Origin of the sequence: Cellulosilyticum sp. I15G10I2 (assembly GCF_900095725.1) — a bacterium.
In the GTDB taxonomy this organism is placed as follows: domain Bacteria; phylum Bacillota; class Clostridia; order Lachnospirales; family Cellulosilyticaceae; genus FMMP01.
This window is the reverse complement of sequence record NZ_FMMP01000006.1, coordinates 1268775-1439754: the sequence shown is the minus strand read 5'-3', so window position 1 is coordinate 1439754 and position 170980 is coordinate 1268775. Positions and strand designations below refer to the sequence as shown.

157 protein-coding genes, 2 rRNA genes, 2 riboswitches and 2 other annotated features (1 of these 163 running past the window's edge) are annotated in these 170980 nt (G+C 35.4%); of the genes, 134 read left to right on the top strand and 25 right to left on the bottom strand.

Features of this window, described 5'->3' with window-relative positions; genetic code table 11:
- From BN3326_RS06935 to BN3326_RS06920, 4 genes are all read left to right on the top strand, one after another.
- Nucleotides 1-123, top strand: a 23S ribosomal RNA gene (locus BN3326_RS06935); the annotation flags it as partial.
- Nucleotides 124-245: 122 nt separating this feature from the next.
- Nucleotides 246-363: ribosomal RNA gene (rrf, locus tag BN3326_RS06930) — 5S ribosomal RNA — on the top strand.
- A gap of 671 nt (nt 364-1034) precedes the next feature.
- A complete protein-coding gene (locus BN3326_RS06925) occupies nt 1035-1952 on the top strand; it encodes a ketopantoate reductase family protein (RefSeq protein ID WP_171903785.1) in 918 nt (305 codons plus the stop codon).
- 510 nt (nt 1953-2462) lie between these two features.
- Nucleotides 2463-3677 carry a dicarboxylate/amino acid:cation symporter gene (locus BN3326_RS06920; protein WP_069998357.1) on the top strand — a complete coding sequence of 405 codons (1215 nt, stop codon included), beginning with the start codon at nt 2463-2465 and terminating at the stop codon, nt 3675-3677.
- Between the two features lie 82 nt (nt 3678-3759).
- Here the strand turns inward: BN3326_RS06920 and BN3326_RS06915 are convergent, their stop codons facing one another.
- The 3 genes from BN3326_RS06915 to pabB are packed head-to-tail and all read right to left on the bottom strand — an operon-like array spanning nt 3760 to nt 6680.
- Nucleotides 3760-4596 (bottom strand): aminotransferase class IV, encoded by an 837-nt coding sequence (locus BN3326_RS06915; protein ID WP_069998356.1) that lies wholly within the window; start codon nt 4594-4596, stop codon nt 3760-3762.
- A 25-nt stretch (nt 4597-4621) separates the two neighbouring features.
- The gene (locus tag BN3326_RS06910; RefSeq protein ID WP_069998355.1) at nt 4622-5218 is read right to left on the bottom strand and encodes an anthranilate synthase component II; all 597 of its coding nucleotides are present in this window, start codon (nt 5216-5218) and stop codon (nt 4622-4624) included.
- A gap of 55 nt (nt 5219-5273) precedes the next feature.
- Nucleotides 5274-6680: an aminodeoxychorismate synthase component I gene (pabB, locus tag BN3326_RS06905; RefSeq protein WP_069998354.1), complete on the bottom strand. Its 1407-nt coding sequence runs from the start codon at nt 6678-6680 to the stop codon at nt 5274-5276.
- A gap of 227 nt (nt 6681-6907) precedes the next feature.
- Between pabB and BN3326_RS06900 the strand changes: the two genes are divergently transcribed.
- The 7 genes from BN3326_RS06900 (at nt 6908) to BN3326_RS06870 (ending at nt 12275) form a co-directional block, all read left to right on the top strand.
- Nucleotides 6908-7498, top strand: coding sequence for a prepilin peptidase (locus tag BN3326_RS06900; protein ID WP_083258549.1), 591 nt, complete (start codon nt 6908-6910; stop codon nt 7496-7498).
- 39 nt (nt 7499-7537) lie between these two features.
- Nucleotides 7538-8719 carry a sensor histidine kinase gene (locus BN3326_RS06895; protein ID WP_069998353.1) on the top strand — a complete coding sequence of 394 codons (1182 nt, stop codon included), beginning with the start codon at nt 7538-7540 and terminating at the stop codon, nt 8717-8719.
- Nucleotides 8700-9377, top strand: a complete 678-nt coding sequence (locus BN3326_RS06890; RefSeq protein ID WP_069998352.1) for a response regulator — start codon at nt 8700-8702, stop codon at nt 9375-9377. Before BN3326_RS06895 ends, BN3326_RS06890 begins: the two co-directional genes overlap by 20 nt.
- A 131-nt stretch (nt 9378-9508) precedes the next feature.
- Nucleotides 9509-9652 (top strand): Flp family type IVb pilin, encoded by a 144-nt coding sequence (locus BN3326_RS06885; protein ID WP_069998351.1) that lies wholly within the window; start codon nt 9509-9511, stop codon nt 9650-9652.
- Between the two features lie 146 nt (nt 9653-9798).
- Nucleotides 9799-10944, top strand: coding sequence for a CpaE/TadZ family protein (locus BN3326_RS06880; protein WP_069998350.1), 1146 nt, complete (start codon nt 9799-9801; stop codon nt 10942-10944).
- A 117-nt stretch (nt 10945-11061) separates the two neighbouring features.
- Nucleotides 11062-11481, top strand: a complete 420-nt coding sequence (locus BN3326_RS06875) for a hypothetical protein (protein ID WP_069998349.1) — start codon at nt 11062-11064, stop codon at nt 11479-11481.
- Between the two features lie 137 nt (nt 11482-11618).
- Entirely contained in the window at nt 11619-12275 is a 657-nt protein-coding gene (locus BN3326_RS06870) for a pentapeptide repeat-containing protein (RefSeq protein ID WP_069998348.1), read from the top strand.
- A gap of 59 nt (nt 12276-12334) precedes the next feature.
- Here BN3326_RS06870 and BN3326_RS06865 read toward each other — a convergent pair whose 3' ends face one another.
- On the bottom strand, nt 12335-12544 hold the full coding sequence (locus tag BN3326_RS06865) for a cold-shock protein (protein ID WP_069998347.1): 210 nt from the start codon (nt 12542-12544) through the stop codon (nt 12335-12337).
- Between the two features lie 254 nt (nt 12545-12798).
- Here BN3326_RS06865 and BN3326_RS06860 point away from each other — a divergent pair, with 254 nt between their 5' ends.
- The 5 genes from BN3326_RS06860 (at nt 12799) to BN3326_RS06840 (ending at nt 17326) form a co-directional block, all read left to right on the top strand.
- Nucleotides 12799-13608 (top strand): amino acid ABC transporter substrate-binding protein, encoded by an 810-nt coding sequence (locus BN3326_RS06860; RefSeq protein ID WP_242875949.1) that lies wholly within the window; start codon nt 12799-12801, stop codon nt 13606-13608.
- A gap of 27 nt (nt 13609-13635) precedes the next feature.
- Nucleotides 13636-14304, top strand: coding sequence for an amino acid ABC transporter permease (locus BN3326_RS06855; RefSeq protein ID WP_069998452.1), 669 nt, complete (start codon nt 13636-13638; stop codon nt 14302-14304).
- Nucleotides 14305-14315: 11 nt separating this feature from the next.
- Entirely contained in the window at nt 14316-15050 is a 735-nt protein-coding gene (locus BN3326_RS06850) for an amino acid ABC transporter ATP-binding protein (RefSeq protein WP_069998346.1), read from the top strand.
- A gap of 127 nt (nt 15051-15177) precedes the next feature.
- Nucleotides 15178-15582, top strand: coding sequence for a 4Fe-4S binding protein (locus BN3326_RS06845; RefSeq protein ID WP_171903783.1), 405 nt, complete (start codon nt 15178-15180; stop codon nt 15580-15582).
- Between the two features lies 1 nt (nt 15583).
- Nucleotides 15584-17326: an aldehyde ferredoxin oxidoreductase N-terminal domain-containing protein gene (locus tag BN3326_RS06840; protein WP_069998345.1), complete on the top strand. Its 1743-nt coding sequence runs from the start codon at nt 15584-15586 to the stop codon at nt 17324-17326.
- Between the two features lie 53 nt (nt 17327-17379).
- Here the strand turns inward: BN3326_RS06840 and nagA are convergent, their stop codons facing one another.
- Nucleotides 17380-18510: an N-acetylglucosamine-6-phosphate deacetylase gene (gene nagA / locus BN3326_RS06835; protein ID WP_069998344.1), complete on the bottom strand. Its 1131-nt coding sequence runs from the start codon at nt 18508-18510 to the stop codon at nt 17380-17382.
- A 150-nt stretch (nt 18511-18660) separates the two neighbouring features.
- On the opposite strand from nagA, the gene BN3326_RS06830 reads away from it, so the two are divergent.
- The 11 genes from BN3326_RS06830 to BN3326_RS06780 all read left to right on the top strand — a co-directional run bounded on the left by BN3326_RS06830 (nt 18661) and on the right by BN3326_RS06780 (nt 32486).
- The gene (locus BN3326_RS06830) at nt 18661-19380 is read left to right on the top strand and encodes a GntR family transcriptional regulator (RefSeq protein ID WP_171903782.1); all 720 of its coding nucleotides are present in this window, start codon (nt 18661-18663) and stop codon (nt 19378-19380) included.
- Nucleotides 19377-20102: a glucosamine-6-phosphate deaminase gene (gene nagB, locus BN3326_RS06825; protein ID WP_069998342.1), complete on the top strand. Its 726-nt coding sequence runs from the start codon at nt 19377-19379 to the stop codon at nt 20100-20102. Before BN3326_RS06830 ends, nagB begins: the two co-directional genes overlap by 4 nt.
- Before the next feature lie 83 nt (nt 20103-20185).
- Nucleotides 20186-22021: a sensor histidine kinase gene (locus BN3326_RS06820; RefSeq protein WP_069998341.1), complete on the top strand. Its 1836-nt coding sequence runs from the start codon at nt 20186-20188 to the stop codon at nt 22019-22021.
- 15 nt (nt 22022-22036) lie between these two features.
- On the top strand, nt 22037-22795 hold the full coding sequence (locus BN3326_RS06815; RefSeq protein ID WP_069998340.1) for a response regulator transcription factor: 759 nt from the start codon (nt 22037-22039) through the stop codon (nt 22793-22795).
- 180 nt (nt 22796-22975) lie between these two features.
- Nucleotides 22976-24310, top strand: coding sequence for an ABC transporter substrate-binding protein (locus tag BN3326_RS06810; RefSeq protein ID WP_069998339.1), 1335 nt, complete (start codon nt 22976-22978; stop codon nt 24308-24310).
- Between the two features lie 104 nt (nt 24311-24414).
- Nucleotides 24415-25284 (top strand): carbohydrate ABC transporter permease, encoded by an 870-nt coding sequence (locus BN3326_RS06805; RefSeq protein WP_171903781.1) that lies wholly within the window; start codon nt 24415-24417, stop codon nt 25282-25284.
- A 16-nt stretch (nt 25285-25300) separates the two neighbouring features.
- A complete protein-coding gene (locus BN3326_RS06800) occupies nt 25301-26188 on the top strand; it encodes a carbohydrate ABC transporter permease (protein ID WP_069998338.1) in 888 nt (295 codons plus the stop codon).
- 28 nt (nt 26189-26216) lie between these two features.
- Entirely contained in the window at nt 26217-27629 is a 1413-nt protein-coding gene (locus BN3326_RS06795) for a phosphoglucomutase/phosphomannomutase family protein (protein ID WP_069998337.1), read from the top strand.
- A gap of 2 nt (nt 27630-27631) precedes the next feature.
- Complete coding sequence (locus BN3326_RS06790; RefSeq protein WP_069998336.1) at nt 27632-28249, top strand: carbohydrate-binding family 9-like protein; 618 nt, start codon at nt 27632-27634, stop codon at nt 28247-28249.
- A gap of 15 nt (nt 28250-28264) precedes the next feature.
- Nucleotides 28265-29890 carry a glycoside hydrolase family 3 protein gene (locus tag BN3326_RS06785; protein WP_069998335.1) on the top strand — a complete coding sequence of 542 codons (1626 nt, stop codon included), beginning with the start codon at nt 28265-28267 and terminating at the stop codon, nt 29888-29890.
- Nucleotides 29874-32486, top strand: a complete 2613-nt coding sequence (locus BN3326_RS06780) for a GH36-type glycosyl hydrolase domain-containing protein (protein ID WP_069998334.1) — start codon at nt 29874-29876, stop codon at nt 32484-32486. The genes BN3326_RS06785 and BN3326_RS06780 overlap by 17 nt, the downstream gene beginning before the upstream one ends.
- A 68-nt stretch (nt 32487-32554) precedes the next feature.
- Here BN3326_RS06780 and BN3326_RS06775 read toward each other — a convergent pair whose 3' ends face one another.
- Together BN3326_RS06775 and BN3326_RS06770 are read right to left on the bottom strand one after the other, a co-directional pair.
- A complete protein-coding gene (locus tag BN3326_RS06775) occupies nt 32555-33577 on the bottom strand; it encodes a copper amine oxidase N-terminal domain-containing protein (protein ID WP_069998333.1) in 1023 nt (340 codons plus the stop codon).
- Between the two features lie 142 nt (nt 33578-33719).
- Nucleotides 33720-33902: a heavy-metal-associated domain-containing protein gene (locus BN3326_RS06770; protein ID WP_330389641.1), complete on the bottom strand. Its 183-nt coding sequence runs from the start codon at nt 33900-33902 to the stop codon at nt 33720-33722.
- 372 nt (nt 33903-34274) lie between these two features.
- On the opposite strand from BN3326_RS06770, the gene cysK reads away from it, so the two are divergent.
- Nucleotides 34275-35210, top strand: coding sequence for a cysteine synthase A (cysK, locus tag BN3326_RS06765; RefSeq protein WP_069998331.1), 936 nt, complete (start codon nt 34275-34277; stop codon nt 35208-35210).
- Nucleotides 35211-35309: 99 nt separating this feature from the next.
- Here cysK and BN3326_RS06760 read toward each other — a convergent pair whose 3' ends face one another.
- Complete coding sequence (locus tag BN3326_RS06760; protein ID WP_069998330.1) at nt 35310-35489, bottom strand: transcriptional regulator; 180 nt, start codon at nt 35487-35489, stop codon at nt 35310-35312.
- Nucleotides 35490-35748: 259 nt separating this feature from the next.
- Here BN3326_RS06760 and BN3326_RS06755 point away from each other — a divergent pair, with 259 nt between their 5' ends.
- Nucleotides 35749-36948 (top strand): class I SAM-dependent rRNA methyltransferase, encoded by a 1200-nt coding sequence (locus tag BN3326_RS06755; RefSeq protein WP_069998329.1) that lies wholly within the window; start codon nt 35749-35751, stop codon nt 36946-36948.
- Between the two features lie 92 nt (nt 36949-37040).
- Nucleotides 37041-37163, top strand: a complete 123-nt coding sequence (locus BN3326_RS22525) for a hypothetical protein (protein ID WP_255363183.1) — start codon at nt 37041-37043, stop codon at nt 37161-37163.
- Nucleotides 37164-37258: 95 nt separating this feature from the next.
- Here the strand turns inward: BN3326_RS22525 and BN3326_RS06750 are convergent, their stop codons facing one another.
- From BN3326_RS06750 to BN3326_RS06740, 3 genes are all read right to left on the bottom strand, one after another.
- Nucleotides 37259-37771: a folate family ECF transporter S component gene (locus BN3326_RS06750; RefSeq protein WP_069998328.1), complete on the bottom strand. Its 513-nt coding sequence runs from the start codon at nt 37769-37771 to the stop codon at nt 37259-37261.
- Between the two features lie 25 nt (nt 37772-37796).
- Entirely contained in the window at nt 37797-39095 is a 1299-nt protein-coding gene (locus tag BN3326_RS06745; protein WP_083258546.1) for a bifunctional folylpolyglutamate synthase/dihydrofolate synthase, read from the bottom strand.
- Nucleotides 39096-39216: 121 nt separating this feature from the next.
- Entirely contained in the window at nt 39217-39666 is a 450-nt protein-coding gene (locus BN3326_RS06740; protein WP_069998327.1) for a staygreen family protein, read from the bottom strand.
- Between the two features lie 147 nt (nt 39667-39813).
- Between BN3326_RS06740 and BN3326_RS06735 the strand changes: the two genes are divergently transcribed.
- From BN3326_RS06735 to BN3326_RS06715, 5 genes are all read left to right on the top strand, one after another.
- The gene (locus BN3326_RS06735) at nt 39814-41571 is read left to right on the top strand and encodes a helicase-related protein (RefSeq protein WP_069998326.1); all 1758 of its coding nucleotides are present in this window, start codon (nt 39814-39816) and stop codon (nt 41569-41571) included.
- 286 nt (nt 41572-41857) lie between these two features.
- Nucleotides 41858-42058 (top strand): cold-shock protein, encoded by a 201-nt coding sequence (locus BN3326_RS06730; protein ID WP_069998325.1) that lies wholly within the window; start codon nt 41858-41860, stop codon nt 42056-42058.
- Nucleotides 42059-42272: 214 nt separating this feature from the next.
- On the top strand, nt 42273-43241 hold the full coding sequence (locus BN3326_RS06725) for a metal ABC transporter substrate-binding protein (RefSeq protein WP_330389640.1): 969 nt from the start codon (nt 42273-42275) through the stop codon (nt 43239-43241).
- Nucleotides 43241-44035, top strand: coding sequence for a metal ABC transporter ATP-binding protein (locus BN3326_RS06720; RefSeq protein ID WP_069998324.1), 795 nt, complete (start codon nt 43241-43243; stop codon nt 44033-44035). Before BN3326_RS06725 ends, BN3326_RS06720 begins: the two co-directional genes overlap by 1 nt.
- Nucleotides 44032-44880, top strand: a complete 849-nt coding sequence (locus BN3326_RS06715) for a metal ABC transporter permease (protein WP_069998323.1) — start codon at nt 44032-44034, stop codon at nt 44878-44880. Before BN3326_RS06720 ends, BN3326_RS06715 begins: the two co-directional genes overlap by 4 nt.
- Before the next feature lie 10 nt (nt 44881-44890).
- On the opposite strand, the gene BN3326_RS06710 is transcribed toward BN3326_RS06715, so the two are convergent.
- On the bottom strand, nt 44891-45307 hold the full coding sequence (locus tag BN3326_RS06710) for a Fur family transcriptional regulator (protein ID WP_069998322.1): 417 nt from the start codon (nt 45305-45307) through the stop codon (nt 44891-44893).
- Between the two features lie 173 nt (nt 45308-45480).
- Between BN3326_RS06710 and BN3326_RS06705 the strand changes: the two genes are divergently transcribed.
- From BN3326_RS06705 to BN3326_RS06615, 19 genes are all read left to right on the top strand, one after another.
- Entirely contained in the window at nt 45481-46437 is a 957-nt protein-coding gene (locus BN3326_RS06705; protein ID WP_069998321.1) for a CobW family GTP-binding protein, read from the top strand.
- A gap of 13 nt (nt 46438-46450) precedes the next feature.
- Complete coding sequence (locus BN3326_RS06700) at nt 46451-47116, top strand: GTP-binding protein (RefSeq protein ID WP_069998320.1); 666 nt, start codon at nt 46451-46453, stop codon at nt 47114-47116.
- Complete coding sequence (locus tag BN3326_RS06695; RefSeq protein WP_069998319.1) at nt 47113-48015, top strand: permease; 903 nt, start codon at nt 47113-47115, stop codon at nt 48013-48015. The genes BN3326_RS06700 and BN3326_RS06695 overlap by 4 nt, the downstream gene beginning before the upstream one ends.
- A gap of 10 nt (nt 48016-48025) precedes the next feature.
- Entirely contained in the window at nt 48026-48892 is an 867-nt protein-coding gene (locus BN3326_RS06690) for a TIGR03943 family putative permease subunit (RefSeq protein ID WP_069998318.1), read from the top strand.
- Between the two features lie 329 nt (nt 48893-49221).
- The gene (locus BN3326_RS06685) at nt 49222-51042 is read left to right on the top strand and encodes a sensor histidine kinase (protein WP_069998317.1); all 1821 of its coding nucleotides are present in this window, start codon (nt 49222-49224) and stop codon (nt 51040-51042) included.
- A gap of 22 nt (nt 51043-51064) precedes the next feature.
- The gene (locus tag BN3326_RS06680) at nt 51065-51820 is read left to right on the top strand and encodes a response regulator transcription factor (RefSeq protein WP_069998316.1); all 756 of its coding nucleotides are present in this window, start codon (nt 51065-51067) and stop codon (nt 51818-51820) included.
- A gap of 159 nt (nt 51821-51979) precedes the next feature.
- Nucleotides 51980-53347, top strand: a complete 1368-nt coding sequence (locus tag BN3326_RS06675) for an ABC transporter substrate-binding protein (protein WP_171903779.1) — start codon at nt 51980-51982, stop codon at nt 53345-53347.
- 96 nt (nt 53348-53443) lie between these two features.
- Nucleotides 53444-54319, top strand: a complete 876-nt coding sequence (locus tag BN3326_RS06670; protein ID WP_069998315.1) for a carbohydrate ABC transporter permease — start codon at nt 53444-53446, stop codon at nt 54317-54319.
- Nucleotides 54319-55143, top strand: coding sequence for a carbohydrate ABC transporter permease (locus BN3326_RS06665; RefSeq protein WP_069998314.1), 825 nt, complete (start codon nt 54319-54321; stop codon nt 55141-55143). Before BN3326_RS06670 ends, BN3326_RS06665 begins: the two co-directional genes overlap by 1 nt.
- Nucleotides 55144-55180: 37 nt before the next feature.
- The gene (locus BN3326_RS06660; protein WP_069998313.1) at nt 55181-56257 is read left to right on the top strand and encodes a hypothetical protein; all 1077 of its coding nucleotides are present in this window, start codon (nt 55181-55183) and stop codon (nt 56255-56257) included.
- 128 nt (nt 56258-56385) lie between these two features.
- Entirely contained in the window at nt 56386-58404 is a 2019-nt protein-coding gene (locus BN3326_RS06655; RefSeq protein WP_069998312.1) for an alpha-amylase family protein, read from the top strand.
- 265 nt (nt 58405-58669) lie between these two features.
- Entirely contained in the window at nt 58670-59293 is a 624-nt protein-coding gene (anfO, locus tag BN3326_RS06650) for a Fe-only nitrogenase accessory protein AnfO (protein ID WP_069998311.1), read from the top strand.
- A gap of 19 nt (nt 59294-59312) precedes the next feature.
- A complete protein-coding gene (locus tag BN3326_RS06645; RefSeq protein WP_069998310.1) occupies nt 59313-60257 on the top strand; it encodes a hypothetical protein in 945 nt (314 codons plus the stop codon).
- 177 nt (nt 60258-60434) lie between these two features.
- Entirely contained in the window at nt 60435-61280 is an 846-nt protein-coding gene (locus tag BN3326_RS06640) for a DegV family protein (protein WP_069998309.1), read from the top strand.
- Between the two features lie 70 nt (nt 61281-61350).
- Nucleotides 61351-61620, top strand: coding sequence for a metal-sensing transcriptional repressor (locus BN3326_RS06635; RefSeq protein WP_069998308.1), 270 nt, complete (start codon nt 61351-61353; stop codon nt 61618-61620).
- Between the two features lie 275 nt (nt 61621-61895).
- Nucleotides 61896-62387 (top strand): 4Fe-4S binding protein, encoded by a 492-nt coding sequence (locus BN3326_RS06630; protein WP_069998307.1) that lies wholly within the window; start codon nt 61896-61898, stop codon nt 62385-62387.
- 14 nt (nt 62388-62401) lie between these two features.
- A complete protein-coding gene (locus BN3326_RS06625) occupies nt 62402-62731 on the top strand; it encodes a rhodanese-like domain-containing protein (protein WP_069998306.1) in 330 nt (109 codons plus the stop codon).
- 321 nt (nt 62732-63052) lie between these two features.
- On the top strand, nt 63053-63898 hold the full coding sequence (locus BN3326_RS06620) for a DegV family protein (protein WP_069998305.1): 846 nt from the start codon (nt 63053-63055) through the stop codon (nt 63896-63898).
- Between the two features lie 130 nt (nt 63899-64028).
- On the top strand, nt 64029-64511 hold the full coding sequence (locus BN3326_RS06615; RefSeq protein WP_069998304.1) for a hypothetical protein: 483 nt from the start codon (nt 64029-64031) through the stop codon (nt 64509-64511).
- Nucleotides 64512-64565: 54 nt separating this feature from the next.
- Here BN3326_RS06615 and BN3326_RS06610 read toward each other — a convergent pair whose 3' ends face one another.
- Together BN3326_RS06610 and BN3326_RS06605 are read right to left on the bottom strand one after the other, a co-directional pair.
- Nucleotides 64566-65975: a sensor histidine kinase gene (locus BN3326_RS06610; RefSeq protein WP_069998303.1), complete on the bottom strand. Its 1410-nt coding sequence runs from the start codon at nt 65973-65975 to the stop codon at nt 64566-64568.
- A gap of 4 nt (nt 65976-65979) precedes the next feature.
- Nucleotides 65980-66678 (bottom strand): response regulator transcription factor, encoded by a 699-nt coding sequence (locus BN3326_RS06605; protein WP_069998302.1) that lies wholly within the window; start codon nt 66676-66678, stop codon nt 65980-65982.
- A gap of 179 nt (nt 66679-66857) precedes the next feature.
- On the opposite strand from BN3326_RS06605, the gene BN3326_RS06600 reads away from it, so the two are divergent.
- From BN3326_RS06600 to BN3326_RS06565, 8 genes are all read left to right on the top strand, one after another.
- Complete coding sequence (locus tag BN3326_RS06600; RefSeq protein ID WP_069998301.1) at nt 66858-67481, top strand: hypothetical protein; 624 nt, start codon at nt 66858-66860, stop codon at nt 67479-67481.
- A 156-nt stretch (nt 67482-67637) separates the two neighbouring features.
- A complete protein-coding gene (locus BN3326_RS06595; RefSeq protein ID WP_069998300.1) occupies nt 67638-68939 on the top strand; it encodes an efflux RND transporter periplasmic adaptor subunit in 1302 nt (433 codons plus the stop codon).
- Nucleotides 68936-70120, top strand: a complete 1185-nt coding sequence (locus BN3326_RS06590) for an ABC transporter permease (RefSeq protein ID WP_069998299.1) — start codon at nt 68936-68938, stop codon at nt 70118-70120. Before BN3326_RS06595 ends, BN3326_RS06590 begins: the two co-directional genes overlap by 4 nt.
- 9 nt (nt 70121-70129) lie before the next feature.
- A complete protein-coding gene (locus BN3326_RS06585) occupies nt 70130-70765 on the top strand; it encodes a hypothetical protein (protein ID WP_069998298.1) in 636 nt (211 codons plus the stop codon).
- On the top strand, nt 70762-71481 hold the full coding sequence (locus BN3326_RS06580) for an ABC transporter ATP-binding protein (protein WP_069998297.1): 720 nt from the start codon (nt 70762-70764) through the stop codon (nt 71479-71481). Before BN3326_RS06585 ends, BN3326_RS06580 begins: the two co-directional genes overlap by 4 nt.
- Nucleotides 71482-71484: 3 nt before the next feature.
- Entirely contained in the window at nt 71485-72516 is a 1032-nt protein-coding gene (locus BN3326_RS06575) for a TolC family protein (protein ID WP_069998296.1), read from the top strand.
- A 160-nt stretch (nt 72517-72676) separates the two neighbouring features.
- The gene (locus BN3326_RS06570) at nt 72677-74332 is read left to right on the top strand and encodes an FAD-dependent oxidoreductase (RefSeq protein ID WP_069998295.1); all 1656 of its coding nucleotides are present in this window, start codon (nt 72677-72679) and stop codon (nt 74330-74332) included.
- 45 nt (nt 74333-74377) lie between these two features.
- On the top strand, nt 74378-75055 hold the full coding sequence (locus tag BN3326_RS06565; protein WP_242875948.1) for a Crp/Fnr family transcriptional regulator: 678 nt from the start codon (nt 74378-74380) through the stop codon (nt 75053-75055).
- 140 nt (nt 75056-75195) lie between these two features.
- On the opposite strand, the gene BN3326_RS06560 is transcribed toward BN3326_RS06565, so the two are convergent.
- Nucleotides 75196-76215 carry an HD-GYP domain-containing protein gene (locus BN3326_RS06560; protein WP_069998294.1) on the bottom strand — a complete coding sequence of 340 codons (1020 nt, stop codon included), beginning with the start codon at nt 76213-76215 and terminating at the stop codon, nt 75196-75198.
- 334 nt (nt 76216-76549) lie between these two features.
- Here BN3326_RS06560 and BN3326_RS06555 point away from each other — a divergent pair, with 334 nt between their 5' ends.
- The 9 genes from BN3326_RS06555 to BN3326_RS06515 all read left to right on the top strand — a co-directional run bounded on the left by BN3326_RS06555 (nt 76550) and on the right by BN3326_RS06515 (nt 90209).
- On the top strand, nt 76550-78304 hold the full coding sequence (locus BN3326_RS06555) for a methyl-accepting chemotaxis protein (RefSeq protein ID WP_069998293.1): 1755 nt from the start codon (nt 76550-76552) through the stop codon (nt 78302-78304).
- Nucleotides 78305-78547: 243 nt separating this feature from the next.
- Entirely contained in the window at nt 78548-80317 is a 1770-nt protein-coding gene (locus BN3326_RS06550) for a cache domain-containing sensor histidine kinase (protein WP_069998292.1), read from the top strand.
- A gap of 27 nt (nt 80318-80344) precedes the next feature.
- Nucleotides 80345-81550, top strand: a complete 1206-nt coding sequence (locus tag BN3326_RS06545; RefSeq protein ID WP_069998291.1) for a response regulator — start codon at nt 80345-80347, stop codon at nt 81548-81550.
- On the top strand, nt 81547-83454 hold the full coding sequence (locus tag BN3326_RS06540; RefSeq protein WP_141722857.1) for a substrate-binding domain-containing protein: 1908 nt from the start codon (nt 81547-81549) through the stop codon (nt 83452-83454). Before BN3326_RS06545 ends, BN3326_RS06540 begins: the two co-directional genes overlap by 4 nt.
- 215 nt (nt 83455-83669) lie before the next feature.
- Nucleotides 83670-84689: an ABC transporter substrate-binding protein gene (locus BN3326_RS06535; protein ID WP_069998290.1), complete on the top strand. Its 1020-nt coding sequence runs from the start codon at nt 83670-83672 to the stop codon at nt 84687-84689.
- A 117-nt stretch (nt 84690-84806) separates the two neighbouring features.
- Nucleotides 84807-86321, top strand: a complete 1515-nt coding sequence (locus BN3326_RS06530; protein ID WP_069998289.1) for a sugar ABC transporter ATP-binding protein — start codon at nt 84807-84809, stop codon at nt 86319-86321.
- A gap of 1 nt (nt 86322) precedes the next feature.
- Nucleotides 86323-87390: an ABC transporter permease gene (locus BN3326_RS06525; protein ID WP_069998288.1), complete on the top strand. Its 1068-nt coding sequence runs from the start codon at nt 86323-86325 to the stop codon at nt 87388-87390.
- Entirely contained in the window at nt 87359-88336 is a 978-nt protein-coding gene (gene yjfF / locus BN3326_RS06520; protein ID WP_069998287.1) for a galactofuranose ABC transporter, permease protein YjfF, read from the top strand. Before BN3326_RS06525 ends, yjfF begins: the two co-directional genes overlap by 32 nt.
- Before the next feature lie 145 nt (nt 88337-88481).
- Nucleotides 88482-90209 carry a methyl-accepting chemotaxis protein gene (locus BN3326_RS06515; protein WP_069998286.1) on the top strand — a complete coding sequence of 576 codons (1728 nt, stop codon included), beginning with the start codon at nt 88482-88484 and terminating at the stop codon, nt 90207-90209.
- A gap of 66 nt (nt 90210-90275) precedes the next feature.
- On the opposite strand, the gene BN3326_RS06510 is transcribed toward BN3326_RS06515, so the two are convergent.
- Entirely contained in the window at nt 90276-91280 is a 1005-nt protein-coding gene (locus BN3326_RS06510) for a LacI family DNA-binding transcriptional regulator (protein ID WP_069998285.1), read from the bottom strand.
- A 188-nt stretch (nt 91281-91468) separates the two neighbouring features.
- Here BN3326_RS06510 and araA point away from each other — a divergent pair, with 188 nt between their 5' ends.
- The 4 genes from araA to BN3326_RS06490 all read left to right on the top strand — a co-directional run bounded on the left by araA (nt 91469) and on the right by BN3326_RS06490 (nt 97391).
- Nucleotides 91469-92953: an L-arabinose isomerase gene (gene araA, locus BN3326_RS06505; RefSeq protein ID WP_069998284.1), complete on the top strand. Its 1485-nt coding sequence runs from the start codon at nt 91469-91471 to the stop codon at nt 92951-92953.
- Between the two features lie 13 nt (nt 92954-92966).
- Nucleotides 92967-94574: a xylulokinase gene (locus tag BN3326_RS06500; protein ID WP_069998283.1), complete on the top strand. Its 1608-nt coding sequence runs from the start codon at nt 92967-92969 to the stop codon at nt 94572-94574.
- A 166-nt stretch (nt 94575-94740) separates the two neighbouring features.
- Nucleotides 94741-95430: an L-ribulose-5-phosphate 4-epimerase gene (gene araD / locus BN3326_RS06495; RefSeq protein ID WP_069998282.1), complete on the top strand. Its 690-nt coding sequence runs from the start codon at nt 94741-94743 to the stop codon at nt 95428-95430.
- A 127-nt stretch (nt 95431-95557) separates the two neighbouring features.
- Nucleotides 95558-95816, top strand: a binding site (T-box leader).
- Between the two features lie 84 nt (nt 95817-95900).
- The gene (locus tag BN3326_RS06490) at nt 95901-97391 is read left to right on the top strand and encodes a sodium:solute symporter family transporter (RefSeq protein ID WP_242875947.1); all 1491 of its coding nucleotides are present in this window, start codon (nt 95901-95903) and stop codon (nt 97389-97391) included.
- A 50-nt stretch (nt 97392-97441) separates the two neighbouring features.
- On the opposite strand, the gene BN3326_RS06485 is transcribed toward BN3326_RS06490, so the two are convergent.
- Nucleotides 97442-98491 carry an AI-2E family transporter gene (locus BN3326_RS06485; protein ID WP_330389650.1) on the bottom strand — a complete coding sequence of 350 codons (1050 nt, stop codon included), beginning with the start codon at nt 98489-98491 and terminating at the stop codon, nt 97442-97444.
- Between the two features lie 281 nt (nt 98492-98772).
- Between BN3326_RS06485 and BN3326_RS06480 the strand changes: the two genes are divergently transcribed.
- From BN3326_RS06480 to BN3326_RS06470, 3 genes are all read left to right on the top strand, one after another.
- Nucleotides 98773-100017 carry an HlyC/CorC family transporter gene (locus BN3326_RS06480; RefSeq protein WP_069998280.1) on the top strand — a complete coding sequence of 415 codons (1245 nt, stop codon included), beginning with the start codon at nt 98773-98775 and terminating at the stop codon, nt 100015-100017.
- Between the two features lie 446 nt (nt 100018-100463).
- Nucleotides 100464-101441, top strand: coding sequence for a calcium/sodium antiporter (locus tag BN3326_RS06475; protein WP_069998279.1), 978 nt, complete (start codon nt 100464-100466; stop codon nt 101439-101441).
- A 199-nt stretch (nt 101442-101640) separates the two neighbouring features.
- Nucleotides 101641-102552 carry a DMT family transporter gene (locus BN3326_RS06470; protein WP_069998278.1) on the top strand — a complete coding sequence of 304 codons (912 nt, stop codon included), beginning with the start codon at nt 101641-101643 and terminating at the stop codon, nt 102550-102552.
- An 11-nt stretch (nt 102553-102563) separates the two neighbouring features.
- On the opposite strand, the gene BN3326_RS06465 is transcribed toward BN3326_RS06470, so the two are convergent.
- Nucleotides 102564-103106: a hypothetical protein gene (locus BN3326_RS06465; RefSeq protein ID WP_069998277.1), complete on the bottom strand. Its 543-nt coding sequence runs from the start codon at nt 103104-103106 to the stop codon at nt 102564-102566.
- A 162-nt stretch (nt 103107-103268) separates the two neighbouring features.
- Here BN3326_RS06465 and BN3326_RS06460 point away from each other — a divergent pair, with 162 nt between their 5' ends.
- The 11 genes from BN3326_RS06460 (at nt 103269) to BN3326_RS06410 (ending at nt 112559) form a co-directional block, all read left to right on the top strand.
- A complete protein-coding gene (locus tag BN3326_RS06460) occupies nt 103269-104648 on the top strand; it encodes a DUF4340 domain-containing protein (protein ID WP_069998276.1) in 1380 nt (459 codons plus the stop codon).
- Between the two features lie 164 nt (nt 104649-104812).
- Entirely contained in the window at nt 104813-105664 is an 852-nt protein-coding gene (locus BN3326_RS06455) for a YitT family protein (protein ID WP_069998275.1), read from the top strand.
- A 71-nt stretch (nt 105665-105735) separates the two neighbouring features.
- Nucleotides 105736-106191 (top strand): RrF2 family transcriptional regulator, encoded by a 456-nt coding sequence (locus BN3326_RS06450; RefSeq protein WP_069998274.1) that lies wholly within the window; start codon nt 105736-105738, stop codon nt 106189-106191.
- Between the two features lie 174 nt (nt 106192-106365).
- Nucleotides 106366-107040 carry a uracil-DNA glycosylase gene (locus BN3326_RS06445; protein ID WP_069998273.1) on the top strand — a complete coding sequence of 225 codons (675 nt, stop codon included), beginning with the start codon at nt 106366-106368 and terminating at the stop codon, nt 107038-107040.
- 113 nt (nt 107041-107153) lie between these two features.
- The gene (locus tag BN3326_RS06440) at nt 107154-107651 is read left to right on the top strand and encodes a ferritin family protein (RefSeq protein ID WP_069998272.1); all 498 of its coding nucleotides are present in this window, start codon (nt 107154-107156) and stop codon (nt 107649-107651) included.
- 31 nt (nt 107652-107682) lie between these two features.
- Nucleotides 107683-108339, top strand: a complete 657-nt coding sequence (locus BN3326_RS06435) for an N-acetylmuramoyl-L-alanine amidase family protein (RefSeq protein WP_069998271.1) — start codon at nt 107683-107685, stop codon at nt 108337-108339.
- 28 nt (nt 108340-108367) lie between these two features.
- Nucleotides 108368-109069: a GntR family transcriptional regulator gene (locus tag BN3326_RS06430; RefSeq protein ID WP_207646312.1), complete on the top strand. Its 702-nt coding sequence runs from the start codon at nt 108368-108370 to the stop codon at nt 109067-109069.
- 76 nt (nt 109070-109145) lie between these two features.
- Nucleotides 109146-109403 (top strand) — a binding site (T-box leader).
- A 66-nt stretch (nt 109404-109469) separates the two neighbouring features.
- Nucleotides 109470-110477, top strand: a complete 1008-nt coding sequence (gene asnA / locus BN3326_RS06425; protein ID WP_069998269.1) for an aspartate--ammonia ligase — start codon at nt 109470-109472, stop codon at nt 110475-110477.
- 199 nt (nt 110478-110676) lie between these two features.
- A complete protein-coding gene (locus BN3326_RS06420) occupies nt 110677-111111 on the top strand; it encodes a DMT family transporter (protein ID WP_069998268.1) in 435 nt (144 codons plus the stop codon).
- Between the two features lie 49 nt (nt 111112-111160).
- Nucleotides 111161-112108 (top strand): L-lactate dehydrogenase, encoded by a 948-nt coding sequence (locus tag BN3326_RS06415; protein WP_069998267.1) that lies wholly within the window; start codon nt 111161-111163, stop codon nt 112106-112108.
- Nucleotides 112109-112244: 136 nt separating this feature from the next.
- Entirely contained in the window at nt 112245-112559 is a 315-nt protein-coding gene (locus tag BN3326_RS06410) for a hypothetical protein (RefSeq protein WP_069998266.1), read from the top strand.
- Between the two features lie 80 nt (nt 112560-112639).
- Here the strand turns inward: BN3326_RS06410 and nrdG are convergent, their stop codons facing one another.
- Nucleotides 112640-113128: an anaerobic ribonucleoside-triphosphate reductase activating protein gene (gene nrdG / locus BN3326_RS06405; RefSeq protein WP_069998265.1), complete on the bottom strand. Its 489-nt coding sequence runs from the start codon at nt 113126-113128 to the stop codon at nt 112640-112642.
- Nucleotides 113125-115242, bottom strand: coding sequence for an anaerobic ribonucleoside-triphosphate reductase (gene nrdD / locus BN3326_RS06400; RefSeq protein ID WP_069998264.1), 2118 nt, complete (start codon nt 115240-115242; stop codon nt 113125-113127). The genes nrdG and nrdD overlap by 4 nt, the downstream gene beginning before the upstream one ends.
- A gap of 282 nt (nt 115243-115524) precedes the next feature.
- On the opposite strand from nrdD, the gene BN3326_RS06395 reads away from it, so the two are divergent.
- From BN3326_RS06395 to BN3326_RS06340, 13 genes are all read left to right on the top strand, one after another.
- Complete coding sequence (locus tag BN3326_RS06395; protein ID WP_069998263.1) at nt 115525-116232, top strand: 3'-5' exonuclease; 708 nt, start codon at nt 115525-115527, stop codon at nt 116230-116232.
- Nucleotides 116233-116365: 133 nt separating this feature from the next.
- Nucleotides 116366-116872 (top strand): hypothetical protein, encoded by a 507-nt coding sequence (locus tag BN3326_RS06390; protein ID WP_069998262.1) that lies wholly within the window; start codon nt 116366-116368, stop codon nt 116870-116872.
- A gap of 10 nt (nt 116873-116882) precedes the next feature.
- Nucleotides 116883-117011, top strand: coding sequence for a hypothetical protein (locus BN3326_RS22520; protein ID WP_255363179.1), 129 nt, complete (start codon nt 116883-116885; stop codon nt 117009-117011).
- A gap of 91 nt (nt 117012-117102) precedes the next feature.
- Complete coding sequence (locus tag BN3326_RS06385) at nt 117103-118794, top strand: S8 family peptidase (protein ID WP_069998261.1); 1692 nt, start codon at nt 117103-117105, stop codon at nt 118792-118794.
- A gap of 154 nt (nt 118795-118948) precedes the next feature.
- Nucleotides 118949-120658 (top strand): S8 family peptidase, encoded by a 1710-nt coding sequence (locus tag BN3326_RS06380; RefSeq protein WP_069998260.1) that lies wholly within the window; start codon nt 118949-118951, stop codon nt 120656-120658.
- A 46-nt stretch (nt 120659-120704) separates the two neighbouring features.
- A complete protein-coding gene (locus BN3326_RS06375; RefSeq protein ID WP_069998259.1) occupies nt 120705-123152 on the top strand; it encodes a S8/S53 family peptidase in 2448 nt (815 codons plus the stop codon).
- Between the two features lie 154 nt (nt 123153-123306).
- On the top strand, nt 123307-125001 hold the full coding sequence (locus BN3326_RS06370) for a S8 family peptidase (RefSeq protein ID WP_069998258.1): 1695 nt from the start codon (nt 123307-123309) through the stop codon (nt 124999-125001).
- Nucleotides 125002-125014: 13 nt separating this feature from the next.
- Nucleotides 125015-127432 carry a S8/S53 family peptidase gene (locus BN3326_RS06365; RefSeq protein ID WP_069998257.1) on the top strand — a complete coding sequence of 806 codons (2418 nt, stop codon included), beginning with the start codon at nt 125015-125017 and terminating at the stop codon, nt 127430-127432.
- Nucleotides 127433-127449: 17 nt separating this feature from the next.
- On the top strand, nt 127450-129225 hold the full coding sequence (locus BN3326_RS06360) for a S8 family peptidase (protein WP_069998256.1): 1776 nt from the start codon (nt 127450-127452) through the stop codon (nt 129223-129225).
- Nucleotides 129226-129235: 10 nt separating this feature from the next.
- Nucleotides 129236-131002: a S8 family peptidase gene (locus BN3326_RS06355; protein WP_069998255.1), complete on the top strand. Its 1767-nt coding sequence runs from the start codon at nt 129236-129238 to the stop codon at nt 131000-131002.
- A gap of 64 nt (nt 131003-131066) precedes the next feature.
- Nucleotides 131067-131840, top strand: coding sequence for an ABC transporter ATP-binding protein (locus BN3326_RS06350; RefSeq protein WP_083258576.1), 774 nt, complete (start codon nt 131067-131069; stop codon nt 131838-131840).
- The gene (locus tag BN3326_RS06345; protein WP_069998254.1) at nt 131824-134184 is read left to right on the top strand and encodes a COG1361 S-layer family protein; all 2361 of its coding nucleotides are present in this window, start codon (nt 131824-131826) and stop codon (nt 134182-134184) included. Before BN3326_RS06350 ends, BN3326_RS06345 begins: the two co-directional genes overlap by 17 nt.
- Complete coding sequence (locus BN3326_RS06340) at nt 134171-135532, top strand: ABC transporter permease (protein ID WP_069998253.1); 1362 nt, start codon at nt 134171-134173, stop codon at nt 135530-135532. Before BN3326_RS06345 ends, BN3326_RS06340 begins: the two co-directional genes overlap by 14 nt.
- Nucleotides 135533-135627: 95 nt before the next feature.
- On the opposite strand, the gene BN3326_RS06335 is transcribed toward BN3326_RS06340, so the two are convergent.
- Entirely contained in the window at nt 135628-136914 is a 1287-nt protein-coding gene (locus tag BN3326_RS06335) for a peptidoglycan-binding domain-containing protein (RefSeq protein ID WP_069998252.1), read from the bottom strand.
- Nucleotides 136915-137020: 106 nt separating this feature from the next.
- Between BN3326_RS06335 and BN3326_RS06330 the strand changes: the two genes are divergently transcribed.
- From BN3326_RS06330 to BN3326_RS06320, 3 genes are all read left to right on the top strand, one after another.
- Entirely contained in the window at nt 137021-139813 is a 2793-nt protein-coding gene (locus BN3326_RS06330; RefSeq protein WP_069998251.1) for an insulinase family protein, read from the top strand.
- A gap of 120 nt (nt 139814-139933) precedes the next feature.
- Entirely contained in the window at nt 139934-140626 is a 693-nt protein-coding gene (locus BN3326_RS06325) for an iron-sulfur cluster assembly scaffold protein (RefSeq protein WP_069998250.1), read from the top strand.
- 18 nt (nt 140627-140644) lie between these two features.
- Nucleotides 140645-141646 carry a GGGtGRT protein gene (locus tag BN3326_RS06320; protein ID WP_069998249.1) on the top strand — a complete coding sequence of 334 codons (1002 nt, stop codon included), beginning with the start codon at nt 140645-140647 and terminating at the stop codon, nt 141644-141646.
- A gap of 133 nt (nt 141647-141779) precedes the next feature.
- On the opposite strand, the gene BN3326_RS06315 is transcribed toward BN3326_RS06320, so the two are convergent.
- The 3 genes from BN3326_RS06315 to BN3326_RS06305 form a co-directional block, all read right to left on the bottom strand.
- Nucleotides 141780-142817 (bottom strand): tyrosine-type recombinase/integrase, encoded by a 1038-nt coding sequence (locus BN3326_RS06315; protein ID WP_069998248.1) that lies wholly within the window; start codon nt 142815-142817, stop codon nt 141780-141782.
- 112 nt (nt 142818-142929) lie between these two features.
- Complete coding sequence (locus BN3326_RS06310) at nt 142930-143358, bottom strand: ImmA/IrrE family metallo-endopeptidase (RefSeq protein WP_171903777.1); 429 nt, start codon at nt 143356-143358, stop codon at nt 142930-142932.
- A gap of 11 nt (nt 143359-143369) precedes the next feature.
- Complete coding sequence (locus BN3326_RS06305; protein WP_069998246.1) at nt 143370-143789, bottom strand: helix-turn-helix domain-containing protein; 420 nt, start codon at nt 143787-143789, stop codon at nt 143370-143372.
- Between the two features lie 241 nt (nt 143790-144030).
- Here BN3326_RS06305 and BN3326_RS06300 point away from each other — a divergent pair, with 241 nt between their 5' ends.
- The 21 genes from BN3326_RS06300 (at nt 144031) to BN3326_RS06215 (ending at nt 159542) form a co-directional block, all read left to right on the top strand.
- Nucleotides 144031-144231, top strand: a complete 201-nt coding sequence (locus BN3326_RS06300) for a helix-turn-helix domain-containing protein (protein WP_069998245.1) — start codon at nt 144031-144033, stop codon at nt 144229-144231.
- Complete coding sequence (locus tag BN3326_RS06295) at nt 144232-144516, top strand: hypothetical protein (protein ID WP_242875946.1); 285 nt, start codon at nt 144232-144234, stop codon at nt 144514-144516.
- A gap of 303 nt (nt 144517-144819) precedes the next feature.
- A complete protein-coding gene (locus BN3326_RS06290) occupies nt 144820-145083 on the top strand; it encodes a hypothetical protein (RefSeq protein WP_069998244.1) in 264 nt (87 codons plus the stop codon).
- Between the two features lie 115 nt (nt 145084-145198).
- The gene (locus tag BN3326_RS06285; protein ID WP_069998243.1) at nt 145199-146014 is read left to right on the top strand and encodes a conserved phage C-terminal domain-containing protein; all 816 of its coding nucleotides are present in this window, start codon (nt 145199-145201) and stop codon (nt 146012-146014) included.
- Nucleotides 146015-147871 carry a toprim domain-containing protein gene (locus tag BN3326_RS06280; protein ID WP_069998242.1) on the top strand — a complete coding sequence of 619 codons (1857 nt, stop codon included), beginning with the start codon at nt 146015-146017 and terminating at the stop codon, nt 147869-147871.
- Between the two features lie 12 nt (nt 147872-147883).
- Nucleotides 147884-148216, top strand: a complete 333-nt coding sequence (locus BN3326_RS06275) for a hypothetical protein (protein ID WP_069998241.1) — start codon at nt 147884-147886, stop codon at nt 148214-148216.
- 30 nt (nt 148217-148246) lie between these two features.
- Nucleotides 148247-148480 carry a hypothetical protein gene (locus BN3326_RS06270; RefSeq protein ID WP_069998240.1) on the top strand — a complete coding sequence of 78 codons (234 nt, stop codon included), beginning with the start codon at nt 148247-148249 and terminating at the stop codon, nt 148478-148480.
- A gap of 3 nt (nt 148481-148483) precedes the next feature.
- A complete protein-coding gene (locus BN3326_RS21950; protein WP_171903776.1) occupies nt 148484-148636 on the top strand; it encodes a hypothetical protein in 153 nt (50 codons plus the stop codon).
- Nucleotides 148637-148667: 31 nt separating this feature from the next.
- The gene (locus tag BN3326_RS21945) at nt 148668-148823 is read left to right on the top strand and encodes a hypothetical protein (protein WP_171903775.1); all 156 of its coding nucleotides are present in this window, start codon (nt 148668-148670) and stop codon (nt 148821-148823) included.
- A 160-nt stretch (nt 148824-148983) separates the two neighbouring features.
- A complete protein-coding gene (locus BN3326_RS21940) occupies nt 148984-149151 on the top strand; it encodes a hypothetical protein (protein WP_171903774.1) in 168 nt (55 codons plus the stop codon).
- Nucleotides 149152-149532: 381 nt separating this feature from the next.
- Nucleotides 149533-150345: a hypothetical protein gene (locus BN3326_RS06265; RefSeq protein ID WP_069998239.1), complete on the top strand. Its 813-nt coding sequence runs from the start codon at nt 149533-149535 to the stop codon at nt 150343-150345.
- 39 nt (nt 150346-150384) lie between these two features.
- Nucleotides 150385-150675 (top strand): hypothetical protein, encoded by a 291-nt coding sequence (locus tag BN3326_RS06260; RefSeq protein ID WP_069998238.1) that lies wholly within the window; start codon nt 150385-150387, stop codon nt 150673-150675.
- Between the two features lie 3 nt (nt 150676-150678).
- A complete protein-coding gene (locus BN3326_RS06255; protein ID WP_069998237.1) occupies nt 150679-151266 on the top strand; it encodes a tyrosine-type recombinase/integrase in 588 nt (195 codons plus the stop codon).
- A 514-nt stretch (nt 151267-151780) separates the two neighbouring features.
- On the top strand, nt 151781-152032 hold the full coding sequence (locus tag BN3326_RS06250; RefSeq protein WP_069998236.1) for a hypothetical protein: 252 nt from the start codon (nt 151781-151783) through the stop codon (nt 152030-152032).
- Nucleotides 152033-152232: 200 nt separating this feature from the next.
- On the top strand, nt 152233-152880 hold the full coding sequence (locus BN3326_RS06245) for a sigma-70 family RNA polymerase sigma factor (protein WP_069998235.1): 648 nt from the start codon (nt 152233-152235) through the stop codon (nt 152878-152880).
- Between the two features lie 24 nt (nt 152881-152904).
- On the top strand, nt 152905-153243 hold the full coding sequence (locus BN3326_RS06240; RefSeq protein ID WP_069998234.1) for a hypothetical protein: 339 nt from the start codon (nt 152905-152907) through the stop codon (nt 153241-153243).
- A gap of 383 nt (nt 153244-153626) precedes the next feature.
- Nucleotides 153627-154847, top strand: coding sequence for a hypothetical protein (locus BN3326_RS06235; RefSeq protein WP_069998233.1), 1221 nt, complete (start codon nt 153627-153629; stop codon nt 154845-154847).
- Nucleotides 154848-155073: 226 nt separating this feature from the next.
- On the top strand, nt 155074-156174 hold the full coding sequence (locus BN3326_RS06230; RefSeq protein ID WP_069998232.1) for a hypothetical protein: 1101 nt from the start codon (nt 155074-155076) through the stop codon (nt 156172-156174).
- 426 nt (nt 156175-156600) lie between these two features.
- Nucleotides 156601-157302: a hypothetical protein gene (locus tag BN3326_RS06225; RefSeq protein WP_069998231.1), complete on the top strand. Its 702-nt coding sequence runs from the start codon at nt 156601-156603 to the stop codon at nt 157300-157302.
- Between the two features lie 240 nt (nt 157303-157542).
- A complete protein-coding gene (locus BN3326_RS06220; protein ID WP_069998230.1) occupies nt 157543-158619 on the top strand; it encodes a hypothetical protein in 1077 nt (358 codons plus the stop codon).
- Between the two features lie 2 nt (nt 158620-158621).
- Nucleotides 158622-159542, top strand: coding sequence for a reverse transcriptase family protein (locus BN3326_RS06215; protein ID WP_069998229.1), 921 nt, complete (start codon nt 158622-158624; stop codon nt 159540-159542).
- A gap of 670 nt (nt 159543-160212) precedes the next feature.
- On the opposite strand, the gene BN3326_RS06210 is transcribed toward BN3326_RS06215, so the two are convergent.
- Nucleotides 160213-161952, bottom strand: coding sequence for a Na+/H+ antiporter NhaC family protein (locus BN3326_RS06210; RefSeq protein WP_069998228.1), 1740 nt, complete (start codon nt 161950-161952; stop codon nt 160213-160215).
- 70 nt (nt 161953-162022) lie between these two features.
- A riboswitch (Lysine riboswitch) is annotated at nt 162023-162198 on the bottom strand.
- Between the two features lie 253 nt (nt 162199-162451).
- Nucleotides 162452-162534, top strand: a riboswitch (cyclic di-GMP riboswitch).
- A 342-nt stretch (nt 162535-162876) separates the two neighbouring features.
- Here BN3326_RS06210 and BN3326_RS06205 point away from each other — a divergent pair.
- The 8 genes from BN3326_RS06205 to pilM form a co-directional block, all read left to right on the top strand.
- Complete coding sequence (locus BN3326_RS06205) at nt 162877-164559, top strand: GspE/PulE family protein (protein WP_069998227.1); 1683 nt, start codon at nt 162877-162879, stop codon at nt 164557-164559.
- Nucleotides 164560-164577: 18 nt separating this feature from the next.
- Nucleotides 164578-165645, top strand: a complete 1068-nt coding sequence (locus BN3326_RS06200; RefSeq protein WP_069998226.1) for a type IV pilus twitching motility protein PilT — start codon at nt 164578-164580, stop codon at nt 165643-165645.
- Nucleotides 165646-166052: 407 nt separating this feature from the next.
- Nucleotides 166053-167267, top strand: coding sequence for a type II secretion system F family protein (locus BN3326_RS06195; protein WP_069998225.1), 1215 nt, complete (start codon nt 166053-166055; stop codon nt 167265-167267).
- 60 nt (nt 167268-167327) lie between these two features.
- Nucleotides 167328-167834, top strand: coding sequence for a type II secretion system protein (locus BN3326_RS06190; protein ID WP_069998224.1), 507 nt, complete (start codon nt 167328-167330; stop codon nt 167832-167834).
- A 95-nt stretch (nt 167835-167929) separates the two neighbouring features.
- Nucleotides 167930-168703, top strand: a complete 774-nt coding sequence (locus tag BN3326_RS06185; protein WP_069998223.1) for a prepilin peptidase — start codon at nt 167930-167932, stop codon at nt 168701-168703.
- Between the two features lie 14 nt (nt 168704-168717).
- Nucleotides 168718-169266: a hypothetical protein gene (locus BN3326_RS06180; protein ID WP_069998222.1), complete on the top strand. Its 549-nt coding sequence runs from the start codon at nt 168718-168720 to the stop codon at nt 169264-169266.
- A 460-nt stretch (nt 169267-169726) separates the two neighbouring features.
- Complete coding sequence (locus tag BN3326_RS06175) at nt 169727-170344, top strand: PilW family protein (RefSeq protein WP_069998221.1); 618 nt, start codon at nt 169727-169729, stop codon at nt 170342-170344.
- Nucleotides 170345-170371: 27 nt separating this feature from the next.
- Nucleotides 170372-170980, top strand: the 5' portion of a protein-coding gene (pilM, locus tag BN3326_RS06170; protein WP_069998220.1) for a type IV pilus assembly protein PilM. It continues 414 nt past the right edge of the window; only the first 609 of its 1023 coding nucleotides appear in the window; it begins with the start codon at nt 170372-170374; the stop codon falls past the right edge of the window.

Here is a 170980-nt window from a genome sequence, read left to right as displayed (position 1 = left end):
GATAAGACTTCCCATCCAGAAATGGAGTAAGACCCCTTAGAGACTATGAGGTTGATAGGTTGGAGCTGTAAGTGTAGTAATACATGTAGGTGACCAATACTAACGGTTCGAGGGTTTGACCTAAAAAAACAAGGTTAAAAGATAGTAAAAAACACTATCATAAAATACATCGTAGTATTTGTTTTTGAGAGTACAAAGAACATAAAATTTGAAATGCAAATTTTATATTCTTACAATCTAATATTTTTGGTGGCGATGCGACTAGGGGACACACCCGTTCCCATACCGAACACGTAGGTTAAGACCTAGTCGGCCGATGGTACTTGCTTGGAGACGAGCCGGAAGAGTAGGTGGCTGCCAAATTACATAAAAAACAACCTCTGCAAAAATGCGGAGTTTTTTTATATTTAGGGTGAAAGTTCAATGGTAGAACGTCAGCTTTCCAAGTTGAATATATCATAGCTCTTTTGTTATCTCTTGTCACTTACTACGTAGGTGACACTTATTATTATCCAAAAGCTAAGATAAGCCATTGTTTCTACGCTAGAGAGAATAAGTATCCGGAAGTCTGACTACGTAGTATTGCGTAGCAAATCTTACAGGTTTATTTGAATGGTACTTAGGGAGACTGTTTGAGCGCATGCGAGTTTCGACCGTTCATTCAAAGAAAGCTGTTTAGATTTGTAGCAAGACGGAGTCGGAAGACTGGAGGATACTTATTCTCGAGAGTAGGTGGCTGCCAAATTACATAAAAACAATCTCTGCAAATTGCGGAGTTTTTTATATTTAGAGATATAAGGCTTTAGATTATCAAATTAATCTAGGGCTTTTTTTGTGCTTAAAATAACGAGGATAAGCAGAGATTAACCTTTTATTAATCGATTTCTCATTTAATTGTCTGTTGTTACATCTACCTGAATACCATCCTTTATGATAATATAAAAGAAGAATGTAATAGTTAGGACGCATATAGGAGATGCTAAAAAAGTTAATAAAAGGTAATACGAAAATGAGATCAAAGGAGTTAAATTATTGTGGAGATAAAGACAGTATCGATTATTGGATTAGGGGCACTTGGCATCTTGTTTGGCAATCATTTATCAAAGAGAATGCCAAAAGAAGATTTAAGAATTATTGCTGAACAAGATAGAATATCAAAATACAAAGGTAATCATGTGTACTGCAACGGTGAACGCTGCCATTTCAACTATATTACGCCGGAGGAGGCGTGTACTCCAGCTGACTTAGTTATTTTTGCAGTTAAATATAACGACTTAAATAAAGCGATTCAAGCTGTAAGCAATCAAGTAGGTGAAAAAACTATTATTTTATCTTTATTAAATGGAATAACTAGTGAAACACTGATTGGAGAAACTTATGGGGCTCATAAACTCTTATATTGCGTTGCACAAGGGATGGACGCAGTTAAAGTAGATAATAGGTTGACTTATGAACATATGGGAATGATCTGTTTTGGAGAACGCGTACCCGGGGTTATCTCAGAAAAAGTAACACAGGTTTCAGACTTTTTTAAAAGAATGGCAATACCCTTTGAGGTTGAAACGGATATGTATAAAAGATTATGGGGTAAGTTTATGCTAAATGTAGGAGTCAATCAAACAGTTGCTGTTTATGAAACGAACTATGGTGGTGTTCAAGCAGCTGGAAAAGCAAGGGACACGATGATTGCAGCAATGAAAGAAGTAGTTCTCTTATCTGAAAAAGAAGGGATCTATTTAACACAGCAGGATATAGATTATTGGCTTAAAGTTCTAGGTACATTAAGTCCTAAGGGGAAGCCGTCTATGCGCCAGGATATGGAAGCAAAGCGTTGTAGTGAAGTAGAACTCTTTGCGGGGGAGGTCTTAAAACTAGGCCAAAAGCATAATGTGCCAACACCTGTTAATCAAAGATTGTATGATGAAATTATAAGAGTAGAAAGTACATATTAAAAATATATTTTTATCCAAATTAAAAAGCTACTGGGGAGGAGTAGCTTTTTATGAGGAAGGGTTATATAAAATTAAGAAATGTCTTGTTTACAGTTTCATTGTAATGCATGGAAATGTAGATTATGTGATGGTAAAATGGATATTGTGTGAATACTTTTTTAAGTATTTATGAATAGTTGCAAAAAAATAGTTATAAAAGAGCAATGTAGTATTTACATAAATAAAGGTTATTTGATAAAATCCAACAATTAATTTAAGACTAAAATAAAGTGTTAGGAGGTAGAAAAATAAAGTATATACGTACCAATTATTAGTAAAATGAATTTATTATAATGCAACCTTTCATGCTATAGTAAAATAGTAGGATGATCTTAATGATTTATGTTAACAAGTATGAACTTACTGTAGAAAAATAATTAGCTAAAAATAAATACCTTTTATAGAGATAATTATTGAAATTAAACAGTTTTTCACGTATACTTAATGCATATATTATAAGGAGGTAAAATAATGAAAAAAGGCAAAGGGTTATTTAAAAACTTGGGGAGCGTTATAATTATAGCCATGATTATTGGTATAATTGTAGGCGCAATAATGGGTGATAGTGCAGGGATATTCAGACCCATTGGAGATTTATTTGTTCAACTCATTAGAATGGTTGTAATTCCACTTGTAGCAGTTTCCATAATAAGTGGTGCAGCATCACTCGGTAATGGGAAATCTGCAGGAAAAATTGGTATTTCTACCTTTGCATTCTATCTTGGTACAACAGCAATAGCAGTTATTTTAGGACTTATAGCAGGAGAAATATTTAAACCAGGTGTAGGGATTTCAGTAGATTCTATTAATTCAATGTTTTCTAATGAATATGTAGATCAAGGTGCTTTACCAACCTTCTGGGAAACTTTAATCGGTATCGTTCCAGCAAATCCAATTAAGGCAATAGTAGATGGCAATATTCTTCAAATTTTATTTTTCAGTTTATTCCTTGGATTTGGAATATCTTCATTGAAAGAAGAACGAAAGGCATACCTTGTTAACTTTTTAGATGCACTTAATGATGCACTTATATTTATCATTTTAAAAATTATGTACATAGCACCAATCGGGGTTTTTGCACTTATGGCTGATGCGACAGGTACTTTTGGATTTAGTATTTTAGTACTTGTATTAAAACTATTTATTGTTTATGTAGTAGTGCTTATTATTCATACATTTGGTATATATGCTTTAGCACTCAAATTCTTTTCAAAGATTTCACCACTTCATTTCTTTAAGAAAATTTATAAGGTGCAGGCAGTAGCGCTCTCAACATCTTCATCAATGGCAACACTAGGAGTTAATATGGAAACTTGTGAAGAAGAACTAGGCGTTTCAAAAGAAACAGCTTCTTTTGTACTGCCACTTGGCGCTACAATCAATATGGATGGTAATGCAATATATTATGCATTAGCAGCATGTTTCTTTGCACAGCTTTTTGGTGTTCCACTAGGTATGCCACAGTATATAGCGATCATTATTACTGCAACTATTGGTTCAATAGGTCAAGCTGGGGTTCCAGGTCCATCACTACTTGTTGTTGCGGTACTTCTTGCAGCTAATATTCCAGTTCTAGGTTTACCATTACTCTTCGGAGTTGATAGATTATTTGATATGTTAAGAACAGCAGTTAACGTTACAGGGGATGCAACTTGTGCTGTAATTGTAGATAAGTTCAAAGATTAATCGAGCTAAAAATAATTTAAAATGAACAAATAAAAAGAAGCAATATGAATTGCTTCTTTTTATTTGCTTTATTTTATACTATTTAATTTGGTAACAATTTTGCTATATGTTTTGAATACTGCTCCATAATTTTTTTTGTAGTACTTCCAGGCAAACCATTTCCGATTATTTGATTATCAACCTTTATGATGGGCATTATTTGAATGACAGAGTTAGTGATAAAGATTTCATCAGCTTGATATAAGGTATCAAGCACGTATTCACCTTCTGTCACCGTTAGGTTAAGCTCTTTGACAATATCACTTAGGATCAGCGCTCTTACTATGCCATTTAATAAGCCACACGTAATAGCTGGTGTATATAATTTTTGGTCGTGGATAAAGAAAATATTACTGGAACTGCATTCACTGACCCTATTATCTGTATTAATAAATAGCGCTTCATCATAGCCAGCTCTTAGGGATTCTCTTTTTGCAATAAGACTATCCATGTAATTAAGGGTTTTAAGATAGGATAGGGGTGAAGTGGCATTACGCTTGATGGCTGAAGTTTTTAAGGAAAAACCCTTCTTGTAGCTTTCGGCATCATAGCCTGTTTCACGATGGGTAAACAGAATGGTTGCTTCTTTAAAACCTTTGGTTACAGTAATTCTTAATACACCATTACATAACTTAATATGGTGTATAAATCTAGTCACTTCAGCTTCTAAAATAGGTAGGGACGGGATATTTATTTCCATGATGCATAAAGCAGCGGTAAGTCTTTCTAAATGCTTCATCAACATAAGTGGCATACCATTGTAAATACGTATTGTTTCAAATACGCCATAGCCAAATAAGAGCCCTTGATCCTTTGCTTGGATAGCAGCCAGATCTTCATCAATGATCTGCCCGTTTATATAAATATAATTTTTTTGCATTTATACTACCCCCTATGTTTACTATTTAGCATTTTGAGTTATCTAGAGTCTCAACATTAACCCTATCAAAAAAGTTTTTTAAAAGTTCTTTGCCATATTCAGACAAAATAGATTCTGGATGAAACTGTACGCCGACTGTTAAAAATACTTTATGTCTTATTCCCATGATAATACCATCTGTAGTATAGGCCTGAACTTCAAGACAATCAGGTAAATTTTCATGTCTTAGGCAAAGTGAATGGTATCTAACCACCTTAAACTTTTTGGGAATATTATTAAATATGCCTTTTTGATCCGTTATAACTACGGACTGTTTCCCATGTACAACATCTGGTGCGAGGTCAATATGGCCTCCCATAGCAAGTCCAATGGCCTGATGACCAAGGCAAATACCTAGTATAGGGATAACGCCATTAAACTTTTTAATAATAGCAATGATTAGGCCAGCTTGCTCAGGCCTTCCGGGGCCTGGTGAAATGATAATGCAATCTGGTTTTAGGTTTTCAATAGCTTCAAGCGTTAGCTGGTCATTTCTATAAACTGTTATATCTGTCCTAATTTCACCAATATATTGATACAGGTTATAGGTAAATGAATCATAATTATCGATTAGAAGAACCATTTTATCGCCTCCTGTTTATCTTACAAAAAAGCACTGTACTGTAATGATACAATGCTTAAGTTAATATATTAAGCAGTGCTTTTTTTAATGCCGCACCTTTATCTAAAGTTTCCTGATATTCTTTTTCAGGAACTGAATCCCAGACGATACCTCCACCTACTTGGTAATAGGCCTTGTCTCCTTTAATCAAAATAGTACGGATAACGATATTGATATCCATATCTCCATCAAAACTAATATAGCCTACAGAACCCGTATAGATATGTCTACAAGTTGGCTCAAGCTCATCAATGATCTCCATAGCCCGTATCTTAGGTGCGCCGGTTATGGACCCTCCGGGGAAAGTAGCTTCAATACAATCAACTGCATCACAGCTAGAGCGTAATTCTCCTGTTACAGTAGATACTAGATGAAAAACAGTTGCATATTTTTCAATACTAAACAACTCCGGAACTTTAACCGTACCCAATTTGCACACCTTGCCAATATCATTTCTCATTAAGTCGACAATCATAAGATTTTCGGCCATATCTTTAGTACTATTTTTTAAAGTTGCGCTGTTTGCTTTATCTTCTTTAAGATTTCGTCCTCTTGGCATTGTGCCTTTAATGGGTCTTGTTTCAATCATTCCCTTTCTTATTTGCAAAAAGCGCTCAGGGGAACTGCTTACTATCTGAAAATCCCCAAACTCAAGAAATGAAGCAAATGGAGCAGGGTTTATTTTTCGAAGTGTGCCATATATATTTAAAGGATGTCTATTGATAGGCGTGGTAAATCTCTGCGTCATATTCATCTGATAGATGTCGCCTTGACGAATATATTCTTTCGCTTTAGTGATGGCTTTATAATAGTTTTGCTGTGTAAAGTTAGATTCCAAATGTGTAGGGTTATTTTTATAGGGTTCATCAAGATATAAATCACTTTGAACTTCACTACGCCCTTCTATAAATTGTTTCAGGTATGTTACTTTTGCTTTGGCGTGTTCTTCACTAAAATGAGGCAGACCAGCTGATACTGCATAGTTTCTTTTTTCTAAATGGTCAATAACTATAATGCCATCATAAAAGCCCATAATCATTTCGGGTAAGTCTATATCATCATATGCTCTTTGGGGCAGCTTTTCAATATGATGGCATAAATCATAGGCCATATAGCCAACTGCGCCTCCTATAAATGGCAAGTCAGTACTATTTTTAATAGTATATCTTTGCAATAATTTTTTTAACACATGAAAAGGATTACCCTCTAAAACTGTTTCGTGTCCGTTTTCCCAAATTTTTATTTTTTCCCTTTTGGACGTTATTCTTAAAAATGGATTCGCTCCAATAAAAGAATACCGTCCTAATCTGCCAGGGTCCATGCCACTATCTAAAAAGAAGCTGTATTTTTCTTGGAAAAACAACTTGTATATTTGGAAAGAATCCAAAGTCGTATCAATCTCTTCATAATAGACTGTATTCATATTAATCACCTAATATATTCACAAATTATACTTCATCAAAGTATAATATCATAAACGTAACAAAAACGCTATAATGAGATTGACCGTATTAATTTTAGGATGCCTTACCAAGAGGTGACAAATACAGATAAAAAAAGACTTGGTTTAAAAAAATTGTAATATGTCTTAGTGTGGGCTATAATAAAGCTAAATAAATCATAAAAAAATGACTTTTCAAGAGGGTTTATATGTTTATAAGTATATTTTGTTTAGGTATAATGTATGGATTATTACTAGATCTTGCAGTGAATAGAATCTCCTATGATCTTTATAGAAAGAAAACGTGTTCAGTAAATTTTATGATAGTTTGTATAAGTGGTATAGTATTCACAATATTATTTTTAAGATTTGGAGTAACTATAAAATTCATAAAAGGTATAGTGATGGGTGCCATTTTAATTGGGGTTTCTTTTATAGACGTGAGGTATCAAGTGATTCCTGATAAGTTATGGATAATCTCTTTAATAAGCGGATTAATATTTGTTTGGGCGGACAAGCTGTCTTTTTTAAGCAGTTTATTTGGCATGCTTACTGGTGGACTGATCCTTTTGGTTTTAGGACTTATACCCGATACGCTTGGTGGAGGAGATATTAAATTAATGTTTGGCCTTGGTGCTTTTCTAGGACCTTATAAAACATTATGGGCAATCTTGCTGGCGTTTGCAGTATCAGCTATAGTGAGTATCTTTCTGCTACTCATTAAGATAAAAGGGCGTAAAGACTACATCCCTTTTGCACCATTTTTAGCGTTAGGCAGTTTTATTGCTTTGATAATCTAATGTTCTTATAACTAGATTTTTAACTGGAGGGACACTATAATGACGAAATTAACCTTAGATATTAGTACTATTAGTAAAATAAATAAAAAGATAATAGGAGAAATAAGTACAAGCCGAGAGCAAATACTTGATATAATTGATAATATAAGAAGCGAGCAGGAAAGTTTAAAAATACAGCTAGATCAGATTAAAAATGAGGTTATACAGACTATTTGTGAAGCAGATGAGCTGGAAAAAAAGGACAAGGCAATGAGAAAAAGGCTCGCAGAAGTATCAGAGAATTTTCATAAATATACAGAAGAAGATGTTAAGGAGGCTTATGAAAAAGCTGCTGATACAAGAGTTAAATTCTATACAAAACAAAATCAAGAAAAAATGTTAAGAGAGAAAAGAACACAGCTAGAGATTGCATTGAAAAAGTCAATGCAGAATATAGATAGTGCCGAGAAGATAGTCGGGCAAATAAGTGTTGCACTAAGCTATCTAGAAGGAGATATGCTATCGGCTTTAGGCGGAACAGATAAAAACTCAGAAATGTATCTGGGTATAAAGATCTTAGAAGCTCAGGAGGATGAGCGTAGAAGAATAGTAAGAGATATCCATGATGGTCCTGCACAGCATATGGCTAATGCAATCATGAAGGTTGATATTTGTGATATGGTTATTCAAAAGGATCTAACAGAAGGACTTAAGGAACTTGCAAGTTTAAAAGAAAGTGTTAAGATAGCGCTTAAAGAAGTTAGAAATATTATTTTTGACTTAAGACCAATGTCTCTTGATGATTTAGGACTTAACCAAACCATAAGAGAAATGATTAAGTCAATTACCAAAGAATCTAAGATGGATGTTAAGCTCTTATTAAAGCCTATCCAAGAAGAGATAGAACCTATTATTCAAGTGGCAGTATATCGTATTATCCAGGAGGTATTTAATAATATAAAAAAGCATGCCAGGGCAAAAAATGTAGCGGTAAAGTTAGATTTTGGCACAAAATATCTGATGCTTATCCTATCCGATGACGGCGTTGGCTTTAATGTGGAAGAAACTTTGAAACATGTAAAAAATAGAGCCTCCTCCTATGGACTTATTGGTATAATTGATCGTGTTAATCAATTGCAGGGTAAAATTGAAATAAAATCTTCACAGGGAGCAGGGACGACTTATACCGTTAAACTTCCTATTAATCGAGAGGTGATTAGTGATGAAAAAAGAGGTCATTAAGGTATTCATTGCAGATGATCATGATATCATTAGGCAGGGACTTAGGCGCATTATAAGTTTTGAGGAGGAGTTATGTATCATTGGAGAGGCACCAGATGGTGATAAGGCCTTAGCGCTTATAGCAGAATGTACACCTGATGTGATCCTGCTAGATTGCAATATGCCGCTAAAAAATGGTATTGAGGTCCTAAAACTTGTAAAAGAGAAAAATACAGATATTAAAATTATTATGCTAACCATTGAAAATGATAGAAAAACAATTCGTACGGCTATTGATATCGGCGCTGATGGCTATATGTTAAAAGATTCGGCTGGAAAAGAAATAGTCAGTGCAATTAAAATGGTCTATAAGGGTGAAAAATATATCGATAAATCCTTAATATCCTTTTTATTTCTAGATATGAGAGATAAAGATAAAAAAGAAGTGAGTCCCTTAGATCCACTTACTAAGCGAGAACTTGAGGTTCTTTTTAAAATTGCTAAAGGATTAAGTAATAAGGAAATAGGAGAACAGCTTTACCTATCAGAAAAAACAGTTAAGAATTATGCGACAGCACTTTTTAGGAAGATTAATGTATATGATCGTGTTCAGGCGACGCTTGTCGCACTACAAAATAATATTGAAGATTATTATAAAATAAAACATGGCGATGAGTAGGGACTTTAGTCCCTGTTTTTTTATGACTTTTTTACCTATTGAATAGGACCTTTGTAATCTTCAAAGAGAAAGGAGAAAAGGATATAATACTATTAACGAAACAGAAATATTTATTTAAGGGAGGAATGGCTATGTTACAACTATTTGATACATATGTGCTCTCAAGGCTAAATAATAAAAAAGGGCAGGAGATGGTTGAGTATGCACTACTGATAGGGCTTATTGCAATAGTTGTTATTGGAGCACTCATACTATTTGTGCCACCTATTAGTTGAAAATTCCAAGAAATAATAGATACTCTAATCAGAAGAATCAAAAAAACATCTGAAGACTAAACCTCTTTTAAATGCTCTAATCAAGTATAACTCTGATTAGAGCATTTAAAATATGGCTAAGTAAAAATAAAGGGAGGAGGCGCGTTATGAATAAGATAAGGATACTTATAGCAGATGATATTGAAGAAACTAGGGGTGTGCTTAAAAAGATCATAAGCTTAGAGGATAATCTCCTAGAAGTTGTAGGTGAAGCAGATAATGGAGAAGACGCACTAAAGCTTATACCTAAAATAAAGCCAGACGTAGTTTTAATGGATATTAATATGCCTGTATTAAATGGTCTTGAGGCTACAGAAAGAATAACAAATGAGCATCCCTCAGTTATTGTCATTATTATGTCTGTTCAGGCCGAAAATGAATATTTAAAGCGCGCTATGTTTCATGGTGCTAAGGAATACATTATTAAGCCATTTAACTATAAAAGCTTAACTGAGACGATTAAATTAACCTATGAAAAATATAAAAACAGACCCATAAAGCTGATAGAACATGAAAATAGGGCTGGTAAGGTAATAACCTTTTTTAGTTCTAAGGGAGGGGTTGGAAAATCGTTTCTCGCCTTAAATACAGCTATTATACTTAGTAAAAATGAGAAGAAGAAAATACTTCTTGTAGATATGGATTTACAGTTTGGAGACATATCTATACTCACTAATAGGCATAATCAGAGGACTATTCTGGATATAGTAGATGATGTTCAAGTAGATACTTACGAGCGTATAAAGCCCTATTTATATAAGTATAGTGAAAACATAGACATGCTTTTTGCACCGGGTAAACTAGAAGAGGCAGAATATATAACCAAAGATAGTATTCAGAAAGTCATGCGTTTATTTAAAAAAGAGTATGATGTGATTATAGTAGATACCGGTGTTAATTTTAATGATCATAATCTGTATCTTTTGGACTATGCAGATAAAATATTTTTTGTTTCTACGATGGAAAGTGCAGCTCTAAAAAATACGAAGCTTGGTATGAGAATAATGAAATCTCTAGGCTATGATAAGAACAAGGTTAAACTGATTATAAACAGATATACAACGCATTATGGCATTAACAGAAAAGATGTAGAAGAAGTATTTAAAGATGGCATTTTTGCGCTTATTCCAGAGGAAGAAAAAACTGTTAATCTTTCAGTTAATAAAGGGGAGCCTTTTTGCGAAATGATCAAATATAATAATCAGAAGATAGGCAGGGCACTTGAAGAGATGTGCAGAGATTTTACGATGTAGGAAAGGGAAATGAAGCATGTTTTTAACGAGAAAGAAATAGCCGCATACTTCGGTGAAAATGTTAAGGTCGGGAGAAGACTTAATATTATTGAATAGTATTAAAAGGAGTATAAGAGTATGATTAAACTAAAGAATGGTAATGCTATGGAATTCATGACAACATATGAGGGCGAGAAATACGTTGTTACAATTTCAAATACAACAAACACTTTCAAATTTTTAGGAAATGATTATTCATACTTTATTTTAAGTTCAGCTAAAAAAATAAAAACATATAGTAACACAGCCCATGAGAAAGTTTTTTTAACTATAGATCTTTATGGAAGACTATTTCTTACAACTTACAAAGAAGAAATGAGTTCTGAAAGTGGTGATAGGATGGATGAGACATATTGCCTGGTAGCAGATGAAAAGGATGCAGATGAACTTTTTAAGAGTGGAAGTGCTATTTTAGGGCGGGAGCCCTATGTTTATTCAGATTGCTGCAATCACATTATGGTCAGAGAAAAATGCAAATCAAATGATGAGGTTATTTAAATCGAAGTTACCTCAGTGGGGAAACAGGGTCAGGAAAAGAAAGTGAGTATTGACTTTCAGTACTATCTTATATAGTATGTAGGAAGTAATATAAATAGATGATGCGCTAAAATAGTACTATTTTAGTTGGAGGACAAATGGCTGTTAATAAAAACACTGCAAATAGTTTTAACTATAAGAATATGAAAAAGCTTAATAAGAATTTTATGTATAAAGATCTTAAAAGAAGTCATTGCTATGATACTGACTTCTCAGGTTCGAATTTTGATTATGCAAGCTTTAGGGGTGCACATTTAAAATCTTGTAATTTTTTTGAATGTACTTTTAAATCAGCAGAGTTTGTTGGAACTAATCTTAAAAAGAGTAAGTTTAAAAAGGCTAGATTTGAGAACACACTGTTTGAATCGGTAAATTTAGATGGCGTAGATTTTAATGGGGCAACATTTAAAAACACAATATTTTTAGCTACGGACGTCACAAAAGCTGTTAATCTCAATTTAAAGAATGCGGATGTTAGGATTTTTGATGAGATGCCGTCCTTAAACTTAAGTGAAAAGCTTGAAAATGCAGTTAAAGAGGCAATGAAGAATGATTATATAAAAGCATCACGTGTTTTAGATACGAAAGAAGGGGCAATTAATGCACTCAGCATTCTAGTACTATTAGAAAACTTTGATGAAGAGACGCTTATAAAGGGGCTTGAACTTGCAGCTAAAAATTTAGATAAAGGGTTTAGTACCCTAAGTTATATTATAACTTTTTTAAAAAATTATATAGCACAAGAGCTGCTTTAGAAGAAAAATAAGAAATCCTTAGACATTAGAAATGGATGTCTAAGGATTTATCTGCACATTTAGAGTTTTTGTACATTTATAGCAGATGGACCTTTTTGATCTTGAATAACATCAAAACTAACTTCTTCACCTTCATGCAGATCTTTGTCATTTCCCTTTTCTTTAACCTGAGAATGATGCACAAAAACATCATTCCCAGCATTCGCAGAGATAAAACCATAACCTTTTTCATTATTGTACCACTTAACAATGCCGGTATAACTAGCCATATTAAGCACCTCCTTTAAAGTATTCATAAATAGTATGAATACTAGCAGCAGTTTTTATAATGGAAATTATTTAAATAAGGAGGATAGTGCTAAAGAGAAAGTATGAAACCCATGAGATTCTAAAAAAATTTAGAATTCATGGGTTTTTTATTTATGAAAAAGATTTTAGGAGATTGACAAAAGTAAAAAGTTAATATACACTATAAAACATAGTAAACATATAAATTAAGTAGGAATTAAAAACGGAGGCTATTATGAGCAAAATTAAAAAACTAGGTTTATGGATGATATCAGCAATTATTATGATCAGCGCTGCAGGTTGTGCAAAATCAGCAGAAACAACAGCGCCAGTAGCGGAAAAAGATTTCTTAGAAACCATTAAGGAAAATGGTGTTTTAAAAGTTGGTACAGAAGGAACCTATCCACCTTTTACATACCATGATGATGCAGACAATTTAGTAGGATATGATGTGGAAATAGCGCAAGCCATTGGAGAAGCATTGGGCGTAGAAGTTGAATTCGTAGAAACCAAATGGGATGCTATGATAGCTGGATTAGATGCCAAGCGTTATGACATTGTTGTTAACCAAGTAAGTATCACAGAAGAAAGACAGCAAAAGTATGATTTTTCTATACCTTATACAATTTCAAAGGCCGTTTTAATTGTTCGCGCTGAGGAGGAAGCTATTAATAGCTTTGAAACGTTAGCAGGTAAAAAATCAGCACAGTCACTTACCAGTAACTTTGCTAAGACGGCAGAAAAGTATGGTGCAGAGCTTGTTGGGACGGATGGATTTAACCAATCAATTGAACTTGTAATCAGTAAGAGGGCAGATGCAACGATTAACGATGATGTCACTTTCTATGACTATCTTAAACAAAAGCCAGATGCACAAATTAAGATTGTAGCGTCTGAAGAGGATGCTTCTAAAAGTGCTGTTCTTATTAGAAAAGGCAATGATACTTTTGTTAAAGCTGTTAATGAAGCGCTAGAAAAATTACAAGCTGATGGGACGATTAAAGCCATTTCTGAAAAGTACTTTGGGGCTGATATCTCTAAGTAGGCAGAAAGGAAGTTTATTAATATGCAGATTAATGAGCGCATTATAGACTTAGTTATCAATTCATTTTGGACTATTTTAAAACCCGGGCTTATTTATACGATACCACTGACGCTTATTTCATTTGCGATTGGACTCGTTATTGCCATAGCAGTAGCACTTATTCAAATCTCTCATTTGAAAGTCTTAAAATTAGTTACAGGTTTTTATGTATGGATTATTAGAGGTACACCTCTTTTGGTACAGATTTTCATTATATTTTATGGACTGCCCAGTGCGGGTATTACCTTAGAGCCTTTTTTAGCTTCTATTATAGCCTTTTCTTTAAATGTCGGAGCGTATAGTTCAGAAACCATAAGAGCCGCTATATTATCGATTCATAAAGGACAATGGGAAGCTGGGGAGTCTCTTGGGATGAATTATTTTCAAGTGTTAAGCAGAATTATTATCCCACAGGCTACTAGGGTGGCTGTTCCCCCGTTATTTAATGCTTTTATTGGCTTGGTCAAAGATACCTCGCTGGCAGCTAATATAACAGTGGCAGAAATGTTTATGGTAACACAAAGAATAGCAGCTAAAACCTATGAACCTTTGATATTGTATTGTGAAGTAGCTTTTATTTATCTTATGTTTTGTACTGTATTAAGTAAGGTGCAGCAAAAAGCAGAAGTGAAATTAAGCAGAGGACAAAGGATATAGGAGGTGAGTTTATGTTTAGCATTAATAATTTAGCTAAAAGCTTTGGGGAAAATAGAATACTTAAAAATATTAATTTAACCATTATGCCTAATCGTACGACGGTAATAATAGGACCATCAGGTTCTGGCAAAACGACATTGCTCCGGTGTATTAATCTTCTTGAGCTGCCAAATGCAGGTGAGTTGAATATAAACGGTGAAGTACTAGGTTTTAACGGTACAAAGGTAAATAAAAAAGATATTTTGAACTTAAGAAAGAAAACTGGGATGGTGTTTCAAAGCTTTAATTTATTTCCCCATAAAACAGCTCTAGGAAATATAATAGAAGGGCCTATAACTGTTCTCAAACAACCTAAAGAAGAAGCCGTAGCACAGGCTATGAAGCTGCTTAAAAAAATAGGTTTAGAGGATAAGAAAGACAGTTATCCTCATGAATTATCCGGAGGGCAGCAGCAGCGTATTGCTATTGCAAGAGCATTAAGCATGAAACCAGAGATTCTTTTATTTGATGAGCCCACAAGTGCATTAGACCCGGAGCTTGAGATCGAGGTCTTAAGTCTTATCAAAGAGTTGGCCGAGGAAAATTATACAATTGTGATCGTAACCCATAAAATGTCCTTTGCGAGAGACGTAGGCGATAATATTGTATTTATAGATCAAGGTGAGATTATAGAGCAGGGAACTTATGAGAAACTCAATGAATCACCCAATACGAGAATAAGACAATTTTTAAATACTTTTAATTAAAAACAAAGGTCTGAACATCTACTACTTATAAGATGTCAGGCTTTTTTTTGGGGGTTAGAATAAATAGGGCTTGGGTGACAGAAGATATGATAAAGAAAACAAAATGTTTTTATTGGAGGTAAGTGATTTGGCAAAGCGGTTAAGATATGATATGAATGCATGTTTAGGATGCCACACATGCTCTTTAGTCTGTTCAGCACTAAGTGGTTATCACTCTTTAGGAGCAAGCGCCATTAACATAAAAACAAAGGGAGGATTACAAGGGAAATTTGTTTGTGTCGTTTGTTCAGGGTGTACTGAAAATATTTCTTGTATGGAAGCCTGCAAGACGGGGGCATTAAAAGCGCGCACTGGGGGAGGGGTTGTCTTAGATAAGAGTAAGTGTATTGGTTGTAAAGAATGTATTAGCTCATGCACTACTCGTGCCATTCATTATAGTGATAATCTGGACCATCCGATCATATGCCGGCAATGTGGGACATGTACGAAGTACTGTCCGCATAATTGTTTATATCTGGAGGAGGTAGAATAGGGTGTTGTATACAAATTATATTCGTGTTTTGTCCATTAACCTAACAGATGAGACCTACACGATTGAACATAGGGAAGATCTAAAGCAATATTTAGGCGGCGTTGGCGTTGCATCTAAATTATTAGAAGAAAATATTAAACCAGATGCAGATATTTTGGATCCATCACAATGCATAGTTTTTGCTATCGGCGCTATTTCAACTATTTTTCCAGTTATCACTAAAACGGTTGCAATGTTCTGGTCACCCCTTACTAAAGAACTTGGAGAAAGCTACGCCGGGGGCAGAATGGCCATGACGATGCTGATGGCACACTATGATGCCATTGTAATCACAGGCAAAAGCACACTACCTATTTACCTTGCTATAGAAAGCCATAATGTTGCATTTAGAGATGCTTCTGCTCTATGGGGGATGCCTGCAGAGGACATTGGTCGCATCATAAGAGAAAGAGAAGAGGGGGCAGGAAAACGCAGTATTATTCGTATTGGTGAGGCTGGGGAAAATCAACTCAGTTTTGCCAGTGTATGTGTAGATACTTACCGGCACTTTGGGCGTATGGGACTAGGTGCTGTTATGGGCAGTAAAAAGCTTAAAGCTATTTCAATTTGGGGAAATGGAGAACTTCCTATTAAAAACCAAAAAGAATACTTTAATGTCTATAAAGAGCTTCATAAGAAAGTCATTACAACAGATGCTATGAAGAAATACCATGATTTAGGAACTGCTATGGGAGTTAATCTAATGAATGAAAAAGGCGGGATACCTATTTTGAATCTGCAGGCTTCACAGGCAGAAGACATTGAAGATCTTTCAGGTGAAAGTTTTGCAGAGAAAAACTTGGTGAGAAAGACAGCTTGTGCGGGATGTCCTGTAGGCTGTATCCATATTGGACAATTTAGGCGGGAATTTGGTAAAGGTTATGAATTTGAAGCTATAAGTGTTGGTTACGACTATGAACTTATTTTTAGCTTAGGCACTTTCCTTGGCATTAATAGCAGCGATGAGGTACTTGAGTTAATAGAAGCAGTTGAAGATTATGGGATGGATGCCATATCTGCTGGTGTGGTATTAGGCTGGGCCACAGAAGCTTATCAGAATAACCTATTTACAGTAGAGGAATGTCTTATACCCTTAGAATTTGGCAATCAAAAAAATTATCTTTTGGCGTTAAAACATATGGCTAAAAGAACCAATGCATTTTATTTTGATTTAGGTAAAGGCTGCAACCATGCCAGTTCAATCTATGGCGGAGCGGACTATGCAATGCACTTTAATGGCAATGAAATGTCAGGCTATCATACGGGGTATGGTTCTGTTTTAGGCTCAGCAGTTGGTGCAAGACATTCACATCTATGTAATGGCGGCTATTCTTTTGACCAAGGGGATAAAGTGCCCCCAGAAGAGATACTGGAAAAGATATATGATGAGGAGTTAGACAGATGTATTCTCAATTCACTTATTGCCTGTTTATTTGCAAGAAAAATATATGATAAGGCCACGATACTGAGTGCACTTAAGACCGTAGATGTTGATATGGAAGCGGATGCATTAGATAAGACAGCCAAAGAGATTTTTAAAACAAAACTAAGAATAAAAAAAATGCTCGGATACCATCTAAAAAGCTTGCGTCTCCCAAAACGCTTTTTTAAGACAACCGGTTTTGGGACAGCAGTAGATGAAAAGATGACTTACGAGCTTATTAAAAAATATAGTGAAAAGTGTGAGGAACTATTAGACTCATAATAAAAAGCTTAAAAAGTGCTGCTTCAAAAAAATTTGAAACAGCACTTTTTAAGCTACGCAATAATGTTACCCCCAACAATTACGGTCTGCACTTCAATATTTTCATCAAATAAAACAAGATCAGCATCAAAACCCTCAGCAATCAGACCTTTTTTATCATGGACCTGGGCGTGTTTAGCAGGGTTATAAGTAGCCATTTGAACAACTTCAAAAAGTGTATAATTTGTATGAGTCCAAACATTTTTGATAGCTTTATTAAGGGTGAGTACAGAACCTGCAAGAGCACCGTTTTCTAAGTGCACAGATCCGTCTTTGGCAATTACATTCTGACCACCCAATACGTATGAACCAGGAGGCATACAGCAAGCCATCATAGCATCCGAGACAAGCAGTATGTTATCAATAGATTTTTGTTTAAAAGCAATACAAAGTGCAGGATAATCAATATGAATGCCGTCACATATGGTTTCGGCAGTTACATCAGACAAAAAAGCAGCCCCTATAACACCAGCATCCCTATGATGAAGTCCAGTCATAGCATTATAAAGATGCGTAATATGTGACATACCTTCATTAATACCATGCATAGCTTCTCGGTAAGTCGCTTTTGAGTGTCCAATAGAGGCAACGATTTGGTGCTGGCTCAAAAATCGAATGAGCTCATCGGCACCTTCAATTTCAGGAGCAAGTGTAACGGATTTTATAATAGACCTATAAGGGCCGACAATATTTTCAAATGCTTCGATAGAAGGTTTCTGGAGGTATAGCGGATTTTGAGCACCAATCATGAAAGGGCTGATAAATGGGCCTTCAAGATGTATGCCTAGTATATTTGCGCCTTTAGTACCCCTAAGCATCGCATCGTAAACAGCATAAACAGCTTGCTTGATTTCCTCAGTAGGGCAAGTCATTGTCGTTGCAAGAAAAGAAGTGGTACCGTGTTTCACAATAGCTTTAGAAATTTCATTAAGTGAGTGATAGGTTCCTTCCATAGTATCATGTCCGCCGGCACCATGGATGTGAACGTCAATAAATCCAGGAGATAAATAAAGTCCTTTAGCATCTATCACTTCATCATAAGTGGTTAGTTCAGGATTAACCTTGGCTATTTTACCGTTCTTTAGTAAAACAGAACCATCTTCAATACGATCAGTATAGATAATCTTACAATTTTTAATTAACATCAGAATCCCTCCAAAGATAGAATAAATTATCCGAACTGGTATAGACATCTATATGTATATATCATATAATATATTATATAAGAAATAAAAAGATATTCAATACAAAATACAAAAATAAATTGGATAATAGATGAGGAGATGAGTATATTGATGGATAAAAAAAGTCCTATTCCTGCGTATTATCAGTTAGCTACAGAGATTGAGCAAAAAATAGATGCGCATGTATGGCTGCCAGGATATTGTATACCCAGTGAAAGAAGTTTAGCAGAAACCTATCAACTCAGTCGTATGACAGTACGGCAGGCACTTGGTGAACTTGTACAAAAGGGAATCTTAGTCAGAGAAAAGGGCAAAGGAACCTTTGTGTGTGAGAAAAGTATTAAACAAAGGAATATTATGAGCTTTACTGAAATGATGCAAGGTTTAGGAATAGACTTTACGACTGAGGTGATCTGCTTCGATAAGATATACCCTGAGGAAGATATGTTTTTACCTTTTGAAGATGAGGAAGTTTATCTCATAAAAAGACTCAGAATCGTTAAAGGAGTTGTTATAGGTGAAGAGACTATTTATATACCCAGTAGTTTACTGCCGGACCTTAAAAAATCAGATATACAAAGTTCTTTTTATAAATATTTAGATGAAAAGGGATTATCTGTTTATGAGTCAGATGCCTCTATTCAAGCTGTACTAATGAATGAAACGTATTATGAAACCTTCGGAGTGACACAGCATCTACCGCTGATTCAAGTAACCAGCAAAAATTACTCGGATGAGGGGGCATTAATATTTGTAGAAGAGTCTGTTTATAGATCAGATAAATATATGTTCCAAGTTAATGTAGCAAGAAGAGAGGGATACTTAAAATGAATATTATAGTTACAGCAAATTACGAAGTATTGAGTGAAACCGCAGCAAATAGGATTGCAGAAGTTATTAAGAATAAGCCTAATGCAGTTCTTGGACTTGCTACAGGAAGTACACCGATAGGACTATATAAAAAGTTGGTGACGTATAATAAAGAGAACTTAATTGACTTTTCTAGGGTAACAACCTTTAATTTAGATGAATATATAGGTATACCTGCCAGTCACACTCAAAGCTATAGATACTTTATGGATTATCACTTATTTAATCATATTAATATCGACTATCAAAAGACCCATGTGCCAAATGGCATGGCAAAAGATATTCAGGCAGAATGTGAAGCTTATGATGAGATGCTTAGAGGTCATGGGGGGATTGATATCCAAGTGCTGGGAATAGGTAATAACGGACATATTGGTTTTAATGAGCCGGGTAGCGCTTTAACCGTTGGTACCCATGTGACAGAGCTTGCTCAAGGTACAATAGAAGCGAACTCAAGATTTTTTAGTACAAGGGAGGAAGTACCAACTCAGGCTATTACAATGGGGATTGGGGATATTATGAAAGCCAGGGAAGTCATATTACTTGCCAGCGGTATTACCAAAGCAGATATTATTTCTAGATTATTAGAAGATAAAATTGACACTTATATTCCGGCATCACTTCTTCAGGCACATCCTCATGTAACAGTGATTGTAGATCAGCTTGCAGGGCAGCTTATTTAACTTAAGTCCGTATAGTTTAAACGGTGTCTGAAAGCACTTATTGTGTTAAAATAATAGAAAAAGAGATAGGGAGGAACTCATATATGAGGCAGCGCCTGCAGCGTTTATATTATAAAATACCCATTAAAGTAAAATGGAGTATATTTATTTGTATATTAGTTTCTTATCCTATTCTCTTCATGGGGTATATTGGTTATACGCAATATGAAAAAGTAATTACGACACATTTTATAGAATCTGTACAAAAGGAAATTCTTTTAATTCTAGAAGATACGCAAGAAAATATTAAGCAGCTAGAAGAATTTGTAGCAGAGCTCAAATATGATGAGGCCATTCATAATTTTAACCAAAGGTACTATGCTGTAATAGAAGAGAAAAAAAGAAAAGACTATTTTGATGAGAGGGTATCCACAAGTTACAGTGGTATAGGCGATTATGAACTAGGCATGATGGTAGAGGGGTATTTAAGATCCATTGTGCTGTCTAAACCTGAAATAGATGTTGGTGGCTATCAGTTTAGTGATAAAAGCACACACTATATAGTCAGCAAAAAGAAATCCTATCAAGAAGAACAAGCGTTTAGAGAAAGTAATATTTTCAGTCATCTTCATGAAAAACTTTTAGATCAGGATGAGGTGTTTGCATACCACATAGATGAAGCCAGTAATATTTATATAGGGGAAAAAATATTTGACAGAAATACGTTCAAAGAAGTAGGTATTATTGTCTTTAAAATTAAAAAAGATTATCTAGTAGGCAAGTACAGCAGAGTTGTAAAAGATTCTACTGAGGGTATTTATGTAGTAGAAAACGGTGGAAAAGAAATTTTAAGTAAAGGGAATTTACCAGATAATAAGTGGGAGCAGATGCAGGCTTTTTTTAATATGAGGCCCAGGGATGGCAATCTCTATATAACAGAAGATAAACAGCAGGCTGTACTCTATGCAAAGATTAGTTCACTTAATCTATCCATGCTAAGCGGCATTTTTATTTCAAAGGATGTACTTTTAGAAAATATAAGACAACTTTCAAACAATGTTATTTTAATATGCGTTTGTATCCTACCGATTTTTTTACTGTTTGCCGCCAGACTTTATAAAGAAGTTATTTATCCTATCTACATATTAAGCGGAAAGATGCAGCAGATAGAAAATGGCGATATGGGTGTTGTTATGAGCAGTGACAGAAAAGATGAGCTAGGCTATTTATTCAGTACATTTAATAAGATGAGTAAACGTATTCAATACTTAGTTAATATTGTCTATAAAGAAGAAATCGCACTCAAAAATGCAGAAATTAAGCTGCTTCAAGATCAAATTAATCCGCATTTTCTTTATAATACACTTGAAATGATTAATTGGAAAGTGAGGATGTCGGGAGATTTTGAGGCTTCCGAAATGATAGAAGCGCTTTCAGGAATTATGGAAGTCAATATTGACAGAAGAAAAATACCGTTTCTTACGATAGAGGAAGAGATGAAATATCTGGATAATTATATACTGCTTATGCAAAAGCGTTTTGGCGAAAAAGTAGTTTTTGTAAAAGAGGTGGATCCTAATAGCTATTGTTATAAAATACCAAGAATTATTCTTCAGCCGCTGGTGGAAAATGCTATTACCCATGGTATTGAGCCAGTGGGGCGTGGGACGATTCAGTTAGGGGTCAAAGTACAGGAAGATAAGCTCGTTATTACAGTGCAGGATAATGGGGGAGGCATAGAAGAGAAGGTGCTGGCAGAGCTTCACCAAGAGATGGCAAGTGGCACAAAAGGGATAGGCAAAGTAGGCATTATTAATGTACATAAAAGAATCAAGCTACTTTATGGAGAGGACTATGGATTGACGCTGATAAGCAGACCAAATCAGGGGACACTTATAACAGTAATACTCCCAGCCACAACTCGGGGGGAAATAGAGTAAAAAGGGGGCGGCGTGGTGTATAAGGTACTCATTATTGATGATGAACACTTTATAAGAGCTGGCATGCAAAGTATTATACCGTGGCACCAATATGGCTGTGAAATCGCAGGGGAAGCAGAAAATGGTGAAGAAGGTATAGATAAAATTATAAAACTTAAACCAGATATTATTTTTGCAGATATTAGAATGCCTAAGAAGAATGGCCTTGATATGATAGCAGAAGTTAAATCCATTAATAAGGATATGCAGATTATTATTTTGACTGGACATAGAGAGTTTGAGTATGCCCAAGAAGCTGTAAAGTTAGGCGTACTTAGATTTTTGCTTAAGCCTTCTAAAATGAGTGAAATTAAAGAAACAGTTGAGCAGGCAGTCAGCAATTTAGACCTTATAGCCAGCTGTCCGTCAAGAAGAGTAACGCCAATGAAAGAAGGGCAGACTGAAAAAGAGAAACCGCAGTTTATTGTGAATAAAGCGCTTGATTATATTAATAGGTACTATAATACTAAATTAGATCTCCAAACTGTCGCAGATGCCCTTTATGTAAGTACATGGCATCTTTGCAAGCTACTTAAAAAGCAAACAGGAGATAACTTTATTGATATCGTAAATAGAGTAAGAATAGAAAAAGCAAAAACACTTCTTCTGCAGTCTACTTTAAGAGTTTATGAAATAGCAGAAGAAGTAGGCTATGTAGATGCTGCTTATTTTTCAAAAACCTTTAAGAAGTTCGTCCGCGTTACACCGAATGAATATAGAAATAAGATGTATTAGGAGAGATTAGGGTTCTTTCTTAATACATCTTATTTTTAAAAACAAATATAGCAAAAATGGCCAACAAACACCAATATAGGTATATTTTTATTGGTTATTTTTGGTGTTACAATCAATATAGAGTAGCAATAGTGCTGATACATATCAGTCTTACTTATTAAAACTAAGGGGGAAAAAACAATGAAAAAGCTTTCAAAATTTTTTGCTGCAGGATTAACGGGGATAATGATTGTAACATCTTTAGCAGGATGCAGCGACAAAGCTGCAACACAAACAGCACAAACGCCTACACCAGTAGAAACTCCAAAAGAGACCGCGATACCAGCTGAGCCTATCACGCTTCGTACGGTATCTATGTTTGGGGGAACTGACCCAATGGCAGGTATCTATAATGCTTCAATTGAAACATTTATGAAGGATAACCCACAAATTAAAGTAGAAGATGAGTCAGCGACATCTGATGAACAGTGGAAGTCTAAAGTTCTCATAGACTTTGCAGCTGGTAATGAACCGGATGTTATCTTTTTCTTTACAGACGTGAATGCACAGTCTCTGGTAGACCAAAATAAAGTAGTAGCCATAGATGAAATTAAATCTCAGTATCCAGATTATGCCTCTAATATTACACAAGCAGCTTTGGAATCAGCCAAGTATGCTGGTAATGGTAAAAACTACGCTGTTCCGGTTCGTGGCTACTATGAAGGTATATTCTGCAATAAAACTTTATTTGATCAATATGGCCTTGAGCTGCCAACAACTTGGGAGAATTTAGAGAAGGCTATTACAACATTCAGTGAAAATAATATTACGCCTTTTGCAGCAGCCTTAGGACATGTACCACACTATTTTATTGAACATTTATTACTGGCTGAAGGTGGTGTGAGAGAACATAGCAATAAAGATATTGCAGCAGTTAAAGAAACATGGGTAACTGGCCTTGGCTTACTTAAGACATTCGCGGATATGGGAGCTTTTCCTATTGATACAGCAACATCAAAGCATGAATTGCAGCAACAAGCTTTTAATGATGGTAAAGCCGCAATGTTTTTAGATGGAAGCTGGGCGATAGGCGGCATGGCAGATCAAGATAATACAGTTATTGTGCCTATGCCAAGTACAGGAAATGGCAAAAAAGATCCATCTGAAATTATAGCTGGTTTCTCAAGCGGATACTATATTACTAAAAAGGCATGGGATGATCCAGCAAAACGAGATGCGGCTGTCAAATTTGTTCAAGCCATGACAACAACACCTTTAATTAAAGAGTTCGTAGTGGCAGCAGGCGGCGGGGCACCAGCTGCGGATATTGGAGCAGTTGAGGGGCTGAGCAAACTGGCAGCATCTGGTTCTAAAATAGCTGGGGAAGCCACTGGAGTAGATGGCGCTGTAGATGGCTGGTTAAGCAAGCAGGCTTGGGACTATCTGTTAAGTAAAGTACCTGTTATCGCAGTAGGCAAAGAAGATGCAGCAGCAGTTGTTGATAAGGTCATTGAAATAGAAAATTCAAGTAAATAATATTAATGCGATGTTAAGGATAACAGTTGAAAGTCAAAGTGACATCAGCTGTTATTCTTTTCTTAAAAATCGTGGCAATAAAATGGATGAAGGGAGTGACTGCAATGATCTATAAGAATAAAAAAATAATCTGGATATTTCTTCTTCCTACGCTAGTTTTTGTTTCACTTTTTTTGTACTTACCCTTTTTAGTAAGCCTATTTAACAGTTTATTTGATATTTCTAACTTAGCTGGGCTCGGAAAAACATTTATAGGTATAAAAAATTATGAAGAGTTACTAACAGACTCTGTTGTTATAACTGCTGTCAAAAATACTTTTATGATGATGATGCTCACAGTCATTTTTGAGGTAGGGTTTGCAGTAGTTTTAGCACTGTTAGTGGATAGTGTTGGCAAAACGCAACGCTTTTACAGAACAGTATTCTTTTTCCCTGTTGTTATATCGGCTACAGCAATTGGGCTTATGTTTATCTTATTCTATGATTATAACATTGGATTATTTAACCAAATACTGATTAAATTTGGAAGTAAACCTGTATTGTGGCTGGATGAAAAAAGGGCATTAGGAATGCTTTCATTGCCTGTCATATGGCAATACATAGGCTTTTATTTCGTGATTGTATTAACTGGCATAGCCTCTATACCAGAGGATATTTATGAGTCAGCTTACCTAGAAGGGGCCACAGGTTTTCAGAAGGTGAGATATATTACACTGCCGCTTATTAAGGGGGTTATAAGGACGTGTCTTATACTGGTTATAACAGGTACACTTAAAGTCTTTGACTTACCATGGACCATTGCACCTAGAGGAATGCCGAACGAAACAACCTATCTTCTTGGAACTTATCAATATAAAACGGTTTATGAAGCTTCACGTGTAGGATATGGATGTACAATAGCTGTTTTTATAGTTATTGTAGGCGTCATTGTCTCAACTGCTGTTAATAAGCTCTTAAAACAAGAAGACATATAGAGGAGAGGTGCGAAACATGGAAGCTATTATAAAAAAATATAAAATAGAAAATAGGAAGGGAAGCTCCCCAAAAAGCAGAGGGGCATTAAGCAAAACGGCAATACATACTTTGCTGGGGCTATGGTCACTGCTGACTATATTCCCAATGCTATGGGTGTTAAATAACTCTTTTAAAGACCGCACAATCATTTTAAAAGACTCTTTTAGTTTAACAAATGCAAGTACATTTACTTTTGAAAATTATATAACAGCTTTTAGCAGAATGAATATAGCAAGAGCATATTTAAATAGTTTTATCATATCATCAACGGTTGTCATTGGAGTAATGTGTTTTGGAGGACTTGCAGCGTATATATTAGCCAGATATAAGTTTAGAGGGAGAAACTTCATATATGGCGCACTTATAAGTGCGGTACTCTTTCCTGCATTTGCGACAATTGTTCCAGTATTTATGGGACTTTATCAATTAGATTTAGTCAATAAACATCTGGGGGTTATTCTGCCTCAGATTGCAGGCAACCTGCCTTTTGCAATTATTATTATGGTGGGGTTTATGGAGAGTATTCCTCTAGAACTGGAGGAAGCGGCAGTAGTGGAAGGAAGCGGCCCTTTTCAAATATTTACTAAGATTGTCGTGCCCATTTCAAAGCCTTCTTTTGCAACAGTAGCTATATTTACCTTCCTCTGGTCTTATAATGATTTATTTATGCAGATGATTATTATACGTAAAAATGAGTATTTGCCTGTTTCTGCACTGCTCAATAAAATAAGTTCAGAATATGGTACAGATTATGGGCTTATGAATGCTGCAGTAACTTTAGTTGTAATTCCTGTATTTATTGTTTATTTGTTTTTACAAAAACATATTATTAAAGGCCTGACGGCAGGCGCAGTCAAAGGTTAACCAGGGGCTAATAAAAGGAGATGGGAAGATGATTGCATTTGGAACAGGCGGATGGCGGGCTATTATAGGAGATGAATTTATTAAAAGTAATATAATACTTGTGGCACAAGCAGTAGCTCAGATGATGAAAGAAGACGCGGTCACAGATCAAGGATTGGTTATAGGCTATGATAGGCGTTTTTTATCGGTTAAGGCAGCTAAATGGATCAGTGAAGTGGCAGCTGGTAATGGTATTCCTGTTCAATTCATTAATAAAATGGCTCCGACGCCGCTGATTATGCATTATATCAAAACTTATAGAAGTCACTATGGCATAGCTGTTACAGCAAGCCACAATCCTGCAGAATATAATGGTATTAAGATTTTTACAAAAGGCGGGAGAGATGCTGCAGAGGATATAACCCAAAGAGTAGAGTGCATTATAGCCTCTTTAACTTCTCAAGATATTCAAACAATAGAGTATGATGAGGCTAAAGCGCAAGGACTTATTGAAGAAATTAATCCTTTTAATGACTATATAGATACGCTGCTTAAGTTATTAGACAGAGAGGCTATTAGAAAAAAGGATCTTAAAATCTTAGTCGATCCTATGTTTGGCGTTTCTAAAAATGCACTGCAAGCTTTACTTATAAGCTGCAGATGTGAAGTGGATGTCATTCATGAAAGACATGATACTACCTTTGGCGGGCGACTGCCCTCACCTAGTGCTAATACACTTATGCGGCTTGCAAACATGGTAGTTGAAAAAGAATATGATATAGGTATTGGGACAGATGGCGATGCAGATAGATTAGGCATTATAGATGAAAAAGGAGCATTTATACATCCTAATGATATTATGGCACTTTTATATTATTATCTCTTAAAGTATAAAGGCTGGAGAGGTCCTGTTGTCCGTAATATTGCAACGACCCATCTTTTAGATGCCATAGCTGAGCGTTTTGGAGAAGTGTGTTATGAGGTACCCGTTGGCTTTAAACATATTTCAGCAAAGATGGATGAGACAAATGCTTTAATAGGCGGAGAAAGCAGCGGAGGGCTTACGATAAGAGGACATATCAAAGGGAAAGATGGTATTTTTGCGGCAGGCCTTTTAGTAGAAATGATTTGTGTAACGGGTAAGCACTTAGCAGAAATGCTGGATGAAATTCATCAGGAATTTGGCAAGTTTGTTATGCTGGAGTTTGACAGGAGATTTTCACAAGCTGAGAAAATGAGAGTAACACATCTTTTATTTGAAGAGAAGCAGCTTCCTGTTTTTGATACACGAGTCAGCCGGATAAGCTATGAAGATGGGGTTAAAGTTTACTTTGAAAATGGAGGCTGGATTATAGCACGTTTTTCAGGTACAGAGCCTCTGATAAGAATATTTGCTGAGATGAGTACAAGAGAAGAAGCACAGAAAACGAGTCAAAAGATGTTAACATTTTTGGAGGTATAGTTATGGAAAAGCAAGCTATTATTTATGATTTTCAAAGTGAGCCTGTTAATTGGGCACAAGTTCCTAAACTTAAGATAGAGGAGTACCCGTGGTACACTGGAGGGGAGAAGCAGCCTACTACTGTTCAGTGTGCGATAAGTCAAGGCGTTATACATATCAAAACACACAGTATAGACCATAATATACGGGCCGAAGCAAAGGTAACTAACGAAGCAGTGTGCGAAGACAGCTGCTTTGAGTGGTTTGTAACCCCAGTGAATAAAAAGGGTGAAAGCTATTTTAATATTGAAGTAAGCTGTAATGGTACCATTTATATGGCGTATAGAGATAACACAAAGGATAAAAAGTTTGCTCCTAAAGAGCTGATCGATCAGATTAAGATACATTCAGAGCTGCATGAAACGTACTGGACATTGGATCTAGCTATTCCTCTAAGTGTATTAGAAACGATGCAGGAGGCACCAATAGATAAGGAAGTATGGTATGCAAACTTCTATAGATGCGGTGGTAAACAAGATCAGCAGTATGCTTGTTGGAATGCGATTACCGCACCACGGCCTAATTTTCATTTGCCCAATCAATTTGGCAAGTTTATTATTTCCCCAGTATCCATTCATTAATATGCGGAGGCGCCTATGTTTGATATACAACAAGTTTTTAAAGAGATGACATTACGCGAAAAAATCGGGCAGACTTTTCTTCAATATTATCAAGGCTACGAAGATATGCCAGAAAATTTAATAGCAATGAATAAGAGGACGGAGCTTGGTGGTATTATATTTTTTTCTGGCAATAATGTAAGGGACATTGAGCAGCTTCATGCAATGAGCAAAAATATTAAAGCACATGCTAAAGAAAACAGATTCAAGATTCCTATTCTTTTAAGTATTGACCAAGAAGGCGGACAGCTGACTGCAATACATAAAGGAACGGTTATGTTTCCAGGCAATATGGCAATGGGTTTTGCAAATGATCAGGCTATGGCCTATCGGCAGGGAAAACACGTTGCTAAGGAGCTTAAATATGCAGGGATAGATTTATGCTATGCACCTGTACTTGACGTAAGCTATGACAGAGTAAACGGCATACCAGTAGTAGATAATAGAATTTACTCAAGTAATCCTTGTGTGGTAGCTGATATGGGGAAAGGGTTTATAAGAGGACTCCAAGAAGAGCGTGTTATGGCATGTGGCAAACATTTTCCGGGGATGCGGCTGACACAAGAGGATACGCACTTTAAAATGGATGTTCATCCAGGCGATATAGAAAGACTTGAATCCGTAGAGCTCTTGCCGTTTAAAGAGGCTATAGCAGATGGGCTGGATTGTATCATGATGCATCATGGCATATTTACAGCAATAGACAGTGAGAAACCAGCTTCTTTATCCAAAGCGGTTATTGATTATCTGCGTCACAAGTTAGGCTTTAAGGGACTTATTGTAACAGATGATCTCGTAATGCAGGCTATACTTAATGCTTATGGTGAAAAAGATGCTTTGATTTATGCCCTGAATGCAGGCAGTGATCTTATTATCTCGACGTGTGCCGGTCCTTGGTATGTGGATTTTATAGAAATGTGCGTTAAAGAGGGAAGCATCTCAGAAGAACGTATTAACGAGGCCTGCTTTAAAGTACTAGAGTATAAAGCAAAATATGCGAGCGAACCCATTCCAGAAGAAAAAGGTTTTTGTAAAAGTGAAGGCAGTCGTATAGCTTACAATATAGCTAAAAAATCACTTATTCTGTACAAAGGAAACTCACAAGATTTTCCAATTAAACTGGATAAAGAGCAAAAACTAGGTATTATATTTGGAAATCCAGCAAGGCTTGTGATGAGTGATGCGATTAATCTCTACGATAAGCTTTCATTAGAAGATACCATTAGAAACGACGGCTATCATCATAATATAAAAGAAGTCATCATGCCATGGCGTCCCACGCATATGGAGATGGTATCTGTAGGAGACATTGCTATTATTTCAGATTTTGTTATTTTTACAACAGTTAATGCCTATTGTTTTAGAGAACAGGTAGAAACGATTGAGTACATCAGACAGTTTTGCCCTCATAAAAAGATTATGGGTATAGCAACAAGAAGTCCAGAAGATGCAAAAATACTCGCTAAGTACTGTGACTATGTGATCATAACAGGAGGTCTTACGCAGGTCACCCTAAGCGCCCTGGCAGAGACTTTATTTGGAGATGGGAAATTTGATTTCAATGAGGCAAAAGAAGAGGTGATCTATGAAACTCAAAGATAAAGTTAACACCTATCAAAAGGCTTATCAAAGACTAAATGATTACCCAGCCGAGGCGCTGGAAAAGGAAATGCCTGGCCAAGTTTATTTTATAGAAAATAATGACATATTATGTTTACCAAGAGAAAATGGGGACAGCAGATACCCTTTGGGACAAGATGGGTTTAACTATTGGGTCTATGCATCAGGTTATATGCATAGCAATGAAGGTTTATTTTCTCAGTACTTAAGAGCTTCAGAGGGGCAGGAGCCTAAAATAGCTTTTTTTGCAGGATTTGAAAAAGACGGTCAATATGAGGTGGTACCGCTATTGTCAGTTCCAGTTATTCTAGCAAAAGAATGCGTAGAACGTTACACAATATTTACAACAAAAAGTGCTTATTATATAACAGAGACAAATGGGGTAAGATTTGCCGTCAGAGTTTTTGTAGATGTGGCTAGAAACACTTATTGGAGTTTAACTGCAGAAAATCTAAGCCATGAAAATAAGAAGTTTTTTGTAGCTTCTTATTTTAATCCCTTTCTTAAAAATGCAGTGATGGAAGGCGCAGAAAATCGCTGGTTTAGACAAGCTTCTGTAGTTCCTAAAAAGGGGGAGCAGAATCTTGACAGCTTCTTAATAGAAGTTTATGAAGAAAGAGATAGAGGCGCTATGATGCCGAATTATGCTGTTTTTACAAGACATATAGAAGCATCCCAGGGAGCTGAAATAATAAGCATTGAAGAAACGACTTCGAGAAATGATTATGTGGGGGGAACGATCAGTTCACTTCATACGCCAAAGGCTCTTTATAAAGGCACTTTTGGACAGACGAAGAAAGTCACATCTTTTACAGAGATTGGCATAGCAGGAGATATATTTCATTTAGCATTAAAGCCTTACAGTGATATAAGAATAGATACGAAGATGAGCTGTGTACTAGAAGAAGAACAAAAAGACACTGCCATTTCAAGCAGTCCTTCACCGCAAATGATCGATGCACTAGAAAGCGCGCTTATTGCACAAGATAAAGCACGTCAAGAGGCCCTTAAAGTTAAGTTTGGCAAAAGATTAAAAGCGGAGATTAAAGAAGAAGTCCTTAACGCATTCTTTGAGCATCTCAAAAAGCAAGTCGAGTTTTGTGCGGTTATTAAAGGCTATGTTCAATTATCAAATTTCTCACTTATTGGGATAAGAGATGTTTATCAAGCGATGGAGGGGTTAATTGCCTGGCAGCCTGAAACTGCAAGAGCTAAGATGCTGGAAGGCCTTAACTTTATTCAGCCTGATGGTCGTGCGCCAAGGCAATATTCCCTGCCAGCATTTGAAGGTGCTTCTCCTGCTATGGATCTAAGAGCTTTTATTGACCAAGGGGTATGGATTATTTCAACTATCAGCACCTATTTGAAATATACTGGAGACTTCGATTTCTTAAATGAAATGTGTGGCTACTATGAGTTTGTGGATGAAAAAGCACATACTGCAAAAAAGCTTGACCAAAAGAGTTCAGTGCTTCAGCATATGTTTGATATTATGAATTTCTTACTTAAAAATAGAGATACTGGCGCTACAGGCTGTATTTATGCACTGTATGGAGATTGGAATGATGCACTAGATGGACTGGGGGTCAGCACAAACAAAGATAAGGCATTTGGTACGGGAGTCTCGATAATGGCAACACTTCAAGTGTATCAAAATTGTCAGGAGATGATAGAGCTTCTTGAGTACTTAGATAAAGAGTATTATCAAGAAAAGATAGAAGGCTATAGAAGCGCTAGACAGCAACTTGAAGAAGGTCTTCTTAAGTATGCTGTTATACAGAATGAAAAAGGGGAGAAAAAGATTGTCCATGGCTGGGGAGATGAGAGAAGCTACTTAGTAGGCAGTTTTAATGATCCTGATGGTAAGGCACGGGACGGTATTACCTCCAATGCTTTTTGGGTGCTATCTGATATGTATAGTAAGGATGTAAGTATCAAAGCAGCCATACTAGATGCCTATAGGCGGCTTGATTCCAAATACGGACTTAAGACATTCTGTCCTCACTTTGAAAAAGGAACGCACGGCGTGGGCCGTATACCTAATCTTCCAAAAGGAACAGCTGAAAATGGAGCAGTTTATATTCATGCCTCAGCCTTTGGCATTATGTCTCTCTTTAAAATGGGAGAATCACATAGTGCGTGGGAAGAACTTGCTAAAGCATTACCTTTCACTCATGAGAGGCTTTCGGTATCGCCTTATGTTGTGCCAAATTCCTATGGGTATAATGAAGAAAAGAAGATAGATGGAGAATCCATGCAGGATTGGCAGACAGGCAGCTCAAACGTTATACTTAAAACATTTATCAAGTATATATTTGGGATACAGCCTGAATACGCGGGGATATGGATACAGCCCTCAAAAGACATTCCTTTTGAAAGTATGGAGGTGGAAATGACTCTACGAGGCTGTAGGGTGATAATAAAATATACGAATATGCACAGAGAAGGACGCACCTTTAAAGTAAATGATAGATGTGAAGAGTGTATCTATGACACTCAGATGCAGCAAAATAAATTATGGATGCCTTATGATAAGCTGGCTAACTTAAAGACCTTTGAAGTAGAAGTGATGGATTAAAAGTAAGGTGTATTTGACAAGTAGTATACTAAGTTGTCAAATACACCTTTTAAGTGTTTATCGATAATTTAATTTATAATTTTACCACTGATTACAACCTGTGAACCGAAAATATCTGCATGATCTAAGCGCATCACATCTTTAAAGAAACTTAACGGAACAAAGGTGGTATTCTCCACGAGTTCAGGCGCAGTACCTAATTGAATAGGAGCAGTTTTCATATAAGTATAATAGTCTTCATCTATTGCTAAAGAAATACCTTTACCAACCCTGATGGTCTTTGAACGTTCTTCCCAAGAGACTTCAAAACCAACCGCTTCACTAATTGCACGAAGAGGAACCATCAAGGTATTCAGATCATTTGTATAAACAGCAGGTGATGCTATCTTTTTATCATTGATTAAAAGTTCAAGATCTGAAATAGCATCTGAAGTGGGTAAAACAGGTTCTGGTTCTTCAAAAAGTACAATAACTTTAGAAGGGGTTGTTTGTGCAGGAAGGCTTTTGGTTGAAATACCATAAAGGACTGCCAGCTTTCTGCTCGCAAGTTCTCCTTCAAAAGGCTTTCCATCGTGAGATATGATTTCCGTATCCTTAGAAATATTGAGTTTTAATAAGCCATCAGCACTTACAAGATCTTTATCAAATACATCCACTTTAATAGTTTGTTCCGGCGTGCCCACAACAACTACTTCTGCATTATACTGTGCTGGGTAAATTAAAATCATTGGTCTTGTGGCATCATAAAATCCAGTAATAGTTGCCCCTTTGGTTATTTCTGCATCACCAATAATATAGGTGTTTTCAGAGATGATAATGTTTGCTGGAATTCCTTCATCGTTTTCTACAGAGACTATTATTGACCCTTTTATAGCTGGATAAGCAGCTAATTCTTTTACGACTCCAGTAAAAGAATTAAAATGAGAGTGTTTGATGGTATCAAGCGGAGCACTTATTGGAATAGCTGATTCAATAGGGAGAGAAGTATTGTCTAAGACTATTGTATCTGAGAAGGAAGCGAAAGATGTAACTGCCAAAGCAGATAAAATAGCAACTGGTAAAAAGCCTGTAAGTAATTTTTTAAATTTCATTGATTTTTCTCCTTTTATATAAGTTTGATAAGAAATTAGACGCCAAAAGAAAAATAAAAGTTCCCTTAAATAGAAGATAACTACAAAAAATACCCTATTCCAGAAATGTTAGCTGAAATAGGGCTTTTATTGAATACATCAATTAATCTATTTTACATCCAATATGTTCAATACATTGAATAATTTCGGATTCTTGAGTGGCTTCATTATAGCCAACTTCTATAGAACCTCTACCTAAATCTACATTAACCATTTGAACACCTGATAGTTGATTAAGTGCATTTTTAACTTGTGTTTTAATTTGAGAGTTTTGTAATCCAGACACGTTATAATGAACTTTATTCATGGAATTATTCCTTTCTTGGCAAATAGTACACTCTTAATTATAAGAGAAACAACTTCAATTATAGTATGGGATAAAGTGAAAAAAATTATAATGGAAATATTTCTGATAAAGGATATCGAAGAAAATAAAATTAAAACCAACTAAATATATAGAAATTGTAGGAAATGTATTGACGAATAAATTTGTTAGAGTTATACTTAAGTAAATAATTCAATAATATTCATATATAGGAAGCAGCTAAGCAATAAAATAGTATGAAAAAATGAGTATGGGATGGCTGACTTGCATATGCTAATAGGAATGTATTCATTTGGTTTAAAAAAATACAATTAAAAAAACGGAGGAGATCACATGAGTAAAATAGCAAAGAATTTAACAGATTTAATTGGTAACACCCCTTTATTAGAGCTTAGTAACTATAATGAGCAAAAAGGAACAGAAGCAACTATAATAGCTAAACTAGAATCGTTTAATCCAGCCTCTAGTGTAAAAGATAGAATAGGTTATGCAATGATTAAAGATGCTGAAGATAAGGGTCTTATTAATAAAGATACAGTGATTGTTGAACCAACTAGTGGGAATACGGGGATTGCGCTTGCTTTTGTTGCAGCAGCAAAAGGCTATAAACTCATTATTACGTTACCAGAGACTTTTAGTGTTGAAAGAAGAAATCTTTTAAAAGCATTAGGTGCTGAGCTTGTTTTAACACCAGGACCTGAAGGGATGGGTGGCGCTATAAAGAAAGCCGAAGAGATTGTAGCACAAACCGAAAACGCAGTACTACTTCAGCAATTTAAAAATCCTGCGAACCCAGAAATTCATAGAAATACAACTGCAGAAGAAATCTGGAGAGATACAGAAGGTAACATAGATATTTTCGTCGGCGGTGTAGGTACAGGGGGAACCATAACGGGCGTAGGAGAAGTTTTAAAACAAAAAAATCCTAATGTTAAAATCGTTGCTGTTGAGCCAACAGATTCACCTGTTTTATCTGGTGGTGCAAAAGGACCACATAAAATCCAAGGCATAGGCGCTGGATTTATACCAGATAACTTAAATCTAAAGGTAGTAGATGAGATCTTCCAAGTTAAAAATGAAGAAGCTTTTGAGACTTCTAGAGCACTTGCTCGTTCAGAAGGGTTATTAGTAGGGATTTCATCAGGGGCGGCGGCATATGCTGCCACTCAAATTGCAAAACGTCCAGAAAACAAAGGGAAAAATATTGTTGTTCTGCTTCCGGATACAGGAGAAAGATATTTATCCACAACGCTTTATACAGAAGCCTAGGTAAGATAAACACAAATAAGTATCAAAATAAATAAGCATTAAAATAAAACAGCACCCCAAGACTTCGATTAAAGTTTAGGGTGCTTTTTTCTATTTAGATTATTCTGCAGGCGTCCATTTGCAGCGGACTGGCGAAATAATAGCATTTTCTTGTTTTAATTCTTTGAAGGCCTTATCAATTTCTTTACGGTCTAAACCAGAAAGTTTTTCAACCTCACCAGCACTTACGGGTTTACCAGCTTTTTTCATAACTTCTAGTACATTTTCTTTAATACTCATAGATTTCATCTCCTTTAGGTAGAATAACTTTTTTATTGTAATGATTATACCACTGCTGTTAGTGGTATGCAATGCATATAGGCAGAAATTATACAAGTGATATTGAGGCAGTTTAGGTCATGCAGAGATTAGATTATAAAGTAGATAGAATGCTATCAACGTATAAAAAATTAATGAAAGAAAACTTGTTTTAGGATGAAAATGGATGAGAATAGTGTATAATATACGCAGAACAAACAGAAGAAAAGAAGGTCAGTAGATGAAAACAGAAATCAAATTAAAAATTAAGCAGTCATTTGTAGGAGCGTTTAAGGAAGGCTGCCCGCTTATTGCAAAGGAAGCTATTATAAACCTTGAGGATATGCATGAAGAGGGAACAATTATTAACCTTTATGATGTAAAGCATCATTTTATAGCTAAAGGATATTACGGCAGACAAAATAAAGGATATGGCTGGGTACTTAGTAAAGACGAGAGTGAGCTCATAGATGATTCGTTTTTTGAGCAGAAGATTAAAAGGGCTATAGGGCAAAGAAAAGCATTCTTTAATAATGACCAAACCACAGCCTTTCGCGTATTTAATGGAGAAGGAGATGGCATAGGGGGACTTACAATTGATTATTTTGATGGGTTTTATGTGATCAATTGGTATAGTGAAGGTATTTACAAGTTTAAAGAGCAAGTGGTTAGGAGTCTTAAAAAAGTTACCCCGATTAAAGGAATTTATCAGAAAAAGCGATTTGATGAACAAGGTAAATATATTGAAGAGAATGATTTTGTTTATGGGGAAGAGCCAGACTTTCCTCTCATTATAAAAGAAAATGGTGTAAATTTTGCGGTGTATTTAAATGAAGGCGCTATGGTAGGCGTATTTTTAGATCAAAGAGAGGTTAGAAAGCTGATCCGAGATCACTATGCAAAGAGCAGAACGGTTCTGAATACTTTTTCTTATACAGGAGCTTTTTCAGTTTTTGCAAAACTTGGAGGTGCGGTTAAAACAACAAGTGTAGACCTTGCAAACAGAAGCCTTAGTAAAACAGAAGAGCAATTTTCGATAAATGCTATTGATCCAGGCACACAAGATATTATTGTGGAAGATGTTTTTAAATACTTTAAATATGCAGTTAGAAAAAAGTTGAAATTTGATATGGTTATTCTTGATCCCCCAAGTTTTGCAAGATCTAAGAAGTTTACTTTTAGTGCCCAAAAAGATTATAAGGACTTACTAAAAGAAGCAATTGCAATTACAGCACTAAATGGAATCATAGTTGCTTCTACAAATTGCAGTGCTTTTAATATGAATAAGTTTAAGGGATTTATTGATACCGCATTTAAGGAAATGCAGAAGCGCTATAAGCTTTTAGAAGAGTTTACACTGCCAGAAGACTTTAAAACGATTGAAGCATTTAAAGAAGGAAACTATCTAAAGGTTGTTTTTATCAAAAAATTAGATGATTGAATAAATTTTTCCATTTAATTTCATACTAAATAAGCAGAGTATGCATTTTAATTGAGAGGAAGAAGATTGCAATGAATAATAATAAAAACAGAATGAAAGACAGACCAAAGAGTAATCCAGAACTAAGGAAGATAGCACCTAAAGATAATGAAGACGCAGGTATTATAAGTGGTCATAAAATTGGGACACATGATGGGAAACATGAAAAAAATTAGTTAAATAATGCTTAAAGCTGCCTTGCTATTGTTATTGTAGAAATTATAACAATAGCAAGGCAGCTTTTGTAATGAGAGCCTAGGGCTTAGTACTTTTAAATAACATGAGTCTTTACTAATAATTTTATTTTTTCACAAACAATTGGCAAGATAGCAATATAAAGAATAAACATCACAGCAATTTTAATACCCCGTGTAATAATTAAACTTATAAACGGAACATTTTGTATAAGTGACAGCCATAGAGTATTGAGCAGTGTGTCACAAACCAAGGTTACGCAAATCGCGCTGAAAATATAAGAACGTAAAGGCGTATGGGGTTTATGCAGAAAGTATCCAAAGATCACTCCAGTCACAATAGCTGTAAGTGTAAAACCTGGAAAAAAAGGTGCATAGGGATGCATAAACCATCCTACAATATCAGATAATCCAGCAGCGATGCCGGCTATCATGGGACCATAGAGCATACCAATCATAGCAATAGCAAAGAAACCAAGTGAAATCCTAATTTGAGGTGTTTGAATCATCCAAAAACGTGTGAAAATAATATCTAATGCAATCAGCATGCCTATAATAGCTATGTTTTTAGTACGTAAGTGTTGTTTCATAGGAGAAGTCCTTTCTATCAATAAATTATAAAGACTTAAGAGCTGTAGGCACTTGGCCTATAAAGTATAAAGAGCCAAATGCAATAATAACATCCTCGGAAGAGGCATACTTAAGGGCCATATGAACCGCTGTGGCAACACAGTCACAAACCGTAACCTCAGAACAGTATTTTTGTACTTCAAGCTTAAGGGTATGGGGGTCCATAGCTCTAGGATTTGATGGTTTTACAAGGAAAATATGATCTGCTAAGGGGGCTGTAAGCTTACTGATTGCAGCATAGTCTTTATCTTGAAGCAGTCCCATGATAAAAATAATTTTTTTGTTTTTGCAGTATGCATCAATGGTTCTTGCAAGCGCTTTGGCCCCTTGCACATTATGAGCCCCATCAATAAAAAATAAAGGGTTATCATTAATTTTTTCAAACCTTCCAGGCCAGTGTGCCTGAGCTAATCCTTGGTATAGGGCTTCTGTACTTATCATAATTCCTCTTTGCTTTAATACCTCTACGACTTCAATTGCAAGTGCAGCATTGCGTATTTGATGTTCTCCAAGGAGTGGGGTTTTAATATTTGAATAATCTTTATAAGAGAAAACTTGTCCAGATAGATCATAACTTACGAGGTTCAGTCTGTCTAAGTCTAAAACTGTAAGCGGGGCATTGTTTTGTTTACAGATCTGCTCAAATACTTCATAGACTGAGTCTGTTGCAGGGTATACGACAACAGGGGAATATGGCTTGATAATCCCACTTTTCTCATAAGCTATAGCTTCTAGCGTATTGCCTAAAAACGACATATGATCTAATGCAACAGCAGTAATAACGCAGCAAAGCGGGTCAGACAGAACGTTTGTAGCATCCAGTCGTCCGCCCATACCAGCCTCTAGAACCACTGCACTGCAGCCTTTATCTTTAAAATACAGAAAGCTAAGGGCAGTTAATACTTCAAAGCGTGTAGGATGCCGCAGTCCATTTTGTACCATCTGTTCGCAATGCAATTTGATATGCTGCAGATAAGTATCAAAGTCAGAAGGTGAAATAAAATGCGTATTGATACAAATAGTCTCACGAATCGTATTAATCTCAGGAGAGGTAAATGTACCCACTTGATAATCTGCTTCCATAAGAATAGAGGTTAAATAGGCAGCTACTGAGCCTTTGCCATTGGTACCGGCTATATGAATACACTGAAGCATCTGCTGAGGATTATCCAGGCGGTCTAAGAGTTCGAGGATAGATTCAAGTCCAGGATGAGAGCCTAAAGTATCTAAATAAGCTAAATAGTGTTCTGAGGATTTATAAATAATATAAATACCCCCTTTCATTGACTAAATGTGTAATAACAAAAAAAGTCCTTAAACGCTATTTAAGGACAACTCTAGTTGGATTATACTAAATAAAATTCTAAAATTCAATGACAAATCTATATCTTTATAGGCGTGAGTACTAAATGCGATAGTTTTTCATGGTTCCAAAATAGCGGAGCTTGTTAAATTGAGGCTTAGTGGAACTAAACTGAATATATATTGGAACTTGGTCAAGGAGTGGATATTTTTCAAACAATGCACGATCAGCATATCTTATAGCTTGAAGGGCTGTAGGCATTTCTTTTAGAAAAATAGCATTGCGAATACGTATATTGTCTTTGATATTCTCGTCATCTACTAAAACTTTTCCATAGAAAATAGGTTTGTTGTTTTTGCTTAGAAGTTCAAGAAGTACTTCATCTCGTGTAGGGTTTATTTGATCTTCCGCATAAGTAAGGCCAATAGTCACAAAAAGATCTCCTGTATCATCGGAATGAGTCATGGTATATTTGCGTCCTTTAAGAGGTGATATGTTAGTGAGCGGGCTAAGATATTCGGTAAAAACTTTATTGGGATTAATTTTTTTCATAAAATAGCTCCTAAGATAGGTATTCTTTATAATATATGATAAAAGTATATGGAATGATATGGAAGAATAAATCAATATTAGGAGTACAGATAATAACTTATAGCTTATAAATTGTACACATTATAAACCGGATGAAAAGGGGGTACTATGAAAAAAAATCATAAACAACAAAGAGAATTTAAAGTTCTTAGTGATCAGCTTGTGCAAATCAAAGAAATTGTAAATAATACTAAAGCAGCGAATCTATGGTCCCATGAGGCTGCCCTTAGAAAAAAGATTAAATCATTGATGCAGATAAAAGATAAGCATTTAAAAGATTTTCATGAGGTTTATACAGCCTATAAGGAGCTATTGGACGATGTTTCCCTAAGACTGCTTGAAGATTATAATGAAAGAAATGAGACTAATTATACTTTTGAAGATATTATAAAGGGGCAAGAAGCACATTATTTAAATTCTGGCATTATAGCCGTTTTGATGACAAGTCATATTCCAGCCCTTGTTGCGGATGAGTTCAGAAGATATTTTCCACAAAACCCTAAAGATGAATATCAAGCGGCAAGAACTCTAAAAAGAAAAATCTATTTACACCTTGGGGAAACGAATACAGGAAAAACCTATAATGCTATTTGCAGACTAAAAGAGAGTAAGAAAGGTGTTTATCTGGCGCCGCTTAGAATACTTGCACTTGAAATTTTTGAGAGGCTTAATAAACAAGGTATTAAATGTAGCTTGCGAACAGGAGAAGAAGAAGTACTTATTGAAGATGCCTGCCACGTAAGTTCAACTGTAGAAAAACTTAATTTAAATGAGGACTATGATGTAGCTGTCATCGATGAAATACAAATGATAGGAGACGCCCAAAGAGGGGCTGCCTGGACAAGGGCAGTATTAGGCTTAAGGTGTAAGGAAATTCATATTTGCGGGGCGTTTAATGCTAAGGCGTTATTATTAAAAATTATAAAAGATTGTGATGATGACTATGAGATCAAAGAATATGTACGCAATACGCCGCTCGTTGTCATGGATAAATCCTTTCACCTGAAAGCTATCGAAAAAGGAGATGCTTTAGTTGTTTTTTCTAAGAAAAGAGTTTTAGAACTCGCAAAATATTATTTAGAACAAGGCATAAAGGCAAGTATCATCTATGGTGATTTGCCGCCAGAGGTAAGAAGGATGCAGTATCAGGCATTTATTAATGGTGAAAATAGTATTTTGATTGCAACAGATGCGATAGGGATGGGAGTCAATTTACCTATAAGAAGAATACTTTTTATGAATATTAAAAAATTTGATGGGGATGAAGTCAGATTTTTAACTTCCCAAGAAGTTAAGCAAATAGCAGGCAGGGCAGGAAGAAAAGGTATTTATGATACAGGTTATGCAGGGAGTATAGGAAACAATCGCTTTATAAAAGAAAATCTAGAAATACCAGATGACTGGATTTATGAGGCTGTGGTGGGACCAAGTGAAGCACTGCTGAAAATAACACAGCTGCCACTCAGGGAAAAACTTGCACTTTGGAGTACGAGGGAGGAGTCACTTAACTACTTTAGAAAGATGGATGTAAGAGATTATCTTTTAATCCTTGATCATATTAAAAAATATAAATTAAAAGAAAGTGATCAGTGGAAGCTGATGAAACTGCCCTTTGACGTAGAACAGGAAGAACTCCTGCAATGCCTTTTACACTATACCAAAGAGTATTTTATAAAAAGAAAGGATGTTCTTTGTAAACCTCATCTTATAGAAGAGCATTTAGAAGCGCTGGAAGTCTATTACCAAAAGATCAATCTTTACTACTCGTTTTCAAAAAATTTCGGTCTTGATTTTGATGAACAATGGGTCTATGAAAGCAGAAGTAAAATAAGTGAAAAAATAAATACACTGCTTATCAAATTATAGTTAAGCATGAGAAAAATAGCTCCTTGATCCAGTATAGATATTTAATGTATTTGATAGACGAGCTATTTTTTAAATCCTATACTGTTAAATAAAATGCCCAATATTTTTAAACAAAAAGGGTTGACATTTGTATCTGGGTAGACTATAATAAAAAAGTATTTCGTATGTAACCATAACTTTCACATGTTATTAGAGATTATATACTTCAAAATATAATCTGTAATAATGTGTGAATTTTTTGTTTCAATGAAGATACACACTTTTAAAAAATAGGAGGTGCCTTATTATGAATAAAGGTACAGTAAAATGGTTTAACGCAGAAAAAGGTTTTGGTTTTATTGAAAGAGCAGATGGTGATGATGTATTCGTACATTTCTCAGCAATCCAAGGAGATGGATTTAAAGCTCTTGAAGAAGGTCAAGCAGTAAGCTTTGATATTACACAAGGTAATCGCGGCGCTCAAGCAGAGAACGTTGTTAAATTATAATATCTAAACTTTAAACAGCTATTGCATTATGCAATAGCTGTTTTTTTATTATTCACTTATAAAGGAAATTAAGTCTTGGAAGAAAAGAGATGACATATACTAGAAACTGAAGTATTACTTATATTCCAAATTCTTGAAAATTGCACTTGAAAACGTCCCTGAAATATCATATAATGAAGATGCAAATCATTTGCAACAAAGGGAGGGTATTAAAGTGAGTAAAATAAAAATTAAAAAAATAGTAAGTGTGGGACTTTGCATGCTGCTAGTGGGTATGATAAGCGCATGTGGTAGCACTACCTCAACAAAAGTGACAACAAGCAAACAAGCTCAGAATAAAGATAACTTAACAATAGTAACTTCTTTTTATCCTATGTACATTGCAACACTTAATGTTGTAAGAGACGTTGAAGGCGTGGAAGTTGTTAATATGACCCCGCCTATTACTGGCTGTTTACATGACTATTCAGTTACAGCTAAAGATATGAAACTGCTTGAAGATGCACAGATCTTTGTGATTAATGGCGCGGGTATGGAGTCGTTTATGGACGATGTCGTAAGTCAGATGAAGCATCTTCAAATTATTGAGGCGGCTAAAGGCATTGAACTTCTAGAAGAAGATCATGAACATGAAGAGGAAGAAGAGGAAGAAGAGGATGAAGATCATGAAGAAACATTTAATCCGCACGTATGGGTAAGTGTGACCCATGCTATTACCCAGGTGCAAAATATCCAAAACGAACTCTCAATACTTGATCCAACCCGCAGTGAGGCCTATGAAAAAAATGCACAGGCATATATTCAAAAACTAGAAGAACTAAGAGCAAATATGCATAGAGAACTCAAAGATATTACGCAAAAAGATATTGTCACATTCCATGAAGCTTTTCCGTATTTTGCCCAGGAGTTTGATCTTAATATTGTGGGAATCATTGATCGTGAACCAGGTTCAGAGCCAAGTGCAAAAGAGCTTATTGAAACGGTAGAACAAATCAAAACATTAGGGATTAAAGCACTGTTCGCAGAACCTCAATATCCAAGCAAAGCTGCCCAGACGGTTGCTGCTGAAACGGGAGCGAAGGTATACATACTTGACCCTGCAGCTACAGGACCTATGGAAGCAGATGCCTATATCCAAATTATGAATAAAAATCTCGAAGTATTGAAAGAGGCGCTTAAATAATGTATGAAAACTGTAAAAATCTGAACCTTAGTCAGTGTACGGGTCATGGTCTGTGTTGTACAAAGGTACAGCATATGAGTGTGAAAAGGGGCGGTCATTATATTTTAAAGGACGTCGATCTGCATATACATTGCGGGGAGCTTACAGCTATTATAGGAAGTAATGGCGCTGGCAAGAGCACCTTTCTAAAAGCCTTGTTAGGAGAAATCCCTCATGGTGGAAAGGTTACTTATCTAGGCGCTAAAGAGAGTAAGGCAAAGCAGCCGATTATTGGCTATGTGCCTCAAAAATTAGACTTTGATTTAAGTGCTCCGATGAGTGTTTTGGATATTTTTGCAGCAAGTTGTTCGAACTTCCCCATATGGCTTGGGAGTTCGAACAAAATAAGAGAACGTGTTATTCGGAACTTAAAAAGAGTGCAGGCTGAGCATCTCATTGACCGCAAGCTAGGGGTACTATCAGGCGGGGAGCTGCAAAGGGTATTATTAGCTTTGGCTTTAGATCCTATTCCCAACATTTTACTCTTAGATGAGCCTGTATCAGGTATTGATCAAAATGGGCTTAAGCTATTTTATGAAATGGTTGCCAAGCTCCGTAAGGCTTATGACTTATCTATCATTTTAGTGTCTCATGATTTGCATTTAGTGGCGGAGTATGCTGATCGTGTAGCCTTTTTGAATAAGGGTGTGATTGAAAAATGTGGCACGCCAAAAGAAGTATTTGGAAGTGAAGAAGTGAGGTTGTTATTTCACATAGATTTTTATCAGGAAACAATAAGGGAGAATAACATATGACTTTTTGGTATCAGCTTATAGATTATCTTATTCCTTTTGAGTGGGCGCGGTATACTTTTATGAAAAATGCGCTGCTAGGTATACTTTTGGTAACACCAATGTTTGGCCTTTTAGGAACGATGGTTATTAATAATAAAATGGCATTTTTTTCTGATGCACTAGGGCACTCAGCGCTTACGGGGATTGCCCTAGGAGTGATGTGGGGGATTGGAAATCCCATATGGTCAATGCTGGCATTTAGTATTTTCTTAACCATAGCTATACTTAAGGTTAAGAATGCTAATACAGCTTCCATAGATACGGTTATCGGCGTATTTTCTTCTACAGCTGTGGCGCTGGGGATCGTTATTTTATCTTATAAAGGAGGCTTTGCAAAATACTCCTATTATTTAATTGGTGATTTATTAAGTATTACTGTGCAAGATATAGTATTACTCAGCATAACTTTTTTAGTTATTATTCTTTTATGGACTAGCGTTTTTAATAAGCTGTTTTTGGTAAGTCTTAATCCGTCTCTTGCAAGGAGTAGAGGGATATCGGTACATGTATGGGAGCATGTTTTTGCACTAACTATTGCTGTTATTGTAACCTTATCTATTAAATGGGTAGGGACTATGATTATTAGTTCTATGCTTATACTCCCAGCGGCTGCAGCTAGAAATATAACTTATAATGTCAAAAATTATACTTTTTTATCTATTGGTATAGCTGTTTTTTCAGGACTAAGTGGTCTGATTGTATCCTATTTTTTAGGGGCTGCCACAGGAGCTACTATCGTACTGATATTAGGGATCCTATTTGCAGTAACCTATTTGACTAAGCTGGCGATGAATCTGAGCAAATGATGAAGCATTGCTATTTGCAGTTTGAACAGTAACCCATTATTTCTAGTTTGTGATCCATAATTTCAAAATCACTGTGCTCTGACACAGTTTTTTCAATTAAAGAACAAGGACAATTTTCTAAAGGAAAAATACGTTTGCATTTGAGACAGACCATATAATGTTTATGAGTATTGGTGTTGAGTTCATAAATGGTTTTTTTTGAGTCTGAAAGCATATTTTTAATAACTATATCTTTTGAGACAAAAAGCTCTAGAATACGGTAAATAGTAGAAAGATTTACTGAGGGGTGTACTTCCGAAGCTCTAAAATAAATGGTTTCGGCAGACACTGGATGATCCGTTTCATGCAGCAAATCTAATACAAGATTTCTTTGAGACGTAGACTTGATGCCATGACTTGCAAGAAAATCTTTATGAGGCTTATCCATGTTTTGACATCCTTTCTCTTAAGTGTTTGATTAAAGTCTGTTGTTAACTTAATTTTATTATATACCACTTCTTCAAATAATCCTATGCATGATTTGAAGAAGTGGTATATAATAAAAAGGAATAATCTGACATTTCCTAGAGATGCTGAAATAAAATATAAGGAGTTGATAAAATGGCCATAGCAGTAGATGTTTTTTCAGGATTTTTAGGTGCCGGAAAAACAATGCTTATTAAGAAAATGATTTCAGAAGGGGTTTATGAGAAAGATTTAGCAATTATAGAAAATGAGTTTGGAGAAGTTGCAATAGATGGGATCTACCTTAAAGAAAGCGGCGTACAGATTAAAGAAATAGCGTCAGGGTGTATATGTTGCTCTGTGACTGGAGATTTTAAACAAGCTATTTTAGAACTCACAGAACAATATCCTATCAAACGCATTATTATAGAGCCTTCGGGTGTTGCAGCCCTATCTGATGTGCTTAAAGTTTTTAAAGAAAGCGCACTTAGAGAAAAACTTGTATTAAATAGAGTGATTACCGTGGTGGATACGACACGTTTTGAAATGTATCAAACTAATTTTAGTGCTTTTTATAAAAATCAGATTCAAAATGCAAAAACCATAGTCCTTAGTCGTACGCAGCTTGTGACACACGCTGAGCTTGAAATAGTTGTTAAGCAAATAAGAGCTTTAAATCATACAGTAGCTATTGTGACAACACCATGGGACAAACTAAGTGCCAGCGTAATTGCTAATGCAAATGAAGAAAATTTTAAAGAAGAGCTTATTAAAAAAGTAAGACAAAACGCCCGAAGCATTAAGAAAGTTGCTGGAGTGGTAAGAAATACTTCCGCACATGATGTATTTGATACCTTTGGCATCAATATGCTGAGTGTATTTGATGAAGATAAAATAAATTATATGCTAAAGGCGTTGCAAGATACTGCGAAATATGGTGAAATTTTAAGAGCTAAAGGCATTATTTGTAATACGAAGGATAAATGGATTGAATTTGACTATGTAACAGGAGAATGTGAAGTACGTGCCACGAAGCCTTATTATACAGGAAAACTTTGTGTCATTGGGACACGGTTAAATAAAAAAGCTTTACAACAACTTTTAGAAGGATAAGGTAGGTATATTCATGTTTAAAACACAAGTTGAGCTTATTACAGGTTTTATTGGCGCGGGTAAAACCACATGGATAAATCATTTGCTTAAATTAACTGCTGTGCCTGATGAAAAAATAATCGTTTTGCAGCTTGAAAAAGGACAAGAAGTATTAGATTCCGTTTTTAAACAACAAGAGGGTATTGTCTATCTAACAGAAGTTGGCGAGATACTCACATTGTCTTATCTTAAAAATTTATTGGTTTTATATGAGCCAGATAGATTGATTATTGAATGTAACGGGATGAAGATGATTGATGAAATTATTGCCTTACTTAGCAGCGCTGACATCAAAAAAAGAGCGGTTATAAGTACGTTGTTTAATCTAGCAGAAGCACCACAGTTTATGTTATACTGGCAAAACTTGAAACCTATTTTGCAGCCTGCACTTAGTCTTAGTCATATGATTATTGTTACAAAAACACATTTAATGAAACTTGGAGAAGAGAAGGCTCTATTCCAACTTCTTGAGGAAGAGAATAAAACTGCACATATTGTTTTTGTACGAGATCAGGTACATATGGAGAAAGTCGTACGTGAAAGCTCACTTTTAGATAAAGGATGGCCTAAGGCAATGAGAATAACAGCCGTTAAGCACATAAAAAAAATATTAGCTGCCTGTAAAGGAGGAAGTGTATGAAGGCTTTTTTGATTATATTTATTAGCATTATACTAGAAGCGATGCCTTTTGTATTATTAGGTGCTTTGGTTTCGGCATGTATTGGCTTATTCGTATCTGAGAGCTTAATCGAAAAGATTCTTCCTAAACGCAGATGGATAGGATTTATCGTTGCAGCGCTGTTGGGCATTGTTTTTCCAGTGTGTGAGTGTGCGATTATTCCTATTACCAGAAGGCTTATAAAAAAAGGGGTACCAATAGGTATGGGCATGACTTTTATGTTAGCTGTTCCTATTGTTAACCCTGTTGTGCTATTATCCACATATTATGCATTTAATGACAGATTATATATGCTTTATGCAAGAGCAGGGTTTGGTTTTTTGGCGGCTGTAGCCGTTGGGGTATTAATAAGCATTAGTGAAGGTTCAAGCAAGCCTGTATTAAAAGATGAAACAGTAACTGATGAGGTGCTATGCGCCTGCGGATGTCAAGAAATATACAGAGGCTATGGGGCACCTTCTTACATACGAAGCATTTTAGAACATACAAGTAAAGAGTTTCTTAATATTATCAAATATCTTGTAATCGGGGCTTCGTTATCTGCACTCTTTCAGACGTATGTGGATAAGGATATTATGCGGTTTATCGGCAGTCATTCTTATTTGGCTATTCTATTTATGATGGCACTTGCATTTGTGCTTTCAGTTTGTTCAGAAGTAGATGCATTTATAGCGAGGAGTTTTATTATGCAGTTTTCTTCAGGCTCTATTCTTGCATTTTTAGTTTTTGGGCCTATGCTGGATATTAAAAACATGCTGATGCTTATGGGGCATTTTAAAACACGATTTGTTATTAAGGTAGCTGTATATATTACACTTATAAGTGCACTGATAGGCTTTATAGCCAATCTTTTTATCTAGGAGGCTTGATATGAAACGATTTAATAAGGAAGCATGGATAGGTTTTATTTTACTTGCTGGACTGGCTGTGTATTTAACTTATTTACTTAGGAGCGGTGGTATATTAAGTTTTATTAATCCTAAAAGAATTTCTTTAATGTGGATGACTTTGGCAGGGATACTAATATTAAGTATTTATGAGAGCAGTAAGATCTTTACAATACCAAATAGAAGAATAAACTTGAATCAGCATATACCTTTAGGGGTTATATTGCTGTGCGGGGTAATGACTCTGACAGCTAAAGAAACAGATAGATTTAGTGTCGGTAATGCAAAGAGTAACATCGTAACTGCCAGTAGCAGCCAGGAAAAACCTAAAGAAAGTACAGAGGGGGTAGATGAATCTGCGGCACTAAATGCCGAGCAAGAAGTGTTTGGTGCAAATGATTATGAGCTCCCTTGGGAACAACAAGGAGAAGATTTTGAGGTTATTCAGCAAGATACAGTGGATGAACCCTATTATCTGAGAGAGATGGTTATATTAAACAATGATAATTATACAAAGGTTTTATCTGATATTGAACAAAACCCTGATCTTTATGAAGGCAAAAGCATAGTATTAGAGGGGTTCGTATATCATGATCCACAATTTGCACCGGATGAGTTTGTAATAGCACGTATGTATATGATCTGCTGTGCTGCTGATGCACAGATCACCGGCTTGTTATGTAAGGGGCCTCAAAGTGATGAACTTGAAAGAGATCAGTGGGTAAGTATTGAAGGGGTAATAGCTATTGAAAATTACGAGATGGATGGGCAAACGATGTTGATGCCAATTGTTAAGATTTTAGAAGCTACAAAACTACCAACCCCTGAAAATCAATATATTTATTATTAAGGACTAGGAGCACATTGCTTTCCTAGTCCTTTTTTTCATCTGCTATTTGATGAAGGGAATTATGAAACAGGATAAAGTCATATTGCGAGAATGATTACTGGTACTTATATATTACCTATAAACGATAGTGTATAAGACTATTTTGGAAGAATGTAGTAAGAATACCTATGGCAAAATATTTAAAAACCATGTAAAATTGAGCTATATGATAGGCAAGATTGCTAAAAATAATGGGAAATAGTTGATTGTAAAATGAGATTGGTTAAGACCTAATATTAGAAAAGTATTCTGATGTTTAGGTCTTTGTGTAAATTAAGGGGAGTGATTTGATGGGCAAGAAAAGGACTATTAGGGAAAAGTTATTTATTTCTTATACGAATCTTATTGTAAGTTTGATTATAGCTTTTGCGATTTTTCTTTTTTGGTATATTTCACGCATTCTTGCCAGCCAGACCAGTGATATGATGCATTCTCTTCTTAGAGCAGGTATTAACCAAACAGATATGGAAATTAGAAAGATGGATACTGTTTCGCTTAATATTTCTTATTCGGAACTTGTAAAAAGTAACTTTGAAAATCTTATTCAGCAAGAGCAGAAGATTTATGCTTTAAGTGAAGGGGGCAGAACTGTTATTGATGCGCTTATTGCTATTAACGGACCGCTTATGCCTGTACAGCAAATGAATATGTATAGTTTAGATGGACAAGTTTTAAGCACGGGATTTTCAAATCGGTCTATTCAAACAGACTTGGCCAAAAAGAGCTGGTATCAACCCACTTTAAAGCGAGACGGAAAAAAGTATATTACGCCAGTAAGTAATACTAAAGATGCATACATCCATGATGCGATAGATCATAGAACAAGATATATTGCACTTAATAGAGTGCTTTTTAATAAGTATGGACAACATTTAGGGGTATTAGAAGTCATCACAAAAAGCAATCAGATTTTTAAGAGTATTGGGGAAATAGAAGAAAGCTATAAGGATAGTGTGACGGCGCTCATATTTGATGAGGCGGGACAGAGGCTTTATCCCTTTAATCAAACGGAAGAGACGATTATCTCCTATGAGGCGTTTATGCAGCATAAGCCAAGGGCTGAAGAGGGTTTTTTTAAGACAAGACTTAATCAAAACAATTATAATATTTATTATTATCAGTCTGAGTATACAGATTGGACCCTTGTCTTAGTGCGTTCAGAGAAGAGTGTGATGCAGCCTATTGTTACGTTGGCGTGGTTTATGATCATTATAACCAGTATTTTTATAGGCGTAGCCTCACTGTCCTCCTTTTTGATCGCCAGAGAGTTCAGCAGTCCTATCAAAGCACTTTTGATTACGCTAAAAAATACAAAACTAAAAAATTTAGATGATGATACATATCATCAGGTCAACACTAAAATTACTGAGTTGGAGGTACTGGATCAGGCTTTTCGTGACATGAGAATTAATATAAAATATTCTACCAAGGCTATGTTAGAAGCTCAAAGACAGGAATTAAAATCTCGTATGCTGGCACTGCAGTCCCAAATGAATCCACATTTCCTCTATAATACACTTACTAATATTAGTGTTATGGCAGAAGAAGGACTTAATGAAGGCATTGTTGAAATGTGTGATCATGTTTCTTTTATGCTTAGATACTTTTCTGTTTCACAACCAACTCATGTAAAGTTTAAAGATGAGTTTGAATGTGCAAAAAAATTTCTAAGTGTTGCACAAATTCGGTATAAAGAATATTTAAAGTATAGTGTGACCATGAGCGAGATAGTAGAGCATCTTCAAGTCCCGCGAAACATTGTACAGCCTCTTGTTGAAAATGCTGTTAAATATGGAATGAATGAACAGATGTTATGGGATATTAAAGTTGAAGGCTATGTGGAAGATGGCGGGTGGCGTATCAAAGTATCAGATAGAGGACGTGGCTTTACAGAAGAAAAAATGAGGGAACTTCAAGAAAAAATAGATAGAATTAATGATTTTGGAGAATATCTTAACTTAGAAATTCACGGAATGGGGTTTATCAATGTATTTAGCAGACTAAAGCTTATTTATGAAGATACAATGTATTTTTGGTTTGGTAACGGTAAAGAAGGTGGGGCGGTGATCATAATAGGGGTTAAACCTATTGAAGTTATAGATTATCCATAAGATTTTAGGAGGGGAAGATGTAATGTACAAAGTAATTGTTTGTGAAGATGAGGTTATGATTTTAGATAATATTGTAAAGAAAATCAATCAATCGGAGCTTGGGTTTGAAGTGGTTGCTAAAGCCATTAATGGCAAACAGGCTATAGAACTTATCGAAGAAAATCTCCCAGATGTTATAGTAAGTGACATTAAGATGCCGCTTATGGATGGGTTAGAACTTATTGGAAAAGTAGATATCAAATACCCTTATATCAAAAAAATTATTATCAGTGGCTATGCAGAGTTTGAATATGCTAAAAAGGCCATGAAGTTTAATACTTTTGATTATCTGTTAAAACCGGTGAAAAATGATGAACTCATACAAACACTTATTAAACTTAAGATGGAACTGGATAATGAGTTTAATGAACTTATGGATAAAGCTGGTGTCATTAAAGAACAAGTAACGCCAGAAGAGGCTGTAAAGTTTACACAATGGTACATAAGATCTCATTTTGAAAAAGATATTAATTTTAATATGATAGCCGCAAGGCTGAACTACACCCCTGGTTATCTTTCGAAGCTTTTTGTAAATTACATAGGAGAAACGCCTAGTAAATACTATCTCAATTTAAAAATTAATAAAGCTAAGTATTTACTTGTGCATTGTAAGGAACTTTCGGTAAGGCAGATTGGAGAGATGATAGGTTATAGCGATCAGTCTTACTTTAGCAGAATTTTTAAGAAAACAGTAGGGAAAAGTCCATTGGAGTATAGGGAAAATACCATAAGTGACTAAGGTTTTATAAAAAAGTGCTAAATAATAACCTGATAGTGCATATAAATTGTTAAATTAGAATGATAGAATTTTGCTAAAGAAAGTAATAATCAGCCAAATAACTAATTTTCAGTTTTGGGTGATTATAAGCACACAAACAATATGAGGGGGTATTTCACGATGAGAAAACTTTTATCTGCAGTACTTATGGTTACTATGGGGCTGACAGTTTTGGCGGGTTGCGCAAAAACTGATGCACCGAGCACAAGCACAACTTCAGGAAATACATCAACGAGTACAGCATCAGGGGAGCAAAAAGATAAAAACAAAGGCGTTACACTTACAGTTATGATGTCACAAGGCTGGGCTTTCCCAGCAGAAGAAATGTTAGCTAAAAAGTTTGAAGAAGAGACAGGCAATAAAATAGATCTTCAAGTTGTGCCGGCAGATCAATATCATGATTTACTAAAAGCTAAACTTACTAGCGGAGAAGGACCAGATATTTTCTACGCTCAAACCAATGAATTTCAAATTAAAACAGCAACGGTTGATCCAGAAAAATATTGTATAGATTTTTCAGGGGAAGAATGGGTAAATGTAATGCCTAAGACAAGGATACCAGCGGTTTCATACAATGATAAACTCTATGGACTTATGATATGGTATGATTCACCAGAATTTGTTTTTGTCTATAACAAAACACTCTTTAAAGAAGCAGGCATTAATGAAGCACCTAAAACTTATGCTGAGTTTAAAGCCGCTTGTGAAAAGATTAAAGCGATGGGTATTGCACCTGTTTATGAATATGGCGCTGCAGGCTGGCATCATCAATTACCTTTCTTCCAAATTGGACCGCGTTATGAGGAGTTAGAACCAGGTCTTTATGAAGGCCTTAATAATAACACCATTAGATTTGCAGACAGCAAGGCAATGCTTACGGCTTTAGAACAAATCAATGAATGTGTTCAAAATGGCTACTATGGAGATGATTATTTGGCAAATGATGGTTCAGATACCTATGACCGTTTAGCAACTAGAAAAGCGGCTATGGTTATGGAAGGACCTGCATTTATTGAAGCGATTAAAGAAAAGTACCCAGAAACAACAGATGAGTACGGTTTATTCCTTGTACCTTTTATTGATAATCAAAACTATCCAACCAACCCATCAGGCCCAGCGGCTTTTGGTTATAAAGAAAGTAAAAATGTAGATGTAGTTAAAGAATACTTTACATTCTTAGCACAACCTGAAAATCTTCAAATCAAATTAGATAATACTGTTGAGTGGACGAATATTGATGTAACAGCAGATGTGAGTCAACACTTTACAGATATAGAAAAAGCATTTAAAGAAACTATTCCAAGGGCAAAATATGAGGTTGCACCTGTGCTTCAGACAGGGACTAAATACACAAATGATCAATGGATGGAAACAGGAAAAGACATGATTTCTATGTTTTTAGGAGAACTTACAGCGAAACAAGTACTTGAAAATATTGACGAGAGAAGAGCAAAAATTGCTAAGAGTCAAAATGATTCAGCTTGGTAATAAAAAGTATCTATAATATCATAACTTTTAGCAAAAGAATTTGATAATTAAATATCAAATTCTTTTGTTTATCTGACATGGCGAGGAGCATTTATTATGAAAGAAAGAAGATTTTATCCTATGTATTTTATTTGGCCGGCACTCATTATATATGGCTTGCTATGTATATTACCTGGCATTATAGGGATCTATTACTCTTTTACAGACTGGAGTTCTTATTCAGATCAAATTAACTTTATAGGACTTGAAAACTATAAGTACATATTTACATCCAATCAAGCTTATACAAAATACATTTTTAATACACTTATGTTTACGGTAGTTTCTAATATTGTAAAAATTATTCCTGCACTATTTTTAGCATTGATGCTAAAAGAAGGACTCCGTGGACAAAACTTTTACAGAGGCGTGCTTTATTTCCCATCCGTATTACCGTATCTTGTTATTGGACTTTTATTTAGATCTATGCTTCACCCCACAACAGGTGTGGTTAATCAAACCCTGAGATTGCTGAGTATGGACTTTATGGCACAACAATGGCTTACAGATCCAAAGTGGGTATGGGGATCGATATTTGCAGTAGATGCATGGCGAGGAATTGGCTATGTTATGACCATATTTATTGCGGGGCTGCAGGCTATACCAGAGAGTTATTATGAAGCAGCTAAAATTGACGGAGCAGGCTATTTTGCACTATTGAGACATATTACCTTACCAATGTTAGTGCCTGCTATTACAATTAATGTAGTATTTGGGCTTACCTATGGCCTTAAAGTATTCGACATTATCTATGTACTTACAAACGGTGGACCAGGCCGTATGACGGAAGTCGTTGCAACAGGTATCTTCAAAGAATTTTCAGATGGTACCTATGGAGTAGGTTCTGCGTTATCGTCTATACTATTTGTATTTATGGCTGTTATCGGTATCTTAATTGTAGGAAAGATGAATGAAAAGAGGGTGGAGATGTAATGAAAAGAAAAAAACAACTTACAATTATATTTAAACATTTGGCAGCTCTATTTTTATGCACCCTCGTTATTGTGCCTTTTATCATTATTGTCATTAATTCATTTAAAAGCAGCAAAGAGGCAGCACTCATGACACTTCAGCTTCCAAGTCAATTGATTTGGCAAAACTATGCAATCGTTATTGAAAAAGGCAAATTAGTACAATCCTTTTTTAACAGCTTACTTTATGCGATTGTTCCTTGCATATGTGTTGTAATCTTTTGCGGGATGGCCTCTTTTACACTCTCAAGAAGAGCTTCTAAGGTGAATAAATGGATCTATACCTTCATGATACTTGGTATTTTCCTGCCGGTTAATTATCTTGCGCTTATTAGGATCATGAGAATGTTTGGGATATATGGCACACGTTTAGGCATTATTCTTTTTTATATTGCAGCCAATATTGCGTTTTCAACTTTCATTATTTATGGTTTTGTAGATACTGTACCAAGAGAAGTGGATGAAGCAGCTATTATCGATGGGGCCAATCCAGTACAGCTATTTTTCGAAGTCATATTTCCCTTGTTAAAGCCAGTTTTGGTTACAGCTTTTATTTTGATGTTTATGGGCATATGGAGTGATTTTATGACACCACTTTATCTCATTAACAAAACAGCTTTATGGCCGATGAATTTAGCTGTTTATAACTTCTTTGGCCGGTTTAAATCAGATTGGAACTTAGTATTTGCAGATATTGTCCTAACGGCGCTTCCAGTACTTATTGTTTATCTTATAGGCCAAAAACAAATTATTTCAGGGCTTACATCAGGGGCAGTAAAAGGTTGATAAATGGAATAACACAATACTTGAAAGGACTGATTAGATGTTATACAAAGAGGATTGGGAAGTAGCGAAAAAAAGACTTGAGGCCCTATGGCATAACGAAATTGTTGATAGATGCTGTATTGCTGTTCAGGGGAAGAAGGATATGAAGTCTGAATATGAAGCACCGCCACATACCCCAGAAGAATTAGTTAAATACTATATGGATCCAGAGTGGCTTTTAAGAAGACATATTAAAAAGTTTGAAAACACCTACTATGCTGGGGACGGTTATCCATGTATATGGTCAAATTTTGGAGCGGCGGGCCATGCTAAGTATTTTAAAGGTGCAAAATATAGATTTGAAAGAGATACCGTATGGATTGGCGGGGTGTACAAGGACTTTGCGACGGATGAACTTGAGTATGACGCAGCCAGCAATATACTTAAACAAGAATTAGAAACAGTAAAATACCTTTGTAATGAAGGCATGGGTAAATTCTTTGTGACGATGCCGGATAACTGCGGGATTCTTGATGGGCTGGCGGCACTGCATGGCAGTGAAGATCTTGCGATGGACTTTTTTGATTATCCTGATGAGATTAAACAAGCTTGTGACAAAATCTTTGAAACTTATAAAGTAACAAGTGATATGTTTTTTGATGCGATCCGTAAAAACAACCAAGATGGTAGTACCCATGGCTGGATGTATACATGGAGCAAAGGAAAGCATGCACAGCTTCAAGTGGATTTTTCAGTAATGATTTCACCTGATATGTATGAGGAGTTTGCACTGCCTGAACTTGTAAAAAGCTGCGACTATCTTGATCATGCAACCTATCATTTAGATGGTGAGCAGCAAGTAAGACACTTAGATCATATTCTATCCGTGGACAAATTAAATATGATTCAATGGACACCAGTAGCTGGGCAGCCTAAAACAAGTCACTTTATTTCTACTTTTAAAAGAATCCAAGCGGCAGGGAAGGGACTCGTTCTTTACCCAGAACTTGATGAAATAGAGACACTACTTACAGAGTTATCGTCTAAAGGACTTTATTTAATTGTTAAAGAAGAAGTTTCCACAGAGGAAGCGGATAACATTATAAATTTAGCAGCTAAACTCACCCACGAATAAAACTTTATGCACCAAGTTATATGATAGAATTTTATGGTAAGATGCTGAAAGAATTTTAGAGATTGAAAAATCAGTCCATTTATTTTAAAGGAGCTTATAAGACTATTCAGTTTTGATAAGGAGAAGCTATGGAAAATTATAAATTAAGATTCAGGCAGATTCACATGGATTTTCATACGAGTGAACATATAGATGGAGTGGGCGAGCGGTTTGATAAGGATGAATTTGCAGATACACTCGATGCAGCCAAAGTTAATTCGGTAACTTGTTTTGCAAGATGTCATCATGGGTGGCTCTATTATAATTCTAAAAATGATCCGGAGCGAATACACCCTGGGCTAAAGTATAAAAATTTATTAGAAGATCAGATTAAGGCGTGTCATCAAAAAGACATACGGGTACCTGTTTATACCACTGTTCAGTGGGATCACTTTATCAGTTCCAGACATCCAGAATGGGTATGTATTAATGAAGATGGTAGTATGGTAGATACTTGTAATCCGGTATCGAGGGGTGTCTATGAAGCAGGATTTTATAAAACGCTGTGTGTCAATACAGCTTATAGAGATTATCTCAAAGACCATCTTAAAGATATTTTTGAATCATTACCCGAAGTGGATGGTATATTTTTAGATATTGTCATGGTAGTAGACTGCTCATGCAAAGCTTGTGTAGAAGGGATGTTAAAAGAAAATAAGGACCCAACTCAGCGTTTAGAAAGGCTCCTGTATGCAAAAAGTATGGTGGAAGATTTTAAAAGAGATATTTCAGCTTACATAAGAAGTTTTAACCCTAATGCCAGTATCTTTTATAATACCTCACATATTGAGCCTGCACTGCGTAGTGTGCTGGGAGCATATAGCCACTGGGAGCTGGAGTCTCTGCCGAGCGGGGGATGGGGTTATGTACACTTCCCAAATAGTGCACGTTTTGCAAGAACAACAGGGCTTGATCTTCTGGGGCAGACGGGGAAATTCCATACGATGTGGGGAGATTTTCATTCCTTTAAAAACAAAGAAGCCCTACAGTATGAGTGCTACCGTATGCTGGCTTTTAATGCAAAGTGCCTTATAGGAGACCAGCTCGATCCAGATGGTAAAATTTCTAAAGAAGTTTATGAACTCATAGGTTCTGTCTATAAAGAGGTAGAAAAGAAAGAACCTTGGTGTATAGATGCTAAAGCTGTATGTGATATGGCGATTTTTACACCAGAGGCCTTAGGGTTTAACTCGGGCTGTGGCGGGGTGATTCCTCAGTCAGTAGTCGGGACTTCTACGATGCTTGAAGAAATGGGGCATCAATTTGATATTATTGATAGTGAAGCTGATTTTACGCACTATAAAGTCATTATATTCCCAGATGAAGTTGTGATGGATGAAATGCTTATAAGGAAAGTTGAGGCTTATTTACAGCATGGCGGGGCAGTACTTGCAACCTATGAATCGGGTCTTAATTCAGAAAAAACAGAATTTGCATCAGATCTGTTTGGTGCAACATATAAAGGTGGGGCACCTTATAGTCCAGACTTTATTGTACCAAAAGGAGAGATGGGTAAGGACCTTCATGAAACAGAATATGTCATGTATAAGCAAGGTACTCAGGTCGATGTACTGCAAGGAGCTGCAGTGTTGAGTGATGTTAACATTCCTTATTTTAATAGGACTTGGCAGCATTTTTGCTCCCATAAACATACGCCTTCTTCCCATCAATATGGTTATCCGGGTATTATCAAAAAAGAAAAAGTGATTTATTATAGCCACCCCCTATTTACGATTTACCAAGAACTACATCCTAAATGGTGTAAGCTGCTTATTCGAAATGGGCTGGATATGCTACTTGCGGAGCCTATTTTAAGATACGAAGGACCAACAAGCCTGCTTGCTTGTGTCAATGAACAGACACATGAAAAAAGGTATGTGCTTCACATGCTGCATTATATTCCAGAAAAGCGCTGCAGTGAGATTTATACGATAGAAGATGTGATTCCATTGTACCAAACTAAGGTTTCCATGAAGCTTTCACATGAGGTAAAAACTATAAAGCTTGTTCCAGAAGGGAGAAGTTTGGACTTTAAGTATGTCGATGGAAGAATTGAATTTGTTATAGATAAAATAGAAGGGCATGCTATGATTGCTCTTAGGTATTAAAATTATTCCCTGTATCATTCATATGGAGTGATATAGGGAATTTTTATATTTGGGTACTTTTAACAAAGTATAGAGGTTATAAACCTATTAAATTATAACTATTTTAATATTGAAAGTATAGTTAAGAGAGAGTAGCATAATAAATAAGGATACAACTCAAACTGAATCAATATTTTGCAAAGGTGCAATGTTTCTATTGCACCTTTTTGTGTTTTTATAATACGTTTTATAGGCATGAAAATTATTCTAAAAAGGTGGTGCAGGTATGGATAAGATAGCAGTACTCATGGGAGAGGGCGATGAAACGATTGCTTTTTCAGAATCAGGGGTTATAAAAGTTTTTTTAAAAAAAGGAGGTGAGTGGCAGATCATACAAGAGATAGATTTATCAATCAATCTATGTATGAGTATAAGTAGTGTACGTAAGAAGATCATAGAGATAGCGAGCGTACTAGATGATTGCAAAATAATTGTAGGTAGGAAAGTTGATGGTATTGCTTATAATGTGTTCGAAGCTATGGCATTTAGTATCTGGGAATTTGAGGGCCTACCGCAAAACTTTTTAGACTATATTTTAGAAAAAGAATATGAAATACAAGAAACAAATAAGCAGCAAAGTCAATTAGTAAAGCCACCTTATATCGAACAACTGGATGATGGCTATTATAAAATTGACTTAGAACAGGTGCAGACTATAAGTCCAGGTATTTCTTCCAAGCAAGTCATTATGCCGGTTTTAGAAAAACAAGTATTTAGAAGGCTAGATATTATCTGTACACACATTCCGCCTTGGCTAGAAAATCAAATACAGAAGTATCAGTTAAAAATGGAAGCTGAAAGCTTATGTTCAGGTGGCTACAGTGTTAAGCTATTACGCAAGGAGTTGTAATGAAATGGAGGGGTAAAGAATGAATGTTGTGCATACAAAATATGGCATACTAAAAGGGATAACATCTGCAGAATTTTATAAGAACAATATATTAAAAGAATGTATATTAACAGAACCTAATGAGTTAATCACACCCTATGGTAAGCTCATTCCACAATATGAACAGGAGCATGTAAGGCGTAAATATACGTCTGCTGTAACTTTTTACGAAAGTGGCAATCTGAAGAGTATTTGTCTCAATGATCAAACGCATATACTTACGCCGCTTGGGCCTTTTGAGGCAGAGAAGATAACATTTTATGACGATGAGAAGCTTAAAAGGATATTTCCTGTCAACGGCAAGGTAACTGGTTATTGGACAGAAGAAAATGAATATGCCTTAGCGGAAGAACACACTTTTAAGTTTAGTTTTGGAGATATAAGAAGTAAGGTAATGAGTGTGTACCTTTACCCATCAGGAAAATTAAAGAGTATTACATTGTGGCCTAAAGAGCGTGCCCAGATACAGTTAGATAGTGGTATTATGCCTATTAGAATAGGGGTGTCCTTCTATGAAACAGGGGTATTAAAATCCTGTGAGCCTGCCGAGCCAACCCCTGTTATGACACCTATTGGAGAGATTATGGCATATGATACAAGTGCTGTAGGTATTCATGGGGACATAAATTCCTTGGCATTTTATGAAGATGGGACTTTAAAAGCACTGGCTACTTCAACAGACAAAATTGAAATATATGATGAAGAGCTTAATAAAACCTGTTATGCACCTGGAGAAATACCTAGTTTACTTCATTATAACGGAAAAGATATCGTACCACTGTGTGTAGCGTTTTATGGGGGGAAGGTCAGTATGAATGAAGAACTTGAATATGCGCTAGATAGACATTCATTTTCTATTATTAATTATTTCAAAAAAGTTAAACCGAGTTGTAGTGATTGCGCAAATTGTAATTTATGTCCCTAAATAAATAAATCTTCTAAAATTGGAAAAACTCAATATATAGTTTTGAAAACTATATATTGAGTTTTTTATATTAATAAACTATAATATAAATATCTAAATAATGTCTGAGCAAATAAGCGATTTAAAGCTAATGGAGAGGACATAATAAATCTGATAATATGAACAAGGAGTGATTTCATGCAAAAAATAGCCTTAATTACTGATAGTACTTGCGGGTTGCCAAAGGAATATGTCGATAAGTACAATGTACATATTCTAAGGTTAAAAATAATCTATAAAGACCGAGAATATATAGATGGATTAGATATTACTCCAGAAGAAGTCTATGCAAGATTAGATGAAGAACTTCCTACGACCTCAATGCCTTCTGTACAAGAAGCAAATGACTTATTTGGTAAACTTATAGAAGAAAATTATACGCATGCTGTTGTGCTTTGTGTATCTTCAGGGCTTTCAGGAACGATTAACAGCTTTAGGCTTGCAGCAGAAAATTATCAAGATCAAATAAAGTCATTTGTATTTGACACAAAAGTATTATCTATGGCTGTAGGTCTATCTGTTATTGAAGTTGGCAAGGCTATTGAGGCTGGAAAAAGCTTTGAGGAGATATGTGAAGAAATTCCAAAACTCAGAGCACGTACGCAGATGTATTTTACAGTGGACACCTTAGAATATTTAATTAAGGGTGGCCGAATTGGTAAAGTATCTGGAGGTATTGGAGAGTTTCTTAATCTTAAACCTATTATTACAATGGATGAAGACGGTAAATATACAACGTATACAAAAGTAAGAGGAACAAAACAAGCCCTTAATAAGCTTATTGCATTAGGTAAAGACATATTAGATACATCCAAGGGGAAAGTTGTTATTATGACAGGTACCATGCTTAAAGAAGCTGAAATGCTTAAAGAAGCTTTTGAAAGTCATGGGAATACTACGTTTTTATACGTTGGTACAATTACGCCTGTGGTGGGTATTCATTCTGGACCTAGACTACTTGCGTTAGCTGTTATGAAAGATTGACATTGTTCATAATTATTGTATAATAAATTCAATACCCCCTGTAAGGGGTGGGATTAAAAGAGGTGAAGATATGAACGATGAAAGAAAAAAGGCATTACAGGCTTTAAAGACTTCTAAAGGACAAATTGAGGGTATTATTAAAATGATTGAAGATGAGAGATACTGTATGGATATCTCAAATCAAATTATTGCGGCACAGGGATTGCTAAAAAAGTCTAACCTATTGATACTTAAACAACATCTTACACATTGTGTAAAAGATGCTTGCAGGAGTGACAATGGAGAAGAAAAAATAGAAGAAATTATAAATATTATAGAAAAACTTATGAACAAGTCATAAGTTATTTATTACTCCTGTATCAAGTATGTACAGGAGTAGCAAAAAGCTAATAAAGAAGTACTTTAAGTATTGAACAAAACGTATTCAATACTTAAAGTACTTCTTTATTAATTTTATGAAAAGTAATTTTTATGCTTGCAATTCACCACTGTATATTGTAATATATAGATATAAGGATTTATAAGTTTATAGATGATAGAATTCTATCATTACAGTTAGGTTCACCAAGTTATAGAAAGTAAATCAATCAATTAATAAATAGAGGAGGAATTAAAATGACTAAAAAACGCAAATCACACCAAAAGTGGTCATGGATTTTTATGATAGCATTTATATTACTATCGATTATTGACTTTAGATTTGGTATTTTAGGGATTATATGTATGACGACACCTATGGTGCTTGCACTAAGAGGTGCAGGTAAGGCGCATTGTTCTTATTATTGTCCGAGAGGATCATTACTGGGAAGATTTCTTCAAAATATTAGTTTTCAGCATAACCTTCCTAAGTGGGCTAAATCAAATCGTATAAAAAATATACTTCTTATTATAATGATCAGTATGCTAACATTAGGAATGATTCATGCTAATCGTGAGGGCTTTAACTTGATGCAAACAGGTTTTACATTATTTAGATTCATGACAGTTTCTTTAGGAGTAGGCGTTATAATGGGGGTTATCTTTAAACCAAGATCTTGGTGTCAGGTGTGTCCAATGGGACATGGCACAGCACTTATAGATAAGTCTTTAAAAAGCAGAAAAAGTTGATAAGGAGGGATACTATGTTATTTAATTTAAGGCAGAATATAAAAAAAATATCACCTAAAGAGGTTTATACAAGTACAAAAGTGGATAAAGCCATTGTTATTTTAGACGTAAGAGAAGAAATAGAGTATAGAAGCGGCTATATTAATGGGGCTATAAATTTGCCCGTAGGACAAATTAAAGAAAAAATAGCTGCTATGGATTTATCAAAAGATACAAAGATAATTATCTACTGCCAAAGTGGTGCAAGAAGTACGCGGGCTTGTAGTGTTTTAGAAAATATGGGGTATAATAATCTGTATAATTTAGGCGGGATTATGAGCTGGCCGTATGAGATAGTTAAGTAAAAAATTTAAAGACAGTATTTAGGTATTGCAATAATCATCCATTTTATAATGTAAGCACTTAAACAAAAAATACAGCATGTAGTTTTATAAACTATATGTTGTATTTTTTGAAATTGTACGTTAAGATAGATATAATTATAAATATTTGTCAATAATATAGAGAAACAACCTATAAACTTGATTTATCCATTACTATAATGTTGTTTTTTAGGATGATTTCACATTAAATAGCATGAGGAATGAGTTAAACTTTATGATGTGAAATCTGTACCATTGATGAAGATGAAAAATAAATTTTTACTAAAGATATAGGGAGAGATTATGGAAAAAATAGCTTTAATTACGGACAGTACTTCTGGTGTACCACAGGAATATGTAGATAAATACAATATACGTATTCTAAGATTAAAAGTCATTTATAAAGACAGGGAGTATGTAGATGGGGTAGATATTACTCCTGAGGAAGTGTATGCAAGATTAGATAAGGAACTTCCCACTACTTCTATGCCTTCTGTACAAGAAGTAGAGGATTTGTTTGAAGAACTTATTAAAGAAGGTTATACACATGCGGTTATGCTTGCTATTTCTTCGGGGCTTTCAGGCACAATCAATAGTTTTAGAATTGCAGCTGAGCATTATCAAGATAAAATTAATGCTTTTGTTTTTGATTCCAAAATCATATCCATGGCTGTTGGCTTATCTGTGATTGAAGTAGGTAAAGCTATTGAAGACGGGAAAAGCTTTGAAGAGATTTGCACATTAATACCAAAACTTAGAGAAAAAACAATGCTGTACTTTACTGTTGACACATTAGAGTATCTGATCAAGGGCGGCAGAATTGGCAAAGTTTCTGGAAGTATTGGACAGCTTTTAAATCTTAAGCCAATCATTATTATGGATGATGAAGGTAAATACACTACTTTTACAAAAGTTAGAGGAACCAAGCAAATGATCAGCAAGCTCATTCAATTAGGTATAGATAGGCTAGAACAGGCAAAGTGCAAGATAGTTATTATGACAGGGACCATGCAGGAAGAAGCTCAAGTATTAAAAGATGCCTTTTTGAATCATCCTAATACTATTTCAGCAGATATTGGCACGATTACACCAGTTGTAGGCATACATTCAGGCCCAAGACTTCTGGCTTTAGTCATAATGGAAGCGTAATAAAGGTGATAGCTATAATAAGTATATAGAGGTAGTTTATAAGGGAATAGGGATGATTTAGACGCTCTATACATACTTATCTTATTTTTAGGATAATCTAAAGGTAGTAGCCATTGAAGGGAGAAAAAAGGTGAAAAAGCCATTTAGAATATTCATTACGCTTATTTTACTCGTTAGTATTATATCTGTGCATTCAGATGCATATAGTCAACCCTATATGATCAGTCCAACACTTCAAACGTATGTTGACAGAGCAGATGTGTTGTTAAATCAAATTTATTATTTGGGACAGACAGCACTTGCAAATAGTATCAATCAGCTAGATAATAATGAAACACTCAGACTTATAGGACTTAATTTAGCACAAGTGACAACGCTTGAAAGAGATGTCATTGGCTATATTGGGAGTCTAAGTCCAAATACAATGGAAGCGCGTAATGCAACGATTCTTCATATTGCACTACATCATTTTAATATGGCACTCGGAGAACTTGGATTCTTTATTAGGGCTTCAACAGATATTGATAGATTTAATGCTTTGCAGCGCTATTTTTATGATATTATTACGGCTATAGAAAATATTAATCAGGTTAAACAACAAGTACTGACATAGCAGCTTATTCAAAAGGCTCTAAGAATTATTTTATATAATTCTTAGAGCCTTTAATTAACGTGGAAAATGTATGATGAAAAGTGCCCCTAAAGAACTATTTTCCGCAGTAATTTCAGCATGATGTGCGTCGATGACTTCCTTAGTTATAGCGAGGCCTATACCAAGATGGCCATTTTGTCCCTTATAGAACCGTGTAAATATATTTTGGAGTTCATGATCTAGGAAGCCTTCGCCGTCATCTTCGATAGTAATAATAACCTTATCCTCCTGTGTTTCCATTTTAATAGCTATCGTTGTTTTGGCATGCCTTATGCAGTTAGAGAGAATATTAATAATAGCGCGTGAAAGTTTTTCAGGGTCAGCATTTATTTTAATAGTGTCTGATACAGTATCATAAACAATCTTTTTATTATTTTTTAAAGCAATACCTTTTACACAGTCGATACAACTCCAGAGAATGCCATCAAGTTCAGAGGTCTCAAAATGATATTCTCCCTCAACAGTATCAATACGGGAAAGATAAGTTAACTGCTCTACGAGGTCTGTAATACGTTTTGTTTCTTGAATAATAATATCGGATGCATTTTCATGATCTTCTACAACATGATATTTAATACCTTCCGCATAACTTTGAATAGACATAAGAGGTGTTCTAAGTTCATGAGAGATATTTTGTAAGAAAGTGGCTTGATCTTCTTCATACTTGCGCAATTTTTGAGATAAAAAATTAATATTATGAATGAGTTCTATTATTTCATCATTGGCCTCTATATGAATTGTTTTATGAAAATTCCTTTTAGAAAGTTCATTAAGATGTTGATTAATAACGCTAAAAGGTCTGGAAATTTTCTTAGAGGTATAAATAGAATAAATAATTGTAAGCGCCATACTAAAAAATAAAATAGCAATTAGGATAACATTGATAACTATTCTAAGGCTGTTCACCTTACTTGTATCAGAATAAATAATAACCCATCCCAACTGCAGCTTCCTTGCATTCAATATGGGAATGATCATCCCCATATAGTTCATTTCTTTTGTTTTAATAGCTATTAAGTTTTTTTGCTCATCAAAATGATTTTCTGGTATCTGAGTAAGCAGCTGCTGGTTAAAAATTATCTCATCTAATGTATTCTCAAAGGTAGGAATAGCAATCTTATCATTATTAATTAATATATACTGTGCATCTAAAATAGAAGTATAGTTTTTTAAAACACGATCTAAAGCACCAAAAACAAGCAAAGCTGTATTTCTGTTTCTAGTAGGTTCTGGAAACTTATTGGGGTGGTTGCGCAGAGCCCCCTGTACACTTTGAGCAATTTCATTAAACTGTGAAATAGTTTGGTTTTGGATATAAATACCTATACTTATATTAAATAAAATGCCTATTAGAAGCACAAGTAAGACGATATTAAGAATATTTGCTTTCAGAATCCTGGCTTGTATTGAATCTTTTGTAAACATGCTGCTACTCCTCATCAGATAATTTAAAACCAAAGCCCCATACTGTTTCAATTTTAAGACGAGACCCCTCAGTATGCAGTTTTTTTCTTATACGTTTGACCATATCATCTGTTGCCCGTGTTTCTGCTTCACTCTCAAAGCCCCATACTTTATTCAGTAGTTCATCTCGGCTTACGGGCCGATGTTTATTAAGGGCAAGGTAGGTTAAAAACTCAATTTCTTTCATACTGAGCTTGAGCTCTTTAGTGTGATAAAACACAGCTTTTTTATCGAGATCAATGCAAATATCTAAAATTTTAATGCGGTTGTTAGGGCGGATTTGCTCTCCTATATCGAAGGCTATTCTTCTAAAAATACTTCTCACACGCATTACAAGCTCCATTGGACTAAAAGGTTTAGTAATATAATCATCTGCACCTAAAGAGAGGCCGGCGATTTTATCAGGGGAAGTATCTCTTGCGGATACAAAGATAATAGGAACTGAACTGGTCTGCCGTACCGTTTGACAAATAGAATAGCCATCTAGTTCAGGCATCATAATATCAATAATAAGCATATCAGCAGGTCTCCCATAAAAAGCCTCTAACATTTTTTGTCCGTGGGTAAAGCTTTTTACCTCAAAACCTTCCTTTAAAAGAAATGATTTTACGATATTACAGATGTTAATCTCATCGTCTACCACATAAATTAATTTACCATTCACAATTATATCCTCTATCTATCAGTAGTTTTATAGTTATTTTAGCACATTTTTTATAAGTGAAATACGCATTTTATAATCTGCCACACTTTTGCCACACTTTTGCGGAGATTTATTACCTTATTTTAGGTATTATAAAAAAGTCAAAAGACAACCTAAAAATTTATAGGAGGATGATCACAGTGATGAAAAATAAAAAGATAAGCGGCATACTTGTTTTAAGTGCAATAACTTTAGCGATGTCAACATCTGTATTTGCAGATACAACCAATGGTCTTACAAAGCCTAAAATGGGGGTGCGTACAGAAAAATTAGCTGAGATAGCAGCTGAAAAAGGCATTACAGTAGAAGAACTCAAAGCACAGCTACAAAAAGAAAGAGAAGAAAAACTTGCCGAAAGAGCAGCCGAAAAAGGAATGACGGTAGAAGAGTTTACAGCACAGATGAAAAATAATAAAGAAAAGACACAAGGCGCAAGATTAGAAGAGAAGGCAGCCGAAAAGGGCATTACAGTAGAAGAACTTAAAGAGCAGTTGCAAAAAGAAAGAGAAGAAAAACTAGCTGCAAGAGCAGCTGAAAAAGGTATGACAGTAGAAGAGTTTAAGGCACAGATAGAAGACAATAAGGAAAAGACTCGAGCGACAAGATTGGAAGAGAAAGCAGCAGAAATAGGCATCACAGTAGAAGAACTTAAAGAGCAGATGGCAAAACAAAGAGAAGAAAAACTGGCTAAGAAAGCTGCAGAACAAGGTATCACAGTAGATGAACTTAAGGCGCAAATAGAAAAAAATAAGGGTTTTAAATAGAACACGCGTAAATAGGTAGAATCGTATGACATACGTCTGCCTATTTATTAATTGGTCAACTATCAAATAATTCAGTTGAAGGCTGGAAAAGTTTATTTAAAAATCAGTAAGGGCAGGGCATAAAAAAGATAATGCAGAAGTTGTGGGAGGTTAGTGATGTCTTATTTAAAAAATAAGAAGGTATACTTGATAGTGATAGTCATGATATTAAGTGCGGGCGCGCTCAGTGCTTATAAAGTCTACAAGAGCGCTCAGATAGTAGAAACGATAACCTATAAAGAAGAAGCAGCACAAATAGGTGATATTAAGATAGAATACACGATTGATGGGATAGTAGAATTACCTTTTAGGTATATGGATTTTGAAAATCAGGGAGAAATTAAGGAAATCTATTTCAAAGAAGGAGATACATTTAACAAAGGTGAGGCAGTTGCTAAACAGAATGATTTAGATGCTGCGCAAACATTAGAAAAAGCAAGGCTCGCCTATGAAAAAGCAGAGATTAACTATAAAGATACACTTTCCAAAATAGAAGCTTCACTTCAAGACTTAGAAACTAAGAAGTTAAACTATAAGCAGCAAATAGAGATGCAGAAAAAAAATAGTTATGATCTCGAGCAACAAATACATAAACAAGAAAATAATATTGAATTGATGGAACTTACGCCAGACGATTATGCACTTATAGATATTGAAAATGCCAAAAGAGATTTAGAATCTCTTAAATTGAATCTAGAAACCCAAAAAAATGCTTTGGTTCTTGCACAGAGAGATCTAGATCTTTTAAGGGCGGAAGAGGACTCATCAGCAGCACTTTCAAGTATTAGTCTTAGAGAAGCAAAAATTACTCTAGAAAATGCAGAAGCTAAACTTGAACAAACGAATATGTATGCAAGAGAAGATGGCAGAATTTTAACGATTACAAAAGATGTAGGTCAAGCAGTAGCTGCAATATCCAGTGGAGCAGGTTCTGCTGATCAATCTTTTATTACTTATATTGCAACCAATGAGCCGTATGTTATTAAACTAGCTATTCCAGAATTTGATTTAGTCAGTGTAAATGTTGGACAAAAGGCAGAAGTAACGGTGGAAGGATTTTCAGAAAAAACACTTATGGGAAAAGTTACGCATCTATCTGAAATACCTAAAACAGATAACAACCAAGTTGTAACCTATGCAGCAACAGTTGAATTAGATGAAAAACCAGAAGGCCTTAAAAATGGTATGAACGCTGTTGTTTCTATTATTTCAAAAGATGTTAGTAATGTGGTCATTGTGCCTAATAACACAGTATACTTTGAAAATGGTAAGCAATATGTGCAAGTTAAAGAGGGGGAAGGAAATATACAAAAGGTGACTATTATAACAGGGTTTTCTGATGGTACATCAGCAGAGGTGAAAGAAGGGTTAAAGGGGAATGAAACGTTGATTTCAAAAGTGCAGGTGAGCACAAAATGAGAACAATAGAAATTTTAAGATCTATTTTGCTTAATATTCGTGCTAATAAAATAAGAGTTTTTCTTACAACATTGGGGGTTATTATTGGAACACTTACAATTATTATTGTTGTAGGGATAGGAAAAGGCGGGGAACAGGCTGTGCAGGAACAATTTAAAAAGCTTAGTGCCCAGTCTATTAATATTATGAAAAACAGAGATTACAACAAAAGTAAGCAGTTAACTCTGGAGGATCTAACCAAGCTTGAAGCGTTAGAGCACGTTGAACGTGCTGGCTCAGTGATAAGGACTACGGGAGATATCAGCTATGGCAGTGTTAGCCAATCAGTAAGCATTCAGGGGCAGAGTGAATCGATACAAGAGATTAATAATTTAAATATTTTACATGGCACTTATATAACTGATGAAGATGGCAGTAAAAGGAGACGCGTTATTGTTTTGGGGTATAGCCTAGCTGAACTGTTTTTTGGAGAAGAGCCATCTCAGGCAATTGGAGAAAAAGTGAGTGTTAAAGGAAGAAAATATGATGTGGTAGGTGTTTTAAAGCAAGAAGGGGACAGTGGCAAGGGAGATAGTATAGATGACGGTGCCATCGTTCCAATCAAAATAGCCCAAAGTTATCTCTCCGGAAGAATGACAATGCTGACTTTTGTAGCAAAAGCTACGCAGATTGATACTGTAGAAAAAGCTATTAGTGAAATCAATGAATATATTTTAACGCTTACGGAAACAGAAGGGGCTTACAATCTTATGGATGCAGGCAGCAGGCTTACGACTGCTTTAGAATCAGCCAACATGATGGCAACGCTGCTTATCGGGGTAGCAGCAGTTGTGCTCGTGGTAGGCGGAATAGGCATTATGAATGTGTTATTAGTATCCGTAAGAGAAAGGACAAGAGAAATTGGTATCTTAAAGAGTATTGGTGCAAAAAGAGAAGATATTATTAAGGAGTTTTTATTAGAGGCCGTGATCATCAGTTTTTTAGGCGGACTTATAGGTGTTGGGCTTAGTTTTATAACCATTCCAATAGTGTTATATCTTGGACTACTTGTTGTACAAAGTATAGAAGGTATTATGTTAGGATTATTATTTTCGGTAACAACGGGTATATTTTTTGGGGTTTACCCAGCAGTTAAAGCCTCAAAACTAAAACCTATTGAAGCATTAAACTATGAAGGGTAGGAGAAAGTGATGAAAAAACTAAAAGTGGTTGTTAGTATATTAGGATTTGCAGTGCTTTTAAACGGATGCAGTCATTTAAAAGCAGAAACAGCACTAAGCACTCAAGATATAGTTCAAAATCAGGAGTCAGAAATAACCAGGACAACAAGCCAAACACCTGATATTATTGGAGAAATCAGTGAAATAGTTGGTAACGAAGTGACAGTCAAGATAGTGAATATGCCTGAGGGGTCTCAAATCAATGAGGTACCTGAAAAAAGAAATCCACAAGCAGATGATACCAACCAAGCTGAAGAGAAAAAGGCACCTAGAGCGATTACTGGAAGTGCGGATGGTGGGTTAGGAGGCGGTCCAGGTGGTGCATTTCCGGGTGGCGGATTTCAAAGAGGAGATGCGGGTGGACAACGTACTGGGCGTCAGGTGAATGCTGGAGGTGATGCAGCAGGCGCCAGGGCGGCGCTTAAGTTAGACTATACAGGTGAAGAAAAAACGATCACTATACCAGTAGGTATGACTATTGCAGGCGGAAGAGGGCAAAATGAGATGACATTTGAGAGCTTGCAAGAAGGGAATGTGATTTCTATTTGGCTAGATGAAGCCCAAAATATTGAGAAAATTAATCTGTTTGGCGGAGGCTCGAGATGAGTGAGCCTTGTATAGCCGTGCATGAACCGCTTATCAAAATGATGGATTTGTGCAAAAGTTATGGTAAAGGTGAAGCACAGGTGCGAGTACTTAAACATATTGATTTTGAAGTAAATGAAGGTGAATTTGTAGCCATATTAGGGCCCTCAGGTTCTGGGAAATCTACTTTGATGAATATTATAGGCCTTATTGATACCCATGATACAGGAGAATATAGGCTTTCTGGCGATAGTATCTATAATAAGACAGAAAATGAATATGCATCTATTAGAGGACAAAAGATAGGGTTTATTTTTCAAAAGTTTAATCTAATCCCTAAATACAATGCACTCCAAAATGTAGCACTCCCGCTACTTTTGCAAGGGAAGTGTTATAAAGAAGCAGTAAGTCATGCTAAAGAACTTTTAGAATCAGTGGGGCTTGAAGATAGAATGCATCATCGACCCAATCAATTATCAGGAGGACAACAGCAAAGGGTAGCCATAGCAAGGGCGCTCGTTGCTGATGCTGACCTTTTGCTTGCAGATGAACCTACAGGTGCACTCGATCAAAAAACAGGAAAAGAAGTGCTAGGCATCTTTAAAGCATTGAATCAAAAAGGAAAGACGATTATTCTGATTACACATGATTTAAATATTGCAAAATATGCCTCAAGAATAGTTTATATTACAGATGGTGAACTATCTGATATGCCAAAAAGTGAGGGGGATCATTGAGAAATGAAAAAAATACTTATAGGGCTTATAGTCTTTCTCATAGGACTGCCAAACTTATATGCCAAGGCAGCCGAACTGCAGGTATTGACGCTTGAAAATGCCATAGTCCGTGCAAAAACCTATAGTACTGAACTGGCACAAATACGTAGATCCTATGAATTAAACGGTGCAAAATTAAATCAAGCGGTAAGTGAAGGAAGTTATAAAAGCTGGCAGAAACAGTACCTGGAAAATCAATATGTGCGTAAGCAGGAAGAAATTCAAGAAAAAGTAATTGCTTATAATATAGCTAAGTTATTTGATGAAATATTATTAAACGAAGAAAAACTTAGAAACATGGAAAGTAGTCTTAAAATAGATGAGGCGAATCTCCAAAGTGCTAAGAGTAAATTTCAAAAAGGTATTATCAGTCAAATAGCGCTTAATAATAATATACTTAGTTACGAAATGGCAAAAAACAATAAAATCCAGTTAGAAAACACAATCCATTCGCAGTTTACATCACTTAGTGAAATGATTGGCAAAACGACGACACATTTTGTACTTCAAAAAGAAGCTATTATTTATGAGCCTTTTGAGATTATTGGTCATTTAGACGGGGTAATAAGTTCAAAAGCAGAGCAGAATCTTTCTGTATGGAAAGTTGTTGAACTTGCGAAGATAGAAAGTGAAATAGATTATAGTACTCTTGAACAAGCGGGTAATTCCTACGTAACCTATCTTCAGCTGCAAGAAAATGTAGTTAAAACGCAAGAAACGAGTGAGACGACGAAGCAGCAGTTTGAAAATAATCTTAAAACTAAGTATACAGAGCTTTTACAGTTACAAGAGAAATACAAACTTCAAGAAAAAGAACTACAGCTGCTTGCAAAGCAGCTTCAGACCAAACAGACGCAGTATGAAGCTGGCTATAGCTCCAAAAATGAGTATGAAAAGTTAAAGCTAACTTATGAACAGGCAGAAACGAGTCTTTTAGAGATTATAGTTAAGCAAGAATATATTAAGCAAGTTATAGAAAATCCATATCTGCTTTAAAAGGAATGATCTATTTTCAGGGTGATTATATCACAGAAAAAAACAATTAAATGAATTAGTATAAAGATATGTTGTTTTTATTAGAATAAATAGCTAATAAGTGATATATTAAATATAAGGATAAAGTGTTTGTTAATTCATTTAATGTGGAGGTGCAGGTATGAAAAAAGTAATTATTGTAGGGGGCGTAGCGACAGGTGCTTCGGCTGCTGCAAGGCTTAGGAGATTGGATGAAAACATTGAAATTATAATGTTTGAAAAAGGAGACTACATTTCTTTTGCAAACTGTGGGCTTCCGTATTATATAGGAGATATTATTGAAGAAAGAGATAAGCTTTTAGTAGCTACGCCCAAATTAATGAAAGACAGGTTTAAAATAGATGTAAGAGTTAATAGTGAGGTTGTAGCGTTAGATGTCACGTCAAAAAAAGTGACTATTTCTTCTAAAGAGCGGGGCATTTACGATGAGACGTTTGATGCACTGGTTTTAGCACCAGGGGCTAAGCCATTAATGCCTAATATACCAGGGATAAAGGGTGAAAGAATATTTACTTTAAGAAATATTAAGGATACAGATCGCATTAAGTCGGCAGTTAGCACTGTTAAATCTGCTATTGTAATTGGGGGAGGCTATATAGGGGTAGAGATGGCTGAAAACTTAAGACACAACCATATTGATGTGACGCTAGTAGAAGCAGCTTCTCATATCCTGATGCCTTTTGATGAAGATATTGTTGTGATGGCTGAAAAAGAGATGGAAGATCAGGGGGTAAGGCTTATTCTTAACGATGGGGTAAAAGCCTTTAGAGAGCTGAGTGATGGGATAGAAGTAGAGCTTCAAAGCAATAAGCGTATTAAGGCTGATATCATCATTTCTGCAATGGGCGTTGTACCGGATACAAGTTTTCTTCAGGATACAGGGATTATACTTGGGGTAAAAGGCCATATCTTAGTGAATGAGCATATGGAAACTAATATTAAAGGGATTTATGCAGGGGGAGATGCAGTAGAAGTTATCGACTTTGTAAATGGGATGCACAGAGCTATTCCACTGGCTGGGCCAGCGAATAAACATGGACGCATTATTGCTGATAATATAAGCGGACTAGAAACAATTTATAAAAATACGCAAGGAACTGCTGTCATTAAGGTTTTCGATTTAACTTTAGCTGCAACAGGCAATAATGAAAGCATTTTGGAGCGTTCAGATACTTCTTATCAAGCTATTATTATTCATCCAAATAACCATGCAGGTTATTACCCAGGAGCCAGTCCAATAACCTTAAAACTCATTTTTGACAATACAGGGAAGATTCTAGGAGCACAAGCTCTAGGCTATGAAGGTGTGGAGAAGAGAATAGATGTAATTGCTACAGTGATAAGGTTTAAGGGAACAGTATATGATCTAACTGAACTTGAGCTATCTTATGCACCGCCTTTTGGATCGGCTAAAGACCCAGTGAATTTTGCAGGATATGTTGCAGAAAATGTACTTACAGGCAAAAGTGATATTGTGCATCCTAAGGCGCTAAAAGAGATAAAAGATGATGGGAACATTGTAATACTAGATGTCAGAACACATGCAGAAAGGGTTAGGGGTAAAGTAGAAGGGTCTGTCGCTATTAATGTTAATGAACTAAGAGATCAGCTGGATCAGCTAGATCGTGATAAAGAATATTGGATACACTGTGCTGTAGGGCTTAGAGCCTATGTAGCCGAAAGAATATTAAAGCAAGCAGGGTTCAAATGCAAAAACATTACGGGTGGGTATAAAACCATTCAGGCTATGGCGTTTAAACCACAACATAATCAATAATGATCAATACTCTTTTGGTGTTAAAAACCAAAGGAGTATTTTGGCATGGATAAGGGGAGACTTATGAATCAATTTGTAAAGATAGCAAAAGATTATGCATTTTTAAGTACATTAAGCCATAAAACACAGGAAATTATTTCAGAACATTTAAAAGTTAATCGATATCCGGCCGGTTATAAACTGATGAATAGTAAACAGTCCTGCCTAGGCTTTTCATTTATTCTAAGTGGCATCTTAAGAGTTTACCGAATTAATGATGAAGGTCGGGAAGTTACACTTTATAGGCTTGGGCGAGGAGATAGCTGTTTTTTGACGATTCTTTGCGTATTATCCGATATGGAGAATTATGCTTTTGCTGAGGTAGAGGAAGAAGCAGAACTTGCGATTATCCCAATGGAAGTCTTTAAAGCCTATATTTTAGAAGATAAGGCTTATTTAAAATATGTTTTTAAAAATCTATATGGTAAATTTGATCATGTTATTAATGTACTTGAAAAAATCACTTTTGATAGTATCGAAAAACGAGTAATTGACTATCTTAAGCAAAGATCTGAAAAAACATTCGGAGCAAGTACGATCTATACAACCCATGAAAAAATTGCAATCGATATTGGGTCGTCAAGAGAAGTGGTCAGCAGAGCATTAAAAATTCTTGAAAAGAATGGGGTTATCACATTGGGGCGAGGTAAAATAAAAATTTTAGATAAAGACTACTTAGCTTAATAAATGAAAGAAACGAACACAATAGAAACTATGAAGCCTTGGGCAGATAGGTTGTGTGTTACTTGCTGATAAATAGAACAAATCCCCAAATGATTATAGGCATCATTTGGGGATTGGATTTAAAACAGTTTAAAACATATCTATTCGATATTAATGATTGTAATACTTGGTGTTTCATAAAGATTAATATACTTGTCATTAATTTTTATAATAGGTTTATAGATGCATTTTGGATTGATAAATACTACTTCGCCAATCTCATCTGTACTTAAGGTCACAAATACGCCTATGTAGTAGTTAGCAATATTATTACAAAAAGTAAGCAGCATGTCAGGATCGAATTTTGTAAGTTCATCAGTTAACAGTATTTTAAGTGTATCGAAAATATGATGCGTTTTTCTCAGGATTTCATAACGATCCGCGATACCAATTATTTTAGCTAGGTTATTAATATATGGAGATGTAAGCTTAAGCGGAAAACCTGTTCCGTCACATCTTTCATGATGGGCGAGAATGCCTTTGGCGATGGAAGGGTGTAAATCTTGCATTTTGCTGACAATATTATAGCTATAGATAGAATGTTTTTCATACTCACTGCGTTCATCTGAAGAAAGATCCTCTGTTTTATTGATCATGTCAAAAGCAAGATTAATCCCTCCTATATCGTGAAGTAGAGCTGCTCTAATAACGTTAAGTGTAGTTTCTTTATTAACATTTGTCCATTTACATATAAGTTTAGACAAAAAGGCTACATTTAAAGAATGGGTATAAGTATCATAATCTAGCTGCTTGATTAAATTTGTACAGCCTAATAAAGTATGGTTTTCATTAAAATCAGCAGAAAGATGATGACACATCTCATCAAATGTTTTAATGCTTTTATCATCAGAAGGAGAAATTTGCTCTATGACAGTTTTAAGAGCTTTGCTGTACTTTTTATAGTTTTCTATCGTTTCAGGAGGAAGATTCCATACTTTATTAAAAGAATCAATATACACCCATAGGTCAGTATGAATAAAGTTACTGATGTTTTTTAAATTTTCTATCGTTAGTTCTTGGTTTTGTCCTAGAATGGTAGCCCCTGTCTGCATATTGACTACAGGTTGAGCTGTCACCATGCCTGGAATACATTTGGAGATAGGTAATATAATTTTTTGCATAATATCCCTCTTTTCATTATGAGATAAAAAATACCTAGTTTATATAGTAAATATATCGGCAGAAAATTTAAAAATATAATATTTAAAGTAAAGAAACTTATGCTTTATAGATATTACCAATAAAAAGCTGATTGTATTTAAAGTAATTATAGTATAGCATTATGTTTAAATGCATCCTATTTAAAAGACTAAATTTAATATAAAAAATATAAAATTTAACACAAAATATAGAAAGATAAGTTATAATAATACGAACTAATAAAATCACATTATAATTATAATATGATTTTATTAGTTCGTATAGACATAATTTGTATTGAGAGGAGACTGAAAAATGAATCGATTTAAAACAGGCAATATTAAACTAAAAAGTAAGTTAATGAGTATGTTTATCCTATCAGGTCTTATCCCTATGATGATTATTAGTGTATTTAATTTAATTGTAAGTAATAATAATCTTAGAGATCTTGAAGAAAGCTTGATTAAGGAAAAACTTATAGGCGATATACACTCAGCTAAGATTTATTTAGATAAATATTATGGGAATTTAGAGTTTAAAGATGAAGTCTTAATAGATAAAAGCGGCAACAGTATAAAAGAACATTATGAGATGGTAGATACACTGACTGAGGATCTTAATGTCTCAGCCACCCTATTTGCAAAAGACGGAGATGATTTTATAAGGATTTCCACCAATATACTGACAGCAGACGGTAACAGGGCTATTGGTACATATCTTGGAAAAGAAAGTAGCGCCTATGCAAATATTATAAACGGAGAGCGCTATATAGGGACTGCTCAGATTCTAGGTAATGCTTATATTACGGCATATGAGCCTCTAAAAGATGAGAATCAAGAAGTAATTGGTATTTTATTTATTGGGATATCTAAACAAGCATCTGAGCAGTTAATTGCAGAACAAGTACGTAAAGGGACAACTGTTACGATAGGTATTATGTTAATATTTGCACTGGCGGGGGTTGTTACCGCATGGATCTTAGCACACTCTATTGCAAAATCTATTAGACATGTTATAGGACATGCCCAGGAAATTGCAAACTATAATATTGCCACTGATATTGATGAAGCGTTTATTAATAGAAAAGATGAAGTGGGAGATCTTGCAAAAGCTATTCATACAATTGAAGAGAGTCTAAGATATATGATAGGACAAGTTAATGATGCATCCTTACAAGTATCAGCTTCTTCAGAAGAGCTTAATAGCATGGCTTCACAAACAGCTACAACGACTGATGAAGTTGCTAAAACAATCTGTGATATTGCAGAAGGCGCAACTGATCAAGCACAAAGCACTGCCCAGGGACTTTTAAAGCTTTCGGAGCTTGAAAAATATATTAAAGAAGATCAAATCCATATGAAAGAACTTAATGAGGTATCACATAAAGTCGAAGCGTTGGTAAACTCAGGATTAGAAGTTATTAATACACTATTTAAAAAAACAGATGAAAGCATGACCGCAACAACAAATGTTTATGATACAATTCTTAAGACCAATGAAAGTTCATCTAAAATAAGTGCAGCAAGCAATGTGATTACTTCTATTTCACAGCAAACTAACTTGCTTGCACTGAATGCTTCAATAGAAGCGGCAAGGGCAGGAGAACACGGGCGTGGGTTTGCAGTTGTTGCAGAAGAAATTAGAAAACTTGCAGAACAGTCTGCAAGTTCATCAAAAATGATAGATGAGATGGTGGAAAATTTGCAGCATGATTCAGAGAGAGCTGTAAACACTACTGAGGTAGTTAAAGCTACTTTAGAGGAACAAGTGAGCCATATGAATATTACAAAGGAAAAATATTTAGAAATTTCAGAAGCGATTAATCATCAAGGGCAAGTGGTAGAGCTTCTTAATGAGTCTGGTCATGTGATGGCTATTAAGAATAATGAAGTTTATGCTACCCTTGACGCATTATCAGCCGTAGCTGAGCAAAATGCGGCAGCAACTGAGGAGTCTTCGGCTTGTATTGAAGAACAAGCAGCTTCCATTCACGAAATAGTAAGCTCAAGTAAATCTTTAGCAGAACTTGCTCAGGTGCTCCACCATTTAATAACACGTTTTAAAGTATAACGTATGTACATTTAAAAGATAATCTGACATAAAAATCAAAAAGCTCTTTATAGAAAATAGTTATTACTACGTTCTATAAAGAGCTTTTTGATTGGATAACCATACTTTAGAAAGAAAGAGGTATTTGTATATATTGTCTAAAAATAAGAGTTGCTTTTAAAGTTATTGATTAAAACTAGATATTAAAATATAATTAATATTAAATCAATACTAGCCAATATATTACGTTAAGGTTGTGTGATTATGATAACTGGTTTTAATAGTATTAAAAATAGAATACTTATATTTTTTCTTGCTATCATTTTTATTCCTATCGTTACCTTAGGTTTATTTGCGAATACAGTTTACTCAAGATCTATAGAGACCAGTGCTAATAAACATACGGCGCAAATGATCAGCCAAATTCAAAGTAACATAGAATATTATCTTCAGTCCATAGATAACATTATGTATTATATCTCACAATCTCCGGATGTAGTGCAGTATCTTACAGATGACTCTGAGCCTCAGAATAATGATCTTTTAGAAATAAGAGTAAGAACACTTTTAAATATTTATACGGAAGCCAACCCAGAGATTGCAGGGATTCTTATTGTAAATACTAGAGATAAGTATTTAAGTAATGAGCTTATAAAAAACAATCGCGACCCACTTTTGCAAGAGGATTGGTATCTATCTGCGGTTAATCAATCAGATATTTCTCAGTATGCAAGTAAACCCATAGGCCGTAATCTTAATACTTATTCAGAATACAGTGCAGATGAGGTTATTTCAATATCAAGAACGATGAGACATCCTAAAACTAACGAAATCACAGGTGTTATTCTTATTGATATGAAACTTGGAAAGTTTGAAGAAATTATTAAAAATAATAATATAGGACAAAAAGGTTTTTTTTATATACTTGATAAAAACAATGATATTGTTTATTCTCCTGTCAATCCTATTATTTATAGAATTAATAATGAGTGGTTTAAAGATATATCCAATTTACTTATTAAATCTATTAATAACGAAACATTTGAGATCATGTGTGAAACCAGTGTGCAGACGGGATGGCGTACAATAGGGGTTTTTTCAATAGAAGAAATATTAGAAGACGTTCTTAAAATGCAGACTTTTGCGATGTTTGTCAGTGGTTTCACCCTTATATTAGCTATAGTTGTAGCGATTATCTTTACCAATACTATTGTTACACCTATAAAGGAGCTTACAGCCCTTATGAAGCGGGCAGAGCAAGGAGACTTAGAAGTAAGTTTTGAAAATAATAAGTATAAAGATGAATTTGGAGAACTAGGCCATAGTTTTAACCACATGATTAAAGAAATCAAGCAGCTTATTGAAATGGTCTATACTGAACAAAGAAATAAACGGAAAGCGGAACTTAAAATTCTTCAAGCACAGATCAAACCACATTTTTTGTATAATACGCTTGATACGATACAGTGGATGGCTGTTGATTATGGGGCTAGAGATATCGTTGAGATTGTTACGGCACTGACTAAGCTCTTTAGAATTGCACTTAGCAAAGGCCGGGAAGTGATTACGATACGTGAGGAGATCGATCATATTGAAAGTTATATGATTATACAAAAAGCAAGGTATGAAGATAAACTGTCATATGATATTACCTATGATGAAGAACTGTTAGATAAGCCTATTCTTAAACTAACAGCTCAGCCCATTGTGGAAAATGCTATTTATCACGGTGTTAAGCAAAAGCGAGGAGCTGGCAAAGTTGAAATAAACTTTTCAAAAATAGATCATCAAGTGATCATTACGGTAACAGATAATGGCGCAGGGATAGATGCCCTTAAGCTGCATGAAATCAATATGATGCTGCAGCATGAAAATATAAGGGGCGTTGCATCAGAGAGCGGCTCAGGATATGGTATATGCAATGTACATACTAGAATTAAAATGACATATGGCAGTGAATATGGGCTTAGATACATAAGCAAGGTTAATGAGGGGACATGTGTTCAAATCATATTACCCCTGCTAGAAGCATAAATAAATCTAACAAGAAAGAGGTTTATGATGTTTAAAGTTCTTATTGCAGACGATGAACCAAAGATTAGAAAAGGCATAAGAGGAATCCTAGATTGGCAAAGTATAGGGTTTGAGATTGTAGCAGAAGCAGAAGATGGTGAAGTTGCTCTTGAAAAAGCTATTGAAACCGCCCCGGATCTGCTTTTGGTAGATATTTGTATGCCCTTTGTGAATGGATTAGAATTCATCAACCAGCTTAAATCCATATTAAACGATGCAATTATTATTATTGTTTCCGGACATGATGAATTTGAGTATGCACAAGCGGCGCTTAAGCTTAAGGTCTTTGATTATATTTTAAAACCTGTAAGTCAAGATGCTTTATTAAAAAGTGTCTTAAAGGCAAGAGAACAAATGATAGATCTTAAAAATAAAGGGATCGAAGATGCATTTAAAATGAAGCAGCTTAAAAAAAGTAATCATTACCTTAAAGAGATTTTTTTACAAGATTTAATAGGTGCAAAAGTCAAAGATGAAAATCTTATGAGGCAATTTGAGTATTTTAATATAGGATATACAGCTACTATGGGCATGCTTGTTATTAGACTTATGGACAAAAGTCATGGGATGATAGAGCGTGAATGGGATAATGATTTACTGATCTATGCCATACAGAACATTGCAGCAGAGGCCATGAATGGGTTTAAGGCACTTACTTGTTTTAAGGATACCAAAAATCAAATCATTGTCATAAGTGATACAAGTCCAATTGCGAAATGGTCTGAAATGGGTATAGAAGTTGAAAAGTGTATAGCAGAATATTTAAGAAGAGAAGTCATTACAGAAATGATTTTATTAAAACAGAAACCCGCTTCTATACATCATGCCTATGAGGAAATTAGCAGAAGCTTAACAGAAAAGAGTCAAAAAACACCTATCGTAATAACCATTCAGAAGTACATTGATAAGCATTATGCAAATCCAGAGCTGACGCTTACAGAAATAGCCGAAAAGGTTGGTATTAGTCAAACATATCTTACACGACTGCTTAAGCAAGAGTTAGGTGTGCCATTTATTGATTATCTTACACAAATCAGAATGAAAAAAGCGCTTATTCTTATGCAGGATCCCAATATTAAAGTTTATGAAGTTGCAGAAAAGACCGGCTACTCCAGTCAGCATTATTTCAGCAACGTATTTAAAAAGACATTTCATCTCTCACCACTAGATTATAAAAGGCGGGGTGTCAAGTGAAACTGTATAACAGGAATATACCTTATATTGTTGCGATTATTATGGTGCTCGTAAGCATTAGCTGCATTGGCGGCATTATTACCTATAATAACCAGCGGTTTAATCTAAATGAGAGCGGCAAAGATAATATTGAGTTTTTAATAGGTGTATCTCAGGCAGATTTAGAAGAGCCCTGGCGTATTATTATGACAGAAGAAATAAAAGAGGAAGCTAAAAAGTATCCACAACTAAGAGTCATTTATATGGAGGCTGCGGGCAGCTATGAAAAACAAATTCAAGATATTAAAGAACTGCAGGCCTTTGGTGTAGATCTTTTAATTGTATCCCCTACAAGTCCGGAAAAACTGACACCTATTGTATCAGAGGTTTATCAAAAGATGCCTGTTATTGTACTTGATAGGGGTATAGAAGGCTATGATTATACCCTTTATATTGGCCCTGATAACGGGCGGGTTGGCAAGCAGGTTGGAGAGTATATGGGTAAGCTTCTTGGAGAACGGGGAGGGAATGTTATAGAGATAAAAGGCGCATCAGATTCTCACCCCACAAGAGAAAGAAGTGAAGGACTTAGCAATATATTGAGCGAGTATAATAATATCACTATTCTAGAGAAAATAGACGCCAGTTGGAACAGAGACCGTGCAGAAGATAAGATGTTAGAAATTTATAAAAGACATCAAGCTATCGATGTTGTATTTGCACATAATGATGCAATGGCGCTTGGAGCTTATAGAGCCTATACCTATTATGATTATTTGCATCCTATTAAGTTTATAGGGATAGATGGTCTTGAAGGGGCAAATGGTGGTCTAGATTTAGTAGAAAAAGGTATATTAGCATGTACCTATATCTGTCCTACAGGAGGTAAAGAAGCGGTTCAATTTGCTATGGATATTCTTAATAAACAAAAAGGGATACCTAAGAAAATCATATTGCGGACGACACTTATTACTCCAGATAATTTAGATATGTATAAGGCTGAGCAAAATAAAAAAGCCACCCTTAAGAATCCAAAAGATAAAATCGTTTTAGGATTCTGTAATGTAGGCAAAGAGGGTGGTTGGAGAGAGGCTAATAGTGCATCTATTAAAAATGCGGCTAGAGAAGCTGATATAGAACTTATCTACTCAGAAGCAGATCTTAACCAAAAAAGACAAATTGAAATATTAAGAAGTTTTATCAATATGAAGGTAGATGTTATCTCCTTTTCACCAGTAGTTGAATCAGGCTGGGATCAAATACTTAGGGAAGCAAAATCTGCAGATATTCCAGTTATTATTGCAGACCGTATGATAAAAACAGAGGATGATTCACTCTATACGACCTTTTTAGGGCCTGATTTTAGAGAAGAGGGCAGACGTGCAGCCCGATGGGTAAAAGGTGATTTTAAAGAACAGCACGCTGTAAATATTGTAGAAATACTAGGGAGCAAAAACTCTACTCCCACCGTTGAAAGAAAAATAGGATTTGAAGAGGTTATTGCAGATTCAGAGCAATTTAGGATTATCCACTCTGTACATGGAGATTATACCTTTGAAAAAGGTAAAGAAATAATGAAAAGTTATTTAGATACAGAAACGAAATATGGAAATAAAATAGATGTTGTTTATGCCCATAATGATGATATGGCGCTTGGGGCAATAGAAGCCATAGAAGCCTTTGGTCTAAGGCCGGGAATTGATATAAAAATAGTTTCAATAGATGCGATTAAAGCAGCTATTCTTGCTATAAAAGATGGCAAACTAAATTGCTCTGTAGAATGCAATCCGCTTTTAGGACCACAGCTCATGAAGATTGTAAAAGATATTGTAAGTAATAAACAAATGCCTATGATGATTATTACAGAAGAAACAGTCTTTACAAAAGAAGCCTACACAAGAGAATGGCTAAATAGACCTTACTAAATAGTATTTTAGTAAGGTCTATTTTTTTTATACGCTTTCTTGTTCTAAAGTAAGAGACGTAGCGTATTGCAAAAATATTATAAAAAAGAAGCTAGTATAATGGATTTTGTGCAGAAAATTACAAATTAAACATTTTAATTGTAAATACAAATAATTTCTAAGAGTCTAAAATAAAAATGTACCAACAATCATTAAAAATTATAGGGGGTTTAAAAATGAAAAAAATATTTGCGATGTTATTAACAGGAACCATGCTATTTGCTATGGCTGGGTGTTCTAAGCCAGCTAGTGCACCAGCAGCACCAGCTGATACAGCAGCGAAAACTGCAGAAGCAAAACCCGCAGAAACAAAAACAGCGGATAAAAAATTAGTAGTAGGTTTTGCTCAGATAGGTGCAGAAAGTGAGTGGAGAACAGCTTGTACAAACTCTATTAAGGGAGAAGCGGAAAAATTAGGTATTGATCTTAAATTCTCAGATGCACAACAAAAACAAGAAAATCAGATTAAGGCAATACGTTCTTTTATTGCTCAAAAAGTTGATGTTATAGGTATTTCACCAGTCGTTGAATCAGGTTGGGAAACAGTATTTAAAGAAGCAAAAGATGCAGGGATCCCCGTGGTACTTGTTGATAGAAATGCAGATGTGCCAGAAGATCTTTATGTAACACGTATAGGGTCTGACTTTAAAGAAGAAGGCAAAAAAGCAGCAGAAGAAATGGCTACGCTATTAGGAGGAAAGGGGAATATTGTAGAGCTTCAAGGTACAGTAGGCTCAGCAGCAGCTACAGACCGTTTAGTAGGTTTCCAAGAAGTGATAACAGCTAAGTATCCAGATATCAAAATTATCAAATCTCAAACAGGTGACTTTACTAGAGCAAAAGGTAAAGAAGTTATGGAAGCCTTCCTTAAATCAGATGGACAAAACATAGATGCGCTTTATGCACATAATGATGACATGGCTATCGGAGCTATTCAAGCTATTGAAGAATATGGTTTAAAACCAGGAGAAGACATTAAAATTGTTTCTGTAGATGCGGTTAAAGGTGCATTTGAAGCAATGATCGCAGGTAAACTCAATGTAACGGTTGAATGTAATCCGCTTCTAGGACCACAATTTTATGAAGTTTGCCAAAAAATTATGAATAATGAATCAGTACCTAAATATATTCCGTCAGAAGAAGGTATTTATCGTCAAGATACAGCAGCAGCAGACCTTCCATCTCGCCAATATTAATAGAATCTATAGAGTCAGTGACCTACCTACCTTGTACTAAGTTAGACAAAGGTTGAGAACTAGTCAATAAGAATGACTAGTTCTCATAAGGGTAGCATTTTTAATAAGGAGGCAACTATGAAAAATGACAATATAGTCTTAACAATGAAAAGTATATGCAAGTATTTTCCAGGGGTTAATGCGCTGGAAAATGTTGATTTTACTTTGAGGAAAGGCGAAATTCATGCATTGATGGGCGAAAATGGGGCAGGTAAATCTACACTTATAAAGGTTTTAACAGGCGTGGAAAAATTGGATAAGGGCCAAATATTTCTTCAAGGCAAAAAGGTTTTGCCTAAATCTACAAAAGATGCACAAGATATAGGCATAAGTACCGTTTATCAAGAGGTTAATCTATGTAGTAATCTTTCAGTAGCAGAAAACATGTTTATTGGACGAGAACCTATGAAGCTTGGAAAAATTTGTTGGAAAGAAATGCATCATAAAGCAAAGTTGGCGCTAGAAAGATTAAATGTAGCCATTGATGTTACAAAAACATTAGATTCATATTCTGTGGCGATCCAACAAATGGTGGCTATTGCAAGAGCCGTAGATGTTGATGCAAAAGTTTTAATATTAGATGAGCCGACTTCTAGCTTAGATGAAAATGAAGTGCAAAAGCTTTTTGAAATTATGCTTCAGTTAAAAAATGAAGGCATTGGTATTGTATTTGTGACACACTTTTTAGACCAGGTTTATGCTGTATGTGATCGTATCACTGTGCTTAGAAATGGAGAGCTTGTAGGAGAATATCAAATCAAAGATCTGCCAAAGGTACAGCTTGTAGCTAAGATGATTGGCAAGGATTTTGACGAACTTAATGCATCTATTAAAGGAGAAGACACAAGAGATGAGCATTTTAATAAAGAAGTCTTTTTAGAAACTAAAAAAATAGGCAAGAAAAATGAAATAGAACCTTACGATATTATGATTTATAAAGGGGAAGTATTAGGTCTTGCTGGCCTTTTAGGTTCCGGAAGAACTGAAATGGCAAAACTATTATTTGGAGCCCAGAAACCAGATACAGGAGAGATCCATATAGAAGGCGTAAAAAAGAATATAACAACACCACTTGAGGCGATTAAGAACGGTATAGCATATTGTCCAGAAAATAGAAAAGCAGATGGGATTATCCCAGATCTTTCAGTTCGGGAAAACATTATATTAGCCCTTCAGAGCCAACGTGGCTGGATGAAATATATAAAACGTAGTGAACAAGAAAAAATAGCGAATGACTATATCAATTTGCTAAGTATCAAAACACCTTCGCCAGAAAAAATGGTTAAAGAGTTAAGCGGGGGTAATCAGCAAAAGGTCATTTTAGCCAGATGGCTCTTGACACAGCCTAAATTACTTATCTTAGATGAACCGACAAGAGGGATTGACATTGGCACAAAGACAGAAATCCAAAAACTTGTTATAGAACTTGCCGAAAAAGGAATGTCTGTGATCTTTATTTCATCAGAACTAGATGAAATGTTAAGAACATGCAGCCGTATGGTCGTTCTAAGAGATAGGGTGAAAATTGCGGAACTTAGACAAGAAGAGTTAGATACCAATATCATCATGAATACAATAGCGGGAGGGAACTAATATGGGCAGTATTAAAAAACTTACAAAATATCAGATGTTTTGGCCGATTACTGCACTTTTATTAGTGATGTTATTTAACCTCTTTTTTACACCGGGGTTTTTTAATTTAGAAATAAAAGACGGCCATTTATTTGGAAGTATTATAGATATTATTAATAGAGGAAGCCCACTGATGCTGCTTGCAATTGGACTTACACTTGTTATAGCTACTGGAGGAACAGATATTTCAGTAGGATCAACCATAGCTATTAGCGCTGCGGTTGTAGCAAGTTTAGTGGGAGGTGAGATGGTATTTGTAGATGGTGTACAAGAATATGTAACACTTGTGCCTATGCCTATCGCAATCATTACAACACTGTTTATTGCAATATTACTCGGACTTTGGAATGGAACACTTATTGCAAAACTTGGGATACAACCTATTATAGCTACTATGATTCTTATGGTAGCAGGCAGAGGGATTGCCCAACTTATTACAAAAGGACAAATTATTACGATTTATTATAAGCCTTATTTTTTCTTTGGAGGCGGGTATTTATTAGGTTTGCCATTTTCAATCTTTATAGTAGCGTTTTTACTTCTTATTATCATACTTTTGGTTAAGAAAACAGCGCTGGGGCTTTTTATACAGTCAGCTGGCTGTAATGCAAGTGCAAGTAAATATGCAGGGATTCATGTAGATCGCATTAAACTCATAGTCTATACGATCTCTGGCTTATGTGCAGGGATAGCAGGTATACTAATCAGTTCAAATATCAAATCTGCTGATGCAAACAATGCAGGACTTTTTATTGAACTCGATGCCATCCTTGCAGTTGCGCTAGGTGGCAACCCTATGACAGGTGGAAAATTTTCTATCCCGGCAAGTCTAGTGGGGGCACTGGTTATTCAAAGTATTACGACCACTATTTATTCAATAGGCGTACCTCCTGAAATCACGCTTGTCGTTAAGGCTACTGTTGTTATTATTATTTGCTTAATGCAATCACCAGAATTTAGAAATATGTTAGCAAGCTTATTCAATACGAAGAGGGGGGATGAAGTTGAAAACCAAACTCTTTCAAACTAAATATATGCCTTTACTGATTACGTTTTTGTTACTTCTCGTTTTATTTATATTTGGATCAGTCAAATATACAGGTTTTTTTAGTTTACAAAACTTCTTGAACCTACTGATAGATAATGCTTTTCTACTCATAACAGCAATTGGTATGACTTTTGTGCTTTTAACGGGCGGGATAGATATCTCTGTTGGTTCTATGATTGCTTTTACATGTATGTTTTCTGCTGATTTACTTAGAAAAGGATGGCATGCAGCGATAGTGATCGCACTTTCACTTTGTATTGGATGTTTATTTGGGGCATTAATGGGTGTATTAATTACAAAGTTTAAAATACAGCCTTTTATTGTTACACTTGCGGGCATGTTTATGGCAAGGGGGCTTTGTTATGTTGTAAGTATAGATACGATTATTATAGATAATCCATTTTATGTTACAATGAGCCAATCAAGAATCCCTATTGGAGATGGCTTCATATCCTATAGTGTAGTCATAGCAATTGTTGTATTAATCGCAGCCTTCTTTATTTTGCAGTTTAGTAAGTTTGGAAGAACAGTTTATGCGATAGGGGGTAATGAACAGTCTGCGAGACTTATGGGGCTACAGGTAGACAGCACTAAAATACTCGTATACACCTTAAATGGAGGATGTTCAGCTCTTGCGGGTATTGTGTTTAGTTTTTATATGCTTTCGGGATATGGACTGCATACTGTTGGGCTAGAAATGGATGCTATAGCTGCCGCTGTTATAGGCGGAACACTTCTTACAGGTGGAGTAGGCTATGTTATGGGAACTCTTTTAGGGGTTCTTACACAAGGTACCATACAAACCCTTATTATGTTCCAAGGGACCTTGAGCTCTTGGTGGACTAAAATTGCAGTAGCTGCTCTGTTATGTTTGTTTATTCTAATACAAAGAGTATTTACTCTTGTAAAAGTTAAAAAATTAAAATAAATTTATTATAGTTCAACTTGATAATTAAATGGCACCTTAATAGATGAGGTGCCTATGTTATTATGCATATTTGGAAAAAATTTATCTCGCACATTCATATGTGAGTCAGGGAGTACATAAAAAGGATGAATCATGGGGGAAGGCAATGAAAAGTACAACAAAAAACTTTTTAAATATAAAGATTATCTATCAGTTACTAATCTGTTTTACAACGATAACATTACTTTTAATTGTCTTGGGAGTAAGCAATATATCTAACATGAATACGATAACAGAAAAGCTGGACCAAGTTTATACCGTTAATTTAGAATCTATAGAGACACTCTATAAGTTAAAGACGCATTTATTAGATATGAATGTAGAAGTATCTATAGTACTAGACAACTTTAATACAGGAAGAATAGCAGAGGTAGAAAAAAAGGTTAATTTATTAAAAGCAGAAAATATAGAACTTATTAATAGGTATAGAAAGTATAATCTTACTACAGAACAATCAGAAAAAATAAATATTCTGGAAAACAGCCTAGAACTTGCTGAACAAGCAAGAACAGAAATAATAGAAGCTGTAAAAATAGGGGACTTAGCTAATGCAAATAGTGACTATAGGTCGCAAGCTTCACATAATGATGATATGCTCAAACTGCTCGATTCACTTATTCAAATCAATCGGGAAGATGTCAGGGCGTATTATTTAACAAGTATGGAAGTTGCTAAGTATTCAAAATACTTTACCTATACGATAACCATTATATCAATTGTAGTGAGTCTATTACTGAGTTTTGTAATCTTTAAATTATTGTCTAATAGATTAAAAAAGATTATTTATTATACAGAAGTGATGGCTGGGGGTGATTTAACTCTTAATATGCAAGATAAAAGTGATGATGAAATTACAAAGGTTATAGAGGCCTTAAATAAATGCAGCGAAAATATCAAAAAAGTTATAAAAGATATTCAAATGGGTGCTAAATCGCTTCAAAGCACTTCGAGTGGAGTCAGTAAGGCGGTAGGTGGTATTGAAAACAAAATGCAGACAATTAATGTATCTATTAAAAATATTTATGAGGGAATAGACCATATGAGTGCTATAGCAGAAGAAGTTAATGGTTCCACAGAAGAAATTCAAAGTATTACAGCAGTACTTTCAATGAAAGCAGAACAAGGTGCACATGCCTCTATACAAATAAAAGACAGAGCAGCACTTCTTAATAACAGAGGACAAAAGTCAGCCCAAACAGCTTATGATATGTATGAACAAAAAAGGGGGAATATTATAAGGGCTATAGAAGAGGGGAAGGTATTAGAAGAGATCAAGTTGATGGTACAGGGGATCACAACAGTGGCCAAGCAAACAAATTTACTTGCCCTTAATGCTTCGATAGAAGCTGCAAGAGCTGGAGAATACGGAAGAGGTTTTGGTGTAGTAGCTGATGAAGTACGCGTATTAGCTGCAAATAGTCAGAGGCTGGCTAGTCAAATACAACAGATTATTACTAAATTTGAATCTGCATTTAGCAACTTGGGTAATAACACAAAAGATATTTTAGATTTTTTTGAGACGACTGTCAATCCTGATTATAAGTTTTTTATTCAAGGGGCAGCAGATTATGAAAGAGATGCCAATGCAATCATGAGTCTTTCAGATGAGATTGCAAAAGCATCCAAAGTTATATCAGAAACGATTGAAGAAGTGGCAGAGGCTATGAAGCATGTATCTGAAACGATTGGCAGCACGGCAATAAGTTCTGAAAAAATTGTTTTAAATATTAATGAAACAACTCATAATATAGTAAACGTAGATGAAGACATAATCAGACAACGAGATTTAGTAAACAATTTAAATAACGCAGTCAATCATTTTAAGATCTTATAAAAAAGAACAGATCAAAGATGCGTGCATAAATCTTGGTGATTATAGCAGCTTCTTTGATCTGTTTTTTTAACAGCTTTCTCTTACAATGAGCTTATGGGGAATAGTCACTTTTATCTTTTCTTTTCGTATATCATTAATTTGCTCGAGAAGTAACTTTACACCAAGCTCCCCCATAAACTTAGTATAAATTTTAATTGTAGATAATGTAGGCGAAGTATACTGAGAAGCTGGAATATCATTGCAGCCAATAATAGAAATAGTCTCGGGAATACTAAGCCCTAGTTCGTTAAGTGCACGTATACCACCTATAGCCAGAGAATCACTTGCCATAAAAACACAAGAAGGTAAGTTATTTGCATTCGCTTTGATAAGTGAATGCATCAGTTCATAGCCATCTTTAAAATCGTAATGGCCTACTCGTATATAAGACGGATTATAAAGATTTAGCCGAGATAAATAATCTATAAATTCACTTTCCCTGTCATCGGTTAATAGGTCACTTGCGCCAAGTACTTTTTCCCTGCCGCCAATATATGCAATTTTAGTATGGCCTTTGGCGATAAGATAATCTAAAACATCCCGGGTAATTTGTCTAAAATCTACTTGTACACTATCGAATTCAAAATGTGAGGAAGTTCCGTGAAGAAAAACGATATTGTCTGAATACTTTCTAAAAATATCGATTTGATTTTCTTCAAATCTACCGAGTAGAATCATACCATCAAGACTTTCAGCTGGAAAATGGTTAGCAATAACATCATCTTTATAAACTTTATGCAGATTAAGATTATTTGTTTTACACTCTTCATCAATACCAATGCGAATTGACAGGAAGTACGGATCGTTTAGCTCCTGAAGTTCATTACAACAGTGAATAAGTCCTATATTTAAATTATTTGAAGTGGATTTAGGAGAACGGTTAGGTTTTTGATAAGACAAATTCTCAGCTACTTCAAAGATTCTTTTTTTAGTTTCTAAGGATACACTGATGGATTCATCAAGGTTTAAAACTCTGGATACGGTTGCCGGAGATACCTCTGCAAGCCTGGCTATATCTCTTATGGTTGCCATTTTGTAACCTCCAATGTATAAAATCATGTATTTAGTATAACATATACTTCATTATAAGCAAATAAAAAAAGGTAAACAAAGCGAAAATATTTACTAAACAAGTTGATAATTTAGTAAACGTATATTATAATATTATTATCCGATACTTATAAAATTATAAGTAAATAACATGAAGGGGTGAAGTTATTATGAAAAAATATGTATTTTGGTTTGTAACAGGAAGTCAGCATCTTTATGGAGATGAAACGCTTAAAGAAGTAGCAAGTAATTCTCAAAAAATAGTAAGTTTTTTTAATGAATCAGATGAGATCGCCTATGAGGTAATCAGTAAACCAACTGTTAAAACACCTGATGAAATTACTGAGGTTTGTATTGCAGCCAATGCAGATAGCACATGTGCAGGGATTATTACTTGGATGCATACTTTTTCACCTTCTAAGATGTGGATTAATGGTCTTAAACAATTAAACAAGCCTATGCTTCATTTAAATACACAATTTAACAGAGACATTCCATGGGATACAATTGATATGGATTTTATGAATACCAATCAATCTGCTCACGGTGACCGTGAACATGGGTTTATAGGAACGCGTATGGGAATAGCCAGAAAGGTTATTGCAGGCCACTATCAAGATCCAAAAACGATTAAACGTATTGGCAAATGGATGAATATAGCTGTTGTTGCTTTTATGGGCAGAGATCTTAAGGTTTTAAGATTTGATGATAACATGAGAGAAGTTGCTGTAACAGAAGGCGATAAAGTAGAAGCGCAAATTAAACTTGGCTGGTCTATTAACTCTTATGGTATTGGTGACTTGGTAGCGCGTATGGACCAAGTCACTGAAGAAGAAATAGATGCGCTGATGGAAGTTTATAAAGAAATGTATACTATTGATGAAAAAGTGGTTGCAGATAAAGATTTATTTGAAGCAGTAAGATATCAAGGGAAAATTGAAATAGCCATGAAAGCATTACTAGAAGAGGGCGGTTTTGGTGCCTTTACGGACAGTTTTCAAGTACTTCACGGTATGAAACAACTACCAGGTCTTGCAACACAAAGAATGATGGAAGCAGGATATGGTTTTGGCGGTGAGGGTGATTGGAAAACAGCAGCGCTCACAAGAGTAATGAAGCTTATGGCAAATAATAAAGACACTTCCTTTATGGAAGACTATACGTATCACTTTGAGCCAGGTAATGAAATGATCCTTGGTGCACACATGCTGGAGGTTTGCCCGACTATTGCAAAAGATAAACCTAAAATAGAGGTACATCCTCTTGGTATTGGTGACAAAGAAGCGCCAGCAAGACTTGTATTTAATGGTAAGGCAGGTCAGGCAGTGTGTGCATCTCTTATTGATATGGGCGGCAGATTCAGATTGATTATATTAGAAGTAGAAGCGGTTGAGTTGCCACATGAAATGCCAAAATTGCCAGTTGCAAGTGTTATTTGGAAGCCACAGCCTTCTATGAGCGTATCTGCTGAAGCGTGGATCTATGCAGGGGGAGCGCATCATACAGTATTTTCTTATGAAGTAACAACAGAAGATTTAATTGATTGGGCCGATATGATGGGCATTGAATATGTACTGATTAACAAAGATACAAATATCACACAATTTAAAAAAGAACTTCAATTAAGTGATATGCTTTGGAAGTTTAGATCATAAGGAGGGATGAAAATTGGCTATTACAGTAAATGATATCAAAAGTGCTATTATAAGTGGAAAAACAGCTCTTGGCATTGAACTTGGATCAACCAGAATTAAATCGGTTCTGGTCGGGGAAGATAATACACCTATTGCCTCCGGCAGCCATGAGTGGGAAAACAGCTATGTTAACAATATCTGGACCTACAGCTTAGAAGATATTTGGAAAGGGATACAAGATAGTTATCAGAAGATGGCAAAAGACGTAAAACAGCAATATGGCATAACGCTTGAAACCATTGGCGCCATTGGTTTTAGTGCTATGATGCATGGGTATATGGTTTTTGACAAAGAAGATGCGCTTTTAGTACCATTCCGTACATGGCGTAACACTATTACTGAGAAAGCTTCAGAAGAATTGACGAAGCTTTTCAACCACAACATTCCTCAAAGATGGAGCATTGCGCATCTTTATCAGGCTATTTTAAATGGTGAAGAGCATGTAGCGGATATCAGTTTTCAAACAACCTTAGAAGGCTATGTACATTGGAAACTAACGGGAGAAAAGGTTATAGGTGTTGGTGAAGGTTCAGGAATGTTTCCTGTTGATATTGCTACAAAAAATTATAATACGAACATGATTGAGCAGTTTAATGAGTTAATTGCATCTTACAACTTCTCATGGAAAATTGAAGATCTCCTGCCAAAGATTTTAGTAGCTGGTGAAAATGCTGGTTTTCTTACAGAAGAAGGTGCAAAGCTTTTAGATGTTACTGGGAGCTTAAAACCAGGTATTCCGCTTTGTCCGCCGGAAGGTGATGCGGGAACAGGGATGGTTGCAACGAATAGTATAGCTCAGCGTACGGGTAATGTTTCAGCTGGAACTTCTGTTTTTGCAATGATTGTACTTGAAAAGGACCTATCAAAACCCTATGAGGAAATAGATTTAGTGACAACGCCTACTGGTAACTTAGTAGCCATGGTTCACTGTAACAACTGCACATCAGATCTTAATGCATGGGTTAACCTATTCAAAGAATTTTCTGAAGCAATGGGTGCGGAAGTTAACATGGATAAGTTGTTTGCAACTTTGTATAATAAGGCACTTGAAGGCGATGCAGATTGTGGGGGGTTATTGGCTTACAATTATTTCTCAGGGGAACATATCACTCATTTTGAAGAAGGACGTCCGTTATTTGTCCGTTCATCAGAAAGTAAATTTAACTTAGCCAACTTCATGCGTGTGCATTTATTTACAGCATTAGGTGCATTAAAAACTGGCTTGGATATTCTTCTTAAAGAGGAAGGCGTTAAGGTTGATGAAATCTTAGGTCATGGCGGCTTATTTAGAACTAAAGGCGTAGGACAAAAGATTATGGCTGCAGCTATAGATGCACCGGTTTCTGTTATGGAAACGGCTGATGAAGGTGGCGCATGGGGGATTGCACTGCTTGCATCTTACATGCTTAACAAATCTGAAAATGAGACATTAGAGGATTATTTAACACAACAAGTATTTGCAGGAAAAGTGGGTACAAAGGTTGAGCCTGATGCTAAGGATGTAGAAGGCTTTGAAGCATTCATGAAGCGTTACACAGAGGGACTTGCAATCGAAAGAGCTGCTGTAGACCATCTTAAATAGTTAATAAAAATAAGGTAATAGATACTTTTAGATAGGGCTAAGAGTGCCTATTTTATCATATTATAGATTTCACATTTTAAAGTTTAACTTATTTACGATGTTATTTAATGTGAAATCATTGTGAGAAACAACATTATAGTAATGAATAAATTAAGGAGATAATGCAATGTTAGAAAGTTTAAAAAAAGAGGTATATGAAGCTAATTTAGAACTTCCTAAACGTGGCTTGGTTGTCTATACATGGGGTAACGTAAGTGGTATAGACAGAGAAAGCGGCCTTGTAGTGATTAAACCTAGTGGTGTAGAATATGACGAACTAAAAGTAGAAGATATGGTGGTCGTAGATTTAGAGGGGAACATTGTAGAAGGACAATATAAGCCTTCGTCAGATACTCCTACTCATTTGTACCTTTACAAAGCATTTAGTGAGATTGGAGGCATTGTCCATACACATTCCCAAATGGCAACGAGTTTTGCACAGGCTGGAAGATCTGTAAATGCTTTAGGAACAACTCATGCAGACTATTTTTATGGCGCTGTCCCTTGTACAAGAAGTATGACATCAGAAGAAATACAAGGGGAATATGAAGCAGAAACGGGCAAAGTTATTGTTGAAGCTTTTAAAGATATGAATCCTATGGATATACCTGCTGTTTTAGTTAAAGAACATGGTCCTTTTACATGGGGAAAAGATGCAAAGGATGCAGTTTATCATTCTGTAGTATTAGAGGAAGTCAGCAAAATGGCGTTTAATACAGCACTGCTTAATAATGTGCAAGTGAGTATGCAGCAGGAGCTGTTAGATAAGCATTATTTAAGAAAACATGGTAAAAATGCTTATTATGGGCAAAAATAATTGATGAGTATTATATAGAGGGTATCTTGCATTGATTTGCAGGATACCCTCTAATTTTTATAATAATTTATATTATTAAATAATACTTGAAATTTTCAATTATATACTATAGAATAAAAAATAATAGATGAAATCGTTGATAAGAAGAAGTAGGATTAAGGATGCTTTAAAGAGAGTTCCCGGCTGGTGAGAGGGGCAAAGAATAATTAATCTGAATACATCTTTGAGTGCAGCTTTGAAAAGATACCTTAGTAGAAGCTGACGGTTCCTGCACCCGTTATCGTGCTAGAGTATAACCAGGTAGTATTGGCGTACTCGAAGAGGTTGTTGCTGCGAAGCAACGATAAATGAAGGTGGTAACACGGGAGCTGACTCTCGTCCTTTTTATAGGACGGGAGTTTTTTACGTGCATTTACGTAGGCATCTATTTAGGGGAGGTACATAAAAATATTAGGAAAGGGTGGAAAAAAGTGAAAATCTTATTGCTGGTTGTTTTTATTATTTCAATGATTGGAGTAGGGCTGTATAGTAGGAGCCGTGTTAAAAATATGAATGACTTCTTTTTAGGCGGCAGAAATATGGGGGGCTGGATAAGCGCGTTTGCTTATGGGACATCTTACTTCTCAGCAGTTATTTTTATCGGTTATGCAGGAGGCATTGGCTGGAAGTATGGCGTTTCTGCAACTTGGATAGGGATTTGTAATGCTGCTTTTGGGTGTTTTTTGGCTTGGATTGTACTGGCTAAAAAAACCCGTGATATGACACATAAACTAGAAGCACATACCATGCCGGAGTTTTTTGAGAAGAGGTATCAGAGTAAGGGGATGAAGATCGTTTCAGCACTTGTGATATTTATATTTTTAGTACCCTATACGGCTTCTGTCTATAAAGGACTAGGCTATATTTTTAAGAGCTCCTTTGGAATAAGTTTTGAAGCAGCAATATTTTTTATGGCACTTTTAACAACGATTTACTTGCTCTTAGGTGGTTATGTAGCGACAGCTATTAATGACTGTATACAGGGCGTTATCATGCTTGTAGGCTGTATGCTTATGGTGATTTATGTTATTTCTAATCCAGTTGTAGGGGGACTGGAGCAGGGCATTAGGCAGCTTGTAGAACTTGATCCTGGTCTTGGTATGGTTTTTACAGACGGGGCAAGAAGGCTTTCGCTTCTGGGACTCATTTTTATGACGAGCTTTGGTGTGTGGGGCTTACCTCAGATGATCCATAAATTTTATGCGATTAAAGATGATGCAGCAATTAAAAAAGGGACAGTTATCTCTACAGTATTTGCACTTGTTATAGGGGGATCCGCTTATTTTACTGGATCTATGGGAAGATTGTTTTTTATTGAAAATGAGGCAGCCGTAATGCCAGCTGGGAATCCAGACATGATTATTCCGTTAATGCTCGAAAAAACACTGCCGGAAGCACTGCTTGGGGTTATTATTGTACTGATGTTATCAGCTTCAATGTCAACACTTTCTTCACTGGTACTTGTATCAAGCTCGACGATATCGATAGATTTTATTAAAGGGTTTATTGCACCACAGATATCTGAGAAAAAAACGATGTTCATTATGAAAATATTCTGTGGTATCTTTGTAGGATTATCTTTTATAATCGCGGTGTTTCAGCCTTCAACTATCGTGTATTTGATGTCACTGTCTTGGGGTGTTGTCTCGGGAATGTTCCTCGGACCTTATCTATTTGGCTTATGGTGGAAGAAAACAACTCAAAAAGGGGCGTGGTGTGGCTTTATAGCGGGGGGCTTAGTAATAGGAGGCTACTTAGTGCTCGAAAAAATAGGCCTGCTTAAGATTGATATGCCCGTTGTATCAAGTCTTGCAATGATTGCTTCTATCATCGTAGTACCTGTTGTAAGCTTATTTGGTACACAGATGAATACTGTGCATCTAGAGGAAATATTTGGAGAACAAGAAGAAAATATAGCGTAGCATAGGCCGTTCACACAATACAAAATAGTAAAGATCCAGTAATTAATCATTTACTGGATCTTTACTATTTTTTTAGTATGCAGCCTTTTGTAGACGATTGTACGAAGTATTTGATAAAGGATACTAAAGATAGGAATGCCAAGCAGCATACCCAAAAGTCCAAAAGTACTTCCGCCGATAACCATTGCAAGGAGTACCCAGAGTCCTGAAAGACCGATGGAATTGCCTACTACCCTTGGGTAAATAATATTCCCTTCAAATTGCTGCAGGATCACGATAAAGACAATAAACCATAAAGCTTTAAGCGGATCGATAATAAAAATAATAAAAGCAGCTGGAACTGTTCCGATAAAAGCTCCAAATATAGGGATAAGACTCGTTACGGCAATAATCACACTGATTAAAAGCGGATAAGGAAGCGCAAGTAAGCTCATACCAATAAAACAAAGTGCACCTATAATAAGAGCCTCGGTAAATTGACCTGCAATAAAACGATAAAAAGCAAGATCTGTTATTTCTCCGAGATGCAGTATTTGCGCAGCAGTGCTTTTGTTAAAGAAAGCAAAGATAACCTTTTTGGTTTGCAGTATCAATTTTTCTTTACTTGCAAGCATATAGACAGCTAGTACTAAAGAAAGGCCAAAATTAACCACACTTGTTGTAAAGCCTAAAGTCATAGTGAGTAGCCCAGCAAGGGAAGTCCCAAGAAACTTACTGCCAACCTGTATAAAATCTTTCCAGGCCATAAGTATTTCATTGCCTAAGGCATTTAAAAGTTCAGAGGAATTAATATACTGATTGACCAGTGTTTCTAAAGATTGTACATAGCCAGGTACTGCATTTACGAGAGTTGCAGTGCTTTCAATAAGTTGTGGGATAATAAATAAAGTAAGTCCTATTAAAAAACCAAAAACTAAAATGAGCGTAGCAGCAATAGAAAGCGGCCGCTTAAGTTTTCTAAGTGCTGGTGTTTTAGACCGGTCTAAACTATAAAAGACTTTAGTCTCGAATAATTTCATAGGAATGTTTAGCACAAATGCAATGCTGACGCCCACAATAAATGGACTTAAAATACTTAGTATTTTTAAAATAAAGTCCAAAACATCCTTGAGATTGAGGAGGGTGTAGGATAGGATGACAACGTAAGTCGATAGCAGCAGATATTGTTTGAATTTAGATGTAGGCTCATTCAATGATTTACACAACCTTTATTAAATATTTTTTATAATAAGACAACTTGTTAAGTGCTATTATACACAGATTATTCTATAAAGACAATAAGTCTCAAGAATATGTTTTAAATAGAGATTATATTGACATTTACAGAGGGTATTTATATAATGAATCTATTCATTTATTATATTAGGAGCGTGATTATATTTTGGACCCGGGAGATTTATGGCAGGGGATTTTATTAGCAGTATGTTTGATTTTATCAGCATTTTTTTCAGCATCAGAAACAGCTCTTATGTCTTTGAGTAAAATAAGAATAAGAAACATGGTTGATGAAAATGTTAAAGATGCTTACAAGGTACAAAAGCTAATAGAAAACCCCAGCAAATTATTAGGTGCTATTCTTATAGGCAACAATATTGTAAATATTGGTGCATCTGCTTTGGCGACTTCACTTGCTATTGAATATTTAGGAGGTACGGGTGTAGGGATAGCCACAGGGATAATGACGATCCTTGTTTTGATCTTTGGAGAAATTACGCCCAAGTCTTTAGCCGCTCAAAGTTCCGAGAAAGTATCTTTAAAAGTTGTAAGGCTATTAACTATTATTGTTACTGTATTAAACCCTATTACTACAGTTTTAATACATATAACAAATACAATTATTAAATTTCTTGGCGGCAGCATTAATATACAGCAGCCCTTCACTACAGTAGAAGAATTAAAGACTATGATTAATGTAAGTCACGAGGAGGGGGTCCTTGAGGCTGAAGAAAAGAAAATGATTCATAATGTATTTGAGTTTAATGATACAAAAGTTGCCGATGTTATGGTGCCAAGAGTTAATATGGTCGCAGTTGAAGTAGCCGCAACTTATGACGAAATTATTAATGTTTTCAAAGATCAGCGGTTTTCGCGGCTTCCAGTGTATGAGGGCACAATTGATAATATAGTTGGCGTTTTATATCTTAAAGATTTGATTTTCAGTGATATACAAAAAGCAGATTTTGATATCATTAAGAATATGAGAGAGCCTTACTTTACTTTCGAATTCAAAATGGTTGCGCAATTATTCAACGAGATGAAAGATCAAATAATTCCTATGGCCATTGTTATGGATGAGTATGGTGGTACTGCTGGTATTATTACTATGGAAGATTTGGTAGAAGAGATCGTCGGAGATATTCAAGATGAGTACGATGAAGCGAATGATGAGATTGAAGTAGTTAAAGAAGATGAATATATTGTCAGAGGTATTGTGAAAATTGATACAGTTAATGAGATGCTAGGAACAAGGTTTGAGTCTGAAGATTTTGATTCTATTGGAGGATTTGTAACAGGAATTTTTGGAAGACTGCCAAAAGCAGGTGAACAGATAGCCTATAATAACACACAATTTATTGTAGAAAGTACAAATAGAAATAGAATTGAAAAATTAAGGATACTTACTTAAATAACAAGGGCAGAATCTCTTATTGACGGTATCTTAAAAACATGGTATATATGAATTAAGGAAATATTTAAACTCCGAAGGGGAGTAGCTTACACTTAGGTGGTAACTAGTCGTCATCACAGTGTCCATGCATGTATTCCTACATGGTTATGCACTCGGCTAGTTGACAAGTTTTTTTTGGTAGCAAGACCTTCAGATATAGATAGGGATACTCTATCTATATCTGAAGGTCTTTTGTATGTTTTAATACAGTAATGCAGTAAAATGATGCAATGTATTTAAAGCATAAGGGATCAAAGTATATAAAAAGGGAGGTGTATATAAAGAGGCTGGGACTACTAATAATAGGTCTATAAATAGGTTAGTTTAATCTAAAAGAGGGTTAATTGGTGTATAGGATATCAAGAACCTCATCTTAAAGAAAGAAACATAAAGGAGAATTAAGCATGGATTATATAATACTTATTGCGGGTTTTTTACTTTTAGTTAAAGGTGCAGATTTTTTTGTTGAGGGATCATCCAGCATTGCAAGGAAAGTTAGGATACCTACTCTTATTATAGGACTTACATTAGTTGCCTTTGGAACAAGTGCACCAGAAGCAGCAGTTAGTATTACCTCAGCGCTGCAAGGGCAAAATGATATGGCCATAGGCAATATAGTTGGTTCTAATATTTTCAATCTACTCTTAGTAGTTGGGATAGCAGCTTTTATATCACCATTAAAAGTCAAAAGGTCTATTATTTTCAAAGAGTTTCCTTTTGCACTGTTGTCTGCATTTGTACTTCTAATACTGGCTTATGATACACAATTTCAAGATAGTTCCAAAAATATCTTAACACAAGCTGATGGGATGATGCTTTTAGTCTTATTTGGTATCTTTATGTACTATCTCATAGAACTTGCCCTTACTTCTCGTGCTACAACAAAAGGTCAGCAAATTGAAACTGAAGCAGAAGCCGTAGAGGGATCGTCAATTTCTAATTTTAAAAGTATTATTTTTGCTATAGGAGGGATTGTTGGTATTATATTAGGGGGCAAGTTTGTGGTAGACGCAGCCACTGAGATAGCCCTTGGTTTAGGGATGAGTGAAAGTCTTGTAGGCCTAACTATTGTTGCGGTAGGCACTTCTCTTCCAGAACTTGTTACCTCTATTGTAGCAGCAAGGAGAGGGCAAAGTGACATTGCATTAGGTAATGTAATTGGCTCAAATATCTTTAATGTATTTTTTGTATTAGGCATATCAGCTTGGATTAGTCCAATAGCTATAAGTGATACCGTATTTTTTGATATGTTATTTTTACTGGGCATCAGCATTGTAGCTTACTTGTTTGCGATAACCAAAAAAAGCATCGATAAATTTGAAGGGATATTTTTAGCGAGTACTTATATAGCTTATTTAACCTTTATTATCATTAGAAACTAAAGAGTTATATTGTATGCCTAAATTAAACCAATAACCCTAGGGAATCGCTTAGCTAAAGGGATGTCATAGGGTTATTAGTTTTTATTGAAAAAGATTACGAAAATATTTCTAATAAGTATGAATTGCTAAAAAAAAGATTTGATGGTAAGCTACAAAAAGGAGTAAAACACTTATAATATAAAATAATAAGGAGTAGAAAATGGAAAATAAAAAAATGATCTATCATATGATGGCGCTTGTTACAATATGTATATGGGGGACAACGTTTGTCTCTACTAAAATACTGTTAAATACTTTTTCACCTTTGGAAATTATGTTTTATAGGTTTATCATTACCTATATCACTTTAATTGTGATCCATCCCAAAATGTATGCATTTTCCTTAAAAGAAGAAAGCGGTTTTGCTTTACTTGGAATCTTTGGAGGATCTATGTATTTTTTAACTGAGAATATTGCAATAAATTTAACCCTAGCTTCTCATGTGGGTTTTATATTAGCAGCTGCACCTATTTTTACAGCTTTAGTTGCACATTTTTTAACAAAGGATGAAAAAATAATTAAAACCACTTGGATAGGATGTATCGTTGCGATGGCCGGCGTGTTTTTAGTTATTTTTAATGGCAGTTTTATTTTAAAATTCAGTGGATTGGGAGAAGTATTAGCCACAGTATCTGCCTTGTCTTGGGCGGTTTATACAGTGTTACTTAAGAAACTTGACCCCAAATATCCTCCTATTTATACTATAAGAAAGGTGTTTTTCTATGCAATTATTACAATCGTTCCTATATTAATTGGATCAAAGTATAAGTTTGAAATAACAAAATTTATGGACTTAGGGATTGTTTTTCATTTGTTATTTTTGGGGCTTGCAGCTTCGGCACTAGGTTTTATATTATGGCATATTGCCGTTAAAAATTTAGGGGCCGTTAAAACTAATAATTATATTTATTTAAATCCAGTGATTACTCTAATTGGTTCAGCATGGGTACTTAAAGAAAAAATCACTATTTATGCAGGTATAGGCTCGGCACTTATTTTACTCGGCGTATATCTCACACAAAAGAAGCCTAATCAGTCTTTGGCACTAAGTGGTATTGAAGAAAAACTATAAAAAGGTACTAGTTAGCCTGTATAGTGGCTAAGTTGCTTGGAGAAGTCTTCCGCGGTGTAGACTCTAAAAATATCTGGCAGCTGTGAGGCAGTGGGAAAACTATGGTAAATAATAGCTAAATAGAGCTTAATGAAGGCAATATTACAAGCAGTTATTTTATCATATTCATGATGTTTTTTAAGACGAGATACAACTTGCATGTACCCTTTTTTAGCGCGAGGCAGTGTTAAATGAGACTTTGACAAACTTAAATAATGCGCACCTTCAGAATAGTGTAGATACATATAGTTAAGTATTTGTGATTTAGTTCGATAATGATAAGGCATATAATATGTAAAGATTTGTTTCTCTAATAATGCCATAGAATCTTTAGATGTCTTAAGTATAAATAAAAACGACTTGATGGCTTTAGTAAGCTCATTTGAAATGGGTAAAGGATGCTCTAGCTTGGAAAGTTCATAAAGATAGCATTGTTCGAGTAAGGAAAAGAAACTATGGGTAAGAAAATTAGAAAACAAATCACAGCTATTATTTTTGATACGCAGTAAGTGCATTAAAAATCCCCCTTTAATAATGTGAACTTTTTGTTAAACGTGCTTTTTGCATCTGTACATTTTAAAAAAATGGTATATACTATTAGAAGTATGAACAGTATGAGTCTTATAAAGACTTCTAAGGACATCACAGATAGTGCTTAAAAACCAGGAGGATATAACATGCTTAAAAAAATAGGTGCAGCCTTATGTATTATAGGATTGCTGGCAATGCTGGCTATTCCTTATTATAAGAAAAATAATCAAGTAGATAATGAAAAGATGCAAGAAGAAATCATAGAGAATGTACAGATCAATCTCTTTACATTTGATCCAAATAGTATATCAAGAATAGAAATTAAGGATGAAAAAGCACTCATTCTTCACAAACAGGATGAGAGGTGGAGCGATATAGAACATGAAAAATTAAATTACGATAACCAGGTCATTGAAAACTTCATTCGCACTGTTAATGCTTTAGAAACTACGGAGGTTATTTACAATTCCATAGATCCCAACAAATATGGCATAGATGATACTTCACGTATTATTACATTATATGATGAAGCCAATAATAATTATACCTTGAGGGTAGGAAGCCAGACACTTGATAAGATGGGACGCTATTTAGGTACGCACTTAGATGAAAAATTATATGTGGTAAAAAGTGAGGCAGCAGCATCGCTTCTTCAGACAAGAGATGCTTTGATAGAAAAAAAGATTTATATGCCATGGCAAGTAGATCCACAGGATATTAAGATCCTCAAAAAAAATGAACCGGCTATCCATATTCAAAAAAATCCTAAGGTGGGTTATGTAGACCATGAAAAATGGTTGCTGGAAGGATTTTTTAAGCAATCTCATGAGTTAGATACTGAAACAACAGAAGGGATAATAGGTCAGATTTTAGCTTTTGAAAAAGATCAGTTTGTAGGGAGTAAAGAAAATTTGGAAGCATATGGTTTAGATGATCCACAGCTTACGATTACAATAAACAATGAATGGACGATGGCTTTTGGAGCAAAAGAAAATGAATGGGTCTATTTTATGACGGCTGATGATCCATACGTTTATAAAATGTTAGAAGAAAAGCTCAGTGTAGTAAATCATATTAAACCTATTGCCCTCATTCGTAAACAAGTATACATACCAGACTTGTCACAACTTAGTCAAATTACAATAACAAATCCTGGGAGAACCTTGGTTTTAGATCTTAAAAAAGAAACAACGGAGAATGAAGCAATGCATTTAACAGGGGTTATAGAGGGTATTGCATTAGATAATGATAAAACTGGGGAGCTTATTGAACTCATACAAAATGGGGTATCTATTGAAGCGGTTCTTCAAAACCCTGACATAGAAAAAAGGCAGGAAAGAAAAGCAGAGATTACTATTCGTTATCTTTTTGAGACAGAGGAAGCGAAGCTTATAGAACTTATTCCATATGATAATCAGTTTTATATTTTAAGATTAGACGGGATGATAGAATTTGCAGTGGGTAAACAGCCTGTCATGAATATGCTAAACATACTTTATGAGACACTTAAGACAAGTCAACAATAGCTAATATATTAAAAGAGATACTTACGTATCTCTTTTAATATATTAGGAGATAAAAAAAATGAACAGAGCTTATAGTAGAATACAGACATTTGACATACACTACAGAGTATAGGATAGGACATAAAATATTTTATAGAAAGAAATAATAGAATAAGGTGATGAAAATGAGAAAAATTTTAGCAGAATATAGTGGTATGTTGTTAGGTGCATTATTTATAACTGTAGGCTTATACTTTTTTTGGCTACCTTCACAGCTTGCAGCAGGAGGCATAAGTGGCTTATCTATTGTGATTAAAGCTATTTTACCTTTTGTGCCTATAGGGGTTATTATTTTAGTATTGGATATTTTTATGTTTGCAATAGGATTTGTTGCACTGGGAAAGAGCTTTGGTTTAAAAAGTATTATATGCAGTTTAGAGATAGCTTTTTTAATGGTTATTTTAGAGTTTCTATTTCCAGATTTTAAGCCTTTAAGTAAAGATGTTTTGGTTGTTCTTTTATTTGGTGCTTTATTTATAGCGATCGGGCAGGCGATTGTATTTAATTTAGAGGCATCCTCAGGGGGGACAGACATTATTGCGAAGATTATTGCGAGATACAGCGGGCTTAATATAGGGACGGCTCTTGTTATTGCAGATATGACCATAGTCCTTCTTGCTATTGGTATTTTTGGGTTTGAAAAAGGCCTTTATGCTGTACTTGGTGTTATTGTAACAAGTACACTTATAGACTATATTATTTCAGGGATTAATGTACAAAAATTTGTTACGATTATTCCCTCTTCATGTGAAACGACAGCACATATTAATACTTATATTCTTCACACATTAGATAGAGGAGCAACTATCTATCATGCGGAGGGAGCCTATAGCAAAGAGAAAAAGACTGTGATTACAACTGTGATGGACCGCAGAGAATTTATAGAGTTAAAAAGGCATATTGCTGGGATTGATGCGTTAGCTTTTGTAACGGTACAGAATTTACATGAGGTTGTAGGGGAAGGATTTAAAAGATAGTATTGACACTTGTTTAAAAAGGATTTATCATAAAACATACAGGTATAGTAGGGATTGGAGGGAGGCGCATAATGAAATTTTCCACAAAAGCAAGATATGGACTTAGAGCCTTGGTAGATTTAGCCGTCCACTCTGGGGGAGAACAGCTGGCACTTATCCACATTGCAAAAAGACAAGAACTATCTGTTAATTATTTGGAGCAAGTTTTTTCTTTACTGAAAAAATCGAATATTGTAAAAAGTGTTAAGGGTTCCCAGGGTGGATATATGCTTGCTAGAAAACCAAGTGAAATAACTGTAGGTGATGTTATAAGAGCAATAGAAGGAGAGATTGTCATCGTAGAAAAAGAAGAGCAGACTGACGATAAGTCACTGGTATTACAAAATATGCACCAATGTTTATGGCAGAATGTGTGGCAAAAGATGACAGAAAGTATTTGTGATATTATTGATCATATGACAATAGAAGATCTCATGAAAGATTATCAAATGCTTAGTATTGATGAAAGTTTAATGTACTATATTTGAAATACTGGTTATTTGAGATTTTCAAACACTATAATGACGGGCCTACGCCCGTCGTTTTTTTGATTGTGAATGCTATGGATACAGTCAAATCCGTAGAAAAACTTTATAAATTTTATAAATAAGGATATGATAAGTAGAGGCAATTAAAGTAAATAGTGGGAAAGGAATAAAAGAATGATAACATTTAATAACATGTGGGATACGTATTTGCAGGATGAATTTAACAAACTCTATTATCAAAATTTAAGAGCTTTTTTAAAAGAGGAGTATGCAAAAAATACTATTTATCCGGAGATGCATGATATCTTTAATGCACTAAAAACTACAAGCTATGAAGAAACCAAAATTGTTATTTTAGGACAAGACCCATATCATGGGCCAGGACAAGCTCATGGTATGGCTTTTTCTGTAAAGCCAGGGGTGGCTGTACCGCCTTCACTTAGAAACATCTATAAAGAATTAAAGGATACTTTAGAATGTGATATACCGAATAATGGTTATCTTATAAAATGGGCTAAGCAGGGCGTACTGCTGCTTAACACTGTACTTACCGTAAGGGCAGGCGCGCCGCAATCCCATAAAGGTAAAGGGTGGGAGACTTTTACAGACTCAGTTATTAAGACGCTGAATAACAGAGAAGAAGCTGTTATTTTTATGTTATGGGGAGCACCTGCTAAGAAAAAAAGTGAGCTTATTACCAATAAAGCCCATACCATTTTAACAGCAGCGCATCCAAGCCCCTTATCTGCGCATAATGGTTTTTTTGGCTGCAATCATTTTAAAATAGCCAATGAATTGTTAGAGAAACATAGGGTGAAGCCTATCGATTGGCAGATAGAGAATCTTTAGAGCTATCCCATAAGTTAATAAGTGAACGTGGATTGTCTCATTAAATTAAGTCATAAATGTACAGGCCTGATGACTATACTATTATGAAACGTATTTTAGGAGGCCACTATTATATGGTGAGACAAGAGCAAGCTGTCACCTATACGCTGTCCATAAGAAATGCTATGCGCGAAGAATTGCAGGCTATCAACCAATATGAACGTCATATACAAGAATCGGATATTCACGAATTAAATGAAATATGGCAGTATATTGTAGAAAATGAAAAAGGGCATTATGGGATGCTTCTGGAGTTACTTAGAAGGCTTGATCCCGAGCAAGCAGTTCAGTATGAAAATGTAAGTAATCTAAATTTTATAATGCCATCTAAGATCCAACTGGTGCCGGCTGTTGTAAAAAGGGGAAATCTCGAGATTTTAAACCATGTAAGGAATGATATTAGACTGGAACTTGAAGCTGTCAATTATTATGAGATGATACTTATGCAATCCCCTATATCTCTTGTATTTCAGATTATTAATACCATTAATCAAGATGAGAAAGAGCATATCGAGCTGCTTACAAAGGTACTGAGAGAACTTGATGCAGATCGGTATGGGCCACTTAGATAAACTTTATTTTATAATTAAAGGGGGAAATGGAATGGATGTTAGAGAAAGCTTGGGCTTTACACCTTTATTGATTTTAGATGGAGGTCATGGGATTACTACACCGGAAAGAAGAACACCACCGCTGCCTGATGGCAGAGTTATTCAAGAGTATGAATTTAATAAAGCTGTTGTTGCGCTAGCTGACTTGTATGCAAGACAATTAGGGTTTGCAACTTATATTACTTCCCCGGATGAAACAGATACACCACTTGCTGAGCGCGTAGAACGTGCAAATCGCGCTTATCAAGACCATAGGGCGGAGCTTCAAAGACAAGGTATTGACACGACAAACTTAGACATTGCTACATTTGTAAGTGTACACTATAATATATTAGGGACAGAATATCAAACAAGAGCTCAAGGCGTTGAAACATTCTACTATCCAACAAGTACAAGGGGACAAAGACTTGCAAGAAATTTGCAAGCTGCACTGCTCAGAGGGACGCCGCAAGTAGATAGAGGGGCAAAACCTGCGAATTTTTATGTTTTAAGAAGAACACAAATGCCAGCTGCACTTATTGAACCTGGTTTTATGGACTATGCGCCAGAAGCCATACTTATGGGAGATCCAGCCTTTAGAGACGAAGTGGCAAGAGAAGTTGTTGAAGGCGTACTCCAATATTATGGGATTACCTATCGTATTGAATAAGTTGAGAAATATTGCTATAATAAAAGGTATGAAAACAGAATCAGTAACTATTCGTCAAATACAAGGTTATAAAACAGTACCCGATAGGATAGCTGAAGCATTAAGAGATGGGATTTTAAGGGGAACACTTCAAGGAGGATTACCGTTAAAGCAAGATGAAATTGCAAAAAAGTTTGATGTAAGCCTTATCCCTGTCAGAGAAGCACTTATACAGTTAGAAGCTAAAGGGTTAATTACTTCAGTGCGTAATAAGGGGGCTATTGTAACACCCTTAAGCCTGGAAGAAATGAGAATGATTTTTGAACTTAGAAAAATATTAGAAACAGGTATTGCAGATATTATTGCAGTATCTATAGGCACTGCCCAAATAGAGGCACTTTATAAGCTTATTCTAGAGATGGAAGAGGAAGAAGACGTCTATACCTTTAATAGTTTGAATACGCTTTTTCATCAAATGTTGTGTGATGGTACGCAAAATACGCATCTTATTGAAACTTATCGTAACTTGTTTATAAGAGTTGAACGGTATTGTATGTACATTATGAAAGAAACTTCCATAAAGGAAAAGATAAAAGCCGATCATAGAGAGATTGTCTATTATATCGAGAAAAAGGATAAAGAGGCACTGGTTAATAAACTCATAGAACATGCTGAACAATCTGGCATGGTATTTGCTGAACATATTTTACATAAGTACGAAGCAGAAGCATTTGATTGGAATAATCTTTAATATTTTATGAATCCTCTCATTTTGCTTGACAAAAACCTAGAAATTATTTATAATTCCAGATAGAATTTAATTATAGTTAAAGACAATGATAAGAAGAGTAGATTTATGCTGCAAGCTTATAAGAGAGCCGAGGGAGCTGAAAATCGGCAGCAAGGCATTTATTGAAGAACATCTTGGAGTTTCTAACCGAAAGGCATGCGCTGAGTAGGCTTAGACGGGGTAGACCGTTATATCTAGAACGTATCGAGTTCAATCTGTACGTTTCTAAGAGGATTTAAATAAATTTTATTTAAATCAATTAGGGTGGCACCGCGAGTTAACCTTCGTCCCTTTGTTTGGGATGAGGGTTTTTTTATTGTTTTATTTTATCTTATGTTATTTAATTAAAGGAGGAGTATGCGTGAAACTACAATTACCAGAGGGGTACACACCAAAGTTAGACTTAAGAGAGACTGAGGTAGCTATTAAGAAGCTTAAAGATTATTTTGAAAATGCACTGGCATATGAACTTTATTTAACACGAGTATCAGCACCTTTATTTGTAAAGCCAGAAACAGGATTAAATGATAACTTGAATGGGGTAGAAAGACCAGTTGGCTTTGATATATTAGATGATAACGGAGCATATGCAGAAGTTGTACATTCTCTAGCAAAGTGGAAACGGATGGCACTTGGGAGATATGGCTTTGAAGTTAATGAAGGCCTCTATACGGATATGAATGCGATAAGAAGAGATGAAGAACTTGATAACCTTCATTCACTTTATGTTGATCAATGGGATTGGGAAAAAGTCATTTCAAAAGATATGCGAACAGAAGATTTCTTAAAACAAACTGTAAAACAAATCTATAATGCCTTTTTAAAAACTGAAAAATTTATTATCTCTGAATATCCAAGTCTTGAAAAATGGTTACCAGAGGAAATTACTTTTATTACTTCCCAGGAACTTTTAGATCTTTATCCAGAGCTATCTGTTAAAGAACGGGAAAATGCAATCTGTGAAGAAAAACGTGCGGTATTTGTGATGCAGATCGGGAATGCCTTATCAAGCGGGGAGAAACATGATGGGCGTGCACCTGACTATGATGATTGGGAGTTAAACGGAGATATTTTGTTTTGGAATCCAATTTTAAAACAGGCTTTTGAACTATCGTCTATGGGGGTAAGAGTAGATGAAGTATCACTGGTTAAACAACTTGAAATTAGAGGCTGCAGTGAAAGAGCTGAGATGGATTTTCATAAGAAAATTATTAATAAAACCCTCCCTTATACAATCGGAGGAGGTATTGGCCAGTCAAGAATCTGTATGTATTTTTTACAAAAAGCACACATTGGAGAAGTGCAGGCTTCCATATGGCCAAATGAAATGATCAAAACTTGTGAAGAAAATAATATTATATTGCTTTAAGGTATAGCAAATAGAGAGAAACAACATGTAACTTAGCAAAATAAAAAGACCGTATAAAATACACTTGCAGCGTATTTTATACGGTCTTTTGCTCTCTAACGCAACGTACAATAGGACTAACTTCTAGGGAGGTGTATAAAATATGATAAAAGATGCAAAATACGTTTATGTTTTTATGTCTGAATAAGGAGTGTTGGTTATGCTAATAAGTAGTTTAACAGCCATTGCATCGGGAATTTTAATGAGTATACAAGGGGTATGGAATACAAGGGTAACAGAAAAGGCTGGAATGTGGCTCACAAATAGTATTGTACATGCTGTGGGCTTTGTATTTTGTCTTTGTGTATTATTTTTTACAAGAGATGCACATTTAGAAGGATTAAGGGTCGTCAATAAACTGTATTTATTAGGTGGCGTGCTTGGGGCAGGTATTGTTTATACAGTTGTTGTATCTATAGGCAGACTAGGACCAGCCTATGCGATTATGATTATACTTGTTGCACAGACCTTTGCTTCTTACTTAATTGAACTTTTTGGGTTATTTGATACAGAAAAAGTACCATTTATGTGGACAAAACTTGTAGGGGTTGGCATAATGGTTATAGGCATTATTGTATTTCAGTGGAAAAATTGAAAGAAAAATATTTTTAACTTTATAACATATTATAAGAAAGGATTATAGGATGATTAAACATAAAGTATGTATTATAGGCGCGGGCATGGTAGGTTCAGCAACTATGATGGCCATATTAAACTCAGGCCTTATAGCGGAGATAGTTCTTATTGATCAAAATGAGGAAAAGGCAGAGGGAGAAGCGCTCGATGCGTTTCATACGACCTCTTTTTCTTATGTACCCAATGTATATATCAGAAGGGGGAGTTATGAGGACTGTAAAGATTCACAGATGATTGTGATGTGTGCAGGACCCAGTGTAAAACCAGGGCAAAAGCTGGATAGGCGTATTCTGATAGAGACGAATACACATGTAACACGAAGCGTTATGAAGGAGATTATTCGCTATACACGAGAAGCTATTATCCTATTTGTATCAAATCCAGTAGATATTCTTACTTATGTTGCTCAAAAGGAATTTGATTATCCTCAGCATAAGATTATTGGTACAGGGACTTTGTTAGATACAGCCCGTATGAGACGTATTATCGGGGAATATTTTTTAGTAGATACTAAAAACGTACATGGCTATGTTCTGGGTGAACATGGAGAAAGTGCATTTATAACATGGAGTCTATGTAACTTAGGCGGGATCCCCATTGATGCGTGCGCTAAGAAATTTAATAAAGCCCCCATTGATAAAGCACAAATTCTTCGTGATGTTAAACAAGCCGGCATGAAGATCCTCTTAGCTAAAGGGTATACAAATTATGGCGTAGCGCAAAGTGTTGCAAGAATTATGAAGGCCATTAGTCTCAATGAGTTAAGTATACTTCCTGTAGCTACAACACTAAGTGGAGAATATGGTATTCATGATGTCGCTGTCAGTGTGCCTTGTATTATCGGGCAAGAAGGTATTCATGAGATTCTGGATATTCCCTTGACAGAAACTGAAAAAAGTCAGCTTGTTGATAGTGCAGCAAGTGTCAAAAGTATGATAAAAACCATTTATTCTTAGTGGTACTGTCCCCTGAAAAATTATAAACAATAGAATAAGTTTTTTATTATTGAAATATTATATAATATGTACTATAATATTACCATTAAAGGTAAAAATTTACAGGAGTGCTTGTGACACACAGAAAGGGGGAAGCATGGAAAGTTTAAAACATAAGATAGGAGTGGGAAGCTTTTCAATTGTATTACTCATTTTAGGACTAGGCTTTAGTATCACATTCTCAAATGGCATGTGCATAGGGGATTATGTATTAAAGGCTTTAGGTCTTCAAGCATGGTCAGAAGGCAATACGGGCGTACATTACACTTTATTCTACTCAATGATTTTCTTGCTGCCTGCATGGTATTTAGGCGATAGATATAGGGATGATTATGGTGCAGATATAGGCCGAAGCATGTCTGTTATTTTTACAGTACTTATTATAGGCTGGTTTATAGGCTATCTTTTATAAAGATAATAGCGTACATATAAAAAGCAGTAAGAATACATATTCTTACTGCTTTTTAAAATACAATAACTAAATAGCTTGGCTTAATAAGTTAAATAGGCAGAAATTTTACCTTCAGTTAAATTTAAAAATCTTTGGTTAGAAGAACCACGGTATTTAAGGTTTGCATCTGCATAAGCTTCTATATAGGGACCATCTACAAGGACATCAATAAACGGCAGCAGCAAGGATTTAATCGGATCTTTAGTTAAGTCTTCATATAAATAGCCTGTATAAACCCAAATAGAAAGATCGAGTTTTTTGAGTGCTCCAAGTAAAGGTCTAAGATTTTCACTTTGTTCAAAAGGTTCACCGCCCGAGATGGTAACACCATCAAGTAAACGTTTGTTTTTTGAAATTTTAGCTATGATCTCAGTAATGGGAAGGTCTTCGCCATAAGCAAAGTCTTGCTGTAATTTATTATGACAGCCCAGGCAGTTATGATGACAGCCTGATAGGAATAAAACACTCCTAAAACCTTCGCCGTTTACTGTAGAATGGTCTAAAAATCCAGCGACACGGAGGCTTATCATACGCTCGTATAAGTATTTTTATTGCTGCCATCATGAGAAAGTCTGTCTCTTCTTTCAGAAAGTTTCCCGTTTCCAAACCTTTCATCAAGACTTAGGTAGCCTGTTACACGGCTTATGCCTTGAATATTTGTACCAGAGCAATCAGGGCATGTCTTAGAATGTTCATTGATATAGGTACCGCAGTCTTTACAATATCTTAAATGAAAGTTAATGCCAAGATAGCTGATATTAGAATGGTCATAAGCATATGTAATGATCTTCTCCAGTGTATCGCCTTCAGGATAACCATCTACTTCAATGTAGCTGATATGCCCTGCGTTACACATTTTATGGAAAGGTGCCTCAATCTGTACTTTATCAGGGATAGAGATGGTAAAGCCAACAGGCACATGAAAACTATTGGTATAGTAATCTTTATCTGTTACCCCTTCAATAACACCGTATTTAACACGGTCTTGAAGTACGAATTTACCGCTTAAGCCTTCTGCAGGAGTAGCATAGCAACTCCAGTTCATCTGTGTATCATAAGTTGCTTTATCCGTAAAGTCTCTCATACACTGAACGATCTGATAACCGAGTTCACGGGCTTTTTCTGACTGGCCGTGATGAGAGCCCGTAAGTGAGATAAGGGTTTCAGCAAGACCGATAAATCCAATGCTCCATGAACCATTCTTAAGAATAGGATCAATACTGTCATTAGGGCCGAGTCCCTCAGACCCCAGCATCAGTCCTTCACCTATTACAAATGGCATATCTTTCACCTTAAGCTTTTTAAGCACCTCATAACGATAGAGAAGTGATTCTTTTGCGAGATTCAGTTTCTTGTCTAAGAGCTCCCAGAATCTATCTAAATCCCCCTTAGCTTCTATTGCAATACGAGGCAGGTTAATAGTAGTCGGTGCATTGTTACCCCGTCTGTTAGGACCTTCTTGACCATTCACATTGGAACATATATAAGTTCTGCAGCCCATAGTTGCAGGAAGTATACCCATATTGTAATAATGCAGATTAAAATCGGCATCTAAATTCATAAAAGTAGGATTCATACGAGAACCAGCTACTTTACAAGCCAGTTTAAACAAATAGTAGTAAGGGTCTTCCGGTCTGCGGTTTACGCCGAGTTTTACTCTAAAGATAATATTAGGGAATATAGGCTGCTCATTTTTACCTAGTCCTTTTTCATATTCTTCTAAGAAAATTTGGCACACTAAAGCAGCATCAGCAGACTGAGGAACTCCCACATTAAGACTGCTAAAAGGTACTTGAGAACCAGCTCTTGAATGCATTGTATTGAGGTTATAAACAATGCCTTGCATAGCTTGACGCACACGGGAGATAAGCTTGCTTTCAGCAAAGGATACAAAATCTTCTTCTGCCATACAGTCTTTTAGTGCCGCGTATTCCTCAAAGATTTCATCACGAGTAGATTTTACATAAGGCGCCATGTCATTGTCGAAATTAACATGGGATTGTCCCCCAAACATATCATTTTGAGAAGCCTGGAGCAAGATACAAGATAACTCAGCCGCAGATTCAATTCTTTTAGGCTGACGGATGGTACCATAACCTGTATTAAAGCCGTTTTCAAAGACTTTGCCTGTATCGATATGTAAACAGTTTGTAGCTAAATTATAGCTATCTAAGTCATGATAATATAAATCTCCAAGTTCATGAAGTTTAGCAAGTCGTTTAGGCATTTTAGAAAGGTTATGCCATTTATTGGTTTCACTAGCTATTCTAAGTAATTTAGATGAAAAATTATTGCCTACATTGGCATTATCGCGATCGGTTTCAACACCAATACTATGTACAGTATCCATAAGTTCAGATTTTAAATCTCGAATACGTGTTCTTTCTTTGCGATAGTTAGAGTAAGAATTTTTAATATCTATTAATTTAAGATCCATAAGTGTATCTTCAATAAGATCTTGGATTTGTTCAACATCAATCTCGTATTTATAGGACCCTCTAATACGATTTTCGACTTCTTGTGAAATAACAGCTATATCTACAGATAAGTTCAGGTTTTTTGCTGAACGGGTGATAGCATTATCTATTTTAGATAAGTCAAAACTTACCTTTCTGCCATCACGCTTGATCACATAATACTTCATTAAATATCCCCCTTAAAATATAAAATCATAAGAACTTCACATTATACCAAGTACCATATATGCATAACTCTTGGCTAATACTATACTATATGTTGCATGTGTAAATTACAAGAGAGTAGTTTAGAAGTTTTTTGTCAATAGGATTTGGTAAAAAAAATAAAAAAAAGTCATGATTCCAATTTGCTAGAAATAGGATATTATAAATGTAAAAGAATGTTTGCAATATAGACCGTGTGTTGTAAAATATAAAGTAGACCCGGAATGATATAAAGGAGAAGAATAATGAATACATATGTCGTTGTAGATATAGAAACAACAGGAGCACATCCACTAACAAGTGATATTATAGAAATTGGAGCAGTCTATGTAGAAAAGGGGCGTGTGGCCGGTGAGTTTAATCAGCTTATTTGTCCAACACAAGAAATATCACCTTATATTACATCGATAACAGGCATTACAAATGAAATGGTTCAATACGAACCGCCCATCGAGACGGTGATGCCAAAATTTATAAATTTTTGTAAGGATGTTCCTTTAGTAGGACATAATATCATCCTTTTTGATTATAGGATGCTTAAGGTAAAAGCAATAAATATGGGACTGCCTTTTGATAAAATGGGGTTAGATACTTTAGTCATTGCAAGAAAGATGCTTCACGAGCTGCCAAGCAGAAGACTCGGGGATCTATGCGCCCATTATCATATCAACTTAGAAAATGCGCATAGAGCTTATGATGATGCTTTTGCCACGCATGAACTGTACCTGCATTTAAAAGATGAATTTTATCATATAGAGCCTAAACTTTTTGAACCACTGCCTATGGCGTGGGAAATTCCTAAAAGTGTTCCGCTGACTAAAAGACAAAAGGCTTATTTGTTAAACTTATGTCATAGACATCAGATTACTTTAAAACAAGATATAGATGCACTTACAAAATCACAATGCAGCAAGCTTATTGACCATATTATTTCTGAACATGGCAAAATATAAAAAAATAATAATTACTAGGTATATCGCATAAATATAATAGGGGAGAGAGATGCTCAAAATCTAAAAAATAGATTTGAGCATTTTTTCATTTGAGAATGTATTGATCTGTCAATCAATTAAAATGGAGGTATTTATGAAAGTTATTGCAGCCCATAGTGAGTATACAAATAGATATTTAGATCAATATGCAGCTCATGTTGAACCTCTAGGTAAGGGGTATACGGAACTTGATATAAATGAAAAATACTTAAATTGGCTTAATGACTTAGTACACTCTATGGAGCCAAGCTTTGAAATTCAGCTAGGCCATACACAAGAACGATTAGACCAGACACTAGTAAATACCCCAGGCATACTAGTCGCTGTTATAGGGGTAGGACTACCGGGTGACCAAATAGACAGTTATTATGACATGCAAACAGGCAGCACCAGATGTAGTGCCAGCAGTGTACATAGAACAAGTGAAGTTATATACTGCGGCAGTGAAAATAATGCTATAGACGCCATAAGCACTATCCGATGTATAGGATATTTATGTAACCTTGCTAAAGAGCGTAATAAGTCTCTTATAATCTATGCAGACATTCATATGCCTGACGAAGCGCTTTATATGTTAATCAGTTCAGGTGCCTTTTCCTAATACAGTTGTTATGAATAATATCATACTAAATAATCTCAAGCAGTTTGAGGCGGTTCAGTATCCTAATCCAAGTCATGGTTATGGTATCTTTGATATACAACTTTTAAGCAGATTACTTGTTGCAGCACCTACTCTATAAAATTTTAGCTAAGAAGCAAGCTCCAATTAATAATTGATGTATAGAGGGCATAAATTGTATAGAGCAGTTCATGATATAGAAGAGGTGATTTATGGAGCAGATGTTAAGACAAGACACGCTTTTGCGTATAAGGGAATATATTTTACAAACCTATCAATCTCAAGAGAGTCTTGTAGTAAGTTATCCAAGTCTTTTATTTGAGGCACTGGCCAGTCAAATTTATTATGTGACAGTTCCGCCGGGGGCAGATAATGAATTTATAAGACTACGGAATGATGTTAGCTTTTTAGCGCCTCCGGCATTGTATGGGATTAATGCGACAGAGGCTTTTATTGATACCAATATACTTATGTTTCATGACTACCCTTTTGGTCCGCTTAGAGGCAATAATGTCATTATTGGTTTTGTTGATACAGGGATTGATTATACAAATCCTGTTTTTCAACAAGCTGATAATACCACAAGGATTATAAGAATATGGGATCAAACCATAGATGGTATCCCGCCCAGAGGGTATACATATGGTACTGAATATACACAGGAAACTATTAATGTAGCACTTGCATCGGATAATCCTTTTGCAATTGTACCAAGTTATGATGAGATAGGACATGGTACTTTTCTAGCAGGCGTTGCAGCGGGGGATGATAAAAGCGGAGCAGGACTCTTTAGAGGCGGTGCACCGGATGCTATGATTGCAATGGTGAAGTTAAGGCCTGCTAGAGCCTATCTAAAAAACTATTATTTTGTTCCAGAACAGAGCGTTGCTTATCAAGATAATGATTTTATAGCCGGTGTGAATTATCTTATACAAATGGCGCTAGATCTCCAGCGACCGCTTGTTATCTGTATTGGTATAGGGAATAATGAAGGTGCACACGATGGGACAACAATAACTGAGAGATATTTAAATGCTCAAACAGTAGTTCAGAACGTTATAATGGTAGCAGCAGCAGGTAATGAGGCCAATAGTGGTCATCACTTTGCAGGGGTTGTTATGACAGGACAAAGGCAAGACGTAGAGATCAATGTGGCAGAGGGAGAGAGTGGGTTTTACCTTAATGTCTGGGCATCCGCGTCAGATATACTTGCTATTTCAATAAGAAGTCCTATAGGACAGAATATTCAAAAGGTCCCCGTTGTACCTAATCAAACCCGTACTTATAATTTTAGTCTTGAACGGACAGTTGTCACAGTAACGTATAATTATCCAGATGTACAAACAGGGGCACAAAACATTCTGGTTAGATTTCAAGATCCTACCCCTGGACTTTGGATTGTTTCGATTTATGGCGAAGAAATAATTAGAGGAGTCTATAATATGTGGCTTCCAAGAAGCGGATTTGTTTTGGATGGCACAAGATTTTTAAGGTCAGATACTTTGATTACGGTGGCGATTCCTTCAACAGGAGAAAACGTGATTACAATAGGGGCTTATGATTATATCGACCAAAGTGTCTATGTGGGTTCAGGAAGAGGGCCAAGATCAGACGGACAAATCAAGCCTGAGCTTATTGCTCCTGGTGTTAATATAGAAGGGCCAAGAGTAGGAGGGGGGTTTACAACTTATGTAGGGACCAGTTCAGCTGCGGCTATCACCGCCTCAGCGGCAGCACTTTTGATGCAATGGGCCGTAATAGATGGTAATTTGAGAGAAATGAATACTAGAATTGCCAGAGGGATTTTAATAAGAGGTACTATAAAAAGAAGAGGCGTAGAATATCCAAATCCCGCAGAAGGCTTTGGCAGGCTCGATCTTAGGAATTCTATTGCTAATATATGAGGGATCTGTAATATATTCTCGCTATTTAACAGTGGAATTTTAAGCAGCTAATAATAATTAGAATGTTTCTAGCATAAATATAGTTAGAGAAGTAAGAATGCTCAAGGTCTAAAACAATAGATTTTGAGCATTTAATGGTTTAATGAGGTGTCCTATGACAGATGAATTCAGGCAAAATAATGGTTTAAATAATAATTTGATAATAAGAGATTATATGCTGCAAAGCTTGCAGCCTATAGAACGTATTAGAGCAGCCTATCCAAGCCTTATTTTTGAACCCATTATTAATAGGCTTATCCATGTAGAAATACCACAAGGTGAAGAAGATGCTTTTGAAAGACTAAAGAATCAGGAGGCTTTTCTAACTATACCGGCACTCTATGGGCTTTATGCAACAGAGGAAGCACTAGTCCAGACTAATATCGCGATGTTTCATAACTATCCTTTTGCATCACTTACTGGAAACGGTGTCATAATTGGTTTTGTAGACACCGGCATAGAGTATACAAATAAACTTTTTCAACATGCGGATCATACGACAAGAATTATAAGAATATGGGATCAGACATTACCTGGTAATTCACCCTCTGGCTATACATACGGTACTGAATATACAGCTGAGGCGATTAACCAAGCTCTAATATCAGAGAATCCTTATGAGATTGTTCCGACACAAGATGATGTTGGGCACGGGACTTTTTTAGCAGGGGTCGCGGCGGGAGACGATAAGACAGGGACCGGGGAGTACAGGGGTGGTGCACCGGAAGCGTTAATTGCAATGGTGAAATTAAGGCCTGCTAAGGCTTATTTAAAAGAATATTATTTCATTGAGGTAGATGATGATGCCTATGAAGAGAACGACTTCCTAACAGGGGTTAACTATCTTGTGCAAATGGCCACTGAATTTCAGATGCCCCTTATTATTTGTATTGGGATGGGAGACAATGCTGGAGCTCATGACGGCAGTACCATTGTGGAACAGTATTTAGATCAAATAAGCCTTATAAAAAACATTGTGGTAGTCGTTGCTGCAGGCAATGAAGCAAATAGCGGCCATCATTTTAGTGGCACATTAACAGAAGGGGCAATGCAGGATATAGAGATTAGTGTATCACAAGAAGAGGTCAGGGGATTTATAGCTTATCTCTGGACAAATATAACAGACAAGGTTGCTGTATCTATCAGAAGCCCTATTGGTCAAGTTATTGAGAGGGTTCCGGTTATTCCTCAAGAGGTTACTTCTTATACCTTTGGGCTTGAAACAACGCGGATTACGATAAACTATAACTACCCCAATATACAAAATGGCTTGCAAAATACAATTATAAGATTTGAAAAGCCAACACCAGGAGTATGGAGCGTTACAGTCTATGGACAGGAAGTGACAAATGGTCACTACCATATGTGGCTTCAAAGAAATGAATTTATAACAGAAGAAACAATGTTTTTAAGAGCAGAAATTTTAATGACGATAGCAATTCCTTCAACTGCTGAGTATGTTATGACAGTAGGCGCTTATGACTACATTGATCAAAGCATTTATGTAGGATCAGGAAGAGGGCCGACAGTAAACTATATCGCAAAGCCAGAGCTTATTGCACCAGGTGTTAATGTAAAAGGACCGCTTCTAGGAGGGGGTTATACAACCTATACGGGTACAAGTATAGCCGCGGCTATCACTGCATCGGCAGCCACTCTTTTAATGGAGTGGGCAGTTATACAAGGTAATTTACAAAATATGAATACTAGAATTGCCAGAGGTATTTTTATAAGAGGTGCCACAAGAAGGAGGGGGATAGAATACCCAAATCCTATAGAAGGCTATGGAAGACTGGATCTTAGGAGTGCTATAGCGAGCCTGTAGCCCATAATTACTACTTAAATCAGTAATGGAGCATAGGGGGGAAACTATGAGGGTGATTGTGGAGCATGATGAATGGAGCACCCGCTATTTAAGACAATATGCAAATCATATAGAAAAGCTTGATGCACAGCATAAAATACTGGATATACATGAAAAATACCTGCCTTGGCTTATGCAGTTAAGCAGTTACGTAGAACATGATTTTATGATCGAATTAGTAGATGGCGCAGCACGAGCAGCAGAAGCGGCAGAAGCGGCAGATTACCTGATAGATGGCGTGTACCAAAATCAACTGATCTTTGCAACGCTAGGATGCAAAATAGCACATAGTTCTATAAGCTGCTACTATAATATGGCACATCATACACAAGAAATGCCTGAAAGATTTAAAGAAGGATCTGCATACAATTGGATACACTGTTATAGTGAAAATAGTGAAGTGCGGGCAGCAGACTATATTAAATGTATAGTGTATTTATCAGAACTCTCTCAGAGGTTAAACAAACCCTTGCTCATTTATGTAAGCTGCTATGTGCCTGAGGCAGTTTATAGATATAGGACGCTTACTTATAAAATAATTAATCACACATTAGAAAGAGTAAAAGGCACATTGGTTGTAAAATGTAAAGATGCAGATATCTATCAAGCTTATGTACCTTGCGAAGAAGCTTATGAACCTTACTTTGACCGTATTGTTTATTGTAATGAAAAGCAAAGAGATATCCTAAAAAAAGCAGCAGTTTTTCTAGTTTCCTTAAAAGATGAAGCAGCATCTTATTTAACTGGAGAACACAATAGGCAAGATGGAGAACTCTACGATGACTTTTTTTATCAACAAATAAATCTTAACGAGAAAATCTATGTATTTCTTAATCCAGGGAATTTTAGACCGCCACAGTATTATGAAGCATTAGGTTTTAAAGTTATTACCTTAATGGGCGACTATGGGATGTTATATGCTAAAAAAAGTGCTTTTGAAACGTTAAGAGAAGTTATAAAGCTAGAAGTGGCACACCCGTATTATATCTCTATTTTAACCCATAATATCTGCCATAAAACAATGCTTGAATCTGTTCCGCAGTATAGCTTAACTAAAGAGAGTTCAAAATATAAAGGAAAAGACATTTATATAGGCGTTATTACAACGGACGATGTAGATTATACGTGTGAAGCCTTACGTACACAGGAAGGGGCAAGTCGTATAGTCTATATGTGGCACCAAGAAGAAGCTGATAAGGGTAGGCATTATCTAAGAGATACCATTAACGAGGCACTGCAAAGTAATAACCCAGACAAACATATTAAACTGCCGGACGGAGATAGTATAAGTACAATGATGCTAGGTATTGCAGGAGGTGCAAGCAGGACACACCTATATACAGGTATTGCAACAGAGGCTGAATTTCTCATTGCAAAGATTAAGAAAGCACCAAGTAACATTCAACAGATCTATGGAGGGGTTCCTTTTGAACATGCGGTTACCATGCCGGATGTTATTATAGCTGCATTAAAGCTAATAGAGTTTGCAAGAGAACAACACAAACCCCTTGTACTATGTATTCCTTTTAATAATAATGTTGATCCCCATGATGGTTCGCTGATACTGCATCAAATCTTAGGAATGTTGGCACAGAACCATGCGCTTACAATTATAGTTCCGGCTGGCGAAGAAGCTGATAAGATGCATCATTATGGCCTAAATGGCGAAACAATGTTTCAGGATGAGCTACTCATCAAAGTTAGAAAAGCAAATCAAAACATAGTAGGGGTGATTTACCAAAGATTTGCGAGTATTGGGAGAACGATATTGTATCCACCAGAGACTATGGGGGGGCTGTCTATTGATTTAAAGTTGCCAGGGGTTTCACAAGTGAAAAATACCATTATTTACTCAAATGGGGATAAAATAAGTTTTTTAAATGGCGCAAGCAGGATTTTATTCAGAATGGAAAAACCAGAGATTGGAGATTGGAAAATCACATTTTCTTCACAAACTGAGAGGCTTAGTCAAATCGATATCTGGATTTCTCAAGAAGAACTCAACTACCATACAACTTTACAGCCTGCAAGTCCCTTTGTAACAATAGGCTCTTTGGCTTCAACGAGTAATGTAATGAGTGTAGGGGGCTATGATAAAGAGAACATGATTGTTCTTAGGGGATCAGGAAGAGGGTATAGCTGGGATAATAGGGTAAGACCTCTTTTTATAACCCACGCAAGTAACATCATAGCCCCTTGTGGGCAGCAGGAGTGGGTAGCTGTTACAGGGACATTGCCGGCAGCGAGCGTGATGTTAGGAACTGCAGCAGTTCTTTATAGTAAATTTAAAAAGGAGAACGTCTTTCCGCTTCCCAATACATTAATCATGAATAGCATTATACTAGGAGCTGTTAAACAATTTGAAGGGGGAGTGTATCCTAACCCCAGTCAAGGGTATGGTATATTTGATCTAAATGCTTTGGAGACTGTACTAGCGGCTTCTTATGTATTTTAAATAGCAAGCAATAATTATCTTTAATAGGAATTGCTATAAAAAGCCTGAATCATTAATAATTAAAGTGCTTTAAGCATAAATATGATAGAGAAGATCCATGCTCAAAGTCTAAAAGAATAGATTTTGAGCATTTCATGATTTAATGAGGTGACCTATGACGGTTGAATCCAGGCAAGATAATAGTTTAATGATAAGAGATTACATATTACAGAGCTTACTGCCTGTTGAATTTTTTAGGGCAGCTTATCCTGCACTTTTATTTGAGATCCTAGGGGGTGCGATTGTCTCGGTAGAAGTACCCTTAGGTGCAGAGGAAGCATTTACAAGCCTTCGCAATGCAGGTTTTTTTTTAACGCCCGCTACACTCTATGGTCTTTATGCAAGGGAGGCATTAGTCAGTGCAAATATATTAATGTTTCATGATTATCCTTTTGGTCCTTTAAGAGGAAATGGCGTGATCATTGGCTTTGTAGATACAGGGATAGAATACACTAACACGCTTTTTAGAAATGCTGATGGCACAACGCGGATTCTAAGTATATGGGATCAAACAATACCAGGTTCACCACCTGTAGGGTATACATATGGTACAACGTATTCACAGCAAATGATTAATACTGCACTTGGATCTGAGAACCCTCTTGAGATTGTTCCTACGCAAGATAATATCGGACATGGTACTTTTTTGGCAGGTGTGGCGGCCGGGGATGATAGGATGGGGGTCAGTGCTTATAGGGGAGGAGCCCCCAACGCCCATATTATCATGGTTAAATTAAGGCCAGCTAAGGTGTATTTGAATCAGTATTACCTCATTAGGGACACTGATGTCGCTTATCAGGATAGTGATGTGATAGCTGGTATAAATTATCTTCTTGAGGAAGCCTTGGTATCTGGGCTGCCGCTTGTAATCTGTATAGGGATAGGGGATACTGTTGGTGCACACACAGGGAGCACAATCGTAGAGCGCTATTTAGATACAATAAGTATTCTCAGAAATGTTATCGTAGTTGTTGCTGCAGGAAATGAGGGCAATACGGGAGGTCATTTTAGCAGTGACATTTTACAAGGGCAAAGGCAGGAGATAGAAATTAATGTATCAGCAGAAGAAGAAAGAGGTTTACTGGCATTTGTTTGGGCCAAGATACCTGACAAACTAGCTGTAGGGATCAGAAGCCCCATAGGCCAGGTGATTGAAAGAGTTCCCGTTATTCCCAATGAAACAACGACCTACACTTTTGGACTTGAGCGGACAGTTATTACAATTACGTATAATTATCCGGACATACAAACAGGCTTTCAAAATGTTATTATCAGATTTCAAAATCCTACCCCAGGTCTTTGGACCATTGAGGTTTATGCAGATCTTATTGTAAACGGCAACTATAATATATGGCTTCAAAGAAGAGATTTTATAATAGATACCACAAGGTTTTTAAGAGCGGATACTTTAACGACAATAGCTATACCTTCAAGTGCTGAGTATGTTGTAACAGTGGGAGCTTATGATTTTCTTGACCAGAGTATGTATGTAGGTTCTGGAAGAGGACCGACAGCGGATAATAAAGTTAAACCAGATATTATTGCACCAGGGGTCAATGTAAGAGGTCCGCTCGTTGGAGGCGGCTATACAACCTACACAGGCACCAGTATAGCGGCGGCGATCACGGCATCTGCAGCAGCTCTTTTGATGCAATGGGCAGTTATAAATGGTAATTTGCAAAATATGAATACCAGAATTGCCAGAGGGATCTTTATAAGAGGGGCATTAAGAAGAAGAGGCATACAATACCCAAATCCCATAGAAGGGTATGGAAGACTCGATCTTAGGAACAGTATAGATAGTATATGATAAGGAGGCAGTTATGAAGGTTATCGTAGCGCACGAACCCCACGCAAGCAGCTATTTAAGACAATATGCATCTCATATCGAGTGTATGAGCGAACACTATAAGATACTGGATATAGAAGAAAAACATCTGCCTTGGCTAAATGATTTAGTGCAATACGTAGAGCCTAATTTTCTCATACGTTTATGTGGAGAAGTTGAACCTATAAATGTTTCCTTAGTAGATGATAAAAACATTATTTTAGCTTATATAGGCAAAAATAAATTTAAATATCCAGCAGATGTTTACTACAATATAGAAAAGTGTACACTTAAAAAAATGTTTAGAAAAGAGCCTTTAGGTCAATGTGAACGGATAAGCTGTTATAGTGAGACGAATATAATTGATGCCATAAGTTATATCAAATGCATTTATAATCTCAGTCATTATGCAAATGAAATGAATAAGCCTATTATTATTTATGCTGACATATATGTGCCCCATGAGACCTTTAGATACAGAGCATTGACTTATAAGATCATCAATCAATATATAGCTACTGAAAATGGCGCATTGTTTATAAAATGTCCAACGCAGGAAATTTACAAGCATTATGAAGCGACACAAAAACCCTTTGAATGTTACGCGGATCATACAATTTATTTAGATTTGTGTTTAGGTGATGCATTAAAAAAATCACTACCTTTGCTGCAAAATCCAGAAGGCAGTATGCGGTTTAAAGATATATATAAATGCTATAGACAAACAGGCACTTTATATAATGATATTTTTTATCAAAGTATAAGACCTGAGGAAGAAATCTATGTTCTGCTTAATTCTGGTAATTATAGAAGACCGGAGTACTATATGGAACTTGGGCTGCAGGCTATACGGGTAGTAGATGACTACAGCGTATTATATGGTAGAAAAAGTCAGTTTGATGCACTAAGTGAAGTATTAAGAGAAGAGGTGGCCCCCCACTATGATATGCCTATTGTAAGTCATATCTTCTGTTTTAGAAATCTCATAGACCAAAAGTCTGCTTATAGTTTGGCACCGGATAATCTACAGTATCGCGGGAGAGGCGTGTACATAGGGGTTATAACAGTAGATGCAGTTGACTATACAAGTAATGCACTGCGCTTAAACAATGGTGAAAGCCGCATAGCTTGTATATGGGATCAAATACAAGCTGGAGAAGGGGTTTATTATTTTAAGGAGCAAATAAATGCGGCGCTCGGTGAAGCTGATCCTGGCACAGTTATTCCGCTGCCCCAAGAAGATAGTATGAGTACAATGATGCTCGCTCTTGCAGGGGGAGAAGATCCTGCGGTTAATTTTAGCGGAGTTGCAACGGAGGCCGAATTTATTGTAGCAAAAATCAATCCGGCTCCATATGGCATTCAAAGCATATATGGCGGTACACCCAGCATACATGGCGTAACCATGCCGGATGTTTTAATAGGTGTTAATAGATTGATAGATTTTGCCAGAGTTCAGAGAAGGCCTTTGGTACTTTGCGTGCCATTTAACGGTAATATTGATGCCCATGACGGCTCTTATACACTCAATCAAATATTAGGGTTTTTAGCACAAAGAACAAGTCTAACGATCATAGCGCCTACGGGTGAAGAAGCAGATAAACAGCATCATTATGGTCTAGCTGGGCCGCAAGAGCCATTAAGAATTGTCAATGTCCGGGTAGATAAGGAAGAGCAAAATATAGTGGGTGTTATTTATTATAGGCTCGCAAACATCATTAATGCCTACTTATATCCCCCTCAAAATGTACTCGCAGAACCAGTTGATCTCACAAGAGCAGTTGTGTCACGCATCAATGAGGCAAGCATTTATTCTAATGGCCAGCAAATTGATTTTCAAAATGGCGCCCGTGATATCTTATTTAGAATAGACACACCTCAAGTAGGGGGATGGCGAATAGAGCTCACCCTAGAAACCAGTGCACTCAGTCAAATTGATATATGGGTTGCCCAGCAGGAACTTAATCCACATACAACGCTTAGACCATCCGATCCTTTTATGACGGTGGGATCTACAGCAAATAGTATTCCGCTCATGAGTGTAGGAGGTTTTGACAGGGACAGTATGGTCGTCCTTAGAAGTTCTGGCAGAGGGTACAGTTGGGATGACCGGGTGCAGCCATTTTTTGTAACCCATGGGAATAATGTTATAGCACCCTGCAGAATTAATGAGTGGGTAAGTATATCTGGCACATTACCGGCTGCAAGCGTTATTTTAGGCGTTGTGGCGACGCTTTATAGTAAGTTTATAGAAGAGCAGTTTTCACCGCTGCCTAATACACAGGTTATGAACGGTATTATGCTTAGGCATGTAGAACAATTTCAAGGTGTTGAGTACCCCAATCCTAGTCAAGGCTATGGCATATTTAATATCAATACACTTCGCGGGATGCTTGGGACACCTTTAATTTAACGGTAAGGAGGTAAATGATGTTTAGTAATAAACTAGATCCAAGACTGCAGCTTGCTCTAAGATATCAACATTTATTTACCCCTGGGATTTTAGAGCCATTTACGGTTAATGGAGATCCTAACAGGTGGGAAGTTATTGTAGAATATGTGGAAGAAATTCAGGAAATGCAGCTCGTGCTTAATATAAGGATTTATTATTTAAATAATAGCTTTGCAATTGTTCAGATTAACCGGGACGATATCAATACACTGGCCCGTTATCCTAATGTGGTATATATTTCATTTCCTGAGATTATGAGCTATATCAATATTGCCCTTAACCAAATCTGTGCAACCAATATAGCAAATCCCCTAGGCATTTATAATCTAACGGGTAGAGGGACACTTATAGCAATCATCGATACGGGGATCAATTATACCCATCCAGACTTTATAAGGGAGGATTTAACAAGCCGTATCCGTTATATATGGGATCAGACGATTATAGGCAGTCCGCCAGAGGGATTTGAAAGCGGCACAGAATATACCAATGAGCAGATCAATATTGCGCTTAGGGAACCTACAAGAGAAGCCCAGCTTGCAGTAGTGCCATCAGAAGATGTTATAGGACATGGTACAGCTATGGCGGGGATAGCAGCCGGTAGTGGCAGAGGCTCTAATAGACAGATTTTAGGTGTCGCTCCAGAATGTGAACTGATCATTGTTAAAATAGGTCGGGAGGGTGGAACCTCAGCACGCCCCACAGATAAAGATGTGATGTTAGGAATAAAATACGTTATCAATAAGGCGCGGGCTGAGAATAAACCGGTCAGTGTACTGCTTGGGGTAGGGTATAATTTAGATGCCCATGATGGTGATGCTATACTTGAGCGCTATATTGATCAAATGGCCGATGTGTGGCGAAGTAATTTTGTTGTTGGAACAGGCAATCAGGCCAATAAAGGCAGTCATGCCAGTGGGACCCTTAATCCCAATGAAACACAGGTTGTACAATTTTTTATAGATAGCAGACAAATAACCTATGAGTGTAGTATATGGAAGCATTTTGTGGACGTCATAGAAATTGTTATAGAATCTCCAAGAGGGGAACAAACAGAATCACTTAGTTTGTTTACGCCAAATCGTGCGTTCGTCTTTGGGAATACCTTACTCATGGTCAATTATTCTTTAGCCAATATAGGCGGTACAAGACAAGAAATATTTGTGTGGCTTCAAGCTGAAGGGGCAGCCATTGACCCTGGGGTCTGGACGATCCTCATTCGAGGGGTAGACATTTTAGAGGGGGACTATAATATATGGGGAAGTATTATAGAAGATGTTGATAATCAAACAAGATTTTTAGCAGAAGACCCCAACATAACCTTAACGATTCCTTCAACATCAAGGCGTATAACCAGTGTGGCTACTTTTAACCCACTTTCTTTGCAAATCGCTGCTTTTTCTGGCAGGGGGTTCACATCACTCAATCAAATTAAGCCCGATATTACAGCCCCTGGGGTTAATATTATGACCACCTCTATTAGAGAAGGTACACTTTATGAAGCGGTATCCGGAACGAGTGCAGCCGCAGCCTTTGTAGCAGGCGCTTATGCTATTTTAATGGAATATGGTATTGCACAATTAGGGGAACAATATTTATATGGAGAGAGTCTAAAGCTTTATATGCTAAGAAATGCCAGAAGACCAGTAACACAAGCACCCTATCCAAATACACAGTGGGGTTATGGTATTTTATGTATTGAAGCTGCGCTTAATAATATGAGAGATACATTAATATTCATAGCACAAGGCTAGGGGGAAGGTTATGGAAAACAAAACAGATGCAACACTTAGCATAGTAAGTTCGCTCACACCCCAAGAACTTCAAGAATCTGCACAGTATTTACAAATATTGGGTTTTGATGTAGCAACCAATTGGCAGATCATTGTAAAGTATAATGGTGATATTGCAAGGGTAGCAGCTGAACAAGGGGGAGTGGCTCAGATCATCAGTACGCAATACGCTATTTTAACCGTTCCGCCTGAAAATATTAGGAACTTGCTTTTGTACACAGAAGTTGAGTATATGGAAACCCCTAAGCGCATGGTTTATAATATACAAACAAGTATGCAGGAAGCTTGTATCAGACAGGTTCAGATTAATCCCCCCTATAATTTAAGAGGTGAAGGGGTGCTTTTAGGCATTATTGATTCAGGGATCAATTATGCACATCCAGATTTTAGAAATGAAGATGGCACCACGCGGATCACTTCCATATGGGATCAATCAATAGCTGGTAATCCTCCTTTAGGTTATCTAATAGGATCGGAATACACAAGAACACAAATTAATGAAGCTTTGCAGATGCCGACAAGAGCCGAGCAGCTTCAGGTGGTGCCAAGCACAGATACTATTGGGCATGGTACCCATGTGGCGAGTATAGCAGGCGGTAATGGCAGAGGTTCACAAGGAAGAAATATGGGGGCAGCACCAGCGGCAGAATTCATTATCGTGAAACTTGGCAGACCAGGTTTTGAAGCCTTTATAAGAAATGTAGAAATCATGCTCGCAGTACGATATGTGATAGAACAGGCGGTCATACTTAATAGACCTGTTGTGATAAATATCAGTGTAGGCATGAATGAAGGTCCCCATGACGGTAATGCGCTTGTAGAACAGTTTTTAGATGATTCAACAACACTTTGGAGGACGAACATTATAGTGGGCAGTGGCAACGAAGGAGAAGGAAGAAATCATACAAGCGGCATGGTAGAACAAAATGGCACAACCAGTTTTCAGTTTCAAATAGGGCCTAATACTTTTATCTATAACTTTTCTGTGTGGAAGAGTTTTATTGACGAATTTCAATTTGAAATTATAGGCCCAGCTGGGGATAGGACGCCACTTATTCTCTACGCTCAAGGGCCTGTGCAATATATGATAGGCACAACCCGCGTTTATGCAACTTTTGCAGGCCCCTCACCACTTAACGGGGATGAAGAATTTGCAGTATTTTTGATTCCGACTAATAATATGCCTATTTCAACTGGCGTGTGGACAGTGGTGATCCACGGCAGAAGTGTTATAGACGGCAGATATAATGCATGGGGACCTACTACAGAAGTTGTGGGGCGCAACAGCTTTATGCTGAGCCCAAACCCAGAAACGACACTTACTACGCCTTCTTCGGCAAGGCTTGTCATAACGGTTGGTGCGTATAATTCTGTAACGCAGCAGATAGCGTCCTTTTCCGGACGGGGCTTTGGACGAAATGATTCGGTTATTAAGCCAGACCTTGTGGCGCCTGGTGTGAATATAACAGCGGCAAGCTATACGGGATCAGGGTATCGGGTGTTAAGCGGTACCAGTATGGCGGCACCCCATGTTACAGGAGGGGCTGCACTTCTGATGGAGTGGGGAATAGTAAGAAGAAATAATATTTTTTTATATGGCGAAAATCTTAAAGCTTATTTGTTAAGGGGAACCAGAAAAGATATCCCAGGCGTTATTTATCCAGATCCAAGCTGGGGCTATGGCAAATTATGCATTCAAGAGTCCCTTAATATACTACGCCGTCAGCAAATTTTATAAAAGTAACTGGATTGTAATGTATAATAACTGGAAAACAAATGGCAGCTATGTTATACTCGACATAATGAGTGGGCCAATTACATCATATGAAATAAAAAGGGGGATACAGGCTCTGGAAACCATTATAAAAGTACATAATCTGAGAAAAATTTATCGCATGGGAAAAGAAAAGATAGTGGCCTTAGATCATATTGATCTTGAAATAGAACGTGGAGAAATATGCTGCTTATTTGGAACGTCAGGTTCAGGCAAATCGACACTCCTTAATATGCTGGCAGGTCTTGAAAAGCCTACAAAAGGAACCATTAAAATTAAAAATATTCGCGTTGAAAAATTAGATGAATCCGAACTTGCTGTTTTTCGGCAAAAATATATTGGTTTTGTCTTTCAATCCTATAATCTTATTCCTTCACTGACGGCCCTTGAAAATGTAGCACTTCCACTTATTTTTCAAGGTATTCCAAAAAAAGAAAGAGAAAAAAGAGCAAAAGAGATGCTGGAAGCTGTGGGCCTTGGGGCGAGACTTAAGCATAAACCTAAGGAGATGAGCGGTGGTCAGCAGCAAAGAGTAAGTATTGCAAGAGCTTTTGTAAACAGACCCAAAATTCTTTTTGCAGATGAGCCTACGGGCAATTTAGATACACATACGACAAGGGAAGTCATGGATATGATCACGCATATAGCCAAGGCATACAATCAAACGCTCATTATTGTATCCCATGACCCAGAAATTGCAAACTATGCGCACAAAGTCATTACAATAAGAGATGGCAATATTTATAGAGTAGAGAAAAATACAGAAGATGGAAAGGAAATCATTTATGAGAAACAAGAATAGAATGATAAGTATGTTATTAAGTTTAGTGATGATACTTACTTCATTAATACCTGGGACAATAAAAGTATATGGGACAGGGATATCAACAGAGTATATTGTTAGTATTACACAAGGGACCTCCTATTTATATCCGGACGATAACTTTACATTGACGGTTAATGTGCAACTTGGAGAAATGAATATTGATAAAGACGGTAATTTTCCATCCGAAGATGCAGTGTCTGTAGGAGGAAGCGCTATAGATGCTTCAAAAATGAACTATTCGGTAGAATATCTTAATGCAGATTCACAGGAGAATCCCAGTAAAATTATTATAAGTGGACTTAAGTATACAGGACGGGGGAAAGATGCAACAGTTAGAGTGGTAATAGCAGATACCAACGAGGTAACGCAAGTGATATCTAAAGATATTACACTTAGTGCCATGACATTGTCAGAAACACAGGACATGTTAAAGGTTGATGATGTGGCCAATGTGCTTGTGAAAGCAGGGGCTACTCAAAATGCACAGGTTAAGGTGATTAACCAGGGTAAACAAACACTTAGGAATGTGAAAGTTCAGCTGGAGCTTGCAGAAAAGGTAGAAGGCATTAAGATCAAAACTGAAGAGGCTATTATTTCTCAGCTGCAGGCTAAAGAAGTGAAAACAGCGGCTTTTTCTGTAGAAGTTGATGCAGAAGTCAAAGCTAAAGTTTATAAGGCAAATGCCATTGTTAATGGGGCATCTTTTCCAGTCAATCTGCAAGTAGATAGTCATATTGTGCCTTCTGTATTAGAAGTCAGTACAGACTCAAGCAAAATTTTCAACCCAGGCGTTGCTCAAGATGCGACGATCTCAATTAAGAATGTGGGGGAAAGACCTGCTAGAAATATTAGAGTAGAAATAAACTCTGAAAATGTTGCCATAGTAGGTGGCAGTAATGTCAAGCATATTCCGGTGATTAATGCAAAAGGCAGCAGTGATATTACAATGAGACTTCGCGTAGATGCAAAGGTAAAGGATAACAGCGTACCTATAAAAGTAGATATGACGTATCTCAATTCTTTAGGTGAAGAAGCAAAAGATACCCAGTATATTTACTTAAGTACAACAGCTTCTGCAATATCTTCAGAGGTTGTTATTGGTAATATTGTTTCACCCTTAGGTACTTATGGTGTAGATGAAAATTTTATGGTTAAGTTTAATATTTCATCAAAAGGGCCAGCCGAAAATCTTAAGATCTCTGTTCAAGGTGGCGAGGGTATTGTGCCTAAATCTCAAAATCTCTTTTTTGTGCCCAAGCTTAGTGTGGGTGAGAAAAAGGAGTATGCCGTAACTTTGGCAGCCACCCGAACAGCTGTATCAAGTACCCATCCAATTCAAATCACGGTGGAGTATGGGGATACAAGTAAGCCTATAACGATTTCACAGTATAGCAGTGTTAATGTAGTTAACCCAGATAAGGATGAAGAGGGATCAGAAACTAAAAAAGGGACGCCTAAGGTAATTATTGGACATTATAAATCAGAGCCTGTTGTTGTAAGGGCAGGTGAGCAGTTTGATCTTGAAATAGGTTTTTTAAATGCCCACAAAACCCAATCTGTACATAATCTAAAGGCTAATCTTGCTGTAAGGGAAGAGGGCGAAAAAAATACAGGAAGTGTTTTTACACCTGTAGGCGCAAGTAATACCTTTTATATTGCAGATTTGGCACCAGGACAAACAGAAATAAAGAGAATCCGACTATATACTATTCCCAGTGCAAGCCCGAAAACTTATGAGATTTCAATTGAAATGGAATATGAAGATAATAAAGGTAACGAAGTTAAGGCAACAGAGAATATAGGGATACCCGTTGAGCAAGTGACTAAAATAGAAATTGGTGATATACAGGTAGATTACGCACAGGTAGGGATGCCAACTTATTTTAACGCAACCATCTATAATACAGGTAAAACAGATATTAGTAATATGATGATTTCTATTGAGGGTGAAGGTTTTAGCGTTGAGGATAATAAAATGTTTGTTGGTGTTTTTGAAAAAGGCGCGACAGAAAACTATGCACCGACTATCATTGCAAATATGTCGGGAAACTTAACAGGAAATATGATTATTCAGTACGAAGAAGCCACCGGAGAGGTGAGAGAGGTTACAAAAGAATTCACAATCGAAGTAGCTGAAATGGCTATGCCCCCAGATATGCCAATAGATGACCCAGGTATGATGCCACAGCCAAATGGGCCTAAATTACCACTCCTTTTAGGAGGCGGACTCGGCATACTTATTGCAGGTATTGTGAGTGCTGTGATACTTAAAAAAAGAAAAGCTAAAAAAGAAAAGATGATGCTAGATGAAGACGAGTGATGTATTTTTAATGAGTATACGTAATTTATGGCGACGTAAGCTGCGTACGTTTCTTACGATACTCGGGGTAATTATTGGCGCATGTTCTATTATTTTAATGCTTTCACTAGGTATTGCGATGGACAGAAATTTTGAACAGCAAATTTCTCAAATGGGCAACTTAACGATTATTAGTGTATCAGCAGGCTATAATCAGGATGCTAAAGCTCCAAAACTTGATGATAAAGCCATCGAATCTTTTTCAAAAATGCAATATGTGGAACGTGTTATTCCTGCTCTTATGAGTAATGCCTATATTACATATGGTAAGTATAGAACCAACTGGGAAATGAGCATTTTTGCAGCTGATGCAGAAGATATGAAAGCGCTTGGATACTCAGCTGTTCAAGGTAGAGATATGGAAGCTGGGGAAAAAAACGCTATGATTTTAGGCGGAGAGATTCCTAGGCAGTTTACAAAAGTTGGCAAAAGGCCTAATTGGAACAAACCCCCTGAAGCACTGCCTATTAATTTTCAGTCTGATAAAATGCAGCTTGAAATTGCTCAGTTTGATTACATGAGTGGTAAGCCTTTGCTTGAAAATATGAACGGTGAAAAGATCAAAGCACCAAAACCACTGGAGGTTAAGGTCGTAGGAATACTTTCAGATACTAATTATGAAGTTTCACATAATGCCTATGTGCCAAGAGCAGTATTTGACCAACTTGCAGAAGAGAAGAAAAAATATAATGAAAAACTCTATGGCAAACAAAATAATAACCGAGACCGCTATGGTATGCCACAAGTTAAGGGCACTTACAATGAATTAAAAATAAAAGTGAATAATCGCGATAAAGTATCAGAAGTTCAGGAGCGCATTAAAGAGCAAGGTTATATGGCTTATAGTTCAATGGATTGGCTGAATGAGATGAAAAAAGTATCCAATGGGATGCAGCTCGCTTTGGGCGGGATAGGCGCGATCTCCTTGTTAGTTGCAGCTATTGGCATTGCCAATACTATGATGATGAGTATCTATGAGCGTACAAGAGAGATTGGTATTATGAAAGTAATAGGGGCTAAACTTCCTGATATTAAAAAAATGTTTTTAGTCGAGGCGATTATGATTGGAGCCATAGGCGGAACGGTAGGCGTTGTCATCTCATATATTGTTTCAATTATTGTTAATACTGTAGGGGGCGGCATTGCAAATATTATTGGGATGTACGGTGCTGCAAAGGTTTCTGTTATCCCACCGTGGCTTGCTCTAGGTGCAGTTTTATTTTCTACTGTCATTGGGCTTATTTCTGGCTATTTTCCAGCCCAAAGAGCGATGAAACTTTCAGCACTTAGTGCGATTAAAACTGAATAGTGTTAAGCGTCGTGTATAGAAAAACAGTATCCAGCATAAAGAGGGAGGTATGGAAAGTCTAAAGACTTTCCATACCTCCCTCTTTATGTTTAAGCTTATACAAGCTCCGCCATACGCGTAACAGCTACATAGATTGCAGAGATTTTATACCATGTATTTCTTCCCACTACCCCATCTTGCTGGAGATGGAATATGCGTTGGAAAGTTCGAACAGCTTCTTCGGTTGAGGGACCAAAGACACCGTCGGTTGCAACTTTTGGAATAAGTGGAAAATTATTACTGATACGATTAAGCTGTTCTTGCATTTTCCTTACATCAGCACCAGTACTCCCAAGTCTAAGAGGGGTACCAGGATAGGATTCGGGAATACCTTCAACCACCTCAGCTTGAGGCAGTTCAATATTACCATAGAAGTTTCTAAGAATAGCTTCAGCATTAAAACCTTGATCACCTAGGCTCTTACTGCCCCATTGGGTCATCCAGCCAGGACACTGGGATTGTCTGCCGTCACAGTACTGGGTAAAAAGAGGCTGCAAAACCCCGGGACGCCTTACAAACGTATTAAAGACCTCTGCCACGATCGGGGTAACACTGTCATAGATGTTGCGACCAAATGAAAAGGCTTGATCAAATGCTGTTGAATTGGTCATGGTAAAGTTTTTGCCTTGGTTACGATACCATTCTGTAAAGACTCGATTAAGCGTAAAAGAGATGATAGCGATGACATTAGCTTTGATGGTTTCGGTAGGCCATGTCGGATAAATTTCTGACGAAACGACATTTGCAATATAATCTAAGTAAGGAACTGTATAATTAGGGGCATTAACATCATTTGGTGAACCCGCATGTACCACAATGAATTCGGGGACGACGACATTATCAAGTGTAATAAAGCCAGAACCAGGAATAATAGGTTTTATCTCAGCCTCAGGAATCTTAGGTGGGAAATCGCCATAAAGTGTCGGAAACGGGATGATAATGGCTTCAACAAATTGTCGCATTGCACTTCTTGTAGAGACAAGTTCAATGGGCTGTATAGACTGCGTATCTGCAAACACCTGAGAACCAATAATAGTGGCATCTACATATTCGGGGCTGCTTGTTTGTACAATAAAGCTCGAAAAGGGGGTTTGAAAAATAGCTGGATCAAGACTATATTCAATGGGGGGGGTTGGAAGCTCAATCGGAATAGTCTGCCCTACTTCGTTAGTAAGAAGTTCCGCATAAATCTGCCCCTCGCCGTTAGCACTCATTTCTCTGACGGTTACAAGTACATTAGGAATAGGAAGTACTGGACCTAATAAGGGGTTAGTTGTAAGATCAACAATTAAAGAGCCTAGTTGTTGACGTGACATGACAGGGGGGTAAAATGGATGAGGCATCTTACAGTCCCTCCTTCAATAATATATTTTGCTATCTATAATATATGAATTAAAAGTATGAGATATAACCTTATTGCATATCCTAACTCCAAAAAGGAGGCACATTATGTTAAAAAGAAGGATCGTTATAGGTGTTTTATCATTATGCTGTGTAATTAAATGTTATGGTTCAGAGCACGATTTTCGTAAAATAGATACAGTGAGATATGGCAAAGATACGCTACATACGTATGAACATGTAAGGTCTGGGCTAGGGGTAGTATGGATTGCAAATAAAGATACTAAAAAAAGTTTTACTTTAGGGGTTAAAACACCTACGACAGACAGTACTGGTGTCAATCATATTATTGAGCATACTGTATTTACAGGATCTAAGAATTATCCGTCCTCAAGGCTTTTTTTTGATGCGAGTGCGGCATACCCGCATATTTTTATGAACGCATTAACAAGCGGAGATATGACGATTTACCCTTTTACCACCCCTTATATGTCATGTTATAACAATCTTTTAAAAGTTTATTTAGACAGTATACTAAAGCCTAGTATGCTGTATCAGTCCAATGGATTTTATGAAGAAGGATACAACTATAATCCACAGACCCAGTCTTTTGGAGGGGTAGTTTATAATGAAATGAAAGGCGCTTATAATAGCGTAGACCGTGCCATTTACAGAAGCATCAGAGAGACTGTTTATAAAGGGACACACTACGCCCATGACAGCGGGGGAGATCCTAATGAAATCCCAAAGCTTACGTATGAAGAGTTTGTAGCTGCTTATAAAAAGTACTACTATCCAGCTAATATGAAAATCATTTTATATGGCGATTTGCCTATTGATGAAATATTAGGGACTATTGCTAGTTATTTAGAGGGAGATACTCAAACAGAAAGTGCTGTGAGTCTTATGACGGCTATTACACAAAAAGAAAAGTATCAAAAATATTTTGTTATGCCGGAAGCAGAAAAACCTTGTTTAATCAAAAGTTTTGTTATCCCGCAAAAACTTACTGCGGTGCAGCTGCAACTATTAGATTTATGGATGAATGCTTATTTGTTAAATCCGCATTCAGATTTTCAGAAGCGTCTTCAAGCGGCAGGCTTTACAAATGTAAAAATATTTAAGGATGAAGATCTGCCTTATCCCATTTACTCTATTATTGTACAGGACATTCCTTATTTAAAGCTAAATGTTTATAATGATATATTAGAAAAGATGATTCAAAATCTGCAGCAAGAGACTGCAGTCAATCTAAGTGTCGAAGAAGATGCCATCAATCAAGCAAGACTTGCAGTACTGAGCGAAGATCAAAGTGCGAATAGAGGTGTAGAAATCGCACAGTCACTGCTTGATGGATGGGCTCATGAAAGAGAACTGTATCAATATTTTATTAAAAAGGAGCAGTTAAAAAAAATAAATAGCTTACCAAAAAATTACGGTAAATTGCTTTTTGAGAATGCGTACTCCTATACTATTGAACTCGTTCCGGGTAAACATAAAATTGTCAGTCCACTTACTTTATCAAAAGTTGCAGCAAAAGAATGGGAAAACATCATCGAAGAGATGGCACTATGGCAGCAAAGTCATAAGCAATCTTTACTTGAACCTGTTAGTCTAGAAGAGTTTATTATGGCGCCCTATAGAGATACAAAAGCTAAAGCAAATGGGGATAAGGTGTATCTTTCAACTAAGGTTCCTAAAGGGCTTGCGCGCTCACATCTTTATTATAATACGTCTCACATTAAGCAAGATCAGCTCCCTTATTTGTTTTTATATGCTTATTTGCTAAATGAAAGCGCAAAAGAATTGGTGCCTTTTAGAGGCGTATTAGAAGCAAAAACTGTAGCTTTTAATAATGAGGAAGGGTATTCGCCCTATTTAAGAATCATGGTATTCTCAGGAGAAGACGCATCAGATCATGGCGGCCTTTTTACTGAGGCAAGACAAAACCTATTAAATAAGGATGCAGCTTGGTATCAGCATAAACTTATTAAGTTTGCTGCAGATTTTAAAGAAGGATGGAGCGGCAATGTTTTAAGTGCCCTCTCAAGTTTGGATATGGGCTATGAAAGAGGCTCAAAAAGATATCTTTATGAACAAGGCTACCCTTTATATGACTTTTGTGATGGGCTTATTAAAAGTGGTCAAATAGATTGGACCGAGAAGATTAAAGCAATGGATGCTTCAATCTATAATCAAAGAGGGCTTATTGTTGCAACTGCATCTCCAAAAGTATTTATAAATCCGTATGAAAACAGCTGGAAAAAAGTGATTAACAGCCATTTAAGCTTAGAAATTAAAGAACCTCATTATCATTTTGAGACCTATCCTCAAAAAAGTGTTCTCGTTAATGATACGCAAGTAGACTATATCTACTTGCAATATACACAGCCAAGCGGAAAATTAGATGGCATAGATTATCTTACGGCGGTTTATCTTACAAAACATTATCTTAATCCACAAATCCGTATTAAGCTTGGGGCATATGGGGCAGGCTGCCAGCTTAGTTTTACGGATACCATTTCACTTTTTACGTATAGAGACCCGGATTATGAGGTTTCTATGCATATTTTAAAAGCAGTTCCGGATTATCTGATACAAGGCATTGAAAGTTCTTTGATAGAAACAAGTAAGATAGAGGCTCTGGCAAGAGTGCATAACCAGTTTAAGTTGCTGGGAACGCCAATCGAACAAGCAGATGCCAATGAACGCAATATTTTAATGGGAATTTCAAAAAAATATATTACCGAGCTGCAGCAGCAAATCGTGGAGGGCAATAAATACGATCTGCAGCAAAAGGCACCTTTGTTTAAAATAATTTTAGAAAAAGGTGCTTTAGGTATAGCGACTAATCGTGAAAAGAAAATCATCACTGGACACAAAATCTACCATTTTAAATAAATTTAAAAACTGATAAATATTGACAGATTCCTTAACCAACTATACAATAAGATTGTATTGTTAATTTTTTGATTTAAAGAGATATCTTTAAATATATATGAGTGGAAAGGAGTCATGACAATGATGTATTCACATGAAGTAGAATTAATGTGCCCAGTAGCAAAAGGGGTTAACCACGGCTCAGCACCAATTCCAGAAGAAGGAAGATGGGTACAAGCAAAAGAAATCAAAGATATTAGCGGCCTTACCCATGGTGTAGGCTGGTGTGCTCCACAACAAGGAACATGTAAACTTACATTAAATGTTAAAGATGGTATTATCGAAGAAGCATTAGTTGAAACAGTAGGATGTTCTGGGATGACTCACTCTGCAGCTATGGCAGCAGAGATCTTAACAGGCAAAACTATCTTAGAAGCGCTTAATACAGACCTTGTCTGTGATGCGATCAATACAGCTATGCGCGAACTTTTCTTGCAGATCGTATACGGAAGAACTCAAACAGCTTTTTCTGAGGGAGGTCTTCCTATCGGTGCAGGACTAGAAGATTTAGGAAAAGGTCTTCGCTCTCAAGTAGGTACAATGTACTCAACAAAAGCAAAAGGACCTAGATATTTAGAAATGGCGGAAGGTTATGTAACTGAAATTGCTCTTGATGACGAAGATCAAATTATAGGTTACAAATTCATTCACTTTGGAAAAATGATGGACATGATCAAAAAGGGAATGGATGCAAACGAAGCAATACAAAAAGCTACAGGTCAATACGGTAGATTCGATGAAGCTGCTCGTAAAATTGACCCAAGACATGAGTAATAGGGAGGTGCCAAAAAAATGCCATTATTTGAGTCTTATGATAGAAGAATCAACCAAATTAATGCAGCTTTAAATCAATATGGAATAAAAGATATAGAAGAAGCTAAGGCAATTTGTGACGAAAAAGGTGTAGATGCTTACAACTTAACAAAATCTATTCAACCTATTGCATTTGAAAATGCCTGTTGGGCGTATGTAGTAGGCGCAGCTATTGCTATTAAAAAAGGCTGTAAAGTAGCAGCTGAGGCAGCAGAAGCTATAGGAGAAGGTCTTCAAGCTTTCTGTATCCCAGGTTCAGTTGCTGATGATAGAAAAGTTGGTATTGGCCATGGTAATTTAGGCGCAATGCTTCTTCGCGAAGAAACAAAATGTTTTGCTTTTCTTGCAGGTCATGAAAGTTTTGCAGCAGCAGAAGGTGCAATTGGTATTGCCCGTTCCGCAAATAAAGTACGTCAAGAAGACTTAAAAGTTATTTTAAACGGTCTTGGAAAAGATGCAGCACAAGTTATTTCACGTATTAATGGATTTACATATGTTCAAACAAAGTTTGATTATGCAACAGGTAAAGTAGATGTTGTTAAAGAAATCGCTTATTCAAAAGGTGAACGTGCAAAAGTACGTTGCTACGGCGCAGACGACGTTAGAGAAGGTGTAGCAATCATGCACTTAGAAAACGTTGGGGTTTCTATAACAGGTAACTCTACAAACCCAACACGTTTCCAACATCCAGTTGCTGGAACATACAAAAAAGAATGTATCGAGCAAGGGAAGAAATTCTTCTCTGTAGCATCAGGTGGTGGTACAGGCCGTACACTTCACCCAGATAATATGGCAGCAGGCCCAGCTTCTTATGGTATGACAGATACTATGGGAAGAATGCACTCAGATGCACAGTTTGCAGGTTCATCATCAGTACCAGCCCATGTAGAAATGATGGGACTTATTGGGATGGGTAATAACCCAATGGTAGGGGCTACTGTTGCAGTGGCAGTTGCTATTGAAGAAGCAATGAGCAAATAAGCAAGATTGGAAATATAGTATTATCAATGATTTGTTATCTTATTGTATGTTACGGATTTTAGTGGTAATACACAAATAATACACAGGTAATACACACTGGTAATACGCAAAAATAAGGATATAACTACATAGGTTATATCCTTATTTTATTTATTTCGCTTCTTAATTGTTCTATAGTCCTGTGTGTGTATACTTTTTCAGTTATATCTTCTATAGCATGTCCAACCATTAATTTTAAACAGTATTCATCAACTTTAGCATCCTTAGCAAGAGTAATGAATGTGTGGCGTGTCTCGTGAGGCCTATGGTCCATATTAAGTTTTTCCATAACTTTATTAAATCTTCCTCTATACTTATCATAAGTCATTGGGTTTCCTTCATCATCCATAAACAATTGTACATTATTTAGGTTATATCTTTTTAATATCAACTCTTTTGCAGATTCATGAGTAGGGACATAACGGTTTTTTCCTGCTTCAGTTTTTAGTCCACCCAACATGATCATGTTTTCGATATCTATATCTGTAGTTTTTAAAATGGCCAGTTCTTGTGGCCTCCATCCTGAATATATCCCTATAAGTATCATATCAACGAACGGAAACCCTATATTATCCCATAACATTTTAATTTCATTAGGCGAAAAGATTACTATAGGCTTACTAGGAGTAGCCTTTTTTACACTATTACATAAAGCTGCATAATCCTTGTCTACAATTTCATGCTTCAAAGCATACTTGTAAAGAAGATTGAACATGCTTTTTATTCTTGCTTTTGTAGAATCTCCGACATCAGCTTTTTGTATTACTTGCTCAAGATGATTTACCCGGATATCTTTCATCCTAGTATTATATAAAGGCTTGCAATAATTATAGGCTGCTTTCCATGTTCGTGTAGCAGATGGCACTATTTGTTTGAAGTGTTCTTCAGACCATTTATCGTATACTTCTGAAAATGTTATACTATCAGCTTTAAGATCATAGGGATTTTCATTATAATTTGCAAGTGCCTGCAAAGCTAGTTGTCTAGTTTCATAATAACCTATAATATCATATTTTTGTTTTACATTACCATCGGCATCAGTTTCCCATCCAGCAGTTTTTCTTACTCCCCAAGGTTTACGTCTTTTGCCTGATAGCCTATAAACAGATCCATATCCATTAGGTAATTTCATATAATCACTCCTCATTTGTATTGAAATGTTGGAGCACATATTATATACTAAGTATGTGTAGAGCGTATATTATATGCGCTTATAAGGACTAGGTGTTGGTAGCGCCTAGTCTTTATTTTATGCTAGAATTTTTTAAATCAATAAGAGTATTAATAATTTGCTTTCCTAGTACTTTATTATCATGCATTAGATGTTCATAAGTAACCCCTTCATATAATAACAATTCAGCAGCAAATTTGTTGGCTTGAATTTCTATTATTCCATTCTTTGGCAGTATAAAGCAATCTTTCATAAGCTGTATTTGTTTAGTACTATGTAGCACATCATGCCCCAATTCATGAGCTGATGCGATAAGAAGACAAAATTCATTTAGGTTCTCGTTTAATGCTATATATCTATTACCTAGAATCTTTTTGTATATCCCCTTTATATTCCCTAAATCGTAGTAATTAACATCAATTCCCCTTAATTTAGCTATTCGTATTGGGTCATGGGTATTGTATGTGGATACCAGATTTTTAACTCTAAGTGCTATATCCACTAGCATACCTCCTACTTTTTGCGAGACTTTGCGTATTTTTCTTTGTTCCTCTGTTTAGATTTCCAAAATATATCATTTAAAGCTAACATGAGCTTTTCTTTATCCTCTTCTGATACATCTTCATTATCAAATAACAATGCAGCCTCGCCCATCACTTTTTCGTATTGAGAACTTTCCTTTTTAGTCATTTTCTTTCCGGTAAGAGGATTATTATTATTATTATTTTCGGAAGAAGATGTTTCTTCATTGCTAGTAATATAGTTTAGAGACACTCCGAAATAGTCAGCTATCTTTTGGAGCTTATCTATTTTAGGAACGCTTCTACCCATTTTCCAGTCGCTTAGTGTTGCTGTTGCAATTCCTGTTTCTTTCGCGACTTTATAAGCGGTGATTCTTCTTTCCTCAAGTAACTTTGCAAATCTTTCATACATGTGTAATTCCTCCTTCTCAAAGTGGTTAAGAAAACTTAGATGAAAACACTTGACTAAGAAAGAAATACGTGATAGTATAACCACATAACTAAGAAAACTTAGCTATATAGATAAGAAAGTCAAGTGTTATGGAAATGTTTGATATAATGTTTCTGCGGTGGTTACAATATATCACATTTCCGTAATACTTGCAATATGTTTTTTTGTAATTTTCTTAAATTATTAATAAGGAGGTGCCAATTTGTATCAGAATTTTAAAAGATTGCTTGAAAAGCAGGGAATTACTCCATATAAAGTTTCTAAAGAAACAGGGGTTTCGACATCAACACTTAGTGATTGGAAAACTGGAAGAAGTACTCCTAAATTAGATAAGCTACAGAAAATAGCTGATTATTTTGGAGTTGGATTAGAAGAGTTGATATCTGAAAAGGGAGGAGCATAAATGCAAGATACATTAGACTATTTTATACAGCTGTTGGATGGAATCACTACCTCGGAATGGGAAGGCTTGAAAGATAATATGGATAAGAAAATGAAAACTATGCCAGTTGGAGAAGGAATAAAAGTTGCAGAAGCTGCTGAAATAATGGGGAAATCTGCTCAATTTATTAGAGTAGGCCTTCAAAAAGGTATCTTGCCTTTTGGTCATGCAGTTCAAATTGGTAACGGAAAATATACTTATTATATATCTCCTAAGTTATTTAAAGAATATGTAGGCAACAATTAAGACAAAGCTAAACAAAGGAACGCAAGCTTATGAATGAAGAAATGCAAAAAGACCTGCAACAGATAGAAGAATTACTGGGATCATTTAATGGTAAATATGGTATAACACATACTTCTATGTGAGTTGTTGATGTAGACTATTGTGCTCAATGCGTAGAAGCGAATGGATTCAATCATTACAATGAAAAATCAATCTTAATAGTTAATTTTTTTACGTACAAAAGATAGATCTTATTTATTTTTTTTTGTACTACATAGAAAAAATGAGAAGAAGAAAATAGAACCTAACAAGGAGAGAATGCAAATGAAATTAAGACAGAATAAGAAAATGAGTATAAAATTTTTAACTCGTAAAATGCTTAAGAAAAGACTCAAAGAAAGTAGTGCGGAGCTTGAAGCAGCTTATCAAAAAATAGAATTTTTAGAGTTTAATCTAGCAGCAAAAGACTTAAGAGTAGAAGTGCTTTCAGGAACTAATAGCAATTTAATAAAAGAAAACTTATCATTGAAGAAAGCGCCTAAAATATTAAACTTATTCAAAAGAAAAGGCCATGCTAGCTACAACTAGATCATGGCATCAGTAAAACTAATATGACATAAGTATAAGGCATTATTTGTATTTATGCAAGAAGGAGGCAAAATATTTTAGGTGCCTGTAAGCAGCCGGACAGTAGGTGAACAGAATGTTTTTTAACGGGTTTAGTGATTATACAAGAAAAACCTTTAATGAGGATAAAGACAAGCATAATGTGATAAGTTGGCTCATATACAATGCCAATTATCAGGAGGAATACAACGGACTTAAAAAGCGTGAATGTTATTTCAGCTATTCCGTTCTAGAAGATGATTGTGAAATAAGTAGAGGCAGACTTCAAATTATTATGAAGGAGCTTGAAGAAGAAGGGTTTATTGAGTGGATAAATAAGTCTAAAGTAAAGCATCAGAGGAGCATTTTAAGGCTGATTTTTCAATACGGTAAAACGTACAGTAACGAATATGGTAAACAATACGGTAGTGAATACGGTAAACAATACGGTGGAATTATTGATAGTCAAGGTTTAGAGGGTAGTAGTGGTATGGTAAATAATACGGTAAATAATACGGTAGATAGTACGGTAAACAATACGGTAAATAATACATCTTCTATAAATATATCTAATAATAAATATATAGTCGAGATAGTAACCTATCTCAACCATGTATGTGAGACTTCTTATAAGCCTACAACAAAGAAAACAATAACACTTATAAATGCAAGATTTAAAGAACAATTTACAGTAGAAGACTTCAAAGAGGTTATAGATAAAAAGGCTGCTTCATGGAAAGGTACAGATATGCAGAAGTATTTAAGGCCTGAGACATTATTTGGTACCAAGTTTGAAGGTTACTTAAATGAGCAGGGACAGTGTCGAAGCAAAGGTATGAATGCAGAGGTGCAGTTCATAAAAGTTTTTAATGAAGAAGAAGGGATATACGAGAGACGAAGGGTTGTGAAATAATTGGAGATTAAACTAGCGGCAGAAGCTATTAAAGTACAAGTATCAGCCGAAGCTGTTAAAAGCAAGATAGAAGCTGATAAAGGACTTCAAGTAAAAAATAAAAAGTATTTGTGTTTTCTTCATAACGATAGCAACCCAAGCATGAGTTATGATGAAAATTTGAAAAGATTTCATTGCTTTAGTTGCCAAGGGAACTATGATATATTTGATCATTATATAGACTATTACAGCATGGGTTTTATAGAAGCTACAAAAGCTATCATAAAAGACTTTGGCCTTAATATTATGCTAGATGAGGAAAAAGTTAAATTTAAACCAAAAAGTAAACCAATAAAGCATAAAGCTATACAGGATGAAGTGGTTAATAAATATATTGAATCCCGTAAAATAAGCCTTAAAACTGCTGCATATGTTGGCCTTAAGGAAGAGAAGGGAAACGTTGTATTTGAGTATAGAAATGCTGCAGGGGATCATATATCAAATAAATATAGAGTAGCCAAGAAAGTCTCGAAAGATGATTTGAAAACATGGTTTCAATCAGGAACTAACTGTAATACCCTTTATAACATGGATAAAGTGGATATTACTAAACCTTTAGTTATATGTGAGGGAGAGTTTGATTGTTTAAGTCTTATTGAGGCAGGCTATAAAAATGCAGTATCTATTCCAACAGGAGCAACAAGTGAGGAATGGATCAGCGTTAATTATGAATGGCTGGAACAGTTTAAAGAGATTATATTATTTTTTGATAATGATACTGCTGGGAAAGATGGAGCAAGAAAAGCAGCTAATAGGCTTTCGAACGATATTGTAAAAATAGTCTATACCAAGAAAGCAAAAGACATAAATGAAATACTTTACAAGTTTGGTAAAAACGCAGTTATAAATGAGATCTATAAAGCAAGTGAAATAGAGATTGATGGCGTAATCACAATGGACAAGATTGAAGATTTCAATGTATATGAAGCTGAGAAGATCCAAAGCGGAATTAAAGGTATTGATAGTGGAATTTTAGGTTTCATTATGGGTAGTCTTAATATTATTACAGGTTATAACGGAAATGGAAAAAGTACTGCGATCAATCAAATGTGTATTGCTGAAAGCATCAGTCAAGGATATAGAACGTTCGTTTTTAGTCCAGAGCTTACTACAAGCAATTTTAGATATTGGCTATACACAACTATAGCAGACAAAGAGGACTTTGAAGAGCATACAACCAAGGTGAGTAATAAAAAATACTATAAAGTGAAAAAGTATGCAGCTGAAAAGATTACCTTATGGCTAAAGGATAAGCTATATCTTTATGATAAAAATGATTGTTCATCAAAATCACTGCTTAAGACAATGGATATTTTGGCAAAGAGAAAAGGTGTTAAGGTTTTTGTTATAGATGGTCTTATGAAGGTGGAACTTGAAGAGAGTTATAAAAATGAATTTTCAGCCCAGAAGCGATTCGTTAATGATCTTAAAAACTTTGCTAATAAATATCAAGCTATTGTTCACCTAGTGGCTCATCCAAGAAAGCCGAACGATAGACAAAAGCTTACTAAGTTTGATGTAAGTGGTTCCGGAGATATAACAAACCTATGTGATTATTGCATTGGCGTACATAGAACAACTAAAAGTGAAAAAGAAGAATATGAGATAGCCTTATCAAAGAATAAGACAGCTATTGATCCTAAAGATGCATGTATCACACTATTTAAAGACAGATATACAGGGGCAAGTGAAAGAGAAGCACCATTGTATTTTGATAATGGTCGTAAAAGATTCTATTCCTTTGAAAGAGACTTGAATCGTAGATATGGGTACACAAGTGAGGGTTTTCAAGAAGTATTAGACGATATGCCATTTTAGGGAGGAAATCATATGATAGAAAGTAAAAAACCTCTCACTCATTTGCCACTATTCTTAGTAGTAAACCATAAAGAGCAGCTTACAAATCTATATGAGGAAAAAATGAATACTATAGTCCTTAATAGTATTGAGGTAGAGGAATTTAAAGATAAGCTATTAAAACACAAGAAGAGCAACCAAAAATATTGGTATTGGATATGTTTTATAAATGATAAAGAAGCTTACATAAACCTTAAAGATCTCATCTTATTTATGAAGCGTGAAGGATTCAAGCATATTGTGACTAATGAGCAAATGAAAATGTACTTAAAGATAGAGCTGGGAGATTTATATAATCAGAGATAGTAGATTAGTTTGTGAAAAGGAGCTGCCAGTATGAAAACAGAAACACTAAAGCCAAATAAAGAGGATGAGAAGTTAATCAACTATACATATAAACATTTTAAGAATTATGTTTTTAACCATATGAGTAACGGAGATCTAATGGCACTTAAACAAAGAGTAATAGGAGATGCAGTTATTAATCTAGAAGTGAAAAGATTACTCTTTGCAGCAATTAACCTGGAAGAAAAGGAAAGAGGTATTAGAGAAAGTAGAATAGGAGCATAGCATATGATAAAAATAAAGATTTCTTATGTTGAACAATCAGAAAAGGAAGCAGCATTAAAGGCATTAAGCCAAACTTTAAACGTAAAGAAGATGTCTAAAGAGCAAAAGAAAGGTGAGTACTCAAATATCTATATCAATGCTGAAATAGCAGTATAAGGTTACTTTCAATGATAAGAAGGTGAAACGAATGGGGAAAATGAAATGTATATTAACTTGCACCATAAATACAGATAAATACTGCTGTATGGATTGTTTAGAAAAAGATACTTGTCTAGACGAATATAAGTGTGATTTTTATCTAAATGAAGATCCGAGTAGGTGTGAATATATTTATTCAGAATAAATATATTCATATTTATAAATTGAATATTATAAGAGTACCCTACTTATTAACTAAGTGGAAGCTGTATAAAGGCATGGGAAAGCACTTGATATCATGAGATATTGAACGCCTTCCCATGCCTTTTATATTGGCATGAATAGATATGAGAGGGGGTGAAGGGATGAGAAGAGAAGAGATGACAGAACGATTTGCTGGAGAATTAAGAGCTAACTATTTCGGGAGAAAGGCATCCAATGAGAGAGTTAATAATCTGGCATTAGCTCTTAATGGAGCTAGGAGAGATGACTCAAAGAGATTTGCACGCACCTGTGATAGAAAGAGCAATTAAGTAAGTAGAATCGGAAATGGATTTTGTCTTAAAACTAAATGCGTGATTACAAACTATCTCACGCATTTAGTAAAAGAATAATCGTAATGAGCCTATCTCTACCAAGGCAATAAGGCATTTAAAAAGAATGCGAGAGAAGGAAAGCAAATGACGCATATTTTCTTAGAGTTTAAAAGAACTTTTAGAGGGGTTCAAAGCCTTGATAACACTAAGGTACTTCCGATAGGAAAAAGTGAGCTGCGGTTCTAGCGAGCCCGAGATTCCTCTAGTTTTAAACTTTTAAAACTTCAAACTACCATTTCCGAATACTGAAAATGATGTTAAAAAAGTAACAACCAAGACAAATGCCAAAATACCAACTATTAAAGGAGAATGAAAGCAATGAAATTTCTAGACGAGTTGAAAGAAAAGATGAATAGTAGAAAGTCAAAGATTAATGCTCAAATGCAGCAAGTTAATGAGCTGAATGAAGAGATTGAAACCCTTAGAGCAGAGATAGCAGCTAGAGAAGCAGAATATATGGACACCTTAGATATTAACCTTCTGAAAGTCATTGATGAGCTAAAACAAAAGATATCTTTCATCGAGAAAAATAAAGACGATAGGCTACGTTTGTTGGAAGGGGCAAAACAAAAGACATATGATATCGACTGGAGCACAATAGAAAATGATATTGATAAGGCTGTAAAGGCAAGCAAAGCTCAAGATATTATGAGTAGAATTAAGAAGACTCAGGAAGATTACTTGAACCTTTTAGAAGAGTATGGGTATGCAGTAGAGGCTATTTATGATGGATACACAGATTTAGTTCGTAATCAACAGTATATGGACATTAATCTGCAACGTAAAATTGCTCGTAAATACAGAAACATAGCAGCTGATAATCATCATTTTACTATTAAAGAAATTAATGCAGTTAAAGAAAAGCATTTAATTGATCACATTAAATATAAGGTTAGGAACAGTAGAACAGATTTCAAAGAGCTTAATAAAGCAGAGCAAGAGTACAGTGAAATAACAGGTATAAGCGGTTCAGACTTTCTAGATGGAATAAAGCCTGAGCACAGAGAATTTTGCGAACAAAGATTAAATACATTTATCAAGTTGCTTAGATCCTATAGTCCAAATGATCCAGAAAGAATTAAGCTCCAGGAGAAGATTGGGAAGTTGCAAATGCTGCTAGGCGAAGAATAATCCACCATGAAGTATTAATTAGAAAAGTAGGTGTAAAAAATGACCTTAGATGATGTTGAAAAGAGTATAGCTGAACTTGAACGAATTAAAGCCATTTTATCAAGACCTATAGAGAACAGCATTCACCTAATATTTAGAGCCTACATAGAAACAGAAGCATTATCTAAGACAAAAAAGATAATTGATACATATGACATTAGGCAAGAAGATGGCAATAAGTATCAGGTAAATGATATAAGTGAGTTACTTGCAAGTGATACGGAGCAAGTAGACCATGAAACTAAGGTTCTGGCGCAAGTAATTCTCAAGAAAAATAAGACTAGGAGGTAGAGTGTGGCAACTGTCTCCATAAAGAATAAGGATCTAGTAAGGAAAATTTTACAGTTCGAGAAAGAACAGAATCAAAGAGACTATATGCTTTTATATACTGGCTTCTTTACAGCTTTAAGAGTATCGGATCTCATTGAGATGAAAGTTAAGGATGTTAAAGGAAAACAAAGTCTACGCATTAAAGAAAAAAAGACTGGCAAGTATAGAGACTTTGATATGCCTATTAAGCTTAGAAAAGAGCTGCAAGCATACTGTAAAGACAGAGCCGATGATGAATATTTATTTAAGTCAAGGCAGTATGCGCCAAAAAGAAAGTCAAAAGATAACAAGCTCTTTGAAGAAGATAATACCCCAATATCAAGGCAGAGGGTATGGCAGATCATGAAGGAGATTGAAGTTAAGTTTAATCTTGAGAATATAGGCTGCCATACCATGAGAAAGACGTTTGGATATCATCACTATAGAGTATTTAAGAACTTAGCAACTCTTCAAAGGATTCTTAATCACAGATCAATAGAGGAGACAAAGATATATATAGGTGTAGAGCAGGAAGATGTGAATAGTGAGCTAAGAGCATTTGATTATGATTAGTTTAACGAAATTGTAATAGGTTAAACTCATTTGTATGTTTTTGAAGAAAGCTAGTGTTTTCAGTAGTTTCAAGGTTTAAATGAGTTTAACAATCCGACTATAATGTAAAACTAATAAGATGTATTCTAAAGCATTGATTTATAAGGAATAGAAGCAGTACAAGCCTATGAAGTACATAGAAAGTATTCAAAAAGTATTGTGCAAAATAGCAAATATTTATGTCACTTCCGGATTTTTAAATTAGGGGGCGAAGAACACCTTATAGGGAGCATGTATTGTTAATTAATATACAATCTATAGCAGTATGATAGAGCAATATATGCATATCATGAAACCATTGATGGTCAATAGGTTCTTCTGAGAAATTAAAATCTCATGCGGGTCTGGCGAGGCCCGGGATTCATCTAGACTAGGAATTTTTTTGAACTCTATTTCCTTCCCTAAAAATCGGAAATTGGTCATAAAGAAGCAATTAAGCAAAGCAGCAATAAAAAGTGGAGTGAGGTGAGCGTTAATGAAAAATTGGCAAGATGTGCAAGCAATGATTAATTCGATGAGTAAAGCAGAAATGACTCAGGCTGCAATAAAATTTATAGAGGGATCAAGAGGGACACTTACACCTATGGAACGTCAGCAAATAGAAAGCTTTATATATAATGAAAAAATGGCTATGTCAAGTGAAATGGTGCAATGCAGCAATCCATCAGTAAGTAGAGATGCTTTGCAGTTAGCAAAAGCAATAAATACAGTAAATATGAGGAGGTAACAAGTAGAAAAGAGAGAATTTAGCTTCAGTTAATGAGTAGTAGCAGCCAAATTAAGTCAATATAGACTTAATTTAGTGATTTATTATGAATTAGTATAGGGATTCAGCTTTGGTATTTAAGCTAGAGCTGAATATTTTTCAATAGTATATTATGGTATATAAAGTAATATGCTCCACACTAACTAAAAGGGGTGTATCCAGTGGATAATGAGGAGTTAGTTAAAATATATCAGCAAGGAGATGCAAAAGCATTAGACACGCTTTTAGAACGAAATAAACGTATGGTCTATATGATGGCTAATAAGTTTTATGTAGTGAAAAGTAATTCTATTGATGAAGAAGATTTAATCCAAGAGGGATATATAGGACTTATGATTGCAGCACGTAAATATAGATTTGATAATGATAGAAGGGCAAAGTTTATGACTTACGCCATTCACTGGATCTATTCTAAAATGAATCGCTTTATCAAGCAAAAAAACACTAATGAGGAAACGAGCCTGAATAGACCTACTAATGATGATGATATAGAGCTAATAGATATCATGGAAGATAAATCATTTAACTATGACCAGGTAGAAGAAAGTCTTTATTATCAAGAAATTAGAGAAGAATTAGATCAGGTGATGAATGAAGAACTGACATTGGGAGAGAGGATGGCAATTAAACTTAATTTTGGCTGGGATGGTGAATGCATGTCATTAGACCAAATTGCAAGTATGTATGAAGGTGAGGATAAGCAAAGAACTATAATTACTAAAACTAGAGCATTGGCCAAACTAAGAAGAAGTTCTTGGGCAAGAAAAGAGTGGGAAATTAGAAGAAGAGAAAGAGAGTATATATACTAAGGACATACTACGAAGAGGTAAGCAATGAAGGAATTAAAAAGATATAAGTCGTTGAAGGATAAGGAAAGAGAACTTAGAATTAAATTACAGTTACCGGGAGAAGCACTAGAAGAGAATATTGAAGAGCAATTTAAAGAGATTACTGAAGAAATAAATAAATATGAAGTAGCATTTCAGCTTCTTACGGAAAGGGAGAAGCAAATAGTTAAATTCAGATATGATCAATGTTTAAGTGTTATTTCTGTTTACAGTATCCTCTATATCACAAAAAGTACATATTATGAGGATATACGCAGTATAGAAACGAAAATATATAGCTTTTTTGAAGGTGTAAGAATGAATACAAACTTAGTAAAGCTCTAGCGTGGAAGACATGCACTAGAGCTTTTTTTATACAATTTTTATAGGTTTGTAATACAAATTAATACATGAGCGAAACCGCTAAATACTTTATAAGAGGTTATAGTAACATGTCCAGGTAGAAGGCGAATTTTATTAAGTACAAATATAAAACTAAAAAGAATAAAACAATCGTTTACAATAATGAACAGATGTTCTGTGATTAAAGTAGCCCATTTAAAAACTGTAATTAATTGACTGAAAATAGTTAATAATGTAAAATAACTATTAATTATAACTTTAGGGGGTAATATTATGTCGGATAGGTTTAAATATGCATGTTTTAGTAAATGTAATCTGAATGATACGTTTTTTAATTAGATATTATAGATAAGGAGTAAAGATGCATGATTCAATATATAGTATATTCAGCTAGTCGTATTAATAAAATAAAGCACAAAGATCTAATTATTAGTACGCTAAGTTCTCCCAAATCATTGGACGAATTTGATATAAACATAATTGATTTAAATGATGAGGATATATGGATAGGTAATTCATCCCATATAGGTTCTCTTCGTGTCAAAGAGGATTTTAAGAATCTTAGTATTATGATAGAGCGGATACATAAAACAAAGATAGTAATTCTTCTGCCACAAGATTGTAGATATAAATATAATCCTATTAAAACTAGAACTGGTACAAGTTATGAAAAGGGAATTAATTTGAAGAATATGCTTGATATATTAAGAAAAGAAATGGTGGAGCAATTGCTAAGCTTTTCGATACCAGAGTTAGTTTACGAAAATACAGAAACAGTAATTAATAATAAAAAATATTCTGCTTCCTTCTATTTCGGAAAAGAGCAAGGAGTATTAACTAGATCTAATATTAGTAAGAAAGTAACCACTATGGTTTTAAATAATATACACGTTACAACGCTAAAATTTGAGGACTATGAATATTTAATAGCTTTTTTAGAAGAGATTAATCTTATTGGATATAAACAAGAGGTGCCTGAGTGGTTTAAGGACATTAATATGTTTGATGATTTAGATTATAAAAAAATAATTGAAGATCAAGCAGCCGTTATTAAATCGGCTAACTATGCTATTGCAGAAGCTCGAGGGATGCTCTACCAAAATAATGAATATAAGTCAATTCTTTATACTAATGGGGAAGAATTAGTCACTATTGTTTTTAAAATACTAGAACAAATACTAGGATATGATCTATCTCACTTTACGGATGAAAAAAAAGAGGATTTTTTGATAAAATTGGAGGATATTACGTTTATTGGTGAAATAAAAGGGGTTACATCTAATGTAAAGTCAGAACACATCTCTCAATTAGATGTTCATATGCAAGCTTATTTGGATAAAATTCAGGAAAGTGGCGTAAATGAAAAAGTCAAGACATTACTTATTATGAATCATCAAAGAAGTTCTTCAATAGACAAACGACAGCCGGTACATGATAATCAAATAAACCTAGCGAAGAGAAATGGAACTCTTATCATTGAAACTGTGACTTTATTAAAGCTATTTGAAATGTTTAAAAGTGAGGAGATAACCTCAGATGATTTAAAAATCATATTAGCTAATAATATTGGCTTATTGCAATTATAATAGTGTTTTTATAATAGGTTTTAAATATCTATCATATTAAAAAACGAATCAAATAAAAATGTCATTTTAAGTTAGGCAGGGCTTAAGCACTGTCTTTTTCTATGTTTAAAAGACAAATTTTATTATATAAATAGACAATACATATTATTTCATATATAATTTTTGTAGTTAATAAATAGAAGAAGCGGATATATTGACAGGTATTGATTTATAATGGAGGTAGAAAATGAAAACTAAAAAAGGACTAGATATAGAGTTGTGCTTAATAGGGATAATAATTCTTATCTTTCCTAGTATACTGATTTTTATTTTAAATTTAGTTATTGCAACTTTTGTAGTAGGGCATGATTTTCAAATACAACTTCCACTTATAAATTTCAGCGAAGGAATAAAATTATCAGAGTATATTACCATATACATAGGGATACTAAGCATTGAAGTAACAGCCATACTTACATGGGTTATTCATCGCTTTTCCATATCAAAAGCAACGCAAGAGAGGGATGAAAAAACAAGGATATGTAGAAATAAAGTTAGCATTGACTTGACTAATTCTTTAGAATACTTGTTTCAACTGTATTTGCGGCAAATAAATCCTACCTATAAGATATTAGATAAATATATTTTAATAGATAAAAGTTGGGAAGAATATCTAGTAAATTTAGATATGGATAGTAAGTTTATTAAAATTTATAGAGAATTATATACTGATATACAGAATATTAAACTTTTAAAAGAAGATGGGAGAAATATAAAGCGTCATCTCGAAGAATTATTTGAAAAAATAACATTGGAAGTTTATTATATTTACAAAAGTAAATTAGGCACAAATATAAAACTTAATAGCATTTTAAATAGTAAATACCTAGAAGTATTAAATAAGCTGTCTGATTATGATTTTTTAGATAATACATTAGAGGCTAGATATACAAATGGAAACTTAATGTACACTAAAGATAATAATAAATATACTGTTTATGATAAAGATAACGAAAAAATATGTAGCTGTAATTTTTATAATGGTAAGCCCTATACGGGATATATAAAGTTATTTAGTAAAGAAGATAATAAATTATATTTTGAAGGACAAGTAGAAAAAGGCGTCGAAGTAGAAGGTATGTTTTTTAATTGCATCATTGATAAGGATAACAACGTTATAATAAATAATGGTAGGCCAGAATACGCAGGTTTTTTTAGGGAGGTAGAGCTTAATGAACGATATATCGTAGAAGACGATAATTACTGCCTAATTGGAAATGTGAAATGTGAAAACAACCAATATGTTGTTGACAAGAGCTCAATCAAGAGGGGTAAACTAATTTATTAGTATCTTTGTTTCTACCGAACTTTATTAGAGAATGCATAAAAATATTAATAAGAAAGAATTTGTATCCTAGATTAATAAAAATATCATTTTAAATTAGATAGGGCTTAGGCGCTGTCTTTTTATACGTTTAGAAGGCGGATTTTATTATATAAATAGACAATATATAAAAAGATATGATGGCATAAAAAAGTAAATAAAAAAGAATGTAAGGGTACCGACCCTTGTTTCGTGATGCCCAAACTTAAGAAAGTCTTTTTATATTTTCATTTTAAAACAAGCTCTTTTAGTATATACATACAACTTAGAAGTATCAGTAAAATAAGCCTTTAATGTATTAGTAAGTTTTCAAGAATATATAATATTTATTGTATATATAAAAGAAATGATATAAAGTAAAATAAAAAAGTATAATAATTGAGGGGTAATATGCACTTTTTAAAAGAAATAGATGAAAAAAAAGCAGAATACATAGTAAAAAATAATATTTTGAATGAAAAAGAATATTATTATTATATTAAATTGGAGTTTGAGGATGAGGATGAGAAATTATTATCTAAGGATTTTTATTTTCTTAAAGTTAATACACTATCTATAATAATGAAAGATAGAAATAGTAAAATAAAAATTTACTTATCAGATTATGATATTATAAATATATTAATCTTTTTAAGTAAAAAACATTTAGAAATTGCAAAAAATATTTTTGAGCAGATGGAATCGTTAATAAAAGAAGCAGGAAATGAAACTAGTTTTTATATAGAATCAAATAAGTATGATATTAAAGGGATTAATTTGGAAAATAACCTTAATTTTGACATAGATACACCTATGGATATTTCTATTAATATTTATGATTTTATTACATTACTAAATTTAGTTATAGAAAAAGAAAGATATGCAAATCATGTACAAGGCACTTTGTGTAAATATATTGCAGTATCTAAATATTATGCAGATATCCTTTCAACAACTGAAAGAAAAAAGGTGAAAACTCTTTTAGGTAGTTATAATATCAATACAAATGTTGATATAGAATACAATTCTAAAATAATAAATAAAGATAAAGATCATAAATTACTAATAGAATATCAAGAATTATTAAGTTGTTTTGCGAATAAAGATTCATAAAACTTTCTATGTATGATATAATATAAGAAGGAACCCTAGCACGACTATATGTCACCTTAACATTTTAAGGTAATAGTAATAACAAAAGAATGCTCAATTTGTATTTGCTACGCGCATAATTTTGACGATAAATTATTTCAATTTCTTCACTCTTGTACTTACAAGGAGCAAAGAAATCAAAACAATTTACAAAACAAATATTTCAAATTTCAGTAGGGTTCCTTTTTCTTAGGAGGATAAATGAATATACATTCTTATAATACAAAAGAAATAAGCAACAATCTTAATATTATATTTTTATGTGGGATATATTTTAAAAGAAGTTTACCTAGTGATAAGAGAAGAATTTTGAAAAATTTTCTGGAAACAGATCCAAGTAATAAGGCTGTAATTTTAGAAGAAAGCTTCAACTTTAGTAAATTAGATGAAAGAACATTAACTTATGGAGATACTGGATTAACTAATTTGTTTCAGATAGAAAACTTAACAGCACTATTAGCTGATACAATATTTATAATACATGAGAGTTTATCTACAGCTGCAGAACTCGGAATTTTTGCTTCTAATCCTAATATAATAGATAAATTATGTTTAATTACGCCAGATAGATTAAATGTGGAAGAAGATAAGATATCTGGGTTCATAAAGTTAGCTTTTTTTAATAAAGATATTAATATAAAAAATATAACCTTTTATCCCCAAGTACAAGTAAATAAAACCTCAATGAATAAAAAAGGGTATTATACTAGGTTTTTAAATGGTAATATATCTAACAACTTAGGGAACAACATAAACAAGTTTATAAACGATACAAGGGTGAAAAATATACAGTTAGCTTTTAAAAATAATACTTATAAGAAATACATCAAAGGAACGACCACATATTTTTTTAATAAATCTAGAGATAGATGCACAATATTATTAGAAAGTGCAACTGTAAAATATCAAATAATAGCATTATTTGGAATAGCTGAGTTTAGAACAGATATAATAAGAGCTACAAATGTTGAAGATACGGTTTCAATGACTGAAAAACTTTATAAAGAGATATTGATAAATACTATAAAGAAACAAGAGTCAGCGATAGACAAAAATTGTGAGTATAGTTTTAGATTCACTGATATAGAATACCAAAACATTAATGCTAAGGCTATTGTAGGGTATGTATTGTATATTTTACATGCTATGAAATTCGTAAGAATACCCCGAAAAAGTAAAACTGAAAGATTTTCTATTAGCCATGAATTTAAGCCTATTTATACAGAATTAGGCAAATTAATAGATACTACAAAAGATATTAGTTTTCTAGGAGATTAATTATGAAAGATGAATTATTAATTAAGTATATTCCCAAAAAAAAAGGATATAGAAAAATTGTATCTTATAATGTAGCCAATCAAAAATTAAGGCAAGAACATAAACATATTAATAAATTTATATGTGATGAAACAATACCGTCTAAATTTGCTAAGGCGTATATAAAAAACAGATCTATCATTTTAAATGCAAAAATGCATATGTATAATGATATTTTTATATATATGGATATAAAAAAGTTTTTCGCTAGCATTAATCATACTATGATGGTTAATCTATTATTTAAAGAAATAAATAAAAGAAAGCCAAAAATAATTATTACTAAAGACACTTGTTACAAAATAGTAAAATCATGTGCTATATCAAGTAAAGGGTTGGCTGAAGGAGTAATTCCTTCACCTACACTATCTAATATCTACTTAAAAGAATTTGATAATATTTTATATGGATATTTAAATAAGATGCATTTGGAAAATATACGATATACGAGATATGCAGATGATATGATAATATCATTTAAGGATACTGAGAACTACAATGTGGTTGATATAGTTAATGCTGTAACAACCTTATTAAAGAGATATAAATTAGAACTTAATAAAGAAAAAACAAAAATTATTAGTTTGAATAGATCTAACCATGTAAGACTTACTGGGATTATTATTAGTAAAGATAGTGATAATAATAGAAGCCTTACAGTAGGAAGAAAAAGAAAGAATGAACTTTATAATAAAGCAATTTCTTTAGCTAAAAAGAATAAGGATATTAGATTACAGGGAGAAATAAATAAAGTAAAAGGAATGCAGTCATTTATTTTATCAGTTGAGGGAATAAAATATGAAGAGATTTATTCTGATAAAATGATATCAATAGTACGTGAGTTGGGATACGAAAAGTTAAAACAACTAATAGATAATCTTTAGATAGAAGTATATATACTCATTTACTATACCTAATGATGGATAATAGGTGAAAAAAATATAAAGGAATATGGCAAAAAGCCTCTAATAATAGTCTTGTTAGAGAAATAAGTAATTAGAAAATATATTAAATAGTGGATAGTATTAATAAAAGTATTGTTTTACATGGGAGAGCTAGGCATTCACTAAGCTAATGTCATTAGATAGTTTTAAATATTTATCAATTCAACTGGTTATTAGTAAGTTAGTTGCAGCATCTAAAAATAATACACAAGTAATATACAATTGAAGATAAAACATTGGAAATATGTAAGTTACCGTTGCTATTGAAGAAGCAATGACTAAATAAGTAAATCTAGGATAGCTTAAGAAGAAGGCAGACTTTCGGGTCTGCCTTTTTTAGTTTGTGGAAAATGATTAATGAATTATGGCTGGATTGTTGGGGAGGGGATGTTTTGGATGAGGGCCGCAAGGGGAGGGAGGAGAGCTATCTTTCTCCGCTCCGTCACATGTATCCAAGTCGCGTCTAAAGATACTCTCCTCCCTCCCCTTGTTAATCTTAGCAATATTTAATTATTTAATTTTACAAAAATTTGAAGCTATACTTACTAAAATGATTTTATGAAGCATTAAAAATAGGGCAAGCTTAGCGCTTGCCCTATAATAAGTCGTATTATTTTGTTGCTTCTGGTGTATCAACACGTTTGCCTACAAATCTTACGATTAGGAAAGTAACAAGAATAGCCACAGGTAGCACGATGTAAATAGGAAGTCCTAGACCCAGTGGCAGGTAGCCTACTAGAATAGAAAGGGCGCCTATCGTTAGTGCATAAGGCAGCTGTGTATTAACGTGGTCAAGGTGATCACATGCTGCTCCCATTGAAGAGAGAATAGTTGTATCAGATATAGGTGAAGAATGATCTCCAAGTATAGCACCTGAAAGTACTGCACTGATACTAAAGATAATAAGTTCGTAAGATCCTCCACCGATTTGATGGGCTATAGGAATAGTTAGAGGCATCAAAATACCCATAGTTCCATAGCTTGTCCCTGTTGCAAAAGAAATAATACAAGCAAAGATAAAAATAAGTGAAGGCAGTAAGAACTGTGGAATAGCTCCTTCTAAGAAGTTAGATAAAAAGTGTGCTGTACCAAGTTCTTTAATAACGCCAGAAAGTGACCAGGCAAGAATAAGAATAACACCTGTTATAAGTAAAGATTTCATCCCCATAACCCAGATATCCAAAGATTCTTTAAGTGTCCATGCTTTTTGAATGAGCCCCATAACGATTGTAACAATCGAAGCGATAAGTGCAGCTTGGAAAAGAACAATTGCCGCATCAGAAGCACCAAAAGACTCACGAACAGCTACAAAAGAAAGCGGTGAATTTTGCAGTATGGCAATCATCTCAGCATCATCGCCACCTAAGATTGCGCCTCTGCCGTTAAAATAAAATAGAAGAAGAGAGCCTATAATTAATGAACCGATAGGAATAATAGCATTCCATATAGAAAGTTTTACGTTACTTTTAGGTACAAGTTCATCAAGTTCATTGCCGATAAGCGGAACGGCACCGTCTTTTATAACTTTACCAGTAAGTCTTGCACGTTTTTCAGCTTGATACATAGGACCGAAGTCTCTAAGTGTTACTACAAGAAAAACAACAAAAAGTAACATTAAAATATTATAGAATCTAAAAGGAATCGTTTCAATAAATACATTAAATGGTGAAATCTCTTGACCTATTTGGCCAAAACCATCTTTTATAACACTTAGTTCATAACCTATCCAAGTGGATACGAACATAATTCCTGCAATAGGTGCAGCTGTTGCATCAATAATGAAGCTTAATTTTTCTCGGGATACATTTTGTTTATCTGTAACAGGTCTCATAATAGGACCAACTATAAGTGAATTAGCATAATCATCAAAGAAGATAAAAAGGCCTAATACCCAGGTGATAAGCTGAGAACTTTTAGCCGTTTTAGCATGTTTTGCAAGGGATTCAGCCACAGCTTTTGCCCCGCCCAGTTTAGATATAAGTGCAATAAGACCACCGATTGTCAGTACTTGAAGGACAATACCGGCATTCCAAGAATCAGCCAGAGACCCAAGTGCTGCATAAGTAAATTTTTCAAAAGCAACATAAATAGATGCGAAAACATTGTTATCATTAAGTGCAAGCATGAATGTTCCTGATAAAACACCAAGGAATAAAGAAGTAATAACATTTTTTGTAATAAAAGCAAGTACAATAGCCGTAAGCGGTGGAATGAGTGTTAAAAAGCCATATTTAAGTGCATTGGCCGCCTTGGCATTTTCTACAGCATCAGAAGCCATAAGTTGTGTGGCTGCTAAAAGGGTGATAAAAAAAATCATTGTGAGAAGTACCTTAAAATTCTTTTTTTTCATAACATAAATCCTCCTTTTTAGTTTTATGTGTATAGAACAAAAAGGATGTGAGATTCATATGTAAATTCACATGGTAGATAGTTCTCCATACAAAATATTGTATGACAGTACTAAATATATTTTATTTAGTACCAGCATAATCCATTTAAGCAATAGGATTATGCTTCGGCAATACTTCCTTTCTATATACGTCACTGTGCTCACCTTGGTATATATACTGATAAGTACCGCACCTCTATCCTTTTAGTCTAACATAATGATATGTTATTCCTATATAATTTATCATGTTATATGCAATACGTCAATTTAAGAACGCTAGATATATCAATAAATAGCAAAATTTTTTGATATTTAATATTTAATTGTTTGCTTGCTTAAAAGTGAAAAAATATGTTATAATTTACCTTATTAAGAAAAAGATAATGTTTTCATATATTTTGGCTTTTTCTGATATAAAAAGAAAGATTTTTAGATTTTATTTAATGCAATATATAATCGGAAAAAAGTTGGAAGCAATGAAGAATTCTCTGTAGATGGGCACCTGGAGAATTGGAGCTTATGGTGCAACCGGCCAACAATTAGTCTACTAATTGTTGGTTTTTTTTATCTAAAAATCGCGCTAAAGTTTACATAAAAATGACGCTGCATAAGTATATTGCCAACTTATAGGGGTGTATGGTGAAGATTATAAATCAAAAAATGGATAGGTCATAATAAAGAAAGTATAAAATTTTTGTAGAAATTTAGATGAAAATGTTAAAGATGGTTAATTTTTCTAAAAGTCTTGGTAAAATGATTAAAATCGCTTATAATAAAATTAAAAATATACAAAGTATGTATCAAAATATAAAAAATAGTGATTTAAATGTTAAGAATGAGTGAATAATGCTAAAAGTAAGTAAGATAGAGTGTAAGGAGATGCCTATGAAGAAGGTAGAGAGAAAAAGATTAGGTGATTTGCTTTATGAAACGGGTATGATTACAAAAGAGCAATTAGACTGGGGGATTGAAGAACAGCATCGTACCAATAAAAAAATAGGTGAGATATTAGTTGAGAAGGGAATTATTACTGATAAGGACATATTAGGGGCGTTAGAGTTTCAGCTAGGCATTCCGCATATGGATTTAGAAAAATATACAATAGATTATAACATTGCATCTAAAGTACCTGAAGGTGTTGCAAGGAGATATACTGTTATTGCAGTAGGGCTAGATGGCACCAAACTAAAAGTTGCAATGAAAGACCCTCTGGATATGTTTGCGCTTGATGACCTGAAGCTTTCGACTAAAATGGAGATAATACCGCTGCTTGCTCTAGCCCATGAGATCGAAAATCTTATTAACCAAACCTATACTTCTGCTAAGACTAAAAATATTGTATTTGAGGCAGAGAGGCAGCTACAAGAAGAAGGCCATAAACAAATTTTAGAGGAAGTAGATGAAAATGCAGAAAATGCACCTATGATTCAATTAGTGAATAATTTTCTGCAAAGAGCGATTTTAAAGGGGGCATCAGATTTGCATGTTGAACCCTTTGAACATTACGTACGTATTCGGTATAGAGTTGATGGGCAGCTCCATGAAATGGAACGCGTAAAGAAAGAAATGCTTAATGCCATCACAACAAGAATTAAAATTTTGTCCAGTCTAGATATTGCTGAGAGAAGACTGCCACAAGATGGCAGAATGTCAAAATACTCTAATGGACAGCAAGTAGATCTGCGTGTAAGTGTTTTACCTACTGTTTACGGAGAAAAAACAGTTATTCGTTTTATTTACCGCAATGGAACTAACTTAGGATTACAAGATCTTGGTTTCCATCCAGAAGATTTTGAAAAGATTAAAAATCTGCTTAAAAATCCACATGGTATTATTTTGGTTACAGGACCCACAGGAAGTGGTAAATCTACGACGCTTTCAGCAGCACTTAAAGAACTCAATCATGATCATATTAATATAGTGACAGTAGAAGATCCAGTTGAAAATATGATAGAAGGTATCAATCAAGTAGCTGTAAACACTAAAATAGGGTTAACCTTTGCAAGCTGTTTAAGATCTATATTAAGACAAGATCCAGATATAATCATGGTAGGAGAAATGAGAGATAGTGAAACAAGCAGTATTGCTATAAGAGCAGCGGTAACGGGACATCTTGTACTTAGCACACTGCATACTAATGATGCAGCAAGTTCTATTGCGAGGCTTATTGATATGGGTACCGAACCCTTTATGGTAGGGGCAGCTGTAAAAGGCGTGGTTTCTCAGCGTTTAGTTAGAAAGGTCTGCCCAAACTGCAAGACAAAACACACTGTAACACCTACAGAAGAGCTCATTTATAAAATTAAAGCGGGTACGCTAGTTTATAAACCTAGAGGATGCAGTGTTTGCAGCCATACAGGCTATAAGGGCAGGATTGCCGTACATGAAGTATTAGTTTTAGATAATATGCTTCAAGAGGCCATAGCAGCCGGAAGTTTAACTACGGATGAGATTAAAGAGAAAGCCGTTGAAAGAGGCATGCGTACCTTGTGGGATAATGCTTATTATAATGTTTTCCGTGGACATACTACGATGGAAGAAATGCTAAGAATAGCTTATGAACAGTAGAGGGTTAGGAGATAAATGATGAATATAGATGCCTTATTAGAAATCGTTAATGATAGAGGTGCGTCTGACCTTCATATTACAACAGGTATTCCACCCACGCTAAGGATCAATGGCAATCTTATGCGTTTGGATATGCCGGCTCTTGGGCCAAAAGAGTCTAAAGAACTTATAGAACAGTTGTTGATGAAGGATGAAAGTATCTGTAAAAAATTTGAGGAACGGGGAGAAGTAGATTTTTCTTACGCTATTCCTCAGATTGGAAGATTCAGAGTCAATGTTTTTAAGCAAAGAGGTACTTATGCTGCAGCCCTAAGGGCAGTAGGTATTAATATTCCATCTATGGAACAACTAGGACTACCTAGACATATTTTAGAAACACTTTCTAATAATACGAGGGGGTTGGTCCTTGTAACTGGACCTACAGGCAGTGGTAAGTCAACAACGCTTGCAACGATGATTAATTATATTAATGAAAAAAGAAAAGGGCATATTTTAACGCTCGAAGATCCTATTGAATATTTGCATAAGCATAAAAATAGTATTGTGAATCAAAGAGAAATTGGTATAGATAGTAAGAATTACTCAGAAGCTTTGCGGGCTGCCTTAAGAGAAGATCCAGATGTTATTTTAGTCGGTGAGATGCGGGATCAGGAAACAATCGCCACAGCTATTACGGCAGCAGAAACGGGACATCTTGTACTAAGTACGCTCCATACGATAGGGGCGCCACAGACTATAGATAGGATTATAGACGTTTTTCCGCCACATCAGCAGCAGCAGATTAAAGTTCAGCTTTCTAATATTTTAAAAGGGGTTATTTCACAGCAGCTTATTCCCCGTACAGATGTAAAAGGCAGATGTATAGCACTTGAAATTATGGTCGGTAATCCTGCTATTAGCAATATGATAAGAGAGGGTAAAACACATCAGATTTATTCTCAGATTCAGACAGGCGGATTAAATGGCATGGTGACTATGGATAGTTCTATTGTGAAGCTTTATCGTGAAGGAAAGATTTCTCTAGAGATTGCGATGAATCATGCGCAGATTAAAGAGGAGTTTAAACGGTTGGTGGATCGCTTTTAAAAAGTTGGATTAGGTCCGCAGGAGAATTTTAGGGTTCTCCAGTTGCTCACTTGCGTATTTTTAAAAATCTAAGCACTTTCTTCAAATGAACGGTCGAAACTCGCGACTTATCCCAAGGGATAAGTGCCGCTCAAACAGTCTCCCTAAGAACCATTTGAATAAACTGCTAAGATTTTCTTAACAAAATACTTCAGAGGCAACTGCCGAACCCTAAAATCTCCCCTGCTAGTCATTGACAATGGTAAGGTTATCGCATTTTAAAAGCGATAGTAGGGACTTATATTTTTGATAAATCATATAAAGTGTATAAAGAGCAAAAAGCAAAATATAAAAAGTTTAACTTGATGGAGCTTATAATTAGAGCGAAATTTACATAATAAAAGAGTATAGAGGAAGGGAGGGCTAGCTTGGAAACTTATTTATATAAGGCTAAGGATGTACTAAAGAATAAGGTTGTAAGAGGAGAGATAGAAACAGAAAGTGAAGAGCAAGTTAAACGATTTTTAGCGGACAAGTATCTTTACCCACTTTCTATTCGTAAAAAAACAGCACTTAATAGTGATGTTGGAGATATAGCATTTTTTCAAAAGCCTATTAAAATGGCTGATATTACATTTTTTTGCAAACAGTTTGCAGCGATGGTTCAGGCTGGGATCAGCGTGGGGAGATCGCTTGAGATTTGTGCAGAGCAAGCCTCTCATAAGACTTTAAAAAAACATATTATGAATCTTCATGAGGAGGTTAATCGGGGTAAAACCTTATCTGAAGCGGCAGCAGATGAAAAGATTTTTCCAGATTTACTGGTGAGTATGATCGAGTGTGGGGAGGCTTCGGGTAATTTAGATGTGGTCTTAAATCAAGTAGTAGATCATTTTGATATTCAGCTGGGCACCACAAGGAAACTCAAAAAAGCATTGACTTATCCAGCACTGGTTTTGGTCGTTGTAGGCATTGTGGTCTTTGTCATGATGGTCAAAGTTATTCCTAACTTTGTAGCCATGTTTCAAGATGCAGATATTGAACTGCCGCTGCCGACTCAAATCGTTATAGCACTCAGTAACTTTTTTGCAGCCAACTGGTTAGGCATTATTATTTTCACAGCACTTTTGGCTGTGCTGGGATTTAACATAAAAAAGATACCCGGGGGCAGAAAAACCGTCGATCAACTGTCACTTAAGCTACCGCTTTTTGGTCCGCTTAATAAGAAGACAATGTCTGCATTATTTGCAAAAACTTTGTCAATGTTGGTAGCCTCAGGGCTTCCCATGCTGCAGGCTATGGAAATTATTAAGAAAGTACTCAATAATGCCATAGCAGAAGATGAATTAGATGACGCTATAGAACTACTTAAACACGGCAATACCCTGCATGAAGCGTTAAGAGGCAGTCAAATTTATCCACCAATTATGTATAGTATGATTAGTATCGGAGAAGAAACAGGTGCCTTAGATGAAATGCTGGTTAAAATAGGTAACTATTTTAATGATGAGGTACAAACAACGATCGATAGTCTCATGGTACTTATTGAACCCATACTTACCATATTTATAGCCTTCATTGTAGGAGGCATTATGCTGGCTGTTATCTTACCAACTTTTACAGCAGCAGCAGCCATGATGTAGTAAATGCCCAAAAGGCTTTACATAAATAAATTTCATAAAAAACATAAGGGAGTGAAGCAAATGAATAGGGAAAATACAAACAGAAAAAGAAATGAAAAAGGTTTTACAATGATCGAGTTAATTATTGTAGTTGCGATTATGGGGATTATAGGAGCTGTGTTGGTTCCGACATTTAATAATATGTCCACTAAAGCGAGATTAACAAGTGATATTACATCCGTTAAGACACTGCAAAGACAATTTGACGTCTATAAAGCTGAACTGGGAGATTATCCAACAGGATTTGTTCCAACAACAAACCCTGAAACAGCTGAAGTAACTGTTACCGCTACAATGTTAAAAGCTTTAGTAGACAAAGGGTACATTGACAAGAAAGATTTGGCGAATTCAACTGATGAGACACTATATGCACTGAAATTACAAACTAATGCAACGTCTGGTGATGCAATACTTAAAGCTGTTAATGGTAGATGCTTTTTAGAACTTAAATCAGGTACAGTTTATGCGACCTTAGCTGGAAAAATGGATGCTAAAGATTCTAATAAAGACTGGATTGTTGTGAAATAATATATAGACACTAGTACTTAAGTATGATATTAAAAAATATGTAAATAAGCAGATATTCTGGAGGATGTCTGCTTATTTTAAAGGAGAAACGTATATTGACTATATTATTTATCTTATTATTTGGAATGATTATAGGAAGTTTTCTAAATGTATGCATCTATCGTATACCAAAAGAAACAAGTATTGTTTTTCCAGGTTCTCACTGCACGAATTGTAATCATTCATTAGGATATATGGATCTCATACCAGTTATTAGTTTTTTGATACTAAAAGGTAAATGCAGATATTGCGGGCATAAGATTGCCAGTCGCTATATGCTTATTGAACTATTGACAGGCGTGCTATTTGGCATAGTGTATTTGAAATTTGGGCTAAGTATAGAAACTATAATGTATGCTGTTTTTGCAGCAGTACTTGTAACGCTTACAATGATTGATATAGATCATATGCTGCTGCCTACGAAGATAATTATGTTTGGCGTAGGTGTTGGTATTGTTTTTAGAGTCATGCAGGCAGTGATTTATCAGGATATGATGCTTGTAGGCAGTGCTGTTTTAGCAGCTGGATTGGGTTATGGGCTTTTTGGGATGCTTTTTTATGGGGCAAAGCTTTTATTGAAAAAAGAAGGATTAGGTTTTGGGGATGTAAGGCTTATGGGGATGCTGGGTCTTTATTTATCAGTTAATCTTTTGTTTTTTACAATGTTTATAGCTTCTTTACTGGCGTCTTTTTATGGCATTGTGTTATTCTATAGAAAAAAAGCAAGTGAACCTTTTCCATTTGGGCCATTTTTAAATATAGCGGCGCTTCTTGCACTATTTTATGGAGATAGGATTATTGGGTGGTATTTAGGGTTTATAGGCTTTTAAAATCAGGAGGGGCTATGTTTGCAAAGGACATCAAGGGATTTACGGTCTTAGAAATGATGATAATAGTTATCCTTATAGGGATTATTGGTATAGCAGTTATTCCTAGTGTAGGAATGGTAAGAAAGCAAGAGGTTAGAAAACTCGCTAAGGAGATGTGCCTGGATCTTACCACTCAAAGAATGCGTGCAATGACTGCTGGGAAAATGACGGGCAGTTCGTCTTATGGTTTTGAGTTGGTTGAGGACTTAGAGTCAGGTCATTATTATAGTTACGAATTAACGCCGTCTTTTGATACAGCTAGCGGGCAAGTAAGAAAAGTAAATAAGGATAATTCAAACAATATACATATTACTATGGAAGCATTACATATAAAAACATTTGCTGAAGAGGTACCTCTTAGAGAGGTTATTCATACTGTCTATTTTGATAACTACGGTTCTATGCTGAAGATTGATGAATTTTCAACTCAAGAAATTGAAGAACTTACTATAAAATTGACCTATGATCTAGCAGAAACCAAAATTGTTTTTAATGGTGTTACAGGATATTATAGCATTGATTAATGAAGCAATTATTATGAGGTATTTATATAGAAAATGATTAGAGTATTACTCAGTATAACATTTTAATCAGTTTTTATATAAACAACTTTTGGTTTAATATGGCGGCAAGAATTATGACTGCTTTTTAGATTTAACAAGTATACCTACAACTTAATTTATTGCTTATAGAGAAAATCTTCTTATCCATAAACTTATTTATAATAGAGCATAGCGAGGTAGGCAGGAGATGTTTTTTGACTTGACTCGGGTATGGCAGTGGGTAGGCGGGAAAGACAAAAAACATCTCCTGCCTGCCAAGCGGCCCTTAAAATAATCCACCTAAATCATAAAGATTACTAAGCACACTCATTTAATCGTTTTCTATATGAAATCTTCTACCCTAAGCCATGAAAGCCCTTTTCACCTATAAATCGAATACTAAGAATGACAAAAAACAATACTTCAATAAGGAGGGAGAATGATGAAAAAAACACCTAATCAAAAAGGCTTCACAGTTTTAGAAGTTATCGTAGCCCTTTTATTATTCTCCCTACTGATGGGAAGTCTGTGGCATTTTTTTGGAGAGACTTACAGTCTGTATATCAAGTTTGATCATAAGAGTGATTTAAGTGAACAAGCAAGGATAATAACCAGCTTTATAAGAGAAGAAATAAGGCTGGCAGATGAGGTCACGCTAACAGTTAAGACAGTAGATGGGAGTGATAAAAAGATTAGCCCGCCAGAGCATCCTAAAACCTCTGAATCAAGTGATCTAATTGAGGGAGAGTTTGTCACAATAGATCTTAACACTGCATCTGGTACAGGGACTAAAAAAGGCAAACGTCAGATTATATTAAGAGAAAATACTTCTACTGAAAAAGATCAGGGCAAATACCGTCTGTTTTATAAAGCAAATTTTACTGAGTCACTTATATCAGATAAGATCGAGCAGATAAAAGTGATAAGAGAGAAAGACGCATCTATTGTGCAGTTTGAATGTATACTTGCCATCACAAGAGATGGGGAGATATTCCAAGAGGTTCAAAATGTTTTTAGCGAATCTCTACAATATAAAATAGCATATGAAGTTACACCATAAGTATTTTCAAAGAAAAGAGGGAATCAAATGCTAGGAAGTGTGATAGGGATAGAAATAGGTAACAATACCATTAAACTGATAGAAGTTATAAAAAAGGGGACTAGCCTTAAAGTAGAACGATTCTCGCTTTTAGAGACACCTAAGAATTGTATACTTGATGGGACTATGCATAATATTGAACCAATTTACCAGACTATTGCCAAGGAAATAAGCCAGAAAAAATATAAAGCTAAAAAGGCTATTATACTCATACAAGGCAATGCGATTATCATTAGAAACATAGTAATGGCTAAACAATCAGAAAAGGTGATCAGACAGCTTATTGCGATCCGACCTGAGGAATACTTGCCGGTGGATACTGCCCAATATCAAATTGATTTTAAAATCGTAAGAGAATTTGAGGAAAAGGGAGAAGATAAACAGGAAGTTGTGCTAGTGGCTGCGCCAAATAGTATTGTGCTGCCGATGGTTAATCTTATTGAGAGTTTAAAGTGGGTGCCGATACAAATCAGTATTCCTTCACAAGCTTTAGAGAAAGTATTTGGGCAGCAGGAACGTATGGTGGATGCTATAGACGCAGATATCCTTGTTATTGATATAGGGGGTAAATCAACAACGGTGACGATCATTGCGCAA

Excerpts from the sequence above, each read along its gene's own strand:
- BN3326_RS06920 (WP_069998357.1), top strand. The coding sequence starts at position 2,463 with ATGAAAAAAGGCAAAGGGTTATTTAAAAACTTGGGGAGCGTTATAATT.
- BN3326_RS06915 (WP_069998356.1), bottom strand. The coding sequence starts at position 4,596 with ATGCAAAAAAATTATATTTATATAAACGGGCAGATCATTGATGAAGAT.
- BN3326_RS06910 (WP_069998355.1), bottom strand. The coding sequence starts at position 5,218 with ATGGTTCTTCTAATCGATAATTATGATTCATTTACCTATAACCTGTAT.
- pabB (WP_069998354.1), bottom strand. The coding sequence starts at position 6,680 with ATGAATACAGTCTATTATGAAGAGATTGATACGACTTTGGATTCTTTC.
- BN3326_RS06900 (WP_083258549.1), top strand. The coding sequence starts at position 6,908 with ATGTTTATAAGTATATTTTGTTTAGGTATAATGTATGGATTATTACTA.
- BN3326_RS06895 (WP_069998353.1), top strand. The coding sequence starts at position 7,538 with ATGACGAAATTAACCTTAGATATTAGTACTATTAGTAAAATAAATAAA.
- BN3326_RS06890 (WP_069998352.1), top strand. The coding sequence starts at position 8,700 with ATGAAAAAAGAGGTCATTAAGGTATTCATTGCAGATGATCATGATATC.
- BN3326_RS06885 (WP_069998351.1), top strand. The coding sequence starts at position 9,509 with ATGTTACAACTATTTGATACATATGTGCTCTCAAGGCTAAATAATAAA.
- BN3326_RS06880 (WP_069998350.1), top strand. The coding sequence starts at position 9,799 with ATGAATAAGATAAGGATACTTATAGCAGATGATATTGAAGAAACTAGG.
- BN3326_RS06875 (WP_069998349.1), top strand. The coding sequence starts at position 11,062 with ATGATTAAACTAAAGAATGGTAATGCTATGGAATTCATGACAACATAT.
- BN3326_RS06870 (WP_069998348.1), top strand. The coding sequence starts at position 11,619 with ATGGCTGTTAATAAAAACACTGCAAATAGTTTTAACTATAAGAATATG.
- BN3326_RS06865 (WP_069998347.1), bottom strand. The coding sequence starts at position 12,544 with ATGGCTAGTTATACCGGCATTGTTAAGTGGTACAATAATGAAAAAGGT.
- BN3326_RS06860 (WP_242875949.1), top strand. The coding sequence starts at position 12,799 with ATGAGCAAAATTAAAAAACTAGGTTTATGGATGATATCAGCAATTATT.
- BN3326_RS06850 (WP_069998346.1), top strand. The coding sequence starts at position 14,316 with ATGTTTAGCATTAATAATTTAGCTAAAAGCTTTGGGGAAAATAGAATA.
- nagA (WP_069998344.1), bottom strand. The coding sequence starts at position 18,510 with ATGTTAATTAAAAATTGTAAGATTATCTATACTGATCGTATTGAAGAT.
- BN3326_RS06830 (WP_171903782.1), top strand. The coding sequence starts at position 18,661 with ATGGATAAAAAAAGTCCTATTCCTGCGTATTATCAGTTAGCTACAGAG.
- nagB (WP_069998342.1), top strand. The coding sequence starts at position 19,377 with ATGAATATTATAGTTACAGCAAATTACGAAGTATTGAGTGAAACCGCA.
- BN3326_RS06820 (WP_069998341.1), top strand. The coding sequence starts at position 20,186 with ATGAGGCAGCGCCTGCAGCGTTTATATTATAAAATACCCATTAAAGTA.
- BN3326_RS06810 (WP_069998339.1), top strand. The coding sequence starts at position 22,976 with ATGAAAAAGCTTTCAAAATTTTTTGCTGCAGGATTAACGGGGATAATG.
- BN3326_RS06805 (WP_171903781.1), top strand. The coding sequence starts at position 24,415 with ATGATCTATAAGAATAAAAAAATAATCTGGATATTTCTTCTTCCTACG.
- BN3326_RS06800 (WP_069998338.1), top strand. The coding sequence starts at position 25,301 with ATGGAAGCTATTATAAAAAAATATAAAATAGAAAATAGGAAGGGAAGC.
- BN3326_RS06795 (WP_069998337.1), top strand. The coding sequence starts at position 26,217 with ATGATTGCATTTGGAACAGGCGGATGGCGGGCTATTATAGGAGATGAA.
- BN3326_RS06790 (WP_069998336.1), top strand. The coding sequence starts at position 27,632 with ATGGAAAAGCAAGCTATTATTTATGATTTTCAAAGTGAGCCTGTTAAT.
- BN3326_RS06785 (WP_069998335.1), top strand. The coding sequence starts at position 28,265 with ATGTTTGATATACAACAAGTTTTTAAAGAGATGACATTACGCGAAAAA.
- BN3326_RS06780 (WP_069998334.1), top strand. The coding sequence starts at position 29,874 with ATGAAACTCAAAGATAAAGTTAACACCTATCAAAAGGCTTATCAAAGA.
- BN3326_RS06775 (WP_069998333.1), bottom strand. The coding sequence starts at position 33,577 with ATGAAATTTAAAAAATTACTTACAGGCTTTTTACCAGTTGCTATTTTA.
- cysK (WP_069998331.1), top strand. The coding sequence starts at position 34,275 with ATGAGTAAAATAGCAAAGAATTTAACAGATTTAATTGGTAACACCCCT.
- BN3326_RS06760 (WP_069998330.1), bottom strand. The coding sequence starts at position 35,489 with ATGAGTATTAAAGAAAATGTACTAGAAGTTATGAAAAAAGCTGGTAAA.
- BN3326_RS06755 (WP_069998329.1), top strand. The coding sequence starts at position 35,749 with ATGAAAACAGAAATCAAATTAAAAATTAAGCAGTCATTTGTAGGAGCG.
- BN3326_RS22525 (WP_255363183.1), top strand. The coding sequence starts at position 37,041 with ATGAAAGACAGACCAAAGAGTAATCCAGAACTAAGGAAGATAGCACCT.
- BN3326_RS06750 (WP_069998328.1), bottom strand. The coding sequence starts at position 37,771 with ATGAAACAACACTTACGTACTAAAAACATAGCTATTATAGGCATGCTG.
- BN3326_RS06745 (WP_083258546.1), bottom strand. The coding sequence starts at position 39,095 with ATGAAAGGGGGTATTTATATTATTTATAAATCCTCAGAACACTATTTA.
- BN3326_RS06740 (WP_069998327.1), bottom strand. The coding sequence starts at position 39,666 with ATGAAAAAAATTAATCCCAATAAAGTTTTTACCGAATATCTTAGCCCG.
- BN3326_RS06735 (WP_069998326.1), top strand. The coding sequence starts at position 39,814 with ATGAAAAAAAATCATAAACAACAAAGAGAATTTAAAGTTCTTAGTGAT.
- BN3326_RS06730 (WP_069998325.1), top strand. The coding sequence starts at position 41,858 with ATGAATAAAGGTACAGTAAAATGGTTTAACGCAGAAAAAGGTTTTGGT.
- BN3326_RS06720 (WP_069998324.1), top strand. The coding sequence starts at position 43,241 with ATGTATGAAAACTGTAAAAATCTGAACCTTAGTCAGTGTACGGGTCAT.
- BN3326_RS06715 (WP_069998323.1), top strand. The coding sequence starts at position 44,032 with ATGACTTTTTGGTATCAGCTTATAGATTATCTTATTCCTTTTGAGTGG.
- BN3326_RS06710 (WP_069998322.1), bottom strand. The coding sequence starts at position 45,307 with ATGGATAAGCCTCATAAAGATTTTCTTGCAAGTCATGGCATCAAGTCT.
- BN3326_RS06705 (WP_069998321.1), top strand. The coding sequence starts at position 45,481 with ATGGCCATAGCAGTAGATGTTTTTTCAGGATTTTTAGGTGCCGGAAAA.
- BN3326_RS06700 (WP_069998320.1), top strand. The coding sequence starts at position 46,451 with ATGTTTAAAACACAAGTTGAGCTTATTACAGGTTTTATTGGCGCGGGT.
- BN3326_RS06695 (WP_069998319.1), top strand. The coding sequence starts at position 47,113 with ATGAAGGCTTTTTTGATTATATTTATTAGCATTATACTAGAAGCGATG.
- BN3326_RS06690 (WP_069998318.1), top strand. The coding sequence starts at position 48,026 with ATGAAACGATTTAATAAGGAAGCATGGATAGGTTTTATTTTACTTGCT.
- BN3326_RS06685 (WP_069998317.1), top strand. The coding sequence starts at position 49,222 with ATGGGCAAGAAAAGGACTATTAGGGAAAAGTTATTTATTTCTTATACG.
- BN3326_RS06680 (WP_069998316.1), top strand. The coding sequence starts at position 51,065 with ATGTACAAAGTAATTGTTTGTGAAGATGAGGTTATGATTTTAGATAAT.
- BN3326_RS06675 (WP_171903779.1), top strand. The coding sequence starts at position 51,980 with ATGAGAAAACTTTTATCTGCAGTACTTATGGTTACTATGGGGCTGACA.
- BN3326_RS06670 (WP_069998315.1), top strand. The coding sequence starts at position 53,444 with ATGAAAGAAAGAAGATTTTATCCTATGTATTTTATTTGGCCGGCACTC.
- BN3326_RS06665 (WP_069998314.1), top strand. The coding sequence starts at position 54,319 with ATGAAAAGAAAAAAACAACTTACAATTATATTTAAACATTTGGCAGCT.
- BN3326_RS06660 (WP_069998313.1), top strand. The coding sequence starts at position 55,181 with ATGTTATACAAAGAGGATTGGGAAGTAGCGAAAAAAAGACTTGAGGCC.
- BN3326_RS06655 (WP_069998312.1), top strand. The coding sequence starts at position 56,386 with ATGGAAAATTATAAATTAAGATTCAGGCAGATTCACATGGATTTTCAT.
- anfO (WP_069998311.1), top strand. The coding sequence starts at position 58,670 with ATGGATAAGATAGCAGTACTCATGGGAGAGGGCGATGAAACGATTGCT.
- BN3326_RS06645 (WP_069998310.1), top strand. The coding sequence starts at position 59,313 with ATGAATGTTGTGCATACAAAATATGGCATACTAAAAGGGATAACATCT.
- BN3326_RS06640 (WP_069998309.1), top strand. The coding sequence starts at position 60,435 with ATGCAAAAAATAGCCTTAATTACTGATAGTACTTGCGGGTTGCCAAAG.
- BN3326_RS06635 (WP_069998308.1), top strand. The coding sequence starts at position 61,351 with ATGAACGATGAAAGAAAAAAGGCATTACAGGCTTTAAAGACTTCTAAA.
- BN3326_RS06630 (WP_069998307.1), top strand. The coding sequence starts at position 61,896 with ATGACTAAAAAACGCAAATCACACCAAAAGTGGTCATGGATTTTTATG.
- BN3326_RS06625 (WP_069998306.1), top strand. The coding sequence starts at position 62,402 with ATGTTATTTAATTTAAGGCAGAATATAAAAAAAATATCACCTAAAGAG.
- BN3326_RS06620 (WP_069998305.1), top strand. The coding sequence starts at position 63,053 with ATGGAAAAAATAGCTTTAATTACGGACAGTACTTCTGGTGTACCACAG.
- BN3326_RS06610 (WP_069998303.1), bottom strand. The coding sequence starts at position 65,975 with ATGTTTACAAAAGATTCAATACAAGCCAGGATTCTGAAAGCAAATATT.
- BN3326_RS06595 (WP_069998300.1), top strand. The coding sequence starts at position 67,638 with ATGTCTTATTTAAAAAATAAGAAGGTATACTTGATAGTGATAGTCATG.
- BN3326_RS06590 (WP_069998299.1), top strand. The coding sequence starts at position 68,936 with ATGAGAACAATAGAAATTTTAAGATCTATTTTGCTTAATATTCGTGCT.
- BN3326_RS06585 (WP_069998298.1), top strand. The coding sequence starts at position 70,130 with ATGAAAAAACTAAAAGTGGTTGTTAGTATATTAGGATTTGCAGTGCTT.
- BN3326_RS06580 (WP_069998297.1), top strand. The coding sequence starts at position 70,762 with ATGAGTGAGCCTTGTATAGCCGTGCATGAACCGCTTATCAAAATGATG.
- BN3326_RS06575 (WP_069998296.1), top strand. The coding sequence starts at position 71,485 with ATGAAAAAAATACTTATAGGGCTTATAGTCTTTCTCATAGGACTGCCA.
- BN3326_RS06570 (WP_069998295.1), top strand. The coding sequence starts at position 72,677 with ATGAAAAAAGTAATTATTGTAGGGGGCGTAGCGACAGGTGCTTCGGCT.
- BN3326_RS06565 (WP_242875948.1), top strand. The coding sequence starts at position 74,378 with ATGGATAAGGGGAGACTTATGAATCAATTTGTAAAGATAGCAAAAGAT.
- BN3326_RS06560 (WP_069998294.1), bottom strand. The coding sequence starts at position 76,215 with ATGCAAAAAATTATATTACCTATCTCCAAATGTATTCCAGGCATGGTG.
- BN3326_RS06555 (WP_069998293.1), top strand. The coding sequence starts at position 76,550 with ATGAATCGATTTAAAACAGGCAATATTAAACTAAAAAGTAAGTTAATG.
- BN3326_RS06550 (WP_069998292.1), top strand. The coding sequence starts at position 78,548 with ATGATAACTGGTTTTAATAGTATTAAAAATAGAATACTTATATTTTTT.
- BN3326_RS06545 (WP_069998291.1), top strand. The coding sequence starts at position 80,345 with ATGTTTAAAGTTCTTATTGCAGACGATGAACCAAAGATTAGAAAAGGC.
- BN3326_RS06535 (WP_069998290.1), top strand. The coding sequence starts at position 83,670 with ATGAAAAAAATATTTGCGATGTTATTAACAGGAACCATGCTATTTGCT.
- BN3326_RS06530 (WP_069998289.1), top strand. The coding sequence starts at position 84,807 with ATGAAAAATGACAATATAGTCTTAACAATGAAAAGTATATGCAAGTAT.
- BN3326_RS06525 (WP_069998288.1), top strand. The coding sequence starts at position 86,323 with ATGGGCAGTATTAAAAAACTTACAAAATATCAGATGTTTTGGCCGATT.
- yjfF (WP_069998287.1), top strand. The coding sequence starts at position 87,359 with ATGAAGTTGAAAACCAAACTCTTTCAAACTAAATATATGCCTTTACTG.
- BN3326_RS06515 (WP_069998286.1), top strand. The coding sequence starts at position 88,482 with ATGAAAAGTACAACAAAAAACTTTTTAAATATAAAGATTATCTATCAG.
- BN3326_RS06510 (WP_069998285.1), bottom strand. The coding sequence starts at position 91,280 with ATGGCAACCATAAGAGATATAGCCAGGCTTGCAGAGGTATCTCCGGCA.
- araA (WP_069998284.1), top strand. The coding sequence starts at position 91,469 with ATGAAAAAATATGTATTTTGGTTTGTAACAGGAAGTCAGCATCTTTAT.
- araD (WP_069998282.1), top strand. The coding sequence starts at position 94,741 with ATGTTAGAAAGTTTAAAAAAAGAGGTATATGAAGCTAATTTAGAACTT.
- BN3326_RS06475 (WP_069998279.1), top strand. The coding sequence starts at position 100,464 with ATGGATTATATAATACTTATTGCGGGTTTTTTACTTTTAGTTAAAGGT.
- BN3326_RS06470 (WP_069998278.1), top strand. The coding sequence starts at position 101,641 with ATGGAAAATAAAAAAATGATCTATCATATGATGGCGCTTGTTACAATA.
- BN3326_RS06465 (WP_069998277.1), bottom strand. The coding sequence starts at position 103,106 with ATGCACTTACTGCGTATCAAAAATAATAGCTGTGATTTGTTTTCTAAT.
- BN3326_RS06460 (WP_069998276.1), top strand. The coding sequence starts at position 103,269 with ATGCTTAAAAAAATAGGTGCAGCCTTATGTATTATAGGATTGCTGGCA.
- BN3326_RS06455 (WP_069998275.1), top strand. The coding sequence starts at position 104,813 with ATGAGAAAAATTTTAGCAGAATATAGTGGTATGTTGTTAGGTGCATTA.
- BN3326_RS06450 (WP_069998274.1), top strand. The coding sequence starts at position 105,736 with ATGAAATTTTCCACAAAAGCAAGATATGGACTTAGAGCCTTGGTAGAT.
- BN3326_RS06445 (WP_069998273.1), top strand. The coding sequence starts at position 106,366 with ATGATAACATTTAATAACATGTGGGATACGTATTTGCAGGATGAATTT.
- BN3326_RS06440 (WP_069998272.1), top strand. The coding sequence starts at position 107,154 with ATGGTGAGACAAGAGCAAGCTGTCACCTATACGCTGTCCATAAGAAAT.
- BN3326_RS06435 (WP_069998271.1), top strand. The coding sequence starts at position 107,683 with ATGGATGTTAGAGAAAGCTTGGGCTTTACACCTTTATTGATTTTAGAT.
- BN3326_RS06430 (WP_207646312.1), top strand. The coding sequence starts at position 108,368 with ATGAAAACAGAATCAGTAACTATTCGTCAAATACAAGGTTATAAAACA.
- BN3326_RS06420 (WP_069998268.1), top strand. The coding sequence starts at position 110,677 with ATGCTAATAAGTAGTTTAACAGCCATTGCATCGGGAATTTTAATGAGT.
- BN3326_RS06415 (WP_069998267.1), top strand. The coding sequence starts at position 111,161 with ATGATTAAACATAAAGTATGTATTATAGGCGCGGGCATGGTAGGTTCA.
- BN3326_RS06410 (WP_069998266.1), top strand. The coding sequence starts at position 112,245 with ATGGAAAGTTTAAAACATAAGATAGGAGTGGGAAGCTTTTCAATTGTA.
- nrdG (WP_069998265.1), bottom strand. The coding sequence starts at position 113,128 with ATGATAAGCCTCCGTGTCGCTGGATTTTTAGACCATTCTACAGTAAAC.
- nrdD (WP_069998264.1), bottom strand. The coding sequence starts at position 115,242 with ATGAAGTATTATGTGATCAAGCGTGATGGCAGAAAGGTAAGTTTTGAC.
- BN3326_RS06395 (WP_069998263.1), top strand. The coding sequence starts at position 115,525 with ATGAATACATATGTCGTTGTAGATATAGAAACAACAGGAGCACATCCA.
- BN3326_RS06390 (WP_069998262.1), top strand. The coding sequence starts at position 116,366 with ATGAAAGTTATTGCAGCCCATAGTGAGTATACAAATAGATATTTAGAT.
- BN3326_RS22520 (WP_255363179.1), top strand. The coding sequence starts at position 116,883 with ATGAATAATATCATACTAAATAATCTCAAGCAGTTTGAGGCGGTTCAG.
- BN3326_RS06385 (WP_069998261.1), top strand. The coding sequence starts at position 117,103 with ATGGAGCAGATGTTAAGACAAGACACGCTTTTGCGTATAAGGGAATAT.
- BN3326_RS06380 (WP_069998260.1), top strand. The coding sequence starts at position 118,949 with ATGACAGATGAATTCAGGCAAAATAATGGTTTAAATAATAATTTGATA.
- BN3326_RS06375 (WP_069998259.1), top strand. The coding sequence starts at position 120,705 with ATGAGGGTGATTGTGGAGCATGATGAATGGAGCACCCGCTATTTAAGA.
- BN3326_RS06370 (WP_069998258.1), top strand. The coding sequence starts at position 123,307 with ATGACGGTTGAATCCAGGCAAGATAATAGTTTAATGATAAGAGATTAC.
- BN3326_RS06365 (WP_069998257.1), top strand. The coding sequence starts at position 125,015 with ATGAAGGTTATCGTAGCGCACGAACCCCACGCAAGCAGCTATTTAAGA.
- BN3326_RS06360 (WP_069998256.1), top strand. The coding sequence starts at position 127,450 with ATGTTTAGTAATAAACTAGATCCAAGACTGCAGCTTGCTCTAAGATAT.
- BN3326_RS06355 (WP_069998255.1), top strand. The coding sequence starts at position 129,236 with ATGGAAAACAAAACAGATGCAACACTTAGCATAGTAAGTTCGCTCACA.
- BN3326_RS06350 (WP_083258576.1), top strand. The coding sequence starts at position 131,067 with ATGAGTGGGCCAATTACATCATATGAAATAAAAAGGGGGATACAGGCT.
- BN3326_RS06345 (WP_069998254.1), top strand. The coding sequence starts at position 131,824 with ATGAGAAACAAGAATAGAATGATAAGTATGTTATTAAGTTTAGTGATG.
- BN3326_RS06340 (WP_069998253.1), top strand. The coding sequence starts at position 134,171 with ATGAAGACGAGTGATGTATTTTTAATGAGTATACGTAATTTATGGCGA.
- BN3326_RS06335 (WP_069998252.1), bottom strand. The coding sequence starts at position 136,914 with ATGCCTCATCCATTTTACCCCCCTGTCATGTCACGTCAACAACTAGGC.
- BN3326_RS06330 (WP_069998251.1), top strand. The coding sequence starts at position 137,021 with ATGTTAAAAAGAAGGATCGTTATAGGTGTTTTATCATTATGCTGTGTA.
- BN3326_RS06325 (WP_069998250.1), top strand. The coding sequence starts at position 139,934 with ATGATGTATTCACATGAAGTAGAATTAATGTGCCCAGTAGCAAAAGGG.
- BN3326_RS06320 (WP_069998249.1), top strand. The coding sequence starts at position 140,645 with ATGCCATTATTTGAGTCTTATGATAGAAGAATCAACCAAATTAATGCA.
- BN3326_RS06315 (WP_069998248.1), bottom strand. The coding sequence starts at position 142,817 with ATGAAATTACCTAATGGATATGGATCTGTTTATAGGCTATCAGGCAAA.
- BN3326_RS06305 (WP_069998246.1), bottom strand. The coding sequence starts at position 143,789 with ATGTATGAAAGATTTGCAAAGTTACTTGAGGAAAGAAGAATCACCGCT.
- BN3326_RS06295 (WP_242875946.1), top strand. The coding sequence starts at position 144,232 with ATGCAAGATACATTAGACTATTTTATACAGCTGTTGGATGGAATCACT.
- BN3326_RS06290 (WP_069998244.1), top strand. The coding sequence starts at position 144,820 with ATGAAATTAAGACAGAATAAGAAAATGAGTATAAAATTTTTAACTCGT.
- BN3326_RS06285 (WP_069998243.1), top strand. The coding sequence starts at position 145,199 with ATGTTTTTTAACGGGTTTAGTGATTATACAAGAAAAACCTTTAATGAG.
- BN3326_RS06275 (WP_069998241.1), top strand. The coding sequence starts at position 147,884 with ATGATAGAAAGTAAAAAACCTCTCACTCATTTGCCACTATTCTTAGTA.
- BN3326_RS06270 (WP_069998240.1), top strand. The coding sequence starts at position 148,247 with ATGAAAACAGAAACACTAAAGCCAAATAAAGAGGATGAGAAGTTAATC.
- BN3326_RS21950 (WP_171903776.1), top strand. The coding sequence starts at position 148,484 with ATGATAAAAATAAAGATTTCTTATGTTGAACAATCAGAAAAGGAAGCA.
- BN3326_RS21945 (WP_171903775.1), top strand. The coding sequence starts at position 148,668 with ATGGGGAAAATGAAATGTATATTAACTTGCACCATAAATACAGATAAA.
- BN3326_RS21940 (WP_171903774.1), top strand. The coding sequence starts at position 148,984 with ATGAGAAGAGAAGAGATGACAGAACGATTTGCTGGAGAATTAAGAGCT.
- BN3326_RS06265 (WP_069998239.1), top strand. The coding sequence starts at position 149,533 with ATGAAATTTCTAGACGAGTTGAAAGAAAAGATGAATAGTAGAAAGTCA.
- BN3326_RS06260 (WP_069998238.1), top strand. The coding sequence starts at position 150,385 with ATGACCTTAGATGATGTTGAAAAGAGTATAGCTGAACTTGAACGAATT.
- BN3326_RS06250 (WP_069998236.1), top strand. The coding sequence starts at position 151,781 with ATGAAAAATTGGCAAGATGTGCAAGCAATGATTAATTCGATGAGTAAA.
- BN3326_RS06240 (WP_069998234.1), top strand. The coding sequence starts at position 152,905 with ATGAAGGAATTAAAAAGATATAAGTCGTTGAAGGATAAGGAAAGAGAA.
- BN3326_RS06235 (WP_069998233.1), top strand. The coding sequence starts at position 153,627 with ATGATTCAATATATAGTATATTCAGCTAGTCGTATTAATAAAATAAAG.
- BN3326_RS06230 (WP_069998232.1), top strand. The coding sequence starts at position 155,074 with ATGAAAACTAAAAAAGGACTAGATATAGAGTTGTGCTTAATAGGGATA.
- BN3326_RS06225 (WP_069998231.1), top strand. The coding sequence starts at position 156,601 with ATGCACTTTTTAAAAGAAATAGATGAAAAAAAAGCAGAATACATAGTA.
- BN3326_RS06220 (WP_069998230.1), top strand. The coding sequence starts at position 157,543 with ATGAATATACATTCTTATAATACAAAAGAAATAAGCAACAATCTTAAT.
- BN3326_RS06215 (WP_069998229.1), top strand. The coding sequence starts at position 158,622 with ATGAAAGATGAATTATTAATTAAGTATATTCCCAAAAAAAAAGGATAT.
- BN3326_RS06210 (WP_069998228.1), bottom strand. The coding sequence starts at position 161,952 with ATGAAAAAAAAGAATTTTAAGGTACTTCTCACAATGATTTTTTTTATC.
- BN3326_RS06205 (WP_069998227.1), top strand. The coding sequence starts at position 162,877 with ATGAAGAAGGTAGAGAGAAAAAGATTAGGTGATTTGCTTTATGAAACG.
- BN3326_RS06200 (WP_069998226.1), top strand. The coding sequence starts at position 164,578 with ATGAATATAGATGCCTTATTAGAAATCGTTAATGATAGAGGTGCGTCT.
- BN3326_RS06190 (WP_069998224.1), top strand. The coding sequence starts at position 167,328 with ATGAATAGGGAAAATACAAACAGAAAAAGAAATGAAAAAGGTTTTACA.
- BN3326_RS06180 (WP_069998222.1), top strand. The coding sequence starts at position 168,718 with ATGTTTGCAAAGGACATCAAGGGATTTACGGTCTTAGAAATGATGATA.
- BN3326_RS06175 (WP_069998221.1), top strand. The coding sequence starts at position 169,727 with ATGAAAAAAACACCTAATCAAAAAGGCTTCACAGTTTTAGAAGTTATC.